The sequence below is a fragment of the Providencia sp. PROV267 genome (assembly GCF_028477825.1).
In the GTDB taxonomy this organism is placed as follows: Bacteria; Pseudomonadota; Gammaproteobacteria; order Enterobacterales; family Enterobacteriaceae; genus Providencia; species Providencia stuartii.
The window spans coordinates 115343-346028 of sequence record NZ_JAMPLX010000011.1 but is presented as its reverse complement, the minus strand read 5'-3'; the positions used below and the strand labels follow the sequence as shown (position 1 = coordinate 346028).

225 protein-coding genes, 6 tRNA genes, 6 pseudogenes, 2 CRISPR repeat arrays, 1 riboswitch and 1 other annotated feature (2 of these 241 cut by a window edge) are annotated in these 230686 nt (G+C 40.0%); of the genes and pseudogenes, 103 read left to right on the top strand and 134 right to left on the bottom strand.

Annotation, left to right across the window (positions count from 1 at the left end; all coding sequences use genetic code 11):
• Positions 1-599: the 3' portion of a LysE family translocator gene (locus PR709_RS10290; RefSeq protein ID WP_272570882.1), read on the top strand. Its footprint begins 13 nt before the window's first position; the window shows 599 of its 612 coding nt (coding positions 14-612); its start codon lies beyond the left edge, outside the window; the stop codon is at positions 597-599.
• Here PR709_RS10290 and PR709_RS10285 read toward each other — a convergent pair.
• Both PR709_RS10285 and PR709_RS10280 read right to left on the bottom strand, forming a co-directional pair.
• A complete protein-coding gene (locus PR709_RS10285) occupies positions 596-1162 on the bottom strand; it encodes a HutD/Ves family protein (protein WP_004919326.1) in 567 nt (188 codons plus the stop codon). The genes PR709_RS10290 and PR709_RS10285 overlap by 4 nt on opposite strands.
• 90 nt (positions 1163-1252) lie before the next feature.
• The gene (locus PR709_RS10280) at positions 1253-2677 is read right to left on the bottom strand and encodes an aminotransferase-like domain-containing protein (RefSeq protein ID WP_004919324.1); all 1425 of its coding nucleotides are present in this window, start codon (positions 2675-2677) and stop codon (positions 1253-1255) included.
• Positions 2678-2928: 251 nt separating this feature from the next.
• Between PR709_RS10280 and PR709_RS10275 the strand changes: the two genes are divergently transcribed.
• The 6 genes from PR709_RS10275 to zinT all read left to right on the top strand — a co-directional run bounded on the left by PR709_RS10275 (position 2929) and on the right by zinT (position 7612).
• Positions 2929-4266, top strand: coding sequence for a cytochrome ubiquinol oxidase subunit I (locus PR709_RS10275; RefSeq protein WP_004919322.1), 1338 nt, complete (start codon positions 2929-2931; stop codon positions 4264-4266).
• A complete protein-coding gene (cydB, locus tag PR709_RS10270; RefSeq protein ID WP_004919319.1) occupies positions 4256-5266 on the top strand; it encodes a cytochrome d ubiquinol oxidase subunit II in 1011 nt (336 codons plus the stop codon). The genes PR709_RS10275 and cydB overlap by 11 nt, the downstream gene beginning before the upstream one ends.
• Positions 5223-5402, top strand: coding sequence for a DUF2474 domain-containing protein (locus PR709_RS10265; RefSeq protein ID WP_036940052.1), 180 nt, complete (start codon positions 5223-5225; stop codon positions 5400-5402). Before cydB ends, PR709_RS10265 begins: the two co-directional genes overlap by 44 nt.
• 166 nt (positions 5403-5568) lie before the next feature.
• On the top strand, positions 5569-6408 hold the full coding sequence (locus PR709_RS10260; protein ID WP_004919311.1) for a siderophore-interacting protein: 840 nt from the start codon (positions 5569-5571) through the stop codon (positions 6406-6408).
• A gap of 206 nt (positions 6409-6614) precedes the next feature.
• A complete protein-coding gene (locus PR709_RS10255; RefSeq protein ID WP_004919309.1) occupies positions 6615-6794 on the top strand; it encodes a hypothetical protein in 180 nt (59 codons plus the stop codon).
• A 173-nt stretch (positions 6795-6967) separates the two neighbouring features.
• Positions 6968-7612 (top strand): metal-binding protein ZinT, encoded by a 645-nt coding sequence (gene zinT, locus PR709_RS10250; RefSeq protein WP_004919308.1) that lies wholly within the window; start codon positions 6968-6970, stop codon positions 7610-7612.
• A gap of 62 nt (positions 7613-7674) precedes the next feature.
• Here zinT and phoH read toward each other — a convergent pair whose 3' ends face one another.
• Positions 7675-8460 (bottom strand): phosphate starvation-inducible protein PhoH, encoded by a 786-nt coding sequence (gene phoH, locus PR709_RS10245; protein WP_004919306.1) that lies wholly within the window; start codon positions 8458-8460, stop codon positions 7675-7677.
• Positions 8461-8968: 508 nt separating this feature from the next.
• Between phoH and PR709_RS10240 the strand changes: the two genes are divergently transcribed.
• Positions 8969-9514 carry a toxin-antitoxin system YwqK family antitoxin gene (locus tag PR709_RS10240; protein ID WP_004919304.1) on the top strand — a complete coding sequence of 182 codons (546 nt, stop codon included), beginning with the start codon at positions 8969-8971 and terminating at the stop codon, positions 9512-9514.
• 88 nt (positions 9515-9602) lie between these two features.
• On the opposite strand, the gene PR709_RS10235 is transcribed toward PR709_RS10240, so the two are convergent.
• The 3 genes from PR709_RS10235 to PR709_RS10225 all read right to left on the bottom strand — a co-directional run bounded on the left by PR709_RS10235 (position 9603) and on the right by PR709_RS10225 (position 12230).
• On the bottom strand, positions 9603-10661 hold the full coding sequence (locus tag PR709_RS10235; protein ID WP_004919302.1) for an endonuclease: 1059 nt from the start codon (positions 10659-10661) through the stop codon (positions 9603-9605).
• Positions 10662-10959: 298 nt separating this feature from the next.
• Complete coding sequence (locus tag PR709_RS10230; protein ID WP_004919301.1) at positions 10960-11424, bottom strand: threonine/serine exporter; 465 nt, start codon at positions 11422-11424, stop codon at positions 10960-10962.
• Positions 11421-12230: a threonine/serine ThrE exporter family protein gene (locus tag PR709_RS10225; protein ID WP_042116536.1), complete on the bottom strand. Its 810-nt coding sequence runs from the start codon at positions 12228-12230 to the stop codon at positions 11421-11423. The genes PR709_RS10230 and PR709_RS10225 overlap by 4 nt, the downstream gene beginning before the upstream one ends.
• 187 nt (positions 12231-12417) lie before the next feature.
• On the opposite strand from PR709_RS10225, the gene PR709_RS10220 reads away from it, so the two are divergent.
• Positions 12418-13050, top strand: a complete 633-nt coding sequence (locus tag PR709_RS10220) for a TetR/AcrR family transcriptional regulator (RefSeq protein WP_004919299.1) — start codon at positions 12418-12420, stop codon at positions 13048-13050.
• Positions 13051-13062: 12 nt separating this feature from the next.
• On the opposite strand, the gene PR709_RS10215 is transcribed toward PR709_RS10220, so the two are convergent.
• Positions 13063-13467: a hypothetical protein gene (locus PR709_RS10215; RefSeq protein ID WP_042116534.1), complete on the bottom strand. Its 405-nt coding sequence runs from the start codon at positions 13465-13467 to the stop codon at positions 13063-13065.
• 240 nt (positions 13468-13707) lie between these two features.
• Between PR709_RS10215 and PR709_RS10210 the strand changes: the two genes are divergently transcribed.
• Positions 13708-14001 (top strand): DUF5339 family protein, encoded by a 294-nt coding sequence (locus tag PR709_RS10210; RefSeq protein ID WP_004919297.1) that lies wholly within the window; start codon positions 13708-13710, stop codon positions 13999-14001.
• 161 nt (positions 14002-14162) lie between these two features.
• Here the strand turns inward: PR709_RS10210 and PR709_RS10205 are convergent, their stop codons facing one another.
• The 10 genes from PR709_RS10205 to PR709_RS10160 form a co-directional block, all read right to left on the bottom strand.
• The gene (locus tag PR709_RS10205; RefSeq protein ID WP_004919296.1) at positions 14163-14600 is read right to left on the bottom strand and encodes a universal stress protein; all 438 of its coding nucleotides are present in this window, start codon (positions 14598-14600) and stop codon (positions 14163-14165) included.
• A 187-nt stretch (positions 14601-14787) separates the two neighbouring features.
• Positions 14788-15126: a hypothetical protein gene (locus tag PR709_RS10200; protein ID WP_004919295.1), complete on the bottom strand. Its 339-nt coding sequence runs from the start codon at positions 15124-15126 to the stop codon at positions 14788-14790.
• A gap of 187 nt (positions 15127-15313) precedes the next feature.
• Positions 15314-15742 (bottom strand): universal stress protein, encoded by a 429-nt coding sequence (locus PR709_RS10195; protein ID WP_004919294.1) that lies wholly within the window; start codon positions 15740-15742, stop codon positions 15314-15316.
• Positions 15743-15857: 115 nt separating this feature from the next.
• On the bottom strand, positions 15858-16295 hold the full coding sequence (locus PR709_RS10190) for a hypothetical protein (RefSeq protein ID WP_004919293.1): 438 nt from the start codon (positions 16293-16295) through the stop codon (positions 15858-15860).
• 60 nt (positions 16296-16355) lie between these two features.
• Positions 16356-17270 carry a Gfo/Idh/MocA family protein gene (locus PR709_RS10185; protein ID WP_004919292.1) on the bottom strand — a complete coding sequence of 305 codons (915 nt, stop codon included), beginning with the start codon at positions 17268-17270 and terminating at the stop codon, positions 16356-16358.
• 375 nt (positions 17271-17645) lie between these two features.
• Positions 17646-18428: a YaeF family permuted papain-like enzyme gene (locus PR709_RS10180; protein ID WP_014658248.1), complete on the bottom strand. Its 783-nt coding sequence runs from the start codon at positions 18426-18428 to the stop codon at positions 17646-17648.
• A gap of 258 nt (positions 18429-18686) precedes the next feature.
• Entirely contained in the window at positions 18687-18911 is a 225-nt protein-coding gene (gene sra / locus PR709_RS10175) for a stationary-phase-induced ribosome-associated protein (protein WP_004919289.1), read from the bottom strand.
• 339 nt (positions 18912-19250) lie between these two features.
• The gene (locus tag PR709_RS10170) at positions 19251-20270 is read right to left on the bottom strand and encodes an ABC transporter permease (RefSeq protein WP_004919287.1); all 1020 of its coding nucleotides are present in this window, start codon (positions 20268-20270) and stop codon (positions 19251-19253) included.
• A gap of 9 nt (positions 20271-20279) precedes the next feature.
• Positions 20280-21836: a sugar ABC transporter ATP-binding protein gene (locus PR709_RS10165; protein ID WP_004919284.1), complete on the bottom strand. Its 1557-nt coding sequence runs from the start codon at positions 21834-21836 to the stop codon at positions 20280-20282.
• A gap of 57 nt (positions 21837-21893) precedes the next feature.
• Complete coding sequence (locus PR709_RS10160; RefSeq protein ID WP_014658246.1) at positions 21894-22817, bottom strand: substrate-binding domain-containing protein; 924 nt, start codon at positions 22815-22817, stop codon at positions 21894-21896.
• A 514-nt stretch (positions 22818-23331) separates the two neighbouring features.
• Between PR709_RS10160 and PR709_RS10155 the strand changes: the two genes are divergently transcribed.
• Both PR709_RS10155 and PR709_RS10150 read left to right on the top strand, forming a co-directional pair.
• On the top strand, positions 23332-26634 hold the full coding sequence (locus PR709_RS10155) for a M66 family metalloprotease (protein ID WP_272570881.1): 3303 nt from the start codon (positions 23332-23334) through the stop codon (positions 26632-26634).
• A gap of 155 nt (positions 26635-26789) precedes the next feature.
• Positions 26790-27416, top strand: coding sequence for a glutathione S-transferase family protein (locus tag PR709_RS10150; RefSeq protein WP_036943877.1), 627 nt, complete (start codon positions 26790-26792; stop codon positions 27414-27416).
• Positions 27417-27476: 60 nt separating this feature from the next.
• Here the strand turns inward: PR709_RS10150 and PR709_RS10145 are convergent, their stop codons facing one another.
• On the bottom strand, positions 27477-27809 hold the full coding sequence (locus tag PR709_RS10145; protein WP_004919278.1) for an MliC family protein: 333 nt from the start codon (positions 27807-27809) through the stop codon (positions 27477-27479).
• Between the two features lie 238 nt (positions 27810-28047).
• On the opposite strand from PR709_RS10145, the gene PR709_RS10140 reads away from it, so the two are divergent.
• The 3 genes from PR709_RS10140 (at position 28048) to ttcA (ending at position 31789) form a co-directional block, all read left to right on the top strand.
• On the top strand, positions 28048-28743 hold the full coding sequence (locus tag PR709_RS10140; protein WP_004919275.1) for an aspartate/glutamate racemase family protein: 696 nt from the start codon (positions 28048-28050) through the stop codon (positions 28741-28743).
• Positions 28744-29186: 443 nt separating this feature from the next.
• Positions 29187-29435, top strand: coding sequence for a helix-turn-helix domain-containing protein (locus tag PR709_RS10135; RefSeq protein ID WP_004919272.1), 249 nt, complete (start codon positions 29187-29189; stop codon positions 29433-29435).
• Between the two features lie 1439 nt (positions 29436-30874).
• Complete coding sequence (gene ttcA, locus PR709_RS10130) at positions 30875-31789, top strand: tRNA 2-thiocytidine(32) synthetase TtcA (RefSeq protein WP_004919267.1); 915 nt, start codon at positions 30875-30877, stop codon at positions 31787-31789.
• Between the two features lie 343 nt (positions 31790-32132).
• Here ttcA and zntB read toward each other — a convergent pair whose 3' ends face one another.
• Positions 32133-33116, bottom strand: a complete 984-nt coding sequence (gene zntB / locus PR709_RS10125) for a zinc transporter ZntB (RefSeq protein WP_004919264.1) — start codon at positions 33114-33116, stop codon at positions 32133-32135.
• A 710-nt stretch (positions 33117-33826) separates the two neighbouring features.
• Positions 33827-35449, bottom strand: a complete 1623-nt coding sequence (locus PR709_RS10120; protein ID WP_004919261.1) for a peptide ABC transporter substrate-binding protein — start codon at positions 35447-35449, stop codon at positions 33827-33829.
• A 445-nt stretch (positions 35450-35894) separates the two neighbouring features.
• On the opposite strand from PR709_RS10120, the gene tpx reads away from it, so the two are divergent.
• Entirely contained in the window at positions 35895-36398 is a 504-nt protein-coding gene (tpx, locus tag PR709_RS10115) for a thiol peroxidase (protein WP_014658239.1), read from the top strand.
• A gap of 46 nt (positions 36399-36444) precedes the next feature.
• Here the strand turns inward: tpx and PR709_RS10110 are convergent, their stop codons facing one another.
• The 8 genes from PR709_RS10110 to pspA form a co-directional block, all read right to left on the bottom strand.
• The gene (locus PR709_RS10110) at positions 36445-36819 is read right to left on the bottom strand and encodes a hypothetical protein (RefSeq protein ID WP_014658238.1); all 375 of its coding nucleotides are present in this window, start codon (positions 36817-36819) and stop codon (positions 36445-36447) included.
• A 178-nt stretch (positions 36820-36997) separates the two neighbouring features.
• Positions 36998-38557, bottom strand: a complete 1560-nt coding sequence (gene tyrR / locus PR709_RS10105) for a transcriptional regulator TyrR (RefSeq protein ID WP_004919254.1) — start codon at positions 38555-38557, stop codon at positions 36998-37000.
• Between the two features lie 236 nt (positions 38558-38793).
• A complete protein-coding gene (locus PR709_RS10100; protein ID WP_004919253.1) occupies positions 38794-39849 on the bottom strand; it encodes a YcjF family protein in 1056 nt (351 codons plus the stop codon).
• Positions 39846-41243, bottom strand: a complete 1398-nt coding sequence (locus PR709_RS10095; protein WP_004919250.1) for a YcjX family protein — start codon at positions 41241-41243, stop codon at positions 39846-39848. The genes PR709_RS10100 and PR709_RS10095 overlap by 4 nt, the downstream gene beginning before the upstream one ends.
• Before the next feature lie 120 nt (positions 41244-41363).
• Positions 41364-41546 carry a hypothetical protein gene (locus tag PR709_RS10090; RefSeq protein ID WP_004919249.1) on the bottom strand — a complete coding sequence of 61 codons (183 nt, stop codon included), beginning with the start codon at positions 41544-41546 and terminating at the stop codon, positions 41364-41366.
• Positions 41547-41635: 89 nt separating this feature from the next.
• On the bottom strand, positions 41636-41989 hold the full coding sequence (pspC, locus tag PR709_RS10085) for an envelope stress response membrane protein PspC (RefSeq protein ID WP_014658236.1): 354 nt from the start codon (positions 41987-41989) through the stop codon (positions 41636-41638).
• Positions 41989-42219: an envelope stress response membrane protein PspB gene (gene pspB / locus PR709_RS10080; protein ID WP_004919244.1), complete on the bottom strand. Its 231-nt coding sequence runs from the start codon at positions 42217-42219 to the stop codon at positions 41989-41991. Before pspB ends, pspC begins: the two co-directional genes overlap by 1 nt.
• A 79-nt stretch (positions 42220-42298) precedes the next feature.
• The gene (pspA, locus tag PR709_RS10075; RefSeq protein WP_004919242.1) at positions 42299-42970 is read right to left on the bottom strand and encodes a phage shock protein PspA; all 672 of its coding nucleotides are present in this window, start codon (positions 42968-42970) and stop codon (positions 42299-42301) included.
• A 284-nt stretch (positions 42971-43254) separates the two neighbouring features.
• Between pspA and pspF the strand changes: the two genes are divergently transcribed.
• From pspF to fabI, 8 genes are all read left to right on the top strand, one after another.
• On the top strand, positions 43255-44268 hold the full coding sequence (gene pspF, locus PR709_RS10070; protein WP_004919240.1) for a phage shock protein operon transcriptional activator: 1014 nt from the start codon (positions 43255-43257) through the stop codon (positions 44266-44268).
• 550 nt (positions 44269-44818) lie between these two features.
• On the top strand, positions 44819-45427 hold the full coding sequence (locus tag PR709_RS10065) for a hypothetical protein (protein WP_004919238.1): 609 nt from the start codon (positions 44819-44821) through the stop codon (positions 45425-45427).
• Between the two features lie 366 nt (positions 45428-45793).
• On the top strand, positions 45794-47467 hold the full coding sequence (sapA, locus tag PR709_RS10060; protein WP_004919235.1) for an ABC transporter substrate-binding protein SapA: 1674 nt from the start codon (positions 45794-45796) through the stop codon (positions 47465-47467).
• A 2-nt stretch (positions 47468-47469) separates the two neighbouring features.
• A complete protein-coding gene (sapB, locus tag PR709_RS10055) occupies positions 47470-48435 on the top strand; it encodes a putrescine export ABC transporter permease SapB (protein WP_004919233.1) in 966 nt (321 codons plus the stop codon).
• Entirely contained in the window at positions 48422-49312 is an 891-nt protein-coding gene (gene sapC / locus PR709_RS10050; RefSeq protein ID WP_004919231.1) for a putrescine export ABC transporter permease SapC, read from the top strand. Before sapB ends, sapC begins: the two co-directional genes overlap by 14 nt.
• A complete protein-coding gene (gene sapD / locus PR709_RS10045; protein ID WP_004919228.1) occupies positions 49312-50307 on the top strand; it encodes a putrescine export ABC transporter ATP-binding protein SapD in 996 nt (331 codons plus the stop codon). The genes sapC and sapD overlap by 1 nt, the downstream gene beginning before the upstream one ends.
• Positions 50307-51110 carry a putrescine export ABC transporter ATP-binding protein SapF gene (gene sapF, locus PR709_RS10040; RefSeq protein ID WP_004919225.1) on the top strand — a complete coding sequence of 268 codons (804 nt, stop codon included), beginning with the start codon at positions 50307-50309 and terminating at the stop codon, positions 51108-51110. Before sapD ends, sapF begins: the two co-directional genes overlap by 1 nt.
• Positions 51111-51260: 150 nt before the next feature.
• Entirely contained in the window at positions 51261-52049 is a 789-nt protein-coding gene (fabI, locus tag PR709_RS10035) for an enoyl-ACP reductase FabI (protein WP_004919224.1), read from the top strand.
• A gap of 64 nt (positions 52050-52113) precedes the next feature.
• Here the strand turns inward: fabI and PR709_RS10030 are convergent, their stop codons facing one another.
• Entirely contained in the window at positions 52114-52980 is an 867-nt protein-coding gene (locus tag PR709_RS10030) for a DUF817 domain-containing protein (RefSeq protein WP_004919221.1), read from the bottom strand.
• 249 nt (positions 52981-53229) lie between these two features.
• Between PR709_RS10030 and gstA the strand changes: the two genes are divergently transcribed.
• Positions 53230-53835, top strand: a complete 606-nt coding sequence (gene gstA / locus PR709_RS10025) for a glutathione transferase GstA (protein WP_014658232.1) — start codon at positions 53230-53232, stop codon at positions 53833-53835.
• A 54-nt stretch (positions 53836-53889) separates the two neighbouring features.
• Here the strand turns inward: gstA and pdxY are convergent, their stop codons facing one another.
• The 4 genes from pdxY to anmK form a co-directional block, all read right to left on the bottom strand.
• Positions 53890-54753: a pyridoxal kinase PdxY gene (pdxY, locus tag PR709_RS10020; protein WP_004919216.1), complete on the bottom strand. Its 864-nt coding sequence runs from the start codon at positions 54751-54753 to the stop codon at positions 53890-53892.
• 238 nt (positions 54754-54991) lie between these two features.
• On the bottom strand, positions 54992-56266 hold the full coding sequence (gene tyrS / locus PR709_RS10015) for a tyrosine--tRNA ligase (protein ID WP_004919214.1): 1275 nt from the start codon (positions 56264-56266) through the stop codon (positions 54992-54994).
• Between the two features lie 159 nt (positions 56267-56425).
• Complete coding sequence (gene pdxH, locus PR709_RS10010; RefSeq protein ID WP_272570880.1) at positions 56426-57079, bottom strand: pyridoxamine 5'-phosphate oxidase; 654 nt, start codon at positions 57077-57079, stop codon at positions 56426-56428.
• A 24-nt stretch (positions 57080-57103) separates the two neighbouring features.
• The gene (gene anmK, locus PR709_RS10005; protein WP_041705626.1) at positions 57104-58222 is read right to left on the bottom strand and encodes an anhydro-N-acetylmuramic acid kinase; all 1119 of its coding nucleotides are present in this window, start codon (positions 58220-58222) and stop codon (positions 57104-57106) included.
• A gap of 542 nt (positions 58223-58764) precedes the next feature.
• Here anmK and PR709_RS10000 point away from each other — a divergent pair.
• Positions 58765-59232, top strand: a complete 468-nt coding sequence (locus tag PR709_RS10000) for a glycine zipper 2TM domain-containing protein (RefSeq protein ID WP_014658229.1) — start codon at positions 58765-58767, stop codon at positions 59230-59232.
• 495 nt (positions 59233-59727) lie between these two features.
• Here the strand turns inward: PR709_RS10000 and slyA are convergent, their stop codons facing one another.
• Both slyA and PR709_RS09990 read right to left on the bottom strand, forming a co-directional pair.
• A complete protein-coding gene (gene slyA / locus PR709_RS09995; RefSeq protein WP_036940025.1) occupies positions 59728-60162 on the bottom strand; it encodes a transcriptional regulator SlyA in 435 nt (144 codons plus the stop codon).
• Positions 60163-60717: 555 nt separating this feature from the next.
• The gene (locus PR709_RS09990; RefSeq protein ID WP_004919204.1) at positions 60718-60957 is read right to left on the bottom strand and encodes a DUF1289 domain-containing protein; all 240 of its coding nucleotides are present in this window, start codon (positions 60955-60957) and stop codon (positions 60718-60720) included.
• 180 nt (positions 60958-61137) lie between these two features.
• Between PR709_RS09990 and gloA the strand changes: the two genes are divergently transcribed.
• Entirely contained in the window at positions 61138-61545 is a 408-nt protein-coding gene (gene gloA / locus PR709_RS09985; protein WP_014658227.1) for a lactoylglutathione lyase, read from the top strand.
• A gap of 118 nt (positions 61546-61663) precedes the next feature.
• Positions 61664-62305 carry a ribonuclease T gene (rnt, locus tag PR709_RS09980; protein ID WP_272570879.1) on the top strand — a complete coding sequence of 214 codons (642 nt, stop codon included), beginning with the start codon at positions 61664-61666 and terminating at the stop codon, positions 62303-62305.
• 80 nt (positions 62306-62385) lie between these two features.
• On the opposite strand, the gene PR709_RS09975 is transcribed toward rnt, so the two are convergent.
• Positions 62386-62733: a Grx4 family monothiol glutaredoxin gene (locus PR709_RS09975; RefSeq protein WP_014658226.1), complete on the bottom strand. Its 348-nt coding sequence runs from the start codon at positions 62731-62733 to the stop codon at positions 62386-62388.
• A 701-nt stretch (positions 62734-63434) separates the two neighbouring features.
• Here PR709_RS09975 and sodB point away from each other — a divergent pair.
• The gene (gene sodB, locus PR709_RS09970) at positions 63435-64013 is read left to right on the top strand and encodes a superoxide dismutase [Fe] (protein WP_014658225.1); all 579 of its coding nucleotides are present in this window, start codon (positions 63435-63437) and stop codon (positions 64011-64013) included.
• Between the two features lie 75 nt (positions 64014-64088).
• On the opposite strand, the gene cydH is transcribed toward sodB, so the two are convergent.
• Positions 64089-64172, bottom strand: a complete 84-nt coding sequence (cydH, locus tag PR709_RS19575) for a cytochrome bd-I oxidase subunit CydH (RefSeq protein WP_101495216.1) — start codon at positions 64170-64172, stop codon at positions 64089-64091.
• A 269-nt stretch (positions 64173-64441) separates the two neighbouring features.
• Here cydH and purR point away from each other — a divergent pair, with 269 nt between their 5' ends.
• The gene (purR, locus tag PR709_RS09965) at positions 64442-65467 is read left to right on the top strand and encodes an HTH-type transcriptional repressor PurR (protein WP_014658224.1); all 1026 of its coding nucleotides are present in this window, start codon (positions 64442-64444) and stop codon (positions 65465-65467) included.
• On the opposite strand, the gene punR is transcribed toward purR, so the two are convergent.
• A complete protein-coding gene (gene punR / locus PR709_RS09960; RefSeq protein ID WP_040133068.1) occupies positions 65468-66373 on the bottom strand; it encodes a DNA-binding transcriptional activator PunR in 906 nt (301 codons plus the stop codon).
• A gap of 123 nt (positions 66374-66496) precedes the next feature.
• On the opposite strand from punR, the gene punC reads away from it, so the two are divergent.
• From punC to PR709_RS09940, 4 genes are all read left to right on the top strand, one after another.
• Positions 66497-67720, top strand: a complete 1224-nt coding sequence (gene punC / locus PR709_RS09955; protein ID WP_076914612.1) for a purine nucleoside transporter PunC — start codon at positions 66497-66499, stop codon at positions 67718-67720.
• Between the two features lie 359 nt (positions 67721-68079).
• Complete coding sequence (cfa, locus tag PR709_RS09950; protein WP_014658221.1) at positions 68080-69228, top strand: cyclopropane fatty acyl phospholipid synthase; 1149 nt, start codon at positions 68080-68082, stop codon at positions 69226-69228.
• Positions 69229-69380: 152 nt separating this feature from the next.
• Positions 69381-70136: a helix-turn-helix transcriptional regulator gene (locus PR709_RS09945; RefSeq protein ID WP_272570878.1), complete on the top strand. Its 756-nt coding sequence runs from the start codon at positions 69381-69383 to the stop codon at positions 70134-70136.
• A gap of 26 nt (positions 70137-70162) precedes the next feature.
• Positions 70163-70438 carry a putative quinol monooxygenase gene (locus PR709_RS09940; protein ID WP_004919184.1) on the top strand — a complete coding sequence of 92 codons (276 nt, stop codon included), beginning with the start codon at positions 70163-70165 and terminating at the stop codon, positions 70436-70438.
• A gap of 168 nt (positions 70439-70606) precedes the next feature.
• Here the strand turns inward: PR709_RS09940 and PR709_RS09935 are convergent, their stop codons facing one another.
• A complete protein-coding gene (locus PR709_RS09935) occupies positions 70607-71263 on the bottom strand; it encodes a riboflavin synthase (RefSeq protein WP_004919182.1) in 657 nt (218 codons plus the stop codon).
• Positions 71264-71547: 284 nt separating this feature from the next.
• On the opposite strand from PR709_RS09935, the gene PR709_RS09930 reads away from it, so the two are divergent.
• From PR709_RS09930 to PR709_RS09905, 6 genes are all read left to right on the top strand, one after another.
• A complete protein-coding gene (locus PR709_RS09930; RefSeq protein WP_004919178.1) occupies positions 71548-72921 on the top strand; it encodes an MATE family efflux transporter in 1374 nt (457 codons plus the stop codon).
• A 158-nt stretch (positions 72922-73079) separates the two neighbouring features.
• Positions 73080-73156 (top strand) — tRNA-Val (locus PR709_RS09925).
• Between the two features lie 27 nt (positions 73157-73183).
• Positions 73184-73260, top strand: a tRNA-Val gene (locus tag PR709_RS09920).
• Positions 73261-73286: 26 nt separating this feature from the next.
• Positions 73287-73363, top strand: a tRNA-Val gene (locus PR709_RS09915).
• Between the two features lie 403 nt (positions 73364-73766).
• On the top strand, positions 73767-75179 hold the full coding sequence (gene pykF, locus PR709_RS09910) for a pyruvate kinase PykF (protein WP_004919173.1): 1413 nt from the start codon (positions 73767-73769) through the stop codon (positions 75177-75179).
• Positions 75180-75728: 549 nt separating this feature from the next.
• A complete protein-coding gene (locus PR709_RS09905) occupies positions 75729-75965 on the top strand; it encodes a major outer membrane lipoprotein (protein ID WP_004919171.1) in 237 nt (78 codons plus the stop codon).
• Between the two features lie 93 nt (positions 75966-76058).
• Here PR709_RS09905 and PR709_RS09900 read toward each other — a convergent pair whose 3' ends face one another.
• The 9 genes from PR709_RS09900 to ydiJ form a co-directional block, all read right to left on the bottom strand.
• A complete protein-coding gene (locus PR709_RS09900; RefSeq protein ID WP_004919168.1) occupies positions 76059-77132 on the bottom strand; it encodes a L,D-transpeptidase family protein in 1074 nt (357 codons plus the stop codon).
• A 326-nt stretch (positions 77133-77458) separates the two neighbouring features.
• Positions 77459-77875: a cysteine desulfuration protein SufE gene (gene sufE / locus PR709_RS09895; RefSeq protein WP_004919167.1), complete on the bottom strand. Its 417-nt coding sequence runs from the start codon at positions 77873-77875 to the stop codon at positions 77459-77461.
• Positions 77876-78045: 170 nt separating this feature from the next.
• Positions 78046-79284: a cysteine desulfurase SufS gene (gene sufS / locus PR709_RS09890; RefSeq protein ID WP_004919165.1), complete on the bottom strand. Its 1239-nt coding sequence runs from the start codon at positions 79282-79284 to the stop codon at positions 78046-78048.
• Positions 79285-79291: 7 nt separating this feature from the next.
• Positions 79292-80596, bottom strand: a complete 1305-nt coding sequence (sufD, locus tag PR709_RS09885; RefSeq protein ID WP_004919163.1) for a Fe-S cluster assembly protein SufD — start codon at positions 80594-80596, stop codon at positions 79292-79294.
• Complete coding sequence (sufC, locus tag PR709_RS09880; protein ID WP_004919160.1) at positions 80571-81317, bottom strand: Fe-S cluster assembly ATPase SufC; 747 nt, start codon at positions 81315-81317, stop codon at positions 80571-80573. Before sufC ends, sufD begins: the two co-directional genes overlap by 26 nt.
• A gap of 45 nt (positions 81318-81362) precedes the next feature.
• Positions 81363-82862 (bottom strand): Fe-S cluster assembly protein SufB, encoded by a 1500-nt coding sequence (gene sufB / locus PR709_RS09875; RefSeq protein ID WP_004919158.1) that lies wholly within the window; start codon positions 82860-82862, stop codon positions 81363-81365.
• A 16-nt stretch (positions 82863-82878) separates the two neighbouring features.
• The gene (sufA, locus tag PR709_RS09870) at positions 82879-83259 is read right to left on the bottom strand and encodes a Fe-S cluster assembly scaffold SufA (protein ID WP_004919156.1); all 381 of its coding nucleotides are present in this window, start codon (positions 83257-83259) and stop codon (positions 82879-82881) included.
• A 369-nt stretch (positions 83260-83628) separates the two neighbouring features.
• Positions 83629-84045 carry a 1,4-dihydroxy-2-naphthoyl-CoA hydrolase gene (gene menI, locus PR709_RS09865; RefSeq protein WP_004919152.1) on the bottom strand — a complete coding sequence of 139 codons (417 nt, stop codon included), beginning with the start codon at positions 84043-84045 and terminating at the stop codon, positions 83629-83631.
• Complete coding sequence (gene ydiJ / locus PR709_RS09860) at positions 84042-87098, bottom strand: D-2-hydroxyglutarate dehydrogenase YdiJ (RefSeq protein WP_004919150.1); 3057 nt, start codon at positions 87096-87098, stop codon at positions 84042-84044. The genes menI and ydiJ overlap by 4 nt, the downstream gene beginning before the upstream one ends.
• A 269-nt stretch (positions 87099-87367) precedes the next feature.
• Here ydiJ and ydiK point away from each other — a divergent pair, with 269 nt between their 5' ends.
• Entirely contained in the window at positions 87368-88483 is a 1116-nt protein-coding gene (gene ydiK, locus PR709_RS09855; protein ID WP_004919146.1) for an AI-2E family transporter YdiK, read from the top strand.
• A 748-nt stretch (positions 88484-89231) separates the two neighbouring features.
• Here the strand turns inward: ydiK and ppsA are convergent.
• Positions 89232-91607 (bottom strand): phosphoenolpyruvate synthase, encoded by a 2376-nt coding sequence (gene ppsA, locus PR709_RS09850; RefSeq protein ID WP_014658213.1) that lies wholly within the window; start codon positions 91605-91607, stop codon positions 89232-89234.
• 271 nt (positions 91608-91878) lie between these two features.
• Between ppsA and ppsR the strand changes: the two genes are divergently transcribed.
• From ppsR to PR709_RS09795, 11 genes are all read left to right on the top strand, one after another.
• Positions 91879-92739 (top strand): posphoenolpyruvate synthetase regulatory kinase/phosphorylase PpsR, encoded by an 861-nt coding sequence (ppsR, locus tag PR709_RS09845; protein WP_004919142.1) that lies wholly within the window; start codon positions 91879-91881, stop codon positions 92737-92739.
• A gap of 127 nt (positions 92740-92866) precedes the next feature.
• A complete protein-coding gene (locus PR709_RS09840) occupies positions 92867-93916 on the top strand; it encodes a 3-deoxy-7-phosphoheptulonate synthase (protein WP_004919139.1) in 1050 nt (349 codons plus the stop codon).
• 217 nt (positions 93917-94133) lie between these two features.
• The gene (gene hemP, locus PR709_RS09835; protein ID WP_004919137.1) at positions 94134-94319 is read left to right on the top strand and encodes a hemin uptake protein HemP; all 186 of its coding nucleotides are present in this window, start codon (positions 94134-94136) and stop codon (positions 94317-94319) included.
• An 88-nt stretch (positions 94320-94407) separates the two neighbouring features.
• Positions 94408-96561 (top strand): TonB-dependent receptor domain-containing protein, encoded by a 2154-nt coding sequence (locus PR709_RS09830; protein WP_004919134.1) that lies wholly within the window; start codon positions 94408-94410, stop codon positions 96559-96561.
• Positions 96562-96675: 114 nt separating this feature from the next.
• On the top strand, positions 96676-98676 hold the full coding sequence (locus PR709_RS09825; protein WP_014658210.1) for a TonB-dependent hemoglobin/transferrin/lactoferrin family receptor: 2001 nt from the start codon (positions 96676-96678) through the stop codon (positions 98674-98676).
• Between the two features lie 26 nt (positions 98677-98702).
• Positions 98703-99752, top strand: a complete 1050-nt coding sequence (locus PR709_RS09820) for a hemin-degrading factor (protein ID WP_004919129.1) — start codon at positions 98703-98705, stop codon at positions 99750-99752.
• Positions 99753-99769: 17 nt separating this feature from the next.
• The gene (locus PR709_RS09815; protein ID WP_036939993.1) at positions 99770-100591 is read left to right on the top strand and encodes a heme/hemin ABC transporter substrate-binding protein; all 822 of its coding nucleotides are present in this window, start codon (positions 99770-99772) and stop codon (positions 100589-100591) included.
• Complete coding sequence (locus PR709_RS09810) at positions 100588-101589, top strand: FecCD family ABC transporter permease (RefSeq protein ID WP_004919125.1); 1002 nt, start codon at positions 100588-100590, stop codon at positions 101587-101589. The genes PR709_RS09815 and PR709_RS09810 overlap by 4 nt, the downstream gene beginning before the upstream one ends.
• A 5-nt stretch (positions 101590-101594) precedes the next feature.
• Positions 101595-102380: a heme ABC transporter ATP-binding protein gene (locus PR709_RS09805; RefSeq protein ID WP_004919124.1), complete on the top strand. Its 786-nt coding sequence runs from the start codon at positions 101595-101597 to the stop codon at positions 102378-102380.
• A 651-nt stretch (positions 102381-103031) separates the two neighbouring features.
• Positions 103032-103403, top strand: coding sequence for a helix-turn-helix domain-containing protein (locus tag PR709_RS09800; RefSeq protein ID WP_014658208.1), 372 nt, complete (start codon positions 103032-103034; stop codon positions 103401-103403).
• A 397-nt stretch (positions 103404-103800) separates the two neighbouring features.
• The gene (locus PR709_RS09795; RefSeq protein ID WP_272570877.1) at positions 103801-105339 is read left to right on the top strand and encodes a phosphoethanolamine transferase; all 1539 of its coding nucleotides are present in this window, start codon (positions 103801-103803) and stop codon (positions 105337-105339) included.
• 77 nt (positions 105340-105416) lie between these two features.
• Here PR709_RS09795 and PR709_RS09790 read toward each other — a convergent pair whose 3' ends face one another.
• The 11 genes from PR709_RS09790 to btuC form a co-directional block, all read right to left on the bottom strand.
• Positions 105417-106433 (bottom strand): lipoate--protein ligase, encoded by a 1017-nt coding sequence (locus PR709_RS09790; protein ID WP_004919115.1) that lies wholly within the window; start codon positions 106431-106433, stop codon positions 105417-105419.
• A gap of 75 nt (positions 106434-106508) precedes the next feature.
• Positions 106509-106997, bottom strand: a complete 489-nt coding sequence (locus tag PR709_RS09785; protein WP_014658203.1) for a C40 family peptidase — start codon at positions 106995-106997, stop codon at positions 106509-106511.
• A 90-nt stretch (positions 106998-107087) separates the two neighbouring features.
• Positions 107088-107489 (bottom strand): 4-amino-4-deoxy-L-arabinose-phosphoundecaprenol flippase subunit ArnF, encoded by a 402-nt coding sequence (arnF, locus tag PR709_RS09780; protein WP_004919107.1) that lies wholly within the window; start codon positions 107487-107489, stop codon positions 107088-107090.
• Positions 107486-107833: a 4-amino-4-deoxy-L-arabinose-phosphoundecaprenol flippase subunit ArnE gene (arnE, locus tag PR709_RS09775; RefSeq protein ID WP_004919105.1), complete on the bottom strand. Its 348-nt coding sequence runs from the start codon at positions 107831-107833 to the stop codon at positions 107486-107488. Before arnE ends, arnF begins: the two co-directional genes overlap by 4 nt.
• Positions 107830-109488, bottom strand: a complete 1659-nt coding sequence (gene arnT, locus PR709_RS09770; RefSeq protein ID WP_004919103.1) for a lipid IV(A) 4-amino-4-deoxy-L-arabinosyltransferase — start codon at positions 109486-109488, stop codon at positions 107830-107832. The genes arnE and arnT overlap by 4 nt, the downstream gene beginning before the upstream one ends.
• A gap of 7 nt (positions 109489-109495) precedes the next feature.
• The gene (gene arnD / locus PR709_RS09765) at positions 109496-110389 is read right to left on the bottom strand and encodes a 4-deoxy-4-formamido-L-arabinose-phosphoundecaprenol deformylase (RefSeq protein ID WP_004919102.1); all 894 of its coding nucleotides are present in this window, start codon (positions 110387-110389) and stop codon (positions 109496-109498) included.
• Positions 110389-112371 (bottom strand): bifunctional UDP-4-amino-4-deoxy-L-arabinose formyltransferase/UDP-glucuronic acid oxidase ArnA, encoded by a 1983-nt coding sequence (gene arnA / locus PR709_RS09760; protein WP_004919101.1) that lies wholly within the window; start codon positions 112369-112371, stop codon positions 110389-110391. The genes arnD and arnA overlap by 1 nt, the downstream gene beginning before the upstream one ends.
• Positions 112371-113363 (bottom strand): undecaprenyl-phosphate 4-deoxy-4-formamido-L-arabinose transferase, encoded by a 993-nt coding sequence (gene arnC, locus PR709_RS09755; protein ID WP_004919099.1) that lies wholly within the window; start codon positions 113361-113363, stop codon positions 112371-112373. Before arnC ends, arnA begins: the two co-directional genes overlap by 1 nt.
• Positions 113363-114508, bottom strand: coding sequence for a UDP-4-amino-4-deoxy-L-arabinose aminotransferase (arnB, locus tag PR709_RS09750; protein WP_004919097.1), 1146 nt, complete (start codon positions 114506-114508; stop codon positions 113363-113365). The genes arnC and arnB overlap by 1 nt, the downstream gene beginning before the upstream one ends.
• Before the next feature lie 132 nt (positions 114509-114640).
• Positions 114641-115411 (bottom strand): vitamin B12 ABC transporter ATP-binding protein BtuD, encoded by a 771-nt coding sequence (locus tag PR709_RS09745; protein ID WP_004919095.1) that lies wholly within the window; start codon positions 115409-115411, stop codon positions 114641-114643.
• Between the two features lie 6 nt (positions 115412-115417).
• Complete coding sequence (gene btuC / locus PR709_RS09740) at positions 115418-116419, bottom strand: vitamin B12 ABC transporter permease BtuC (RefSeq protein ID WP_004919093.1); 1002 nt, start codon at positions 116417-116419, stop codon at positions 115418-115420.
• A gap of 121 nt (positions 116420-116540) precedes the next feature.
• Between btuC and PR709_RS09735 the strand changes: the two genes are divergently transcribed.
• Positions 116541-117557 carry a RhoGAP domain-containing protein gene (locus PR709_RS09735; protein WP_272570876.1) on the top strand — a complete coding sequence of 339 codons (1017 nt, stop codon included), beginning with the start codon at positions 116541-116543 and terminating at the stop codon, positions 117555-117557.
• Positions 117558-117805: 248 nt separating this feature from the next.
• Here the strand turns inward: PR709_RS09735 and ihfA are convergent, their stop codons facing one another.
• The 14 genes from ihfA to fos form a co-directional block, all read right to left on the bottom strand.
• Entirely contained in the window at positions 117806-118102 is a 297-nt protein-coding gene (gene ihfA, locus PR709_RS09730) for an integration host factor subunit alpha (RefSeq protein WP_004919089.1), read from the bottom strand.
• Positions 118103-118106: 4 nt separating this feature from the next.
• Complete coding sequence (gene pheT / locus PR709_RS09725; protein WP_115113535.1) at positions 118107-120494, bottom strand: phenylalanine--tRNA ligase subunit beta; 2388 nt, start codon at positions 120492-120494, stop codon at positions 118107-118109.
• A 14-nt stretch (positions 120495-120508) separates the two neighbouring features.
• A complete protein-coding gene (pheS, locus tag PR709_RS09720; protein WP_014658197.1) occupies positions 120509-121492 on the bottom strand; it encodes a phenylalanine--tRNA ligase subunit alpha in 984 nt (327 codons plus the stop codon).
• 123 nt (positions 121493-121615) lie between these two features.
• Positions 121616-121740: a sequence feature (Phe leader region), on the bottom strand.
• Complete coding sequence (pheM, locus tag PR709_RS19570) at positions 121690-121734, bottom strand: pheST operon leader peptide PheM (protein WP_120752679.1); 45 nt, start codon at positions 121732-121734, stop codon at positions 121690-121692. (Overlaps the previous feature by 45 nt.)
• 89 nt (positions 121741-121829) lie before the next feature.
• Positions 121830-122186, bottom strand: coding sequence for a 50S ribosomal protein L20 (gene rplT, locus PR709_RS09715; protein WP_004263714.1), 357 nt, complete (start codon positions 122184-122186; stop codon positions 121830-121832).
• Between the two features lie 42 nt (positions 122187-122228).
• The gene (gene rpmI / locus PR709_RS09710) at positions 122229-122426 is read right to left on the bottom strand and encodes a 50S ribosomal protein L35 (RefSeq protein ID WP_004263702.1); all 198 of its coding nucleotides are present in this window, start codon (positions 122424-122426) and stop codon (positions 122229-122231) included.
• A gap of 94 nt (positions 122427-122520) precedes the next feature.
• Positions 122521-123060 (bottom strand): translation initiation factor IF-3, encoded by a 540-nt coding sequence (infC, locus tag PR709_RS09705; RefSeq protein WP_036943861.1) that lies wholly within the window; start codon positions 123058-123060, stop codon positions 122521-122523.
• A 347-nt stretch (positions 123061-123407) separates the two neighbouring features.
• On the bottom strand, positions 123408-123947 hold the full coding sequence (gene infC / locus PR709_RS09700) for a translation initiation factor IF-3 (RefSeq protein WP_071599650.1): 540 nt from the start codon (positions 123945-123947) through the stop codon (positions 123408-123410).
• A 3-nt stretch (positions 123948-123950) separates the two neighbouring features.
• Positions 123951-125879 (bottom strand): threonine--tRNA ligase, encoded by a 1929-nt coding sequence (thrS, locus tag PR709_RS09695; RefSeq protein ID WP_014658195.1) that lies wholly within the window; start codon positions 125877-125879, stop codon positions 123951-123953.
• A gap of 809 nt (positions 125880-126688) precedes the next feature.
• Positions 126689-127288 carry a LysE family translocator gene (locus PR709_RS09690; protein WP_014658194.1) on the bottom strand — a complete coding sequence of 200 codons (600 nt, stop codon included), beginning with the start codon at positions 127286-127288 and terminating at the stop codon, positions 126689-126691.
• Between the two features lie 307 nt (positions 127289-127595).
• On the bottom strand, positions 127596-128045 hold the full coding sequence (locus PR709_RS09685) for a methyltransferase family protein (protein ID WP_036943860.1): 450 nt from the start codon (positions 128043-128045) through the stop codon (positions 127596-127598).
• Positions 128046-128167: 122 nt separating this feature from the next.
• Positions 128168-128563 (bottom strand): hypothetical protein, encoded by a 396-nt coding sequence (locus tag PR709_RS09680; protein WP_004919070.1) that lies wholly within the window; start codon positions 128561-128563, stop codon positions 128168-128170.
• Positions 128564-128693: 130 nt separating this feature from the next.
• The gene (locus PR709_RS09675) at positions 128694-129218 is read right to left on the bottom strand and encodes a GNAT family N-acetyltransferase (RefSeq protein WP_004919069.1); all 525 of its coding nucleotides are present in this window, start codon (positions 129216-129218) and stop codon (positions 128694-128696) included.
• Positions 129219-129273: 55 nt separating this feature from the next.
• Complete coding sequence (gene fos, locus PR709_RS09670) at positions 129274-129693, bottom strand: fosfomycin resistance glutathione transferase (protein ID WP_014658192.1); 420 nt, start codon at positions 129691-129693, stop codon at positions 129274-129276.
• Positions 129694-130155: 462 nt separating this feature from the next.
• Between fos and PR709_RS09665 the strand changes: the two genes are divergently transcribed.
• Positions 130156-130860, top strand: a complete 705-nt coding sequence (locus PR709_RS09665) for a MarC family NAAT transporter (protein WP_004919062.1) — start codon at positions 130156-130158, stop codon at positions 130858-130860.
• Here PR709_RS09665 and PR709_RS09660 read toward each other — a convergent pair.
• On the bottom strand, positions 130857-131513 hold the full coding sequence (locus tag PR709_RS09660) for a transglycosylase SLT domain-containing protein (protein ID WP_004919061.1): 657 nt from the start codon (positions 131511-131513) through the stop codon (positions 130857-130859). The genes PR709_RS09665 and PR709_RS09660 overlap by 4 nt on opposite strands.
• Before the next feature lie 266 nt (positions 131514-131779).
• On the opposite strand from PR709_RS09660, the gene PR709_RS09655 reads away from it, so the two are divergent.
• Genes PR709_RS09655 through PR709_RS09640 form a run of 4 tightly spaced genes read left to right on the top strand, consistent with a single transcriptional unit; the run spans position 131780 to position 135329 of the window.
• Positions 131780-132691 carry a metal ABC transporter substrate-binding protein gene (locus PR709_RS09655; protein ID WP_004919060.1) on the top strand — a complete coding sequence of 304 codons (912 nt, stop codon included), beginning with the start codon at positions 131780-131782 and terminating at the stop codon, positions 132689-132691.
• Position 132692: 1 nt separating this feature from the next.
• Positions 132693-133583 carry a manganese/iron ABC transporter ATP-binding protein gene (locus PR709_RS09650; RefSeq protein WP_014658190.1) on the top strand — a complete coding sequence of 297 codons (891 nt, stop codon included), beginning with the start codon at positions 132693-132695 and terminating at the stop codon, positions 133581-133583.
• Positions 133580-134470 (top strand): metal ABC transporter permease, encoded by an 891-nt coding sequence (locus PR709_RS09645; protein WP_004919054.1) that lies wholly within the window; start codon positions 133580-133582, stop codon positions 134468-134470. Before PR709_RS09650 ends, PR709_RS09645 begins: the two co-directional genes overlap by 4 nt.
• Complete coding sequence (locus PR709_RS09640; protein WP_004919051.1) at positions 134463-135329, top strand: metal ABC transporter permease; 867 nt, start codon at positions 134463-134465, stop codon at positions 135327-135329. The genes PR709_RS09645 and PR709_RS09640 overlap by 8 nt, the downstream gene beginning before the upstream one ends.
• Positions 135330-135415: 86 nt before the next feature.
• On the opposite strand, the gene PR709_RS09635 is transcribed toward PR709_RS09640, so the two are convergent.
• A complete protein-coding gene (locus PR709_RS09635; protein ID WP_014658189.1) occupies positions 135416-137704 on the bottom strand; it encodes an FdhF/YdeP family oxidoreductase in 2289 nt (762 codons plus the stop codon).
• Between the two features lie 381 nt (positions 137705-138085).
• Between PR709_RS09635 and PR709_RS09630 the strand changes: the two genes are divergently transcribed.
• Entirely contained in the window at positions 138086-138955 is an 870-nt protein-coding gene (locus PR709_RS09630) for a fructosamine kinase family protein (protein ID WP_004919048.1), read from the top strand.
• Between the two features lie 40 nt (positions 138956-138995).
• On the opposite strand, the gene PR709_RS09625 is transcribed toward PR709_RS09630, so the two are convergent.
• Positions 138996-139535 carry a YniB family protein gene (locus PR709_RS09625; RefSeq protein ID WP_014658188.1) on the bottom strand — a complete coding sequence of 180 codons (540 nt, stop codon included), beginning with the start codon at positions 139533-139535 and terminating at the stop codon, positions 138996-138998.
• A gap of 525 nt (positions 139536-140060) precedes the next feature.
• Between PR709_RS09625 and hxpB the strand changes: the two genes are divergently transcribed.
• The 4 genes from hxpB to PR709_RS09605 all read left to right on the top strand — a co-directional run bounded on the left by hxpB (position 140061) and on the right by PR709_RS09605 (position 143734).
• Complete coding sequence (hxpB, locus tag PR709_RS09620; RefSeq protein ID WP_014658187.1) at positions 140061-140726, top strand: hexitol phosphatase HxpB; 666 nt, start codon at positions 140061-140063, stop codon at positions 140724-140726.
• 189 nt (positions 140727-140915) lie between these two features.
• The gene (locus PR709_RS09615) at positions 140916-141491 is read left to right on the top strand and encodes a metal-dependent hydrolase (RefSeq protein ID WP_004919040.1); all 576 of its coding nucleotides are present in this window, start codon (positions 140916-140918) and stop codon (positions 141489-141491) included.
• 180 nt (positions 141492-141671) lie between these two features.
• Positions 141672-143063, top strand: a complete 1392-nt coding sequence (locus tag PR709_RS09610; protein WP_004919037.1) for an L-cystine transporter — start codon at positions 141672-141674, stop codon at positions 143061-143063.
• A 281-nt stretch (positions 143064-143344) separates the two neighbouring features.
• Positions 143345-143734, top strand: coding sequence for a YkgJ family cysteine cluster protein (locus tag PR709_RS09605; RefSeq protein ID WP_004919036.1), 390 nt, complete (start codon positions 143345-143347; stop codon positions 143732-143734).
• A 320-nt stretch (positions 143735-144054) separates the two neighbouring features.
• On the opposite strand, the gene PR709_RS09600 is transcribed toward PR709_RS09605, so the two are convergent.
• Positions 144055-145065 (bottom strand): luciferase-like monooxygenase, encoded by a 1011-nt coding sequence (locus tag PR709_RS09600; RefSeq protein ID WP_141173118.1) that lies wholly within the window; start codon positions 145063-145065, stop codon positions 144055-144057.
• A 256-nt stretch (positions 145066-145321) separates the two neighbouring features.
• Here PR709_RS09600 and PR709_RS09595 point away from each other — a divergent pair, with 256 nt between their 5' ends.
• Positions 145322-145642, top strand: coding sequence for a hypothetical protein (locus tag PR709_RS09595; protein WP_040133053.1), 321 nt, complete (start codon positions 145322-145324; stop codon positions 145640-145642).
• A 264-nt stretch (positions 145643-145906) separates the two neighbouring features.
• Positions 145907-146095 carry a YegP family protein gene (locus tag PR709_RS09590; protein ID WP_004919033.1) on the top strand — a complete coding sequence of 63 codons (189 nt, stop codon included), beginning with the start codon at positions 145907-145909 and terminating at the stop codon, positions 146093-146095.
• Positions 146096-146172: 77 nt separating this feature from the next.
• On the opposite strand, the gene PR709_RS09585 is transcribed toward PR709_RS09590, so the two are convergent.
• Positions 146173-146493, bottom strand: coding sequence for an AzlD domain-containing protein (locus tag PR709_RS09585; RefSeq protein ID WP_004919032.1), 321 nt, complete (start codon positions 146491-146493; stop codon positions 146173-146175).
• A 2-nt stretch (positions 146494-146495) separates the two neighbouring features.
• On the bottom strand, positions 146496-147152 hold the full coding sequence (locus PR709_RS09580) for an AzlC family ABC transporter permease (RefSeq protein ID WP_004919031.1): 657 nt from the start codon (positions 147150-147152) through the stop codon (positions 146496-146498).
• Between the two features lie 81 nt (positions 147153-147233).
• Between PR709_RS09580 and PR709_RS09575 the strand changes: the two genes are divergently transcribed.
• Entirely contained in the window at positions 147234-147794 is a 561-nt protein-coding gene (locus PR709_RS09575; protein WP_004919030.1) for a helix-turn-helix domain-containing protein, read from the top strand.
• Between the two features lie 94 nt (positions 147795-147888).
• Here the strand turns inward: PR709_RS09575 and PR709_RS09570 are convergent, their stop codons facing one another.
• Positions 147889-148239: a hypothetical protein gene (locus PR709_RS09570; protein WP_052038360.1), complete on the bottom strand. Its 351-nt coding sequence runs from the start codon at positions 148237-148239 to the stop codon at positions 147889-147891.
• A gap of 113 nt (positions 148240-148352) precedes the next feature.
• Here PR709_RS09570 and PR709_RS09565 point away from each other — a divergent pair, with 113 nt between their 5' ends.
• Entirely contained in the window at positions 148353-148529 is a 177-nt protein-coding gene (locus tag PR709_RS09565) for a DUF2526 family protein (protein WP_004919027.1), read from the top strand.
• Positions 148530-148993: 464 nt separating this feature from the next.
• Here PR709_RS09565 and PR709_RS09560 read toward each other — a convergent pair whose 3' ends face one another.
• From PR709_RS09560 to crcB, 4 genes are all read right to left on the bottom strand, one after another.
• On the bottom strand, positions 148994-150178 hold the full coding sequence (locus PR709_RS09560) for a M20 family metallopeptidase (RefSeq protein ID WP_004919023.1): 1185 nt from the start codon (positions 150176-150178) through the stop codon (positions 148994-148996).
• Between the two features lie 68 nt (positions 150179-150246).
• Positions 150247-151485 carry a Zn-dependent hydrolase gene (locus tag PR709_RS09555; protein WP_223854756.1) on the bottom strand — a complete coding sequence of 413 codons (1239 nt, stop codon included), beginning with the start codon at positions 151483-151485 and terminating at the stop codon, positions 150247-150249.
• Positions 151486-151488: 3 nt separating this feature from the next.
• Positions 151489-152712 (bottom strand): hypothetical protein, encoded by a 1224-nt coding sequence (locus tag PR709_RS09550; protein ID WP_004919020.1) that lies wholly within the window; start codon positions 152710-152712, stop codon positions 151489-151491.
• Positions 152713-153581: 869 nt separating this feature from the next.
• A complete protein-coding gene (gene crcB / locus PR709_RS09545) occupies positions 153582-153962 on the bottom strand; it encodes a fluoride efflux transporter CrcB (RefSeq protein ID WP_014658179.1) in 381 nt (126 codons plus the stop codon).
• A 104-nt stretch (positions 153963-154066) separates the two neighbouring features.
• A riboswitch (Fluoride riboswitch) is annotated at positions 154067-154138 on the bottom strand.
• Between the two features lie 366 nt (positions 154139-154504).
• Between crcB and fetA the strand changes: the two genes are divergently transcribed.
• On the top strand, positions 154505-155158 hold the full coding sequence (fetA, locus tag PR709_RS09540) for an iron efflux ABC transporter ATP-binding subunit FetA (RefSeq protein ID WP_004919017.1): 654 nt from the start codon (positions 154505-154507) through the stop codon (positions 155156-155158).
• A 9-nt stretch (positions 155159-155167) separates the two neighbouring features.
• Entirely contained in the window at positions 155168-155944 is a 777-nt protein-coding gene (gene fetB, locus PR709_RS09535; protein WP_004919013.1) for an iron efflux ABC transporter permease subunit FetB, read from the top strand.
• Positions 155945-156112: 168 nt separating this feature from the next.
• Here the strand turns inward: fetB and PR709_RS09530 are convergent, their stop codons facing one another.
• Complete coding sequence (locus tag PR709_RS09530) at positions 156113-156502, bottom strand: hypothetical protein (RefSeq protein WP_004919010.1); 390 nt, start codon at positions 156500-156502, stop codon at positions 156113-156115.
• Positions 156503-157624: 1122 nt separating this feature from the next.
• On the opposite strand from PR709_RS09530, the gene PR709_RS09525 reads away from it, so the two are divergent.
• The gene (locus PR709_RS09525) at positions 157625-157915 is read left to right on the top strand and encodes a hypothetical protein (RefSeq protein ID WP_004919006.1); all 291 of its coding nucleotides are present in this window, start codon (positions 157625-157627) and stop codon (positions 157913-157915) included.
• 173 nt (positions 157916-158088) lie between these two features.
• Here the strand turns inward: PR709_RS09525 and PR709_RS09520 are convergent, their stop codons facing one another.
• Together PR709_RS09520 and PR709_RS09515 are read right to left on the bottom strand one after the other, a co-directional pair.
• Positions 158089-158829: a YnfC family lipoprotein gene (locus PR709_RS09520; RefSeq protein ID WP_004919004.1), complete on the bottom strand. Its 741-nt coding sequence runs from the start codon at positions 158827-158829 to the stop codon at positions 158089-158091.
• Positions 158829-159863, bottom strand: coding sequence for a LacI family DNA-binding transcriptional regulator (locus PR709_RS09515; protein ID WP_004919002.1), 1035 nt, complete (start codon positions 159861-159863; stop codon positions 158829-158831). The genes PR709_RS09520 and PR709_RS09515 overlap by 1 nt, the downstream gene beginning before the upstream one ends.
• A gap of 232 nt (positions 159864-160095) precedes the next feature.
• Between PR709_RS09515 and PR709_RS09510 the strand changes: the two genes are divergently transcribed.
• The 3 genes from PR709_RS09510 to PR709_RS09500 are packed head-to-tail and all read left to right on the top strand — an operon-like array spanning position 160096 to position 162113.
• Complete coding sequence (locus tag PR709_RS09510; RefSeq protein WP_014658177.1) at positions 160096-160539, top strand: PTS sugar transporter subunit IIA; 444 nt, start codon at positions 160096-160098, stop codon at positions 160537-160539.
• Between the two features lie 18 nt (positions 160540-160557).
• A complete protein-coding gene (locus PR709_RS09505; RefSeq protein WP_004918996.1) occupies positions 160558-160845 on the top strand; it encodes a PTS sugar transporter subunit IIB in 288 nt (95 codons plus the stop codon).
• Between the two features lie 11 nt (positions 160846-160856).
• On the top strand, positions 160857-162113 hold the full coding sequence (locus PR709_RS09500) for a PTS ascorbate transporter subunit IIC (RefSeq protein WP_272570875.1): 1257 nt from the start codon (positions 160857-160859) through the stop codon (positions 162111-162113).
• Between the two features lie 41 nt (positions 162114-162154).
• Here the strand turns inward: PR709_RS09500 and PR709_RS09495 are convergent, their stop codons facing one another.
• The 3 genes from PR709_RS09495 to PR709_RS09485 form a co-directional block, all read right to left on the bottom strand.
• The gene (locus tag PR709_RS09495) at positions 162155-162967 is read right to left on the bottom strand and encodes a bestrophin-like domain (RefSeq protein WP_004918991.1); all 813 of its coding nucleotides are present in this window, start codon (positions 162965-162967) and stop codon (positions 162155-162157) included.
• 280 nt (positions 162968-163247) lie between these two features.
• Positions 163248-163817 (bottom strand): TetR/AcrR family transcriptional regulator, encoded by a 570-nt coding sequence (locus PR709_RS09490; protein ID WP_230084767.1) that lies wholly within the window; start codon positions 163815-163817, stop codon positions 163248-163250.
• 466 nt (positions 163818-164283) lie between these two features.
• Positions 164284-164634: a phage holin family protein gene (locus PR709_RS09485; protein ID WP_004918982.1), complete on the bottom strand. Its 351-nt coding sequence runs from the start codon at positions 164632-164634 to the stop codon at positions 164284-164286.
• A gap of 545 nt (positions 164635-165179) precedes the next feature.
• Here PR709_RS09485 and PR709_RS09480 point away from each other — a divergent pair.
• Positions 165180-165446, top strand: a complete 267-nt coding sequence (locus PR709_RS09480; RefSeq protein ID WP_004918980.1) for a LysR substrate-binding domain-containing protein — start codon at positions 165180-165182, stop codon at positions 165444-165446.
• Positions 165447-165492: 46 nt separating this feature from the next.
• Here the strand turns inward: PR709_RS09480 and map are convergent, their stop codons facing one another.
• Together map and PR709_RS09470 are read right to left on the bottom strand one after the other, a co-directional pair.
• A complete protein-coding gene (gene map, locus PR709_RS09475) occupies positions 165493-166287 on the bottom strand; it encodes a type I methionyl aminopeptidase (protein ID WP_004918978.1) in 795 nt (264 codons plus the stop codon).
• The gene (locus PR709_RS09470) at positions 166280-166486 is read right to left on the bottom strand and encodes a ParD-like family protein (protein WP_036943836.1); all 207 of its coding nucleotides are present in this window, start codon (positions 166484-166486) and stop codon (positions 166280-166282) included. Before PR709_RS09470 ends, map begins: the two co-directional genes overlap by 8 nt.
• 315 nt (positions 166487-166801) lie before the next feature.
• Here PR709_RS09470 and PR709_RS09465 point away from each other — a divergent pair, with 315 nt between their 5' ends.
• The 15 genes from PR709_RS09465 to PR709_RS09395 all read left to right on the top strand — a co-directional run bounded on the left by PR709_RS09465 (position 166802) and on the right by PR709_RS09395 (position 180736).
• A complete protein-coding gene (locus PR709_RS09465; protein WP_272570874.1) occupies positions 166802-167227 on the top strand; it encodes a universal stress protein in 426 nt (141 codons plus the stop codon).
• A 462-nt stretch (positions 167228-167689) separates the two neighbouring features.
• Complete coding sequence (nirD, locus tag PR709_RS09460; RefSeq protein ID WP_004918973.1) at positions 167690-168004, top strand: nitrite reductase small subunit NirD; 315 nt, start codon at positions 167690-167692, stop codon at positions 168002-168004.
• A gap of 2 nt (positions 168005-168006) precedes the next feature.
• Positions 168007-168315 carry a recombinase-like helix-turn-helix domain-containing protein gene (locus PR709_RS09455; protein WP_004918964.1) on the top strand — a complete coding sequence of 103 codons (309 nt, stop codon included), beginning with the start codon at positions 168007-168009 and terminating at the stop codon, positions 168313-168315.
• Positions 168316-168379: 64 nt separating this feature from the next.
• Positions 168380-169417 carry an aromatic ring-hydroxylating oxygenase subunit alpha gene (locus PR709_RS09450; protein WP_004918962.1) on the top strand — a complete coding sequence of 346 codons (1038 nt, stop codon included), beginning with the start codon at positions 168380-168382 and terminating at the stop codon, positions 169415-169417.
• Complete coding sequence (locus PR709_RS09445) at positions 169410-170165, top strand: SDR family oxidoreductase (protein ID WP_004918960.1); 756 nt, start codon at positions 169410-169412, stop codon at positions 170163-170165. Before PR709_RS09450 ends, PR709_RS09445 begins: the two co-directional genes overlap by 8 nt.
• Before the next feature lie 31 nt (positions 170166-170196).
• Positions 170197-170973, top strand: a complete 777-nt coding sequence (locus PR709_RS09440; protein WP_060561321.1) for an IclR family transcriptional regulator — start codon at positions 170197-170199, stop codon at positions 170971-170973.
• Positions 170974-171083: 110 nt separating this feature from the next.
• Positions 171084-172010, top strand: a complete 927-nt coding sequence (locus PR709_RS09435; protein ID WP_060561322.1) for a VOC family protein — start codon at positions 171084-171086, stop codon at positions 172008-172010.
• A gap of 4 nt (positions 172011-172014) precedes the next feature.
• The gene (locus PR709_RS09430) at positions 172015-173229 is read left to right on the top strand and encodes an NAD(P)/FAD-dependent oxidoreductase (protein ID WP_272570873.1); all 1215 of its coding nucleotides are present in this window, start codon (positions 172015-172017) and stop codon (positions 173227-173229) included.
• Between the two features lie 70 nt (positions 173230-173299).
• Positions 173300-174523 carry an MFS transporter gene (locus PR709_RS09425; RefSeq protein ID WP_376738366.1) on the top strand — a complete coding sequence of 408 codons (1224 nt, stop codon included), beginning with the start codon at positions 173300-173302 and terminating at the stop codon, positions 174521-174523.
• A gap of 30 nt (positions 174524-174553) precedes the next feature.
• Positions 174554-175072, top strand: coding sequence for a cupin domain-containing protein (locus PR709_RS09420; protein WP_004918950.1), 519 nt, complete (start codon positions 174554-174556; stop codon positions 175070-175072).
• 15 nt (positions 175073-175087) lie between these two features.
• Positions 175088-175927, top strand: a complete 840-nt coding sequence (locus PR709_RS09415; protein WP_004918949.1) for an alpha/beta fold hydrolase — start codon at positions 175088-175090, stop codon at positions 175925-175927.
• Positions 175928-175941: 14 nt separating this feature from the next.
• Positions 175942-176736, top strand: coding sequence for an SDR family oxidoreductase (locus tag PR709_RS09410; protein WP_014658164.1), 795 nt, complete (start codon positions 175942-175944; stop codon positions 176734-176736).
• 10 nt (positions 176737-176746) lie between these two features.
• Positions 176747-177541, top strand: a complete 795-nt coding sequence (locus tag PR709_RS09405; protein WP_014658163.1) for an aspartate dehydrogenase — start codon at positions 176747-176749, stop codon at positions 177539-177541.
• Between the two features lie 13 nt (positions 177542-177554).
• Positions 177555-179024 (top strand): aldehyde dehydrogenase, encoded by a 1470-nt coding sequence (locus PR709_RS09400; RefSeq protein ID WP_272570872.1) that lies wholly within the window; start codon positions 177555-177557, stop codon positions 179022-179024.
• Between the two features lie 68 nt (positions 179025-179092).
• Complete coding sequence (locus PR709_RS09395) at positions 179093-180736, top strand: thiamine pyrophosphate-binding protein (protein WP_272570871.1); 1644 nt, start codon at positions 179093-179095, stop codon at positions 180734-180736.
• 57 nt (positions 180737-180793) lie between these two features.
• Here PR709_RS09395 and PR709_RS09390 read toward each other — a convergent pair whose 3' ends face one another.
• Positions 180794-181132, bottom strand: a complete 339-nt coding sequence (locus PR709_RS09390) for a hypothetical protein (protein WP_004918939.1) — start codon at positions 181130-181132, stop codon at positions 180794-180796.
• Between the two features lie 628 nt (positions 181133-181760).
• On the opposite strand from PR709_RS09390, the gene PR709_RS09385 reads away from it, so the two are divergent.
• A complete protein-coding gene (locus PR709_RS09385) occupies positions 181761-182192 on the top strand; it encodes a hypothetical protein (protein WP_004918937.1) in 432 nt (143 codons plus the stop codon).
• Positions 182193-182211: 19 nt separating this feature from the next.
• On the opposite strand, the gene PR709_RS09380 is transcribed toward PR709_RS09385, so the two are convergent.
• The 4 genes from PR709_RS09380 to PR709_RS09365 form a co-directional block, all read right to left on the bottom strand.
• The gene (locus tag PR709_RS09380) at positions 182212-182967 is read right to left on the bottom strand and encodes an energy transducer TonB (protein WP_004918928.1); all 756 of its coding nucleotides are present in this window, start codon (positions 182965-182967) and stop codon (positions 182212-182214) included.
• A gap of 48 nt (positions 182968-183015) precedes the next feature.
• Positions 183016-186015, bottom strand: a complete 3000-nt coding sequence (locus PR709_RS09375) for a TonB-dependent receptor domain-containing protein (RefSeq protein ID WP_004918926.1) — start codon at positions 186013-186015, stop codon at positions 183016-183018.
• A 17-nt stretch (positions 186016-186032) separates the two neighbouring features.
• A complete protein-coding gene (locus PR709_RS09370) occupies positions 186033-187493 on the bottom strand; it encodes a porin family protein (RefSeq protein WP_272570870.1) in 1461 nt (486 codons plus the stop codon).
• 67 nt (positions 187494-187560) lie between these two features.
• Entirely contained in the window at positions 187561-188310 is a 750-nt protein-coding gene (locus PR709_RS09365) for a Slam-dependent surface lipoprotein (RefSeq protein WP_036943816.1), read from the bottom strand.
• Between the two features lie 1359 nt (positions 188311-189669).
• Between PR709_RS09365 and copM the strand changes: the two genes are divergently transcribed.
• Complete coding sequence (gene copM, locus PR709_RS09360; RefSeq protein WP_004918913.1) at positions 189670-190035, top strand: CopM family metallochaperone; 366 nt, start codon at positions 189670-189672, stop codon at positions 190033-190035.
• Positions 190036-190160: 125 nt separating this feature from the next.
• On the opposite strand, the gene PR709_RS09355 is transcribed toward copM, so the two are convergent.
• Positions 190161-190634 carry an anti-virulence regulator CigR family protein gene (locus tag PR709_RS09355; RefSeq protein ID WP_004918912.1) on the bottom strand — a complete coding sequence of 158 codons (474 nt, stop codon included), beginning with the start codon at positions 190632-190634 and terminating at the stop codon, positions 190161-190163.
• Between the two features lie 840 nt (positions 190635-191474).
• Positions 191475-191771, bottom strand: coding sequence for a putative quinol monooxygenase (locus PR709_RS09350; protein WP_004918910.1), 297 nt, complete (start codon positions 191769-191771; stop codon positions 191475-191477).
• A 151-nt stretch (positions 191772-191922) separates the two neighbouring features.
• Here PR709_RS09350 and PR709_RS09345 point away from each other — a divergent pair.
• The 4 genes and pseudogenes from PR709_RS09345 to PR709_RS09330 all read left to right on the top strand — a co-directional run.
• A pseudogene (locus tag PR709_RS09345) lies at positions 191923-192501 on the top strand (sulfatase-like hydrolase/transferase); the annotation flags it as partial.
• Between the two features lie 336 nt (positions 192502-192837).
• Complete coding sequence (locus tag PR709_RS09340) at positions 192838-193002, top strand: hypothetical protein (protein ID WP_004918906.1); 165 nt, start codon at positions 192838-192840, stop codon at positions 193000-193002.
• 303 nt (positions 193003-193305) lie between these two features.
• Entirely contained in the window at positions 193306-193938 is a 633-nt protein-coding gene (locus PR709_RS09335) for a lytic polysaccharide monooxygenase (RefSeq protein ID WP_040133041.1), read from the top strand.
• Between the two features lie 388 nt (positions 193939-194326).
• Positions 194327-194554 (top strand): HEAT repeat domain-containing protein, encoded by a 228-nt coding sequence (locus PR709_RS09330; protein WP_004918896.1) that lies wholly within the window; start codon positions 194327-194329, stop codon positions 194552-194554.
• Between the two features lie 467 nt (positions 194555-195021).
• Here PR709_RS09330 and PR709_RS09325 read toward each other — a convergent pair whose 3' ends face one another.
• A complete protein-coding gene (locus tag PR709_RS09325; protein ID WP_004918889.1) occupies positions 195022-195801 on the bottom strand; it encodes a hypothetical protein in 780 nt (259 codons plus the stop codon).
• A 394-nt stretch (positions 195802-196195) separates the two neighbouring features.
• Between PR709_RS09325 and PR709_RS09320 the strand changes: the two genes are divergently transcribed.
• Entirely contained in the window at positions 196196-196690 is a 495-nt protein-coding gene (locus tag PR709_RS09320; protein ID WP_004918885.1) for a hypothetical protein, read from the top strand.
• Between the two features lie 160 nt (positions 196691-196850).
• Positions 196851-197420: a CRISPR direct-repeat array (repeat unit 28 nt; unit sequence TTTCTAAGCTGCCTATGCGGCAGTACAC).
• 244 nt (positions 197421-197664) lie between these two features.
• Here PR709_RS09320 and PR709_RS09315 read toward each other — a convergent pair.
• Complete coding sequence (locus PR709_RS09315; protein ID WP_004918873.1) at positions 197665-198315, bottom strand: DUF4431 domain-containing protein; 651 nt, start codon at positions 198313-198315, stop codon at positions 197665-197667.
• 730 nt (positions 198316-199045) lie between these two features.
• Between PR709_RS09315 and PR709_RS09310 the strand changes: the two are divergent.
• Positions 199046-200038 (top strand): annotated as a pseudogene (locus PR709_RS09310) (chitinase); the annotation flags it as partial.
• A gap of 1080 nt (positions 200039-201118) precedes the next feature.
• Here PR709_RS09310 and PR709_RS09305 read toward each other — a convergent pair.
• Positions 201119-202630: a phosphoethanolamine transferase gene (locus tag PR709_RS09305; RefSeq protein ID WP_042116829.1), complete on the bottom strand. Its 1512-nt coding sequence runs from the start codon at positions 202628-202630 to the stop codon at positions 201119-201121.
• A gap of 687 nt (positions 202631-203317) precedes the next feature.
• Positions 203318-203764 (bottom strand): annotated as a pseudogene (locus tag PR709_RS19520) (type II toxin-antitoxin system death-on-curing family toxin).
• 715 nt (positions 203765-204479) lie between these two features.
• On the opposite strand from PR709_RS19520, the gene PR709_RS09290 reads away from it, so the two are divergent.
• Positions 204480-205127 carry a CPBP family intramembrane glutamic endopeptidase gene (locus PR709_RS09290; protein WP_158002581.1) on the top strand — a complete coding sequence of 216 codons (648 nt, stop codon included), beginning with the start codon at positions 204480-204482 and terminating at the stop codon, positions 205125-205127.
• 218 nt (positions 205128-205345) lie between these two features.
• Here PR709_RS09290 and PR709_RS09285 read toward each other — a convergent pair whose 3' ends face one another.
• The 3 genes from PR709_RS09285 to PR709_RS09275 form a co-directional block, all read right to left on the bottom strand.
• On the bottom strand, positions 205346-205480 hold the full coding sequence (locus tag PR709_RS09285; protein ID WP_004918846.1) for a hypothetical protein: 135 nt from the start codon (positions 205478-205480) through the stop codon (positions 205346-205348).
• Between the two features lie 1709 nt (positions 205481-207189).
• Positions 207190-207579, bottom strand: coding sequence for a VOC family protein (locus PR709_RS09280; RefSeq protein ID WP_004918837.1), 390 nt, complete (start codon positions 207577-207579; stop codon positions 207190-207192).
• Between the two features lie 245 nt (positions 207580-207824).
• Entirely contained in the window at positions 207825-208100 is a 276-nt protein-coding gene (locus PR709_RS09275; protein ID WP_004918836.1) for a MafI family immunity protein, read from the bottom strand.
• Between the two features lie 71 nt (positions 208101-208171).
• On the opposite strand from PR709_RS09275, the gene PR709_RS09270 reads away from it, so the two are divergent.
• Complete coding sequence (locus tag PR709_RS09270) at positions 208172-208393, top strand: hypothetical protein (RefSeq protein ID WP_004918835.1); 222 nt, start codon at positions 208172-208174, stop codon at positions 208391-208393.
• A 60-nt stretch (positions 208394-208453) separates the two neighbouring features.
• Here PR709_RS09270 and PR709_RS09265 read toward each other — a convergent pair.
• From PR709_RS09265 to PR709_RS09255, 3 genes and pseudogenes are all read right to left on the bottom strand, one after another.
• A pseudogene (locus PR709_RS09265) lies at positions 208454-209156 on the bottom strand (IS256 family transposase); the annotation flags it as partial.
• 128 nt (positions 209157-209284) lie between these two features.
• Complete coding sequence (locus tag PR709_RS09260; protein ID WP_004918834.1) at positions 209285-209863, bottom strand: YcxB family protein; 579 nt, start codon at positions 209861-209863, stop codon at positions 209285-209287.
• A gap of 114 nt (positions 209864-209977) precedes the next feature.
• Positions 209978-210484 (bottom strand): hypothetical protein, encoded by a 507-nt coding sequence (locus PR709_RS09255; RefSeq protein WP_042116504.1) that lies wholly within the window; start codon positions 210482-210484, stop codon positions 209978-209980.
• A gap of 129 nt (positions 210485-210613) precedes the next feature.
• Between PR709_RS09255 and PR709_RS09250 the strand changes: the two genes are divergently transcribed.
• A complete protein-coding gene (locus PR709_RS09250) occupies positions 210614-211234 on the top strand; it encodes a tetratricopeptide repeat protein (RefSeq protein ID WP_004918831.1) in 621 nt (206 codons plus the stop codon).
• 86 nt (positions 211235-211320) lie between these two features.
• On the opposite strand, the gene PR709_RS09245 is transcribed toward PR709_RS09250, so the two are convergent.
• Positions 211321-211698 carry a hypothetical protein gene (locus tag PR709_RS09245; RefSeq protein ID WP_004918829.1) on the bottom strand — a complete coding sequence of 126 codons (378 nt, stop codon included), beginning with the start codon at positions 211696-211698 and terminating at the stop codon, positions 211321-211323.
• Between the two features lie 147 nt (positions 211699-211845).
• Entirely contained in the window at positions 211846-212868 is a 1023-nt protein-coding gene (locus PR709_RS09240; RefSeq protein ID WP_004918824.1) for a terminase small subunit, read from the bottom strand.
• A gap of 198 nt (positions 212869-213066) precedes the next feature.
• On the opposite strand from PR709_RS09240, the gene PR709_RS09235 reads away from it, so the two are divergent.
• Positions 213067-213405, top strand: coding sequence for a hypothetical protein (locus PR709_RS09235; protein ID WP_004918822.1), 339 nt, complete (start codon positions 213067-213069; stop codon positions 213403-213405).
• Positions 213406-213410: 5 nt separating this feature from the next.
• Here the strand turns inward: PR709_RS09235 and PR709_RS09230 are convergent, their stop codons facing one another.
• The 5 genes from PR709_RS09230 to PR709_RS09210 all read right to left on the bottom strand — a co-directional run bounded on the left by PR709_RS09230 (position 213411) and on the right by PR709_RS09210 (position 215042).
• Entirely contained in the window at positions 213411-213842 is a 432-nt protein-coding gene (locus PR709_RS09230; protein WP_004918820.1) for a lysis protein, read from the bottom strand.
• Positions 213829-214011, bottom strand: coding sequence for a hypothetical protein (locus PR709_RS09225; RefSeq protein ID WP_004918818.1), 183 nt, complete (start codon positions 214009-214011; stop codon positions 213829-213831). The genes PR709_RS09230 and PR709_RS09225 overlap by 14 nt, the downstream gene beginning before the upstream one ends.
• The gene (locus tag PR709_RS09220; protein ID WP_004918815.1) at positions 213993-214463 is read right to left on the bottom strand and encodes a lysozyme; all 471 of its coding nucleotides are present in this window, start codon (positions 214461-214463) and stop codon (positions 213993-213995) included. The genes PR709_RS09225 and PR709_RS09220 overlap by 19 nt, the downstream gene beginning before the upstream one ends.
• Entirely contained in the window at positions 214463-214732 is a 270-nt protein-coding gene (locus PR709_RS09215; RefSeq protein ID WP_004918813.1) for an HP1 family phage holin, read from the bottom strand. The genes PR709_RS09220 and PR709_RS09215 overlap by 1 nt, the downstream gene beginning before the upstream one ends.
• A 94-nt stretch (positions 214733-214826) precedes the next feature.
• Positions 214827-215042 (bottom strand): hypothetical protein, encoded by a 216-nt coding sequence (locus PR709_RS09210; RefSeq protein ID WP_004918811.1) that lies wholly within the window; start codon positions 215040-215042, stop codon positions 214827-214829.
• Positions 215043-215096: 54 nt separating this feature from the next.
• Here PR709_RS09210 and PR709_RS09205 point away from each other — a divergent pair, with 54 nt between their 5' ends.
• On the top strand, positions 215097-215309 hold the full coding sequence (locus tag PR709_RS09205) for a hypothetical protein (protein ID WP_004918809.1): 213 nt from the start codon (positions 215097-215099) through the stop codon (positions 215307-215309).
• A gap of 682 nt (positions 215310-215991) precedes the next feature.
• On the opposite strand, the gene PR709_RS09200 is transcribed toward PR709_RS09205, so the two are convergent.
• The 4 genes and pseudogenes from PR709_RS09200 to PR709_RS09185 all read right to left on the bottom strand — a co-directional run bounded on the left by PR709_RS09200 (position 215992) and on the right by PR709_RS09185 (position 218498).
• Positions 215992-216795 (bottom strand): antitermination protein, encoded by an 804-nt coding sequence (locus tag PR709_RS09200; RefSeq protein ID WP_004918805.1) that lies wholly within the window; start codon positions 216793-216795, stop codon positions 215992-215994.
• Positions 216796-216839: 44 nt separating this feature from the next.
• Positions 216840-217154: a Ref family recombination enhancement nuclease gene (locus PR709_RS09195; protein WP_004918803.1), complete on the bottom strand. Its 315-nt coding sequence runs from the start codon at positions 217152-217154 to the stop codon at positions 216840-216842.
• A gap of 11 nt (positions 217155-217165) precedes the next feature.
• Positions 217166-217489 (bottom strand): annotated as a pseudogene (locus tag PR709_RS09190) (DUF1367 family protein); the annotation flags it as partial.
• Between the two features lie 9 nt (positions 217490-217498).
• Positions 217499-217766: direct repeats of the CRISPR family, unit length 28 nt; unit sequence TTTCTAAGCTGCCTATACGGCAGTGAAC.
• Between the two features lie 561 nt (positions 217767-218327).
• Positions 218328-218498 carry a hypothetical protein gene (locus PR709_RS09185; protein ID WP_004918798.1) on the bottom strand — a complete coding sequence of 57 codons (171 nt, stop codon included), beginning with the start codon at positions 218496-218498 and terminating at the stop codon, positions 218328-218330.
• A gap of 314 nt (positions 218499-218812) precedes the next feature.
• Between PR709_RS09185 and PR709_RS09180 the strand changes: the two are divergent.
• Positions 218813-219016 (top strand): annotated as a pseudogene (locus PR709_RS09180) (integrase); the annotation flags it as partial.
• A 131-nt stretch (positions 219017-219147) separates the two neighbouring features.
• Here PR709_RS09180 and PR709_RS09175 read toward each other — a convergent pair.
• The 13 genes from PR709_RS09175 to PR709_RS09115 form a co-directional block, all read right to left on the bottom strand.
• Positions 219148-219234 (bottom strand) — tRNA-Leu (locus PR709_RS09175).
• A 7-nt stretch (positions 219235-219241) separates the two neighbouring features.
• Positions 219242-219315: transfer RNA gene (locus tag PR709_RS09170), tRNA-Cys, on the bottom strand.
• 25 nt (positions 219316-219340) lie between these two features.
• Positions 219341-219416, bottom strand: a tRNA-Gly gene (locus tag PR709_RS09165).
• Between the two features lie 164 nt (positions 219417-219580).
• Positions 219581-220129 carry a CDP-diacylglycerol--glycerol-3-phosphate 3-phosphatidyltransferase gene (pgsA, locus tag PR709_RS09160; RefSeq protein WP_014658106.1) on the bottom strand — a complete coding sequence of 183 codons (549 nt, stop codon included), beginning with the start codon at positions 220127-220129 and terminating at the stop codon, positions 219581-219583.
• Between the two features lie 57 nt (positions 220130-220186).
• The gene (gene uvrC / locus PR709_RS09155) at positions 220187-222019 is read right to left on the bottom strand and encodes an excinuclease ABC subunit UvrC (RefSeq protein ID WP_004918794.1); all 1833 of its coding nucleotides are present in this window, start codon (positions 222017-222019) and stop codon (positions 220187-220189) included.
• On the bottom strand, positions 221986-222672 hold the full coding sequence (locus PR709_RS09150; protein ID WP_004918792.1) for a LuxR C-terminal-related transcriptional regulator: 687 nt from the start codon (positions 222670-222672) through the stop codon (positions 221986-221988). Before PR709_RS09150 ends, uvrC begins: the two co-directional genes overlap by 34 nt.
• Positions 222673-222893: 221 nt before the next feature.
• The gene (gene pepT, locus PR709_RS09145) at positions 222894-224126 is read right to left on the bottom strand and encodes a peptidase T (RefSeq protein WP_004918790.1); all 1233 of its coding nucleotides are present in this window, start codon (positions 224124-224126) and stop codon (positions 222894-222896) included.
• 35 nt (positions 224127-224161) lie between these two features.
• Complete coding sequence (locus tag PR709_RS09140; protein ID WP_014658104.1) at positions 224162-225715, bottom strand: AbgT family transporter; 1554 nt, start codon at positions 225713-225715, stop codon at positions 224162-224164.
• Positions 225716-226009: 294 nt separating this feature from the next.
• Positions 226010-226426, bottom strand: a complete 417-nt coding sequence (gene psiE, locus PR709_RS09135; protein WP_014658103.1) for a phosphate-starvation-inducible protein PsiE — start codon at positions 226424-226426, stop codon at positions 226010-226012.
• Between the two features lie 208 nt (positions 226427-226634).
• Complete coding sequence (locus tag PR709_RS09130; RefSeq protein WP_004918784.1) at positions 226635-227039, bottom strand: GFA family protein; 405 nt, start codon at positions 227037-227039, stop codon at positions 226635-226637.
• A gap of 73 nt (positions 227040-227112) precedes the next feature.
• Positions 227113-227379 (bottom strand): hypothetical protein, encoded by a 267-nt coding sequence (locus PR709_RS09125; protein WP_014658102.1) that lies wholly within the window; start codon positions 227377-227379, stop codon positions 227113-227115.
• Positions 227380-227580: 201 nt separating this feature from the next.
• Positions 227581-229053 (bottom strand): DUF3999 family protein, encoded by a 1473-nt coding sequence (locus PR709_RS09120; RefSeq protein WP_272570869.1) that lies wholly within the window; start codon positions 229051-229053, stop codon positions 227581-227583.
• Positions 229040-230686, bottom strand: partial view of a DUF2339 domain-containing protein gene (locus PR709_RS09115; protein WP_272570868.1) — the 3' portion only. It continues 1143 nt past the right edge of the window; only the last 1647 of its 2790 coding nucleotides appear in the window; its start codon lies beyond the right edge, outside the window — the gene reads right to left on this strand; its stop codon occupies positions 229040-229042. The genes PR709_RS09120 and PR709_RS09115 overlap by 14 nt, the downstream gene beginning before the upstream one ends.

Sequence of the window (230686 nt, the reverse complement as noted above, 5' to 3'; positions counted from 1 at the left end):
CAATTATTCTGTTTAGTGCGACGGTGATCCCTCTTATTTGTACACCGGGTCCTGATATTCTTTTTATCTCTTCGCAAGGGCTATCGGGAGGCGTATCTGCTGTATGGAAAGCTAATATTGGCATTATCTCGGGCTATATTATGCATGCTATCCTAGCCGCTTTAGGTCTCGCTGCGATAGTGGCTGCGTCACCACGCTTATTTAATACTATTAAATGGGTCGGTGTCGCTTATGTCGCATATTTAGCCATAAAAATGATCTTATCTGCCATGAAACCAAGCCAGATAACGCTAAAATCAGCGTCATCTAAAGGTGTCATTCTGAAAGGTTTTCTAACTAGCTTTCTTAACCCCAAAGAACTCTTAGTCTACTTTGCCATTTTACCTAATTTTATTCACTCTTCGGACAGTGTTGCTATTCAGTCTATTATTTTATCAACGTCCTTTATTGCCTCATGTATCGTGATTTATGGCATGATTGGTATGGTATTTGCCACCGTACATAAAAAAGGAAATTACAGCGATAAGCGTCGCCGTCTAACGGAAGGCGTTGCTGGAGGCATGTTGTCACTCGCGGCGATTGGCTTAGCCAATAGCTAACAGGCCGTAATATCAACCCAAATTAATTTGCTACCTGCCACACGAGGCGTAATATGCCCTTCCCCAATGTCAGGTAGCCACCAGCCCCCTTGATTAACGGCCATAATTTTACAGTTCGCCCCAGAGACATCCCATTCCCCAGCTAAGACATACACTATCCCTGCCTGCCCTATTGGCAAACGTTGTTCTTGTGCAATCACATGGCTTTTAACTCGCCAACGCTCAGGGTTAACCGATACGTTAAGTAAACGGACTGGGGAGCCTCTTAATTCAAGTTCAATCAATTGTTCCCCCTCAGAATGAAAAGCGTCACCAATTTTTGCCATAGAATGCTTAGTCTTTTGTTGATCTCGAATAGACAGCTGACCATTATCCAAAGAAATACAAAATTGTTCACTTTCAGCGTGCTGTTTTAAAACACTCGATTGATTGATTTGTGTAATGCTTACTCGAAGCGAAAAGTCAGATGCGACAGGCCAACAAAAAACTTCAGCGCTGTTCCCACACTTATCTTGCCATTCTTCAATGGGTAACTCTGCCGCATCAAAACATTTAATTTTCATACATTCCCCCGAGCAATCAATTATCCGTTATGATAATTAAGAGTGGCAAACTTAGTGACTTAGGGCAATGTTTCGACACTTAAAATGTGACTAACCACGTTTCTCGGTAATCAATGAATAACATAAACGCCCTAATGTTTTCATCGCCTGTTCTAACTGTTCATTCCAAGTAAATGAAGTATTAAGTCTAAACGCATGGTTAAACTGATCACTGGTTGAAAACATACTGCCAGGCGCAATGCTTATCCCTTCCTTAAGGGCTAATTGGTAGAGACGTACCGCATTAAAAGGTGGTTCGAATTCTAACCATAAAAAATAGCCCCCTTTTGGCGTATTCACTTTAACGGAAGGCGGCATATATTGTGCGATTGCGCCTAACATTTGGTGTTGCCGCTGCTCCATTGTCTGACGTAGTTTCCGCAAGTGGTTGTCATATCCCCCCTGAGTAAGGTACTCCGCGATCGCCAGCTGTGTTGGAACGCTGGCAGAAACAGTACTCATCATCTGTAAATGCTGAATTTTTGTCGCGTGTTGCCCTGCCGCCACCCAACCGACCCGATACCCCGGTGCTAAACATTTCGAAAATGACGAACAATGGAAAAAGTTACCCTTAGTATCTAAAGCTTTGGCAGGGATCGGCTGTTGATTACCAAAGTACAATTCGCCATACACATCATCTTCAATCAAAACAATTTGATTTTTATTCAAGATCTCCACCAGCCGTTTTTTATTTGCTGGCGGCATCGTGCCCCCAAGTGGGTTCTGGTAATGCGTCATTAACCAACAGGCTTTTATGGGGTATTTTGCGGCAATATCTTCCAATGCGTCCAAATCAATCCCAAATAACGGATCTGTTTTAATGGCGATCGCTTTTAATTTTAGGCGTTCAATAGCCTGTAATGAACCATAAAAGGCAGGTGATTCGATAACCACCCAATCTCCCGGTTGGGTTACCGATTGTAGGCTTAATACTAGTGATTCCATCGCACCAGCCGTGATCACAATTTCATCGGGGGCAACATGGATCCCTTGGCTGGCATAGCGCTGAGCGATATTACGGCGTAATTGCTCGTTACCCGGCGGTAAATTCGCTGTCGTATTAAACCTCGCTAAACGCCGAGCCACTGACGCGAGAGTTTTCCCTAATTTCGGTTCATCAAGCAGTGCCGGTTCAGGGAATGCTGAGCCAAATGGAATAATGTCAGGATCTTTACAAGCTTGCAAAACACCAAAAATAGAGGCGTTGATCTCAACATTTTCATTAAGATGCAGGCCTTTTCCTCCCTTTGCTGCCGCAAAATTCGTATTTCGACGAGCAACATAGTACCCTGATTGTGGCCTTGCAGCGATCCAACCTTGGCTTTCGAGCAATTGGTAAGCCTGTACAACTGTCATTAAACTCAAACCTGATTGTTTTACACTTTCCCTAAGTGACGGTAATCTATCGCCAACTTGCCAGATATTATCTTCAATCTGTTGGCGTATTTGTGCAGCCAGTTGTTCGTATCGCGTCATATCCGCCTCAACTGTTATAGTTAATAACTCAAAAATTGTTACTATTATAGTTTATCGTCTCATGTTCTACTTATCCATACATTCACCTGACTTTTTTTTAACTATAAGCACAAAACTTTTTCGTTAGGTTTGTGGTTTTTTTCACAAGCCTGTCGTTTCAATGATTATTTTTGCTACGGAACAGCACCAACATTGCTAACGGAAAAACGAAACTGTGATGTGCGCATTATCAATTCCAATCAGGGGTCAATATGTTTGGACTAACTGCGCTGGAACTGGCTCGTATACAATTTGCGTTTACAGTCTCGTTCCATATTATTTTCCCAGCGATCACCATCGGGCTGGCGAGTTTCCTCGCGGTACTCGAAGGCTTGTGGCTGAAAACTCGGGATAGTGATTATATAAAATTGTTCCATTTTTGGTCGAAAGTCTTTGCGGTCAATTTCGGTATGGGGGTTGTTTCTGGCTTGGTGATGGCTTACCAGTTCGGAACTAACTGGAGCTTTTTTTCCGACTTTGCCGGTGGTATCACAGGGCCATTGCTAACTTATGAAGTCCTCACTGCTTTTTTCCTAGAGGCGGGCTTCCTTGGTGTCATGCTATTCGGTATGAACCGTGTTGGTGAAAAATTGCACTTCTTTGCAACCTGCATGGTTGCTCTCGGTACTATCATCTCAACGTTTTGGATCCTTGCATCAAACAGCTTTATGCAAACACCGCAAGGGTTTGAAATTATCGATAACCGCATCGTTCCCGTTGATTGGTTAGCCGTTATTTTCAATCCTTCATTCCCTTATCGGTTATTGCATATGACCACAGCGGCATTCCTTGCAGCCGCATTTTTCATTGGTGCTTCAGCAGCTTGGCACTTGCTTAAAGGCAATAAATCTTCTGCCATGAAGAAAATGTTTTCCATGTCATTATGGCTGATTTTAATTTTAGCGCCTCTGCAAGCCCTTATTGGCGATGCTCATGGGTTAAATACCCTAAAACATCAACCCGTTAAAGTCGCGGCTATGGAAGGTCATTGGGAGAATAAACCAGGTGAAGCCACCCCATTGATCCTTTTCGGTATTCCTAATATGGAAAAAGAGAAAACCGAATACGCACTCGAAATTCCCTATCTTGCGAGCATCATTTTGACCCATAGTCTTGATAAGCAAGTTCCTGCGTTGAAAGATTATCCACCCGAAGATAGACCAAATGTCTTCATGGTGTTCTGGTCATTCCGTGTCATGGTAGGGCTAGGTTTGTTAATGATTGCGGCTGGTGTTTGGGGATTATGGCTGCGTTATCGCAAAAACCTTTATGAATCGAAAGTTTTCTTGCGTTTTATGTTCGTCATGGCGCCATCAGGGCTAATCGCTATCTTAGCTGGTTGGTTTACCACTGAAATAGGTCGTCAGCCTTGGGTCGTCTATGGGCTACAAAGAACTGCGGACGCTGTCAGTGCGCATGGTGAAATGCATATGAGTATTAGTCTACTGGCTTTCTTTGCTGTTTACGGCAGTGTGTTCGGTATCGGCTATATGTACATGATGAAATTAATTCGTAAAGGGATCCAGGAGGATACAGCTCATGGGCATTGATTTACCACTCATTTGGTTTGTCATCATTGTCTTTAGTATTTTGATGTATATCGTGATGGATGGCTTCGATTTAGGAATCGGTATCTTGTACCCAGCCCTTAAAGATAGCCAAGATCGCGACTTGATGATGAACAGTGTCGCCCCGGTTTGGGATGGCAACGAAACTTGGCTAGTATTAGGCGGTGCGGGGCTATTTGGCGCTTTCCCGCTCGCTTATGCCATTGTGCTTGATGCCTTATCGATTCCTCTAACTTTTATGTTGTTAGCCTTGATTTTCCGAGGCGTGGCATTTGAGTTCCGCTTTAGAGCGGATGAGTCGCATCGTAAACATTGGGATCACGCCTTTATTTGGGGTTCGATTTTCGCCACTTTTGTTCAAGGCGTCGTTGTTGGTGCCTTTATTCAAGGCTTCCATGTTGAAAACCGTGTGTATATGGGCGGCTATTTCGATTGGTTCTCACCGTTCCCACTATTTTGTGGTTTTGGTTTAGTGGTTGCTTATGCACTACTGGCCTGCGGTTGGCTGATCATGAAAACTGAAGGTCATTTGCGCCAAACCATGTACCGTTTATTGCGACCATTAACACTCGTGATGTTGGCTGTGATTGTTATCATCAGTGCATGGACACCTGTTCTCAATGAGGCTATTTATAGCCGTTGGTTTAGCTTACCAAATCTCTTTTTCTTCCTGCCAGTTCCATTATTAGTCGTGTGGTGTGTTTGGGTCATGCTAAAAAGCGCCAAACGACAAAAATGGGATAGCATTCCTTTCTTAGCTGCGTTGCTATTAATTTTCCTTGGTTTTACGGGGTTAGGGATCAGTATTTGGCCAAATCTCATTCCACCCGCCATCAGTTTCCGTGATGCGGCTGGGCCAATGGAAAGTTTAGGTTTTATGCTTGTTGGCGCTCTATTTATTATCCCTATTATTTTGGTTTATACCTATTGGAGTTACTATGTCTTCAGAGGAAAAATTACCCCAGACCAAGGTTACCACTGATCAGGCTATTTCATCACCTTGGTGGAAAAAGATAGGTTGGATGGCGATTATTTGGTTAGGAAGTGTACTGGCGCTATTTGCATTCTCTTCCGTATTTAGGTTGTTAATGACTGCCGCGGGGATGAAAGTCAAGTAATCCCCCTCACACAAATGCCACACTCGTTTCTGACGAATGTGGCATTTTTTTGGATATAAAAATGTTTGGTTTCCGGTTATTTATATTCAATAAAACCATGATATGATAATGATAACAATTACCAAATAATAATTTTATCATTATCATAACTAAAAGGAGACCGCCTGTGGCTAGTGACAAACCCGTCGAAAAGAATATTTACCGCCCGGCGCCACCGCAGCTTGTTCAGGTCAAATCCATTACAGATATCAGCCCTTCTATTCGCAGCATTACCTTTACGGGAGAAAGACTGGGTGACTATCCAACACAATGTGAAGGTGGTCATATCAAAATTTTTCTCGCCCCTGATTTAAAAAGCGAGCCTGCATTACCAATACTCAGTGAACAAGGGCGCCGCTGGCCAGAAGATAAGCCACGCCCCTTTGTGCGTACATATACCGTTCGAGCAATCCGCCCAGAGGTTAAAGAAATAGACGTTGAATTTGCCATGCATGATGGCGCTTCAGGACCAGCATATTTATTCGCTCGCGATGCGGAACAAGGTCACTGGATGGGGATCACCAATCCAGGAGGGCCTGATCCATTATTACCTCATACGCAACACTATTTCATGGCAGGAGACTCAAGCTCATTACCAGCGATTGCAGCATTACTCGAAAAAATGCCTGCAAATGCGACAGGTAAAGTCGTTTTACGTTTAGATCACCAAGGCGATATTCGCGAATTAACTAAACCTGCTGGTATCGAGGTAATATGGATTTGTGGTGATATTAGTAAAAATAATGAGCTAATTAATACGTTCAAATCTTGGGATATCCCGACCGAAGATACGTCATTTTGGATTGCCGGAGAAGACCAAATTATTCGCGATTTACGCCGTTTTATTCGCCGCGAAAAAGGGGTTAGTCGTGAAAGTATTTATGCGATACCTTATTGGCGTTATGGTTACGATGAAGAAGGTTATCATCAAGAAAGACATCATGTGATGGATAATCCTGATGATTAATATTTAATCTCTACTGATGAAAAGTGATGGCACTCACCATCACTTTATTATTGTGTAAATATTCCACATAAACAATCCATTGAATAAAAACTTCAAAGTATGCTATCTGGCTATTTATCCATAAATTAAATATATTAATTAGCCAGCTGGTTTTTAAAAATTGATATTTTGAATTATGTTAGTCCTTTTCATTTTAGGAGGTTTGTATGCGTTTAGGGTTATTAGTTATTATTGCTGTCCTCGTGTCTGGATGCGCCACTTCCCCCAATTCTGCTCACAAGGATAGTCAACCGAAAAATGATCCATATGAAGATAGCGTATTAAATACAATCAAGAAAAACCAAGAGATTTATAAAGAGCAGCAGATTAGAAAACCCAACTATTAAAGCCCTCTCTTCGAGTACTTTTCCCTAAAAACAGCCATTAACGTGGCCTGTTTTTAGTTTCCAATAGCTCAATCTTACCCACACCCCCCTATTCACCCCAAAAATATTTTTGCATTCATTAAATGTTATGTTATAACATAACCTTAATTTATTATGGACTATAGGAACCTTCAATGAATAAGCAACCCCTTATTGCCGCTGCATTAAGTCTCAGTGCACTTTTTGTTAGCTTTAATACACAAGCTCATAGTCATGCTCACCCGCAATCCGAAAAAGCGATACAAGCAAGTAAAGGTATTTTTAATGATGTTGATGTAAAAGATAGAAAGCTCAGTGATTGGGATGGCATCTGGGAGTCAATTTACCCATTATTAATAACTGGCAAACTCGATCCCGTATTGGAGCATAAAGCAAAAAACAATAAAGACAAAACCGTCGATGAGTATCGCGCTTATTATAAAAAAGGTTATCAAACGGACGTTGAGAATATCAGTATTGAGAATAACATTATTGAATTTACCCAGAATGGTCAAATCAGCCGTTGTGAATACCACTATTCCGGTTTTAAAATCCTCCATTATACTTCCGGTAAAAAAGGGGTTCGTTATTTATTCGAATGCCAAGACAAACACTCAAAAGCACCGAAATATATCCAATTTAGTGACCATATTATTGAACCGCAGGCCTCAGGGCATTTTCACCTCTATATGGGGAATGAATCCCACGAAAAACTATTACAACAAATGGATAATTGGCCAACTTATTACCCCTATTCGCTTAATGATGAACAAATTGTCCATGAAATGCTGCATCATTAATCATCATTAGATTTGCAAATAGCCCCAGTTTTATTGGCTAACAACTGGGGCTATCACATCACTTAATGGCTATAAGCTAATAATGCTCGATGACAAAGCGTTGAACGCACACAATCATCTACCGTGAAATTAACCATTGAGACCATTTCATCACTGCTAAAACGTTGTAAGGCATCTGCCAAACCAGATATAACGCCATCAGGTAAATCACATTGCGTCACATCACCATTCACTATAACAGTGACATTTTCCCCTAACCGCGTTAAAAACATTTTCATCTGACTAACAGTAACGTTTTGAGCTTCATCCAGAATGACAATCGCATTTTCAAATGTGCGACCACGCATGTAAGCAAAAGGTGAAATTTCAACTTTGGCAATTTCAGGCCGTAAACAGTATTGCAAAAAGGAGTTACCAAGCCTTTTCACTAACACGTCATAAACGGGTCGGAAATATGGCGCAAATTTTTCAGCCATATCACCCGGAAGAAAACCGAGATCTTCTTCTGCCTGCAAAACAGGCCTTGTCACGATGATTTTGTTGATATCTTTATTAATTAACGCATCTGCTGCCAGTGCAGTACTAATATAGGTTTTGCCACAACCCGCCTCACCGTTCGCAAAAATTAATTGCTTGTGTTTAATCGAATTAATATAGAGCTTTTGCGCATCATTGCGTGGAGTAATCGGCGATGTATCACGCCGCTCTTTCGCCATACCAATAGGTTCAATCCCCGTAAAATCAGCAAAAGAGGCCACACTTGCCATTTCGTAACGACCTGCGCGCTCTTTACGTAATGACCGTTTCATTTCACGACGCGTCTTTGTTGCAGCTTTCTGTCTACTCATAGTATTAACCCTTCCAGGTATCGTTAAAGTCAATTCAAATGACGGACTATTCAGAACAGAGAGGAGCTCCCTTCAAGCTCATGTTGGTTGAACATGCAATAAAAAAACCGGTTACTAATCTCACCATGACAATTTCATGATGGAGTAGTAACCGGCCTTGTAAAAGCATTAACAAAGACTTAGTTCCCATTAGTTCCTCCCTGCTGGATCACACCCGTAAACTAATGAATTTATATGACACTATTATGACGAACTGTAAAAATATTACACACCCGACTTTTTATCATGTTGCATTTATTCCTTATAAACAGACTATACCCCTGTCTATATTTTGTTTGCAACAATAAATTAACATTTATTCCCTACAATTATTCCGTATTTATCATAGCTTAAGAAGATTCTGACTGATATTTAACTAAATATGACTATATTTTATTGATAGGTATAGGAAAAATATTATTTTCCAGTGCCTAACTGAAATTTTCATATTTACCTCAATAGGGACATCATGATAAAAAAACACTTATTAAAACCAACTTTACTTTTCTCCTTTGCTCTACTTATCTCTGGTTGTCAACTACTCACACCAACATCTTCAAAATCTGATCTAGATGCACTTCGTGAACTCAAAGGTATTGAATTTCCTTCAACTAAAACGCCAGAAGGCACACCTGAAGGCGCTTATGAATTTCATTACGATAATGGCCAATTGGAAACCAGAAGTTGGGTTAAAAAGGGGTGTTTAGATCGTTACATTGAGTCATTCTATGAGAATGGTAACGTTAAAATGTATACGCCAGTTAAAAACTGTAAAGTGAATGGATTAGTACGGATTTACCATGAAAATGGTCGTAAGGATATCGAAATGACCGCTACTGACGGAAAACTTACAGGCCCATTTAAAGTTTATCACGACACCCCAAGCAACAACGTTTATGCTTCCGGTGTTTTCAAAGATGGTGAACCACAAGGTTTTATCTCTGAATTTGATGAAAATGGGCAGTTCGTTCAAAAATCCGCCGTTATTAATGGCAAAATTGTCAGCGAAAAATAATATAAAAAAACCCAAAAGTGATGAACAGCACCCCAAACGTTGTAGTACAACTTTGGGGTGTTTTTTTACTTTACCTTAAAAACACCTTTTAAGGCTTACAGTTACCTGCCAATTCATAGCCTGCGGCTTGTGCGGCTAACTCATCGCTGAACATCACTGCATTTTTATCGGATGTTGTTTTAAAACCAGAGCAATGTGCTAAATGGTATTTATGTGAGTTACGATTACCTTTTACTTGAGTACTGGTTTCAGATGCTTGAGGTTTTGGTGTCTCTTTTGTAGGTGCAGGCGATAACTTATCAACTTGCTTAATCCCTTGAGCACTATTTTTATGCCCAAGCTCCCATTTCATTTCCCCCGTGACAAAGGGGTTATGGTGCCCCATGATTGCAGCAATGCGTTCGTCACGTTGTTTTTCCCACTGACTCGGCGGATATTGTCTATCCCATGCCATCAATAGTTGTTGCTGTTGACGTGACATCGACAAGTTATAACGGTCATGCATGTAAAAATAGACACGAGCCACTTGCCCCTTCACTTCATCTCTAGGTTCAAAAACGCGTTGCTTAAAATCAACTCGGCTACGACATTGACCATAAGGATATTGCGCATTAGAGGGAAGTTGAGCATAGCTAAAATTACTACGGTCACCATTTACTTCACCAATTGATGGTGCAAGGTTATGCATATCGGCTTCCATCTTACGAAAGATAGGATCTGTTGAAACACAGTTTTTACGTCCACCGTTCTGCCAACATTGTCTCTGATGACCAAATACCCATGCCGGAACAATATGTTCCCACTCAATACGCATTGCCCTATTTTGCTGTTTACGGACTTGGTAACCACACGAGTTTAAATCGACTACCCCACCACTTTTACCGGCCCACTCCCATTTACAACCACAGTAAAGTGTTCCCTCACCTTGATTGTTTTGATCCAGATATACTTTAGTTTTACTTAATAATTTCGCTTCATCAAACTGTCCTGGCGCAGCGATAAGCGGGAAAGTAAATATTAATAAAAAGAATGACAGTACCCATTTTGGGTACAATGAAGCGAATATTTTATTCAAAATAACACCACTGATGTTTTGATAATAAACAATTAACTTAAATGCGTTAGTGCATCCTGTAATATACTGCATATTTTCTTATGCCAGTACCACACAACCGAATATAAGCTTTTTTGCAGCTAATGAATATTAGAAACAACCGACTTACCACGATAAAATTGCACAACTACTCCATATTAGAGCAATTCAGTTATGTTAATAATTCTAATTAATAACAGGAATTGTTTATTAATCAATCTAACAACTTATAGTAAAAGCTATTGAAAGAGATATCAGATTAATTTTGAATAAAGGCTAGGTTGCCATAGTAAATAAAGTCAATAAAACGCCTTCTTGAATATCACATTTACCGAAGGCGTTTCTTGTTTTTTTATACACTTGGGCGTTTACGATATAACCACAAACCAGGAAGGGATAGACCAATTGATAAGGCCCCAACAATAAATGATGCTCGTAAAAAGTTGGTCACAAGAGTTTCAAATAACTCAGGGGTATAACCTAAATGAGAAATTTTGACGACGGAGATCATTGCGGTATAAGCACTGATCCCCGGAAACATCGGTATTACTGCTGCAACCGTAAAAACTTTAGGATGTGCTAACCATGTTCGAGACCATTGAATACCAATCGCGCCAATAAGAATAGCGGCAATAAAACTTGCCCATTCAATATTTAAGCCAAGTGTCATCATAGTCATACGTGAGCCATGACCAATAGCCCCTAACAAAGCACAATATTTCAATGCTTTGATCGGCACATTAAATACCATCGCAAAGCCAACAGCAGGGATAGCCGCTAGTAACATATCCTCTAAAAGTGCCAGTAAAAAACTCATGCCCACTCCCTTAGTCCCCAAATTGCCATTGCAATCACAACACCAATACATGTCGCCAGCGTCAGTAAGCTCGCCATCATCCACCGCGCTAACCCTGTATTAACATGGCCTTTAAACATATCGGCCACCGCATTAATTAATGGAAAACCCGGCACGAGTAGCAATACACTTGCTGCCATCGAAATACTTGCTGTCGGAGCAAAAAATGGCAATTTTAATAATAATCCGGAAACAGACGTTGCCACAAAAGCAGTAATACAAAAGTTAATCAAAGGATTCATTTGCCGAGAAGTCAGCACCTGACGAATATACATTGCACAACCACTCGCAATCAATGTCACTAAGGAGCCATCCCATCCTCCCCCATTTAATTTACTAAAACAGGCACAAGATAGAGCAACCATCAGCACCATTATCCAGCGTGGATAACGTAATGGTTTTATTGAGGACAATTTCTTCTCAAGTTGTTTGCGATCCAAAAGGTGATGCTCAACTAAAATGACAGCATGCTGTACCTCTGTCACCACATGCATATTAATACCACGGTCAATAATACGACGCGTCGACGTTAAACAGTGACCTTCAATTATGGTTGTCAGTACTAATGAATTCGAGGAAATAGCACTATCAACTTGATCTGCCCCGAGTGCAATCCCTAAGCGGCAGGTAAGCTGCTCCACCAGCATACTCTCCGCACCATGTTGTAATAATAAGAGGCCACACTGTATACATAATCGAGTGATCTCCCTTTGTGTTTCGGTAATCGCATGAATACCTTGCAACTCATCGATAGCCTCCCCTTTCATTTTTCCTCCAATCCACTGCGATGATTTAGATAACGATTTAAACGTGATAACCTTTAGCAACATCATAAAGTGAAATAATAGCCTGAATTATGATCTCTTTCAGGTTAAAGCATGATTAGTCATCACGAACTTTGCCTTTTCATGATAAGAATAGTTAGATAAATCATAATGCTAGGATGAGTATTGCATGAGTAGCCCATTTTTCGCTAAAACCCCTAAGGGGCAGCGTCGTAATAAAGCATTAATTAGTGCGGCTTCTGAAATTTTTATTCAATATGGATTTGAAGGAACAACACTTGATATGATCATTGAGCGTGCAGGAGGCTCTCGTTCCACGCTGTATAAAAACTTCGGTGATAAAGAAGGATTATTCGCTGCGGTCGTTGCATCAATGATTGACGATATTTTCGCCGATGATGAAAGTCATAATCCCCCTTCTCTCCATAGCATTGAATCTGTATTGTCTTTTTACGGCGCACGGTTTTTACTGAATGTGATTAAACCACAGTCTATTGGTTTATATCGTTTGATCCTTGGTGAATATAACCGCTTTCCTGAAATTAGCCATACTTTCTTTGAACAAGGGCCAGTACGTAGTTATCGGCTATTAACTGAGAAACTCCTTGAATTACCTGAAGTGAAAGTTAACGAACAAACGCTATTAAGTATTTCATCTCGATTTTTAGAAATGTTAAAAGCAGATGTTTTTATTAAAACCTTCTGTGTCACTGATTTTAAACCTAGCGATGAATTTATCACGCAACAAATTGCGCTCTCAGTGGACATCATCGCCAGTTATATTCGTAAAATTAGCCAATAGCGGTCATCGTCATTAAGAAATCAATGCCGTAGCATATTTTTTCGCTGCGGCGATGTTATGTTCAATAAACACTTCAGGCCCATAAAATGCAGAAAGTAACGGCGCCATTTGTTCCATATCTTCTTTATCACTCCCATCTGGTTGTAACGTCATCACCATTGCACGGCAGTGTTCAACCATCGGCTCTTTAGCATGTTTTAACCAACGGCGAACATATTTCATGGCATTCATATGTTCCTCAGACGGTTTTTCTTTGCTCTGTTTGACCGGCGGATAAACTAATACAAATTGCGCCCTTCTTGCCAATAACATATCCATTTCTTCTAACCATAAACGCGTTTCATCTAAGGTTTTTGGAAATGAATGGATTACACAAACTGGCCACTCAGCCGTATCAATAATCGTCTTATTTTGCATACCTAGCTCCCCCACAAAAAAGTGTACTTAACTGTACACTTTTAATTGCAACAGAGTCAAGAATGATTCTCATTTATATTTTTGCAAATTATGCTATTCACGCGGTGCTGTTATTACAGATAATTCCTAATATGCAGCAAAATTACCTACAGTAGAAAATATTGATTAAGAGAGGTGATGTCTTTTTGAATATGGAATGCTATTCTCGTTTTATTGTTACATCAAAAAAGCGAATAAATTATGAAAAAAAGATTTTCAGTTGCTTTCGGGGTTGCTGCACTATTAGCTGCATTTGGTGCGAATGCAGGAAAAAATTGCGATACTTATTTCCAAGAAATGAATGTGCTGGTTAAACAAGCTGAAGAGCAGTACAAAAATGACCCTAATGTTAAAGAAAGGATCACTGAGATGAAACATCAATTGGAAGAAGCGAAAAAAGCACTCGCTGATTATCCAGAAGATGCTCAAGAACAAGCATGTGAACAAGGCATTCAAGCTATTAAAGCAGCTAAAGAGGCAGTGGAAGGTAAATAATTTTTATCTCTATTATATTGATTTAATAGGGATAAATAAGCACAATCTGCTTTTTCGATGCGAATTTTAGCCTTGCTTTGGGCTAAGATGGTAATAGATTTGCGTTAAAGATTAGAGCGTTAATAAGGCCAGTATAATACTGGCCTTATTGTATTGGCGGGTTATCTGACTACCAGTACAGATATTTTCGCATAAGAAACAATGCCTGATGCGTTTGACCCTAGTAAGTGCGTTGTGATACTCGGGTTACGTGAACCAATCACAATCAGATCCGCACCTATTTCTTCTGCCTCAGCTAACACTTTATCTCTCGGTGAACCAAAAGCGACTTTGTAAGAAATATCTTCTTGTGGGTAATCGATCTTAGCAATAATCTCTTTTAACTGCTCTTCTGAACGTTCAACGGCTTTTTTAGCAAATGAAGATAAAAGATCATAATGATAGCTATAGCTCATTGAGAACCTTGAAACATCAGGAACTGAGTGGAAAAGATGTATTTTTGCCCCCGACATTTTTGCTAAATAAATTGCGTGTTTTAATGCTTTATCCGTCAGAATATCTTCAGAAATGTCTACGGGAACCAAAATTTTATTGTACATGCGATACCCCTATTAATTAGTCATCATTCTATTATCCACCTGTGATCCCTTAGTGCGATGTGATAACTAGGATACACTTTGTGAATGTTTATCTTTTTTGTTCACCAAAAGTATAGTCTTAATAAAAACAAACTGCCGTGAGCTACCAGACGATTTGTTAAAGCAAGTTCACAATTTTATCAATATGCTAACTATCTTCTAAGTGCCATTTATGTAAGATGCGGTGCAAAAAAGGTGTGACAATTAAGCCAATACTAATAATGAATACGCTCTGTAAAAACAGCCCATATATTGCGATAAAAAAACGCCCACCTTGCGTGATTGGTGCAGGCTCTATTGCTTGCCCACTTAGCATGGATAATGCATTAAGCATTGACTCCATCAAAGAATGACCTTCAATAAAATAAAAGCCAATAATACCGGGTAACAGCCCAAGGAAAAAAACCAATAGCGACAAAAAATAAAAACGTAATACCCTGAATAAGAAATGTTCAATGCGGATAACTTCTTGCGAAAACTTTTCCATAAATAAGCTCACCATTCCCAATAAAAATAGGGCCTATTCGGCTGAACTGTTACACTCAATACCTGATACCCAACAAGATAGAAGAAAAAGGTTTAATCACTCATCGCTTTATGACGATCGTGTAAAATAAAAAATAATGGGTTCAATAAAACCTATGCTAAATATCAGCATAGGTTTATTTAAAAAATTAACGAACTACCAATACAGAGGTTTCTGCGTAACGAACAATGCCCGCTGCGGTAGAGCCTAGGAGGTGTGTAGAAATATTCGGACGGCGTGAACCGATAACAATAATATCGGCGTTAATGTCTTTTGCAGTATTAATCACTTCATCACGAGGTGAGCCAAACGTTATGGTATAATTGACATCAGATAGTGGTAAATCAATCGTATCCATCAACATTTTCATGTCTTCTTCTGCTTTAACGGTTGCACGGTCTTTTATTTCCATATAACCAAGTGCATACGCATTAATAATAGCAGAAGAGATTGGTAGCACATGGATCAAATGAATTTTCGCACCAGACTGTTTAGCTAAATTAACTGCATGGCGAACAGCTTTACTTGTCAGTTCATCCTCAGTTAAATCTATAGGAACCAGAATCGTTTTATACATAACCCCTCCTGATAGAAAAAAGAATTTAAGTTAACAACAAAATTATAATCAAATACGCAAGAATGTCTCTTAAACAACAAGATAAATGAGATCTCTCGCTACAAATTATTAACTATTATTCTCTTAACCATGGTGTAACGGTTAAACCAACCAACATTCCTTCGGGGCTAAGTAAGCGTGTAACCATTTGTCCCCAAGGTTCCATTCGCTCATTAACTAAAATGGAATAACCTTCATTAATAAAACATTGAGTGGCTTTTGATAAATTAGCGACTTCAAATTCTATCCAGCTTTGAGGAACAAGGTGCGTTTCCGGCCAATGATCGACACCAAAACAAGATTGTGCAGCTTGAGATAATGGCCATAACGCAAAGTGTTTAACGCCACTAAGCTGTTCTTCTTCGCTGGTGAAATAATCCTGATTACCTTCCATTGCCTTTAAAGGTAAACCTAAAGTTTTAACATAGAAATCATAACTTACATTAGGCTCACGTGTTATCGGACCAAAACCTGCAACAAATAAAATTTCTGAAGCTTGATGCGAACTTAACATATTAATCCTATATAAGACTGGTATGGAATGGTTTATGAGCTGAGAAACAATGAACAGTATTTACGCAATGCTTAACATTTTCTCTACCATTTGTTGAGCATAAATCGCCTGCTCACCACTGACGTCAGGCTCGCTATCATGGCTCACCGCATCAATAAAATGGCGAATAGCCCCATCGAATCCACGTTGAACCAATATCGACTCCCAACTAGAAGGTTGTTTTTGTTTTATCCCCTCGTGACTTTCACTCATCCAATGATTCATGTTTGTCACTTGGTAGACCCCACCATCACAAATTGCTGCAACTTGCTCGCGTTGACTACCCGCTCGGCGATGCATTGATGTCGTCACTAAACATTCATTCACTTTCAGATGATGCTCTGCATAGCATAACGCTTGCTCCTCAGTTGCAATAATATTGCCTCCCAATAATTTTGCTTCGCTTCCCACGAGCCAGATAGCGGTATCTACAACGTGTAAATAATCATCTAGCATAGTAAAACGGACATTTTGAGGGCCTAGACTGTCACTACGATGTTTTTCCATACGTAATGAAGCAACTTGACTGAGGTGTTGTTTGAGTTCTTGATAAAAAGGTGAAAAGCGCCGATTAAACCCAACCATAAGCGAACGTTTCTGTTTATGTGCAAAGTCCACTAATTGCTCTGATTGGCAAAGTGTCTCAGCAAGCGGTTTATCAACATACACATGTACGCCGTATGATAACAAACTGTAAATAACTGAAAAATGGCTGGCGGTACTACTGTGTACAAAAACCGCATCACACTGCTGGGCCAGCTGTTTTATATCTGAATACAGTGGAATACGATAGTTATCACAGACGATTTTTGCTTTCCTTTGATTTGGTGAAAATGCCCCTATCAGTTGCCAATTATCTGTTTTACTCAGTATCGGTAAATAGGCTTTTTGCGCAATAGAGCCTAACCCTACGATACCAATGCGTAATGTTCTCATCAAAGATTGACCTCTGTGCTGACGGTGTAGGAAGGATACTGACAAGTATAACGAACAACTTATTTCGAGTACTAACTTGTTTTATAAAAATTTATTCGAATTATCCTTAAAAGAACCAAAAATAACGCATTGAATTTTAATTATTTTTTATAAAAACGAATTTATAGGGGGTAAAATTCGCATAATAAGACATAAAAAAGGGTTGATTTATCAAATGAGAATGGTTATCTTTTACCTAACGAATACTTGAGTAAATTACTCAAGCTTTCGTAAACGACATTGCTCACATTGCTTCCAGTTTTAGCAGGCCAACTTCTCTGAGTTGGCCTTTTTTTTCATTAACACGTCGCCACAAACCCACTTTATTGACGATATTTATCTCAGGTGAAGCGCACTCGATAAACTCCAAGATTTCAAGTGCCCTACATAGCTTAAACGATGGGTCGGAACAAAGGTCGGCACATCCCCTGTTCGCATATGAAGGATATCCGCTGGCGTTATCCATGCTGAATTCCCTTCAAATAACGGAAGTCCTGCATATTTATAGGCATCAAGGACAAACTGCGAACAAAAGAAGCCGTTAGCTTGGTCTACATCGCTACCTAACTGTACTGTCGCTAACGTTCTCAAACAAAAATTACGGATCGTTTGACCAATAAAAGGTAATTCACAAACGCGCTTTGTCACCATCCAAGGCGCTATCATCACTATCCCTTTAAAGTTATATTTGCCCCCTTCATTTTGCATAGAAAATTCACGTAATTTATGGGCGTGAATAGAGGTTAACCCCTCTTGCCGCAACACCACCATATTATTTGAGTCCGAGATAGCTTGATCGAGCGTAATGATCCTCACGCCACTGCCGACAGATTCCGCTACTTCACCAGCCCCCAAATATATTGAGGCATGACTCACCCCGCTAATACTAAAAAGACGGATACCCCATGAATTAATTCCCGTTGCGGAAGACAATAAAATATCGCCAGGTAACATATCAGCAGCGGAGAGCGCCTCTACAGATTCTTTAATCGGTATCGTATTGGCTTGTTGAATGCTAAATTTTAATCGGTTACTTTCTTCATCCGTTCTAAAGCCTGTCGAACATCCTGCCACTGAAATAACACAAAAACAAAAAATTAAATATTTAAAATAAGCCAACGGGAATACCTACCCTATTTCTATTTATACGCCAATTCAATGTAACCAAGTTCCATGACTTTTTCATCGGAAACGTCTCAATATTTTGTTTATTTGTAATTTTAGATAGTGACAATAATCACATATTGACCATTCTAATATGAAGATGAGGTAGCGGTCGTACTGGTTGCAAGAAAAAGAGTAAGAAATGAGGTAGGAATATCATTTGGTGTTTTTAACCCTCTAGCAATGCCAGAGGGTCAACATTCACTCAATTAATTAGCTAATAACATATTCAGGATAGAATACCGTTGTTGAGTGGTAGGTTTTTTTCTCTGTCGCTTTATTATTTAATGCCGCAACTACAGGTTGATTTTGTAATTCAGCGGGCAGCTGTTCCGTCACATTTTCTTTTGCTACGACAGAAACTCGAATATTTTTCTTAGAACGACTTAACTTATAAGGCATTCCTAATAAGCGACGTGCTGCATTATTACTTACCATTATATCGACTCCTTAACTACAACATTTAAATTCAGCAATAAGCTGAATATCAAAAACATAGCCAGTGTTGACTGCATGGGTTATTTTAAATTTTACTCAAAATTCAAAAATAACCCTAATAGTATAGCATCGATAAAATATAAGTGAATGAAATTAAACTAATTAGTTTCACAAGGGAACTATCTGAGGTGGAATTTTTATAAGATATCAATATTATTAGCACTAAAATTTAAAAAGTATCAACCTGTATTTTCTTAGCGTTAAATCCTTATTTTCTTATGATAAACGCCTTCTTATTAAAATAAAAAGGCGTTTATCTTTTATAAATAGTGAAAATATTTAACTGGCACCACGTCTATTTTTGGCGTAAGTATCAAAAGCAACAGCTAAAATAATGATCAGTCCAGTAATAATTTGCTGATAATACGCTGAAACATTCATTAAAACTAAACCATTAATTAATATTCCCATAATGATTGAGCCAATAATGGTTCCTCCGATACGACCATATCCCCCCATTAATGATGTACCACCAATCACAACAGAGGCGATCACGCGCAGTTCAAATGTCATCCCCGCTACCGCTTCAGCACTCCCTAAACGTGCACTCAGCACAAACCCAGCCAGCCCAGCTAAACAGCCAATCACCACATACACACTGACAAGAACACGTTTAACGTTCACCCCTGCTAACCGAGCTGCTTCTTGATTACTGCCAACTGCGTAAACAAAACGCCCCCAGCGGCTTTTATGCAGCGCTAAATAGCCTATCAATGCCACAATCGCAAAGATCCAAATAGGCACCGAGATCCCCAGTAGCTCCCCACGCCCCCACCAACGATAGCCAGCATCAAAACCTGAGATTGGTGCACCATCATTAATCACTAATGTCAGCCCACGCCAAATTGTCATGCCACCTAATGTGACGATAAATGGTGGAATATTCAGCCGCGTGATCCCAAGACCATGTAAAAACCCAATCCCTGTGCCTACCGCTAAGCAGATAGCTAATCCAACTAACCAGCTCATCCCTCCCCAAGCATTAGGATCTAAGCCGACTAAATTATCACCTTTAATCACAAACGCCGCTGTCATCGCGCAAACCGCCAGTATTGAGCCAACAGACAAATCAATACCAGCGGTTAAAATCACCAACGTCATCCCCACGGCCATAATTCCATAGATAGACACTTCGGTTAAAATATTAGTGATATTGCGTTCAGTCAGAAAATTACTGTTTTGGGTTTGAAAAAATAGCACCAACAGCACCATAAAAATCAAGACACCAAAGCGCTCAAAAAAAGCGATGAAATCTATTTTTTTACGGCCGACCGCCGTAGAAGATTGTTGTTGTAACATGTAAACCTCTCATACGACCATTTCTGCTGGTGAGTTTTGATGGCAAATAGCCATCATCATCATTAACTTCTCTTCTGTTGCATCATCACCTTTAATCTCCCCCGTTAAGCGGCCCTCGCTCAACGTGATGATCCGGTCTGAAATCGCCATGACTTCAGGTAAATCAGAAGAAATAACAATAACCGCAACGCCTTTTTTCGCCATCTCAAAAATAACCTGATGAACTTCCGATTTGGTTCCAACATCAATACCCCGAGTTGGCTCATCAACAATTAATACTTTTGGCGACATGGCCATACACCGTGCAAGAATGACTTTTTGTTGGTTACCACCAGACAATTTACGCACTTCTTGCTCACTGCTGGCCATTTTGATTTGTAGTGCTTGTTTGTAGCTTTCTATCAAGGCGTTTTCTTTATTGCTATCCACCATCCACCCCATTTTAAGTAGATGTGATAACGCTGAAAGTGATAGGTTGTAGCGAATGGATAATCCCAGCGCGGCGCCTTCTTTTTTACGATCTTCTGGAACGAGTGCAATCCCCTTATCCAGTGCATTCATTGGGGTCGTTGGCTGATAAGGCTCACCATCAAGGATAAACTCACCCGTGGTATATTTATCTGCGCCGAATAAACAGCGTGCCACCTCAGTCCTTCCCGCCCCCATAAGGCCCGCAATACCCAGTATTTCGCCTTCATGAACATCAAAACTAATATCGTGAAGCGCGATACCATGAGGATCTAAAGGTGGCTTAGCTTTCGATAAATGTTTCACCGATAGGCGAATCGGTTTGTCTCGATGATATGTTTCGCTGGCCGGCCTACGTTCAAAAATCACATTCCGCCCAACCATCATACGTATGATCTCTTGTACTGAGGTCTCAGCCACATTCCCCGATCCGGTGTATCTGCCGTCTTGAAATACCGTGAACTTGTCACATATCTGAAAAACTTCATGTAAGCGATGTGTCACGTAAATGACGCTCACCCCACGGTTTTTCAATTCCCTAACAACACGATGCAGACTTTCTACTTCAGTATCGCTTAGAGCCGCTGAAGGCTCATCCATCACAATTAATTTAGCATTGAGCGTCAGTGCACGTGCAATTTCAATCATTTGCTGCTGGGCAACACTTAACCGTGCCACTTGGGTCGTTGGCAAAATTGCCAATTGAAGATAATCAAGGATCGCTTTGGCTTCCTGATTAAGGACTTTTTCATTAACCATCCAACGCATTTTTAGCGCTTCACGCCCTAAAAACATGTTTTCCGCTACCGTCATATTCGGTAGCAAATTAAATTCTTGATAGATAGTAATAATCCCTTTTTGTTGGCGAACAATCGGGGTATCTGTTATGGAAAGCAATTCACCGTTAAACCAAATATCACCACTGGTTTGCGGTTGAGCGCCTGCAAGTGCCTTTAAGAAAGTGGATTTACCCGCACCATTTTCCCCCAATAACGCATGCACTTCCCCTGGCATCACTGTCATTTGGGCTTGACTTAGCGCCCAGATCCCTGAAAAGCTTTTGGCAAGATTTGTAATTTTAAGTAGTGGCTCTGACATAAAAACTCCTTTTCAGGAAAACAGGGCTCACCGAGCCCTGAATAGCACTGTAAATGACTATTTCAATTCACCAATACGTTCCGCTTGATCAAGGTTATCTTTGCTAATAATTGTGGGAGGGTAATCCGCGCCTGTGATCGCTTTTTTGTCACGAATATTATCGACCAATTGCCCCATCGCCATTTTTACTGCGTAGCCTGCGCGCTGATCAGCCGTTACAGCCATCCAACCTTCCTTAATACGACTAAGTGCTTCAGGACTTGCATCAAAACCTGTCACTAAAATGTCGCCCGGTTTATAACCTTGCGCGCTCAGCGCCTCAATCGCACCAAGGGCCATATCATCGTTAGCAGATAAGATCACATCCGGTTTTTTCGCGAGTGAAGGCAATAAACTTTCGGTGATGCGCATCCCTTCCGCTCGCATCCAGTTACCATTTTGGTCAGCGACTAAGCGGTATTTACTCCCCCCTTCTTTTAAGCTATCGCGGATCCCTTTCGTACGTTCAATATTTGATGAGGAGCCAGGTTGTCCTGTAATTAAGATCAGATCGGCGCCATTTGGAAACTGCTTTTTGACATATTCCGCAATGGCGTAACCGCCTTTGTAATTATTAGCCCCAAAATGCGGCACCGGTTGTTGTGCATTAATGGTTCTATCAAGAGTCACCACCGGTAAGCCAGCGCTTTGAATTTCAACCACCGCATCGGCAATGGCATTGACATCATTAGGTGACACAATAAAGCCCTGTGCACCTCGTGTGATTGCATTTTCAATATCAGCAACCTGCTTAGGTGAGCTACCTTGCCCATCTAAGACTTGAATATTGACTCCTAACTCTTTAGCGGTTTTCACCGCCGATTTCTGCATATGCACTTCAAACGGGCTGGCCAATGTTGGCGGACTAAAGACAATTTGTTCATTTTCAGCCATCACACTCGGTGTTAAACCCAATACAGCAACCAGCGCGGTTAATTTCATGATATTTTTCATTTTGCCCTTCCCACTGATTATGAATACATGTTGTGTTTTGATGTCACCAATATTTAACATGGCGATAACATAGATATACATTAATGAAACATATATTCCAATTTTTATTATATGAAAATTTTGTTTTTGTTGTGTTGATAACGAAATTAAGTGGAAAGTCAGAAAATTATGTTACAAAGATCACAGATTTCTCTCATTCTATCCCCTGATTAAGGGGACTTCGGCGCCTTTTTTACCCCTTGAGATCTTGGTGATTTCTTTCGTAAAGAAATGAAATATTCATTCTATTTTATTAACCGATGGGATTATCTCTAAGCGAATTGCTATTAATGAATAAATCAAGAAATTCAAGTGTTCAGAATGAACAATTGACTGATTATTTGGCTAAATTAAGATTAACTATAAAATAATTTGCTTATCATTTTTATTTTTTTCTTTATTATCTAATACTGCTAATAAAATGAAGATATTAGCAATAAACTAATCAATTAAAAGGATTTATATGCTAGCTTTGACAATTTGCATTTGCCAAAATCGTCATGAAGTGATGATACCGACAACACAATTAAATAAAGAAAATGATACTCATTCATCTCATTTATTAGGTCTTAATGACCTTAATAATAACCCAAATACACTGTTTGATTTTTGGCAATCGTTGATAGATAACCTTGTTATCTCACGGTTATTTGATACACAGATTAATAATCATGCGCTGATTAAAAAAATGACCGATGAACAAGGGGTGTATAATAAGTTATTGTCTGAATACAAAGAAAAACTAGGGAAAGTTTTTTACTATAATACAAATAATTATCCAAGTGATATCCAAGGGGATCTTAAGGGGAATGTATTTTATGCTCAACATAGCATTATCCCAGCCATTAATCGAATTGATGATGATATACAACCTCATCTCGTTTCAGGCCGTAAAACATTGGTGATATTTAAGCCTCATGAAAAAATCAAAGAAAATGAGCAATTAAATATTAAGGTCTATAATGAGGATAATGAAAAGATATATTCAACCTACCTACTTCCCCCATCAAAACTGCCTAAAATTGCAGGCACTGAGCAACGGTTTACCCGCTTAACACCTGACGATTTTACTATTCCTAAATCGTTTGATTTTACTATCAATGCATCAAAAAAGATTAAAGAATTGACTGAGAGCACAAACTACCTCAATCAACTTATGACCGAAAATGACATTATTAGAGTCGATATTGACGCTGAAAATTTATCTATTAACTTAGATAGTTTAAAAAAACGCCCGAATAAAAAACTCATATTGAATTTAGCGGATAATATCGATGCAAATATTAAATATAGAAATAATTCAATACCTCTCTCTGCACAGCAATCTTTTGTTATGATAAGCGATGAAACAGGTCGTTGGTTTACTCGTGACGAATCTAGATTGTCTTTTCACTATCAACAAGCGTTAAATATTGATAAATACAAAACCCCCGAAACCTTTGATGTGGAATTTACGACAAATGATGATATTAATCATATCTCTAAGAACCCCAAATTATTCCAAGATATTATTAAAAAAAATGACACTATTAAAATAGCAACCAGAGATTACCATTGGGCGAAAGATTTTATTATCCCCAATAGTAAACAATATGCCAATAAAAAAATACTTTTCACTTCTCAAGCTTATTTTAATAGTGATGTTACCTATGGCGATAATGAAGTTAGAATTACTACGGGTGAAACTAAGCTTTTTATTAGTGATGATGAAGGTGTATGGTCAATTTACTCTCCGGATACCCAAAGTACGGTTAACTATGCCTTGCCTCAATCATTTGATATCAAGATAAATAAAAACAAGGAATTGCAAAAAATATCAAAAGATATTTGCTATTTTAACGAAGTTATCAATAACAATGATAACATCCATATCGCAACGCGTAATGCTAATTGGGCCCGTCATTTTACATTAGAAACTCATCCCAATTTTAAAAATAAAAAAATTTATTTTTCATCAGAGGCTGACTATGACAGTCATGTTTTCTATGGTGACCAAAAAATAACGATAAAAAAAGGTGATAGCCAATTATTTGTTTGTGATGAATTTGGTTTTTGGCGTACATATGAAGGTGAGCCTTTAATTAATGATGACAGTGATGAAATCAGGTATATCGAAAATGGCTGGTCTGTTGCTATTCCTGCTGAATACATTAAGCCCAAAATAAGGTTGGAATTCGATTATCATGGAAAACAAGGTACGCTATCTGATATTTATGTCGGAGCCCCAACAGAACTTCTGCTCCATACTATCGATATCGGCATGTTGACTCCCTATAGAGGAGAATTAGCATTTCAAAAAAATGCTGAATTACAACGCCAATATTTCCAACAAATCCCTATTAATCGTTTAATCGTCTCTCACTACGCTCCAATCCACTTAAAAGAGATTGTTCTTCCTTCAGGAAAACATTTAACTCATCGTTCAGATGATGATGGAGGTGGGCATAATGGGGATATGCGAGAGCAAATTTCTAAAGATCTTATTTCAGATGGCATTAATTTAGCCAATTACGGCGTTCATTCATCGGCGACAAAAGAAAATAACTACTTACCTACCGCACAAATTACGATACATAATTCCCGTGGTATATATAAAAATGGTTTACAAGAGCACGGTTGGTCAGGAGGAGCGGGAAAAGCCACATTATACAATACCGTAGATAATGAATTTAGTCATGAACTGGGTCATAATTATAAGATTGGTCATTACTTTAAGGGATTTAAAGGCGGTGTTCATGCAACCCCCGATAAACCTAATTCGACATGGGGATGGGATGCCGACAACAACTTTTTTATTCCTAACTTTGAAAAAAAGAAAACAAATAAGTACACGGTTTTAGATGCGCGTGATCCTAATGCAGAAAAAGCAGAACCCTATATGCAACATGCAATGCTAAAAGATGCTATGTCTGGTGGTGAGCTATACGATAAAGCGTACAATGCGTACACATTACATACCCCAACAACGGCTCAAGCTATTCAACATTTTTTCGAGAACTCTGCAATATTTAGCAAAACATCGTCAACAGGTTATCAAAAGTGGGATCCCAATACACAAACAATGCAAGAGTACCTGCCTCCTCATACAAAAAATATTTCTTTTGTAGATGTACCAATAGTAGATAATCAAGATGTTACGGAGACAACTTTATCAGCGCTACTTAATAAAAATGACCATATAAAAATAGAGAGTTATAATTCTCACTACCCACCCAATATTTATCTACCTCAAGCGGATCACAGCAATAAAAATAAAGTGATTGAGATAGATTGCACTTCTCAATGGAGTATTAAACTACATGTTAATGGTAATAAGCAGATAATCAGCCATAATACAAAAGTGTATTATATTTCAAATGGAGATTCATGGGAGCCGTCCTCTGAATTAACCTTCATTCAAAAACCCGTAAAACAAGGCGTTCCGGTTGTCACTTTAGTCGGTTTTTATGACCCACAAAATCAATTAAAAAGCTATATCTACCCTGCGTTAGAAGGCTCTTATGGGATGGTATACAACAACGATACTATCGATACGACTAAACCATATCTTGCAGTGACGCTACGTAATGGTGAGGTAAAACAATATCAACTTGATCAACACCGATTTATTAGCCAGTTAATGAATAAGTTCCACATTAATATTGAACGTCGCTTAGAGCCAGTAAAAGCAGAGTTATATGTTAAAGGGCAACGAGTCTCATCACAGCATATTGAACTAACTGATCAACCTCTTCCTACCACCATCAATGGTATTATTCAAAGTTAACTCTTGTGTACGCCTACTACAATACGTATAGGCATCGTTTCATCGTCGCCATTAGCAATAATGGCGCTTTTAGCTGATATCACCACATTTAAATTGCGCTTCCTATAGAGCTATGTTATTCCCATTATTTCTTATTGATGCTTTTCGAGGCCGTTATGCTAAAGATCCTAGGTCGTACCACATCAATCAATGTTCGCAAAGTCCTGTGGGCTGCACAAGAAGCTCAACTTCCCTTCATTCATGAGCCACAATGGGGAGATGAGTTAAGCCTAAAATCTGCTGATTATCTTAAGCTTAATCCTAATGGGCTCGTCCCCGTATTAATCCACGAAAATGGTATTTTGTGGGAAAGTAATACAATTTGCCGCTATATTGCCACCAAAGCACAACGCTTTGATCTACTACCTGAAAGCCCAGAAGAAAAAGCAGACGTTGAAAAATGGATGGATTGGCAAGCAACTGAACTAAACAGCGCATGGCGTGCTGCTTTTATGGCACTTGTTCGGAAAAGTGATAGTTTTATTCAGTACCCTGAATTGATAGCTAAAAGTACTGATGAGTGGAACAGTAAAATGCTGCTGCTTGAAGCAGAGCTTGAAAAAAATGGTAATTTTATTAATGGAAAACAATTTACGGTAGCTGATATTACTCTAGCACTCTCTATACATCGCTGGTTGCTTACACCGATTATTAGGCCAAACACCCCTGCTATTTCACAATATTATCAGCAAGTATTAACGCGTCCTGCCGCTAAATTATATTTAGACCCCAATATCCCTTAATTTCAATAACCGATAATTAGTAAAGTAGAGTGTGCTAAATAAATTAGCACACTCCATTAATTATTTGACTAATTTACAAGTACGGCCTTTATCATCAGTAATGCGATTGTTAACAACATCATCTTCAGAAATTGTGGCTAAATTAAACTCATTCTTCCCATGAGACCACAACTGCATGTTTTCGCCAACATAACGAGCGCCATTTGCTGCTGGAGCGCTTTTTAACACGATAAGTTCATCGCTATAAAGCATCACAGCGGTATTTTCATCAGGGAATGAAACCCTAATTTTTTGATCTTCACACTTATAAGTGTCCGTTTTTGCCGCAAAAGCAGATGACGCTGTTAATGCAGAAACAAGTGCTATAGCCGAAACTGAAATAACTTTACGCATTTTTTCTCCTTAAATCGCTTTGAGAGGTTCTTACCTCTCGGCGATATCATGACAAATCTCATTTTTTGATACATAAGATTCATCCGTAATTATTCTTTTTTTGTCATTTCATTTTATTTTTTTAATTTATCTAAGAGTTTCTACTTGTTATTTTAATAGCTTAAATAATCTATTGCCCTAAAAAAATAGTTGTTATAGAAGTATTCTTAGCTATAAAAAATATAATGGAGAAACGGATATGAAAACAATTGGTTTAATCGGGGGAATGAGTTGGGAATCAACTTTGCTTTACTACCGGCAGATTAATGAAGGCATCAAGCAACAGCTTGGCGGTCTTCATTCAGCAAAAATCGCTTTATATAGTGTCGATTTCGCTGAAATAGAACATATGCAATCGGCAGGGCAATGGGAGCTTGCGGGTCAATACCTTGCGCAGGCAGGAAAAAACGTAGAGCAAGCAAGTGCTGACTTTGTTGTACTTTGTACTAATACAATGCACAAAGTTGCCGAGCAAATTGAGAATAACATTAATATTCCTTTACTGCATATTGCTGATGCGACTGGCGAACGCATTATCAATTCAGGCATTAGAAAAATCGGTTTATTAGGTACGGCTTTTACGATGGAGCAACCTTTTTATAAAGATCGTCTTCATGAAAAATACAATTTATCTGTGCTCACACCTAACGACCAAGATAGAAAAATTGTTCATGACATCATTTATCAAGAGCTGTGCCTAGGAAAAATCACTACCGGATCTAAAAAGCAATATCAACGAATTATGGCATCACTGGTTGAAAATGGCGCGGAAGGGATCATTTTGGGTTGCACAGAGATCACGCTATTGGTAGATCAAAATGATACATCGGTACCTATTTTTGATACAACGGCTTTACATGCTCAAAAAGCTGTTGATTTTGCTTTAAGCGAATAATAAATATTTATTTCCTTGAAAATAGCACCTTACTATTATTAGCTCAAAATAGAGTAAGGTGATCTTATGAGGTTAAATACTTTATTGATAATAGACCTTCTATTTTTGAAACAGATAAAGTGGGATAGATTTATCGTTTTTACTTTTAATTGTATTTACCTCATTTTTCGTCATTTCTTACCATGCACTAAGTGGATTTACTTAACTTTTCTTATGTTAAGAAAAATTATTTATCCAGTGATATTAGTTTTAATATCTATAACTGTACAAATCTGACATTTTTTAGATTCATTTATCGCCAAATTCACTATTAGATAAATATAAAATTTCCATATGATTATTTTGACTTTATGAAATACACTTTTTTAGCAGAATAATACTATTGAATTAATCATATTATTTCTGATAATAGCCTTACATTTTACGCTATGGATAATTGACTCATGAAGCAACCAAACTTTAGAGGAATCGCTTTAGGCAACTATATTAGAAAACTACGTACATCCCGAGGTATCTCTACAGAAGCCATGGCTGCTGCATTAAAAATATCAGAACGAAACTATATTCAATATGAAGAAGGAAGCGTCTCTATTTATGTGGAACACCTAATGATTGTTTCTAGTATACTGGATGTGGATATTAAACATTTGCTTGAAGTTTTTGAAAAACCAGGAAAACCAACTTGGATATAGATATTGACTGTCCTTCCTTCCCCCCTGAATATACAGCAGGGCTAAACGCCCTACTGTTTCCAATGTTATTTAATTTTTTGTTATTCTTAGTATTATTCTAATGATCATTTTATGATAAAGACTAGCTAGTAAATTTAATAATTAATAGTTTTAGATGAATAATAAAATTTAACAATATGAGTTAAATAAGTTAACAAGCATGCGCTTTACAAAAAAAACAGTAATAATCGCTCAATATTAATGTGTTATTGCTACTTTTATTAGCAACTATGCCATCGTATTTTTTAATATCTAATTGATAAAGCAATGCATTATCAAAATATCAACGAGATATACTGTGAATTTCTAGCTGTTTTTTAATGCGTTAATAATTTTTCACTGCCCTAAAATTTATTCTAATCCAATCGCAACATCAAAGCTAAACCACTTTATGGTGGCAGCCAATATTTTTGATTTCTTACCGACACACGATGTCAAAAACCCTATGCTTGACTGATAAGCGCCATAACAGCATCAGCCAATGAAAAATCTACTTTTTATTCACTAATCACCATTGAATACACTTTTGATGACATTTAATCTTTATTTATTTAATATATAACTTAAGTTGATTTTTTATCTGGGGTATTGGGTGAGTAAATTACATAAATACTGCACAAGTCGGTATTCATTAGCCATTGTATTTTTCCTGATTTGGATGTTGATCCTTCCTAGTATGACGTTTGCCTCGATACTTGTGTTTAAATATCGAGTGCTAGATGTAAATCATGCCTATTCACTTATGTTAGTCGTTTTATTTGTCAGGATTTTTTTATCCATTATTGTGATTCTATTTCTATCTTGCATGACATGGATAAAACCATCGATATGGCGGGTTATCGCTTTATCTGTTGTGTTAATGCAATTTGTTTTATGGCTAGATTCATACATACCTTGGCTAACTAATCTCCGTCACTAATGCCGCCATTATCGCATGCCAACCGATATAATTTATTGATATATAAGTACCTCTATCACTATGAAAACCACGCTTTTTAGAGGTTGTAATGCGCGTTGCTACGATACCTAAAGATTCTAGGATTTAACAGATTTGAGTTTGAGCTTTTGACTATAATATCTGATTTTTCATTATGTTATGAACACCACAATAATTGAGTTATCTTCCATTACTAAAGCTCCTCATTTATTAAAATGGATCAATTTTGACTTACCTGTATCGAAAGACCTCGTCCATCTGCTATTATGGCTGGCTTAGCAATTTCCTTACCGAGGATTGCCTTAAGTTTTTTGTTAGTGAGTTTATTGCCCGCATCCATAAAGCGCCTTATTTCTTATACAAAAGATACAGCAAGATGATAGGCAATGAGGACAATTAAAAACAAAAAACTTAAAAATCATTGAATTAAACAATAATCAGCAACGATACAGAACAGTAGAAAATGAACGCACAGAAAGAACAATATAACTTTAACAAGCTACAAAAAAAATTGCGCCGCGATGTAGGGCAAGCCATTGCCGACTTCAACATGATTGAAGATGGCGATCGGATTATGGTCTGCCTATCTGGTGGTAAAGACAGTTATACCCTACTTTCTATTTTGCAAAGCCTGCAAAAAAGTGCACCGATCTCTTTCTCGTTGGTTGCTGTTAACTTAGATCAAAAACAACCCGGTTTCCCCGAGCATATTCTCCCCGAATACCTTGAAAACCTCGGAATCGAGTACAAGATTGTTGAAGAGAATACCTATGGGATTGTAAAAGAGAAAATCCCAGAAGGGAAAACAACATGCTCACTATGCTCCCGTTTACGTAGAGGCATTTTATATCGTACCGCAACAGAATTAGGCGCAACTAAAATCGCACTAGGCCACCATCGCGACGATATCTTACAAACTCTTTTTCTAAATATGTTTTACGGTGGAAAACTAAAAGGTATGCCACCTAAATTAATGAGCGATGACGGTAAACATATTGTGATCCGCCCTTTAGCTTATTGCCGAGAAAAAGATATTGAGCGTTACGCCCAAGCAAAAGAATTTCCAATTATTCCGTGTAATCTTTGTGGTTCACAACCTAATTTACAGCGTCAAGTAATTAAAGATCTGCTACGTGATTGGGATAAACGCTACCCAGGTCGTATTGAAACGATGTTCAGAGCCACTCAAAATGTCGTTCCCTCTCACTTATGTGATACTGAGTTGTTTGATTTTAAAAATGTCGCTCATGGCGATACCGTCATCAATGGTGGCGATTTAGCATTTGATCGAGAAGAAATCCCCACACAACACCAAATTGATGATGACGATAGACCTGAATTTACTGCGGAACGCCTGAATGTTATTGAGGTGAAATAACGCCATTGCCACCATCACTTTGTATGAAGGTGGCAAGATGCTTATTTGTATCATGCTGCGCACCTGAATGTCGCTACCCCAACAAATATCCGTTTTGCATTCTCTACAATGTGAATGGATTGAAGGTAAATTTAGAATAAAAAAAAGCCGATGCAATATACATCGGCATTACAGTGGTCAATTATTCTGTACAAGAACTCAATATGAGAAAAACTACAATTATGGAGCACAACGTTCATCGCTCAACGTTGCATTCACCTGCGGAATTAATAGTGCCCCAAATCAACGTACCTTTTATTGATTTATCTCAAACAAGGGTGGGTTAACACAGATAACTTTCTTTTTAAAGCCAACGGCTTTTTCTCAACCACCAAAAAACAGTACCAATTAATACCGCCAATAAGAGACAAAATACGCTGAATGCAAACCTAAATTCACTGCCAGGAATACCTGCTAAATTGACCCCAAATAACCCTGTTAAAAAAGTTGTTGGTAAAAAAATCATCGCAAGTAGTGACATCGTATAAATACGACGGTTCATCATTTCGGTCATCATATTGGTGATTTCATCAGACATAATTGCTGTACGCGAAACAAAACCATCCAAATCCTCAATACAACGCCCTAAACGATCGGAAATTTCCTGCAACCGCCGCCTATCGGTATCATCAATCCATAATAGCTTTTCTGTCGCCAAACGCGCCAACATATCCCGCTGTGGTGCCATATAGCGACGTATCACAATAATTTGTTTGCGTAATAACGCAAGTTCACCGCGCTCAGGGATTTCACCATTCAAAATGGTATCTTCCATCCCAATTAAACGTTCATGTAAAGTATCGGTAAAATCGCTGATTTCATCAGTAATCGCATCCGCAACTTCCACCAGCCAATCTCCGGTACTTTGCGCACCAACCCCTTCTTGTAAGTCAATAATAACTGAATCGAGCGAATTTACTTTTCTATGGCGACTTGAAATAATCAATCGACTGTTAATAAAAACACGGAAAGCGACTAGCTGTTCAGGGCGCTGGCCTGCATTAGTGTTCAACGTTTGCAATGTTAATAAAATGCCATCGCCAACTCTCAAAATTCGCCAACGACCTGCATGGCCACAAAGCGCGGCTTTAACTTGTTCGCTAAACAGCTCTGAGTTTTGGATCCATTGCTCACTTTCTCGATTTTTATAATCATAATGTAGCCAAAAAGGAGATTGTTGAGTGGCACTCGCGTTAACATCAAGGGGAATAAATCCACCCTCTCCATTTAATTGGAATGCATGTACAGGGTTTGAACTCTGAAATAATGAGCCATAAATCAACGCCATGCCGTTATCTCCTTCCTTTTAAGCCAGTTATCGTTATAGCATAGAGGGAATATGCCGGAAATATCAAGGTGAAAAATAGCGTTGGCCCAATTCACGGTTTTATCGTATCGATAATATAAGAAATATCTTAGATTAGATTGAATATATAGGTAACATAAAATATAGGTTGAATAACGCCTATTTTTGCTTATTAGCTTATCTCAAATAAGCCCTACCAAAGCTTGAAATATCAGTATGGTACTGTTAAATCTCATTTAGAATATTTATTATTCTCCATATTTTCACCATGCCTGCTTATTATCTATTCATCATGGTAGTCATAACAAAATTCGCAAGTCCCCACTATCCAGCCTAACGCCTATATTAATATGACACATCAAAGCGAGTATATTCTCTTCGCTTATTCGACGTAACATATAAAATTTTGTTTAATTAACAGATAGCTATCAGATAATACGTAAGAATAATGCGTTAAAATGAAAGTATAGTCAGTAAAAGCGAACGATTTGTTTTGCAACCGCCATTTTTGCTAAATACCAACATTACTTTGCCACAAAAGAACAATAAATTAACATCGGACTACATTAGTATTCACTTTGTAGTGTTTATTCCTTTTTTGGTCCTCCTTCTGTCTCTCCAGCGGAAGGAGCTTTTTCTTTTTTACACCCCAAAAAACAGCCCATATAAAAATATATAGGCTGCGTATGGCGTTAGTGTTCAATAATATAAAAACTATGGCTGTATGCCACATCTTCAGGGTTTTCTATTGGATACCCTTTTAACCATGGCTTAATCAAACGCCCATTCGTATACTGATATATTGGGGCAATCGGTGCTTCTTGAGCGATTATTTCTTCCGCTTGATTATAATAACGGTTACGCAACTCTTCGTTTGTCTCAATACTCGCCGAAGCCATCACCTCATCATATCTTTTGCTATTAAATTTGGGGATATTGCCACTGTGTTGAGCGGTTAATAACGATAAGAAGGTAGAGGGTTCATTAAAATCACCTATCCAAGATGCCCTAATGACGTCAAAGTTCCCCGTATTGCGGCTGTCAATATAGGTTTTCCATTCTTGGTTGACTAGCTTAACTTCAGCCCCCAATTTTTTCTTCCACATTGAAGCCACAGCAATGGCAATTTTTTGGTGATTTTCCGAACTATTATACAGAAGAACCAATCTTAACGGGTTATTAGGCCCATAGCCTGCTGAATGCAATAGCGCTTTTGCCTTTTCATCTAACTCTTTTTGGGAAGCATTATCATACATCCCTTTTTGCGGTTTGAATCCGGCTGTCACGTCTGGCGTAAAACGATTTGCTGGCTTTTCCCCTGTACCTAATACTTTTTTAGCAATCAAATTACGATCAATCGTCATTGATAAGGCTTTACGCACACGAGCATCGTTAGTTGGCGCTCTTTGTGTATTAAATGCATAGTAATAAGTGCCTAATTGGTCAGGTGTGAAAACCTCATTAGGAATATCTGCCAGTAATTTTTGATAACGTTGTTTAGGGAAAGATTCTGTAATATCCAAATCCCCCGCTAAATAGCGATTTGTTGCATTTGACTCTTGGTTGATAGGAACAAAAGTCACTTTTGTGATCACAGTATTTGCATGATCCCAGTAGAATGGATTTGGTGTTAACACAATTTTTTCATTAACCATTCTATCCGATAATATAAATGCACCATTACCCACTAAATTACCAACTTTAATCCAATCCGCCCCATATTTTTCGACCGTCTTAGCATGAACAGGGAATAAGCTAAAGTTAGCCGTTAAGGATGGGAAATAAGGAATTGGCTTATCAAGCGTAATTTTAAGGGTTCGTTTGTCAATGGCTTCTACCCCCAGTTGGTCGGCAGGTAATTTCCCATCAATAATTTGTTGTGCATTATTAATACCAGCAAGGGCACCAAACCACGCAAACGGTGAGGTATTTTCAGGCATAACTAACCGACGCCAGCTATATACAAAATCGTCGGCTGTCACAGGGTCACCATTTGACCAACGCGCATCAGGACGTAGCTTAAACATCCACGTTTTATTATCCGTCGTGCTCCAACTTTGCGCAACGCCGGGGATAGGTTTCCCATGGCTATCTTGATTAACCAACCCTTCGAATAAATCACGCATAACCTGAGCTTCAGTCAGCCCAACAGACTTTATCGGATCTAAGGATGCCGGTTCATCTTTTAGATGACGGGTCACCTCTTGCTTTTCTGCCAGTACTGTACCAGCAGGAATAACAGCCGAAACAGCAGGAGCAGCGGTAAACATCGCTGTAAAAATAATAGCTAAAGATGAAAGTGAGCGTTTATGCATTTTGGGATTCTGTCGTATTAGCAAATAAGGTTAACTGACAATTTCGTGCTACGAGACCGAAAAATCAGCTAAGCAAATATAAAAGATATTCTACATATTATGACTAATAAAATATCTTAGCTAGAGGTTGATGGCTTCACAAAACGACCAAGAACCCTTTAGGCATCATATTCTTTCATTGTTTAAAAATCTATATACTCTGCTCTAATCTGTTTCCGATGACAGACTCTTTTCTCACCACTTTAACCCTTTCTAGGTATTGTGCTTTCCCCATGGAAAATCACTTGATTTAAAATAATGAGATAAGCACTTAATTAGCAATCAAAGCAAATTGGTTGTGTTATGTTGCTATTGAATTCATCTAGTGCTAGCTTGGTCGCTAGCAAGCTCATCAATAATAATATTCGTAGTTTCACAAACTTGCTCATATATGGGAGAAAATAATATGTCACAGTCCGTCAAGTTAAAAGGTAATGAAGTCACCGTTGATGGTGTATTTTTACAGCCTGGCCATCAAGCAAAAGCATTTACCTTAGTGACTAAAGACCTTTCTGAAGCAACATTGGAAAGTTACAAAGGTAAACGTAAAGTTCTGAACATTTTCCCAAGTGTTGATACTGGTGTTTGCGCTGCATCTGTACGCAAATTTAACCAACTCGCCAATGACCTCAACAATACTGTTGTTCTGTGTATTTCTGCTGACTTGCCTTTTGCACAAGCACGTTTTTGTGGCGCAGAAGGTTTAGACAACGTTGTCACTCTTTCTACTTTCCGTCACCCTGAGTTTGCCAAAAACTATGGCGTTGCGATGACGAGTGGCCCACTAAAAGGGTTAACAGCACGTTCTGTTGTCGTATTAGACGAGAATGATAAAGTGATTTATAGCCAGTTAGTTCCAGAGATCACTGAAGAACCTGATTATGACAAAGCACTTGCTGCATTGAAGTAATCCTCAATAGCAGCCAGCCTAAAAACTGGCTGCTTATTCCCATCAACTATTCCACATAGAGCCAATTCAGTGGCTTGCCCTGTTTAGCATTCACTAAACTCGCAAACAGTTTATTTTCGCTCATCATATTGACTAACGAGTGAGAACAACAACTGAGGATTTTCATTGCCTGCTCTTTATTTGCGGGGCATGAGGATGTGAGGATATCAATAATAAGATCACGGGGTTTATTGCCATTTTTAACAAGGGCTTCCCATGTGAAACGATGGCGTTTTTCTAAATAGCGGGCTGCCGCTCTATTCATCAAATATAACTCAGCAGCCGAGGCCGCTGACTCAAACATATCATTTTTATAATGACGTTGATTGAGATACTCACGTAGTTTTGTATTCACAATAAAGTTAAGAGCGAATTGATCCATAGCAACTCCTTGCAGGCACACGGGCGGCCTTGCGATATCGGTTATCATCAATCAAAATACAGCTTTAACGTTTTTCAAATGAATATCCAGTTATTCTCAGTATAGTTTGCTTTTTGTGCTAAAAGATACCCGCAGTGATGAAATCATCGCCAACGATCACATTTCTCATCAAAAAAAGTTATTCTTGCTCTTTTTTCTGGCTCAATCCATATTCGCGTAACTTATTCGCAATCGCGGTATGGGAAACGTCAAGGCGTTTTGCCAACTTCCGTGTACTTGGATAATCACGATATAAACGTGCGAGTACCGATGCCTCATAACGTTTTGTTATTTCATCTAACGAACCATTTAAAGAGTCAACAGCCACCGTTGGTAAATTGTCTATTTCTGGCAAATCAATATCATGTGAATTGAGGACATCCCCTTCTAATTGAGTTAAGCCTTGATAAATGGCATTTCGTAACTGCCTTACATTACCAGGCCAATAATAGCGGCTTAGATAATCAACTAAGGAAGGTGCTAATCGAGGTTTAGGGATATTTAACTCTTTAGAAAAATTCGCGACAAAAACTTCGGTTAGCGGCAAGATATCTTCTTGTCTTTCACGTAAAGGAGGAATAGTTAAGCTCAAAACATTTAAGCGATAATATAAATCTTCCCTAAATTTTTTCTGTGCAACGAGCTCTGGCAGGTTCTTTTGTGTGGCACAAATGACCCGCACATCCACTTTCACTTCTCGCTCTTCACCGACGCGCCTAAATGTTCCATCATTCAGAAAACGCAATAGTTTTATCTGCATTTGCGGTGACATTTCCGCAATTTCATCCAATAATACCGTGCCACCGTTTGCCTGTTCAAAGAACCCTTTTTTCCCATCTAAGGCATTCGGATATGCCCCTGCTGCATAACCAAACAATTCACTTTCGACCACATCATCAGGCATTGAAGCACAATTCAGCCCTAAAAATGGCGCACTACCGCGTGCACTATGCAAATGACACGCTTTGGCTAGCATATCTTTACCTGTTCCCGTTTCCCCAACTAACAATAAAGGCTCATCTAACATTGCGATACGTTTAGCACGTTCGACAACATGTGACATGGCGGGGCTACTGGCAACGATAAGGTCAAAACCATCCACATCTGCACCCACAATTTGCTTGCGCTGTTTTTCTAATATCGCTATTGATTTTAGTAATAAAACAGCACCAGTACAGTGTGACTTGCCATTTTCATCCGCTAAGATGATTGGCGTGACTTGCATTAAATAGTCATTTCCTTTTACGGTTACTCTTTCCGTATAAGCTTCAGGCTCTTCTCGCTCAAACCAACGTTGTAAACCATGGTTACTAACCAGTTGCGAGAAAGTCTTTTGTTTTATCTTGGTTTCATCCACGCCAAAAATTTGTAATGACATTGGGTTAACCAATTCAATGTTTAGTTTATTATCGATGGATAAAACTGGTTCAGGGAATGAGTTTAATAGCGCCCACACCGCCTTATGCTCCCGCTCAGACGGCATGAAAAAGATACGACGTACATCAATTACGCCATTAATACGACGAATTTCTGCCATTAACGTGCTAAACACCTGAAAATCAACAGGCGTAAAATTGAGGTATATCCGTCTCTGCGCCGATATTTCAATGCCTTTAAGATCAATATTCTGTAGGACCAATAAATCAAGCAATTCACGAGTTAGACCGATACGGTCTTGGCAAGTCACTTCGAGGCGCATGGATAAAAACCTTTAGCAGAAACAATATAGATCTAATATTTTAGCTTGATTTACGGTAAGAATACAGCACATGTGTCACATATTGTTGACACTAATAATTTACAACGTGGGAAAATGGCAAAATTGCTATTACGACAATAAGTAATAATCAGGGATGGTTGTAGAGATAACCACTTTCTGTTTTTAGGCTGGCAAGTGTACTTTACTGTCAATCACACCTGCCAGCGATGAGACTTTTATTTAGCGTCTTTTTTGCTCGGAACCGCATTTTTTATTTGGCTCAGCAGTTGCCCTCGGAAATCAGCTAAACGCGGTTTATCATCAATCCACGGCAATGGGCGACACAACTCCATCGCTTTAATCCCTAATCTGGCGGTTAATAGCCCTGCACCAATGCCTTGTGCGGCACGAGTAGATAAACGAGCCGTAATATCTTGCGATAACCAGTCCATACCCACTTCACGGATCAGCTCTGACGCTCCGGCAAAAGCAATGTTAATTAATACCATTCGAAAGAGTCGAATGCGGCTGTAATACCCTAATTCAATGCCGTAAATTGCAGCAATTCTATTAATTAAGCGAATATTTCTCCATGCAATAAATGCCATATCAACAATGGCAAGTGGGCTGACCGCAATCATCAGAGCAGACTCGGCCGACGAGCGGCTGATCTCTTTACGTGCTTGTTCATCAAGAATCGGCTGAACTAATTTGCTATACAACTCAACCACTTCACGGTCATTGTGTGTTTCCTGTATCGTAGCCTGCCAACGTTGCACTGCGGGATGCTGCTCCGAAAGTGCCGACTGTTTTGCCAGTTTTTCACAAAAAACTTTCCCTTGCCCCATGCCATGGCTGTGTAGCAATTCCCTTGCAATATCACGCTCTTGAGCCCGCTCTTTTAAGCGATATAGACGCCGCCATTCTGTGGCAATTGATCCGACACCTGCAACGACAATTAGTCCTCCTGCGGCTGCTGTACCCAATGCAGTCCAATCTTGCGTGACCCATGACGTGTGGATCCAGATACCTAACTGAGCCATCACACTCACAGCAAAAATCCCAACTGCCGTTCCGACTAGCCTACGCCAGAAACTCCTTTTAGGCTTAAGCGCTTCGTTAATTAAACTTTCAACCTCACCTTCTTGCTCATCTTGCTCGGCCTCAATTTCTACGGGCGTAAATTTATGTTGCTCTTGCGGATCAAAGTGGCGTGCTTTTCTGAGTTTTTCAGCCTCTGCTGCTATATCTTCTTCGGAAAAATCAACTCGTTGTTTGATTGGTTCATTCATTTCAATTTATCTCCCAACAAGAACTCCAGTGCACTGTCCATCCGAATATGAGGTAACGGCTGATCTAACGGTGTTTGCCGAGGACGGAAGTTTTCAAACTCAAACCGCTGCTTTTGCCAAAAGACTTCACTCGGAAGCCTTTTTGGAACCTCCCCTGGATAGAATGTCATCAATTGACCATCGCTCAAACGTTCCCCTTTTAATGCTGGCAGCTTTTCACCTTGATAATCAACAATACCACTCTCTGTGGCTTGGATAGACGCAAGACCAATACAATCCATGCTAATTCCTTCGAATGCTGCGTTTTGCCAAGCCTCTTGGACCAACTGCTGTAATAACGACACTAGGTTAGCATGTTGATCTGGCGTGACATGGTCAGACTTACTTGCAGCAAATAGCAGCTTATCTATGCAGGGGGAAAACATACGTCTTAGTAGCGTTCGTTTACCATAATGGAAGCTACGCATTAGCTGTGTCAGAGCCATGCGCATATCGTTAAATGCGTCCGGACCACTGTTTAAAGGTTGTAAACAGTCCACCAGAACAATTTGCCGATCAAACCGTTGAAAATGGTCTTTATAAAAGCCTTTTACAACATTCTCACAGTAATATTGATAGCGACGCTGTAGCATACCAATGTTGGTATGCTTATCGGCTTGCGCCAGTTTTTTCTCACCATATTTTTCGATATTCGGCCATGGAAAAAACTGTAATGCTGGCGCTCCAGCAAGCTCCCCTGGAAGTACAAAACGTCCGGGTTGAATAAAATGTTGGCCTTGCGCTTTACACTCTTCTAAATACGTGGTGTAGGCCGTGGAAATTGCCGCGAGTAAATTTTCATCGGCGGGTGCGAGTGGGTCACATGACTCACATAATGTTAACCATGCTTGCGCAAGCTTACCTCGCTCCCCTTTTTGTAAGGTCTTCATTTGAGAAGACCATTCTAAGTAGCTTTGATCAAGCATAGGAAGGTCGAGTAACCATTCCCCTGGATAATCGATAATTTCCAGATATAAAGAAGAGTTATCAACAAAATGACGAAAAAATGAGTCTTCTGAGCGATAATGTAATTTCAAGCGTATTTCACTGACACCGCGTGTCGGCGTTGGCCATTGAGGGGGATGACCATATAATTGTGCGATCCCTTCATCATACGTAAAGCGCTGGATCGAAAAATCGCGTTGCGGTATCCGTTTTACACCCAGTAAACGGTTATCTCGTGCGGCTGAAAATAGCGGTAAACGCGCACCACTATTTACATTTAATAGCTGATTTACAAGAGAAGTAATAAATGCTGTCTTTCCACTACGACTCAGCCCAGTTACGGCGAGCCTAACATGGCGATCGACACTACGATTCACCAAATCCGTCAATTCATTTTGCAGCCGTTTCATATTTCTCCCACTCGCTCAAATATTATTGATGCCTAATTTAGCATAAATTCAGCATCACTAATTTGTTGAGTGCAATTTGTTTTTATACGGTTCAATCAATAACCACTGTATTTTATACGATTATTTTACTATCCGTTTTGTTAAATAACCGATGACCCACTTACTGCCTACTATTTTGAGTATTTTACCAAGAATACCTCCTGGTCCATAAGTTATGGCAAGTGTTGCAACTATCTTCAACCCTTTACTGAGTGCTTGTTTTTTGGCTTGTTGTTTGAGTTTACGTTTAATATTCGTTTGCATAGTGCCACCGCATGAATTTAAGCGTTGGATAGACATTTTAGGGAATAAAACAAAAGTCTTATTCCCCGAAATGTGAGGGCGCACATTAATTATAAATGACGAAACTTACTATTAACGGTATAGGTATCTGAGGTGACATAGCGCTCTATTTGGCGTAAGCGTAGTTCACCTGATTTTAACTGTGCATCAATTTCATTAAATAGTTTTGAAACTTCAACACTAACATCTTGACCTTGATAACCACTTGGAGCTTTAGGTAGCACAAAACACATGACGATATATAAGACCAGTGTTAACCCGAAGCTCATAAAGAGTGCCAATATGGCAATCACCCTGACTAAGGCAACCGGTAAATCAAAAAATTGTGCGATACCGGCACACACTCCGCCAAAAACACGACGGTCAGTTAATCGATATAATTGGCGATTGCGAAAATCGGTCATTATTTTTGCCTCCAATTAGGATGTTCCGCATCCAGAATATCTTCCAACGTTTTAATGCGCTGTTGCATACGTTGTGTCTGCTCTGCAAGCTGAGTTAAACGTTGGATTTCATTTTCTGTTAGCTGGCTCCCCTGCCTGTTATTCTGTTTGTTGTAGTGTAACCACAACCAAAACGGCAGAATAAAAATGAGAAAAACAATCAGTACGAGAGACAGAAAAACATAGCCCATCACATTTCCTTATATCAAATGGTGGTATCCGCTTCCCTAGCGCAGCCATTCGCTACGCTAAGGTTTAGGGATTACAAAATTACTGTTCTTTATTAGTGTTGATTTTAGCCTTTAATGCCGCTAATTGTTCACTAATTTCATCATCTGCTTTCAATTCAGCAAATTGTTGTTCCAATGATTTTTGTTTACCAATACCGTAGCTCTGAGCTTCACCTTCCATATGGTCAATACGGCGTTCGAACTGCTCAAAACGTGCCATTGCTTCGTCTAACTTACCACTATCGAGTTGACGACGAACATTACGGCTAGATTGTGCCGCTTCTAAACGCACCATCATGGATTGCTGTTTAGCGCGCGTTTCTTGCAATTTATTTTCAAGCTCAGTGATTTCACCTTTCAAGCGCGTTAGCGTCTCTTCAACAATAATAAGCTCATGTTTTAAGGTATCAACCATTGAGTTGACTTTTTGCTTTTCAATCAATGCGGCACGCGCAAGATCTTCTTTATCTTTCACAAGAGCCAATTCCGCTTTTTCTTGCCAATCAGCAACTTGCTTTTCGCCCATTTCGATACGACGCTCTAAACCTTTTTTCTCTGCTAAAGTACGAGCCGATGTCGAACGGATTTCAACTAGCATGTCTTCCATTTCCTGAATCATCAGGCGGATCATTTTTTGCGGATCCTCTGCTTTGTCCAGCAAAGATGCGATATTTGCATTAATGATATCGGCAAAACGTGAAAAAATACCCATTATTTATTTCCTCTTGATGGATTTTATCATTCAGTAGAGCCTCAACCCGATTTTGGCTTCCAACCAATACGTGATGCTCCGTTTAACTGTTTTCATCCGCCACATAACGTTGTGACAAGGACATTCGTTCTATTACGATTAATTTATTGCAATCAGCGTGCCAACTTTCATAAAAATACATAACAATTTGAATTATAACCAATAAATTATTTTTGTATTCATTAGCGTCAATCTAGACTATATTTTAAATAGGCCAACAAAACCAACTATTGGTAAAAATAACCATGAAAAACACTAATGATACAATTATTGGTAACTCATCTAACTTTTTAGATGTACTTGAACGGACGTCTGAACTGGCTCAACTAAATAAACCCATATTAGTCATTGGTGAGCGCGGTACAGGTAAAGAGCTAATTGCCGATCGCCTACACTACCTTTCTCCTCGTTGGCAAGAACCCTTTATCTCCCTAAATTGCAGTGGACTCAATGAGAATTTGCTAGATTCTGAATTATTTGGCCACGAAGCAGGCTCATTTACGGGCGCTCAAAAACGCCATCAAGGTCGTTTCGAACGGGCGGATAAAGGCACGCTGTTCCTCGATGAACTTGCTACTGCGCCTATGTCCGTACAAGAAAAGCTTCTTCGTGTTATTGAATATGGCGAACTTGAACGTGTTGGTGGCAGTCAATCTCTGAAAGTCAACGTGCGTTTAGTGTGTGCGACAAATGCAAATTTACCTGAATTGGCAAAAGAGGGCCGCTTTCGGGCAGATCTACTTGATAGGTTAGCCTTTGAAGTGATCCGTATTCCACCTTTACGTGAGCGAGTGTCCGATATCATGCTCTTAGCCGAACATTTTGCCATCGCAATGTGTGGTGAACTCAAACGCCCATATTTCAGCGGCTTTAGTCCAAAAGCACAGCAAGCGTTAGAGCAATATCCGTGGCCGGGTAATATTCGTGAATTAAAAAATGTGGTTGAGCGTTCCGTTTATCGGCATAAAGATAATGATGCGCCTGTTGAAACAATTATTTTTGACCCTTTTGGTGAGAAACTCGCCGCCCTCTCAAACCCTGAAAAGATACCAGAGCAAAAAATATCATTACCCTCTTTGCCATGTGATTTACGCCTTTGGCAGCAGCAAAGTGAAAAACAATTACTTGAGCAAGCTTTACAACAGAGCCAATTTAATCAGCGTAAAGCCGCTCAGCGGTTATCTCTAAGTTATGATCAGCTACGTGGGTTAATTAAAAAACATCAAATTAATCTTGATAATTTATCAACTAATAATTAAATCGATATGATACTAAAATAAATTAAAAACTCTGTTATTTATCTCTTATGGTGTTAAATATCCGTTTCAGTCAACGTCAAAACGAAGCTGACTGAACATGGCATGATTGTCTTTAACAGCACTTAAATGCTATTTCTCGGCAATAGTAGCTACATTTGCAATTAATGAGTGATTAATCCATAAACTATCTTTTCTCCCTATTAATAGTATTATTCGTAGGGGGAGTAAGAACGTATATTTTTATTTGTAGTGTACAACATAATTGAGTAGATAAATAATGACCGAACTAAAATAGCCGATGTGATTTTTTAAATATTGTTAATCTTCATATATCACTCTACTATTACATTAAAGGATAAATGGCTAACATCTCGATTAGTAAATATACGTACATCTAATAAGTGTGAAATAAACTGCAAGTAGAGCTATCAAGTTAACTGAGTTTAATTTAATTAACATTACGAAAGCTAATCACTTAATTTTTATTTTATACGTTACTTGTCATTGACCGTTTTGTCACTGTTTATGGCTATATTTTTGAGGGTATAAAATGGCTATCATAAAAAAAATGATTTTATTCTCTTTATTGATAAGTTGCACTTACTCTGCACATGCAATCGGTATTATAAAAGCACTTTCTGCATGCGATAGTCGTTTTTTTGAAGAGATAAAACATAACCAAGAATTCGCAATGATCCCCCAAAATATCACTATCGCTGAACTATTTAGTCAATCAGGCATCAATATTCCTTTGCAATACACCACTAAAGATGGTTTAGAACTTACCCACTTTATCGCCATTGCTATTGATCTTGAGCGTTATAAAGAAATTTCTAATAACCGGATTGGGGGAAGGTTTTATTACTGGGGGTTTGAAACATCCATGCCAGAACAAGATGTCATTCAACATTTATCTCAGCACATCCCCCTGATTGAAGGGGCTGGCTATTTTGTCGCCAATTCAAAAATGCGAAATGCGATTTCTGAACCTTGGCAAAAAAACCTCACGCCAGTTAGCGGCCTGATCCCTGTTGGTGATTCCGCTGAAAAACTGTTTTTTATCGAAGCCAACAAGGAAAATAACACGGTTAAAATTATGTGTACTTTACAAGGCAATGTTGAAGAAAAGGATTTACAAGCCGTTGGGTTAATACACTAGCCGACCCTTATCCGTTTTGATATGTATAATCTATCTATTTTGAGATAAAAAAAAGCCAGCACCCATGCTGGCTATAAAAAAACACTGGAAGCAATGTGAGCAATGTCATGCCTGACCACAAGCTTTTTGCTTAGGAGGCAAAGCGAATGATAATAGTTATCAGTACCATTTGTAAAGCGGTTTAATGAGATTTTTTCTCATTTAATTATAATTAGATGAATTTTAATAATATTATTTTCCTTTTTCAGACTGTTTTCTATTCATGACGGCCCTGCTTGTCCTAAAAATAAACACTATTTTTGCTTATATCCTGTCAGCCCCTTTTTACGCTACAATAGGATATTTAAGGTTAACGATATCAGTGCTATGCGCTTAATAATTCTTTGGCTTCTATTTACTTTTTCACTGGTCGCTCAGGCTAACGATGTGTCATATCAGGATACTGCGGCGAATGATGTTCCCAAAAACATCCGCCAAAACGGCTTTATCTATTGTGTTAATGGCATTGTTACCACTTTCAATCCCCAGTTAGTCAGTAGTGGCCTAATTGTCGACCCCTTGGCAGCGCAAATTTATGATCGCCTGCTAGATGTTGACCCTTTTACCTATCGGTTAATTCCGGAAGTGGCGTCACGCTGGGAGGTACTGGATAATGGCGCAACTTATCGATTAACACTGCGTAAAGATGTCAAATTTCAGCAAACACCGTGGTTTACTCCAACACGTAATATGAATGCCGATGATGTTGTTTTTAGCTTCGCTCGCATGTTTGAAGTTAATCATCCTTATCACTACATTAATGGCGGTCACTACCCCTATTTTGATAGTTTGCAATTTGCCAATAGCGTACAAAGTATTCGTAAATTAAATGATTATACGGTTGAATTCCGTCTGAATGCCCCTGATGCTTCTTTTCTATGGCACTTAGCGACCCACTATGCGCCTATTTTATCGGCTGAATATGCCGATCACCTCGCTCAAATTAATCGCCAAGAGATGATTGATTGGCGCCCTGTCGGCACCGGACCATTTCGCCTTGATGACTATCAAGCAGGCCAATTTGTCCGTCTGTTTCGTAATGATAACTACTGGAAGGGTGAACCTCGCATGAAAGAAGTGGTTATTGATATGGGCGCAGGCGGTACGGGGAGAATCTCAAAATTGCTTACTGGCGAATGCGATGTGTTGGCTTACCCTGCCGCCAGCCAATTGTCAGTGTTACGTGATGACCCACGTCTACGCCTATCAATGCGTTCAGGCATGAATATCGCATATTTGGCTTTCAATACCAGCAAGCCCCCTTTGGACCAACTCAAAGTGCGCCAAGCCATCGCTTATGCCATTAATAATGATCGTTTGATGCAATCTATCTACTACGGCACAGCAGAAACTGCCGCTTCGATTTTGCCACGAGCTTCTTGGGCCTATGATAATCAAGCCAAAGTGACTGATTATAACCCCGAGTTAGCCAAAAAAATGTTACAAGAGCTAGGACTGGAAAACTTGCAACTTGACCTTTGGGTGCCTGTTTCATCACAATCGTATAACCCTAGCCCATTAAAAATGGCTGAGCTTATCCAAGCTGATTTGGCGCAAGTAGGCATTATCATGAATATTCGCTCTGTCGAAGGCCGTTTTCAAGAGAACCAATTAATGGATCGCTCCCATGATATGACTTTAGCGGGTTGGGCGACCGACAGTAACGACCCAGACAGTTTCTTCCGTCCTTTGCTGAGTTGTGCCGCGATAGCTTCTCAAACCAACCTAAGTCATTGGTGCAGCCCTGCTTTTGACGAAATACTGCATAAAGCACTGTTAACGGAGCAACTTGCCGCCCGTATTGATTACTATCATCAAGCCCAACAGCTACTGAGCGATGATTTGCCTGTTTTACCTCTCGCTTACTCTTTACGTTTGCAAGCCTATCGCTTTGATATGAAGGGCCTCGTGATCAGTGCATTTGGTAATACTTCATTTGCAGGCGTGTACAGAGATATGAATGAAAATAGCCAAAAAACAGGTCATAAACAGGAACAGTAACCATGATCATCTATTCGCTGCGTCGTTTACTTTTGCTGTTAGTCACCGTTTTTTTTCTCTCTTTGGTGAGCTTTAGCCTCAGCTATTTCACGCCTAATGCGCCTTTAAGCGGCGCATCGCTTATTGATGCTTATCTATTTTATTTCGATGGTCTACTCCACTTTGATTTTGGCGTTTCCAGTATTAATGGCGAACCCATTACAGAGCAATTAAAAGACACGTTCCCTGCAACAATGGAATTGTGTATTTTAGCCTTTATGTTTGCCCTGATCGTCGGTATTCCTTTAGGGATGATTGCCGCCTTTTGGCGAAATAAACCCGCGGATATTGCAATCAGCACCTTTGCATTACTTGGCTTTTCTGTACCCGTCTTTGTGTTAGCGTTAGTCTTGACACTGTTTTTCTCACTACGATTAGGCTGGCTGCCAGTGTCTGGGCGTATTGATCTTCTCTATAATCTAAAATCTGTTACAGGTTTTGCATTAATTGATGCTTGGCTTTCCGACTCACCTTATCGCCAACAAATGATCATAAACGTACTCGAACATATGATTTTACCTGTATTAACACTGGCTCTGGCTCCGACTACCGAGGTCATTCGTTTAGTTCGAAATAGTACTGAAGAGATAGCCAGTGAAAATTACATTAAAGCGGCTGCAACGCGTGGGTTATCACGACTTACCATTATCCGTCGTCATATTTTCCACAATGCGATCCCGCCAATTATCCCTAAATTAGGCCTACAATTCTCTACCATGTTAACACTGACCATGGTGACCGAATTGGTATTTAACTGGCCAGGACTGGGGCGTTGGTTAGTCACCGCCATCCGCCAACAAGACTACTCTGCTATTTCTGCTGGCGTCATGTTGATTGGGGCCTTAGTGATTACCGTTAACGTACTGTCTGATATTTTAGGGGCAATGATGGATCCGTTAAAACATAAGGATTGGTATGTCCTCAGATAATTTTTATCGTGAACAGAAGATGCCTTCCCCTACGCGGGTTGTCTGGAATATTTTTTCATCTGATATTCTCTCGATGATCGGTTTCTATGGCGTGCTATTTTTATTGGCGCTCTCTTTTATTGGCCCTTATATCGCGCCCTATACCATCGATCAGCAATTCTTAGGTTACCAATTATTACCGCCTTCTTGGTCTCACTATGGTAATGTCGCCTTTTTCCTAGGTACTGACGACCTCGGCAGGGATATCCTAAGCCGCCTCATTTTGGGCACAAAATCGACGTTCGGCGCGGCATTATTAATCACTTTTATTGCCACTCTAATAGGCCTGATATTAGGCTGTCTAGCAGGGATGACACGGGGCTTAAAGTCAGCGGTTTTCAACCATATACTTGATACATTGTTATCCATCCCGTCTTTGTTACTTGCCATTATCGTGGTTGCATTCATGGGCGCGAGTTTACAAAATGCTATGCTCGCAATCTGCTTAGCCCTGATCCCTCGCATGGTGAGAACGATTTATGTTGCTGTTCACGATGAGCTAGATAAAGAGTATATTGTTGCTGCTAGGCTTGACGGCGCATCAAATATTTTTATTTTGTGGTATACCGTATTACCTAACATTACCCCTATCTTGGTAACAGAGCTGACGAGAGCACTTTCTATCGCTATTTTGGATATTGCCGCGCTGGGTTTTCTTGATCTGGGTGCACAGTTGCCCTCTTCTGAGTGGGGAGCCATGTTAGGGGATAGTTTAGAGCTTATCTATGTCGCCCCTTGGTCAGTCATTTTGCCCGGTGCAGCGATTATGATAAGTGTCTTATTCGTCAATTTACTCGGTGATGGCTTACACCGAGCAATCAATGCGGGGGTTGAATAATGCCATTGTTAGACATCCGCAATTTGACCATTGAATTTATGACAGCCAACGGCCCAGTCAAAGCCGTTGACCGTATTTCGATGACCCTTACTGAGGGGGAAGTCCGTGGCTTAGTTGGTGAGTCTGGCTCAGGTAAAAGCCTCATTGCCAAAGCCATTTGTGGCGTCACCAAAGATAATATCCGTGTTACCGCCGACCGCTTTCGCTTCCAAGATATTGACTTACTTAAACTTAGCCCTCGTAAGCGCCGTCGGTTGATCGGTCATAATATTTCGATGATTTTCCAAGAGCCGCAATCTTGTCTCGACCCCGCCGAAAATATTGGCAAGCAATTGATACAGGCTATCCCAGGCTGGACTTATAAAGGTCGTTGGTGGCAACGTTTTAATTGGCGTAAGCGCCGAGCCATCGAATTATTACACCGCGTGGGGATCAAAGATCATAAAGACATTATGCGTAGCTACCCTTATGAACTTACTGATGGTGAATGCCAAAAAGTCATGATAGCCATTGCAATTGCGAATCAGCCACGTTTATTGATAGCCGATGAGCCAACCAATGCGATGGAGTCCACTACCCAAGCGCAAATTTTCCGACTGCTCGATAAGCTTAATCAAAACAATAATATGACTATCTTGTTGATCAGCCATGATATGGAAATGATGTCAAAACTCGTGGATAGAATTAACGTGCTTTATTGTGGTCAAACTGTTGAAAGCGCAACACCAGAGGATATTTTGCAACGTCCTCGCCACCCCTATACACAAGCACTGATTCGTTCAATACCTGATTTTGAAAGCCCGATTCCCCATAAAGGCCGATTAAATACCCTTCCGGGCGCCATCCCATCGCTGGAACATCTTCCAATTGGCTGTCGCCTTGGCCCCCGCTGCCCTTATGCACAACGGACATGTATCGTGGCTCCACCTCTACGTAATATCAAAAACCATCTGTTTGCCTGTCATTATCCGCTAAATACGGAGGAACCATCCTGATGGAAACGTTACTTGAGGTTCGCAATCTCACCAAAACTTTTCGTTTTCGCGAGGGGCTATTCCGCCGTTATGAATTAGAAGCGGTGAAACCATTGAGCTTTAACTTACAGGCAGGCCAGACATTAGCCATTATTGGTGCCAACGGTTCGGGGAAATCAACCCTTGCTCGTATGTTATCCGGCGTCACGGAGCCGACCGCAGGCGAGATTATGATCCGCGGTCACCGCCTCAGTTATGGTGACTACAGTTACCGTAGCCAGCGTATCCGTATGATATTCCAAGATCCCAGCACCTCGCTAAACCCTCGCCAACGTATTGGTCAAACCCTTGAGTTACCACTAAAGCTGAACACGGAACTGACCGGTATTGAGCGAGAGCGCCGTATTATTCAAACGCTTCGCCAAGTGGGTCTATTGGCCGATCATGCAGAATATTACCCTCATATGCTTGCGTCAGGACAAAAGCAGCGTGTCGCATTGGCAAGAGCGCTAATTTTACAGCCTGAAATTATTATTGCGGATGAAGCATTGGCCTCCTTAGATATGTCAATGCGTTCACAAATTATCAATCTGATGTTGGAGTTGCAGGCAAAGCAGGATATTGCTTACATTTATGTCACGCAGCATTTAGGAATGATGAAGCATATTAGCGATAAAATGTTAGTCATGGATAAAGGGGTTGTCGTCGAGCGCGGAAATACTGCTGAAGTGCTAGCGTCACCACTTCATGATGTCACCCGTCGATTGATTGAGAGCCATTTCGGCGAACCTTTATCCATTGAAGCATGGCGACAGGATATTTGACTGCTCCGAGGAGAACAGCAAAATACCCTTCTTTATGCAATACATGGTAAGATATCGACGATTCGTCAATAAAAAATGCGAAAACTACCCAAGACACGGTGTCTTCTGTTATATTCGCGTTTTCAATAGAAAATAAACAAGGATAATGCTATGGGTTTTTTAACCGGCAAACGCATTCTAATCACTGGCGTTGCCAGTAAATTATCAATTGCATACGGTATTGCTAAAGCAATGCATGAACAAGGCGCTGAACTGGCGTTCACTTATCAAAACGAAAAATTAAAACCTCGTGTCGAAGAGTTTGCTGCATCTTTAAACTCTAACATCGTTCTTGAGTGTGATGTTGCTGTTGATGCAAGTATTGACGCTATGTTTGCTGAATTAGGAAAATCCTGGCCTAAATTTGATGGCTTTGTCCACTCAATCGGCTTTGCACCAGCAGATCAGCTTGACGGCGATTATGTTGACGCGGTAACACGTGATGGTTTCCGTATCGCTCACGATATCAGTGCATACAGTTTTGTTGCGATGGCAAAAGCATGCCGTAACATGCTAAACCCAGATGCTTCTTTACTGACGCTTACCTATTTAGGTGCTGAGCGCGCTATTCCTAACTATAACGTAATGGGTCTTGCTAAAGCCTCTTTAGAAGCTAACGTTCGTTATATGGCAAATGCAATGGGTCCTCAAGGTATCCGTGTCAACGCAGTTTCAGCAGGCCCAATCCGTACACTCGCGGCATCAGGTATCAAAGACTTCCGTAAAATGCTGGCACACTGCGAAGCTGTAACGCCAATTCGTCGTACAGTCACCATCGAAGACGTGGGTAATACAGCGGCATTCCTAAGCTCAAATCTTGCAGCAGGTATTACTGGTGAAGTCGTACATGTTGATGGTGGTTTCAGCATTGCCGCAATGAATGAACTGGAACTTAAATAAGTTTTAGTTGATTGATGACAAACGCCATCTCCGGATGGCGTTTTACTTTTAAAAACAACCGCATTTAACGAGCGATTGTGACATTCGCCTTAATATGTTTAAGATGAACGACAATCGTAAAAGTCACAATGACTAATAAAGACCAAGCTCCCCACTTCCCTGCATGCACAACCGACCACGCACCAATTTGGTTCGGGTATTGCCAAACCCCAAAAAAGGTTCCGAAATTTTCCGCTAACCAAATAAAAAAGCCGATCAGCATAAACGCAAGTAATAATGGCATTCGCCGCTCTTTATCTAAGGGAGTATAAAAAACGGTACTACGTGCATATAGGCCAAAAATAAAAGCCGTTAAATACCAACGGTAATCATCAATATAATGATGGCTAAAAAAATTAATGTATATCGCTAAAGCCACCAATGTTGCCATCCAATAAGGTGGGTAATGCTCAATACGCACTTTAAAAAAACGCCACGACTGAATAATATAACTACCAACAGCCGCATACATAAATCCTGTAAATAGAGGAACTCCCCACAGTTTACTATAGGCTTCATCGGGGTATTGCCACGAGGCTATTGTCGCTGAAGTTTTAAACAACTCCATGATAAACCCCACTAAATGGAAAACACAAATCGCTTTTAGCTCATCCCAAGTCTCTAACTTTGACCAAACAAGAAATGCCTGAAATAGTACTGCAAACACCAGTAAAATATCATAGCGAGGTAAACCAAATAGCCCTTTAACAGGAACAAGAAACAATGCTAAAAAAAAGAAGCCCGCAAATAAGCATGAGCGCGCATTGATTAAGCCAAAAAACCAAAATTCTAAAACAAAACGCTTAAATCCAGTACTCTGATTAGGCGTATGCGCCATTAATACGTTATCAAGTTTATTTAATATTTTTAATTTGTTACACATACTTTCCATGTTACAAGCCTAACGTTATAAAGTGGCGACTCTGTGATAGCTGATTTTGAACGCGGATCCTAACAAGTTCCACACAATAAAAGATAAGGCATTAGTCTTAATTATTTACTAAAGTCACATCTAATCATCTGCCTACTCTAAAACGAATAAATACTGACATCTTAAAGCAAATGCTTTCTCATGCGTCATGATATACTATGGGTGATATTAGTCTGCTGATTGCCAATATAACTATTTAGGAGTTTTATGATGAAATTGTATTATGCTCCCGGTGCTTGTTCCCTTTCCCCTCACATTATCTTGCGCGAAACAGGGCTGGATTTCAGCATTGTGCGTGTCAATTTAAAAGAGAAGAAAACCGAAAATGGCGAAGATTTCTTAGCTATCAACCCGAAAGGGCAAGTTCCTACTTTAATCTTAGATGATGGCGAACAGCTAACTGAAGGAGCCGTGATCGTCCAGTATCTCGCTGATCAAAAACAAGATAGAAATCTAATCGCGCCAGCAGGTACGATGAAACGCTACCATCAATTGGAGGCTCTGAATTTTATTTCTACTGAGCTACATAAGAATTTTGCGCCTTTATTCACGCCGGGCACTCCTGATGAGTATAAAGAGATGGCTAAAGCGACACTCATCAAAAAATTCCAATATGTTGATGATGTACTGGCTAAAAAAGCCTTCTTTGCTGATGACAGCTTTACTGTTGCTGATGCTTATTTATTTACTGTGAGTAACTGGGCAAAAATCGTCGGTGTTGATATTACTCATCTGAAACATTTAACAGAGTATCGAGACAAAGTCGCTAAGCGCCCTAAAGTCCAAGAAGCATTAGCTGCTGAAGGTTTGATCTGATTTTACTGTAGCGCTCCATAATGGAGCGCTACCTGTTCTATTTGTTTGCACACTTTAATCAAGTGCGGTTGCACAGAATTTATGTTCTGGTGTAACCATCTTATCCTGCGCCGCAACTAATTGAAGCTCATACTCACCCATTACTTTGGTTTGTAACATCACCTCATAAACAGCGGCAGCTATGTGCTCTAAAGCTTTAGGCAAACTTTCACCTTTTAATAAATTCACCAGCATCAAACCACTCGTCAAATCCCCCACTCCTACCGGCTGCTTTTCACCAAAATCAACCAAAGGTCGGCTCACATGCCAGCTATGCTCTGCGGTGACTAAAATCATTTCAAAACGATCGGCTCTGTAGCCCGCTCGACTTAGATGTTTGACTAGAACAATTTTAGGCCCTTTGCAACATAATTGACGTGCTGCTTCCACAGCTTGCTCTACCGTTGCAATGGTTTTTCCTGACAGTGTTTCTAACTCAAGTAGGTTAGGTGCGATGATGTCACTAGCTTGTAAGGCTTGTTGACATAAAAACTCAGCGACTCCTGGAGCAACGATACATCCTTTCTCTGGATGCCCCATTACCGGGTCACAAAAATAGAGCGCCTGTGGATTTGCTGCTTTGACTTGTTTGACAATCGCAAGAATATCATTGCCTTGCTCAGCAGAGCCGATATAACCGCTTAAGACGGCATCACAAATGTCTAATTTATGAATTTTAGCTAAGCCGCTAACAATCTCTGTTAAATGTTGAGCGGGAAAAACTGTGCCCGTCCATTGTGGGTACTGCGTATGATTGGAAAATTGTACGGTGTTGAGTGGCCATACATCGACGCCCATACGGCACATAGGAAAGACAGCCGCACTGTTTCCTGCATGACCGAAAACAACATGGGATTGAATTGAGAGAACACTTTTCATGGAAGACCCAAGGAATTGTTAAATCGAATGAAGCGAAATCAGTGATTCACCATTGCGTATATAGATTCAAAATAATTCCAAATAGATGTGACCAACCAATGAGGCAATACTAACGTTCATAGAAACAGGTATGTTCACAGTAACTCAATATATTTAGTCAATCATGCCATCTGAAAAATATGATGAATACAAATAGCCCGAGAACTTCTCGGGCTAGTAGGACAAAGGTTCGTCAGCGTTATTTCCAGTTAATTAAGCAGTCGTTTTTCTTACCACGACGGATCAGTGTGAAACGCCCAAACAGGCGATCAGAATCACTGAACACATACATTGGATCGGTCTGTTTTTGACCGTTAACTGCCACCGCATTTGAACTAATTGCTGTTCTTGCCTGTCCGCGTGAAGGCGTTAACTCTGAATCAACAAGCGCTTGCTGTAAGTCAGCACCATTTTCAAGTGTAATGCATGGCATACCATCTTGAGCCAGTTGTTCAAAATCTGCTTCGGTCAAATCAGACACTGCACCAGAGAAAAGGCTTTCAGTAATACGACGCGCCGCGGCTAAACCTTCTTCACCATGTACCAGTCGAGTTACATTTTCAGCTAAAACATATTGTGCACGTGGCGCTTTACCGCTGTTTTTATCTTCTTCTTCAAGTGCATCAATTTCGCTTAATTCCATGAAGGTAAAGAATTTTAAGAAGCGATAGACGTCAGCATCAGCCGTATTGATCCAGAATTGGTAGAATTTGTATGGACTGGTTTTCTTAGGATCAAGCCAGACTGCACCACCTTCAGTTTTACCGAATTTAGTACCATCTGATTTGGTGATTAACGGTACAGTCATACCGAATACTTGGTTTTGATTTAAACGGCGAGTCAAATCAATACCCGAAGTAATGTTACCCCACTGGTCAGAACCACCAATTTGTAACTCAACACCATGCTCTTTATTGAGGTTTGCGAAGTCATAACCTTGCAGCAGGTTATAAGCAAACTCAGTGAAAGAGATCCCCACATCATCACGATTTAGGCGTTGTTTTACCGCTTCTTTGTTGATCATTTGGTTAACAGAAAAGTGTTTACCAATATCACGTAAGAAAGTCAGCACATCCATTTTACCAAACCAATCGTAGTTGTTGGCTAATTTAGCGCTGTTATCGCCACAATCAAAACTTAGGAAAGGCGATACTTGATTACGGATTTTTTCTACCCATTCTTGGACGGTCTCTGCGGTATTTAATTTACGCTCAGAGGCTTTAAAACTCGGATCGCCAATCAGACCCGTCGCGCCACCGACCAACGCCACAGGCTTGTGCCCGGCTAGTTGGAATCGTTTTAAACACAGCAAGGGAACCAGATGTCCCAAGTGCAAGCTGTCGGCGGTAGGGTCGAAGCCGCAATAGAGAGAGATAGGGCCTTGCGCCAGTCTCTCTGCTAACGCATCCTCATCCGTTACCTGGGCAACGAGGCCCCGCTCTTGCAATTGTTTAATCAGGTTATTGCTAGACATCAATGACTCCATCAGTTGAATTTTGTCTATCTATTTTTAGTAAAATGACCTCGAGCTGGGAGTGATTACCCAATCTCGTAGGTGTCGCTTGTCAGTTTTCGTAAACGAACCTATAGCATAAAGCGCCTAGCTGTGAAGTGCCAGCTAAAAAACATTTAATTACGGCGCTAATCTATCAATTTTCCAGCCATCCCCGTCTCGCTGATAAATAAAACGGTCATGTAACCGGTTGGCTCCCCCTTGCCAGAACTCAACACTATTGAATACCACACGGAAACCACCCCAAAAACTCGGTAGTGGCACTTCGCCATTTTGGAACTTTTGTTTTAGTTCTAAAAATTTACCTTCCAAAATGCTACGCGCTGAAATTCTGGATGATTGCTGAGATGCCCAAGCCGCAATCTGGCTATCTTTTGGACGACTATGGAAATACTTGACGACCTCAATAGGGTTTAAACGCTCTGCCACCCCTAAAAAACTCACTTGGCGCTCAAGTGGATACCATGGGAAATGTAAGCTGACTTTATTGTTTTTTCCTAAATGCTGCGCTTTTCGGCTCCCCATGTTGGTATAAAAGACCAACCCTTTTTCATCGAAGTGCTTTAACAAAACAATACGTTGATACGGCTGACCTGTTTCATCAACAGTCGCAACACACATTGCAGTAGGGTCACTTAAATTCGCTTCACAGGCCTGTTTTAACCACTTCTCAAACAGATCTAGTGGGTCAGCCGTTAAGTCAGATCGTCTTAAACCACCTTTCGTGTATTCACGGCGTAATGCTGCTAACTCTATATTTTGTGCGTCATTCATCGTTTACTTATTTCCTTAACGCAATTATTTTTCATCGATATTCGCGGGATAAATCGCACCTAACACCGTTTCACGTTCAGCGCCTGTCACGGATGCAAGATTCCCCGGCAAATTAGCCATAGTTCGAGCAGCCAGCCATGCGAAAGCTAATGCTTCCATATCATCACCGCTTAAACCATATTTATCACTTGGCCCCACCTCTGTCCCCGGAAGCAAAGCCGCTAGGCGCTGCATCAAAAAGCTATTTTTTGCACCACCCCCACAAACAATTAAACGTTCACAGCCGCCACACAGTAAAATCTGCTCGGCAATTGACGCGGCGGTTAATTCACATAAAGTCGCTTGCACATCTTGAGGCAAAATATCAGGGAAGTCAGATAAGTGCTTATCTAACCATTGCATATTAAAATATTCACGCCCTGTGCTTTTTGGTGCCGACCGCCGGAAGTACGGATCACGTAACATCGCCTTGAGCAAAGGTTGATGTACCGTACCTGTACTCGCCCAATGACCATTTTCATCGTATGCACACTGTTTATGACGCCATATCCATGTGTCCATCAACATATTACCAGGCCCGGTATCGTAACCTTTGACATAAGCCCCCGGCAGTAAAGCGGTAATGTTCGATATGCCACCAATATTTAATATAATTCTTTTTTCTATTGCATGGCCTAATACTGCCAAGTGGAATGCAGGTACTAATGGAGCCCCCTGTCCACCATAGGCCATATCGCGACGCCTAAAATCCCCCACCGTCGTAATGCCTGTTAATGCAGCAACTCTATTGTTATCGCCCAGTTGTGTGGTAAAAGGTTGCGGGCCATCGGGTTCATGCCAGACGGTTTGCCCATGGCAACCAATTGCAATGATATCTTTTGCGGGAATGCCGGCTTTCGCCAATAATTGATTCACAGCATCGGCATAAAGTGACCCTAATTCACGGTCAATTTTTCCTATTTCAGATAATGTGGTTTCTTGGCCTTGGCAAATATTAAGAATTCTTTTTTTTAGCTCCACAGGAAACGCAACACTAATGCTTAATTGCTCAGCAACAAATTTATCGCTAATCGCTGCAAGAACAACATCAACCCCATCTAAGCTGGTTCCTGACATAATCCCTATATAACGACCTGACTTTATCATTATTGTTCCTTTAGGTTGCATAACGCTTTGTGAATTTAAGCTTCAAAAGATTGTGCTTTGATGAGGGAGTTTGTCAACCACACATTGTAATTTCTCGGGCTGACTCGCAGAAAAAAAGTCAGTACACGGATCCTAACGATTTTACGTTTAAAATATCGACAATAAGGTTATTTGGGCGCTCGAATATCTACCTAGCCAATTATAAGTTATAGTATAATTAACAAGCTAAGGTATTTATCAATGCAAACAAGGGTCGTCATTGGGTAATTAGAACAATTTTTGTGCAATTAACACACAATGATATTTGTATCGTCAATTTATTTAATGGAAACATTTAACAAAGTGTGCCTTACTTTATGAAATATTTCCTACTTTGAGATATTTTACCTAGTGTTTACACTTTGTTTAAAACAAAATCAGTAGTCTGATACCCGTTTTAGCCCTACATCATAATGGTCATCTTCATATTGTGATTATGGTTAAAACAACAATCCAATGCTATGTTAGTGCCACAGACAGCAAGTCTCATAGGAGTAATTATGCTTAAGAAAGTTTTCGTCGGTGTTGTAGCAGTCACTGTATTATCTGGCTGTGTCAATACCAGTACACTTTCTGGTGATACTATTTCAGCTAAAGACGCGAAACAAGTACAGACTGTGACTTACGGCACTGTGCTTAATGCTCGCCCTGTTACTATCCAAGCAGGTGATGATGGAAACGTTATCGGTGCAATTGGTGGTGCGGTACTAGGCGGCCTATTGGGTAACACCATTGGTGGCGGCTCTGGTAAAACGCTTGCAACCGCTGCGGGGGCTATTGCGGGTGGTTTAGCAGGCCAAGAAGCCCAAGGTGCGCTGAATAGAAGCCAAGGTGTACAGTTAGAGATCCGTCTTGATAGCGGCAAAAACATTGTCGTCGTTCAAAAACAAGATCCAAGTGTTTTCCGTTCTGGCCAACGTGTCATGATTGCAAATAGTGGCGGCACGGTCACTGTTTCTCCACGTTAATCTTAGTATATGTTCACCGGCAAAATTCTGACCGGTGAACATATCTTCTTAATTTTAAGGTTACCTAAACCATTGTTGTGTAGTCATCATACATCTACAGTTTCACTTCCTTATTGGACTTTGGATTTGACATCTTATGCAGTACCAACAAACCGTTGAACATCTGTAAATAACTGACAAATATTAATGTTTGCTTAAATTCCAATGATTATTTTTACGCTGTTTGATTTGTTCCTCAAAACACAATTAATCTAAAAAGTATCACTTGCTACTCAAGTTAACAGCAGTAAACTTTAAACACCCTTCTATCTTATAAATCAGTTAAAATAAAAATGATTTATCATCAAACAATAAATAAAGCCAATAATTTAGTTTCATACTAATTTATTAGGCGAAAAAATCAGAAGAAAAGTTCTATCAATAAAATAGATAATTAATCTTGTCATAATGATTTAAAGTTTAATAATGTACTTAGCTCATTAATAATTTCACTAATTATAAATCTCCTTGTAATCGTAAAATATTTTTCTCTAATTTCAGTAACAATAATGATAACTGACCCAGTTCATCCTGTGTAATATTTCCTAAAATCTCTTTGCGTGTATTATCAATTACCTCATCAACTGTTTTGATAAATGGCTCAGACTCTGGTGTCAGTTTTATTCTTTTTGCACGACGGTCATTCGCACAAGTGTGACGAGAAATCAGTTTTTTTTCCTCTAACTGATCTAACGTTCTCACTAATGAAGGTTGCTCAATACCAATCGCTTTTGCAAGTTGAATTTGCGACTGCTCCGGCGGTAGCTGGCTAATATTATGTAACGTAATCCAATGCGTTTGCGTTAGCTTAAGTGGTTTCAAACGATGATCAATCAGTGATCTCCACATGCGTACAACACGTGATAAATCAGCTCCTATTTGTGACTCCAATGTTCCCTCCTTATATAACACTATTCTGCCCAACAAATATACAACCCATAAATTATTCTTTAAATTATATATTCACTCCTTCTTGCTATGACAACTAATTATTAGAAAAAACCATGATAAATACCTATTTATAGTCATAGTCAATCATTTGATTTGTGATTTTAATCACCCATTAAATCCACTCATTTTATATATTAAACATCGTTTTATTTACTCACATAGACTATCAATGATCTTGTTAATAAGAATAGCCTTACTCCTCTTTCGAATCTATCTATTTTAACCCTTATAGTAATTACAATTAACAATAAAAAAGACAATTGCCGATTACTCCTTTAAAAACAATTAAATATAGTTAATCTTAAAATCATGCCATTTTCGGTAGCTTTGCCCTTATTTGATTATTATTTTGAATAACTAAAATTTAATTGAAGGATATATGAAGTAATTAACTATGTTTTATTAATTTCATTTCAATTTAATTACGCTTCAACGAATAGTCGTTAAAAAACTTTAATTAAAAAGATTGATGGGGGATGAGTGCGTTGATAACAATTAAAAAAGCTCTTGTTGAGGTGAAGGTGAGTCATCTTGCTGAGTTTTGACGGCTATTGAACGAATATAGCGCTGACGACATAAACGTAAGATATTACGCTTTTGGCTATCGGTAAATTTTAACCATCCGAAACGTTCTTCCCTAGAGCGAAAGCAACCACGGCAATAACCTTGCTCATTGGCTTGGCAAATCCCACGACAAGGGCTTTGAATTTCAAAAAACTCGAGTTGCTCTGCCATACTGATATCACCTAACTAAAAACACCAATTAATGATATACTCCACTAATACGATTATATCTATTATTTGTACAATAAATAAACCTATTTCATTGTGTTAAAGATAATAGGTACGTTATATTAGTCATATTAGTCGTTAAAACGATTCAGTTTCATTTAGTTAATTCAAGGGAGTTCTCTTATGCGCTTACTACATACCATGTTACGTGTGACGGATATGCAGCGTTCAATTGATTTTTACACGAAGGTTCTCGGTATGCGTCTACTGCGTACCAGTGAAAACCCTGAGTATAAATATTCATTGGCATTCGTGGGTTACAGTGACGAAAGTGAAGGTGCCGTAATTGAGCTCACCTATAACTGGGGGGTTGATAGTTACGAATTAGGCACAGCTTATGGCCATATTGCCCTCGGTGTCGATAACGTCGCTCAGACCTGTGAAGATATCCGCCGTGCAGGTGGAAATGTGACACGTGAAGCAGGCCCAGTCAAAGGTGGTAGTACAATTATTGCTTTTGTAGAAGACCCAGATGGGTACAAAATCGAGCTAATTGAGAACAAAAGTGCTAGCAAAGGCCTCGGTAATTAATTCATTTCGATTCTTAAGTCACTAGGCAGTTCAAATGCTGCCTAGTGTGAGTTTATCTGCAAAACTTTTCGGTTTTTGGCATAATAACCAACAACCGGAAACCTAAAATGAAAGCCTAATGTCTGATAAAAATAATCCTAACGCACTGGTTAGCCGCTTCAGGGGCTATTACCCTGTTGTCATTGATGTAGAAACTGGTGGGTTTAATGCCAAAACGGATGGTCTACTTGAAATTGCCGCCATCACGCTCAAAATGGATAAAGATGGCTGGTTATCGCCTGATGAAACACTTCATTTTCATGTTGAACCCTTTGAAGGGGCTAATTTAGAACCCGCTGCGTTAGCTTTTACGGGGATTGACCCAACTAACCCTTTACGTGGTGCTGTTAGTGAGTATGAAGCACTGCATGCCATTTTTAAAATGGTACGAAAAGGGATGAAAGCGACCGATTGTAATCGAGCTATCATTGTGGCTCACAACGCCACATTCGACCACAGCTTTGTCATGAATGCCGCTGAACGTGCGGGTTTAAAACGTAACCCTTTCCACCCTTTTGCGACTTTTGATACCGCTGCATTAAGTGGCCTTGTTTTTGGGCAAACGATTTTAGCTAAGGCCTGTGTCGCAGCAGGGATCCCTTTCGACGGTAAGCAGGCTCACGGCGCTTTGTATGATACAAACCGCACTGCTCTTCTTTTTTGTGAGTTAGTTAATAAGTGGAAAAAGCTCGGTGGATGGCCACCAGCGGAGCGAGAGTAAAAAATAGCCGTATCCGAAATAGAAAGACCGTATTAGTCTAAACGCTTAATACGGTCTTTTTAGATACATTAATGACGAGATTACTCAGCTTTCGTCTCATCAGCAGGACGGTACTTGTCTGCTGTTTCTTTAATCAGTGACTGTAATTCACCACGCTGATACATTTCCATGATGATATCACAACCACCTACTAATTCACCGTCAACCCATAATTGGGGAAATGTTGGCCAATTTGCGTATTTTGGTAGCTCTGCACGGATATCTGGATTTTGCAGGATATCGACATAAGCGAAACGTTCACCACAAGCAGATAACGCTTGAACTGCCTGAGCAGAAAAACCGCAGCTAGGAAGCTTAGGAGAGCCTTTCATATACAGCAGGATTGGGTTTTCTTTAATCTGGCGTTCGATTCTTTCAATTGTCGTCATTTTTACTTCCTTAACATTAATATAATTAGTATATTTTTTGTTTTTCAATAAGATAAAAAATACAGAACAAAAAACATACTACATAATACTACATTTCACTCTTAATACATCAATGAGTTAAGCTGCGATTACGAATGAAAAAGAGGGGTGTTAAGCCCCTCCTTTGGTTTGCTTGTATTGTGACTTATTTATGATTCAAGTCAAATAAATCTACTACCTAGCACGCTCCCTGCTCTGTATCACTCTTTTCCTACCATACTCTCCCGCGATGATAAAAAACCAACGAATAACAGTCTCACTGAACTATCAGCCTATCTCACAAATTTATTTGGTATTAGGGAACAATCAGGAGAGCCACAGCAGTTATGAGCTAACTACACGTTAGTCATCCACCCGCTATTGAAAAGCCATACGTTCATATCCCCGTTTACAGTTACGGTGAAACTCTGCTGATAAAATAATATCCCTATGATTTTACGGTGTATTTATCAGTAAGATTTGTTAAGATAACCCTATAATGACTAAGCCTACAATCAGGCAGCCATATCGTGCTATTATTAATATATTAAATAATAGTTCATGCCGCATAAATGTTCAGTTTATGCACATTAACAGCATGATCATGGCTATAAAAATATTCGCTCAACTTTATGAGCACTACACCCATATGTGTTGTTTTACACCTAAACAAGGAGTACGCAATGTCTTTTGAACTACCCGCTCTACCTTATGCTAAGAATGCTCTAGAACCTTATATCTCGGAAGAAACACTCGAGTACCATTATGGTAAACACCATAATACCTATGTTGTTAACCTGAATAACTTAGTCAAAGGTACTGCTTTCGAAGGTAAATCACTGGAAGAGATCATTAAAACCTCAGATGCTGGTATTTTTAACAATGCGGCACAAGTTTGGAATCACACTTTCTACTGGAACTGCTTAGCGCCAAACGCTGGCGGGGAACCAACAGGTAAAGTCGCAGAAGCGATTAACAAAGCATTTGGTTCTTTCGCTGAATTTAAACAGCAGTTCACTGATGCAGCAACCAAAAACTTTGGTGCTGGTTGGACTTGGTTAGTTAAAAAAACTGATGGCAGCTTAGCGATTGTAAATACCTCTAACGCTGGCACCCCTATCTCTGGTGATGACAAACCTCTTCTTACTGTCGATATTTGGGAGCACGCCTACTATATTGACTACCGCAATGCACGTCCTAAGTATTTAGAGAACTTCTGGGCGCTGGTTAATTGGAAATTTGTTGAAGAAAATCTAGCTTAATTGATTTTTATCACTAACAATAAGGGCGAGTATTCACTCGCCCTTATTCATTCTACCTTTATTTAAAAGGCAAAATTAGAAAATATGTACTGCAAAAGCAATGATCACAGCCAAAGAACCTAACGCTGCTAATAATCCAAATTTAAAATCTGTATCCATGAGTTCCTCTCATCAAACGAACAGTTAACCAGCAACATAACCATAACTTTAACATGGTTAAATAAGTATGACATGACGATTTATAAAAACCAGTGTCTATATCACAGGTTATAACATCAATTATTTCTTTTGTTTTTGCGCTAGATCAGACAAAATCGATAACAAATCGCTAAATTATTGCCAGTTAAGGTACTATGCCTCAATATGCTGGTAATTTTTAATAAGAATTCATGACAAGACCGCTTATTGGTCAGGAGTTTTTTTTCCCCATGGCAACGATTAAAGATGTGGCGAAGCGCGCTGGCGTCTCCACCACAACCGTATCCCATGTAATTAACAAAACACGCTTTGTAGCCGATGATACTAAGGCTGCTGTTTGGGCTGCAATAAAAGAACTCAATTATTCGCCGAGTGCCGTTGCTCGTAGTTTGAAAGTTAATCATACAAAATCCATCGGCTTGCTCGCGACATCGAGTGAGGCACCTTATTTTGCTGAGGTCATTGAGTCTGTTGAAAACAGTTGTTATGAGAAAGGCTATACTCTAATTTTATGTAATTCGCATAATAACTTAGGTAAACAACAAGCTTATTTACAGATGCTGGCACAAAAACGTGTCGATGGCCTACTCGTCATGTGTTCTGAATATCCTGATAAACTAATCAATATGTTAGAAGATTACCGTAACATCCCAATGGTCGTTATGGATTGGGGAACATCACGCGGTGACTTTACTGACAGTATCATTGATAATTCATTCCATGGCGGCTATCTCGCGGGTCGTTACTTAATTGACCGAGGCCATCGCGATATTGCGGTGATCCCCGGCTCTTTGGAAAGAAATACAGGGATTGGGCGGCTCACTGGCTTTAAAAAGGCCATGGAAGAGGCGAAGGTCACTTTACGTGACGAATGGATTGTTCAAGGCGACTTTGAACCTGAGTCAGGCTATAAAGCCATGATGCAAATTTTGAGTAATAAGCAAAAACCCACTGCCGTATTCTGTGGTGGTGACATCATGGCGATGGGCGCCATTTGTGCCGCTGACGAAATGGGGCTACGGGTTCCTCAAGATATTTCCATTATAGGTTATGATAATGTGCGCAATGCACGTTATTTCACCCCTGCATTAACCACAATACATCAACCTAAAGAACGCTTAGGCCAAATGGCATTCGCTATGTTGCTAGATCGCATAGTGAATAAACGTGAAGATGCACAAACAATCGAAGTGCATCCACGTTTAGTTGAACGGCGCTCAGTGGCTGATGGTCCGTTCATCGATTACCGCCGCTAATTAAGGAGCTAGCCATTCGGCGTTGAGTGTTTCACTGTCTCCTAAGTATTCAAGTAACCAACTCAACGCCGGTGAGGTATTTTTTTCAACCCAAGTTAAACAGCATGGGCTTGGCGGAAACGGCTGTGTTAATTGTAATGGCACAAGCTTTCCAGCGTCACAAAATGGCGCTCCGCGGTGTTCAGGTACCATCCCAACACATAACCCATTCACTAAACACGCCATTCCATTTTCCCAAAATGGCACGACTAAACGCCGCTGGTTATCTAGTGCCCATGTATCGCGTTTGGGTAGGTTCCTTGATGTATCTTCAAGGCATAGACTTGGGTATTCACGCATTTGGTCATCCGTTAATCCTCCCTTTAACTGCGCTAATGGGTGGTTAGGACTGGCAACACATAACCATGACATAAACCCCATATCGCGAAAACTATAGCGTTCGCCGATCGGTGAGGCGCGTGTTGCACCAATGGCCACATCGACACGCCCATCCGCAAGCGCATCCCAAACACCGTTAAAAACTTCAGGATGGATATACAACTCAATGTCTGGGAAGTGGCGATAGAAATCGAGGATCAATTGCTCCGTTCGTTGAGGTTTCACTATGCAGTCAACCGCAATACTAAACTGCCCTCGCCAGCCATTTGCGGCTTGCTGACACTGGTGGCGTGTCTGTGTCATTTTTTTGATAACAGATCGACTTTGCTTGATAAATATTTCCCCAGCCTCTGTTAAAACAACATCGCGGTGACGGCGCTCAAATATCGGTACTGCAAGCCATTCCTCGACTTGCTTGACCGTATAGCTAATCGCAGAAGGCACTCGGTGAAGCTCCTCTGCTGCACCACTAAAACTCCCAGTTCTTGCAACTGCATCAATCACTTCTAAGGAATGAGCTGACCACATAACGATACCTTTCAAAAATTTTGATAGCACATTCCAAATATTACCGTTTCACAATGTAAAAATACAACCTATACAATAGGGTATCTATTAACAATTTTGTAAATTTTAGATAAGTAATCTGCCATGACAAATACAGCGACAAAAAACTCCCCAGGCTTTATGTTCTACCTTGCTGGGTTGAGTATGCTAGGGTTCTTAGCTATTGATATGTATCTTCCCGCATTTGGGTCAATGCAAACTGCATTAAATACTTCTGAAGGCGCAATTAGTGCTTCTCTAAGTATCTTCTTAGGGGGATTTGCCCTTGCTCAACTGCTATGGGGGCCTTTATCGGATAAGCTAGGTCGTAAACCGATCCTCATTGCCGGTTTGTCACTCTTTATTTTAAGTTGTTTAGGGATGTTATGGGTCACCAGTGCAACACAACTGCTTATCTTACGTTTTTTACAGGCAATTGGCGTCTGTAGTGCAGCCGTTCTTTGGCAAGCACTAGTTATCGACCGTTATGACTCCTCTAGTACGCAAAAAGTGTTTGCGACCATTATGCCCCTAGTTGCTCTTTCTCCTGCTTTGGCGCCTTTATTGGGTGCATGGGTGCTTGAGCATTATGATTGGGAAATTATCTTTGTTGTTTTAATGGCCGTTGGGGTTTTATTATTACTTCCGACATTTTTATTAAAAAATGTTGCCCCAAAAGAGATCACTAGTAGTACATCAGGAAAAGAGTCCGTTTCATTTTTAAAATTACTCAGCTCACGTATATACAGTGGTAACGTTTTGGTTTACGCATCCTGTAGTGCCGGTTTCTTTGCTTGGTTAACGGGGTCACCTTTTATTTTAAGAAATATGGGTTTTGACCCAGCAGATATTGGTCTGAGTTATATTCCTCAAACTCTTGCCTTTATTATTGGTGGTTATGGATGTCGTTTTTTATTAATCAAAGTCCGTGCTGAAATCTTATTTCCATTATTATTGATCGGCTATGCTGTGAGTATGTCAATTCTGTTTGTAATGGCAATTTATACCACACCAAGCCTAACCATGATCTTAATCCCCTTTTGTTTTATGGCAGCAATGAACGGTGCTTCTTACCCAATTGCAGTTTCAAAAGCACTGAATGCCTACCCTCAGGCAAGTGGTAAAGCTGCCGCATTGCAAAATACCTTACAACTGGGATTGTGTTTTGTCGCCAGTATATTAGTTTCCGCATTACCTTTTGATCCGCTACTATCCACAACAGGTGTCATGGCAATAACAATATTACCAATGATTATTGGTTATTTTGTTCAAAACACAAAAGATTGCACTGAATCATCACGGAAAAATGCAGAATATCAGCCTCAATAACTAATTTTGCTATCAGCCACTACTCTGTAGTGGCTGATTTGGAATAAAAAACCTAATTAAGTCGTCTTTTTAAAATCATCCACTCTTTATTTGACATTCCAATTCTGTATATTTACTTTCAAATTCTACTTTTCTGGCTAAAGTGACATTTTTCGCCATTGTTAAATAAAACTATCGCTTCTATACTCGGATAATACTTAGTCCGAAGTGATTTTTGAGTTAATAAATATTGATGGTTTAAACTCAGGGCGCGACGGTATAAATGCGCTCCTGTCTTTGTGAAGCTATTCTTCGCAACCCTACACTTTCAGCAAACTGAAATTCTATCTCAAAAACCTTCATCTCAAGTTGGAGAGCATATGAGCACTTGTGTAGATGAAACTAAAGCGAAAGTTTCGAATTGGCAAAGGATCGCAGAGTCTTTATTAAACCAAGCAGGCATAGAAATAAACGGCTCTCGCCCTTTCGATATTCAAATACATAATACCGATTTTTATAAAAGGGTTTTACAAAAAGGGTCTCTCGGTCTTGGCGAGAGTTATATGGACGGCTGGTGGGACTGTGAGCGCTTAGATATATTTTTCTATAAAGTATTGCAAGCGAAACTCGACACTAAGCTGCCGAATAACCTTACCGATATCATGAAAGTCGCTATGGCGCGCCTAAGAAACCTGCAAACCCAAAAACGGTCTTGGATTGTAGGAGAAGAGCACTATGATTTGGGTAATGATCTTTTTACCCTAATGCTTGACCCTTATATGCAGTATTCTTGCGGTTATTGGCATGATGCGACATCACTTGAACAGGCACAAATTAATAAATTGGATCTAATTTGTCGCAAACTGCAAATAGAGCCGGGTATGCGCCTTTTAGATATTGGTTGTGGCTGGGGAGGCTTAAGCGCCTATGCCGCTCGCCATTATGGCGCCTCTGTTACAGGGGTCACTATCTCTAAAGAGCAACAAAAACTCGCACAAGAGCGTTGTAAAGGCTTAGACGTTAATATCATTTTGCAAGATTACCGTGAGTTAAATGATAAATTTGATCGCATCGTCTCTGTCGGCATGTTTGAACACGTTGGCCCTAAAAACTACGCAACCTATTTCGATGTGGCACGTAGAAATATTAAAGACGATGGCTTATTTTTGTTACACACAATTGGTTCTAACAAAAATAAAGTCAATGTGGACTCGTGGATTGGTAAATATATTTTCCCAAATGGCGTATTACCCTCTATTCAAAATATTGGGAACTCAAGTGAAGGTAAATTTATCATGGAAGATTGGCACAATTTTGGGGCTGATTACGATAAAACGTTAATGGCTTGGTATGAACGCTTCTTAAATAGTTGGTCAGAACTAAGTAATAATTATACTCCTCGCTTTAAACGTATGTTTACCTATTACTTAAACTCTTGTGCTGGCGCTTTCCGAGCAAGAGATATTCAGTTGTGGCAAATCCTCTGGAGTCCGAACGGCGTTAGCGGAGGCATTAGAGTTCCTCGGTAACACAATTACGGAATATTCCTTCTTATAAAGGCTCTATTATTGAGATGAATCTCTTTATAGAGCCTTTAATAATGCATAAATATTATTTTAATTAGTCTTTCGACTAAAAAACGTTATTATAAGTGATTCGAACAACTCGCTATGTAGGAATTATGCTCAAACAGTATTATCCGCCAACGGAATTGAATGGTTTTATCAGTTCGATTCTAATTATCAAGAAATTTACAACACCGATTAAAATTTTTCCTGGTACTGGCGCAGAAATTTGGGTTTCTACCAAAGCGTTACGTCTGTCTACTGATCACCATCAACAAGTCAACAAATATCAGCTTGTTATTCCGCGTATCGACACTTTTACCGCAGAGCCTAATCATGGGAAGCTCATGGTATTGCGTGTACGCCATGATGCCGTGCGTTTTTTATTACCTAAACGCATCTTAACTTATACCGATATACCGACCGCGTTAGCCGATATATGGCAGGATCCTTGGTATAAAGAGTTATCGAAATCATCCTTTAAAGGACTCCTTGATTGTTTTAATGCGACGAAAGTCTCAAAACAGCATCAATTAGTGGATGATATATTGGCGATCCTCTACCGAAATCCAACCAAAAAGATTAATGATATTGCTGATGAAATGGGATACATCGCACGTTTTATACAAAAAGAATTTTTAAAAGAATATGGCATTACCCCTAAAAGATATCAGATAAATTGCCGTCTAGAACAACTACTTAAGGCAATGCTTGCCGAGCAAGATACCTATCGCTGGTTAGAAACAGGCTATTATGATCAGTCCCATTTCTATCGTGATTTTAAGCGTTATTTCACGATGACGCCGTCTGCTTTTTTGAAGTCTCATTATTCGTTTTTTTACAATACAAAAGCCAAGTTCCCTTTAAGATAGTTCTCGATACACATAAGGAGAACGGAATGAGTATTGTTGTATATGCACAAATCACAACAGAAAATAAGAATGGATTTTTAACCAAAGACATAATCAAAAATTTAGCTAAGCTAAGTCGTCGTGAGCAAGGATGCATTAAATATGACCTTATCACTAAAGAGGATGGTTACATCGTTTTTGAAGAATGGGAAAGTACCGATGCGCTTGAAATGCATAAAAAGTCAGCGCATTTTAAACGGCTCGTTGAAGCAATTGAACGTGATAATGCTAGCATTTCTATTAATTTTAGCGAAAAAGCATAGTGGCGCAAATTAATACTTGGTACTAAAAAACCCAACAAAAGTGCAAATACAAGGGATTTCCCCTTAAGCCCTTAAGATAGTAAAACTTATCAGACTTTTAATGCTATAACACCAGCTAACTCCTCGGTGCTATAGCATTTTCAGTTTCCCTCATACAAAGGGTGACATTTAGTTATCGCTTGCCTGTGTAATCGCTTCTTGAGCTTTTTTTTCCTGCTCTTTCTGCAATAAAACTCGTTCGACTGTATCAACTATCGCTTGAGTTTGTGGGTCTATTTCAATGTTCACTTTATCCCCCAGCCGTTTCAAACCTAATGTGGTTCTTGCTAAGGTTTCAGGGATCAGATGTACACAAAAACGGTTATTGATTACGTCACCGACAGTGAGACTGATCCCATCAATCGCAACAAACCCCTTGTGTAAAATATATTTCATCAATGCTTTGTCATAGATAGACAACCAAATTTGATGATTATCTTCTGATGTGAAGATTTTACTGATCTCTGCGGTCGTCACAATGTGGCCTGATACCACATGGCCGCCTATCTCATCACCATACTTTGCGGCTCTTTCAATGTTAACAACATCACCAACCTTCAATTCACCTAGGTTGGTTAGCCTGAGTGTTTCCTTGATTAAATCAAAGCTAACATATTCGCCATCTATTTTTGTTACTGTTAGGCAACAACCATTATGCGCTACGGAAGCGCCGGTCTCTAAGCCGACAAGCAGTTCTGGTGTAAATTTCATCACATGGGTACGAAAGTTAGCTCTCTCTGTAACCTCAACAATTGGGGCAGTCCCCTGAACGATACCTGTAAACATAATGATTCTCAGTGCTATGAATTGATAGTCTCAGTTTACCTAAACATTCTTAGAGATCTATCTAATTTGAGTGGTTTGGCTCAACCTATGTGTGAATTTGTGTAACATTATCATGCCGCTCCATACACAACTTTCTTTCATATTAAGAACAACAGATCATTGGCTTAAGTTATCAAAAGAGTTAAAATATAAAGTTGCTATTAACTATTTGATTTATCAAAAATCATTAGCATTTCTTTCTCTATATTCTATTAATCAGTATTTATTACTCTAAAGGTGTATGCGTGCAGAAATATTTTACAGAAGCGCGTAGCTTGCTCGCTCTCGGCATTCCGATCATTCTTGCTCAATTTTCACAAACGGCGATGGGTTTTGTGGATACCGTGATGGCAGGTAGTGTCAGTGAAACCGAGATGTCAGCAGTTGCAGTTGGATTTTCTATCTGGCTGCCAGCTATTCTTTTTGGTCAGGGGTTATTAATGGCACTGACACCTATCGTCGCACAGATGAATGGTTCTGGTCGCCGTCAGTTAATTGGTAATCAAATTCAGCAAGGGCTATGGCTAGCGTTCTTCCTTTCACTGGGTGTGATCTTTTTACTTTATAATAGTAAGTTAATTATTGGTAACATGCCGCATATTAATGAAGAGCTAGCAGATAAGTCTGTCCGTTTCTTACATGCGATTATGTGGGGTGCGCCCGGCTATCTATTTTATCAGGTCTTTCGTAGCCAATGTGAAGGTCTATCCAAAACCAAACCAGGCATGGTGATTGGTTTTCTCGGCTTGATGGTCAACATTCCCATTAACTATATCTTTATTTATGGGCATTTTGGTGCGCCTGCATTAGGTGGTGTGGGTTGTGGTGTCGCAACTGCATCAGTCTACTGGGTAATGTGCATTATGATGCGTTGGTACGTAAAAAGAGCAGGCTCACAACGCGATATTAAGGCGACACAACCCTTTGCTTCCCCTAACCCACTTATTATGAAACGTATTTTTGTTTTAGGTGCACCTATTGGGTTAGCGTTATTTTTTGAAGTGACACTATTTGCCATCGTCGCATTGCTGGTTGCGCCGCTGGGTGTCGTGGCGGTTGCAGGACACCAAGTTGCATTAAACTTCAGCTCGGTCATGTTTATGTTCCCATTGTCATTGGGTATCGCTGCCACTATCCGTGTGGGTTATAACCTTGGACAACAATCGACTGAAGCAGCGAAAGTCTCTTCTTATACCAGTTTGGCAGTTGGCTTATTAGTCGCATGCTGTACCGCGATCCTGACGGCAACCTTACGTGAACCTATTGCGTTAATGTATAACAAAAGCCCTGAAGTAGTTGTTCTCGCTTCAAGCCTCATGCTATTTGCAGCGATTTACCAGCTTTCAGATTCGGTGCAGGTCATCGGTGCAGGTATTTTACGCGGCTATAAAGATACGCGTTCTATCTTCTTTATTACCTTTACCGCTTACTGGATTTTAGGGTTACCTGTGGGTTATGTACTCGCATTAACTGACTTTATCTTCCCTGCGATGGGGCCTAAAGGCTTTTGGATCGGATTTATTGTGGGTCTAAGTGCGGCTGCCGTGGGTATGGCCACCCGTATTTGGTGGATCCATAGGCAACCTGATAGCGTTGTTTTACTTCGTTCAACGCGCTAATTGATGGAATAACAAGCAAATTATTCGATTGGGGAATGTATTTTTGCTTTAGTCGCGGTAAATACGAGCAAACTATCACGAAAATACATTTTCCCCTTGCCAGAACGGCGGTAGGACGTTAATATTCGTTCCCGTTGTCACCCTGACAGTTTTGAAACGCGTCCGTAGCTCAGTTGGTTAGAGCACCACCTTGACATGGTGGGGGTCGGTAGTTCGAGTCTACTCGGACGCACCATTTCAAAAACGTCAATGAAATTGCAATGCGTCCGTAGCTCAGTTGGTTAGAGCACCACCTTGACATGGTGGGGGTCGGTAGTTCGAGTCTACTCGGACGCACCATTTCACAACGTCAATGATATTACAATGCGTCCGTAGCTCAGTTGGTTAGAGCACCACCTTGACATGGTGGGGGTCGGTAGTTCGAGTCTACTCGGACGCACCATTCAACGATGTTATTCACTGTTTCTCCCTTGTTTTCTTATCTGCTCCACCGTTTTTGTGACCACCTTCTCGTGTTGCGCAACAGCACCGATAAAATCTTCAATTATTTTGATCTGAAATATCTCTTCACTCAATTTTGCAAAATTTGATTTGTCTCACAGTTTTTTGTTGTCTATAATAATCGCACAAGCTGAAAGGTTTCATCAAAAATAAATCAGTAAGTTAGCTTTAGTGCATTAGGTTACAATCATAATAATTAGCATAAAAAATGTGATCTAATCCACAACATAATTGCATTGAACACCAGACTGTCGCGTATTCTTAATACAATGCGTTGCGCAACAAAACGTATTCATGAATCGACGACAATACCGATTTCCTTTATAACCTTTAGATAGACTGCCATGAAAAAAACGAAAATTGTTTGTACCATCGGTCCAAAAACCGAATCAGAAGAAAAATTGAACCAACTTCTTGATGCAGGCATGAATGTCATGCGTCTCAACTTCTCTCACGGCGACTATGAAGAGCATGGTCAACGTATCAAAAATCTACGTGCAGTCTGTGCGAGAACTGGCAAACAAGCCGCTATCCTGCTTGATACTAAAGGGCCTGAAATCCGCACCATGAAACTTGAGGGCGGTAACGATGTTTCTCTCGTTGCTGGTCAAACTTTTACATTCACTACAGATACCTCAGTTATCGGTAATAAAGACAGAGTTGCTGTAACTTATGCCGGTTTGACCGCAGATCTTAACGCGGGTGATACCGTTTTAGTCGACGACGGTTTAATTGGCATGAAAGTGAAAGATGTCACCGCGACAGAAGTGATCTGTGAAGTCTTGAATAATGGTGATTTAGGTGAGAAAAAAGGCGTTAACCTACCCGGCGTCTCTATTGGTTTACCTGCTCTCGCTGAAAAAGATAAAGAAGACCTGATTTTTGGTTGTGAGCAAGGCGTCGATTTTGTCGCCGCGTCGTTTATCCGTAAACGTTCTGATGTGGAAGAAATCCGTGCTCACCTGAAAAAACACGGTGGCGAAAATATTCAGATCATCTCCAAAATTGAAAACCAAGAAGGTTTGAATAACTTTGATGATATCCTAGAAGCGTCTGATGGTATCATGGTTGCCCGTGGTGACTTGGGTGTTGAGATCCCTGTAGAAGAAGTTATTTTCGCCCAAAAAATGATGATTGAGAAATGTGTTGCTGCACGTAAAGTCGTGATCACCGCAACGCAAATGTTAGATTCAATGATCAAAAACCCACGCCCTACTCGCGCTGAAGCAGGCGACGTGGCAAACGCCATCCTTGATGGTACGGATGCTGTGATGCTTTCAGGTGAAAGTGCTAAAGGCAAATACCCTGTTGAAGCCGTTACTATCATGGCAACGATTTGTGAGCGCACAGATCGCATCATGCCAACCCGTATTGATAACCAAAAACCAGGCCAACGCCTACGTGTCACCGAAGCGGTTTGCCGTGGCGCCGTTGAGATGTCTGAGAAGTTAGACGTTCCACTGATTGTCGTTGCTACTTTCGGCGGTAAATCAGCCAAATCAGTCCGTAAATACTTCCCTACCGCGCCTATTTTAGCGCTAACCACTAACGAAGAAACCGCTCGTCAGTTGTTATTGGTAAAAGGTGTAGTACCAATGATGGTTGGTGGTTTCACATCAACAGATGATTTTTACCGCGAAGGTAAACGTGCAGCTTTAAATAGCGGCTTGGCGAAAGAAGGTGATGCTATTGTGATGGTATCTGGTGCATTAGTTCCAAGCGGAACAACCAATACATCTTCCGTACACGTGCTGTAATTAGCAATAGCTTAAAATCCATAACGTCTTAAGACATCGTTTAGGGCGTAATTAAAACGGGGAGAACTTTGTTTTTCCCGTTTTTGTTTTTTTAAGTCATGTTTCAATAAATGAATGTTTGTCATTCTGCCTGAGCACAATAAATGGTTGCCATTTTCGCTCATCCAACACTTATACTATTAGTCGAATAAGGTAGGATGTTTTGTTTTAACATAAAATGCTTCCGGTAGAGAATGTTTTGATTTATGGCGTTATTGCAATCTATTATTCATTTGCTATATTAGACTAATATCTCAAAGAGAGTTTGATTTGATTGAATAATAGCCTTGAGAGTTGAGAATACATTTTTTCTTATTTTTCCTACTGTCTGGCTAAAAGTATTTCTAGCAAAACTGGAAATTAAGTACTAGCATAAGAAAAAGTAAGTACCATTCCTGAACACATTGCGTTGTTCATATGGAATAAGTAGATGTAGAAACAATCTGATATCTATTTTACTGGTCGCTTACTTTGGTATTTTCAAGATAAATCTATCTAGAGGGTAAAATAATGATTCGTACTAAAATTGTTCTGGGCTCTATCGTTCTAGCTTCAGCATTACTGGCGGGTTGTTCTAACAGCACTGAAGTGCAAAAACTCTCTTCAGACGTGCAAACTCTGAATGGTAAAGTTGATCAACTGAGCAACGATGTCCAGACTATTCGCGCTGAAGTTCAAGCTGCACAACAAGAAGCAGCTCGTGCTAACCAACGTCTTGATAACCAAGTTCGTTCTTACAAAAAGTAAGTTTGAATTAGCAACGGTATAACAGTCTACTGTTTTATACCGCATAATCTTATATGTAGAGGGCCTAGATATTAGGCCCTTATTTTTTACCTGTTATTCGTTTTCAGATCCCTGATAGACAGGTTGAGGCTGTGAAATAGTAAATTCATCAATCGGATTCAACGCTGGATATTTACCCTGTTCATTGATGACTTCATCCGTTTGACTGCCACTCACGCTGTACTCCGGTTCATATTGCCTTTCAACCCCCTGCTCCTTGTTAACCCTCACAGGCAACCCTGAACGCCTTGCCAGCTCTTTTTCCACTAATGCTTTATCAATCTCTTCATTTTCAAGGAAACGTTTAAAATCATCAGAGAGCGGTATCGGCATTGTTTGTGGATCATCTGAGGCTTTCTTGGAAAGAGGTTGGTGTACTTCGATGTAATAGCTACCATCGGCTTCTTTTGAATATTTAACCGGTTGATTGATCACTTGCACTCGCGTTCCTTTAGGAACCGTTTTAAACAGAGCTTCAATATCATCTGGGCGTAGACGAATACAGCCTGAGCTAACACGCATACCAATACCAAAATCAGCATTCGTGCCGTGAATTAAATATTCACCTCTGCCATATGCTAAACGTAACGCATAAAGCCCCATTGGGTTGTCTGGTCCTGCGGGTACCACCGCAGGCAAAGTGATCCCTTCTTTGGCATAATTTTTACGAATATTCGCCGTTGGCGTCCATGTGGGATCTTTAATGGATTGGCTCACAGATGTCACCATTTCCGGTGTATCACGCCCTAATTGACCAATTCCGATAGGATAGACCACCACTTCTTTACTACCTTCAGGATAGTAATACAGTCTTAATTCGGCGAGGTTAATAATAATCCCCGTCCGAGGTGTTGCTGGCAATAACATTTGCGTCGGAATAATCAACTCTTTGCCAGCTTCGGGTAAATAAGGATCCGTACCGGGGTTCGCTTCTAGCATCGCCAGTAAACCAATTTGATATTCGCTGGCAATCATTTCTAATGAACGACCATCATTGGGAACAACATAGCGTGTATTTTCCCCGATAAGGCGCGTATTGCTATCTGGTAATGGATAATCCTTCGCTTGTACTGGCGATAGCAATACACTTGCCACAAACAAACTTGCCACAGTTAACGCTTTCTTCATACCGACTCCAGGGAATACCAAACTATGCTCTAATAACTTGAGGGGTAGCTAGGCAGCAAAAAAGCAGCCACTAGAAATTCAAATGGAGCTTAGCCACAACTCGACGATTCGAAGCGGATAGACATCGCTTCTCATTCAAGATGTACATAATAGCAACTATATTGCTCATCTTTAATACCCGTTGAATATTTTGTAAGTAGTAATCGTTATATCATTGATGAAACAATGAGTTAAGCTAAATCGAAGAGTTAATCATGAATACAAGGGATGGCTGCTCAGAACAGTTCAAAAAAACAAGCAGGGAAATAGTATTCCCCGCGAGATAATTATTGTAGCTGTGTTGCTCGGGAAAGGATTGTCCGGATCATCGCATTAAGGCCCTGAGTACGCGACGGCGTCAAATGCTGCTCCAAAGCAAGTTGAGCGAAAAATGATTTGACATCTACTGACAAGATCTGCTCAGCCGTTTTCCCCTGAAAAAGAATAATGACTATTGCAACTAACCCTTTCACGATCGCCGCGTCACTATCACCAGCAAAACAAATGCTACCATCTGGCTGTTTTTGCATATCTATCCAGACTTGGCTTTGACAACCTGCAATCAAGTTACTATCGCTACGTTGTTGCTCTGTTAATGGCGTTAAGCGCCCACCAAGCTCTATCATGTATAGATAACGCTCTTCCCAGTCTTGGCAACGTGCAAAATTCCGTAGCAATTTATGTTCATCGGGTAAAGCTGGCATACTTCTTTCCTTAATTAATCACAAATGTCTCTAAGGTTAGTCAACCTGATTCGTTTTCTCTGCTGATTAGCAAATCGCTCAGTTAATAGGAGCAGGGTTAATAAATGAAAAAGCCAATAACATATTGGCTTTTTCAGTCAATGATAACAAAAACAATCAGGCTTTAACGCCTAGCCTAACAATTTTTTAATGCGCTGTAATGCATTGAATAAGGAATCTATCTCTTCTTTGGTCGTATAGATACCTACCGAAGCGCGACACATTGCAGGAACATTATAGCGGTCCATCAATGGTAATGCACAATGGTGCCCAGTACGGATAGCAATACCATATTGATCTAAAAAAGAGCCAACATCGTAAGCATGATGTGTGCCGAGGTTAAATGCAATCACCCCTTCACGTTGATCGTTACCGTATAGGGTTAATGAGGGAATTTCTTTTAATTTTTTAGAAGCATAGGACATCACTTCCTTTTCATAAGCAAAGGCTTCTGCTCTCCCTAACGCATTGAGATAATCAAAGGCCGCCCCTAAGCCAATAATGGCGCTAACATTGGGGGTTCCTGCTTCAAAACGCCATGGCGCATCCGCATAAGTGATCCCGTTTTTAAGACTGACATGGCGGATCATTGCTCCACCCCCTTCCCACGGAGGCATCTTATCTAAAAGTGATTTTTTGCCATACAGAATGCCAATCCCTGTCGGCCCATACAGTTTATGCCCTGAGAAAGTATAAAAATCACAGTCTAACTCTTGCACATCAACAACACTGTGCATCGCACCTTGAGCGCCATCGACTAACACATACAACTCAGCCCCACAATTAGCCGCTAAAGCCCTCGCTTGCTGAATAATCTCTTTAACGGGGTTAACGGTGCCTAGCACATTAGAGATGTGAGTAAAGCTCAATAACCGTGTTTTGGCATCAATGAGTTCACCAAGTTGCGTTAACAGTAACCGCCCATCGTCACTAACAGGAATGACCCGAATTTCAAAGCCTATAGATTCGGCTAATATGTACCAAGGTACGATGTTGGCGTGGTGTTCCATCTCAGTAATGACAATATTATCGCCTTTACCGATAAATGTTCGCCCGAAGGTATTGGCAACAAGGTTGATTGCTTCGGTTGTGCCTTTAACAAAAACCATTTCTTCTGCTGAAGAGGCATGAATAAAATCAGCCGCTTTTTGGCGTACCTCTTCCATCATGCTTGTCGCTTGCGCGCTGAGGGTATGTATCCCACGATGTACCGCAGCATATTGATGCAACGTAAACTCGCTCTCTTTTTCAATCACTTGCAGAGGCTTCTGTGCACTTGCTGCACTATCAAGATAGACCAAAGGATGATTATTCACACTTTGGGATAAGGCAGGAAAATCCTGCCTAACTGCTGTTACGTTGTATGTCATACGCGTATTAGACCTCTGCTAAGCGTTGGCGAATATTCGCCATGACGGCTTGTTTGAGTTCTTCATTTTCAATCGACTCAGTCAACTCCGCTGCAAAAGCAATGATAATCATATGTTTTGCGGCTTTACCGTCAATCCCTCTGGAGCGCAGGTAAAATAACTGCTCATCATCAATACGGCCTACCGTTGCACCATGCCCACACTTCACATCGTCAGCATAAATTTCTAGCTGAGGCTTAGTGTCAACTTCTGCTTTATCACCCAATAATAACGTGTGATTGCTCATTTGACCGTCTGTTTTTAAGGCATTTGGCGCCACTTTGATCATGCCATTGAACACGGCTTTACTTCCGTCCATGGCAATGACTTTATGTAATTGCCGGCTTTCACACTGACCTACATTGTGTTCAAGGTAAGTCCGAGTATCGACAATTTCACTGTCTTTTGGCAATAACAAGCTATTGAGTGAAAAATGCCCATTTTCACCCATCAGTTGTGCGCTCGTATGATGGCGCGTTAGTGCTCCACCCAGCAAAAAGCTGCTGCTTAATACTTGGCTATCGCGACCAACCACGATGTCATTATGAGCAAAATGCTGAGCTACATTGTTTTCGTTATTCAGTTTGAAGTGCTGATATTGCGCATTATCCCCCACTTCAACTGTTAAACGGCCCCCAGTAAAATGGGCTTTATCGTTAAAACTGACAAAATGCTCGATCACTTGCGCTTTGCTGTTTGCATCTAACGTGATGTGATAGCGATATTGGCTAGTATTCACCGTATCGCCATCACTACCGCTGGATATATTCAGTAGATAAAGGGGCTTTTGTGCAATTTGATTTGCACCTAGGTGAATAACAATTGGCTGTTGAGCAAGACTTTCCGTTAAATGCAAAAAGATCTCACTATTAACCGCATCGGGCAGCATATCTTGGCTATCTAATAGCGCAACTTGAAATGGCCCCATATCGATAGAGCTAAGTGTTGAGCTATAGCGGCCATCAACAAGTACGATTCGATAGGCATCAATCGGAAGCGCTAAAGCTTCACACGCTTTTTCGTCAAGATCTTGTTCTGCAAAACGATAATGTGTATTCAATACCGAATGCAACGGCGTATAGTGCCAATCTTCATGACGAAAAACCGGTAAACCGACTTGTTTAGCTTTTTCCCAATGTGCCGCCGCATGATGCGATTTCGCCCCAGAGCGTTGCTCAAAAAGTGTTGCAAAACGCGCCATCGCTTGCTCATTTAATGCAGCTACCTGAGCACGTTTTCCTGCTCTTTCACTGTTGGTCAATAAGCCAGCCATAACCTTGCTCCTCCAGTTTTTTCGCCAAGCTGAAATCACCTGATTTGATGATTTTCCCCTGATACAGCACATGCACAAAATCAGGTTTGACGTAATCCAGAATGCGCTGGTAATGCGTCACAATGATAAATGAACGGTCTGGAGAGCGCAGTGAATTGACACCATTGGCAACGGTTTTCAATGCATCAATATCTAACCCTGAGTCAGTTTCATCTAAGATGCAGAGTTCTGGCTCAAGAGCAGCCATTTGCAGAATATCATTACGTTTTTTTTCACCGCCGGAGAAGCCCACGTTAACAGAGCGTGTCAATAAATCTTGAGGCATCTCCAGTAAGTTAATTTTATCTTCAATAAAATCTTGGAAATCAAAACGATCTAAAGGTTCTTGCTGACGATATTCACGAACCGCATTGACGGCCGTTTGGAGGAAGAATTGGTTACTCACCCCTGGAATTTCTACTGGGTATTGGAACGCTAAGAAGATACCCTCACCAGCTCGCTCTTCTGGGTCCAACTCTAGCAAATCTTTACCTTTGAAAATGACTTCGCCACTGTCGATGTCATACTCTTCACGACCAGCGAGTGTTGCAGATAACGTACTTTTACCTGAACCATTCGGACCCATAATGGCGTGAACCTCACCCGGTTTCACTTCCAATGATAAGCCCTTTAATATTTCATTGCCTTCTACACTTACATGTAAATTTTTAACACTTAACATATCAACATGCCTTTAGCGCTTTTGCGCATATAAACCTGATTGTGATCAGCCCACACTGTGCTCTAGGCTGATTGCCAGCAATTTCTGTGCTTCTACCGCAAACTCTAACGGAAGTTCCGAGAAAACGTCTTTACAGAAACCATTTACGATCATTGAAATCGCATCATCTTCACTAATTCCACGCTGTAAGCAGTAAAAAAGCTGATCTTCGCCAATGCGAGAAGTGGTCGCCTCATGTTCTAGCTGAGCGGTGTTATTTTTGACTTCAACGTAAGGGAATGTGTGTGCTCCACACTGAGTACCAATAAGCATCGAGTCACATTGAGTGAAATTGCGTGCATTATGTGCGCTTGGTAAGATTTTCACTAAGCCGCGATAGCTATTTTGGCTTTTACCCGCTGAGATACCTTTAGAGATGATCGTCGAACGCGTATTTTTACCAATATGGATCATTTTAGTGCCGGTATCGGCTTGCTGGTTACCGTTTGTCAGTGCCACAGAGAAAAACTCACCAACCGAGTTATCCCCTTTTAAGATAACACTTGGGTATTTCCAGGTGATCGCAGAACCCGTTTCAGATTGAGTCCATGACATTTTCGAATTCTCACCTTCGCACAGCGCACGCTTAGTCACAAAGTTAAGAATACCACCTGCTTCACTGTCGCCACCGGAGAACCAGTTTTGAACCGTTGAGTATTTCACTTCTGCATCTTTATGGATGATGACTTCGACGACCGCAGCATGTAACTGATAGCTATCACGGACAGGTGCTGAACAGCCCTCAATGTAGCTGACATAGCTTCCTTCGTCGGCGATCAAAATCGTCCGTTCAAATTGCCCTGTTTTTGCAGCATTAATACGGAAGTAAGTGGAAAGCTCCATCGGACAACGTACCCCTTTCGGGATATACACAAAAGTGCCATCCGATGCCACCGCCGCATTGAGCGCAGCAAAGAAGTTATCGTGACTAGAAACGACAGTGCCAAGGTATTTTTGCACCAACTCAGGGTACTCTTGGATAGCTTCACTGAATGAACAGAAAATAATGCCGTGTTTAGCAAGATCATCACGATATGTTGTAGAAACAGATACTGAGTCAAAAATAGCATCGACCGCCACGGCCTTCCCTTCACGAACAGGAACACCGAGTTGGTTGAAGGCCTCTTCAACTTCAGCCGTTAGATAATTATTGGTTTCTGTAACACCAGTTCCTTGCTTCGCACCGGATTGTGACCCGCAACTGTCATCACAAGAACCACAAGATGGCGCTGAGTAATAGCTGTAGTCTTGATAATCTAAATTTGGATAATGGGCTTTTAACCAGTGTGGCTCTTCCATTCCTTTCCAGTGATGATAGGCATCAAGGCGGAATTTTAGCATCCACTCTGGCTCATTACGTTTTGCAGAAATCGCTCGGACAACATCTTCGTTGATCCCTTTAGCCATTTCATCTGTGGCGACATTCGTAAAAAAGCCTTCTTTATAACGCTGGTCATTTAGCCAGCTTTGAACTTCATCGCCAATTTCTACATTGCTCTGAGACATAATCTGACTTCACATATTAAACACCGAAGCTTTCACCACACCCACAGGCATGTTGCGCTTTCGGATTATTGAATTTAAATATCCGATTAAGCCCTTCTTGGACATAATCGACAACTGTACCATCGATAAATGGCATGGCTTCTTTAGGTACATACAGACGTGCACCATCATGTTCAAAGAGTAAATGATCCTCTGTTGGGTTCTCGATCATCTCGAAAACATAGCCAAAGCCAGCGCATCCAGACTGTTTAACACCCAGCGAAAGCCCTTTAGTTTCAGGATTTTGCTCCATCAATTTTTTGATTTGTTTCGCCGCGCTATCAGTTAGGCTGACACCTTGCCAATTCGTTTCGTCTATAGAAAAAGTTTCTACGCTGTCATTCACATTTGCAGTCATATTGACCCCACAATTCTCATGGCTTTTCAGCCAGTTATCAGGAGATTAACTCCGTTTATCCTATGGTAACGATAACCTTTGTCACTTCAACCATTTGTTTTGAAAGGTTATACCTATTCTAGCTCATTTTTTACGCATTTTGCGCTTATTTATACGCCATCGCGTGTAAAAATGTACACTAACTCATTAAAATATAACGATTAAAAAAAGTTACATTTTTTTTAATATTATGTACTCATCAATACACTTAAATGGCACAAATTAATAAAGATACATTTATTATACAACTTAATCGGCAAGACAAAAATTGAAATTCTGATGAAATTGTTGAAGGAACCTCAACCCTATTCGAGTTGAGGTTAATGGGTATCAATCGGAGAGTACCGCGGTCGTTAAACGAGAAGTACAACACAGTTGCCCTTTCTCATTGAAAATATCAATATTCCATACCTGCTGGCGGCGCCCTAGGTGAACAGGCTTACAAACGCCTTTCACTACACCTTGGGTTGCCGAACGAATGTGATTAGCATTAATTTCAAGGCCAACAACACGTTGTTCCCCTTCACTGCATAGGTAACCTGCTATTGAGCCTAATGATTCCGCCAGCACAACAGAAGCGCCCCCATGTAATAAACCAAATGGCTGTTTTGTTCGTTGGTCGACAGGCATAGTGCCTTCAAGGTAATCATCACCATACCCCGTGATCTCAATACCTAGATGGCCTAACATACAGCCTTTGGCCATTTCTGCCATGTGGTCAAGCGTAAATTTACGTCTCCAAATCATTCAACTATCTCCAATAACGCCTGTATAGGGTGTTTTATTTGTGTATTTTCCATACGTTTTACTTGGCTGCGACATGAATACCCTGTGCTTAAACAACGCTCTTTGGGTAATTTCTCTATCGCGGGTTTCCACGATAAATTATAGATACCTTTCGAGTTTTTGATATTCGCCACTTCATGACCATAAGTCCCAGCCATACCACAACACCCTACACTGATGTTTTTAAGCTCTTGACCATAACGTTTAAACAAATTTGCCCACTGAGTCGCACTATTTGGCAATGCGGTTGTTTCCGTGCAATGACCAAAGAAATACCATGGGGCAGACGACACCTGACGATGCTCGGTAGGCTCAGGCAATGTCACTAGCCACTCATGAGCAAGTTGTACGGTAAAACGGCACTGCTGCGCCCCTAAAATCTCACGGTATTCATCGCGATAACACAACACTAATGCAGGATCGACGCCAACCATAGGTAACTCTAATTTGGCGACCCGATTTAGAAAATCAGCGGTTTTCTGCGCTGTTTTGGCAAAGCGAGCAAGGAACCCTTTGACATGTTGTGCCTTACCATTCGGTGAAAATGGTAATAAAACAGGTTTAAAGCCCAATTTTTCGATTAATTTGACAAAGTCCGCCACGACTTTTGCATCGTAATAACTGGTGAATGGGTCCTGTACTACCAACACATGGTTTTCACGTTGTGCAGGAGACATCGACTCTAACTGCTCCAGCGTCACTGTCATCGCCGCATGCCCTGATAGCTCTTGCTTTAAGGTAGGTTGAGAAAACAGCGGGAGATCGACCATTCCGATCGTCTGCTCACTTAATTTCTGTACCCATGGCTGACGTAAGAAAAAGTTAAATACACCCGGCGCTTTCGACATCAAGGGGGCGCTATTTTCCACTCCCGCCACAATATGATCCCGCACAGGCCTTAAATATCGGCTGTGATATAGCGCTAAAAATTTGGCTCTAAATGAAGGCACATCGATTTTGATCGGGCATTGTGTTGAGCAAGCTTTACAAGCTAAGCACCCAGACATCGCGGCTTTAACTTCATGAGAAAAGTCATAATCCCCTTTTTTCGCCTGCCATGTATTGCGTGTTTTCTCAATCAAGCCGCGTAGTGATGGACGGTTTTCTTGTATTCCTTTTTCTAAGCTTTCTGGCGTGACGCCTTGGTTAGAAAGAAGCCGTAACCATTCACGAACGAGGGTCGCACGCCCTTTTGGCGAATGGATCCGCTGTCCACTTATTTTCATTGATGGACACATAGGGCTTTTCACATCAAAGTTAAAACATAGCCCATTACCGTTACACTCCATCGCCCCACGGAACGTTTGGCGTACCTGTACAGGTATTTGGCGATCATAGGTGCCTCGCTTAACTGCATCCACCTGTTTCATTGGCGCATCAATACCGGCTGGCGGACAGATTTTACCTGGATTCAGACGGTTATCAGGGTCAAAAGCGGCTTTGATATTCCGTAACTCGTTATACAGCACTTCACCGAAAAACGCCGGGCTATATTGAGCGCGGAACCCTTTACCGTGCTCCCCCCATAATAACCCGCCATATTTGGCAGTCAGCGCGACAATGTCATCTGAAATTTGCTTCATCAACACTTCTTGTTGCGGGTCACACATATCTAAAGCAGGACGTACGTGTAAAACCCCCGCATCCACATGCCCAAACATCCCGTAATTCAGATTGTGGCTATCCAGCAGTGCTCTAAACTCTACTATGTAATCCGCTAGGTGTTCAGGTGGTACGCAGGTATCTTCAACAAATGGGATCGGTTTAGCAGCCCCTTTACTATTTCCTAATAAACCAACCGCTTTTTTACGCATATTGTAAATACGGTTGATGTCATCCAAATCATGACAGACTTGATAGCCAATCACACCCGCTTGGTGACTTGCCATTAACTCATCTAAACGCTGGCACAGGCTCGTGGTTAAGTGATTGATTTCGTCCTCATCATCCCCACTAAATTCAACAATATTAAGGCCCAGCATCTCTTTGTTTGGTACATCGGTGATTAATGCTTTCACGGAATGCCAAACGATATCTTCCCGTGCTAAATTCAGTACTTTTGAATCGACGGTTTCGACAGACAGAGCTTTTGCCTGCACCATAAACGGCGCATTACGTAGTGCAGATTCAAAAGAGTCATATTTAACGTTCACCAAACGGCGTACTTTTGGTAAAGGGGTAATATCCAACGTGGCTTCGGTAATAAAAGCCAGTGAACCTTCCGACCCCGTTAAAATACGCGTCAGGTCGAATTCACTAAGGTCATCATTAAACACATGACGTAAATCATAGCCCGTTAAAAAACGGTTCAATTTTGGAAACTTTTCTTCAATCAAAGGGCGCTGCTCTAAACAGCGTTCAAGTACGGTTTTGTAGATACGCCCTGTGACAGAATCCTCTGACGCAATCGTTTGGGCGAGTGCGATAGGCATAGCGCATGTTTCAAGGCATTCCCCTCCCAGCAAAACCGCTTTAACACCCAGCACGTGATCTGAGGTTTTACCGTACACCAAAGAGCCTTGCCCCGATGCATCGGTATTGATCATCCCCCCTAATGTGGCTCGGTTACTGGTGGACAACTCAGGTGAGAAAAAATAGCCATAGGGTTTGAGAAATTGGTTTAGTTGATCTTTCACCACACCCGCTTCTACTTTAACCCAGCCCTGTTCAGGGTTAATTTCTAGAATGCGGTTCATATAACGTGACATATCAACCACAATCCCTTCGGTCAATGATTGACCGTTCGTTCCTGTGCCACCACCTCGTGGGGTGAAGGTTAATTCTCTGAATTTTTCTAACCCGGCAACACGGGTTATAATTTGGACATCCGCACTCGAACGAGGAAATACCACCGCCTGAGGTAATAATTGATAAATGCTATTATCGGTCGCCATTGATAAGCGTTCCGCATAGCTAGTGCCATTATCGCCTGTAAAGCCATGTGCCTGTAGTTGGTGCAGAAATTCAATAACTAGTTTACTTAAATGAGGTGCTTCAGTTATACGCGGGATCATTATTAACGATGACTCTTGTTGTTTAGTGTTCGCATTACTCGTTATGTACTATCTTTATTTTAAGTAGCACAATAGTGCCTGATTGGTTTACGGAGCTTCCCCCTGCAAAACCCGTTTTCCTTAAAGAAGGTACAACCGCTGATGACATTGTCAGTGATGGAACCATATCACAATATTGTTTTTTTTGATCGTGAAAAAGAAATTACGTTATTTTCACCTGAAAAAATGGCTCACTTGCAGTGTTTTTATTTGTTAAGGATTAGGCATTAATGGAAAAATCGCAAAAACGTCTCGACTTACCCAAACTTATTTTTGGCTTCGCATTTATCATTTTAATGATAGCGGCCTGTTTTTGGGTACTGAACCCGTTTATTCTTGGTTTTGTATGGGCTGGTATGATGGTGATAGCAACATGGCCACTACTCCTACGCCTTGAAGCAAGGTTGTGGAACAAGCGTTGGTTGGCGGCTTTAGTCATGGTCTCCTTAATACTTTTACTATTCGTTATACCGCTGGGTATTCTTATTGGCAGTATTATTCAAAATAGCACTCCGCTAATTGAACTCGCTAAGTCACCTAACAGTTTGCGCTTGCCTGATCTAGAATGGCTTAACAGCGTCCCTTTCGTTGGTGAAAAAATTTATTACGCTTGGCATAGTTTGGTTGCCAGTGGCGGTAATGCACTGTTAGCCAAAGTCCAACCCTATTTAGGACAAGCTGCTGGTTGGTTCCTCGCACAAGCCATCAATGCCGGCCGTTTTATGTTCCATCTCGCCTTAATGTTGCTATTTAGCGGTTTACTCTACCTTAAAGGCGAATCTGTGATGTTAGGTATCCGTCATTTTGCCGTTCGATTAGCAGGGATACGTGGCGATGCAGCGGTAGTCTTAGCCGCACAGTCAATCCGCGCCGTTGCATTAGGTGTCGTCGTCACCGCCCTTATTCAAGCTATTGTTGGCGGTGTAGGGCTTGCCTTATCGGGTATCAGCTATGCGGCTATCTTAACCGTTCTCCTCTTTATCTGCTGTGTTGCTCAGCTTGGCCCGCTACTGATTATGGTACCATCCGTCATTTGGCTATTCTGGACAGGGGATACAACATGGGCAATCATCCTCGCTGTTTGGGCTGCTGTTGTCGCAACCATGGATGGCGTATTACGTCCATGGCTGATCAAAATGGGGGCTGACTTGCCGATGGTGCTCATACTTGTTGGGGTTATCGGTGGTATTCTCTCCTTTGGTATGATTGGTTTGTTTATAGGTCCGGTCGTACTTGCGGTGTCATACAGTCTATTAAAAGCCTGGATGAATGAGGTCGCCATACCAAATGAAAACCTTGAAGAAACAGAAAAGTTTCTCGAAGAAGAGTTTATGAGTAAAAAATAAATTTACTTTAAACTAACCAACAGTATGCTCTCTATTAAGCATACTGTTGGATTATCGATTATGTTCATTAATATTTAGAAACAATATTTAACAGACTAATGTTAGTATTCAAGCTCATTTGTGATATTATCTTTTTCGTTGAAACGAATTCTCTTTATGATACAGCGACTAATAAATATATTAAGAGTGTTCTTAGTGATTATAATTTTTAATTAATTTATTATCTTCACATCGAATTACGTTTTGATTAATACGAATCTCAATATCATGCTTATTTAATTTAATGCGTGATTATCCCAATAGAATTGCTGTGTGTAGTCTTTGCCTGTCAGCCCATGATAGGCTTTTTTTTTTTATTTTTTTCTCAACATGAATTTTGTTCATCATCCTAGGCCTCGCCGGCTGGCCTGCAACTAAGGCAATGACTTCATCTTTTATTACTCCCATTTTGAGTAAGTAATATCACCTTATAATTCTTTATATAGTTATTTATATAGCATCACTTATTGATTTAACTCAAAATGATTAACACTAATGGATCGGTTTATTAACTTTCTAATATTACTTAATCCGTGTAAACACCTATTAATTCTCATCCAGTATTTAAATTTACTTATATTAGATATTAATTAATAACTGATAGCTTCTATTGAAGTTGACAATCGGTATATTCAATTTGATTTATAAAAAAAGCCGACAATTATAATTGTCGGCTTGAGACTCTCGTCTTAAATAATAGATTAATTCATTATGAATCAGCTAATTTTAACCAAGTTTGTACAACGGTATCTGGGTTAAGAGAAAGACTATCTATTCCCTCTTCAACTAACCATTGCGCAAAATCTTGATGATCCGATGGGCCTTGACCACAAATACCGACATATTTGTTTTGACGTTTAGCCGCTTGAATCGCCATCGATAACATGGCTTTTACGGCATCATTGCGTTCATCAAATAGCTCAGAAACAACTCCAGAATCCCTATCTAAACCTAAGGTCAATTGGGTCATATCATTAGAGCCAATAGAGAAGCCATCAAAATGTTCAAGGAATTGGTCTGCCAGTAATGCGTTTGATGGGATCTCACACATCATAATGACTTTCAAGCCGTTTTCACCACGTTTGAGGTCATGCTTCGCTAATTCAGCCACTACGGCTTCCGCCTGAGCGACAGTCCGCACAAATGGGATCATCACTTCAACGTTTGTTAGCCCCATCTCATTACGTACCCGCTTAACGGCTTCACACTCAAGAGCGAAACAATCTCGGAAGCTATCTGAGACATAGCGCCCTGCTCCACGGAAACCTAACATTGGGTTCTCTTCTTCCGGCTCATAAATATCCCCACCGACAAGGTTGGCATACTCATTAGATTTAAAGTCAGAAAGACGCACGATAACCCGTTTTGGCCAGAATGCTGCCGCTAACGTCGAAATCCCTTCAGTCAACTTACCAACATAGAATTCAATGGGATCATCATAACCTGCCATCATGGTGCGAATTTCATTTTGTAGCTCAGGAGTTTGTGAATCGAACTCCAGTAAAGCTCTTGGGTGAACACCAATCATTCGGTTAATAATGAATTCTAACCTCGCTAAGCCAACCCCTTCGTTTGGTAAACAGGCAAAATCAAATGCACGATCTGGGTTACCCACGTTCATCATGATCTTGACATCAAGCGCTGGCATTTCGTCAACGGCGGAACTATGAATTTCAAATCCTAGCTCACCTTCATAGACAAACCCTGTATCCCCTTCAGCACAGGAAACAGTCACCTGACTATTTTCCAGCAGGCGCTCTGTCGCATCACCGCAACCGACCACAGCGGGGATACCCAATTCGCGGGCAATAATCGCCGCATGGCAGGTACGACCGCCACGATTGGTCACAATCGCAGCCGCTTTTTTCATGATAGGCTCCCAATCTGGGTCTGTCATATCAGTAACGAGTACGTCGCCAGCTTGGATCCTATCCATCTCATTTAAGTTATGGATCACTTTAACATGGCCTGAACCGATACGATGCCCGATAGCACGCCCTTCAACCAACACATTCCCTTGTTGTTTTAATTGGTAACGTTCCATCACTTGTTGATTCGAGCGAACGGTTTCTGGGCGAGCCTGAACAATGTACAGACGCCCATTATGACCATCTTTAGCCCATTCGATATCCATTGGGCGACCATAATGTTTTTCAATCTGTAATGCTTGGCGCGCCAGCTCTTCAACTTCGTGATCAGTCAAAGAGAAACGATTGCGTAGTGCTTCTGGCACATCTTCAATCTGTACTTGCTTACCGTGCTCTTGACTGTTCGCATAAACCATTTGTAATTTTTTCGAGCCAAGAGTACGACGCACAATAGCTGGACGATTATTCAGCAAGGTGGGTTTATGCACATAAAACTCATCTGGGTTTACTGCCCCTTGCACAACCATCTCGCCTAAGCCATAAGCTGAGGTGATGAAGACGACTTGGTCGAACCCTGATTCAGTATCAATGGTGAACATCACGCCAGAAGATGCTAAATCTGAGCGCACCATTCTTTGAACACCCGCGGAGAGTGCCACTCCACGGTGGTCATAGCCTTGGTGGACACGATATGAAATCGCGCGGTCATTAAATAAGGAAGCGAATACGTGTTTAATAGCAACCAATACAGCATCGATGCCTTGAACGTTCAAAAAAGTCTCTTGCTGCCCTGCGAATGAAGCATCAGGCATGTCCTCTGCTGTTGCAGATGAACGTACAGCAAACGAGGCATCTTTTTCACCTTCAGACAGTGTTTGGTATGCCGCACGAATATCACTTTCTAACTGTGGTGTAAAAGGGGTGTCGATAACCCATTGACGGATCTTTTCCCCCGCCGCAGCGAGTTGATTAACATCATCAATATCCGTTTCATCTAGCAGCTGATAAATGCGCTGATTCACGCCGCTCTGCTCAAGAAAATCATTAAACGCCTGTGCGGTTGTCGCAAATCCGTTAGGTACGGATACACCAAGATCGGACAGGTTGGTAATCATTTCACCGAGCGAGGCATTTTTGCCGCCAACACGGTCAACATCATTCATCCCTAATTGGTTATACCAAAGTACATTACACGGAGTGAGGCCATTTGTGGACATTGAAAGCGATCCTTTATCTTTATCTAGCAATTTAGTGACAAGGTACAAATCGTAAAAAATCTCATTGGCGATAATTCGCCTCACGAAATAGACTAGCACAGACAATATCTGAATATAGACTGGTGAATCGTTCCAACTAGCAAGAAAAAATTTTTGTTCTAAAAATTGTTCAAATATTGGCTATACTTTCCCCTATAAACTATTTTTTAAACTTTAATCAAATATAATATCTCTCTAAAACCAACGAAAAATACAACAAAAGACACTATATATGAGCGAAATAACCGCAACTAATCATAAAACAAACCTCACAGAACGAACTGTTTTTTTTATTTCAGATGGAACCGCAATAACCGCAGAAACGCTAGGACATGCTGTTTTGTCGCAATTTCCCTTAGTTTTCAATTCCTATACGCTACCTTTTGTCACCACAGAAGCACGTGCGCAGGAAATAAAACAGAAAATTGATACGATTTATCAAGAGACTCAAAACCGTCCACTGGTGTTCTATTCCATCATTTCCCCCTCCGTAAAAAAAATTATTACCGACAGCGCCGGTTTTTGTCAGGATATTGTGCAAACCTTGGTTGCCCCTATTCAGCAAGAAGTGGGGTTAGAGCCTGAGCCTAAACTCAACCGTACCCATGGCTTATCGCTACAGAATATCAATCAATATGATGCTCGCATTGCTGCTATCGAATACACATTAGCCCATGATGACGGTATTTCCTTGCGCAACCTAGACCAAGCACAAGTGATTTTGTTAGGCGTCTCCCGTTGTGGTAAAACCCCTACCAGCCTCTATTTAGCCATGCAATTTGGTATTCAAGCCGCTAACTATCCATTTACGGCAGACGATATGGATAACTTGCAGTTACCCGCTGCACTACGCCCTTATACGCATAAATTATTTGGTTTGACGATAAGCCCGGAAAGACTAGCCGCTATTCGTGAAGAGCGACGTGAAAACAGCCGCTATGCATCATTACGTCAATGTCGCATTGAAATTGCTGAGGTCGAGGCACTATTTAGACAAAACAAGATCAACTATCTCAATACAACCAATTACTCAGTAGAGGAAATTTCTGCCAAAGTTATTGACACGATGGGGCTAAAACGGCGTATCTTTTAGTCGAAATGTATTTTTTAAAAAATCTTTCATTCAATCTCACGTTGTAGGTTGAATTCGAGCCATTTTCGTTTATTGTGATCCTAATCACTGATACGGCTCTGCCTATTAAAGCTTTTGAGAAGAAAGAATGCAAAAAACTGACGAACTACGTACTCAGCGTGTGGATAGCTTAATTACCCCACAGACACTCGCTGACGAATTTCCTATTTCTGAGAAAGTGGCTGAAAACGTGACAGCGTCACGTAAACGGATAGAGAAAATTTTATCGGGGGAAGATCCCCGTTTATTGGTTATTATTGGCCCATGCTCTATTCATGATATTGATGCGGCTCTGGAATATGCTAATCGGCTGAATGTTTTACGTGAACGCTATCAAGACCGTCTTGAAATTGTTATGCGTACCTACTTTGAAAAACCCCGTACCGTTGTAGGTTGGAAAGGCCTGATCTCCGATCCTAATTTAGATAACTCTTGCCAAGTCAATACGGGGATACGGCTCGCCCGCAAATTACTTATTGATGTCAATCAGCTTGGGCTACCTACCGCAACAGAATTTCTCGATATGGTCACAGGGCAATATATTGCTGATTTGATCAGTTGGGGAGCGATTGGCGCAAGAACAACAGAAAGCCAAATCCATCGAGAAATGGCATCGGCACTCTCTTGCCCTGTTGGTTTTAAAAATGGTACTGATGGCAATATCCGTATTGCTATCGATGCCATCCGCGCAGCCAGCGCCCAACATATGTTTTTATCGCCCGATAAAAGTGGCCAAATGACCATCTACCAAACCAGTGGTAACCCACATGGCCATATTATTATGCGTGGTGGAAAGCAGCCTAACTACTCTGCCGGAGATATTGCAGCGGCTTGTGATAAGCTACGTGAATTTGAATTAGCTGAACATTTAGTCGTTGATTTTAGCCATGGTAACTGCCAAAAAATCCACCGTCGCCAACTTGAAGTCGCCCGCGATATTGCCGAGCAAATCAAAGGCGGTTCGACCGCAATTAGTGGTGTAATGGCTGAAAGCTTCTTACTTGAAGGCACTCAAAAAATTATTGCAGGTCAACCTCTAACTTACGGGCAATCCATCACAGACCCCTGTTTAGGCTGGGATGATACCGAGCAACTCATTGATATCTTGGTCCAAGCAGTAGAAAGCCGCTTTAAATAAGCTGACTTTTTATTCCCCCACCGACTCTTTCACTCTCTCTGATAGGAAAGAGTCGAGTTCCTTTCCGCATAAATATTCACCAAATATTGACCTAAATCGATAAGCAACTCATGCATTGTAGTGATTTTGTCATCTAAATGTAAAAACCCCTTGATGTTACTTAGCAACTTAAAGATAATGATTCTCACTCTTAGTTTTATTATCAATTGGGCCAAATATGACTGATAACATCACTAAACCACCTATTGAAAATATCGCCAACTCAACCCTTCCGCCCGTAAAAGTTGACGTTATAGATAGTCATCAATTATTAGGCTCTGAAGGTAAATTAGCGATCCAACATCGCGGCGAGATATACCAGTTAAGGCAGACTCGTGCTGGTAAACTGATTTTAACCAAATAGTTTTTATTCAAAATTTATTCACAGCAAGCCACCCAGATCTTGTATCAAGGCAGCCAGCGATATTCACCACATAAGGAAAGGATTTCCTATGGAGTTTAAACTGATGTCTGTTACACCCACCATATCGTTAAATGGTTCAAAAATAACCGTTTCCGCACTTGCGACAACACTCGCTATTTCAGGATTTAGCGCGGTTGCAACAGCAAAAAAGACGATAGGTGATACTGTTCATGTTACGACCCACCCTTTTCATCACGAAAATATTACGGTGGCCGAGCAAGTCGATGTCATTGATGCTCAAGCCCCTGAATATCAATCAGCAAGCTCTGCCTTAGATTTATTAAAAGGCCAACCCGGTATTTTTGTTTCTGGTACTGGTGGAACCTACGGTCAAGAGGTTCATCTACGTGGCTATGATTCTCGTGGTGTAAAAATCACAGTGGATAACGTCACTCAAGATTTTAATTCTGGGTTATACAATGCGACATTTATTGACCCGTCACTGGTAAAAAAAGTCTTTGTCCATAAAGGTGCTTCATCCGTTGCTCATGGAAGTGGCGCGCTAGCGGGTGTCGTAGCGATGAAAACCGTGAATGCAAAGGATTTATTAAAGCAAGGGCAGGCATTAGGAGGCCGCGTTTTCAGTGGGGTCAACCGCAATGACCACAGCTACCTTGCCGGGGCATCGGTATATGGACATACTGGCCCTCTGGATATGCTATTAAGTTATAGCCAACGTAAAAAATATTCACTCGCATCTGCGGATTTTCCAACTCAAGATAATCATGAGAAAGTGCATAATTGGTTATTAAAAACCACTTGGTATGCACACCCTAATTATCATTTAGCCTTACAGCTACGTGATTATCGTAATGATGGGTTAGGTCTCAAACAACCTACAGTAAACAACTCCGCTGATACGCGTTTTAAAAACACGCCCCACGAGCGCGATAGCCACCAGCGGGATGTTTCAATTAGTCAATATATTACCTCAAACCGTTTCCCTAACTGGCAAGCAAATTGGGATCTGTACTATACCGACCTCTCTTTGAGTCAGTTAGATAGAGAAAAAGCTAAGGCTGATAATCAATATCAACGCGAAAAGCGTACGCAATATACCTATGGTACAAAATTGACTAATCACTTTATTGTTCCTATTGAGGGCTGGGTGAATAACCAAATAGAAAGTGGTATCGAGTATTATCAACAACAGCAAAAACCCAATAAACACGCGATCAGCTACCCCCCTGCTCGACTAGCTAATATTTCGGGCTGGGTTAACAATGATATGACGTTACACCACCTGCCTATTACACTCTCAGCAGGAACCCGTTTCACAAGCTATGAAGCTTCACGTCAAGGGTTTGCAAAGAATAGAGACACGAATTGGTCATCACGTTTTGCGGTCAGTATCACGCCGGCACATTGGTTAAACCTATACTCCTCTTACTCCGAAGGTTATCGGACGCCTCGTATGGCAGAGCTGTATAACAATTCTAATCACTTTTCGGTGATGGGCGGCTGGCTAACTTCCGATTTTAGACCTACGCCTGACTTACAACCTGAGACAAATAAAACAGTAGAAGTTGGTTTAAAAGCAAGTTTTGATGATCTGTTATCAAATGGCGATGAACTGCAATTTGGGTCAACGTATTTTGATACCAAAGCGAAAAACCATATTGCCGTTGAAGGTCGTTACACCAAAAAATACCATTTCATGAAAGGGCAATATCAATGGTTCCCTAATGAAATTTATTTTAGCAATGTTCCTTCCGCCACCATTCGAGGTATTGATAGCTTTATTCGCTACAAAACCCACTGGTTTGATTTAAATATCAGTCATAACAAAACAACAGGTAAAGAGGACGGCACAGGCTATTCTCTCTCTTCCATTCGCCCTGAAACGCTACTCATTCGCTTCAATGCCCCCATTGCAACTACTGGCCTTAGTCTTGGCTGGGTAGGTGAATTTGCGGCTAAAACACAGTTCCAAGGCAATGCTAAGTACCAATTAAAACAACATAAATCTCAGCATGGACTCGATCGTTACCATAAAGAAGTCATCCAGTATGCAGGCTATAGCCTTCATGACTTTTATGTGAACTATCAAGCTGACCAATTTATAAAAGGGTTGAATACGACATTAACGATGAAAAACGCCTTTGATCGTCAATATGTCTCTTCGATGGGGGTTCCCCAAGAAGGCCGTAATTTCTATTTCAATGTGAGTTATCAATGGTAACCATTTAATAATTATAAAATAAATAATACTCGCCGGTTTGTTTCCCTGCATACAGATTTAGGCAAAATCGAAACTTAGGGAGCAAACCGGTAACACTTTATGGAGTATAACAATATGTCTCATGTTTTACGTTTATCCGTTCTGACAAGCGCAATACTTTCCGTTATGGCAAGCGCTCATGCAGAAACAACACCATCAAATCGCAATGATGTGATGACCGTCTATGCAACAGGTACTGAAAGAGATAGCTTCGATGCCCCAATGATGGTCACTGTGATCAAAAATGACTCACCTGAAACAAAAACGGCAAGTACGGTCAACGATATCTTGCGTAAAATTCCGGGGATCGGTGTTACTGGTACTAGTCGCACTAATGGTCAAGATATCTACATGCGTGGTTTTGACCGTCGCGGTATTTTAACCCTCGTCGATAATGTACGCCAAGGTACTGATACTGGTCACGTTAACGGCACATTTATTGATCCTGCACTGATAAAACAAGTCGAAATTGTTCGTGGCCCTTCAGCTCTACTGTATGGTAGCGGCGCGATGGGAGGTGTGATCGCTTGGGAAACCGTAGATGCTAAAGATCTATTACGTGAGGGTCAAAACAGTGGCTTTCGTGTCTTTAGCCAAGCTGCTACAGGGGATCATAGCTTTGGTTTTGGCGGTACATCTTTTGGGCGTACTGAGCAATTTGATGGTTTGTTTAGTTTTGTTACCAAACAAGTCGGAGATGTTCGCTTAAGCAATGGCGATGATATGGAAAACAAAGAAACCATCTCAAACCTACTCGCCAAAGGGACATGGCAGTTTGATGATAAGCAAAAGCTATCAGGGCAACTGCGCTATTACAATAACAATGCATATGAACCCAAAGACCCACAACAAATCGATATTACTAAGGATAATCTAAAGGTTAACCGCACTACACGTCAACGTGATGCCCAAGCGACTTACCAGTTAAACCCAGAATCAAACGATTGGTTAAATCTTAAAGCAACCACTTACTATTCTGACGTTAATATTACCGCTAAAGGTAAAAATACTCACTATGAAGGCCGTACCCAAAAAACTTATGGTCTGAAAGTTGATAATAAAACACACTTGTATGATTTACCTATCGCAGCCCATAACTTTACTTATGGCGGCGAAACATACAAACAAAATCAAACACCTTACGCTTCAACAACGCAATTCCCTGATGCTGATATCACCTTTGCTTCAGGTTTCTTGCAAGATGAAATCGCCTTAAAAGACTTACCTGTATCGTTTATTGTTGGCACTCGCTATGACCATTATAAAGCAACCGCTAAAGATAATGAGGACGTGAAAGAAGGCAAATGGTCTTCTAAAGGCGCCGTTAGCATTACACCAACAGACTGGTCAATGCTATTTGCCTCTTATTCAGAAGCTTTCCGAGCACCTTCTATGATGGAAATGTATAACGATGAAATTCATTTCCAAATGGGCCCAATAGTAAATAAATGGCGACCAAATCCCAATCTCAAACCAGAGTCTACACGTACTGCTGAATATGGGGTTGGGCTACGGTTTGATGATCTATTCACTGAACGTGACAATCTACAATTTAAAGCAAGTTATTTTGACACTAAAGCAAAAGACTATATCAATACCTATGTGAACGTTGACTTTAGAAATCCTCAGAATAACTACACAACCTCCATCAATACAAAACGAGCTAAAATTTGGGGTTGGGATGCTTCAATGGACTATAAAAACGACTATTTGGGTTGGAATTTAGCTTATAACCACACCGAAGGTAAAGATGAATCAAATGGTAAATCAATTACCTCCATTAAACCTGACTCGCTAACCAGCAACCTTAACGTACCAATTTCAGACAGTGGTTTTTCTGTGGGTTGGTTAGGTGAATTTACTCGTCATACCGATTTCAACGATGCATCCAAAGCACCGCGCCAAGCAGGCTACGCTGTTCATGATTTTTACGTTAGCTACCAAGGTGAAGGCCAATTAAAAGGCCTAGGAACCAGTGTCGTTTTAGGCAATGCCTTCGATAAAGAATACTACTCGTCACAAGGCGTCCCTCAGGATGGGCGTAATGCCAAGCTGCTCGTCAGCTTCCAATGGTAATTTATAGTTAATTAAGGAGATACACTGTGAGTTCAACACTTTTCGAGCGTTACCAACAAGCAAAAGCAGAAAACAAAGCAAAATACGCTCGTGATCTGGCTGCCTACCTTAATGTTTCAGAAGGTGAACTATTGCATTGTCGTGTAGGTCATGACAAAGCACAAAGACTGAATGTTGATGCCCCAACACTGCTGAAAGCGCTAGCATCTGTCGGTAAAGTTAAGGCCATCACCCGCAATGAGTATGTTGTTCATGAGCAAGTTGGTCGCTATGACAATGCAAAATTTAGCGACCATGCAGGGTTAATTTTAAATCCACGCGCCTTAGACTTACGCATGTTCTTCTCTCATTGGGATGCCATTTTCACGCTGACTGAAGATTCAAAAAATGGTGAACGCCATAGTATTCAATTTTTCGATAAACAAGGCGATGCGCTGCATAAAGTCTATACTACAGATGAGACTGATATGGCGGCATGGAACTCTCTCATTGCACAATATGCAACGTCAGACAATCCACCTCTTGCTATTGAAGCCGCTGTGCCATTCTCTGAGCAGCCAATCAGTGATGAATTGAAACAGCAGCTAGAACAAGAGTGGCGCAACATGACCGATGTCCACCAGTTCTTTATTTTATTGAAAAAAAATAATCTTAGTCGCCAACAAGTCTTCCGTGCCGTTAGTGATGATTTAGCATGGCAAGTTCCTGTTGATTCATTCAATCAATTAGTCAATACCGCGTTTAATGACCAAAATGAAATCATGATTTTTGTCGGTAATCGTGGCTGCGTGCAGATTTTTACTGGTCAATTAAAACGCCTTATGCCATACCAAGCAGAAGGTTCGGACATTAAATGGCTCAACATTTTTAATCCAGACTTTACGTTGCATATGATTGAAAACGGCGTTTCAGAGTGTTGGGTAACACGTAAACCTACTCAAGATGGTTTCGTAACAAGCCTTGAAGTCTTCGATAAAGACGGTAATCAAATCGTACAAATGTACGGGCAACGTACTGAAGGTACTCCAGAGCAAGAACAATGGCGTAATCAGGTTATGGCGCTACCGCACATTTAATCGTTAGGTAAATAAAAATGAAACAATGGCTTCTAATTGCAGTGACATTAATCATGAGCTTTTCCGCTCAATCAGCCGAACGGATCATCACGTTAGGTGGTGATGTTACGGAGATTGTTTTTGAACTTGATGCAGGCTCTCAAGTGGTTGCTCGAGATAGCACCAGCCTTCATCCTGCTCAAGCTGTTAAGCTACCCGATGTCGGTTATATGCGAATGCTCAACGCTGAAGGTGTGCTTTCTATGCGCCCAACGCTTGTGCTTGCCAGTGAACTAGCAAAACCCTCAATGGCACTTTCCCAGATAGAAAAAAGTGGTGTAAAAGTCATCAAGGTGACTGGTAAGCCTGCATTAGAAGCCATTCCAGAAAAAATTACAACGGTGGCTAATGCTGTCGGTAAAACAGAACAAGGTAAACGGTTAGTTGAGCAATTTAATCAACAGATTGCCAAAGTAAATACCTCACCCATAGATAAAAAAATTCTGTTTATCATGAGTCATGGTGGCGTAATGCCGCTTGCTGCGGGGCAGCAAACCGCTGCGGATAGTCTTATCAAAGCGGCGGGAGCTAAAAACGCCATGAACGGGTTTAATAGTTACCGCCCATTATCACAAGAAGGTGTGATTGCAAGTCAACCTGATTTGATTATCGTCACCCATGAAGGCATCAAATCATTAGGTGGTGAAGATAAAGTCTGGAAATTGCCAGGCCTGGCAATGACACCTGCCGCAAAAAATAAGGCACTAATCGTTGTTGATGATATGGGAATGCTTGGATTTAGCCTTGGTACCCCTAAAGTCATGCAACAGATACGCGAGGCATTAGAGAAGTTTCAATGAGTCGAATTAAATACCCTCTGTTCGCTATCATTGCGTTATTGTTCGTTTTGATGGCGATTGCCTTACTTGCCTCCAACGCTGGCGCAATGAATGTATCGTTTAAAACTCTGTGGCAGACGCCTGCCACAGACCCTCTTTGGCAGATCTGGCTCAATATCCGGCTACCACGTATTTTGCTAGCGATTTTAGTCGGTCTTGCTCTTGCTGTTTCAGGTGCCATCATGCAGGGGTTATTTCGTAACCCGCTTGCTGATCCCAGCTTATTAGGGATCAGCAGTGGCGCGGCCTTATGTGTCGCTGCATTTATTGTATTCTCTTTTTCATTACCTACCGCCCTACTTAACTATGGGCATATTGGCGCCGCTTTCGTCGGCAGCCTTATTGTTTCAATTATTATTTTTAGCTTAAATCGCTACTCAAATGGGAATTTAGCACGCTTACTTCTCGCTGGGATTGCGATCAATGCCTTGTGTATGTCATTCATCGGCGTACTAAGCTATATCAGCGATGACCAACAGCTGCGTACTTTTAGCTTATGGATGATGGGAACACTTGCGAATGTCGACTGGACTTCCTTAACGATTGCCGCCAGTGTTATCTTACCGACCTGCTTTGTCTGCCTTTGGCAAGGTAATAGACTTAATCTACTGCAACTAGGTGATGAAGACGCTCACTATCTCGGGTTAAATGTGGAGCGAACAAAATTTATTTTACTATTCCTTAGCGCCTTACTGGTAGGTTGTGCTGTTGCAATGAGTGGCGTGATTGGTTTCGTCGGCCTCGTGGTACCCCATTTAATCCGTATGACGCTAGGCCCTGATCACCGCTGGCTAATACCTGGCTCTGCGATTGTTGGAGCGACCTTACTTTTAATTGCCGATACCATTGCTCGAACTGCGGTTTCTCCTGCTGAAATTCCTGTTGGATTACTAACAGGACTCATTGGCGGGCCTTACTTTTTATGGCTAATTTTACGTCAACCAGCAGGGAGAGTTTAAACATCATGAATACACAAACTCTACTTGAAGCACGTAACCTCAGTTTTCACGTTGCCGATAAGGTATTAATAAAAGATATCAGTTTATCCATACAGCAACATGAAATGGTCGTCATTATTGGTCCAAACGGTGCAGGAAAATCCAGTTTATTAAAACTACTGACTGGTTTTCACTCTCCCACTCACGGGGAGTGTCTGTTAGAAGGTTTAGATTTACGCAAATGGCAACATAATGCATTGGCGAAAAAACGTGCGGTGATGAAGCAACAAAGTAGCTTATCATTTGCCTTTACTGTTGAAGATGTCGTGGCGATGGGGCGTAGCCCGTATGGCGCTGAGCATAAGCAACAAGCCATTGAAGAGGCGTTAGCACAAACAGATTGTTTGGAATTACGCCAACGCGATTTCCGTCAGCTTTCTGGTGGTGAACAACAACGCGTTCAGTTAGCACGAGTACTTGCTCAAGTCTGGCAACCCAACCATAGCCCTGCTTGTCTTTTTCTTGATGAACCAACTTCAGCTCTTGATCTTTACCATCAACAACATAGCCTACGGTTATTACACCAATTAACACGTGAGCGGCCTTTTGGCGTGTGTTGCGTCTTACACGATCTTAACCTTACCTCCCTGTATGCTGATCGCGTGTACTTAATTCACCAAGGCCAACTTGCGGCGGCAGGTACGCCTGAAGAAGTTCTGACGACAGAAAATCTAACTCGTTGGTATAAAGCAGATTTAGATGTGATCTCACATCCTGAAACAGCCACCCCACACATCTACTTGCGTCGTTAGTCACCTATTAGGTTTCTTGGGTCTTCTCAAGAAACCTAATAGTCTTCCCTTTGCATAATTTCATCTCCAGCTAACCTCTTTGCCAAAACAGGACATGAATGCCACGCCATGTATTTCTTGCTTATACCATGTTGAGTCAAGTGATTTTTTTAAATTGTTAAAGATACGTTAAGTAAATTGACTTATTTGATAGTTCAACTAAAGTTAAACAGTCAACCATTAGCATCAAAAATCACAGATTATTGAGCATTAACCCCCGTCACTATTACCTCGGTATTTCCTAAGTATTGATGGTAAAAATCAGCACACCTATCACAACTTAAGTTAAATTAATTTTTCAATATTTTACTTGGTTAATAATTTCGAATACATCCAACAAAAAAATTGAACTTGATATATCCGTCTGCTTTTTTGATATATCAACCCCTACCATTTACACTCAGCTATTTGATTTTAATAGGTAAATAACATACACTCTTGTATGTATAAGTTTGAGTTATTAATAAAATCTATCGTATCAATAACTATTCTCATTAAAAAAAAGCACGTTATGCCTATCGATATATCGGAAAAATGGGAAGAATAGACAGTAATTTCTTTAGTTATTATTAGTTATTAATGAACAATAACCCATAGAAGTGGGAGGTAAATATGTCTGAGAGTGTAGTCAACGATATTGTTAAATGGCTGGAAAGTCAGTTACAGCGCAATGAAGGCATCAAAATCGACACAATTGCCGATAAAAGTGGTTATTCAAAGTGGCATTTACAGCGTGTTTTCAAAGAAATGAAAGGTTGCACGCTTGGCGAATACGTTCGTAAACGCCGTTTATTAGAAGCTGCTAAATCATTACGCAATGGTAACCTGCCAATTTTAGATATCGCTCTGCAATATGGTTTTAGCTCACAAGCCACTTTTACACGTATCTTTAAAAAACACTTTGACATTACCCCAGCAAAATTTCGTCAAAGTGGTCAGTTGCCTGAATGTAAAACATTTATGTCTTGCAACTGCAACAACTAAATAAATTTCAGTTGTATAGTTGAGTATTAATAGTCCCCTTAATTATTTTTTCATTCCCTAAACATTGAAGTCTATGTCCGAGCCGGTAAATACCGGCTCTTTTTTTGAAATTTGCCCATATCGCTAACAAGTTTATCCTCAATACCGCCTTATATAGCAACAAAAGAAAGCTATCTTCTCTTAAAAGATCATTTCAGAACGGATAATAGAGTGATGTCATGCCTTTAAAGCACACACGTCCAATGTGTATTTTTTTGACATTCAGTGAAAAAAAACATAATCTGCGGCAACTCATTTATGAGTGTTATAGTTAAATTATTATTAATATTATTTTCTTATTGTTATAAAGGCTGTTTTTGTGGGACATTCCAGATTATTTGCATGGTATAAAAATAGAATGCAAAATAAAATCTTAAAAATAAAACACTATTTTTTATACATTATACCACTCATCATTCTTATCGTTTCATCAAAATTAATGTTGAAAGGTTCTGGGTATGCTCATCCAACTCCGAGAGACATTACGCTCGTCTGTGCTCTTTATATTATCCTTTACGCTTCAAAAAAAGCTTATTATTGGATAGGTGTACCAATAGCAATATTGTATGCTATTTATACGCCTATTGGACTGACCTTTGATAAACCAACCTACCAATATTTTGCTTCGGTTATTGCAACTGATGCTATTGAGGGCATTGAGTTTTTCACACAAATTCCATTTACTCATTATCTTTATGCCGTCCTCATTATTGTTGGAATATTCGCCTTCCAAAAATTATGTACAAAATTAAATATTAATTATTATCGAAACAAAACACTGATGATCATTCTGGTGATAATTGCCTTGATTAATCAATCACCATTTGATTATTTCTACAATATTTATGAATCCGTATCTAAGGTTAAGGGTGAGGTTAGCGCACTACATGATTTTACCAAATCCAGCGAATGGGGAAAATCAACGTTAAATAACAACAGCCGTTATGATGACTATGTATTAGTGATCGGAGAGAGTGTTCGCCGTGATTATATGGGTGTCTATGGATACCCTATAAATAACACCCCCTTCTTAAGCCGTGTGAACAGTACCATTATTGATGGGTTAAACAGTGCTGGAAATAACACTATTGGCTCATTAAGATTAATGTTAACACAGTCAGATAAAGAAAAATTAGAACCTAATTATGGCTTAAATCTAGTTGGACTCGCCAAATCAGCCGGTTTCAAAACATACTGGATATCGAATCAAGGTTATATCGGTAAACACGACACTCCAATTACCTTTATAGCAAAGCATGCTGATGTGAAAAAATTCAATAAACTCGGCGCCTTCAATTCTAATGATGAAAGTGATTTTTCCCTTATTCCTATCTTTCAAAAAGAATTAAATGCCCCTAGCCAAAAGAAACAAAAAAGATTATTTATTATACATCTTTATGGTTCACACCCGAACCCATGCGGTAGAATTCAGGATTATGAAAATCATTTTATTACCCAAGATAGGCAATATCATAATATCTCCTGCTATGTTGCAAGCATTAATAAAACAGATGAGATCCTTGAGTCAATTTATTCATTGTTAGAGACGCAATACCAACAAAAAGAACGTAAATTCTCAATGATTTACTTTGCTGATCATGGTCTTTCCCATCAAGAAGAGGGAGACCAAATAAAGCTCCTACACGGAAAAACAAAATATGCGTACCGTGTTCCATTAATCCAGCTCTCTTCCGATCACCAATCAACTCAATATATTGTTGCTAACAAATCTGGGATGATGTTTATTGATGGTATTGCTAATTGGTTAGGCGTTTCTAATCCACTTCTAAATGAAAATTATCATTTATTTAATTCAGAAAATTATATAGAAGATTTTGGTTTGAGTGAAAAAATAGAAGACAAACCGGATGACGCTATTAATATTCATGGTAAATAACGCTTAATGTTACCTACCCCTTACCTATTTTTATTTCGGGTTAGGTAACATTTAAGCAGCATAGAAACAAAGCGTATTTAGCTTAACTCATGCACTAGCCAGCTTTCAAGATCAGATAACTGTTCGGTTAATTCAGGCCATATTTGATGCATTTCTAATATTAATTTACGAATGGTTTCTGTTTGGTAAACTTGATCGGTAAGTTTCTGGCTTAACCATTCTAATGGGGATGGGTCAAGACTGTCCGTAAAAAATTGGCAACGTTTAATAACCCCTTTTTCAATATCAAAATGAAATTCGATACCTCCCCATGGGAAACGTGTATCACTATAATGGGTAAAAGCAGGTGCTTGACCGAAATTCCATTCCCAACTACTTTGCTTCGCAAAAGTTTCACGAAAATGCGGTAAGTCCGGTAATTTCTCAGGTGAGATAAATTCAGCCTCAACGGTTTCACCATAATAATCGAAAAAGCTTTTTACGATACCCTCGCACACTTTTTCATGACTGATATCTGATACCAGTTCACATAAATTCGTGACTCTTGAGCGAACTGAAGTGATCCCTTTAGCCTGTAATTTTTTAGGGTCAGGGTTAAGATAATCTGCAAGCCGATTTAAATCAGAATTGATAAGTAAAGTACCATGATGGAATCCTCTGTCACGGGTTTCTCGGTAAGCAGATCCTGATATTTTCCTTGGCCCATCATCGGTGTTTAATACCAAATCATTGCGACCAGAAACCTCAGCATTGATCCCCACCCTTGCTAAGCCATCCACAATAATTTTTGTCGAAATACTTTTATCATATTCTGGTTTGCCCGCCATGAAGGTAAAACACGTATTGCCGAGATCTTGAAAAACGGCACCGCCCCCGCTACTACGACGAGCTAAGCGTACATTATCCTCTTCCATACGACGCGTATTACACTCTTTCCATGGGTTCTGTGCTCGCCCAATAACGACCGTGTCAGCGTTACGCCATAAAAACATAACACGTTGATCGGCGGGCATTTGACGAAAAATCGTCTCTTCAACCGCAAGGTTAAACCAAGGGTCGAAAGATTCTGAAATCAGTAAACGTAAGCGAGACATTAAGCTATCCTAGAAACAAAAGTTGCAACTAAGATAGCATAATTGAAGACAAAAATGAGGGGATCACACGGGAAATCAGATACGCCGCGCTTGCCAAAACACTTTTCGCCAATACACATTATCCATTGACGAACGGATCACACCCTTACTGGTCGATGCATGAATAAAGGTATTATCTGTATCATAAATTCCGACATGTAAACCATTTTCACCGGACCCCGTTTTAAAGAAGACGAGATCACCCGGCATCAGATCGGATTTATCAATACGCGTTCCCAATCGTGTTTGATCTATCGTTGTACGCGGCAATTGGATAGCAAAACGGTCGCTAAATGTACGGTAAACAAACCCAGAGCAATCAATACCGCTTTGACTCATCCCACCATAATTATATGGCGTACCATACCATTGCTCTAACTGTTCTTTAAGTTGTGCAATGGTCATTATAGGGTCAGATAATTGCGTTTTTAGTGGCGGTGGTGGCGTTCTTTTTACCGACGTGGAAGAGCAGCCAATCAACACTAATGAAAGCAATAATGGTAGGTGTTGCCATTTTATTATCATGTTGCACCCTTAAATAAACAATCGACACGCTTAATTTATTATCATAGTTGCTCAAATATGAAAAATAAATTATCACGCAACCAAATTATTCTACTTTTGAGATTGTCCTTTTGTTGGACGGCTAATTAACCAAACACCAAGGATAATAAATGCAACGCCCCCTGCTTTTAGCCAAGTCGCGGGTTCATGATACCAAGGTAAAATAACCGCCAATAGATAAACAAATACATAGCTTAAACTAATCAGCGGATAGGCTTTATTAAGCGGGATGGATTTTAGTGCAAACAACCAACATAACATTGATAAGGCATAGCAGACTAACCCCACAAACACTATGCTAAGATTTGCCAGATTTGCGAGTAGCCATTCAGATTGTAACCAATGCCATCCTAATGTAAACGAAGGCAACCCCACTACACCTGCTTTTAAGCTTAATTGTGCAATGGTGACTAATAGCGCACTTCCTATTACCCAAAAATAGCCTTTGTTCATCCGCTTATACTCATCAAGAAAATACCAAACATAATTGCCGCCACACCTAACCAATGATTAAGCCCTGTCTGCTCATGGTAGACAAACTGACCAATCAAAGTAACCAACACAAAATTAATACTAAGCATTGGATACGCAATGCTAAGCGGCATGCTTTCGAGCAATTTAAGCCAAAACAGCATACCTAACCCAAGCATTAGCAATGCCAGCACCAGCCAACGAATGGCTGATGCCGTTTTATTATGTTTATCACCCTGCCAGCATACCACCGCTTGCTTTTGCGCTATTTGCCCAAGGCAAGTGAGTACACTAACTAAAAGCAGTAATAATAATTGAGCAATCATTGTTTGTGATACACCACTATCGCAATTCGCGAATTACTGATCACCTCATCTGGCTTAGGAATATCCGGTAATCCTTCTTTACGTCCAAGTAAGAAAACCACTGTCACTTGGCCTTCTTGGCGAGCTTTTGCCAACCAAGCCGCAAATTGATCAGGCTTCACTAAACGGTGTTGGCTATCCGGGTATTCCAAACCATAAGTCAGCTCACCGCTGCTATTATACAGGTAGATATTAGCGTTTTTCGTTTCCCACGCTAACCCGGCTGCAATGCCCACATTACTCGCCATAAGATATTTGCTATCCATCAACAAGTCATGGTTTTGGTGGATAAAGCTCTGTGGCAGTTTGGAATTTATCGTGTTATTTGGCAATGCACTACCGATACACAGGCTCACCGCCAACGAGCAAGAGGCGGCCCATAGCCAATATTTGGCATTTAACACGGTACATAGGTAACCGATGATACCCCAAATCGAAAAAGCAACGATACCAAGCACCATTTTTGACCATTCGTCGGCTTCGTATAACGGACGCTTAATCACCGTACTGACAACAATGACAGCGATTACGGCGAGCACCCCAATCGCAACGTTGATCATGCCATTGGCCTTTAATGCTTTCATCTTCCCACTGCGTACACAATCCACCCCATATTTAGCCATGAGCAGTGCTAGTGGAGCCATAAATGGCAGCATATATGTTGGCAATTTGCCGCGTGAAATGCTGAAGAAGATCACGGGCACAATAAACCAACAGAGTAAGAAAAACATATCTGGACTTGATTTGCGCTCTCTCCAACCTTTCAGCAAAGAGCCAGGTAATAACCCAACCCAAGGTATACTGCCTAATAAAATAATCGGAATGTAATACCAAAAAGGAGCAATGTGTTGCGCATCATCGGCGGTAAAACGTTTAATGTGCTCTATCCAGAAGAAATAATTCCAATAGTCAGGCTCCTGTTTAGCGATGGCTAGCGCCCAAGGTAAACTAATGATAACCGCTGATATAATCGCCAATGGCCCATACTTCACCATCTCAAGAAAGCGCTTTTGGTAGATTGTGATAGGCAACATTACAATCACAGGAATGGCAAGCGCAAGGAACCCTTTGGTCATAAAGGCCATCCCACACGCTAAACCAAGACATATCCATGCAGCAAGTTTTTCTTTTACGCCCCGCGCCTTCATTGCCCATAGGCAACAATACATACTGGCTGCTATCCAGAGTGATAGCATAGGGTCAAGTACACTATAGGTGCCGACAGCAAATACCAAGAACATCGACACATAAATAAAACTTGCGACATAAGCGACATGGTTGTTACGCCACATCATTTTTGCCATTCGGTAAACAAGTAATGCACTGAGCAAAATACAAAATACCGAACCAAAACGAACTGCAAAGTTAGTATCGCCAAAAATCATTTGGCTAATATTGTTGATCCAATAGCCTGCTACTGGCTTTTCAAAATAGCGTATATCCAGCATATATGGCACGATCCAATCACCGCGTTGTAACATTTCACGGCTGATTTCTGCATATCGTGTTTCGTCAGGTTGCCAGAGTAAACGGCTATTTAACGGTAGCAGATAAGTTAAGATAAAAAAAAGAGCCAGCAGAGAGGCTCCTACTTTGCTCGCTCGATTATTCAACATGCTTATACTATCCCTCTTCTTGGCAGCCAAGCCAACCCTCACGCCCTGGGAATGGCGCTCTCACGACTTTCCCTTTAGGTAAAGTGCTAATGTCTTCTGGCAGCAAATCACTCAATGTACAGAATTGGATTTCTTCTTGGGCAATTCGTTCCAATAATTGTGAAAATTGTTCTGATTTAGACATACCTTCAACTTCAGTATGAATGGTGTAAACGGGAACACCTTGATCCTCTTTTATCGCTTGAAGGATAAAATCATTAAAATTTTCATCACTGACAACGGTGCCAACGACTTCATCATAAGTCGGTAATGTGACTGGAATTTGTACCGTGCCTATTGAACCATCACGTAAAATGGGTCTAAATGGATACTTACCGCGACAATCGCTGTTGTAGTTAAAACCAAACTTTTGTTTAACCTCAAGCACACGTTCATCGCCTCGCCAGCCAGCAACTGCCGAACACGTAACAGGCTGACCGATGGCTTGCTGCAAAGCATCAACCCCCAATTTAACCTGCTCCGTTAATTGGGCTTCGCTCCATTTAGCCACTTTGGCTTGCCAACCTTGGTGATCCCAAGCATGCAACCCTACTTCATGACCTGCATCTAGCGTTTGTTTCATCAAATAGCCTAAATCTTTGGCTATTTTTTTACCTGGCCACGCTGTACCCGCCAATAAAATATCTAGCCCATATAGGGAGGCGGCATTTGACCTCAGCATTTTCCACAGGAATTTAGGACGCAAAAGGCGCCATAAATGGCGCCCCATGTTATCGGGTCCTACACTGAAGAAAAAGCTGGCCTGAATGTCATGCTGTTTCAGCACGTTGAGTAGTTGTGGTACACCTTCTAATGTGCCTCGATAGGTATCCACATCAATTCTCAAGCCAACTTTTTTCATTAGTTCTTACCTAATTCTTCTACCGCACCTTGCAAGAAGAAATCCAGTGTCTCTTCAATAGTATCTTTCATATCGATTGTTGGAACCCAATCAAGCAGACGACGTGCATTTTCCACACTTGGTTTACGGTGCTCAACATCTTGATAACCTTTACCATAGTAGCTGCTACTTTCGATTTCACGGAAACCTGCAAACGGAGGGAAATGGCCGCGTAGAGGGTGTTTTTCGAAACTTTCAAGTAACATTTCAGCTAATTGGCGAATGCTTGCTTCGTTTGTTGGGTTACCGATATTGATGATCTGACCGTCGCATTTGCCGTCTTTGTTTTCAATAATACGGAACAGTGCTTCGATACCATCTTTAATATCAGTGAAACAGCGTTTTTGCTCACCACCATCAACCAATTTAATTGGCGAACCTTCAACTAAATTCAAGATTAACTGAGTGATCGCACGAGAGCTACCAATACGTGCTGAGTTCAGGCTATCCAAACGTGGCCCCATCCAGTTAAACGGACGGAATAACGTAAATTTCAAGCCTTCTTTCGCGCCATATGCCCAAATTACTCGGTCTAACAGCTGTTTAGACACAGAGTAGATCCAGCGCTGTTTATTGATAGGACCAACAATCAAACGTGACTCATCTTCATCAAACTCTTTATCATCACACATACCATAAACTTCAGAAGTCGATGGGAAGATAATACGTTTGTTATATTTCACGCAGTAACGCACGATTTTCAGGTTTTCTTCAAAGTCTAATTCAAAGACACGCAGTGGGTTACGGGTATATTCGATTGGTGTTGCAATCGCCACCAATGGCAGAATAACGTCACATTTCTTAATGTGGTATTCGATCCATTCGGTATGAATACTGACGTCACCTTCGATAAAGTGGAAACGTGGGTTACCAATAAAGCGGTCAATCGCCGATGAGCTGATATCCATACCATAGATATCATAATTATCATCTTGCAATAAACGCTCTGTTAAATGGTTACCGATAAAACCGTTAACACCTAAGATCAGAACACGCTTACGACGTTTAATTTGTGCAGTCGGTTTTGGCCCTACACGAACATCAGTCACGATACCCATTTCATTTGCTAGACGGTTGCCTTGCATATATAAACCGGAGTCACCCTGACCACTAACAACTTCAATAGCCCCTTCGCCACAAGCAATACGCAGAGGGTCACTTGATAATACTGTACCCGCGCGTTTACCTTGATTATCATCGAGCACACGTGCACGCCAAATTACCATTTTACGCTCACCTAAATAGGTAAATGCGCCTGGGTATGGCTCAGTAACAGCACGAATTAAGCAATCAATTTCTTTTGCAGAACGGTTCCAGTCGATCAAGCCATCTTGAGCGGTACGACGACCGAAATAGCTTGCTTGGCTCTCATCTTGCGCCACTGTTTTATAGCTACCTGCTTCAATCAATGGCAGTGTTTTATCTAACAGTACTTCAGCCGCTTCACGAACTTTTGCGTGTAACGTTAATGCAGTATCAGTATCGGTGATTGTGACTTTTTCTTGTGCAACAATGTCACCAGCGTCGGCTTTAGTGACCATTTTGTGCAACGTCACGCCTGTTTCTTTCTCGCCGTTCAGCAATGCCCAGTTAATTGGCGCACGACCGCGGTATTTAGGCAGTAAAGAGCCATGCAGGTTAAATGCACCTTTAGGAGCCAATGCCAGCAGTTCTTCACTGAGCATATCGCGGTAATAGAATGAGAAAATTACATCAGGTTTTAATTCGCGAATACGTTCAATCCATAGCGGATGGTTTACGTTTTCTGGCGCGTAAACAGGAAGTTCCATGTCCGCGCTGACACGCGCTACTGAAGAGAAAAAGTGGTTTTCGTTAGGATCATCAGTATGAGTAAATACTGCTTGAATATCGAAACCTGCTTTTTTTAGCGCTTTCAGCCCTACACAGCCAATATCATGATAGGCAAAAACAATAGCTTTCATTAGTTTTCTTCCTGGTTTTTGTCAGTCTTAGCCTTAGCACCGACGACTTTTTGAATAAAATAACGGGGTCTCGCGCGCACATCATTATAAATCCTGCCGATATATTCACCAAGCAAGCCCATAGCAACAAATTGTGCACCGATAAACATAAAGAGTATTGCAAACAGTGTGAATACGCCGTCAGCGGCCCATGTTGCACCAAAGAGCAAACGTAATACGATTAACAACACTGCAAGCAAGAAACCGCCTGCTGCAATAATACTCCCAACAACACTTAACAAACGCAAAGGTGCTGTTGTTAAACACGTCAACAGGTCATACATTAAATTAATCAGCTTCATAAAGCTGTATTTAGAATCGCCAAACTCACGTTCAGCATGCGCTACATCAATTTCAATGGTTCTACGAGCAAACGTGTTGGCTAAAATTGGAATAAATGTACTTCTTTCATGGCATTGTAACATCGCATCAATAATATGACGGCGATAAGCACGCAACATACAACCATAATCGCCCATAGAGCGACCGGTCGCTTTTGTGATCATCGCATTAATCATTTTAGATGCCGTTTTACGGAACCAAGAATCTTGACGGTTAGCACGACGCGTGCCAACAACATCATAGCCTTGTGCCGCCGTTTGCACTAAGCGAGGGATCTCTTCTGGAGGGTTTTGTAAATCAGCATCCAGTGTAATCACCAAATCACCATCCGCTTGATTGAAACCAGCCATAATTGCAGAATGCTGCCCATAATTACGATTCAAAATAATCGCGATAACATGGTTATCAGGATTTTCTGCTGCCTCAGTCAACATTTTAGCGGAACGGTCACTACTTCCATCATCCACTAAAATCAACTCATACTCTTGCGTAAGTTGTTTACACGCTTTAATTGTACGCTCAAGTAACTGAGGTAGGCTTTGCTCTTCATTATAAACAGGGATTACAACAGAGACTTTTTTTATCTCTTCAAATTCATCTACAAATGACACTATTTTGACTCCAAAAGGATTTCATTTATCGCTTTAACAACCCGATCAACATCTGCATCAGACATATCAGGGAAGAGAGGCAGGGAACAAAGGGTCGCGGTGTTCCATTCTGACTCTACGAGTGAGAGCTCTGGGTATTTCTCACGGTAATATTTCTGTGTATGTGCGGCACGGAAATGTAAACCTGTACCGATATCATACGCTTTTAGTTTTTCCATAAAGCTATCACGATCAATACCGCATACACTTTTATCGACACGCACCATAAATAAGTGGTTAGCATGCAAATGTGAATATTCAGGAACTGAAAGCATTTGTAATGGGGAGTCTTTCAGTGCGGCACGATAACGCGCTACCAATTGTGCACGACGTTGATTCATTTCTTCAACACGAGACAACTGAACAACAGCAATCGCTGCATGAATATCAGATAAATTATATTTTAAACCAGGTTCAACCACTTCTGCTTGTGGTTTTCGACCTTGCATTTGTCTATCAAAGGCGTCAACCCCGAGACCATGGAATTTTAAGGTACGAACGCGCTGTGCTAATTCATCATCATCAGTGACGACTAATCCACCTTCCGCACACGTCACATTTTTAATTGCATGAAAAGAAAAAATAGCGGTTCCCTGCTGACCAATCCATTCTTCTTTATAGCGCGTTCCCACCGCATGAGCCGCATCTTCAATCAACGCCACTCCTGCTTTTTGCGCGATAGCACGCAAAGCGTCAAGATCACAAGGAGCACCTGCGTAATGTACAGGAATTATCGCTTTCGTTTTCGCAGTAAGCGCTTTTTCTACCGCATCGGGTTGTACCATTAATGTATCACGGTCGACATCAATCATAACGGGTGTCGCGCCTAATAACTCAATCATATTAATGGTGGATACCCATGTCTGCGACGGGGTGATCACCTCATCGCCTGGGCCGATACCCAATGCCATTAAAACAACATGCATACCCGCAGTGGCTGAACTTAGCGCTATTGCATGCTTACAACCATAACGTTCACAAAAATCTTGTTCCAACTGATGGTTCTGAGGCCCTGTCGTAATCCAGCCTGAACGTAGAACTTTCTCTACTGCCTTAACCTCTTCGTCACCGATTGCCGGTTTTGAAAACGGAAGGAAATTGCTCATATAATCTGTAGCCTAATTTTTTATTAAGAAGAGAGTATTCTAGTTAAAGTTACTTTAACCGAACATCAACACCTGAAAACATTTCTTATATCGTAAAGCATAATGAAACCGACGATTAAAACAATTTTTCTGCTACTCGTCAAAACTAATTACTTGCCAAGTTTTCGTTTCGCTATCTGTACTTGAAATAATTTTACTTGCAAATATCTCAGATAAATTAAAGTCAGTCATCACTTGCTCAGGTTTACCTGAAAAAATAATTTCACCTTTTTTTAACATCCATATACGACTTGCATGTCGATATGAATGACTCAAGTTATGCCCACTCATTATAACCGTTCCTTGGCAATCACAAAAATATTTCACCCATTTATCAAGCTTGGATTGTTGAATAATATCTAAATTGTTTGTTGGTTCATCAAATAGAATAAATTTTCCACTTAAATCTTGACGATCCCAAACTTGCAAAAAAGTTGCAATAATACGGACTCGCTGCCATTCACCACCCGAAAGTTGTGTAATAGGTTTCATTAACAAGCACGCTAATTGGAAATCTTCAGTTAATTGGTTAAATAACGCTATTTGATACTCATTTGATGAATAAAACAGCGCCAGATATTGAAAGACTTTTAAAATAGGTTGCGTTGATACTTGCTGAGGAAAATAGGCTCTCTGCTGACGCAAAGCTTGCACCCGATACTCGTTGAGCGCCCGACCATTAATATTTAATTGTCCTTGAAAAGCTAAAAAACCACTCATTCCACTGAGCAAGGTACTTTTCCCCGCCCCATTTGCACCAAGTAAATGAATTTGCTCTCCCGCAAACACAGTTTCATTAATATTGATAAGTCGGCTATCAATGGAAAACTGAATTAGCTCAATGATAGGTTGTCTATTCATCATTTTATTTTATCGCCATTGATTGTTACGCGCTAATAGCCAAATAAAGATAGGTGCCCCTAATGTCGCGGTTATCACACCAATAGGTACCTCAGCATTAGCAATCAGTGTGCGTGAAAGCATATCGGCTAATAATAACCCTCCCGCTCCTGTGATAGCACACCCCGGCAATAATGTTCGGTGGTCGGTCAATCCTGCCAACCGTAAAATATGGGGAATGACTAACCCAACGAAACTAATAGCACCCGCAATAGCAACGCTCAAACCAATTAGCACCCCCGTCACGATAATCAGAGCAAGACGCCAGCGATGGTGAGAAAAACCGAGTTGATAAGCTTGCAATGATCCAAGTGATAAGTAATTGAGTGTATTACCTTGGCAAATTGCCCACAATAAAAAAGGAATACAAGCAATGACTAGAGCAAATTGACGCCAATCAATACCGCTAAAGCTTCCCATCATCCAATAGAGGAGTTGACGTAGGTCTAGGCTGCTACTCATATAGACCATCCAAGTCATTATCGCACCACAAATCACACCAAGCGCCACGCCAACTAGCAGTAAGCTCGTGTTATTAAAATGCTTTCGTTTGGCAAAAAACAGCAGTATCGCGGTTAATAATAATGCACCAACAATTGCACCTGAACTTATTAGCCAATACTGAGTTACCCCATGAGAGAGCAAAACAATCAGAACGACGGCGACACCAGCACCATTGCTGATCCCCAATAACCCAGGTTCAGCCAGTGGATTTTCGAATAAGGCTTGCATGATAGCCCCTGTTACCGCAAGGGCTGCACCAATGGTAATGACTGCCAATAATCGAGGAAAACGAATTTGCCAAATAAATAATTGTGCCGATTCGCTCGCCCATTGGTTTGGCCATAACCCTACTTCACCGACACTCAAAGCCAAGACACTGACAACGATTAAAAAACAGACCAATACACACAGTAACCGTATATCGGCGTGCCTCTGACGTTTTTGAAGGGTAAGCAATTGATTATTCATTAAGTAGAAAATGTCTTAAATATTAACAGTATTGCCTAATTATAGCTTTTTGTGCAAGCGATACCAATGCAGCAAATTTATACTGCACATCCATTTTTATTTGAGCATTTGAAGGGACAATATGAAATCGACTTTATCAACATCAACGCCCGACTTCACTTCCACAACTAAAATAGCCGATACACCCCTTAAGCCTATCAATCAACCCAAAACAAGCCTCTTTGCTGCATCAATCCAACGAGTGACTAATGTTTTAAAAAAATTTTTAGGGTTACCTTCGCAACACCAACATGAATCTATTGAAATAAAAAATAAAAATATTGATGTATTAAATTACAAAAAATTAAGCGATAGCGATCAAGAAAATGCGCTCCCCCCTTCTCAATACAAAACCCCGGCTGAATTAAACGCAATGCAAATGCGGATAGCGCAACAACAAACAGCAAAACTCATTGAAAAACAGAATATAGATGCTATCAATGAGTATATTGGTATCGCTTATGAAGATCGCCTTAAATACCAGCAAATTAATGAGATTGGTACTGCTATCTTATCTCATCCAAATTACTTACATGAAACAGGACCATTTCGAATATCAGGCAACAAACAGAGAGTTGAAATAATATTAGAGCATCTCGCTAGCAATAAATCTATTGATATCTTTTTTATTCAAAAAAATAACATTGACGTATCTGATCTAACATCAGCATATAAAAAATTAGTTGGCAACGTTTTAGATAGTTCATCGAGTGAACAAAAAACATTATCGACTCTCTTCACAAAATATCATGATGCAATCGGAAACAAAGCTACAGTGAAACGTGCTATTGAAACAAACCCAACATTGGCAACGAGCGAAAATAATATTTTAGCCGTTTCTGATACAAAAATTTTAGACTCACTGCCACCGCTAAAAAAACTGCCATTGATATTGCAAATAGCGGTGCCCCTACTTACCGAAATCAGCCGTCATGCAGAAAAACACCAGATGACCCCAGAAAATTTATCGATCGCCTTTGCCCCGACTCTCGATAGAACCGATTATTCTAAAACAACGGGAAATCCTCTTGATCAACTCAAACAAATAGGACTTGCACAATTACCTATTAATTATTTTACCGCATTGTTGCAAAGATAGGCGACCGAATATAAATTTTTCCACCTTTAAAGCTATAGCTACCGATACCATAGGTAGCTATTTAAAATATCGATAAATACATCAGTGTGATCAATCCTCAATACCCTCTAAATATTTTCTAGCTGATAGTGTGGAAGCCCTATTCTGCATCCAGATAGATAGCATAAAATATATTGAAATAATGCTGTGCCATGAAAAACAAAAGACCGCCTAAACGGCGGTCTTTTACTCGCAATGCAAGTCTACTATCACTCTTTTGGTGTCGCTTTTTCGACGCGGCTCTTCAATTTTTGGCCAGGACGGAAAGTGACAACACGGCGTGCAGTAATTGGAATATCTTCCCCAGTTTTTGGGTTACGACCGGGACGTTGATTTTTATCACGTAAATCAAAGTTACCGAATCCAGATAATTTCACTTGCTCACCATTTTCTAAGGAGAGGCGAACCTCCTCAAAGAAAGATTCCACAAGGTCTTTAGCATCACGTTTGCTAACACCCAGTTTTTCAAACAAATTTTCTGACATTTCAGCTTTAGTAAGCGCCATAGTTTTAGTCCCTCAAGGAGGCTTGGAATCGCTGTTTTAATGCAGCAATACACAGATCAACGGTCGCGGTTATCTCTTCTTCTTCCATGGTACGCGTTGTATCTTGGAAGACGAGACTGATAGCGAGACTCTTATAACCGTCTGCTATCCCTTCACCACAATACACATCAAACAAGTTTATGCCAACTATATGATTTATGCCAACTTTTTTACATTCTGCCAAAACATCTGCGGCGGCAACGTTTTCTGGCACAACAATCGCAATGTCGCGACGGTTCGATGGATAGCGTGAAATCGCCTTCGCATCAGGGATTGCACGGTGTGCTATCGCATCACAACGAACCTCAAATACCACAGTTCGACCATTTAAATCGAGTTTACGTTCTAGTTCTGGATGAACAACACCAATAATACCAATATGTTCATTTTCCAGATAAATCCCAGCACTTTGACCAGGGTGCAATGCCGGATGTACTTCAGGTTTAAATGTAATTTGATTCAGTTTGCCAGTCAATTCCAAAACAGCTTCAAGATCACCTTTTAAATCAAAGAAGTCCACAACTTGTTTATCTAATGACCAATGTTCATCGAATCGGTTACCCGCAATCACGCCAGCCAGCATGGTTTCCTGACGGATTTGATATTCTGCTTGATTATCAGGGATAAAGCGCAAACCTGTCTCAAATAATCGAATTCTATTTTGTTGACGATTTTGATTATAGACTACCGTAGTCAAAAGACCTGTTAAAAGTGACAAACGCATCGCCGACATATCAGCAGAAATTGGGTTTGGTAACACTAATGCTTCCTGCTCTGGGTGAAGCAAAGCTTGCACTTTCGGGTCGACAAAGCTGTAAGTAATTGCTTCTTGGTAGCCTTTATCAACTAACATCGCCTTAATACGCTTAAGCGGCAGATTAGCTTCTTTGTGCTTAGTCATGACTAAATCTGCACGCAGCGGTACATCTGGAATGTTGTTATAACCATAAACCCGTGCAACTTCTTCAACCAGATCTTCTTCGATCTGCATATCGAAACGCCAGCTTGGTGCAACCACATCCCAACGCCCTTCAGAAGCTTTCACTTGGCAACCTAAACGGGTCAAAATATCTGTCACAACATCATCCGCAATCGCATAACCAATCAATCGATCGAGTTTATTGCGAGTCAGAGTAATATGAGCGACTTTCGGTAAATGTGCTGAGCTGGTGACATCAATAATGTCACCAACTTCACCACCACAAATATCCAGAATCAATTGTGTCGCACGTTCAATGGCTTTGAACTGTAATTCAGGATCAACACCACGCTCAAAACGGTGAGAAGCATCAGTGTGCAAACCATAATTACGTGCACGGCCTGTAATCGCTAGTGGATTAAAAAACGCACATTCTAGAAGGATATTTTTGGTTTCGCTGTTAACACCTGAATGCTCACCACCAAAAATACCCGCAATACCGAGTGGATTTTTCTCATCAGCAATCACTAGCGTATCAGCGTTCAGCGTCGCTTCGCTACCATCTAACAGAACCAGCTTTTCATCTTGTTTTGCCATACGCACCACGATAGCGCCATCTAGGCGATCGAGGTCATAGGCATGCTGAGGTTGACCCAGTTCAAGCAATACATAGTTTGTGATATCAACAACAGCATCGATTGAACGCACGCCACCACGGCGCAATTTCTCTTTCATCCACATTGGGGTTGGTGCAGAGACATCAATATTTTTGATAACTCGACCAAGAAAACGCGGACATGCTTCAGGTGCTTCAACGCGGATTGGGAAGGTATCGGTTGTAGTGGCTTTCACCGCCTCAATCTTAGGCGCTGTCAGTGCTTGTTTATTGATTACAGCCACATCACGTGCTACACCAAGAATGCTTAAACAGTCCGCACGGTTTGGCGTAATGCTAATTTCGATGATGCTGTCATCAAATTTCAAATAATCACGTAAATCAGTACCAATTGGCGCGTCTAATGGCAGCTCAATAATACCGCTATGATCATCAGAAATACCTAACTCAGAGAATGAACAGAGCATCCCTTCTGACGGCTCGCCACGGAGTTTTGCTGCTTTGATTTTAAAATCGCCGGGTAGAACTGCACCAACCGTTGCGACAGCTACTTTCAAGCCTTGACGGCAGTTAGGTGCCCCACACACGATATCAAGCAAGCGATCGCCGCCAACATTGACTTTTGTGACTCGTAGTTTATCTGCATTTGGATGCTGACCACATTCGACCACTTCACCAACAACAACACCTGTAAATTGCCCCGCCACCGGTTCAACACCATCAACTTCCAAACCGGCCATCGTGATTTGTTCAGATAATGCTTCACTGCTAATGGCTGGGTTCACCCATTCACGTAACCAAAGTTCACTGAATTTCATGAGAAAGTCCCGCCTTATTTAAACTGTTTGAGGAAACGAAGATCATTTTCGAAGAATGCGCGCAAATCAGAAACACCGTAGCGCAACATTGTAAGGCGCTCCATTCCCATGCCAAATGCAAAGCCTGAGTAGATTTCTGGATCAATACCCACATTGCGTAGTACATTTGGATGAACCATGCCGCAACCTAACACTTCTAACCACTTACCATTTTTCCCCATAACATCCACTTCAGCAGAAGGCTCTGTGAATGGGAAATAAGATGGACGGAAGCGGACTTGGACTTCTTCTTCAAAGAAATTATTTAGGAAATCATGCAATGTGCCTTTTAGGTTAGTAAAGCTGATATCTTTATCAACAATCAACCCTTCTGTTTGATGGAACATTGGCGTGTGTGTTTGGTCGTAATCGTTACGGTAAACACGACCAGGTGCGATAATACGGATTGGCGGTTGTTGCCCATTCATGGTACGAATTTGCACACCGGAAGTTTGGGTACGCAGCAAACGCTTCGCATCAAACCAGAAAGTATCATGATCGGCACGAGCTGGGTGGTGGGCAGGAATATTTAATGCATCAAAGTTATGGTAGTCATCTTCGATTTCAGGCCCCGTCTCAACACTAAAGCCTAACTCACCAAAAAACTCTTCAATTCGCTGAATGGTACGGGTAACTGGGTGTAATCCCCCATTTTCCATACGACGCCCAGGTAATGAGACATCAATTTTCTCCGATGCTAAACGTGCATTCAGTATTTCAGCCTGCATGGCTGCTTTACGCATATTCAGTGCATCTTGAACCTGTACTTTGGCTTCATTAATCACAGCCCCTGCTGCTGGACGTTCATCAGCAGGCAGATCACGCAACGTTTTCATCTGTAGTGTGAAGTGGCCACTTTTGCCTAAATATTCAACACGAACTGACTCTAACGTAGCAACATCTTGGGCCTGTTCAATGGCTGCTTTTGCCTGTGCAACCAACTCAGCGAGATGTGGCATTATTTCCCCTTTATGACCTTACGGTCGTTTTGCTAGTTATTCACCGATTTATTAAGTTCTCACTTGCCATTTATTGAATGGATAAGCACTTAACTGATTTTACTGTATTTTTCTTCAATCAAAAACAAAAAAGCCTCCTGACGGAGGCTTTAGCGTAACTTTTCGTTTCTTTTCTTACGCGCGCAAGCCCCCGAAACTCAGGTGCTAAAGTAAAAGAAGAAACGAAAAGCGACGATTTGCATATAATTAATTCACTAAACAGACTGTATTACTTAAGTATTAACATAAAACCACATAAATGAAAAGAGGAAGTCTCCTTCCTCTTTTCAAGCAAACATTAAGCTAAAGCGCCTTTCGCTTTTTCAACTAAAGCAGTGAATGCTGCTTTGTCGAATACGGCGATGTCTGCCAGGATCTTACGGTCGATTTCAATTGAAGCTTTTTTCAAGCCATTGATGAAACGGCTGTAAGACAGACCGTTTTGGCGAGCCGCTGCGTTGATACGCGCGATCCACAGTTGACGGAACTGACGTTTACGTTGACGGCGGTCACGGTAAGCGTATTGACCAGCTTTGATTACCGCCTGAAACGCTACGCGGTAAACACGAGAACGTGCACCATAGTAACCTTTCGCCTGCTTCAGAATTTTTTTGTGACGTGCACGGGCGATTACACCACGTTTTGCGCGAGCCATAGCTATCTCCTATCGTCTTTAATCTTATTAACCAATGTTTACTTATGCGTAAGGCAGGCAGGCAACTACCAGACCCAGATCGCCCTTAGATACCATTCCTTTCGGACGTAAATGGCGTTTACGCTTAGTAGACTTTTTAGTCAGAATGTGACGAAGGTTTGCATGCTTGCGCTTAAAGCCACCGCCTGCAGTTTTTTTAAAGCGCTTTGCTGCGCCACGTACAGTTTTAATCTTTGGCATTTCTTTAATTTCCAACTTCGCATTGTGATAAACTACGAATTAATTAGGCGAATAGCATCTACATTGCTGTAAACACAATTACTTGATGGCCTAATTATTTCTTCTTAGGTGCCAGCACCATGATCATCTGACGCCCTTCAATTTTTGAAGGGAATGACTCCACAGACGCCAGCTCATCCAAATCGGACTTAATACGGTTAAGTACATCCATACCGATTTGTTGGTGAGCCATTTCACGACCACGAAAACGCAGTGTAACTTTGGCTTTGTCACCATCTTCGAGAAAGCGAATCAGGTTGCGTAGTTTGACCTGATAATCACCTTCATCTGTACCAGGGCGGAATTTAATTTCCTTCACCTGAACAACTTTTTGCTTCTTCTTCTGTTCTTTTTGAGACTTGCTCTTCTCATAAAGGAATTTGCCGTAATCCATGATACGACAAACTGGCGGTTCGGCATTTGGGCTGATTTCAACAAGGTCTACCCCTGCTTCTTCGGCTTTTTCTAGTGCATCACGCAGGCTCATAATGCCGAGCTGTTCGCCGTCTAAACCGGTTAAACGGACTTCATTCACACGAATTTCATCGTTAATACGATTTGGACGTGCTGTTGGGATTCTTTTTCCGCCTTTAATACTTTATTCCTCCAACTGGATAAAGAGATTTGCTTATATTCTCTAAAGCATACACCCTAGTTACCGTTTAATCTAATAGATTCAATATGTTGATAACTAAAGTGCCATATTCTTTGCCTACGTCACCTCGGGTAATTACCGAATGATAAGGCGATTCGACCGCGGATTTTAATGCTTATTGCCCGATTACTCAAGTAGATAATCAATTTTTTCGCACAAACCCATGTCTTTTCATATTATCAAGCCTATATTCAGAGCATCCAATATAGGTTGTTAGATATTTTCCATGATTGGTTCAACAAGATATAGCACCCGCTTTTATGCGGGTGCTGTTCATGATGATAAACTTACTTTTTCTTTGGTGCTAAGACCATGATCATCTGGCGACCTTCAATTCTTGAAGGGAATGACTCCACAGACGCCAGTTCATCCAGATCGGCTTTAATGCGGTTAAGCACTTCCATACCGATCTGTTGGTGAGCCATTTCACGACCGCGAAAACGCAAGGTAACTTTGGCTTTATCACCATCTTCCAAAAAGCGAATCAGACTACGTAGTTTAACTTGATAGTCGCCTTCATCTGTTCCTGGACGGAATTTAATTTCCTTCACTTGAACAACTTTTTGTTTTTTCTTTTGCTCTTTCTGAGACTTACTCTTCTCATAAAGATATTTGCCGTAATCCATGATCCGGCAAACAGGTGGCTCAGCATTAGGGCTAATTTCAACTAGGTCAACACCAGCCTCTTCCGCTTTCGCAAGTGCTTCACGCACACTCATGACACCGAGTTGCTCACCGTCAAAACCGGTAACTCGAATTTCAGTTGCACGGATTTCTTCGTTAATACGATTTGGACGTGCTGTTGGGAGTTTTTTTCCGCCTTTAATACCTTATTCCTCCATCTGATTAAGCTGACGACTGCGAATTTCTTCTAGCAGTTTGTTTGTAAATTCATTGACATCTAGGCTGCCTAAATCTTTACCGCGACGGGTACGTACAGAGACTTTACCTGATTCAACTTCTTTATCGCCGCAAACTAACATGTAAGGAACACGACGCAAGGTGTGTTCGCGGATCTTAAAGCCGATTTTCTCGTTACGTAAGTCCGCTTTCGCACGAATGCCAACACTTTGTAGCTTGCTGACTAATTCTTGAACATAATCCGCCTGAGTATCAGTGATGTTCATCACAACCACTTGTTGTGGCGCCAACCATGTTGGGAAGAAACCTGCATATTCTTCTGTCAAAATACCGATAAAGCGCTCAAGTGAACCTAATACCGCACGGTGGATCATCACAGGCACAATACGTTCGTTGTTTTCACCAACATAAGATGCATTGAGGCGGCCTGGCAAGAAGAAGTCTAACTGTACAGTACCACACTGCCATGCGCGGTCTAGGCAGTCATACAGTGTAAATTCAATTTTAGGACCATAGAATGCCCCTTCGCCTGGCTGGTATTCAAACTCAATACCTTGATCTTTTAACGCCTGAGCCAGATCCGCTTCTGCGGTATCCCACATATCGTCAGTACCGATACGTTTTTCAGGACGTGTAGACAATTTAACAACAATTTTTTCAAAGCCAAATGTTGCATAAACGTCATAAATCATTTTAATACAGTCGGTGACTTCACTTAAGATTTGATCTTCAGTACAGAAGATATGAGCATCATCTTGTGTAAAGCCACGTACACGCATTAAACCGTGTAACGCGCCGGATGGTTCATTACGATGGCAGCTACCAAACTCAGCCATTCTTAATGGCAGATCACGGTATGATTTCAAACCTTGGTTGAAAATTTGTACGTGACCTGGGCAGTTCATTGGTTTCACGCAATACTCACGGTTCTCAGAAGACGTTGTGAACATCGCGTCTTTGTAGTTTTCCCAGTGCCCAGTTCTTTCCCAAAGTACCCGATCCATCATAAATGGACCTTTTACTTCTTGATAGTTATAGGCTTTCAGTTTAGTACGTACAAAGGTTTCTAATTCACGGAAGATTGTCCAGCCATCATTGTGCCAGAACGCCATACCCGGCGCTTCTTCCTGCATATGGTATAAATCTAATTGCTTACCAATTTTACGGTGGTCACGCTTAGCCGCCTCTTCAAGGCGTAATAGATAGGCATTTAGCTGCTTTTTATCTGCCCAAGCGGTACCGTAAATACGTTGCAGCATTTTATTATCGCTGTTACCACGCCAGTATGCGCCCGCCACTTTCTGTAATTTAAAGTGGTGACAGAAACGCATATTAGGTACGTGTGGACCGCGACACATATCAATATATTCTTGATGATGATATAAGCCTGGGCGGTCGTCTTGACTAATATTTTGATCAAGAATTTCAACTTTATAATCTTCGCCACGGGCAACAAAGGTTTCGCGAGCTTCGGCCCAAGAAACACGTTTTTTAATTACATCATAATCTGTTTTGGCAAGCTCAAGCATACGCTTTTCAAGCTTTTCCAAGTCTTCCTGCGTCAGCGCATAATCTAGGTCAATATCATAATAAAAACCATTATCGATAACTGGACCAATTGCCATTTTGGTGTTTGGCCACAATTGTTTGATTGCATGACCTAGCAAGTGAGCACAAGAGTGACGAATGATTTCTAACCCTTCATCATCTTTGCTGGTAATGATAGCCAAATTGGCATCATGCTCGATCAGTTCACAGGCATCAACCAATTCACCGTTTACACGGCCCGCAATACACGCTTTTGCGAGACCTGCTCCAATATCACGCGCAACATCCATCACAGAAACGGCATGGTCGAACTGACGCTGACTTCCATCAGGAAGAGTAATAACAGGCATTAATAAATCCTTATCAGCAGTGGTGACCCACACGAAAGATCACTTGCTTGATTATTCCAAGTTTATAAAACAATACGTTACGATTAATTCCTCACTTCACTATGCGAGATATGTACACAAATGACTAACTGACTATGCACATTAAAAGTAACTCATTGACAATGATAACACAGACTGATTTATTCGCGATAGATGAGTGGTTATTATCGCCGAATAGTTCAAGCCTGCTCAAATAGAGCGATGGACACAATTTGAATAGTGCAACATAGAAAATGGTGAGTTTATATGAAGTACCAATCAATACGAAAATGAGCGCAATAAAAATACTGAGTCTATTTTCTACAATTAAAACAAGATATGCCGCATTGCCACAACAATATAAATAGGTATAAATACTAAAATAATCAACCTTTGGCTTTGCTCAACTGGAAAAATATTTGGATTGTCACCACAGGTTGCTAATAGCTGCTTCCCATTTAAGGCCGCCTATTTTTCAAAATGACGAGTGAAAAACTGAGCCTATATATCAGCGCAATGATAATCACAATTCAGTCAGCCCCTTTTTCACTAATGCTGACTTTCTATCCGATTTATTTAATCGTAGGTTTGCTCAATATTCATTCCCGTTTCGATTGGTTTAATTAACTCAATTGTGCGCGTGGAGGTATATAGCGGAATGTATAGGTGGTATGCGTCTTTCCACCAGCCTGCCTACACTCCCCATATACACCATAATGCTGTATATCCACTATCACTTATCCGATAACCCAATATTTCCCTTTTTGCCTTACTGTTGAGGCGATAAGATATTATTGGAATATCACTGATATCGCACTTGCCGCAAGCAATAGCCCCATAATTAAATTAAACTTTTTCAAAACATTAGGGTTCTTCAATCGTTCGCGCAACTCACTACCAAACATAGCCCAAATCGTGACAGATGGAAAATTAATTAGGCTAAAAATAACCGCCACAAGCAACATTGAGCTATAAGGGTTCGTTGAGTCTGTGTAGAGGGCCATACCCGATATCGCCATCATCCATGCTTTTGGGTTTACCCATTGAAACAGCGCTGCTTCTAACAACGTTAGCGGTTTTTCATTACTGTTTTTTGCTGATCCAACTGAACGGCTGATTGTCGTCTTCCAAGCTAGCCATAATAAATAGGCTATCCCTAGATACTTCAAAATATTATAAACGATCTCTGACGACTTAATTAAAGCCCCCACTCCCATTCCCACTGCAATTAGCATCACCAAAAAGCCTATTGAGACCCCTAATGCGTGTGGCATAGTTCGCTTTAGTCCAAAATTCATCCCCGATGCAAGTAACATGATGTTATTGGGGCCTGGGGTAATGGACGTGACAAAAGAAAACATCGATAACGAAATGAAAGTTTCAATATTCATAGTGTGTGCATCTATTGAGCAAATGGTTAATAAAAAATAGCAATGGATTGTTTACTCAATGCATTGGCCTTCAGGCCGCTGAATACTGAGTGAAGAGCAGTGTAAAGTGATCTGAATTCACTTTTTTTATCTCTGCGTGCGCATGCCTCGTTTTACGTCATCAACCAGTAAATAGATACCTCTAGTCGTGATACGCTCCGCTGATAAATAAACAAGACAATATGATAAACAACGATATTTTGCGCTAGTTGTTAAGAACAAAATGCATATTTAACGGTTATTTTAAAATACACACCGTATTCTTAAGTTACAGCCAGCGTCGTGTTTGTTGGCTATAACGTTGCCACTCCTCTTGAAAACGTGCTGATAGGAACTTTTCTTCTTGAGGGATAGTATACAGATCGGTCACCAGCCAAAATACAAGGCCTGATACAAGAAAATACGGTGATTGGGTAAACAGTGCCAAACTGACACACAAGGATGTAAACGCCAAATAGAGTGGATTACGAGAGAATTTAAATGGCCCCTCCGTGATCAACGCTGTTGCCTGAACGATGGGATTAGGGGATGTCTTGTAACGATAAAAATAATATAAACTGGCGGCTATCCACCCAAAGCTTTCCAACGCAACCAGTATCGCCAATATTCCCATCCAACCAGAGAAACTCCAAGACAGGCTATTTTTCGTATCAAGATAATAGAAGGCGATAGCGTTGAAAATTAGCCAATTTAAGAAAGGAAGTCTAAATATGCGCATGATACGCTCCCTAAATCAACACGGCATACTTAGACTAACACAGATCATGTAAGATGTTTTAAATAACAAATTTTGTTTTCTATCCTTGCGATATTTTCTGCACTATTTTGATTAAATTAACGCTAATTATTTCCCAAAAAGAACACACTTTTTAACCCTTCTAAGCGTGCATATTCTTGTTGGCAAACTAATTTCCGTACTTGTACTGGCATACTCTCAACCCGTGAGCGTATGGCATTCAATTGGTCGTCCAGTCCATTCATACCTTTAACGTTGACAACATCTTCATTTGTCTTTAAATATTCGGCAAAGGTTTGCAAATTACTTTCTAAACTGTCACATGCATTATAATCCGCACCCCAGCTTGGCATTAGCGCATTAATAGATTCAGGCAAAATACTTGCTACACTAGGATAGATGTCCTGCTTCCATTGCTGCGGAAAAACAATAAGCAGTGCAGCTATTGCGACTCCCATTAGCATGACGAATGCCGTCAGAGCCGTCATTACATTTTTCATTTACAACCCCAAAACTTACCTGTTTGACTTTAGTTAGCATAGTGCATAGGGCGTAAAGCAATATTTATAATAAAAAATAGTTTGTAAAGAAAACTCTAGCAATATTAATAGGCTAATAAAAGTAAGCAAATTAAGATGATACGTTTACACTTAAGTGCTTATAGAAGATAGTTGTACTTTCAAACTCCTGTTGAGCATTCGATACAAAATGAGGAATTTCACCCACCTCGATATAATCTTGTTGGCGATACAGATGTGCAGCAACATCACCTGTACGAGTATCTAATACAAGTAATGTTCGTTGATGGCTTAGCGCTACCTGCTCCACAGCGAGAAGTAACTGTTTAGCTATGCCTTGCTGACGAAAAGCTGTGTGTACCATGAGTTTTTCAACTTCTGCCCGATGGCGACCATTTGCCTTTGCGCAAAATGAAAGTTGAATTGCCCCAGCTAACTGTTTGTCGACTAATTTTACGAGTAATAAACGTTCACCGGTTTGCAAGCCTTGATCAACTGTTTGCCAATAATTGCGCGCTTCAACCTGTGTTATTGGAGCAATAAATCCAATCGAAGCCCCGCTGTTTACACAGTCGATTAATAACCAATCTAATTGTTGTTCCAACCCACCAACAGTCGCTACACTTTGAATAGACATAATGTTTCCCTATAACTTTCACCTGTGTTATCACCTATTCGCCGCGGTGTATTGACTATGAATAAAATACCATTCCGTCATACGGCTTTTTGCGGCAACTCTTTAATCTATCTATTAATGAACCAACATGAATTTCTAATTGATGACCATCTGGATCTAAAAAATAGAAGGAGTCACCTTCACTGCGGTTATCTTTCCAGACAGTCACGCCGGCTTGATGCAATTTTTCAACGATATCCGAAAAATCCTCAGCTAACACCGTAAAAGCATAATGGGTGTAATCACGACGCTTTGCAGCAGCAACCTCTTGTCTCATCGGATCATAAGAAAGGCATACCCATAGTGCACCACAGGTTAAATAAGCCCCTCGCTCCCAACTTGCATGTAACTGCATTCCTAATACCGTCTGATAAAAAGAAATACTTTTTTGTATGTCACTAACGGCTAGAGTTAAATGATTGATTCCAATTAGCATTTTTTCTCCCTCGCTCACTAATAAATAATTGTACACGTATTCTTTTAATGAATTTACATAACCAGTAAGTAAATAACAAAATTAACGGTATAACTTAACCATATCGAAATTTTGACAACCTACTAATAGATGCCCTTTCCCTTTTTATGTCCCCCATAAAAAGGGTTTTTTTTATCTTAAAAATTGAACATTTTTTAGCTCACTGTTATATCTCACTGTTATAAAAAGAGTAAATCAACTTATTCACAATAGAATGCGAATGTTATCCACAGTTAATGTGTACAACTACTTCTTTTTAAATCTTAAAAAAATCATCGTAATAAGATTGGTAACTTTATCGCGTGATATATCAGAGATTGTGTAGCGAGATAAGCGGTTTTACAGGGCATCTGTGCATAATTTTTGCTATAGTGCCAATTCGCACTGAATTTTAACCTCCATTAAGAGCTTAATTTGCCTATTATGAATGATTTTCTTCAGCTATTTCAGGCCATCGGTATTGGATTGGTTTTAATACTTCCTCTTGCCAACCCATTGACAACAATTGCAGTGATGCTGAGTTTGTCTGGCAACATGACCAAAGAGCAGCGAAACCATCAATCACTTTTGGCTTCTATTTATATTTTCGCGATCATGACTATTGCCTTCTACGCAGGGCAATTAGTGATGAATACATTTGGTATTTCGATTCCCGGATTACGCATTGCTGGTGGGTTAATTGTGGCATTTATTGGTTTTGGTATGCTATTCCCTAGCGGTGAGAATAACGATGATACCAGTGCCTTAACACCTGATGACACAACCGTCTCTAAAAAACGTCAAAAATCACCTAATATTGCGTTTGTTCCCCTTGCCATGCCGAGTACTGCCGGGCCAGGTACCATCGCTATTATCATTAGCTCAGCGGCCTCTTTACAAGGTGATGTTGGCTTTGCCCCTTGGGTATTAAAAGTCGCTCCGGTAATCACCTTTTTCATTGTTAGCTTAATTGTTTGGTTAGCATTACGAGGTGCCACTTCTATCATGAAATGGTTAGGTAATGGTGGAATTGATGCGATATCAAGGGTAATGGGGTTCTTATTAATTTGTATGGGAGTGCAGTTTGTTATCAACGGTATCGTTGAGATTGTCGCGCAACTCCCACATTTAGTGGCGGCACATCATTAATTCATGGCTAATGAATTATAGGCATTTTTGACTTTCCATAAATAACGCGGAGCTTGAGGCGCTGGGTGTTTCGTTTGAACGTGTTGATAAAACTCTTCAGGTGTCAATCGATTAATCATCGCGATAGCTCTGCCTTTATCATTATCAAATGTCCTTAACAAGGCGCCAGCACCATTGACGTAAGCCACGACAGTCGCATAGTACATCGTTTGGGGATTGTTAATCCCAGCAAGGTGTTGCTCTTTTAATATCCGAATATAAGCTGTGCCAATATCAATATTTTTTCTCGGATCTTTTAAATCTCGCGTTGAAGGCTCCCCTGATTTCCCTTGGTAACGATATGCATCACGCCCCGCAGTTGAAGCTTTGATTTGCATTAAACCAATCGCATTCGACTTACTGACGACATCCGGTCGGAAATTTGATTCAACCTCAATGATGGCCCGAATTAAGGTTTCATCAACATTATAACGACTCGCAGACTCTCGAATGAACTCATCAAATGGCGTACGAGGAAAGGAAATATTTTGCTGCACTGTTGATAAATTGCTACTTTTATTTAACATCCGTTGTGTTGATACTTGTTTTTCTGGTTCACTAGAGCAACCCGCTAGCAACAGAAATACCAATGCGCCACTGATATTTTTTTTCACCGAGATATCCTCTGCTAATAAAACTGACGGAAGAATAACTAATAGTAAGAAAAATAAAATAATTTTTACTTAACTTTTACTTCAAGACATGTTTTAGTCATTGAAAAAAGTAATCACAATAATAGAAAAATCACACACTTTTTGTCTTGACTTTATCCAATTGATATTGATAATCATTATCAATTGACTTTTGCTCCTGCTATTCTTTTTATGCGTAACAGGGTAATTAAAAAATCCACTAAGCCAATGATGTCAGGGTCTGAATAATGAAGAAAACACTATCTCTACTGTCTAAACCACTACTTTCTGCTGTCTTTGCTTTATCTACTATTTTACTAATCAGTCAACCTGCATTAGCTAAAAAGTTTAAGGTCGTCACAACTTTTACCATTATTCAAGATATCGCACAAAATGTCGCAGGGGATGCCGCCGTTGTGGAATCGATAACCAAGCCTGGCGCTGAAATCCACGGTTACCAACCAACACCAAAAGATATCATGAAGGCCTATGATGCCGACCTGATCTTATGGAATGGCTTAAACCTTGAAGTCTGGTTCCAACGCTTCTTTGAAAATTTCCAAAATGTTCCTGCTGTTGTCGTCACTGAGGGGATTGACCCTATGCCAATTCGTGAAGGCGAATATAAAGGGAATCCGAACCCACACGCATGGATGTCACCTGCAAACGCCCAAATTTATATCGAAAATATTCGCAAAGCATTGGTTAAGTATGATCCAGAAAACGCAGAAATCTACAACCAAAATGCGAAAAAATATGCTGAACAGATTGCACAACTTGATGCTCCACTGCGTGAGCGACTCAACCGTATCCCTGAAGAGAAACGTTGGTTAGTCTCAAGTGAAGGCGCTTTCAGCTACTTAACAAAAGATTATGGCTTTAAAGAAGCTTATCTCTGGCCAATTAATGCGGAAGAACAAGGAACGCCACAACAAGTTAAAAATGTGATTGATACTGTACGTAAATATAATATCCCTGTGGTATTTAGCGAAAGTACAATTTCAGACAAACCAGCACGCCAAGTTAGTAAAGAAACTGGGGCAAAATACGGTGGAGTCCTTTATGTAGATTCACTATCAACCGCAGATGGCCCAGTACCAACCTATATCGAACTGTTAAATACAACCGTTGACACTATAGCGAAAGGATTTGATCAGTAATATGAGTAACTCGAAACGCTTTGAACACCCTAATTTGGTTGTGGATGATGCCACTGTCACTTACAACAACGGTCACACTGCAATTTATGATGCAAGTTTTGATATTACAGGCGGATCAATATGTGCATTGGTTGGCGTCAACGGCAGTGGTAAATCCACCTTATTTAAAACGATCATGGGGTTAGTCACCCCATCATCTGGCAGTGTCACGCTCAATGGTGAGCCAATCAAAGAGGCTCTCAAAGAAAACATTATTGCCTACGTTCCTCAAACAGAGGAAGTGGATTGGAACTTTCCTGTGCTTGTCTCCGATGTGGTGATGATGGGGCGTTACGGCAAAATGGGCTTTTTTCGTATTCCTAAAAGTGAAGACAAAGAAGCGGTAAAAAAAGCACTTGAACGTGTAGATTTGGCAGGGTTAGAGCATCGCCAGATTGGCGAGCTTTCTGGCGGGCAGAAAAAACGCGTCTTTTTAGCTCGTGCGCTAGCCCAACAAGGTAAAGTGCTCCTACTTGATGAACCCTTTACAGGGGTCGATGTTAAAACAGAAAACGCCATTATTGACCTGTTACGTAGCCTACGTGATGAAGGCCACCTGATTTTGGTGTCTACTCACAACTTAGGGAGTGTGCCTGAGTTTTGTGACCAAGTCATTTTGATTAATCGCACCGTACTCGCAAGTGGTCCGACTGAAACCACATTTACCCAAAAGAATTTGCAAGTGGCTTTTGGTGGTGTGCTACGCCATATCAATCTTTCAGGTCAAGAGCTGCATGACGACGACGATCCACGCTCTGTCACGGTGATTACCGATGATGAACGCGCCGCCGTTTTCTATGGCCATGACCACAATGCCCCCGTTAGAACAAACCAGCCTAAGGATCCAGTATGATCGAGTTGTTACTGCAACCTTTCGAGTACAACTATATGGTTAAAGCCATTTGGGTAAGCGCTATTGTGGGTGCCGTTTGTGCATTTCTTTCAGCTTACCTAATGCTCAAAGGTTGGTCATTAATGGGCGATGCCCTCTCTCATTCCGTTGTACCGGGTGTTGCCGGAGCTTATGCGTTAGGCTTACCCTATGCCGCCGGCGCCTTTTTTACGGGGATCCTCGCGGCCCTAGCCATGACCTTTATTAAGCATATTACTCGGTTACGTGAAGATGCCGTTATCGGCTTTATCTTTTCAACTTTCTTTGCCGCGGGGCTATTAATCGTCTCTTTAAACCCAACCTCAGTGAATGTGCAAACCATCATTTTCGGTAATATTTTAGGTATCGCCGACGCCGATGTATTGCAGGTTGAAATTATTATCGCCATCTCCTTTATCGTGCTACTGGCTTTATGGAAGGATTTACTCGCCGTGTTCTTTGATGAAAGCCACGCTCGTTCAATTGGCTTGAATCCATTGCGCTTAAAAATTATCTTTTTTACTCTACTAAGTGCTTGTACGGTAGCTGCATTACAAACGGTTGGTGCAATTTTAGTTATTGCTATGGTGGTAACTCCCGGGGCAACAGCTTATCTACTCACTGACCAATTTAAGCGTTTATTAATCATTGCAGTCGCTATTGGTACTGCCACCAGCGCGATTGGTGCTTATGCCAGCTATTTCCTCAATGGGGCAACTGGCGGCTTAATTGTGACGCTTCAAACGGTTATTTTCTTGTTGGCATTCTTCTTTGCGCCAAAACACGGCATTTTTGCTTCTCGTCGTAAGGCAAAACAGGAAGTCGAGAACCTGCATAAAATAAAACAACAAGGAGCCTCTAATGAGTGATTTTATTGACTTACTAACGGCACCGTTTATTTTCCCGTTTATGCAGAAAGCGATTATTACGGCTATCGTGACAGGTGCAGTCTGTGCGATTTTATCTTGCTTTTTAGTGCTTAAAGGCTGGTCATTAATGGGGGATGCCATCTCCCATGCTGTATTACCGGGGATTGTTATTGCTTCTGTTGCGGGTATACCACTTGCTATTGGGGCATTTGTTTCGGGCCTGTTTTGTGCATTTGCCACCGGATACCTCAAAGAGAATAGTCGTATCAAAGAAGATACCGTGATGGGAATTGTCTTTTCAGGCATGTTCGCCGTCGGCTTAGTGATGTTTGCCAAAATCGATACCGAGCAGCATCTTACTCATATCCTATTTGGGGATATTCTTGGTATTACCGATGCCGAATTTAAGCAAAACCTATGGTTTGCAGGCATTACCATCGCTATTATCTTACTAAAACGTAAAGATTTTATGCTGTATTGCTTTGACCCTAATCAAGCGCGTGTGATTGGCCTGCCTGTGAAGTTGATCCATTATGGTCTGCTCTCATTGCTCGCCCTTACCATTGTCGCCTCGCTTCAAGCGGTTGGGATCATCTTAGTCATTGCGATGCTTATCTCCCCGGGCATCATCGCTTTTGTCCTATGTCGAAGCTTTGGGTGGATGCTCTTTGTGGCCGTGATTGCCTCCGTCACCTCTAGTGTGATTGGAACCATTGTCAGTTTCCACATTGACGGTGCTACAGGCCCTTGTATTGTTATTACTCAAGCCATCTACTTCATCATTGCCCTGCTCTATAGCAAAATGGTCTTAGCGCGTAAAAAAGCGAAATTGCCGCAAGAAAAGTTACAGTCGGCCTAATGCGCTGTTAGCGATAATAAGCAAAATAAAAAGCCACCCAATCATCTTAAGGGTGGCTTTTGTCTCTATGTCATCAAGAGATGGTGTTAAGACGCTACATCCACTTTTTCTAGTACCACTGGAATGTTTTTGTAAGCCGGAATACCACTTTGCGGGTCAAAATTATCCAACGCAATTAAGTTATTCGCTTCTGGAAAATAGGTCGCCACGCAGCGATCAGCCATATCATGGATAACCACTTTTAAGTTATCTAAGCGGCGATGAGTGCGCTTTTGTTCACTATCCAGTGCAATAATATTGACTCTATCGCCTGCGGCTAAGTTCTGTTTCTTAGCCTGTGCTTCGCTAATAAACATCACATCGCGTTGGCCAAAAACACCGCGATAGCGGTCATTGAGTCCATAGATAGTGGTGTTATATTGGTCATGGCTACGTACTGTCGCCAAGACTAATTCACTATTCACCGCTGATTTAGGGTCTTCAATAACGCCTTGCGTCGTAATGAAGTTTGCTTTTCCTGATGACGTCAACCAGCGCCGCTCTGCAGCCGCATTGGTTAAGTGAAAACCACCAGGCACACGGATCCGCGCGTTATAATCTTCAAAACCCGGTAACACCGCCTCCATCGCGTCACGAATTTTATCGTAGTCATCGATAAACTCATCCCATTCTACTTTAGTATTTGGCAATGTAGCCTTAGCCATACCGGCTACGATGGCACACTCTGATTTCAAGTGAGGGCTAGCCGGTTTTAGCTTACCGTGCGAGGCATGTACCATCGACATAGAATCCTCAACGGTAATACTTTGTGGTCCGGTTTTTTGTTCATCCCGTTCAGTACGCCCTAATACGGGGAATAGGAATGTGTTTTTGGCTGTCAACAGATGGGAGCGATTAAGTTTAGTCGCTGCATGCACTGCTAAGTCTAATTTTTTCATACCGCTATAGCAGGCATCCTGATCCGGCATCGCAACCGCTAAATTACCGCCCATACAGATCAATGCACGCGCACTTCCTTGAGAAATAGCTTGCATACTCGCGACAGCGGCATGGCCAAATTTAGCTGGGGGTTTAAAACCAAACCGTTGTTCGATTTTATCGAGAAAAGCTTGGCTTGGTTTTTCGGTGATCCCAACAGTACGGTCTCCTTGTACATTGGAGTGCCCACGTAAAGGACAGATGCCGGCCCCTTCACGTCCAATGTTCCCTTTGAGCAGCAGCAGATTCACTAATTGCTGAATATTTTGTGTACCGTGCTGGTGCTGAGTGATCCCCATTCCATAACAAATAATCGTGCTATCCGCCTCAATATATAATTGGGCTATTTGTTCGATTTCATCACGAGTCAGACCGCTAACACGTAATATATCTTCCCAACGCGTCGACATCACATCATGTTTGAGTGCCTCAAAACCGGCAGTGTGAGACTGAATAAACTCATTATCTAATATAGGCGATTTACCTTGTGCGACCGCAGCCTCATGCTGCTCAATAACAACACGCATCACGCCTTTTATTAATGCGGTATCGCCACCGATGCGTACTTTATAATAGTGTTGGGCTAATTGAGTTGACTCTAAAGTCAGCATCTCAACAGGATCTTGTGGGTACTCAAACCGTTCCAACCCACGTTCTTTTAACGGATTGATCGCGATAATTTTTGCACCACGTTTTGACACTTCACGCAATGAGCTCAGCATTCTTGGGTGGTTAGTGCCGGGGTTATGACCAATACAGATCACTAAATCGGCTTTATCAAAGTCTTCCAACAACACTGTGCCCTTACCCACCCCAATAGATGCAGCAAGTCCAACACTCGTTGGTTCATGGCACATATTGGAACAATCAGGGAAATTATTCGTTCCGTACTCTCTTGCAAACAGTTGATATAAAAACGCAGCTTCGTTTGAGGTGCGCCCAGAGGTATAAAACTCGACCACATTAGGGTCGGCATAGCCAGATAAATGTTTACCTATTTGTGCAAAGGCTTCTTCCCATTCAATCACTTCATAATGGTCAGTTTGCGGATTATATTTCATTGGATGCGTTAAACGACCTTCATTTTCTAAATCGTAATCATCCCACTTTAATAATTCAGTTACTGAATGTTTTGCAAAAAATTCAGGTGTGGTTCTTTTCGATGTTGCTTCCCATGACATGGCTTTTGCGCCATTTTCACATATATCGAAGGAGGCATAATGTTTCGGATCAGGCCATGCACAACCAGGGCAATCAAACCCCTGAGGCTTATTCATTTCAAACATAGCAATCACATCATGACCAATTTCCATTTGGCCTCGAATAGCTTCAGCCACGGCTTTTACCGCGCCCCAGCCAGCGGCAGGACCAGTGTAATTTTCAATTTTCTCTTTCATTTTCATTACTCTTTTTAATTTAAATATTGCAAAAAATAAACATCGAATAATTACAATCTAATTATGTATAAAATTAATTTTATTATATTCATTAGAAAATATAGCAAATAATAGTCATTACAATAAGGCTTTATTTTTTAAAAAAGAAAAATAATATTTGAAATATATTCATAGTCTTATTTCAATATTTATTTATGACTAGTTATTAATTTAAAAACAATATATCGATAATAATGAATATCTAAAATAATCCATTCAACATAATGTTATAGTTGAGCCATTTCGTGATAGGCTCTTCTTTTTAAATAATTATTGCTGTTAATTCCTAAACTGTCGCTATAGAATCGTGTTAGTGAAGACCAAAGCAAAGCGAGGTGTATCATGTGGCAAGCAATGTACCGTTTATTAAGCGAACACTTAGGTGAAGCAGAACTTCATAACAAAGAAATACTTTCTGGGGGTGATATTCATCACACGATGAAAATCGATTACGGTGACCACACCATTTTCGTCAAACAGAATCTGCGTGAATTTCTGCCTTTATTTAAACAAGAAGCCGAACAGCTTGAAATGCTTGCCAAAAGCAAAACCATCACCGTGCCTAAAGTGTATGGTGTAGGGAGTAATAAACACCACAGCTTTCTGCTATTAGAATATTTTCCTTTAAAAAGTTTTGATGCAACTAACGCATGGCGTTTCGGCCAGCAATTAGCCCACCTACATCAATGGGAAGAGCAACCGAGCTATGGTTTTGACTTTGATACAATGTTAGGCACCATCACTCAGCCAAATGGTTGGGAAAAACGGTGGAACTCTTTCTTCGCCGAAAAACGTATTGGTTTGCAATTACAAATTGCCGCTGAGAAAGGAATGGTCTTTGGCGATATTCAGCAGATCGTTGATATTGTCAAAGAGCGCCTGACAGGACATCAACCGCAACCTTCCTTACTTCATGGGGATTTGTGGCCTGCCAACTGCGCTATGACACAAGAGCAGAATGGTATTTTATATGACCCCGCCTGCTATTGGGGGGATAGAGAATGTGATATGGCAATGTTGCCTTTATACCCAGAGTTACCCATCCAAATTATTGACGGATACCAAAGTGTGTGGCCTTTACCTTCGGGCTTCCTCGAAAGGCAACCTATTTATCAACTTTATTATCTACTTTGCCAATCCAATATTTTTGGCCTTGAAAAAAGCTATTTGCACGCACGTACCATTATCGATGAGTTAATTGGCGAGAAATAATGACGGTGTTGGCCCAGCGATGCCTGACTGGGCCAGATAATTACCAATTCAGCAACTTTAATGCCAAATAGATAACTATACCGAATGCGATTGGCGAAAAATAAAGAATAAAGAATTGGGTAAATATGGTGTGTCGAGGGATCGTCACTTTAGCCTCAAGCTCTTCTTTCGAGACTTCATTTCCTTTGGCTTTTTCCAATATCACGTGATCTTCGAGGCTTTCACGAATAAATTTAATTTGTCGATACATGCGTAAGCCAGAAGCGCTTAGTGCTAAGCCAACAAAGATAAAAAGAAAGATAATGATAAAGCCGATATTCGCGCCTGAAAAACCATTGGCAACTTGAGGTACTGGGGAGTTGTTCCAGAAGACATTAAGAAACGGTGTACTTTGGCGCGTCATTTCAGCCATTAATTTAATAAAATCATTGGCTACTGCATTAATACCCTCTCCTTCTAACCCTTTCATACCCGCCAATTTGACTAATGAAGCTAAAGTGGAAATCAATGCTACAAGAAAAACAATCCAACCGATAATACGCTTGCCGATTGCGACATAACTTGCAGTCTGGTAATTCATTATTGACCCTCTAAAAATTTTTTTATAACTAATCATAACTGAATTTTTATAAAGCCACCAAATTTACCACAAGGAATAATACGGATACTCGCAATTTCAGATTATTTAACTTGCGCTTTCGTGACTGCCCATTGTCGTCAGTGGCAAAGCTGCCCACTTCTTAGACCGCAACCGCGATATGACGGATTTAGGGGGGCTTGTCATTCCCATATTCCTTTGTGTCGGATATGGATTGCTGTGTTGATGTCTCAACCATGTTATCGAGCATTTTCAATCCATAACTGAATAGTTTCATAAAGATCCAACTTTTGGGGAACGTTCACACTCAAGATAAAGATGACTGTTTCGATATATATAATCAGCCAGTGACTTGCTACAATACTCATCGCAATAAAGGGCTATCAGTTTCAGATGATATGCAATACCTTGAATTGATACGGTGGCAAATTAATTGGGTCAATCCTGTTACTGCATACAACACCTTGAAACATGGCAAGGTCACACATACATGAATGGAGTTTTGACATGTACCACAACTTATCCATCCAGTCTGTTATCTTTGATATGGATGGCTTGCTGATTGACTCTGAGCCTTTTTGGGCGCAAGGGGAGCGTGAAATTTTTACTCAATTAGGCATCGACCTATCCATCGCTGATAAACTACCCGATACACTAGGCTTACGAATCGACCATGTCGTAGAGCTTTGGTATCACGCTTCTCCGTGGCAAGGACATAGCCTAAAAGAAGTCGAACAGATGATTATTGATCGTGTTATTGGCTTAGTTGAAGAGCAGCGCCCCCTCCTTCCCGGTGTGCATCACGCATTAGAACTATGCCGTTCAATGGGATTGAATATCGCCCTCGCCTCTGCCTCGCCGCAATACATGTTAGAGAAAGTACTGAACTTATTTGAGATCCGTGATTATTTTTCGGCGGTTGTTTCGGCGGCTGATTTACCTCACAGTAAACCGCACCCTGAAGTTTATCTCAATGCAGCTGCTTTGCTGGAGACAAAACCCATCCACTGCGTATCACTAGAAGACTCCTTTAACGGTATGATTGCTGCAAAAGCGGCAAGAATGCGCTCAATCGTTGTTCCTGACCAACAGCATTTTCATGATCCGCGTTGGGGATTAGCGGATGTTAAACTCGCATCACTTAATGAACTCACCGAAAAATATTTGCGTTAATTATCTATTGCCGTTTTTTTCGCCCGTCCCTATCACGTTTTGATAGGGATATTACATAAAAGTATAAAACTCTGATGTTATTTGCTAATAACTAAGAGTTTTTTGCATTTCTAGCCCTATCATATTCTTTTTAAACGCTTTATACTGCCTTCCTAACTGTATAGATAAACAGATGGTAATTTATCCACCATGACCGCTGAAGGGCACCTGCTATTTTCTGTCGCCTCATTAATAATGGCACATAAGCTAGAGATCACACCTGAGCTTGCTCAAGGTGATTGGCTGCATATGGTGCCAGGTGCGCTATTGGGGGCATTACTCCCCGATATCGACCACCCTTCATCGATACCCGGTCGGATGTTAAGGATCCTTTCCCTGCCGATTTCCAAATTATGTGGGCATCGAGGTTTTACACACAGTTTAATCGCATGGCTACTATTAGTGCTCGCCTGTTATCAATGGCTACCAGCCAACTGGCCTATTCCTAATGATTTGATCCAAGCATTTTTACTGGGTTATATGAGCCATTTAGTGGCTGATATACTCACCCCTTCCGGAGTTCCCTTCTTATGGCCTCTGCCTTTTCGTTTTTGTTTTCCGTTACTGCGTAGCAAGTCAAATAAACGTGCAGAACGTTTTATCGCGATCGTTTTGGCTGTTTGTGCTTGCTTTATACCCGTTAGTTATAGCTTTGATTTTCATAGTCAATTTGAAAGCATAATAAAATATATTCATAATCAAATAGATATACGCATGTCTACATAGTCATCTATTTTGTAATATACTGTAAGCATCATTCATCATAAGTTATTACTTTTCAGTATAAGAATTGTCTTTTATCTGCTGATAACATATAACCAGTTGTTAGGATGAGCTAATTCCTTATAACCTTTAAGGTTTACAGCGCTAATAACATAATTCAAAAAACTGCGATTGGAGTTCGGAATGAATATTCCTTTAATTATTAATGTGCTTGTCTTTGTAGCACTGCTCATACTACTGGCAAAACTAGGGGCAAAAGGCTGGAGCCTGTCGAAAAAAGTTCTATTAGGTCTGGTTTTTGGTGTGGCATATGGCGTCGCTCTCCATTTGGTGTACGGTACTAATCACCAAACACTGAAAGACTCTATTCTCTGGTTTAATATCGTGGGTAATGGCTATGTACAGCTATTGCAAATGGTGATTATGCCATTAGTTTTCGCATCGATACTGAGCGCGGTCGCACGTCTGCACAAGGCATCATCGTTAGGTAAAATCAGTTTCTTAACTATCGGAACACTGTTATTAACCACTGCAATAGCCGCACTTATTGGTATTTTGATTGCGAATCTTTTTGGCTTAACTGCCGAAGGTTTGGTTCAAGGTCAACAAGAAACTGCTCGCCTTGATGCAATTCAAAATAATTATGCGGGCAAAGTGTCTGATCTAACTGTTCCACAACTTATTTTATCATTTATTCCTAAAAACCCATTTGCTGATCTGACGGGCGCTAGCCCAACATCTATTATCAGCGTGGTTATCTTTGCTGCCTTCTTGGGGGTTGCTGCTCTGCAATTACTCAAAGATGACCAACAACGTGGTGAAAAAGCGCTCGCGGCTATCGATGTGCTGCAAGCTTGGGCAATGAAACTCGTCCGTCTAGTTATGCGCTTAACACCTTATGGTGTCATGGCGTTGATGATCAAGGTTGTTGCAAGCTCTAACCTATCAGACATCATTAATCTAGGTACATTCGTGATAGCGTCGTACGTCGCACTAGCACTGATGTTTATTGTTCACGGTATTTTCATTGCGGTAACAGGCCTCAGTCCTATTAAGTTTTTCAAAAAAGCAGGCCCTGTATTAACATTCGCGTTCACAAGCCGTTCGAGTGCCGCCAGTATTCCTCTGAATATTGAAACTCAAACTCGTCGCTTTGGTGTTCCTGAATCTATCGCCAGCTTCTCGGCTTCATTTGGCGCGACAATCGGTCAAAACGGTTGTGCTGGTATCTATCCCGCTATGTTAGCTGTTATGGTTGCCCCCACCATGGGCATTAACCCATTTGATCCACTGTGGATTGCGACATTAGTTGGGATTGTTACTGTTAGCTCAGCAGGGGTTGCTGGTGTTGGTGGTGGTGCAACATTTGCCGCGCTGATTGTACTCCCTGCAATGGGGTTACCTGTCACACTGGTTGCCTTACTGATCTCCGTCGAACCTCTGATTGATATGGGTCGTACCGCCCTCAACGTCAGCGGCTCTATGACAGCGGGCACGGTCACTAGCCAATTAATGGGTGAAACTGACAAAACCATCTACAACCAAGAGGATGATGGTGAGCTAAAACACGTCTAATTTACATTAGCGTAATTTAAGATAAAATTATCCACTGACTGCACCCCAAAAGTTGCAACATGACTGATTAAGGTGCAGTTTTTGTTTTTTAAAATTCTAATCGAATTTATTTATCGTATAGATAATGAGAAATATCAGAATGAAACACTGAAAAATCTTGCCAATCGGAAATAATACGTAAGATAATAGCGTTTGAGCAACGATTCTAGGCCTCCTGCCTATGTTGCGTCAGCCCGTTTTCTGCGGGTCATTATTTCCAAAATTTTTTAGTGATTTTATATATGACCAATATTACTCATATAATAAAAACTGATCCTGAAAATAATCCCTGTGTAAGTTGTGGTGCTTGTTGCGCTTATTTTCGCGTCTCATTTTATTGGGCAGAAAGCGAAAGTGGTGGTGGCACGGTTCCTCAAGATCTCACTGAGCAAATAACACCATTTATGAGTGCAATGAAGGGCACCAATCAAAAACACAATACACGCTGCACAGCATTAACCGGTACGGTTGGTGAATGTGTCTCTTGTGCTATCTATAGTCAAAGGCCTACCCCTTGCCGCGAATTCGAGCAATCATGGGTTGATGGCGTTCATAATGAAGCTTGTGACCGAGCTAGAGCGGCTCATGGTCTGCCCCCTCTTGAACCCCATCTGCCACAAATCGCTTGTTAGCCGTCTATGACCCAGATTATTCTGGGTTATCTCACTTATCCTCTAAAATAATAGCTAAATGCTACCACGTTGAACGTACTCTGCCATTTTGAGTCGCCCTCTAGCATTGGGAAAATAGGCCGATTCATTGTGTTCAATTGACAGAGCATCGTTTAAAAACCAGCGTCTTGAATGCAATCTAGCCGAACAGAAGAAGCTTGGGTCTACAGGTCAATACCTCTCGTTATCGCCTGTAGCCCATAAAAATGCGGTTAACTCGTGATGCTAAACGGATTTTATATTAATGGGATAAATAGTGTCGCTACCGCTATTCATAAGCGTTACTGCTCTCTCAGCGCCTGCATTGCTTGCATCGCTAATTCAAATGAATATAAGCGGGCTTGATGATCAAAAATTTGCCCATTAACCATGATTTCATCCGCTTGAGTTTGACGTAATACGGATGCTAGCCCATGGCGAATTTTGGCTTTATCCCCCACTAATGACATCCCGAGTGCTTGTTGCACGCCAAATTGTTCAGCAGGCGACCAAATTTTCCCCATATCTTCCACTGGAGGTGGTAATTGTGCAGGCTGACCTCTACGTAACATCACAAAAGCTTGCTGCATAGATGTAAATAAAAACTCCGCATCACGAACAGTATCAGCAGCAATAATATTAATACAAACTATTGCATATGGCTTAGCGAGCCTAGATGAGGGCGTAAAGTTTTCCCGATACGTCTGTAATGCCTGTAATAACAAATCAGGGGCAAAATGAGAGGCAAAGGCGAAAGGTAACCCCATTTGAGCTGCAAGTTGCGCACTGTATAAACTTGATCCTAGCAGCCACACAGGTATCTTTTCACCATAACCGGGAACTGGCCTGACAGGAGGATTAGGATCTGTTGCATCAAACCAATTCACCAACTCAGCCACATCGCGAGGGAAATTATCAATATCATGACTCATATGGCGACGTAACGCTCTCATGGTTTGTTGGTCACTCCCAGGCGCTCGACCGATCCCTAAATCAATTCGATTAGGATATAACGTATTCAATGTGCCAAACTGCTCAGCGATCACTAGCGGTGAATGATTGGGTAACATCACGCCCCCAGAGCCAAGATGCAGTGTTGTGGTATTGGCGGCAAGGTAACCAATCAACACCGAGGTGGCGGCACTGGCAATTCCCGTCATATTATGATGCTCTGCAAGCCAATAACGCTGGAAACCAAGTTTCTCGGCCAATTGGGCTAAATCTAAAGAGTGAGAGAAAGCCTCCTTCGCAGAAGCGCCTTGTGGAATAGGTGCGAGATCTAATATTGAAAATGGAATTTGTATCTCAGACATAACGGCTCACTTTGTTGCTATTTTGTTATTTAACTACCATGCTAATCGATTATCATGCCGCCTTCCAGCCACTCAAGTAGACACCGCACAAGTGATGCTTTTTTATAGTCCTTGTCGATACGAGCGGGGCTAATTAAGTAGAAAATATGGAAAAAGTGCAGTAATTGTGAAGCTTCGGTCAAAGGAGGTAAAAGCGATTGCGGCAAAAAATGAATTAATTGATTATCTGAATCAATACAAATAAGAGGATATATCAATGAACAAACTAAATTCTGGTTTACTTGCTCTCATGTTAATGTCTGTTGGATTTGCCGCAGCAGCCAATGGCCCTGATAACCGCTCTTCACGCCCACATATGGGGAACCAACACAATGTGTTGTTTAGTGTTGCTCAACAAACAACGACACCGAATGAAACATTGAAAAAATTAGCGAATGACGCACCAAAAGCGGCTGATGGTAAACGTTACCTTGTTAAAATGAGTATTGTTGAAGTGCCTGAATATGTGCCAGCAAAACAGAAACCCACATCACAACCAACAAAGAGTGCACCAGCACCAGAGCCTGCTGCACAATAAACGCTAAAATAAAATATCTATAGATGCGACCTTTTAGATTAATATGCAGAATCAAATAGCATCTATTCTTCATATTCGTTATCTTAAACTAACAATAATTAGTTCTATTAATCCTACGATTGCCTCTATGTTATAGAGGCTTTTTTTTCAAATTAAATAGGCTCTGAAACTAGTAAATTTGCCTATTTATTTCTAATCTTAAGAGGCAATAGCGAGTATTGCGACATTCTGAGTGTCCACTTTATACCATTTTTGGAGTCAATCATGGGTTATTTTGAACTGAAAAAATCAACAAAAGACACCGCTCAGCCTTATTATTTTGTTCTTAAAGCGGCCAATCATGAGATTATCGCCAGTAGCGAGATGTATTCAACTAAACAAGCGGCATTAAAAGGGATTGCTTCTGTCCAAAAAAATGCAGCAACGGACGAAATCAAAGATCTTACCGTTTAATTTCCATCCACTCGTTTTATCAAATTATTGTGAATTAAACGCCCTTGTCCGTTTGAACGGGGCGTTTTAAGCTAATATCAAAAAATTAAGCGCAGTAATGCGGTCACCACAGAAGCAGATAACACAATGACAATAAAAGGTTTTTGATACCAAGTAAGCAATCCGGCTACACACACACCAATTATTTTAGGTATATCCGAAAAATGGTCACCTTCAAATACTGTCGAAGTCATCGCAACTGAAAACAAGATCACAATAGCTGCTGCTGAAAACAGAGCCTTGCTATTATCTGATAAAATAATTTTTCCTTTGAGCAAGGCACCCGATGAGCGCATTAGATAAGTGCCCACTGCCAGCAATAAAATTCCACTCAAAATCAGCCATGGGTTATCCATCATTATTAACCTCTCACATATATAACTAAGCTTAATAAGGCCAGTAATACGGGGATCCCTGCTGGTAAAAAGGGAGTAGCGATCACGGCAATCACAGCACCAACGATTGCCGCTAACCGCAATCGCTTATCTTTCAATGCGGGTAATGAAAGCGCCAATATAATTGCGGGGAACATCGCATCCATACCAAGTGTATGAGTATCTTGAATAAAGCTTCCTACACCTTCACCAATCAATACGCCTATTGGCCAACAAATTAATATCCCTAATCCGCATAACCAAAATGCCGCTCTTTTTTCTTTTTCAGTTTCCTGAGATAACCCAAATACCACACTTTCATCATTCATAATATGATAGCCCAATAACGCTTTTGGGCCTTTCCCCGCTAACTCACTGACAGCAAAGCTAAATGGAATATGCCGTGAATTCACGAGTAACCCCGCCAAGGCAGCAGAAATAGGGCTTCCGCCTGAAAAAATGACCCCAATAAAAAGAAATTCTGACGCCCCTGCTAACACTAAAACAGAAAGAGTCAAAGGAACCCAAAAATCAAATCCTTGAGAATGCGCTAGTGCCCCATATGAGATGCCGACAATTAAATCCGCAAGACAAACCAGTGCAATGTTTTTTACCGTGCTATGATTAAGCGTTGAGGTTAGCATAATGAGTCGTTCGATATATAATACGTTCGTTCATTATGTCGGTAGTTATCTAAAAGTGCAATCAAAATAGGAAACTAAAACTTGAGCTCCTTCACTCCACCTATTGAGTTAATCGCCAAAGCATTAGTCAGAGAACGGCAAAAAAGTGGTCTGTCACTCTCCGAACTCTCTCGTCAGGCGGGCATTGCTAAATCGACACTCTCGCAACTAGAGGCCGGAAATGGCAATCCAAGTATTGAAACTCTATGGGCTATCTGTGTCGCTTTAGATGTGCCGTTTTCTCGATTAATTGAAGATAGACATGAGCCAGTCACCGTCATTCGCCATGGTGATGGTATTCAAGTCAGTGCTGAACATGCTAATTATCTCGCTTTTTTACTTTCAGCAGCACCCGCGAACTCACAACGTGATATCTATACTGTGGTTGCTGAGCCTGGGCGAGATCGTATTTCAGAACCTCATATGCGTGGTGTGAGTGAACACATTATTTTGATGAGCGGTCGTGCCATGGTTGGCCCTTTAGATAACCCAACAGAGTTGTTTCCCGGTGACTATATCCACTACCCCGGTGATGAGCCGCATATTATGCGAGCACTTGAGCCAAATACCATGGCTGTTATGATCATTGATAAACAAAATTAGATGTCTACCATTTGACGCATGCTCAATAGATAGAGCCTCAGTTATCACATAAGGCTCTATCTGAGTTTTTATCTAATTAAACGCTAGCAAGCGCCTATTCCCAAAAGTAGACATTTTTCTCTTGCCACCCTTTTCTTTTCATACAACTCATATATTCGCGATGGCGGCTATCTTTATTCACATCCAAAACATAACTTTCCGTCTTGGGAACTTTTTCCTCATAAGTTTTCTCTTTACCGCATTCATCGTTTTTCTTGCATTTTTTCGTAATTGTTTCATACACCGTTCTTTGGGCGACTTCGTTACGAACTGGAAATCGCTTAAAAGAATCAAATTCACATTGTGAATCTGCCTCTTGGTAAGTCCATTCCACAGGGCCTATTGGTTCCCATTTTGATGTACAAGCACACAGTAGAAAACACAGCAGTATAACGGTTAATTTCAATATCTTATTCCTATGCTAGATGTAATAAAAAATAAATCATCGACAGCCACAATAAATAATACTACCCACATTCCATGTGTTATAATTTTTAATCATGTCTATTGGAGATAGTTATGCAACACTACGACAATATTGTTAAACACGTTGACGCACTATTAGCAGAAAACTCAATCTCAAATATGAATATATTGCTGGCACAGCTTTCTCACGACGCTCAATTAACACAAGAGCAACGTTTCGAGCAGCAACAACGTTTAAGAAAAGCGATATTTAAACATCATGAGTCTTAGCTTAATTGTGATGAGTTTCAATTATTGTTACTCATCACAATATAAGTAAAACTTCACCGAATTATATTAATGAAAACAAGCATGTCAATAAAATAGGCCACTTAAGTGAAATATACAATCATTTGTTTATATTTGACTATGCGTATTTTGGTAAAATATTTTAAACACTATATTAATAATTTATTTATTCGTCGCAAAATCACCATTTTTAATAGAATAAAAATAAAAACGTTCTCTCTCTTTATATTTATAGCTAAATTTTAATCTTAATACTTCACGTATTCTAAAAATTTTAAATTGCGTCTCTTTTAGGGGAGATGATATTTATGGCTAGATTTATTTTTGATGTTCACAATATCCATCAAGGTATCTTGTGATTTAACGATGAGATAAAACGATTCTATCGGCAGGTAATAATACAAATAAAACCTTGCCGCGATTATCGCGACAAGGTGAACCATCAACTAGAAATTATCCTGTTGTAAATAGGACCATGCATATTGTGCATACAGTTCAGCTCCCGTTGCCATTGCGTCTTCATCAATATTAAAACGCCCATGATGGTGCGCCCACTGTGTATCTTTATCAGGGTTTCCTGAACCTAATAAAGCAAAACAACCTGGAATATTTTCGATATAAAAACTAAAGTCTTCGCCACCTGTCGTTGGTTTTTCAAACATCAACGCATCTTCACCAAATGCTTGTGTAATGACAGATTGCGCCAATAGCGCACTACGCTCTTCATTGATCACAGGCAGTGTTCCATACGTATAAATAACTTCTGCTGTAGCCCCATACATCGCTGCGGTATGTTCTGCATAACGTCTGATAGCTGCTTCAATACGATCCCGAGTTTCGATATTAAAACAACGTACCGTTCCGTCTAATACTGCATTCTCCGCAATAACATTAAAACGCGTTCCCACGTCCATTTTACCGATACTGACCACTGCAGACTCAAGTGCCGATGTTTCCCGTGAAATGACAGCTTGTAAGTTCATCACAAAAGAAGAAGCCACAACAGCCGCATCGACCGTTGCTTCAGGCATCGAACCATGGCCGCCACGTCCTTTAAACTTCACGACAAGTAAATCCGCCGACGCAAAGGTTCCCCCCACATTACAAGAGACTTTCCCAGAGGGGGTTGTAGACCAAATATGCATCCCAAAAACGTTATCAACATTGTCAATTGCACCTTGCTTGACCATTTCACGTGCACCTTGAGCAATCTCTTCCGCCGGTTGGAAAATCAACCTTACGTTGCCTTTCAAATCTTCACGAATTTCATACAACGCTTTTGCCGCCGTCAGTAACATAGAGGTATGCGCATCATGACCACAAGCGTGCATTTTTCCTTGATTTTGAGACTTATAGTCTAATGCATCATTCAGCTCAAGTACGGGTAGCGCATCGATATCAGCTCGTAATGCAACGGTTTTTCCCGGTTTACCGCCCTTAATTTCCGCGATAATGCCTGTTGGCTCTGTTAAACGATATTCGATACCGATTTTACTTAACTCTTCCGCAATCCGTTTAGTGGTTCGTACTTCTTCCCATGGCAATTCAGGGTGTGAATGCAGGTCTCGACGAAATGCAATCATATCTGCGGTATGTTTTTTGATTGCTGCTGTAATTGTTGTGTTTACCATTTTTCTACCTTTACCTTCTTATGCACAGACGCCTTCATCTGCTTAATCACATAATACTTCTCTTCACTTTAACACTCTGTTAGCGAACGAACCGTCGCGAACATTACATCGGCCCCTAGCGCAATTTGTGCATAATCCGTCCATTCATCAGGGTGATGACTTAACCCATTACGGCTAGGCACAAAAATTAGCCCCGTGCGCGTAATACCGGCAAAAATCATCGTGTCATGTCCTGCACCACTGACCATAGTGCGATAACGCAAACCTTGCTTTTGTGCATGTTGTACCATCAATTGATGGATTTCAGGGGCTAATTCGGTAGGAGACACATAAAGAGGCTGAACGATATCACTTTGAATATTGCCTTTAGCACTCTCTTGTTTCACCAATGCAATGATCTGCTCGATGGTGTTACGCAAAGCGGATTCATTTCTTGAGCGAATGTCGACGCTAAAAGTCACTTCACTTGGGATCACATTTGCGCCATTTGGTAAGACGTTTAATCGCCCTACTGTTGCAACCGTATTATCCCCAGCGGCAGTAGCAATATCAGGAATTTGGCTAATGATACGGCTAGCGTTGACTAATGCGTCAGCGCGCATATCCATTGGTGTCGTTCCTGCATGTCCCGCCTTACCGCTTAGCTTTACTTCCAGTTGTGCAATACCAACAATAATATCTACAATTCCAATATCTTCATTGGCCTGCTCTAGCACTGGACCTTGTTCAATATGCAATTCTAAAAATGCTTTGACTGATGAAGGTGCCAGCACTGCCTCTGCCGCCTTATCTGCATTAAAGCCCGCATCTGCCATGCGTTGCGCTGCCGAAACACCCTGCCTATCTTTCAGTTGATATAGCGTTTGAGTTCCGATAAGCCCAGTAATAACACTTGATGCCATCAAGCCACGACCAAAACTCGTTCCTTCCTCTTCGACTAATGCGATCACTTCAAGAGGGTAACGGGGTTGCAATTGTTGTTCACGAATGCGCGCAACCACATCTAACCCTGTCACAATTCCTGCCGGGCCATCAAAAGCGCCGCCATGGGGAACAGAGTCAAAGTGTGAACCAATAATCACAGCAGGCAATCCCTCCTCTGAGCCTTCTAAACGACCATAAATATTACCGATGGCATCTTCTCGAACTTGCAAGCCAAGTGCTCGCATTTGCTGTTTTATATAATCACGTGCTTGCTTATCTTGCTCGCTATAGCTCATTCGTGTCGTTCCTTGACCCGGCGTTGCTGTAAATTCAGCCAATTGTTCTAAATGGCGTTGTATTCTTAATGTACTTGTTTCCATCATCATTTACCCTGCAAGCGGTGTAATAAAACCAACCATAATCCCAGCCAATACCACAGAAACCATGGTTACTGAGATAAATCCACCGACTAACATCGGCCCTAACATATGTCCGGTCAAAATTTGACGCTCTTTCTCATCTTTGGTCAGCGCATTGATGGCTTCATTCGTAATGATATAGTCGGCAGGGAAGCCATACAGTGCGGTTAACGACACGGCAAAGGCCATCTCTTTAGAGACACCCAGTATTTTTCCCACAATCCACGAAGCTAAATACATCCCAATAACGGCTGCAATGATCAGCACCAACATAGGGTAGACAAGCCTTAATAACATGTCTGGGGTTGCATGATTCAGAGTGTCAAAAATAAATAGCATTAACGCCATAATGGCAAAACCAAAACCATTCGCTTTTTGTAGCGGTTGTCTTTCCAAAAAGCCCAGTGACGATGCAATAACGCCAAATAGTAAACATAATACAAACGGGCTAATACTCACGATAGGTGCTGCCCATGTAGAAACTAAATAAGCAAGGTACCCCACCGCTGCTAAGCGCAAAAACTTGAAGTAACTGGTATTGTAGTGAGAAGGAATTTTTTTAAATAATCTCGGCATCTCATCTTCTGAAACGACTGTTTTCACTTCAACATTATCGGCCCCTTCAACCGATAATGACGCCTTCCACTGACCATGACGATATTGCTCAAGCACTCGACGCCCTTCACGTTTTAACATTACCGCTGTCAATGGATAACCCGCAAACCCCTGCATAACGTAAATAAGGATGGCAAAAACCGATAGGTCAATAAGACCCGCATCAGCAGCACCTTTAGACATGATCAAGGATGACACGATACCACCGACTAATGGAGGGATCGCCACTAATACTGTATTCAGGTCAAATAACACCATTCCGACCGCATAAATAAAAACAATGATGCCCAAGATCCCTGATAACGAAATTAAAATGGTTTTCCACTGCCGCAACAGCTCTTTGAGTGATAGCAGCGTTCCCATATTAGTAATTAACAGATACATCAACATCACCGCCACGACTTGCGGTATTCCGGCAATGCTGACGATATCTTTAGGGAAGAATGTCCAATAACCGAATAGGAATAAAACAGCACATACAAATACGGAAGGGATCCACGCTTTGGTTCTTACTGCAATAGCATCCCCAATGTATAAAATCAAAACGATAATAAACAGTGCTAACATCTGTGACATAACTTTTCCCCGTCAATATCTGTTTCTAATTCAATTTTCTTTAGATGATAAATTTTATTATTTATTTTTATACAAAATATATTTTTAGTGATGGTGTGATATATAGCCAAATTAAGATTATTTCGCTGCTATTAATAAAAAACAGCAGTAAAAATCATAATATCATCGAAAATCAATATGTATAGATAACGTTCTAGAAGAATGGGCGAATAGCAAAATAGAAGACTCATCCCCTTAGCAGTGACAAATGACACCATAGCGTCATATAACATTAGAATTAGTCTGCTTTCTAACTAAAGAGTAGCGTTATCGTTCTAATTAAAGCTCATTAACAATGAATAACACTTTAGTTTATTTATTAATCAACGGGATTATATTCTGTTGTCAGATGGAGAGTTTGCAAAAAATATACTTATTATTTTTAGAAAAGAATAATTTTGTAGGCAAGTAAAAGCAGTTATTCCAAACAATCTACTTTATTACTAATTTGTTAAATTTAACCCTCGGAACGTGTTTTTTTACTCACAATAACCATAAAATGACGACTAACCATCACTAAGATCACATACTATCTGGTGATATTTTAGCCAAAAATAATGGGGGATTTATTGTCGAGATAGTCTTTAATAATATCATAGCTAAAGTGCGTTAGATTTCTTTAGTCATCCTTTTAGCCATAATGGAAAAATAACCACCTCAAAATACACCATCGTGGAACAACAGGCTATTTATTGCTGTTGATCTCGATTTTACAGATCAATTGGGGAATATTTTACGATTGCCGCTCTCAACACAGCAATATCAGAAGATGATTATCGAATGCCTAACAACCACATTTTTCACCTACATCTATCTACCCTACTCGTTGATTACGACTGAGTGAGCCAGTGGTGACTCATCATGCCTAAAAAAGTAAAAATGAGTGCGCCTATGACATGAATGGCGATTGTGCTCAATGCAACCATTAACTTCCCTTCTTGGATCAACGTTAATACTTCCAAAGAGAAAGTGGAAAATGTAGTAAACGCGCCACAAAAGCCGGTGACAATAAATAGTTTATAATTGGGGCTAATATTGGCATTGGCAAAATAAGAAATGGCAAAACCGATAACGAATCCCCCGACAAGATTGACAAAAACAGTTCCCATCGGAATATTTGGGTATAAGTTATTCAGCTTCAGCCCCACAAACCATCTTAGCCAACCACCTAAAATTGAGCCTAATGCGATAGAAAAAAGTGATGCATACATACGAAGCCCCTTATCGCGCTTAAGGGGATAAATGAACAGGATCTCTCTCATTTATACCCCAAATATTCAGGGCACATAATACCTGTACCCTATCATTTAAAAAGGTGAACGTAGGCATCATCAGCCCTTTATTTGGACAGTTTTTAAACAGGAGGAATGCCATCTCCTTTTGTTAGAATATCTGCAATTAACAACAAGGTAAATAGCCCCCAGCTTTAAGAATTTCTCTTGTTAAACACAATGTAACGTTAATTTCTTTGCACTACCATTAATGACATTCCTATTGCTACATATCGTTATTTGATTAAGCCATGTAATATGGTTTAAAAACCATCAATAGATGTATTTTCTTAATCCTAATCATCTTCTTTATTTGATCCCTGCTCCGCTTAATATGTCAATCTTAGCGTGAATGGCGCATAATATTTTGGATTACAATACAAGGTAAATTCCTTGTTCCGTTTCATGTCGCGAGCAAATCAATGATCAATTATAAAATTGCCTGCATGAAGTCACATTAACTCTATGGGCTAAGCGTAAAAATGGATAAAAACCGCGGTTTATTGCAATTAGAAAATATTGGATATGTTATTGATAACAAAACAATACTAGATAAAGTTCAGTTTGATTTATCGGCTGGTGAATTTAAACTCATTACGGGGCCTTCGGGATGCGGTAAAAGCACGCTACTTAAGATCATCTCTTCATTACTTTCCCCTACCTCAGGGCAAATTATCTTCAATGGCAATGACTATTCAACCATCCCCCCTGAGGAATATCGCCAACAGGTTTCTTATTGCACTCAAACCCCCTCTTTATTTGGAGCCACCGTTTACGATAACTTATTTTTCCCTTATCAGATACGTAAGCTACCGTTTAATAAAGATAAAATTTATAAAGACCTTGGTTACTTTTCTTTACCCGATTCAATATTAGAAAAAGGCATTAATGAATTATCTGGTGGAGAAAAACAACGTATCTCGTTGATTCGCAACCTTCAGTTTCTACCAAAAATATTACTGTTAGATGAAATAACCAGCGCATTAGACGAAGCAAATAAAGTAAAAGTTAATGAGCTAATCCACCAGTTAGCGACACAACAAAATATCGCTATTCTTTGGGTGACTCATGATCAGGATGAAATTGCACATGCTGATGACATTATTACCCTTCCCGTCCATAATGCAGATAAATAGGAATGAGTCATGCACCAACCCACTATTACCAATGAATCTCTGGGCTTTTCTATTATGCTTGTTTTGGTCGCTATCTTTATCAGCCATAAAGAAAAACTGGCATTAGAAAAAGATATTATTTGGAGCACTCTACGCGCTATCATCCAGCTATTGATTGTTGGCTATATTCTAAAATACATTTTTAATGTTGATCATGAAGTTCTGACTATCGCGATGGTGATGTTTATCTGTTTTAATGCGGCTTGGAATGCCAAAAAGCGCAGTAAATATATTGATAAAATCTTTTTGACCGCTTTTATCGCCATTACCTCTGGAACACTCTTAACCCTATTAATACTGATCATCACAAAAGCAATAGCTTTTACCCCGATGCAAGTTATTCCAATCACAGGTATGATCGCAGGGAACGCCATGATTGCTGTCGGTCTGTGTTTCAATAATCTAGGCCAACGATTTAGTAGCCAACAACAACAAATACAAGAGATGCTAAGTTTAGGTGCAACACCTAAGGTGGCCTCTATCGCCATTATTCGAGACAGTATTCGCGCATCCTTGATCCCGACTGTAGATTCCGCAAAAACCGTCGGTATTGTCAGTTTACCCGGTATGATGTCTGGATTAATTTTTGCTGGGGTTGATCCATTAGAAGCAGTGAAATATCAAATCATGGTCACTTTTATGTTACTAGCAACAGCCAGCTTATCGACCATTTTGGCAGGTTATATGACCTACCTTAAGTTTTACAATAGCCGCCATCAGTTATTAATCAATACATTAAATAAATAACAATAAAGAAAACGCTTGATAATAGCGACGTTATCAAGCGTTAATCTTTATAGCCAGTTAATTTACAGCTTTGCTAATATTCAAGCCTTTCCTGTAGATACCTAATAATATTAAACAGTTATTACTTTACGTTTTAAATGTTAATAAAAAGTAAAATAAAATATCTATTTACTGACAATATCTTGTCCATAAAGATTCCATGACCGATAAAGGTAACAAATCATAATCACCTTCTACGAGCGGAATCGATAGTGCAATCCTGCCATCTTGATTTTTATACGTTTTTACGGCAAATCGCTTATAACCCTCGATTTTTGCATTTTTAACACGCAGTACTTCACCACAAACATAGCCGACCTCCCCTTTATCAGCCGTTGAGCGAATAAAATTATACTTAATATTCCTAAATGATGCGGATTCAGGATAAGACAAGTAATCTGCCACATTGTATTTGGCCAATTTAATCAGATCTGGGTTTGGCTTATAATTAACCATTACCCCTAATAAAAATGAACAACCAATAAGTAATACAGTAATGAGCAATTTAACCATATTCATACTTTTCGCTCTTGTATAACACAACGAGTAATTTGATAATAAAGACAGATCACTTGAACAGTAGGTATCTTAATCAAGTATTTCTAAATAATATGGATTGAGGTGCTATTTCTAATAGAGATATACATCCTATTAATTACTTAAAGTTACCTTACTATATAAATTAAAATGAACTCTCATCGATTAAAAAATCCTTACAATATAATAGATAGTAACAATTAAATGCTCGCCATTTCAGTCTTTACGCATTCCTTCACACAAACCGAGAGTAATCCTAACAGTAATAATGTTTAAAAATAAGAGTCAGCAATACAGCAAACTGTTACAATTTATGTCTTCCTTCCAAAAAGAACTCTTGGGTATAACACTCAAAATAGTTATTTAATTTAAGTATTAATCATATTTCATTTTCAAGCATGAATAAACATAAATAAATTATTCAATTAGATAATATGTATTACAGAGTATTAACCAACCCTAAATAGGAGTAAATTGATCATAAAAAAATAAAAACTGTCCTCTCAATTGCAATATATTCTGCAACCTATTCTGTTTTTTAGTGTTTATCACATGATGCTGTTGCTGATATTTGCTTGTATGTATCTTGTTTTCAAGATAACCGACATGAAGAAAATCCTCAGCTAAATGATCAGTTACCCTCTTTAGTTGTAGTGTGTTTCTTTATGTCTTTTTATACAAAGTACTCACCTGCATTCTGTCATTAACGTTCTCTATCAATTTTGAACGGGTACGATGATGCAACTTTCCTCTCTCGCGTGGAAACATGCTGTAGTACTACATGCCCATATCCATAAGCTAAATGTTACAACAGACACTAAACATAAAAATAATTTACATATAAACTCAAAAACCACTACTCTTATTGCGAGTATTCGTATTTCTTAATGCCATATTCATTATGAAAATTAATGATTTTGAGGGAGGTTAGCGACTAGTAAGAAAGGGGCGATTAAATAAAGGCCATACCAGCAAACAACAGCAAATACAGAATATTCCTATAAATAGCCCTTTGATTGAAAAACTAAAATTTTACGGCTAATTTTGACAATAGATTTTATTTTAGTCCGGTAGCATCTACGTGTCTCTCTGATAGGGTGTACCATGACAAACATTCAATTGCTATTACTTGCAACCAACAATTTTAACGCAAGTGCTCCTCTCTCCCATACACATGCATCGTATGTATATCAATTTTATTACGCGCAGATTGCTCACAAGCAGTTAAAGCTTAATGATTTTATGAAGGGATTTATCGAACAAGTTGAACCTATATTGAAAAATAATAGCGATTTATACGATCGACGCGACGAAATCTACCAATTAATTCAAAGCTACTTGCAGCAAGCAGAAACGCGTTTTATTCAAAGAAAAATGCAAATTAATAAAGAATAATATTAAAAAGCGCCTCCTTAGTTTTCACTTAAGAGGCGCTCATCGAAAAAATGTGAGTTTCATTAAATAGACACAAATTCAAGTGCCGTAACTTCTTTTAACGATCCCCTCCGCTTTTGCATGGCACACAAGCTAACTGTTATTTAATCAATAAGTTAATCTTGTGCTTATTGTCACTCCTCAAACTGTGTGTCAATCACGACAGATTGCCGTTGAGTTTGCATCTCTCCATCAACATCATATTTGGTCAAAATTTGACAATTTGTTGGTGCACCAAAATGATTATATTGGCATTTTCTCTCAGAAATATAGCCCAAATCACCTAACATTTTCTGCTCTATTTGAATATCCGCATAACGGTTTATATCAGCTAATGGCTTGAAGAGAGTTTGCATATATAACTGATTTTTATCATAGTAATTCATTTCCTGTAACTCACCTAAATTACTATATACTACCTTATCAACGGTGCCGTTATCCTCTTTAGAATGGATACTCTTAATGTAGTTACGTTCATCATATTCAAAATACGTCGTACCATAAGAGTCTTTTTGGGATATAAAACGGCACTGTTCGTCTAAATCGATGATAATTTCCCCTTCATTGCTGCTGCCCTTCAGTTGGTTATTATCTCTTTTGAGTTGAATATGCTGCTGTATGCCATGAGAAATTGATTCAAAGCTTTCAATGCAACTCTTTTGATCCAATTTTAATTGGATATCCTGTGTCACCGTCTTATCTTCGGTATAAAAAGTCGCTTTTATCTCTTTCACTGGGCCTTTTACTAATACCCCACTAAACAATACATATATATTCTGTACTGCTGGTAAATATCCTTTCGCTATCGATGCCGCTGATACCGTTGATGTTGATAAACCCAATAATGTTAACAAAAAAACAACAAACTTCATCATTATGCGCTTTGCCTTGCTTCGAATTTATAGGGAAAAATAATTTCTTCTTGTTGATGCGGAGAACCACTATCAGGATCAGCTAACCATTTTTGTAATTTTTTCGCCGTTTCTTTCGCCATTTTATTGTAATCAATACGCACCGATGTTAACGACGGGTGAATATAATCACAATTAGACGACCCTTCAACACAAGCCACTGCCAACATAGAAGGCACTTTAATTAACCTTCTTTGGCATTCAAACAAAACACCTAGCGCAATCATTTCATGACTGCATATTACTGCATCTAATTCCGGCTGCCGAGTTAACATTTCACTAATCGCTTGACGACCAAAATCCATTGTCGCCACATACGGTGTCGTAATGCTTTGCTCTGCGCTATGATAATGATTTAGCATCGCTTTAGTCCAACCACTCAGTTGTTGGCTCTGTATTTTGCTATCCATCTGAGCACCAATATAGCCTATTTTCCGATATCCCTTTTGCAACATGTAGTTGGTTAGAAAAAATACGGCTTCACCAATATTACTTCTTATATTTAATGAGAATAGATGACTCGACTCCCCCGCCACACCAATAACAGGAATATCAAGGTTTTTGAGATAACTAAATACGCTCTCTGAATTAATCCCACCAAAAATAACCACAGCAGCAGGGTTACTTTGCAGTAACGTAAATAGGACTTCAGACTCTTTTTTCTGCTGATAGTTATGACTACCAATAACAACCTGATAGCTATTTTTATTGAGGACCTCTTGTAATGGTTGCAGAAATGCAGAGCTTGCGTAATCCCTTAATGAAGGCACCAATACAGCAACTGTACGACTTTGACCTGATGCCAATATACCTGCAGCTGAATTTGGTATATATCCTAGCTCAGTGATTGCTTCATTGATTTTTTCTCGCAGTTTATCTGAGACCAAATCAGGTGTACGCAACGCTCTAGATACAGTCATTGAACCAACGCCTGCATATTTAGCCACATCCTGTAGCGTAACTCGTCCTGTATTCTTTCTCTTGCGTATTTTTTCCATAAAAAATATTTTTTGCTCTATTCACTCTTATCTCACTATAACTTACCACAGGTTAGTTTTGTTCATGAGTGGACTTTCGTGTTCTTGAGTTTTTATTGGCTTTATTTATGCGAAATGATAGCGCTATCACGAAAATGAATAATTCGACTAGATAGCGCTACCATTGATCACTACTATGCCCTTAGTTAGAAAAAAAGCTAAAAATAGTTTTACACCACCAGGAGCAAACTTAATGTTAACCACATTATTGACCCCCAACGTCATTCAGGTTGTTGAAAGTGCCACCGATTGGCGCGATGCGATTCAAATCGCTTGCGAACCACTCCTCAAAAACCACCGTATTCAACAATCTTATGTTGATGCCATCATTCATTCACATGAAAAGATTGGTCCTTACTATGTACTAGGCCCAGGCATTGCAATGCCACATGCTCGCCCTGAAGACGGCGTCAATCAGCTATCTCTTGGCCTTACCGTTATTAAACGCGGTGTTGAGTTTGGTGCCGATGGCAACGATCCCGTTAAGTTATTAATTGTTCTTGCCGCAACCGATAGCAACAGCCATATCGGCGCTATCGCTAAACTCGCTGAACTTTTTGATAACCAAGAAGATATTGACAACATCATGCAATCAGAAAACGTCGATGACATCCTCAACATCATCGCGCGTTATTAATTATTAAAAGGAAACAATATGAAAATTACAGTCGTATGCGGAAATGGTTTAGGCACTAGCCTAATGATGGAAATGAGCATCAAAAATATTTTAAAAGATCTTCAAGTCAGTGCCGAGGTTGACCACGTTGATCTTGGCTCAGCTAAAGGTACCGCCAGTGATATTTTTGTTGGCACCAAAGATATTGCCGAACAATTGGTTGCTCAACAAGTTGCTGGAGAAATTGTTGCTTTGGAAAATATGATAGACAAAGTGGCAATGAAAGAGCACTTAAGTGTGGCTTTACGTAATCTCGGCGCACTATAAGCGGAGGCTGTATGTCATTTTTTCGTTTTCTGATGCAAGATGTGTTATCTGAACCCGCTATTTTAGTGGGTTTGATAGCGCTTATCGGCCTTATCGCTCAAAAGAAACCCGCCACCGAATGTATTAAAGGCACCATCAAAACCATTATGGGTTTTGTGATCTTAGGAGCGGGTGCTGGCTTAGTTGTTAGTTCATTAGGCGATTTCTCCGCTATTTTCCAACACGCATTTGGTATTAATGGCGTCGTTCCAAATAACGAAGCGATTGTTTCTATCGCCCAGAAGAGTTTTGGCCGTGAAATGGCAATGATCATGTTCTTTGCCATGTTAATTAATATCTTAATTGCACGCCTCACCCCTTGGAAATTTATCTTTCTCACAGGGCATCACACACTCTTCATGTCGATGATGGTTGCCGTAATTTTAGCAACAGCGGGTATGGAAGGCACTCTGTTAGTGGTTGTTGGTTCATTAATCGTCGGCTTTTGTATGGTGTTCTTCCCAGCCATTGCGCATCCATACATGAAAAAAATCACTGGCTCTGATGACGTTGCAATTGGTCACTTTTCAACGATATCGTATGTCCTTGCAGGTTTTATTGGCAGCAAAATTGGCAACAAAGAACATTCTACTGAAGATATGAATGTGCCAAAAAGTTTGCTTTTCCTACGAGACACACCAGTTGCCATCTCATTCACTATGTTCATTATTTTCATTATTACCTGCTTATTTGCGGGAGGAGATTATGTTCGTGAAGTCAGCGGTGGCAAAAACTGGTTTATGTTCTCATTAATGCAATCCATTACATTTGCTGCGGGTGTTTACATTATTCTGCAAGGTGTACGTATGGTAATTGCGGAGATCGTACCCGCATTTAAAGGGATTTCGGATAAATTGGTTCCAAATGCTAAACCAGCGCTAGACTGCCCCGTTGTTTTCCCTTATGCACCAAATGCCGTGTTAGTCGGCTTTTTAAGCAGTTTTGCTGCGGGTATTATCGGTATGTTCATACTGTATGCGTTGAATATGACCGTCATTATCCCAGGTGTCGTGCCACACTTCTTTGTTGGTGCAGCGGCGGGAGTCTTTGGTAACGCAACAGGAGGTCGCCGAGGCGCTATTTTAGGTGCCTTTGCACAAGGTTTACTCATTACCTTCTTACCTGTCTTTTTATTACCTGTCCTTGGTGACATTGGTATCGCTAATACCACATTTAGTGATGCAGACTTTGGTGCTATTGGTATTCTTTTAGGCATTATTGTCCGCTAACCATAGTGCCCCGTAATACTTCCGTTACGGGGCATATTTATTTAATCAAGTTTCCCGACTAACGCCCCTTCTTTAAATAAGAATTCCTGTAATGATATTAAATCATCCGGCGTCACATGAATGACCCCCTCACCGGGAATATCAATTTCTGCGATCATAAATAGTGCCAGTGTTGTTAATGATGGCAATATGAGGATCAGCCAGTTTTTACCTTTAGTTCCTCGAATGTTATAACCAATTAAAACGTTAGAACAAATCGCAAAGAAAATTAATAAGAACCATGCTGCATTCGGTATTTGATGCCGCCAACTCGCCATCGTTTTTTGTTGTGAAAGATAAAGATCACTAAATGCAGTTAATACCGAGGCGATCACTGGATTTGGTGATTGATTTGCCTCTTTAACCGCAATTTCCCACAAGGTAGCTTGTTTTTCTAATGAGACTCTCCGCCATTGATTATTTTCATCGCTGACACCTGATTTAAAAAATTCAATTCTCGCCTCTAGGTACTGCTGCAATAAATGGATTGCTTCACGTCTGTCACTGCTGTTTAATAATTGCGCTCGTTGGTAAGCATTCCCTATCGCAATCGCTTCATTCTCTTCTGTTTGCTGACGATTGTTGTAGCCACTGATCGAGATTGAGAGAACAAAACCAATCAATAAGCCTAATAACGATAAGATAGCCCCTAATATAATTTTTGCTTCGTCATCAGCAATATCATCATTAAGCTTCTTACGCTTAAAGATAAATTTACCGATATAAGCTGAAATAATGAGTAAGGAAAATGTAATTATAAACAATAAGATAGAGTCAATTGGTGTATCATTAATAAACTCGGAAAAATTAAACATAAAACATGTCCAGACAAGTAATTTTCCGATGATATAACACATCCAGAATAAATTTTTCTAGCTTTTTCACTGGCAAAAATCAGTTTAGATTTTAACGCTAAAATGTCATCATCAAACGATAAAAACATGATAGTATTAACGATGCAATCATAAAAAACAGTCGCTTAACCTACTGTTTTTTAGTCACTTTTAGATATGTAATTTAACTTCAGTACAAGACAGATTTAAATGACAGCATCCTTCTATTTTTAGAAGGATAGAAGAGTGCTTAGATACGGTATTATTGAACTAAACCGAGTAACTTTTGATAAAGTATTGCGCCTAATGTGTTCTCATCATACTCAAGGCTCGATGCAAGCTCATCAACGGCAGCGTGCATACTGTGATACAGCATAGAGCTAACCAGCCCAATTGGCTCTGCTGACCAAACACCTTGCGCCTTTCCATGTAACAAGATTTTTTTCACTTGTGAAATTGCCCGCTGTTCATGTACGTTGCTACACGTATGAAAACTTTCATGAAATAGCATGTCATGAATACGTCTTTTTTCAACATAGTATTGTACGCTGCTTTCACACCACTGGCTTAGCATCGCTTGACTGTCCACCTTCTCTCTCAGTGCATCATCAATTTTTCCCAAATACCATGTCATATAACGCTCACGCAAAGCCTCTAAAATCTCATCCTTCGATTTAAAGTAGTGGTAAAAAGTACCTTTCGCCACATCGGCTTGGCTAACTATTTCACTCACTGTTGTCTCTAAAAAACCTTTCGTGAGAAATAAATGCTCAGCAACATTCATTAAATCATCCAATCTCTCTTTTGCGGGTTTTGTTCTCGGCTTTTTCATTGGCTCCGTCATCAGCTTAAACCTTTTAAGTTAATTAGAGATAATGCAAAGAGTAATAGATTTTATGGTTTCACACAAACTTCCTACCGCTTTAAGCTAGCCAGAGAAATAACATGTTTAATAAACAAACAAAACACGAGATCTTACCCATCATTGCGGAACACCACAAGATTGTTCTCTTTTAGAGCATAAAATTAGCCATTATGGAGTTCATTAGCATTTGATTAATGATATCAATATACTTCTTCTTATATTGATACTGATGCAGTAAAAAATAAATAATTCTCTTATTGAAGGGTTCAGAGATGATAGTTAGGTAATCATTAAATGGTAATTAAGATAGCAGTAGAATTATAATCGTTTTAAATAACAGTATCTTCTTAAGGTAGGTATCTCGATAAGCCTCATTTTGGGCTTATCGTACAACTTATTTCTGATAAGAATGATTTTTCTATACTTCAAAATATTATTCTTTATTTCTATAGCGTTTTTGAATTGCAATCAACATCGAATCAATAACCCAACTGAGCTTCTTTGTACCCAGGAAACCTATCATCGCACCACAAAACTCGGCAAGTGATGACCAAGCATCAGAATAATTTAAATAGACAAGTAACCATTGAAGCGCTCGAATAGCACTGACTGTAATAGCACCACATATTACAGCTTCTGCTAATGATTGCCATGTACTTTTACTCTCTCGCCACTCTCTAACAAATGCAATCAACGTTGCTAACATAACACCACTTAATAAAGGTAAATTGAGTTGAACCCAGCGGAAAACTTGCGCCCAAAAATCGATATTTTTTTCATGCATAATGGTACCTCCTAAATGGAGTGCTAGTTTATTGTCAATAAATGAAGCCCCCTTATTGTTTATATAAAACTATCGAAATAATGGGCATCACAATCATATGATATTAAATATTAATTATTTCAATAGTCATTAAAATTAATTTCACATTCTACTTATGTATCGTAATAACAAAAGAATAGTATTACAAACATTGTGAAAACCAAGCCAAATAAGATTAAAATAAAATCACAATCATTAATTGTTTACATATCTTAGTTTATATTATCTAATATAAACTAGCATACAGAATAGATCCTTACACAAACTCTTCTCGACCTAAATATGCTATTTCTTTAGTCATTAATAATTATTACTCTTCAAATGACAACACAAAAAATATAACCCTACTGACAACAAAATATTACCTTTATGATTATCATTTTAATTATCTTTTTTATGTATTGATAATACACGCCTAAAATAATCAATAGCAACCCTATCGATTGTAAGAGTAAATGATTTCCAGCCTGCCCGTTGATGATATCTAAGATAAAGCTTGATACGACTTGACTAATAATAGCGAAGCGACTGTTCAAGGAGTGGGAATTTCGCTGCTACCCTGCTTTATCGCCGCCCCTTATATTGAAAAAGGTATGCTAACCCCTTTACTGACGGATTACTCATTGCCAGAACACTCTATTTATGCGGTTTATCCTAATAGACACTATTTACCCCATAAAACAAGAATGGCTATCGATTTTCTGTTTGAAAGACTGAATCCCAAGAGCGAATATGGCCAGCGTTATGAAATTAATTATTATGCTTCGCGATAACAGTCTGAAAGCCGCACTCGCGGCTTTGCAGAGCCATCGTCAAATTTTAAAGATGATGTTTTGCGACAAATGCTTTTTCTTCATCGCGTAAAGTTAAGACTTCATAACCGGTTGCGGTCACTAAAACTGTATGTTCTGATTGGGCCGATAATTTTTTATCTCGCGTCACAACTGTCCAACCATCTTTTTTGGTCTTAATTTTCATACCACCTTGGTTGATCATCGGCTCTATTGTGAATGTCATCCCTTCTTTTAAGGTAACCCCTTGCCCACGTACACCATAATGTAGCACTTGTGGAGCTTCGTGCATTTCACGGCCTATACCATGACCACAATATTCACGAACCACGCTATAACCATTTTTTTCTGCATGGTGTTGGATTGCAGAACCAATATCCCCTAGTGTTGCCCCTGGTTTGACTTGTTTGATCCCTTCCCACATAGCCTCATAAGTATCCTTAACAAGTTTACGTGCTAATGGTGAGGCTTCGGGCATCACATACATCTTACTTGAGTCTGCAATAAAGCCATTTTTCTCTAATGTGATATCAACATTGATAATATCTCTGGCTTTCAAATGTTCATCAGCTTTCGGTACGCCATGGCACACCACTTCATTAAGGGAGGTATTTAATACATATTGATAACCATACTGGCCTTTGCTGGCTGGTCTCGCCTGCAATTCATTAACAATATAATCTTCAACCTTGTCATTAATTTCCATGGTCGTAATACCCGGCACAATAAAAGTATCTAACATCGCAAATACTTTGGCTAATAAACGGCCAGATTCACGCATCAATTCAATTTCTTCAGCTGTTTTGATTGTGATATTACTCATGGTACTTCCCTTTATGGTTAACAGTTTCTTTTTCTAGCATTTCGCTGATAAGCGTTGTGAAGGTTTTATCGGGATTTAATTCGGCTTGGATACCTATTTTTATCCAAAATTCAGCCTGAGAATTGATCGAGCGTGACATCACTTGGCTAGCACGGCGCAAATAGTCATGCAGATCATCTGAAATTTTCACGATTCCCAAGACAGCACCTCATTAACATATAAAATATTACGATTTATATATAAACCATATAATAACTAAGATGAGAAAGATAGTCATTCAATGGGGAACCGCACAAATGAACTGTTTTTTCATCAAACCGTTTTAATTTTCTAACTTCAAGCCGCCGTCAAAGTATTGTTCGTTACAACGTTGTATTGTTATTGTTAGCTAACTCCATTTTTGTATTGGCTATAAGATGTTAAATTGATTAAATATTAAACTTATCTTTATTTTTACTGATTGTTTTTAACGGATAGATTTTAAATAGGCTTGGATAATTGTTCGGAGAACAATATGTATAAAAAAATTTTAGTTCCTATTGATATTACAGAGAAAAATTTAGCAAACCTTGTACTTCCTCATATTCAATACCTTTCGGAGGAAGAAGGCGCTCATATTCATTTTTTAGCCGTTATTCCTACTATCCCTTTTTATACCTCTATGGGCTTTGGTTTTGCCGAAAAAGCAGATAGCGAACGAGATAAAGTAACAAATCAATTAGTTGATATTATTAAAGATTTTAATCTTCCTAAAGAAAAGTTTACCGCTCAGGTCGTCATGGGAACGCCTAGGGATGAAATTTTGCGTATTGCCGATGATATTCAAGCAGATTTGATTGTTATTGGTTCTAGACGCCCTGGAATGTCAACGTATTTCTTAGGATCAACAGCTTCGATGATCATCCAAAACTCTAAGATTTCTGTCTTAACAGTACGATAATTCACTAACCCACTTCGGTGGGTTTTAATTTAATTCTTAGTAACAAACTAAAAAATATAAACTTTTAAATCTCATTCCTTTCAATTTTCCTATTCCTTCTCTCTGAAGAAAATAAAAAAACGCCTTAATGGATAAAGGCTTTCTCATATCAGAAATAATTCTCACTCTTTGCTGTTATTTATTTTTTACCACTATAGTGGGTAATTTACCGTGAAATAATGATAATCCCTTATTTTATGATTTTATCCATCAAACGATAGTCACACTATTTTCAGCCCATTTTGTTTCTCATATGAAACTAAAAATGACCATAATCTCGACACACTGCACATTTCAAAACAAATATTTTACATATGAGTAACATTCGATTGACTGTTTATCGCTCAGCCTATTAGGCTAGTTTTAAATAATAAACAATGTTTTATATATGAAACAACACTATTTTGCTGTGGAGGAAACAATATGAGTTGGGTCGCGATTTGTGATGTCTCGCAAGTACAAGAAGAATTTCCTTATTCAGCCCGAGTCAATGATACCGAGATCGGTGTTTTCTTAGTGGATGATCAATATTACGCCATGGAAGATGTTTGCCCTCATGCCTATGCCCTACTCAGTCAAGGGTTTGTTGAGGATGGCAAAGTGGAGTGCCCACTTCATGAGGCTGTATTTGATATCAAAACAGGAAAATGCCTACGTGAGCCAGGTGGTCGCGATCTCAAAACCTACCAGACTCGCATTAATAACAACCAAATCGAAATTAGCTTTATTGAGGAGTAGAAATGGAACCGATACAGAATTTCAACCCTTACTTACCTGCTAATCACCAAATTATACCGGCTCGTGAAGGCGGTAAAGGGCAAATCCAAGCACCGGGAACGGCGCCAAATATCGTTTGGCAAACTCGCTCACGTCTCCCTGATGACTACGAAACCGCTCTCATTGCCACATTGGAAATCTTATTTGATTCAGGTATTGAAACTCTCGAGCAAATTATTAGTGCACTCAATCAAAGACAACTCTTTGATAGACAAGGACAACCATGGAATGAAGCCAGTTTTCGCGAATTTCTCCAAGTAAACGGGTATTAATCTCCTGCCAGTGACGCAGAAATAATAATAACCAACGATACCCCACGACAACAGGAAGCAGATTATGACAACTCATGCACAACTTCAGAACTATCAAGATTATTTAGACGTTGGACTTAGAGGCCAGTGGTATCCCGTTTTATCCAGTTGGGAAGTCACTAGCAACCCAATCGGTATCACCCGCTTAGAAGAACAAATTGTGTTATGGCGTGATCAGCAAGGTCAAATTCATGCGCTTGAAGACCGCTGCCCTCACCGTGGTGCACGCTTATCAATGGGCTGGAACCTAGGTGAACGTATTGCCTGCTGGTATCACGGCGTTGAAGTTGGAGGCGATGGTATTGTCAAAGATGTTCCTGCTGTTAGCCAATGTCCATTAGAAGGTCAAAAGTGCCTAAAAACCTACCCAGTTCAAGAATATCATGGCGCAATCTTTCTTTATTTTGCCATTACTGATGAAGAGCCACCGACGCTAGCGTTCCCTGAAGAGCTGGCGGATAGTGAAAATCATAGCCATTTCTTATGTACAGCCACTTGGCATTGTAATTATCAATATGCACTCGAAAATGTCATGGATCCCATGCATGGCACTTATCTCCACTCTTCTTCGCATTCAATGGCGGACGGTGATAAGCAATCAGAGATGATTTTAGAACCGACTCAAAATGGGTTTATCTTCCGCAAAAATGACCAAATGGGGGTGAATTTTGATTGGGTTGAATTTGCCAGTACTGGCGCGAACTGGCTACGCCTATCCATCCCTTATCAAAAACGTTTCGGACCGGGTGGCCACTTCTGGATCATCGGAATGGTTGTGCCAGAAGATCGCTTCAATACCCGGGTCTTCTTTTGGCGTATCCGTAAAGTAAAAGATTGGCAACGTGATCTCTGGCGCTTTATGTACCGTAATCGCTTAGAGGGATTACATTGGGATGTTTTAGAGCAAGACCGTATTATCCTTGAAAATATGGCGCCTAATGCTCGCCAACATGAGTTCCTTTATCAGCATGATGTTGGGCTATCTCGCCTACGCCGTATTATGCAACGTGAAGCCAAAAAGCAATTTGACCAAATTTATAATAAGGAAACGTCAAATGCATAATTTACTGGCAGGCAAACGCATCGTCATTACGGGTGCAGCAAGAGGCTTAGGCTTTGAATTTGCGAAAGCGATCGCACAACAAGGTGCTCACGTCATCCTGTGCGACATATTAAGTGATCGCCTACAGCAAAGCATTACCCAGCTACGCCAAGCCGGTTTGACTGCCGATGGTTTTAACTTAGATATTGCCGACCCCGAGGCCATAGCGCATGTTTTTCAGCAGATTGGTCAACAAGGCAATATTGATGGCCTCGTTAATAATGCCGCCCTTGCCACTGGCGTTGGCGGCAAAACATTGGATGAGTATGACTTAAATCTATGGGATCGCGTCATGACCGTTAATGTAAGAGGCACATGGTTAGTGACAAAGGCGGCACTCCCATTTTTGCGCCAAAGTAGAAATGCCAAGATAGTGAATATTGCTTCTGATACAGCTCTATGGGGCGCCCCTAAGCTGATGGCTTACGTCGCGAGCAAAGGGGCAATTATTAGCATGACACGCTCAATGGCAAGGGAGCTTGGCACACACCGGATCTGTGTCAATGCTATCGCGCCTGGCCTAACTAAAGTTGAAGCCACCGAATATGTACCAGTTGAGCGCCACCAGCTTTATGAAAATGGGCGTGCTATTCAAGGGGAGCAAAAGCCCGAAGATGTGACCGGTACTGTCTTATATTTGCTTTCGCCAATGGCCGATTTTGTGACGGGCCAACTGATCCCCGTCAATGGTGGGTTTGTATTTAACTAAAGACGCCGCTTAATGCGGGGAGGTTAACGCTTTGAGTTCAACATGCAAATATTTGATCCCCGGTTTGGAAAAAGGATTGCAGCTTTTGTTACTCCTAGCACAGCAGCACCGAGAGCTAACCTTTGCTGAAATTTTACGTCTAATCGATATGCCGAAAGCGACGGCCTATCGTGCAATACAAACTTTGGTGCATTTAGACTTTATCGAACAACACCCAAGGACAGGGGCTTTTTCACTCGGTCGCAAAGTGCTTAGCTTAGGTTTAGGGTACATTGCTTCACTCGATCTAACACAGTTAGGCCAACCGATCATTGAACAATTACGCGACCGTAGCCAGTGCAATAGTCACCTCGTCATACGCGATGGGCGAGACATTATTTATATTGCTCGGGTTAGTGCTGCCGAATCAAAAATTAACCACGTGAGTGTTGGTACTCGGTTATTAGCTCACCGCACCTCAATTGGTCGGATGTTACTTAGTGGCTTAAGTCGAGAGGAGTTCGATACCCTCTATCCTGATGATGAGTTACCTGATGATGCGGGAAGTAAACAGGCATTTTGGACAATGATCCAAGCAGACCGGCTACGGGGTTATGTTATCGGAGAGTCTTTTTACCGTCGGGGTATCTCTTCCATTGTTTACCCTGTTTACAACCGAGACCACGGTGTCGAGGCGGCGATCAGTATTATGGTGCCAATGGATAGCATTCCCGCGCAAGAACGCCAACGATTACAAAATGAAGTGAGCAATGCAGCCCAAAAACTTACTGAGTTTATTGGCGGAATAACCTCCGCTAAAGCGGTATAGCGTTACCCATAAATAAAACTAAATATTAGGTTTATTGCCATAAGCCTCAGGCCTCTGCTTGCCCAAAAACAAGGTCGGCAATAAAAAACGATTATATAGAGGGTCAAATTATGTCAGTCATTGGTATTGAAAAATTAGAGTTTGGTGTTGATAACCTTGCCGCTTGTCAGCAATTCTTGCAGGATTTTGGACTGCAAACATCACCCAATAACCCTTCTTATTTTACAACACTGTCCGGTGCAAGCGTCGCCCTTTCATCGATTGATGATCCCCGCTTGCCTACACCTTTTGAATCAGGCTCCACCTTACGACGGATCACTTGGGGCGTAAAAGACCGCGTTACACTCGAACAGGTCATCAAACAGATTGAAGATTGTGCAGGCTTTCAACTCACCTCTGATGGGGCACAGTGCCTTGACCCAAACGGTATGACGGTGGCTTTTACGATTAGCCAACAACAAGATGTTACCGTCGATATTTCCCCTATCAACCAGTGGGGAGATATTCGTCGTATTGATGCGCCAAGCCCTGTTTATGACAAAGCAACCCCCATTAATATTGGTCATGTGGTCTTTTTTGTTGATGACCTACAGGCCACAGAAGCATTCTATTGCCAAAAACTGGGCTTCCAAGTGTCTGACCGTTATATCGACCGTGCGGTTTTTTTACGTACACAAATTAATGGTTGCCACCATAATTTATTCCTACTCAAGCTGCCTCATCGCGGGCGGGGCCTGAATCATGTGGCATTTACGGTTCGCGATATTCATGAGGTGATTGGCGGTGGCCTCGCCATGAACCGCCAAAAATGGAGTACTTTTATTGGCCCGGGTCGTCACCCTATTTCGTCTGCCTACTTCTGGTATGTCAATAGCCCAACGGGCGGTGCGTTTGAGTACTACACCAACGACGACTATCTAACCGAAAAATGGCAACCCCGTGAACTAGAGCACTCTCTCGTTTCCTTTACCGAATGGGCGGTTGAAGGTGGTATCGACCACGAAACACGCCGACAAGTGAAAAAAGACAAGGAGTGATGCCATGACACAACTTATTGATGGCGGTATTGTCATTATCGGCGGCGGGCAAGCCGGTGGCTGGGCCGCAAAAACATTACGAGATGAAGGCTACCAAGGCATTTTATCTGTTATTAGTGATGAGCCACATGATTTCTATGAACGACCGCCTTTATCAAAGGCAGCTTTGAAACAGGAGGGCACTCCTCTATCACGCCTATTTAGTGAAGATGAAACGGACTCTCTGAATTTGACTTGGTATCGCCCTGTTCGTGCGACCCATATTGATGCCAACAAAAAGCAGGTGCAGCTCAGTGATGGTCGCCATTTAGCTTTTGATAAATTATTAATTGCAACGGGAGGCCGGCCTCGTTTTCTCTCTTCTGCTTGGCAATCGCATCCACGCGTATTTGCACTGCGTACTTGGGATGATGGGCAACGTTTACGTGAAGCGCTGTTGTCCGCTAAAAAAATGGCCATTATTGGCGGTGGATGGATTGGCTTAGAAGTTGCGGCCTCTGCACGCCAAATGGGCATTGACGTTACCGTTTTTGAACGCCAAGAGCGCTTATGTCAGCGTAGTGTACCTGCATCTGTTTCAAACGCACTCGCGCAACGCCACCAGCAAGCGGGGGTAGAAATCATAACCGATTGTGGCGAAATTTTGCTCGATGAAAGTCACGATGATTTACGGATCAGTTGTGCTAAGCAGCCTAGCCAATCCTTTGATCTTGCTGTTATGGGGATCGGTGTTGAATTAAATCTTGAGCTAGCGGCAACAACAGGCCTTGAAGTCACACACGGTATTGTGATCAATGGACAAGGGCAAACATCTCACCCTGATATTTATGCTGCTGGCGATGTTGCTTGTCATCCCACATTATCCCTGTGTTTACAATCTTGGGCTTATGCACAAAACCAAGCCATTACCACCGCCAAAGCCATGCTTAATGCCCACAGTGAGGATTTTAATGACCCTGCATGGCTATGGTCAGATCAATATCAAGACAATATCCAGATTTTAGGGATCCCAACCCCACTAGCAACCCAACATATTCAACGCATCACACCAAATGCTGAAGTGCATTTTTCACTGAATGATGACAACGAATTAGTTCAGATGGTCGCATTTAATGACCCTCGTTCCATCAAGCTAGGCAAAAGGTGGATGCAAAACAGCCGCAAGTTATCCCCATCGGAACTTGCAGATCCTAATTTTTCACTGATGTCACTGAAGTAAATGTGCAGGTAGGAGAAATAATATGGCAAACCAACCGATACCCGTGCCCTCAGTGACACAAGAAAATGAAATGGCATCACCGCAAGAAAGCGTGAACTGGTTGATCCCAATCGCACTATTTTCCTGCGTACTGTTAGCTTTTTTCGACAAAATTAGTATTGCCGCCCTATTTTCTGATGAACAGTTCCAAAAAGCTCTAGGAATTGATTTTGATCCCACACGTCTTGGGCTATTGATGAGTGCATTCCTGTTTGCCTATGGCGTGTCATCCATGCTGCTCAGTGGGATTGGCGATAAATTTCACCCCACCAAAATGCTGCTATTTATGATCAGTAGCTGGTGTATTTTAATGATTTTTATGGGTTTTACTCACCATTACGCCACAATGGTTTTTCTTCGAGTATTACTAGGTATTGCTGAAGGGCCATTACTTGCCATTTCCTATGCCATCGTGCGCCGTACTTTTCCACAAAAAATGCAAGCAAGAGCGACAATGCTTTGGTTATTAGGCACGCCTATTGGTGCGGCTCTTGGTTTTCCAATTTCCTTGTACTTACTGAATAATTTTGGCTGGCAAAGCACCTTTTTCGTTATGGCGGCTTTCACTGTACCCGTATGGTGGCTAGTCGTTATCGGCATTCGCCACCCCAATTTAGTCAATAAGCAAACACAAAACGTGGATGGCAAAGTCTCTACCAAAGACATGGCAGAAGCTAAAATTCAACGTAATACCCTGTTACGCAATAGCCATTTTTGGATTATCTGCTTATTTAATATTGCCTTCTTAGTTTACCTCTGGGGCATGAACGGCTGGTTACCAAGCTATTTAATCAAAGGCAAATCAATCAATTTAGAGCACGCGGGGATCTTATCCTCACTCCCCTTTATCGCCATGTTATTTGGTGAAGCGATAGGAGCATGGATTTCTGACCGTTATGATCGTCGTGCCTTAGTCTGTTTTATCTCATTACTTGGCGCCGTAATCGGTCTTTCAGGTGTGCTATTTCTCACCAGTACCTACAGCATTATTTTAATGATGGCCTTTAGCATGTTTATGTGGGGGGCTGGTGCTCCAAATATATTTGCTCTTCTGGCCAAAGCGACACAAAAGCAAGTCAGTGCACTCGCTGGCGGTATTTTCAATGGATTAGGCAACCTTGCGGGTGCCGCCGCACCGTTGTTAATGGGGGTATTAATCACCCTCACCCACAATATGGATAGTGGCCTGTTATTTATTGTCATTATCGGTTTGATCGGCAGCGTATTACTTATCCCCCTTATAAAAAGATACTGATTTAACTACTCAATATCAGGAGATATCACTATGTCACAACAACTGAATCAAATAAAACCACAAGGCATCTCGATGGCGGATTGGGTTGAATCACGCATCGCCCGTTTTGAAGGCCGCAAATATGACTGGAATGCATTGAAATTTCAGGCGGATTTTGACCCTAAATACCGTCGGGCGCAGATGCGTTACATCGGTACGGGGGCGACAGGGGTTGCCAACGATGCCAATACCGTTCCCGCGGAAAACTTTACCTTCTCAACCATGGTACTGCCCTCAAAGTGTGAAGGACCGCTGCACCTGCACCCTGATGTTGAAGAAGTCTTTTTCATGCTCAAAGGAACCATCACCTTATTTATTAAAGATGGGGATGAGGAGTATGAAACCGTGCTCAAGGAGCGTGACCTAATTTCGGTTCCAGCTGGGATTTACCGTGGTTTATTTAATCATGGTGAAGAAGAAGCGTTGATGTGCGTAATGATCGGTACGCCTAAGCCTGCCATTCCGACTTACCCAGACGATCATCCATTATCAAAAGTCAAACGTAGTTAACAGGAGAATTCAGTGATGAAACTGCCTATTGAACATTTACCCACTATCCAAACCGCTGAATTCGGCTCATATCATTTGAATTGGCGTGAAGCCGGGAACGGTGAAACGGTGATCTTACTTCATGGTATTAGCTCAGGCTCTGCATCGTGGATTTATCAACTGACAGATTCATCACTGACCCAGCAATACCGCTTGCTGGCATGGGATGCACCAGGCTACCTCAATAGCCGAGCCCTGACTACCGACACCCCAACCGCCAATGACTATGCGGAAGCATTAGCGGCCTTTATCGATGGCTTAGATCTTCCTCAAGTTGTATTGGTTGGTCATTCACTTGGTGCCATCATGGCCTGTGCGTTCGCTGCAAAATATCCACAAAAAATAAAAGGTTTATTTTTAGCTAATCCGGCGCAAGGCTACGCAACTAAACATAAAACTGAACAGAGACAGGTTTATGAACAACGACGAGAAATCGTCTTCAATTCAGGTATTGAATATTATGCACAGCACCGTGCCGCCGCCCTACTAAGCCCATCTGCCAGTGAACCACAGATTGATTGGGTAAGGCAAACCATGCGTAAACTTAACCCTCGCGGTTTCTTAGCCGCAGCATGGATGTTGGCTCACGATGATATTAGCCGTTACCTCAATCTTTATTCAGGCCCCGTCCAAATGGTTGTTGGCCTTGATGACACCATTACGCCGCCTGAAAAAGTGCACATGCTCGCTCAGCAACACAGTTGCCCCCTTACCTATATTGAACGAGCAGGACATGCAAGTTATCTCGATGCATCTCAGCCATTTAATCATTACCTGAAGCAATTTTTGGCGACCTATGCCGTAGTAGAAGTTTGATTAAGGAAAGCGCTATGAATTTACAATTAGAAAATCGTGTCGCCGTCGTCACTGGAGGAAGTTCAGGAATTGGCCTAGCCACAGTCCGACTCCTGTTAGCCGAAGGATGTCATGTCGCCTTTTGTGGTCGAAACCAAGATAAACTGACCGAGGCACATCACGCATTACAGGCGGCCTATCCACACGCTAAGTTGCTCGCTGTCTGTTGCGATGTGCTGGATAAAACGCAAACTGAGGCATTTGCACAGCAAGTACAAACACATTTTGGGCAAGTCGATTTACTGATTAATAATGCAGGTCAAGGATATGTGGCTCACTACGCTGATACGCCTGAAGAAGCTTGGTTACAAGAAGCGCAACTTAAATTGTTTGGCGTTATCAATCCCGTTAATGCATTTATGCCCTTGTTAGAACAGTCAGATATCGCGTCAATTACCTGTGTCAACTCGCTATTAGCAAGACAACCAGAGCCTCATATGGTAGCGACCTCTGCCGCTCGCGCGGCTTTACTCAATCTCACGCTTAATCTATCGAAAACCCTTCTGCCGAAAGGCATTCGTGTCAATTCTATCTTGCTCGGCATGGTGGAGTCAGAGCAATGGCGTCGCCGCTTTGAGGCGCGTAGCGACAAAAGTCTTGATTGGCACAGTTGGATTGGTGAGATCGCCAAAAAACGCGGCATTCCAATGCAACGCTTAGGGAAACCAGAAGAGCCTGCTAGAGCATTGGTGTTTTTAGCTTCACCAATGGCTTCATTTACCTCTGGTGCGGCGTTAGATGTCTCCGGCGGTTTTTGCCACCACATTTAAGGGAACGATGATGAAAACACTGATGCTTATCGGATATGGTGCTATGGCGAATGAAGTGATCCAACGGCTTCCTGCTGGGATTGAGCTAGGCTGGATAGTGGCCCGCGAACATCACCACAATGATATCAAACAACGCTTTCAAAACCGTGTGATACCACTAAGCTGCCCGACGCACGCCTCACAAAAACCAGACTTAGTCTTGGAGTGTGCTAGTCAACATGCTGTCAAACAGTATGCCCCCATGGTTTTAGAAAAAGGCTGGACGCTAGCCGTGATTTCAACTGGCGCATTGGCGGATGCGCAATTAGCACAAACGCTAAGCCAAAAAGCTCAACAACACCACGCTATCTTTATCCCATTATCAGGGGCTGTTGCTGGTCTCGATGGACTACGTTGTGCAAAAGAAGCCGCAATCCGCCAAGTAACCTACCAATCACGTAAAAGTCCTGCCAGCTGGCGCAATGGTCCGGCTGAAAATTACATCGACCTAGATACGGTTACAGAGCCAACGGTTTTTTTCCACGGAACAGCACGCGAGGCGGCACTGAAATTCCCCGCAAATGCCAATGTGGCGGCGACGGTTGCCCTCTACGGTATCGGTATGGATAAAACAAAAGTCGAACTTATGGTCGACCCGACGACCAAGCAAAATAGTCATCGCATTGAGGTTACTGGTGATTTTGGCCATTTTTGTATCGAATTAAATGGTAACCCATTACCTTCAAATCCTAAAACATCCCTGCTATCTGCATTAAGTGCCGTCGAAATTTGCCGTCGCATTGCAGATCAAGATGCCATTATCTGACTGGAGAATTCCCATGAAAAAACTCAATATATTTGTCGGTGGACGATGGCAACAAGGGCGCGGTAATGAAATGTGCTCTCGCTTTCCGGGTGACCAACACATTATCGCCACGCTCAACAGCGCCAGTGTAAGTGATGTTGAAGAAGCGGTTCAGGCGGCAGAGCGTGCATGGCGAGCGCCAAGTTGGCGCAATATGCCCCCACATCAACGCGCGACTATTTTACACAACGTCAGTATGCTAATCGAAGAGCAAGCAGACGAGCTAACCCGCTTACAAACTCTCGACAATGGTAAACCTTGGGCAGAAGCTCGTGGGCTAGTCATGAGTGCCGCGGCAACAGCCCGTTATTTTGCCGCCGTATGCGAAGTCAGTGGCGGAGAGCTGCCTCCTCGTCGCCAGCCCGATATGATGACATTAAGTACATATCAACCCCTAGGTGTTATTGCCGCTATTACACCATGGAATTCACCGATTGCTAGCGATATGCAAAAAATTGCACCTGCACTAGCTGCGGGCAATGCTGTGATATTAAAACCCGCCGAGGCGACCCCGCTTATCTCATTGAAACTCGCGGAATTATTTGAGCAAGCGGGTCTACCGAGTGGCTTACTCAGCGTACTCCCCGGTAAAGGCTCTATCGTTGGTGATGCACTTGTCCGCCATCCTTTAGTGAAAAAAATATCCTTTACTGGCGGCACCAATACAGGCCGACAACTCGCACATATTGCGGCAGAAAAACTGATCACAACGTCACTAGAGCTTGGTGGCAAGTCTCCTACTATTGTCTTAGAAGATGCGGATCTCAACCTTGCGGCACATGGCGTTTGTTATGGTATTTTCAGTTCAATGGGGCAAGCTTGTATTGCAGGCTCTAGGCTGTTCGTCTCACGTGCTGTTTATGAACCTTTTATGGAAAAGCTCACTGCACTGACTCAACAACTCATTATCGGAGACCCTCGCCAAGAACAGGTTCATGTCGGCCCTTTGATATCCCCCGAACACCGAGAAAGTGTTATTCGCTACGTCAACCAAGCACTCGCTGAAGGTGGCACAATTCGCCTTGGCGGAGCTATCCCCCAAGACCCTAACTTACAAGCAGGGAATTATTATTTACCAACCATTATTGAAGGGCTGAATAACCAAGCTTCTGTCTGCCAAGAAGAGATCTTCGGGCCTGTACTGGTCGTTATCCCTTTTGATAATGAAGCGCAACTCATAGAAGAAGCCAATGATTCTATTTATGGCCTTGCTGCGGGGATCTGGACGCAAGATTACACTCGCGCCTTTAAATTAGCAGATGCTTTAGACGTTGGTACTGTTTGGATCAATACCTACAAAGTTTTCTCCATTTCAACACCTTTTGGTGGGTTTAAAGAGAGTGGACTCGGTAGAGAAAAAGGCCTTGAAAGCCTCAAAGCTTATATGCAGCAAAAAAGTATTTTTCTGGCACTAAACCCACAACCAAACCGTTGGTGTGAATAAATGACCATGCATCCGTAAATATCTTCACGTTGCAAATTATTGGTTATCGAATTCTAAAGGAGAACACTATGTATGAGACAATCACGGTTGGCGAGGCGATCGCCAGAACATTAGAACAATACCAAGTCAGTACCGTCTATGGCGTTATCTCAATCCACAACCTGCCGATTGCAGATGCAATTGGTCGCCGTGGCGTGATTGACTTCACCCCTAGTCGTGGGGAAGCGGGTGCCGTTACCATGGCTGATGCACATGGTCGTTTCACCGGACTTGGCGTCGCCTTAACCAGCACAGGAGCCGGCGCGGGTAATGCCGTGGGCTCAATGATTGAAGCCATGAATGCTTGCTCGCCAATTATCCATATTACAGGGCAAGTAGAAAAAGCGTATCTGGATATGGATGCCGGTTTTATTCACGAAACACGCGATCAACTTGGCTTTTTAAAAGCCAGCTCTAAGCAAGCATTTCGCGTCCATAGCGCCGAACAAGCGGTTGCCGTCTTACATAAAGCCATTCAAGTTGCACAAACCGTTCCTTGTGGCCCCGTCTCTATCGAAATACCGATTGATATACAAAGCGCACAAGTTCCCTTATCGCTACTCAGCGCACCACTGACAGTTCAACCTTTACCAGAAGCAACGCTGGATCAAGTTGATGCGATTTGGCAAAAATTACAGCATGCACAACGCCCTTTATTATGGATTGGTGGTGGTGCGCTACACGCCTCTGAAGCGATTAAAAAATTGGCAGATCAGGGGGTAGCCGTGATCAGTAGTACGCATGGGCGAGGTATTTTATCTGACGAACATCCATTTAGCTTACGCGCTTTCCATAACGCAGATGCTATTGATAAATTGATGCGGTCTTGCGATATCACACTCGTCGCTGGCTCTCGTTTACGCAGTAATGAAACCAAAACGTGGTCATTACCCTTGCCACAACCTTTAATTCAAATTGATATCGATTCGCTAGCGGCTAATCGAAACTATCGTGCAGATTTGGTGGTTACTGCCGATTGCCATAGTATTCTGAACGCATTAGCCAGCAAACTCGAGCAAGCTAAGCGAACAATTTCACCACAATGGCAACAACAAGTCCAAGAAGCCACTCAGCAAGCCGAAGCACAACTCAGAGCGCAATGTGGACCATACAGCCAATTAAGCGATGCGGTTGAGCAGGCACTGCCAGATCACGGTATATTTGTGCGAGATATCACCGTTTCAGGTAGCTTATGGGGAAGCCGCTTACTAAAAGCGACTCAGCCATTACACAATATTCACTCTTTGGCTGGTGCGATTGGATTAGGCTTAGCAATGGCTATCGGTAGCGCTAAAGCGAATCCTCAGACTCCCGTTATTGGCTTAGTTGGCGATGGTGGTTTAATGCTAGGTATTGGGGAGCTTGCTACCATGGCACAAGAGCAACTACCGATTGTGCTTCTTATTATGAATGACCATGGATATGGTGTTATGCGCGGGATCCAAGAGAAATATTTCGCTGATCGGCAATATTATAATGAGTTACTCACTCCTTCATTTACGCGATTAGCAGAATCAATGGGAATTAAAGCACTAACCGTTGATAAGGCAGAAGATTTTAAATCTACGTTACAACGTGCCGTCGAATTAAAACAGCCTGTCGTTGTAGAAGTCCTTATGGAAAATATTGGTAAAATGAATTTCTCAGGGCCTCCCCAGAAAAAACTATTTTAATTCACATTGCTAAATGCTTAATAGCGCATAGAGTGTCTATGCGCTATTTCATTAAGCTTATTTAGTTTGGCTTCTTGCCATATGTTGATTAATCACACGTTGTACAGCATACGATTGGCTATTTTCTGTGAAACTTAATGCCGTCGCGGCTTTTTCATGGGCATCCATATTTAAAAACGTTTTCGATAGACCATTAATCGTTGGCTTTTCAATATTGGCTTTTTCAGCATGCCTAGCCATCGCAATTTGGTTAGCTTGAGAGGTACTGTTTTCTGTAAAACTTAAAGCAATCAGCGCATTTTCATGCGTACGTACCTTATCGTGAGCCTGTGATTGTGCTACCGCCGAAGAACAAAAAAAGAATGTTGCTATAATAGAAAATAATACTTTATTCATAAAATAACCTTAGACTGATTAATATAAAATGATTGATAAAAACCCAGCAATCGATAGGTTTTTATCCATAAATAAAAATGCTAATTAATAAAAATAAAATAAAACATATAGCGAGTTCAGATTTTAAAAACGCAATCATAAAATTATTAATAAGCATTAACTAAATTCAAACTGAATGGGGAATTAAGCGAATAATATTCGTTTGAAATTTAGACTCTCACCATCGTGGTTAATATGGCGAATAACAAACTCAAAGGAATATCAGCCTGAATGATTTCTCACCAACAGAAATAATTTACTGGCTACTGCATTTTTCCTTTATATCCTAAGGAATCAAACCTAATATACTTCGCTAGCGGATCACTGAACATTGATTCTTTATGCAAATAAACAATGCGTTTTATGCAATCTCCTTTGTACCCTATAAACAGGTAGTTTATTTATCCTATGCTGTAGCACCATACTGTTTGCCTTAAAAATTACTTTTGTTCTAGAGACACTTAATCACCGTTTTAATATTAGAGGTTACTTGCATATTTTATTTTACTGTAATTCAAGTTAAGTGCTATATTAGGCTCGATGGAAAAATACATATATCAACAACAAACCTGATATCTAAGGGATTACTATGAAAAAGTATTTGTTGCCAATTAGCCTTTTTGTAAATGTGGTATTGCTGATCACCATTATTGTCGTGGGAGCTCTGTTTTTTAACTTAAAAAGCAAAATTGACTCAACTGTCGAACAAATTAAAAATGGGCAATATGCTGAATTAGTTAAAGATAATACAGCAAACTTAATTCCCGAAGGGCTAAAAAATTTCAAGAAAATTGAACCCAATCAAAGTCAATGCGACTATTTCTATCAACAAATAGATTCACTGATAGGTTATTTAGAAGAGAACCCGACAATTGCAGGTTCAGAAAAATATGTTAAGCAGCTAAACAACCTTAAAAAATCAGCAGAAAAAACCCCTTCTACACTGAAAGAAACAGCCTGTGAAAAAGGGATTTCAACGATTAACTTTATTGGCGAAAAAATATCTACGGCAACTGAATGATGTGTGCCACCCACAATCGCTATTTAAATTCAATTTTAAAGGTGACTATGTGAGCAAAGCCGGAAGGTGGCTTCCCTACTGACTGGCTTTTTTCAACAGCAGCGAGCGCAGCGTTATCCAATAGTTCACTACCTGAACTACTCACAATACGCGCTGACGTTATTTCTCCCGTCTCCGTTAACCTAAATTGGACTTGAGCAACACCTTGTTTCTTCATACTTTTGGCGCGCCGAGGATAGCGTTTATGCCTTTCAACTTCTTGGCGTAATTTTTCCCTGTATGCATTGATTTGCTGAGTATCTGCTAGGTTTGACATCCCATTTTTAGGTTGCCCCACCTTCCCCATCGAAGGGGAAGATGCCGCCGTTTCCCCTTGTTGTGACTGCTGTGGTGTTATTGCCGACTTGGTTATTTTATTGGTAGATACTTTTTGCTGTTCAACCTCTTTTTTCTCGCTTAAACGCTTATTTGGCTCTTTGACCTTTTTTTTAGGTCGCTCAATTTTCTTCTCTTTTTTTGGTAGCACTACCTGTGCCGTCTCCACGACAACAGGCGGAACAATCTCCGCTTCAGGCTCAACCATGGGTGTCATATCTGAGTCTGTTGGCGCAGTTTCTTCAATAGCGTGTGTTAACGCAATCGACATCACTGGCGCATCCATTACCGCTTGATGCTGTTGATTTTTTTCTTCTTGAGCCAGATGAATAAAGCCCATAATAATGACAGCGTGCAGCAAAACAGACAGAGTAACAGTTAAAAAACGCGTCTTTTTCATGAGAATCTTAAGATGCCCTTCTTAGTACCACAAAAAGGGCATTTTGCTTTAAAAATGGCTTGTAAAATTCAATCGTAACGTTCTACCTGGAGCAGGCATCATGGTTCGAGTGAGTGGATCCACATAATATTCATCAAGAATATTTGTCGCTAACAATTCCATTTTGACGTTGTCTGAAATGCCATAACTGACGTAAGCATCGGCAACAAATACAGGCTCCCAGCGCATTGGGCTATTATTTAAAGGTGCGTAGTTGGCCGGATATTTATCCATCATTTTCTTTTCGTCATTATTTTCAGCACGGCTGTGATAACGCATGCGGCTACCAATTTCTAAACGCTCATCCAAAAAACGCATCCCTAAATTGGCATTAATACTGTATTTAGGTTGTAATTGTGTGCGTAAGAACCCACCAGGAAAGCCCGCCTCAACACATTCAGACATATTAAACTTGTTAGTTGGATCTAAAGCAGCAATGGAGGCACTATCACACACCTCATTTTGCAAACGGTAATCAAGCCCAATATCCCCAAAATAATTACCATTGTCATAACGAGCTTGTAGCTCAATACCTGATGTTTTGTGCTTATCTACTTGTGTAAACTTGAGATAGATATCCCGTTCAAACGCGTTTTCAATGACCGTGTGATAATAATTAATACGCACGTCAGCGAAACGTTCCGCACCCAGTAGACTTTGTAAATTACGCACATAGCCCACTTCCACTGTTTTACCGCGTTCAGGCTCAAACTTCTCGGTGAGTGACGCATAACCCCTTGAGCCAGAAAAACCTACCGTATCCTCAAAGATACTAGGCATACGTACCGTTTCCGTATAGCTCGCATAAACTCGGTCATTATCAGTTAAATAGGCAGAAGCGGAAAAGGAAGGCGCCCAAGCATGTGCTTTCTTTTTCCCCTGATGGCGGAATCGTTCTTCTTCGGATAAATAGCGAATATCTTCCTGTTCATCGCTAGAGCGAGATTGATTGGGAATATATTGATTAACCACTTTTCCTGTAAATGGATCGACAGTCTGTGCTTTTGTATCAATCGTACCATTATAAAAAGGGTTGGTTTCTCGGGTCAGTTTATTTTTTCCATCGGGTCGCCATTTAGCCTTATTTTTTTCATCTATGCGGAACTCCCCTTGCCCATTTGCAGATCTGAATCCCGCATAATCGAGAGAATGTTTTTGTAAATTTAGCGCCTCCTCAACAAACCTTTCTAAATAATAAGGCGAATCCATGACGTCATCTAATTTTTGCCCTTCAGCATTGGTAAAACGAGTCAATGTGTCATATTCATTTTGTGTAATTGTGCGTGAAATATCATAGTTTTTGGAGAGTAGTTGATGAGGTCTCGCAAAGTTAACATCTTTCGCATCGCGTCGTTTATCTAATAAATGATCTTTCGACCAATAACTCGTTCGTTGAGCACCAGCCGTCACATTCAACCAATCTGTTGGCCGCCATTCAAAATTAAATGCGAATGTATTCTCTTGCCTTTCCCCTTCTCTCGGTACAGCTCGGAAAATCGTCGATGTAGAACTCCCTGAATATTCAAAAATATCATCCTCTGTATCAACCGTTTCTTTGCTAAAACTCCCCATTAAAGTTAAATCAAGGCTATCTGTTAATGCCATTTGGTTAGATAAATTTAAGCCTTGTCGTTTGTTCGTTGAATTCAAGGATGCACCCGGTACTAACGTACCATCAATATTAGGGTTGCGAGGCATCCACCCATATTCAAACCCCATATCACGCTCTTTAGGCTCTCGAGGAAAACCGCCTGAAGTATTCGTATCACTCGTTGTTTTGGTCATCCAGTAACCAAGTTTCATATTTACGTATGGATTATCTTCAGGATTTAAATAATAGTCGGCATGAAAAGCTTGAATATTAAATTTCGCGAGTGTCCATTGCGGCACTTTTCCATCTAACTCCATGAAACTGATCCTTGATGGCATGATTTCCCCATAGTGGTTCGTCGTATGGGTATATCCTAATGACACCTTTTGTGAGTCAGATAAAAATAGATTCGTTTTCACTAAATAACTCTCCATTTCACTGGAGGTATTAGTTACCTCTTTACCTGGTGCAAACACGTTCGCAGCAAAAGGCAAATAGGGGTCAACCGGTTTAGATGGGTTCTTCGGGTCATAACTAAACACATCATCTTTATAGCGATTAGCTCCACGTTTACCCGCAAAGTAGTTTCCTTGGTCTCGATAACTATAAGCCGCCATGATATCGAAACGTGATTGCCGAGTTCCCACCGCGACCCTAACTGCATTATCTTTAAAATTAAAAAAGTTTGCGTCTCCACGAGATTTAGGCGTAACTAGCAGCCCTGGATCATTAAACAGCATTCTTGCTTTGTTGCCATTTTTTATATTATCCATAATCGCAGGGTCATCTCGATAGTCATGCCCATAATCTAAATTAGGTACTCTTGGTTTTGTTGAATTACTGCTGGTTTCCAATTTTAAATCAAAACCAAACGTTTCATCTGGAGCAACGACATCATCAATATTAAGTGTCTTTATCGCAATGCCCCCACCAACCGATGTTTTCACATTAGGGTTTAAGGATGCACTTTTTTGAATCGTTATACTGCTGATCATATTTGGGTCAACATAATTACGATTATTGGCTCCGTTATATCCTCGCCACACTGTTTGGGCTTGCTCTGTGCCATCGACAGTGACTGGTACTCGCCCTTGACCTTGTATCCCCCGAATATTGGGATCTAATGCACCACTATTACGTGCATCTCCACTATACACCCCTACCGCACTATTGAGCACATCTGCTGGGTTAGTTCCTTTATAACGTTCAACAAGATCTTTTCCGAGGTAAATATTGGATTCATTTTTATCATACTGATCGTCATAACCTTTTTGATCGCGTTCCTTAATTGTTTCTGCGTTATCTTTAACAATAATAGTACCGAGGTCTTCTTGTTCTTTTGCTAACACTAAACCGGAAATTAAGGTAAGCGAAATCCCTGTCACAATATTCATTGTGATGATTTTTTTTATTTTCATTGTTAACACCTAAAATATTAAAAGCGTTTTTCTAATCTAATTTCAATTTCACTTTGTTGGTATGAATACAGTGCATCAATATTACTTTTATTGACTCTATACCTATAAGAAATGGATGGTGTCATTGTGGCAATACTGTATTTAGGTAAACTTAACTTAGCCAAATACAGTTGTTCATCATCCATTCGATTTTGACTTCCCAACGCATATTGCGGAGCATTAAATCGAGTTTGCTTATAACTGGCGATCCCCAATAGATGATAATACTGACTAACGTCCTTAAATATTCCTCCTCTTATGCCATATTGTTTATAACTGTCACTATCATAAACCTTATTCACATACCCACTATCTACACCACCAAATATCACTGCATCTGAGCTAAGAGCATAAATCCCTGTGATATAAGCCTGACTCTTATTACCATCTTGGCTTTGATAAGGTGAACGATAGTTTATTTTTTGGTGATCAATCACTGTACTCAGCGAAAACTGGGGTAAAAAACGATACTCCGCTTCCATTCCCACTCCAACACCATAATAGTGTCGCCGCTCTCCTACCCATTTAAATTCACTAATTGGGCCAATAGCGAATGATTTTTTTGCATCCTGATATTGATAATAAACCCGTATGTGGCTGGTATTTTCATTATACTCGGCAGCACCATCATACTTATTGCCATAGGTATATGCTTTAAACAGTAAACTGTGATGCTGGTAAAGTGAAAAGGTACGTTTAATATCACCATCATAGATAAATTTGGTGCCTTTATCCGCCAATCCAGCACCATAACAAAACTGCTGCACTGCATTTCTGTAGCAACGCTGTCTTTTATCCCCCGGTACTTGATTAATATTAGAGTTGTAACCGTAACCTACCGAAAAACTTCCTGACCAACTATTTCGTTTACTTAATTCCGTAATAAATTGTGAAATTGTAGCTAATACACTTTGTGGTAACTGCTGCTGATACTTTTCCAATACCCGTTTAAACTGTGAAGATGCCTCATTATTTTGTTGATCTTCAAAATAAGTTCGAGCTAATTCCAGCTCGACACGCAAAAAATCAGGTTTTAGCGCTAAAATAGTTTGGTAGTGAAAAATAGCCTGAGCATAATCATGATTTGCACGTGCCATTTGTGCTTTAGCAAACTCAACAAGTAAAACGTCATATCCACTTAATTGTTGGTAATATGATAATAGACGTTCTACGTCATCGTATTGCCCACGATTTAAGGCAATATAAATAGCCATTCCCATCTCATTAAGCGTATTACTAACCTGATATTCTTTACCATCGAAATTAATTTTGATGTCATCTTTAATAAACGGTTTATTATTTTCAATAACGGGAGATTTTCGACTAAATTCCGCTTTATCTTTTAATAAAAAGCGATAATTATCAATATCACTTATCTCTCCGATGGCGACACTACTATAAAGTAACAACCATAGGATACCCGCTCGAAATAACTCCATAAATATCAACCAATGTTCTATTAAAGTAATCGTAATAGGTGGAAATCCTTTCCACCCGCAATATAAGTTATTGCACTTTTGAACCGCCAAACGAAGTGTCTTTTGTATGGTCACTATCAAAGGTGGTTATACCCGCGACAACATCCGCATTTTTGCCAAAAAACTGCCCTGAGCTTTTACCCTGAATTGAACCATTTGCTATTGCACTACCAGAAAATTGCCCTTTGTCTTGAATGTTACCATTCATAGTAATATTAAGAGATTGACCATTTAGAGCGCCTGTATATTTTTTCGAACCAAAATCAGCATTAAATACACCGCTTAATTTACCTGGACCATCAAATTGATTGATACCAGCAATGGTATATTCCGCCTGCCCCGCGGTTGGTACCGACTCTGTGGCTTCTTTACCTGAGAAGAAAGCAGTATGAGTTTGGTCACCTACACTCCCCGTTTTAGACCAGTCGCCAAAATAGACTTCTGCATTAGCAACTTGTGTAAAATGAAACTCCCCCATCGCCCCTCCATGGCCACCACTTGATGCAGGTAATACATTGACACCTTGCTCATTCTCTGGTGCTAATGATTTAAAACCAGAAAAACCAATTCTTGTACCGTTAGCGATGGTTTTCAAACCGACACCAGGATCACCAATAACCCCACTATGGGTGCCTTGTGCAAACTGTGTTTTTCCAACATTCACCTCAACTCCATTGGAATCATACGCTTGGCTCTGTCCTGAAACCGTCTCTCCACTAGTACTAAACGCAACACTCGATAAAACAATTGTTAATGCTGTTAATGATAGGTTTTTCATAATATTCCTTGCCATATAAATGATAAATGCATATTAAATATAACTATCTACTCACAACAGATTCATTAAAATAAATGATCGATTCGGAGTATATATCAACCCCACCCAATTGCAAATAGTTATTATTATCATTACCATTTGTAGGTATTTTACTTCTTTTTACGCTATAACCATGGCCAAATCGAATAAAAAAATAACAAATATCATTAAAAAACAGACGATTAAACAATTATCCTAACTTAGGATAAATTTAGGCCTATAGAATGGAAAAATAGCAAAATTAAGACTATTATATTACCTATATAAATTTCAATTACCTTTCATATAATAACCACAATGAAAACATAAGAATTTATTATGTGATCTGCATCATAAAGCCTCATACATTGATTCTTTCCCCCACTCCATTTCCTTTTTTTAAGCACAATGACTGCATAAAAATTCAACAAATAAACATACAACATTGCAGATGCGCTCCCCTATCAGTAACTGTTATTTGCAATAACTTTCAATATTATTTTTGATGGCATAGCAACACTTTGAACATCAGTAAATAACAGTAAAAATAATGAGTTGATTATCACTCAAATAAGGATTCAAATTTACAGAATAAAATATCTATGTTAATTTTCATTTTTATAAAAATTTTCCTGCCTGCTATTTATTGTGAAGACCATTATTTAATAATATAAATAATTTTAAAAACGTAATAAATATAACAGCTTCACTCCATTAGCTATAAAAAGGATTTTTAATATTTATAGAATTAACCCAACATAATTATTCTTAATCTCCCCCGTATTAAGAGACTATTTCTGCATAGCCATTAATAACCCCTGAATCATCACCACACCTGTTTAAATCAGAGTATATAACAACCTAGAATAGACTCTCAAATAGAAATCATTATCATTAACATTGATAATTTATTTTATGAAATTTAAATAAAAAGATATACTTTAACAATAAAACCTAAAAAAAATTCAACCATAAAATCAATTAATTACCACATAAACCCCATATTTAAAAATAATTAAAGAGTATATTTACATGGCGAACAATACATAAAACCAATAACACCACGCATCTAATTATCCATTCGATTTATATAAACCAGTAAAAAACAGATAAACGCTTATTCGAAATTTTTGATATAGATCACTATTATAAAGAATCGTTATTTCATTTTATCATACCACTATTTTTAGACTCACTGCGTCTCTCTCAATTAAATGAGTTAAGTATAAAAATCAATTTATATGTAAAATAAGTTAAATCTGTTATTACCCCATTGACCTTAACCTTAGGGGAAGCTTTATCGTCAACCTAACTTAATCCCCTTTTAATAAGGTATTTATCATGAAAAAAATGCTTCCTATCGCTGCAATTTTAACCATTAGCATCGCCTCCTTTAGTTCTTTTGCTAATTCAAATCATTCTATGCATGCTCAAGCTCCTGCCAGCAACGAAATGCAAAAAGAGTTAAACCAATCTATGGATAAAATGCATGCAGATATGGCCAAAGGTATGAATGAAGAGAATGCAGATATTGCATTTGCGCAAGGTATGATCGCTCATCACCTAGGGGCAATTGATATGGCAAAAATTGAATTAAAATATGGCACCGACCCTGAAATGAGAAAGCTTGCAGAAGAGATTATTAACGCCCAAGGTCCAGAAATAGAGCAAATGCAAAAATGGTTAGAAAAGAATAAAACGAAATAATAATCCCTTTGATTGCATAGCCCTCAAAAAATTGAGGGCTAATGGGATAACGTTTATCAAATGAACGGTCTTTTTCAATTTAACAGGTATATATTACTTAATGGCTTCAATACACATTACTAAGATCAGTCAAATACATTATTAATAATCGAAGTGACTACCGCTGTACTTAATGCAATAAGTACTAAGTCATTACCAACAATACTCCATTCATAGCCTGGATAATGAGGTAATTGTACAAGCATAGAAGGCGGAACAACCTTTTTAGCTATCCCTGGCGGCAATGGTTTCCCTCTAGCTAAGTTTTTGGCAATACCGGGTGGTAACGCGTGATAGCCTGTAATACCACTGTCTAAAGCGAGTGCTCTTGCTTCATTGTAAGTTAATGATACTGATATTGAATTACTCTTATTTAAGGATAAATGATCTGCTTTTTCTTTTCCGTTACCATTATGACCTTTGTTAGGCTTATTTTTTTGATGCTCTTTTCCTTGCCTATGACCATGACCGCCATTGGGATCTGCATAGGAAGATAAAGAAACCACTGAGAAGCTTGCAGTTAATAGCAATAGGTTGCACATTCGAAAAAGCTTATTCATATAAATACCTCCACCGAGCTGGTATTTTCAAAATACACATCAACGCCCCTCCTCACCATAGGTAATATTCCTATAATAGCCTCCATGTACAAAATATCATAAGCCTTATTCTGACTTCGTATCAAGGATAGCAGTCTTTTATTCTGCATGATAAGTGAAAATCACTAAATCTTATTGAGGGTGTGCTAGAAAGGATAAGGTAGAAATTTTAAGTTATATTAAAACGTATTTTTAAGCTGCCTATATGGCAGTGAGCTACCCAGATGATTTCGGTCGAATTATAGCAATTTTCTAAGCTGCCTATACGGCAGTGAACATAGCAGCCTCAAGAAGGTCATTAGCAATTCTTTTCTAAGCTGCCTATACGGCAGTGAACTATAAATTATCAGTAAAAAAACTTTATGCAACAGTAAATTATAACAATTTCCCCTTAAATACCTTCTTTTTTATCAGGTAACATAACCTATTGTTTTAAAAGGATATAAAAACTTTAAAAATTTAAAGGGTAAAAAACAAGGAAAATCACTTGCTGATTAGACGAAAAAATTAACCCAACCTTTTATACATTAAATACCTATTAAAATAAATATTTCACACACACCTAACAGATAGTTTGATGGCCCTATAAAATCATTAGTTAAGCTGAAAGTCGCTTTTTACCTTTTAGAAAAAATAAAATCCCGGTTAACCAAATAAGTAAAGTTAAACATACCTATTGACCAATTATCCCCTAGCCCTTTCTGCATCACCATTAAAAATAAAATAACCATCAGCTATACACTAATGGCATTAAAATAGAGTTACCCAAATGATTTTTATCGAAAAGAAATTCTATAGTGTTTATATTTTAGCTAGAGCGTCATCCATAAATATAAAAGAAGGCTCTTTTCGCTGATATTGATTAATCATGGGAACAAGGCGTTGAAAATGTTCGCTCTTACAATGTGCATCTAAGGCTGCTTGATCAGGCCACTCTTCGATAAAAATAAAATGCCCCCTATCTTTTTGGTCAACATATAAATCATAAGCAATACAGAGAGGCTCACGCTTAGTCGCTTCAACTAATTCACGGTAAAGTGGGAGTACGATATTTATAGCCTCAAGCTGGATAAAATCTTCTGCAATTACTTTTAACATATTATTATCCCTAAGTTACGTCAAAAATGACAACATAATCATAACTCAGTACATAATAAATCTATACTGGTGTATCAACTTCCCTTATTAGCAACATCATGGTTAATTTTGCAAATGTGCGACTGCTCACACTAAAAGTAAATATAGAAACAGCTTTGTATACCCACTAACAGAAGATGGCCCTATTATTCCCAAGTTTATTGAGTCCATCGACAATCCTGCAAAGAAAAAACTGATTGTTGTTCATTTAATTGGTAGCCACTCTCCATTTTGTAAAAGGATCTCAAATAAGTATGATAAATTTTATAAAAGCAAAGATTTATCTTGCTATGTTCAAAGTATAAAAAATACTGATTTACAGTTACCTCTATTACATGACATATTATCAAAGTCTAAAAACTCATGGTCTATGTTATATTTTTCAGATCATGGGCTTTCTTTTATTGATAATCAACAAGATCTAATCCATGGTGATAAACATCGTCAAAATTTTGAAACGCCTCTTTTTATTACTTCTTCAGATTCAAATACGAGAGAGATAATATCAGCGCAAAGGAGTGGACTGAATTTATTTCATTTATTAGCTGAATGGTTAGGCATCCATGAAAAAAACATACAATCTTCCTGTAAAATAATATCTAATAATGAGTGTAAAGATCAAAATATAGCTATTGATTTTGACCAAAAAATCATTTATTTCAATGAATTATTAAATGACAGTATTAAATAATGATTGAATGGCGAACCTTTTAGTAGGTTCGCCTAATTTATTGTTAATTATTTGAATCATTTAAATACCTTTATCTCTCCATACTAACACATCACGTTATACACAATATCAGTTACACCATAATCAATAAAATATTTTAATGATTACGCCATAACAACCTTAACCTATAAATTACCCATATAGTAAAATATCATCTCTTATTTTTAAGAGCATTAAATCAATCACTTAAATAAAAAATGATTTAAGAGACACCCATCACATTAAGTAATTGAATATGAACTTCGCCTACATAATTAAAATAAAGTAGTCATGATTATCAAATAGAAGGAAGTAATCATGAAAAAACTATTATTTATTATTTCAATTCTTTGTTCATCGGCTTACGCGACTAACACTGTTACTTGGTGCTCACCTGAACCAAATCCTGTTACAGGCAAACCAGATTGCATAACTTATACACCAGGAATGGGAGGGATTGATTCAGGCGGCGAAGGCCCCTAATGCTGATTGAATAATGCTATTGGTTCTAACCCTCTTTTCCTTTGGAGGGTTAGGATAATACCACTCTACCCTATTTCAACTTCTCATACCCTTAAATCTCATTAAATAATACTTAGATTTAACTAATTAGATGATTAATCAGCAAAGATGACGCAAAATTTAATAAATAAAGAACTAAATTATTCAATTTTGCTGCAAGTCAGTATGATAAAAATATTATTACTGAAACGATGAATGAGTTCTCTGACACATCATTCAATAATCGTTCAGTAAATATTCTTTATCTTTATGTCCGAGGTGATTATGAAAAATCTAATCATACCATTAATATATCCAAGTATATTAGGCACTGTATTAACGTTATTTTCATTCTACGCGAGCGCCCATGGCTATATAAGGATGCCAGAAAGTCGCGCTTATCTATGTAGCTTTAACGACTATCTTAAGGAGCCAAAAACACCATTAAACAATGATTGTGGATTAGGGCCTGAATATGAACCTCAGAGCATTGAAACTCAAAAAGGCTTTCCAGAATCTGGGCCTCCTGATGGATTAATAGCTAGCGGAGGTGGTATAGAACGTTTCAGTCCTCTTGATGTGCAAACGCCTACCCGTTGGCATAAAATTGATATGAAAACGGGTCTCAATACCTTCACTTGGTATCTAACTATGGCTCATGCAACCGATAATTGGCGGTTTTTTATTACAAAAAATGGCTGGGACCAATCAGCACCATTAACTCGTTCAGCTTTTGAGTTAACGCCATTTTGTCAAAGAGATGATCATGGAGCAATGCCATTGATCGAAGTGGATATCAACTTTATATGTGATGTGCCCGCTGATCATGAAGGTTACCATGTTATTCTTGCAACATGGGATGTTGATAATACCCAAAATGCTTTTTATCAAGTTATCGATGTGAATTTAAGTAATTAACATTCAATTTGTTGAGAATAACACATGAATGACGTTTATAGATGAGAGCCCATATTTTGGGCTCTTATTATCACTCTATACTCAAATAGTGAAAATACCTCTTAGCTCAGTTAATTTAACTAGCTATTAAGTTTTCCTATCATGTATCTTACTAATAGGATGTATAAAAAACCTACTTCGCCCTGATTTTAACATTAGATGGTGATTATACCGATGCCTATCCGTAGTAAATTTAGTTGCTATTGTTTATAAAATGCAAATTTCTCATATACTTTTTATTAAAGTTGTCATCTAGGAACAATGCAATAAGGAGAAATAACAATATGATGTCTATTTTGGCTGATTATAATCAGATTTTTCTTAACATATCCTAGCTAGGTATGAATAAATGAATCATTCACGACAAAAAATCATATTAAATACACTAATCCAGCTCACACAAGGAACTAATAATGAAGTTAAACTCACTGCGATATCCATCCTTGGTGATTACAAATACGCAATCCAAAATGAAGAAACCTTAAACCGATTAATAGAGCTTTGCTTTGATCCTAATAAAGAGGTCGCAATTACCGCGCTTAAATCACTCGGAAAATTGTCAATTCATTTTCAATAGTTATATTTTTTGTAACTATCTAATTTTAATGTAATTCTGAAAATATCATGTTTGCTAATTTTATCAGCGATCATTTATCTAAAGCATCAATAACTTTTTCAATTGCCGCAAACCAAATGAAATGATGCCCCATTGCTAATACCTTCGGATAGTTTCTAGCTGAGGCACCTGTTGATATGCACTCTATATAAAACAGAATAAACATACTGTTCTGTAAAGGATTTAAATAGGGTTTAAAGCTTCTTCGCTAAAAGAATTTTTCCGTTAAATTGTATAAGTGGCGTTTATTTCAATCAATATACTCTATTTAGCATTAATATATTGATAAATTTAAATAGTTAAATTGATAATGATACCGTTATATTTATCATAAAATTCAATAGATGATATGATACAGATAACGCTCTAAATATTTCATAACATACAGCCTGACAAATTGAATACATTAAAACTATCATGATATTTCATTATTTCTCATTCTCTAATAAAGTAATAAAAGCCATAGCTAACGTGTTATTTAATGTACCTAAGCATCGTGCGTGTAAAGGGATCAATGTTGGCTTTTCTAACTCCAATACTATGTGAGAATAATTCCCACCTCTCTTTATGGGATCTTGGCTTCGAACAGTCGCATTACCAATGACATCCTGACAAGCAAATGCCAATACCGTTCCATCAGTGATGATAGTATTATTACTTGCTTCTTCCTTTGTAAACACATAGGCATAACTATGTATTTCAGTCATTAACGTGTTAGGCTCTGGACTAAATTTAGCCATAATATTTTTTTGTAACTGAAATTTTTCTGGAAAATCTCTTTCCCAATCATAATAAGCCCCTGTTATTTGGATTTCATACAGATCCAATAATTCGTTAACTTCCTTAACAACAAGTGTCATTAGCTTTTTAAAGTCATCATCATTAAGCATCTCTTTTGGTAAATGCTTACCATGATAATAAACTTGGACAGAATTATGACCTGATTGCCTTGCTATTAAGATGGATTCTCTAAGATTTTGAGTTGGTCCATCCGCCATGTTAATAACCAAAATAATACTGTCTTGATTAAATGCTTGTTTAACCTGCTGAATGAGTGAGTCATTCTTTCCATGAGTTACAAATGTTGCCCCTTCTAGCTCCTTAACTAAGGTATGCCTATAATCATCGCCAAGGATCATCACTGAGTTTTCAGCTGAGAATGCAAAAGATGAAAACAGCAACCCCAGTAATAAATATATTGCCTTCATTGACACGCATTTCCTCTTACTCTAATACATTAATGGTAATCTTTTCATACTAGTGTATTTTAATCAAAGATTATCTCACTTGACTAAGCAATAAATACAATGAGTCGTACCCAATATCATGGGTTAAGCGCCTCAAAAATTAGCCATCCCCAGTGTGGAAAAAATAATGACCATTTACTAAAGAGATTAATTGATAAGATATCCATGAGCAAGTTTGATTTGTAAGCCTATAAGCCTGTGTTTACGTCAATTCAGTGTGTTTTTATTTAACATACTGTTATATTTATCACTCTAGGTAATTTTAAGATATTTATGATGTTTTTATCTAACATTATGTATTATTAATATTGGCGATAATCTTATTCTAAATCCAGAATTATGAGGTCAATATTAAATGTCTAAGTTTCAATGTAGCTGCGGTCATATAATTAGGGATAATACAGATTATCTTAGTTATAAGGCTTATTACATCTCTGATCAAGACTTCTATGATTTTCTTGATGAACTAGAAGGGGAGTCTAGAGATAATTTTGCTTCTGTAGCATACAAGTATGTAAGAGATATCTATCAATGTACTAAATGCAATAATATTTTTATCTTTAGAGGTGATTTTTTTCATGAATTTCAAGCAACACAGCCTGATAGCCACTCTCTGTTGATATCTAACATGCGTGATAAATGGCCTGGATTTTTAAGAGGATACTTCATAAAAGGAAAAGGTGAGATTTATTGGGAAACAAATCAACAAAGTGATTACCTCACAGGCCTTACCCGTGAACAGGTAGAGTCGACGTATTATCATAAGTTAAATGAGTTTCAATCATTGGGAATACTAAGAGATGCCTTTTTGCATGTTGATGGTGTAATGCTTCACGAATATAATCGATAAACTTTGCTGTTTTAGGTTATGTCAAATATATGGTTCCCGCATAATTTGTTTTACTTTCACTATTTGTTTTGGTTTTACAATTTCCTCTGGTGTTGCCAGCGATAGCGGGAGTTGCATCCGGAGTACACCAAAAAATCATCCATGAGTGCGATATCGCCAATTTCTAAGCTGCCTATACGGCAGTACACTTGGATTATTTTTGTTTCATCTCCACAGTCGTTTTCTAAGCTGCCTATGCGGCAGTACACATCCCTGTCGCTTTAAATAGCTGATAGTTTCAGTTTCTAAGCTGCCTATGCGGCAGTACACACTGGAACGGGATCACGCGGCATTTCTTGTTATTTCTAAGCTGCCTATGCGGCAGTACACGCAGGTAAGCGCGGAGAACTACAAATGTTTATTTTCTAAGCTGCCTATGCGGCAGTACACGCGTCATGGTACTGATTGTTCCAGTTGATGCCTTTCTAAGCTGCCTATGCAGCAGTACACTTAAGCCAACAGGGGAAAAATGGTCAAACGCTTTTCTAAGCTGCCTATGCGGCAGTACACGACCTTGAAACGATGGGAACGAAGCCGACAGCTTTCTAAACTGCCTATGCGGCAGTACACGTTACCCAAGGTTATATTAGTCAAGTTATTGCTTTTCTAAGCTGCCTATGCGGCAGTACACTGATTTTGGTTGCAAATTCAATGTCACTGTAATTTCTAAGCTGCCTATGCGGCAGTACACTATAAATTATCAGGAAAAAATCTTAGCGCAACAATAAATTACAACGATTTTATGCAAAATACCTTCATTTCTACGACATAATATAACTTATTATTTTTAAAGGGAAATTTTTTGAGCAAAAAATAAAGGGTAAAAAAAGATAAAAATATCGTACCTTCAGTCACTCATCACAAACGAATAGCAGGTTGCCCTATTTCATTTTTCTACGATACTTTATGTTTTCAGTTTTATGCCATACTGCCAATTACTTGGCCAAAACATAATGTTCAACACTGCAAAGAACCGGAGTTTTGTGATGAATATTGGTTGCATGGTATAGGTCACAAGTGATATCTACCTTTTTACCTTGGATCTCTTTTAGCTGATTAAATTGATCTGAATTTCTTGGTGCTAAATGCAAAGCACCTATCCCCCATTCAGTGGGCTCTCCCTCACTATCTTCCGGTTCTTTTGATGAGACAGAAATTATATTATCTGTTCTTAATGTTAAGAACCCATCTGGTTTTTCTAATCTAATAACGCCTCTTAACTTTACTGGCGAATTATAATAATAATTAAATTCAGATATATCTTGCTCATCTACTGGTTGGCTAGCAGCAATATTTCTATAAATAATCGTTGAGCGATGATACCAATCTAGCAAGCACGACTTTGTATCGCAATTTTTAACCCGCAACTCCCAATTCTTTTTAACTAACCTCTTAAATTCATCGCTGTTTCCAGTTACTAACTTTGCTTGCAGATAATCAACATATAATTCATCATCTGCTTTAGATAGCTCAGGAGTATTGCATATTAGTTTTTCCACATTACTCTGAGCCTTAGCACAATCAAAACTTGCAGCGTATGTGATTGAAGGGAACACAAATATTAAAAATAGAAATAATCTAATCATTTAAATTCTCTATCGCATTTTCATCGGTAGAATGATTCTAGCATTTTAACTAAAAGCGAAATACTCTATTTTTCTATCACGACTCACCACTGCAATCTCTAATTTTAGAATTTTGTTGTAATATCTTTGGCATCCCCCATAGAATAGACAATAAAGACCAAAGCAGATAATATTCCACTTATAAACAATCATTATCATTTATAAAATAAACACTAGCTATTTCGCTGTAACCAATAATACTAGCAGAATTACCTATTTTATTTTCTTGCACGGCTCACTTGATACGTCGCTTCTAGCCTCTTGCGAACCCCTGCTAATTTGTCAACATTATCAGATTATGGTTCATTTATTTATTTCACAAAGCTAATCGTCACTCGCTTCATAAGTGAAAACCGCAGCATGATACTGACAATAAATATTGTCAATATAAATTGGAGTAATAGCTATAAATAATATGTAACAATTACTGTCATAATTTATTTACTCTTTAGTGAGTCATTTGAAGATAGTCATTGCTATAAATACGCCTCCACTAATCTGAAAAATTATACATCTAAGAGCAAAACATTCTTTTTTGAAAGCATCCTACATTTTCCAGTTAGCTTGAATTTAATTTATTATTGGCAGGAAAAGGTTTCACCTTACCCTCGTTAAAAAAACGCATTATATCTTTACGCCCACCAATATTGGCGCGTGTGGAATTAATCTTACCTAAAATAACGAGGTTACTATGAGCTCAGATAACATTATCAATACACAAGTCGTAGATGACGCAGCCGCCATGCCGGATATCTCTAATAAAAAAATTATGATGGGTTTTTGGCACAATTGGGCCGCGGGTGCCAGTGATGGCTATCAGCAGGGGCAATGTGCCAATATGAATCTGACAGACATTCCTGAAGAATATAACGTGGTGGCCGTGGCCTTTATGAAAGGCGAAGGTATTCCAACCTTCAAGCCATACAATCTGTCGGATGCCGAGTTCCGCCGTCAAGTCGGTGTATTAAACAGCCAAGGTCGCGCAGTACTCATTTCCCTAGGTGGTGCCGATGCGCATATCCAATTGAAAACTGGCGACGAAGACAAGCTAACTAATGAAATTATCCGTTTGGTGGAAACCTACGGCTTTGATGGCTTAGATATCGATTTAGAGCAAACAGCCATTAGTTCAGCTAATAATAAAACAGTTTTACCTGCCGCATTGAAAAAAGTAAAAGAACATTACGCCGCCGAAGGGAAAAACTTTATTATCAGTATGGCGCCAGAATTCCCATATTTACGTATCAACGGTGCTTATCTAGATTATATCAATGCCCTCGAAGGATATTATGATTTTATTGCTCCGCAATATTATAATCAGGGTGGCGATGGTATTTGGGTTGATGAAACCACGAGCGGTAAAGGTGCTTGGCTCACCCAAAATAGTGACGCAATGAAAGAAGACTTTTTGTATTACCTGACTGAAAGTCTAGTTACTGGTACCCGCGGTTATACAAAAATTCCACCCTCTAAATTTGTTATCGGTTTGCCTGCCAACAATGATGCTGCTGGCTCTGGTTATGTGATTGATAAACAAGCTGTCTATAATGCTTTTGCGCGTCTTGATGCCAAAAACTTGTCGATTAAAGGCCTAATGACTTGGTCGGTGAATTGGGATAATGGCAAGAGCAAGACTGGTGTGGCCTATAACTGGGAATTTAAAACTCGTTATGCCGCACTGCTCTAAAGGAAGCTACCTTGCAGCCGCTGTCACTACAATGTCATTGGCACTGACGGCCTTACTAGCTGGCAGATATAAATGGCCATTTGTGTACGTGAAATGACAATATAAAGAGCCAATTTAAATAGGGTTAGTTATGTTTAAATATTTGGATAAGTATCTAACTTATGTATCTATATTAGGAATTATCATCCCATTTTTATTAATATTTTTCCTGAAAAATCCAAAATCCGTAAGCTTTTTTAGACATTCAATCCTTTTATTGCTAACCCTGATATTGGTACTTTCTGCAATATTCTTTATTCATTTACCGTGTATAGGATCTTTAGTGTTTCTTTAGCAAAGCGCATATACATAAGCCTCACTTCGGTGAGGCTTTATTTTGATGTTTTTGGTTAGTTGAGGGATCACTCATAATGTTAATCTATATATCTATTATACTAGTATTTTATTTATATAGTAATTTTCTTAAATGCTTACCCTGCAATATTTTCTTCGGTATTTCTCCACTTTTTCAACAGAAGTTTTTGTTGAATGTAGTTAGCTAAGTTTATTTCCACACAAGGATAGTGCCACCTAGCTCCATATATTACCGCCCATGATTATAATATTATAGCAAATTGCCGAAACCTACTGTGTTTCACTAGTTTTCAGAGGTATTACCTAATATTAGATATCTTAGTCAATGATTCAACCACACAAAAGTAACATTGTTTTTTCAACATACAATAAAACAAACTCTTTAGACTTAGGTTTATATTTCATTTTTGTATCACTTTTATTTAGTTAAGTTATTACCTTCCACACCATGCTTAACTAGAAATTCCCTATATATTACTAATGCTTTTTTAATTTATGTCAGTACGTATTCTTTATCGAACTTTCGGCCCTAATGTGCTGAATAAACTGGCTAATTAATAAAATTCATTTATACTGCTGCCACAGCAAGTAAATTGTAAAGCAGCAGTAATTTCGTAAGTACCTTTACTTTCTATTAAAAAAGATACATCTCATATGTCACTCTGTGCTCTCAGATTGATTTTCAGAAGAATGACAACTATCTCGATACTAAAAGTTTCTGTGCTACTTTGAATAATCATCGGGCAAATCATCAAATATACGATTGTTTTTATTAAAATCGATTATAGTATTTTGATTAGGGCAGTCATTTTTAGATAACATGTCACAATTTTTTTCAATATTACTCTCATTGATTCCTGTCCACTGAGAAAATAAAGACATAAAGCTTAAGCCACTACGACGATTATTTATAATTTCTTTTTTATTAGAGTCGTATGAAGTAATAAAAAAAGGTACTTCATAGTTTTGCTGATATTTATCATTATGTACCAACTCATTTCTATCATAGGTCAAAGATAGTGCATGATCAGAAAAATACATCATTGACCACTTAGATTTTGTTTTACTTAAATCATGATAAATTTCTGATAAAAGCTTATCTGTATTTTTTATGCTTTGAACATAACAAGAAAGTTTTTTATTATGATAAAAATAATCATACAGCCCCTCTGTTCTAGTACAAAATGGTGTATGACTTCCCATAAGATGCACAACAATAAGCTTTTTATGGTCTGATGATTCTAAAGCTAATTTAAATTCTGGTAATAACGCAGTATCTGGAGATATTATCTTATCATCAGAGCCTCCTCTTTTAATAAAAAAGCTATTATTAGCTCTTCGACCAATAGCAGCAACTGAACCATCGTACTCACCAACAAAACCTTGATTAGATAACCAATAAGTATTAAAACCTGCCTTATTAGCTAGTGTTATGATATTGTTACCTATATTTGGATATAAAGATAAACTATGTGTCAAAGATGGTTGCGTAGAACTAGCTGCAGATATGTAGTTAGTAAAGAGAATACCATTGCTTGAGCTCATGAATGGTGTATTATTTATCTTAAAACCATATGCATGCATAAAATCTTTTCGAACACTTTCACCAATGATGATAACATAAATATCATATTGGTTAGTTACCTTTGTAATTTCAAAAGTATCTTCACTTGTATATAATTCAATTTCATCAATTAATGAATAAATTGAATAAGCTAACTCTGTGAAGAACCGTGTCTCTGGTGTACCTGAATTAGCTGCTCTTTCATATTTACCACTTAAGGCATTTTTTAACGGAGTAAAGATAAAGACCAATATCACCATGCTAAATATTATTTTATTGTGATAGTTTACAGCATTTACTTTTATAGAGCTAACTAAAGCCCCAAAAATTAGAATAAACGTCGAGTAAATGTAATATTTACTATCAATATTTGACATAAACTCTCGTGATTCTTGTATATCCGTATAGTAAAAAGATGCAACTGTATTATATGTTGGAGGGCCATAAATTAAACCCACTGGTAAATAAAGAGCAGCTAATATGGTGAAAAATAAAACAAAAAAACGGTATGACCTATTCTTTACATAAAGCAAACCAATACTTATAAATAATACATAAAGCGGCTTAAATGGATACCCCATGACCTTATGTAATAAAGAAAAAAGAAGAAAATTTGAAATAAACTTGAGAATTAACTTGCTTTTAATTACATTTTTTATTTTCTGATTCATAACTAAATTTTTATAAAATCCACTCTTAATTTTTGCCGCGTAGGCTAACATAAACAAAGTAAATGAAACATAACGATATTTACAGTTAACAACATAATCAGAATAATTAACTATTTTTTTTAGTTATGTCACCATTCAAAAACCTTCACTATGTACATTCACTAATTTCAATTTAAAATCGAACTCTGACAAAAAGAGTTCGTTATTGTTAGCATTCAAGATTATCATTATAATGCACTTGTTATTGAACCTATTCACCTGTCTTTGCTGTTCCCGTATGGCTAGTTAATATAAACCCTATTAAAACTTAAGTAAGATTTATATTTTTATATTTGAACGCAATCAACATACGGGAAAGATTTTTGATATAATCGTATATATTTTAGTGATATACCTCTTGTTAACATTATTCTTTATATCTTTTCAATACTGGATACCTTCCCTTTTTAATCAGTATCACTTATTTGCTATTCAAATAAACACTTCTGTCTTACATAATTCTGCGACCTTAAAATCATGTGCTATCTGAATAACCAATAATTTTGTTAGCGAAATGAGCAGGTTGGTCGATGATGGTATTATCTATAGCTGAGGTGATAACACCTTCGACTTTTTTATGCCTAGGAAAATCGCCACAGTGAACTAGTCTATCTTTATCTTGATGATTGAGATGGCTGCTATCTCCGTTTACTCACACAATTGTCTTAAGTCAAAAGGCCTAAATCAGAAACTTAACCAACCATCTAACTCAATAAACGAATATTCTTTGGTCGCCATTCCATTAGCCATCTCTATGACCTCATTCTTTGGGGTAGTTAACTCATAACCGTTAAGCAGTAGATAAACACAACTCGCCATCATAGCGGTTCATTTATTCGCATTAGCAACCGGGTGGTTTCTTATCCAGCTTTTAATTAAAGATGAAACAAGAACAAACATATCATCTGTTTGCTGGTAATAGTTCACATGACTTGAACTTGATTGGGATAAACTAAGATCATTGAAGTTCAATACTTCTACTTCTATTGGCTCATTAAGAGTTTGCAGCACTATCAATACGCTGTTGATACTTTTTAAGTCATCAACTGGCAGATAAGTAATTCCTGCAACAAATTTCCCTGTGATATTCAGCACTCACTTTACCTTAGCTAATTTTCCATGGTTTTTTCGTGGCAAGCAAAACCAAGGTCAAATGCATTTTAATTTACTCATCCTGAGTGTGATTTTTGCTCGTGGCTGGCCTTGGTATTGCGATTTTACTTTTATTACGAGCAGGTATATTTACTTTTGCAGTGCGTGCCCCACATCAGCATCATTGTAAGCCTACGAGCTATACACCATATCTAGATATATGATAGCTATTACTCCAGATAAGAGTTAAAATTAAGTTTCATTAAGCTAATAGCATTGTTTTACATTATCATACGTATCATTCTCGCTCTGGGAGATTAGCGCCGCCTCATTACAGACGACGATATTTTGTTAGTGCGTTACTGATAAACCGTTTAGTCCATTCTTCCTGCCAAGGAAAGAGCAGTAAATGGAATATACGAGGGTAAGCCACGCTCAGGATTACGTGGGTCGTTAATCATCCCCTAATCAATGATAAATTGGGCTGGATTGTCTTTGTCACATGCTCTTAATGCAGGAAATAGCTCAGTATTTTTAAATCAAATGGGAAGGAGTTGGCTTAGTCAATTCCTTACATTTAGGGGCTATTTAATATAATCCACTTAAGCGCTTCGACAATGGCAAATGAAACAAAACCAATATTTTTTGGTTTTTTATTGGTAATACATTAAAATCAACGTTTATAAACAACAAAACAATGTGGATAATAATGATATCTATGGACAGAGTTCTACACAGCTTGGTCTGCGTCAGTTTTTTTGTAGGTTGGTACTTAATTCAGTATGCCTTACTGGCATTTCCTGGGATAACCACCTATAACGATGCCTTAGCCGCTTGGCCACTATTTACGATTCTATTTATCTTACCTTATTCCCTGTTCTCTCGAGCATATTACCAGAAACGAACCGGGCTAATGCCTTTCGGCACAGTACGATTTTCAGATCTCAGGCTTCCAATAATAGCAATGGTCATATTATCTGTTGCAACTATGTTTTACGGAGAAGATGAAACATCGATACTTGAGATGCTCGCCCTATCACCATTGCATCAGTTTATTCTGGTCGTGTCAGTCGTTTTCGCAGCGCCAATTATTGAAGAAATTATTTTCAGAGGCTTTTTACTGAATGCCGGAATGGGCTACGGCCCAAATGGCAAGCATGTGATGATTATTATCACCTCTGTACTATTTGCAATGATACACCATCAATATAATTCACCTGCCACATTTATTATGATTTTTGTGATGTCCGTTATTTTTTGCCATGTCAGAATTCAGACTAATTCGCTTATGGCACCAATTATTTTGCATATGATTAATAACGCCGTGGCAATGCTTTTATTGTTTCTTTTAAACGACACCCCCTAAGGAGCATCCTGCCCCCCACTTAAATGTGACTAACACATTTTTATTTAAAATTATGGTGCTTACCCCTACGGAAAACAGGTTCAATTTAGTTTCTGCAGATAAGCACCATTTATCTAAATTGCTCCTTAAAAATGCATAAATTCTCAGTGAATAAAACGTACGTAAAATAGGTGTTTTTGCATAACCTATTTTTTCGCTAAAACGGCTATTTCCAGTAATTAACCCATTAGTTTTTTATAAGCGTCGGCAACTTCTTGTGAAATCATGTTTGCAACTTCGGTTTTGATAGGTTCGCCGCCTTTGCTGGTTAATTCAGTTCGGGTTTTCACCATCCCTAAATGTTGTGTGGCCATTTTAAGCGCATCACCTTAATAGCGAGTGATTGCCTCAACGCCAAACTTCCCCTCCTTCCCCCCACAAATAACTGGCAAGATGCACCGGCTAAAGTCCCCCAATCTGGTTTAGCCATCGTGTTTATCTTCTTCGCTGATTAAAAAGCCCACTCATAAAAATAGATTTTTGATTGTCCCGCTGTCACGTCATTTCTTCTATCCACAGCAAACGCTACTGTGATATGCCAGAAAAACAACCCAAACGGTGGTATTCATTGTGTTTGATTCTCAGTATGCGCTCACTACATAAGGAATATAGGTCATAGATAACACATGAGGCAGCAACAATGCGCCGCACTCCTCTTATTTAACATGACTGTTTCCATAAATGAAAAAACCACTAGCGATTAGCTGATGGCTATAAATATTTAACTTATGTATACTGGCAACTTCGATTGAACAGGAACTTATCTATTATGGCTGACTTAGGATCTGCTCTTTTTACTGCATTCATTGTTTCGTTTATTTCATTCACAGCCATAGCCCTTTATATGGATCATAAATATAAAGGTGATACTTCTATGTCTGGGTGCCTTTACTCATTTTTTGCTTCATTTTTTATTCCATTAATTATTTTTGTTACCGTATTTTTGTATAATTTCTCCTTATGAAACCTGCATCGCAAGATTAGGAATACATTATGGCTTTAGTCCCCATTGTCTTAGGTATTACTACGCTCATTCTAGGTCCCGTGTTGCTCTTGATTATTTGGCTGTCGTTTAAAGGGATAAGTTCCAAGCCAATCAACAAAAATGACAACAAATCTAGCATTGCCATTGATCTGCTTAATATGTTTCGTGTATTAGTTGGTCTATCTGCCATTTTTTTACTGATTTTTATTATCTTTTTCTTGATTACTTCATTGAATTATTAATTAACCTGAACTCGGGATAAGAAAAACAAAAAAGAAAGGAACTAAAAGCGGGTTCTGTGATCAGATCTTTCGACCAAGAAATAACTTTTCACTGAGGAACCCGCGATGCGTAATCTAGTTAATTTATTCTGTCATGTCGATGATTTTTGCAAATTATTCATGCCTCAATGGCAAAAGTAGGCTTTTAAGCCCGTATCCCATAAGATGAATGCAACGCCGCTGGCAATGCATCATGAACATCATAACATTCAAGAAAGCGCCTTTGTTTTTCAGTGGTACTTTCTAGCTATCTATGCCACTGCTTTTTTTACCGTTGCTTATTTCTAGGTTAAGTACATATCATTCGTTGGGGAGATATCTTCTTTTTAGTCGGAACAATATCACCATTCTACTGGAAGGATTTTGCAGGATATATCAGCGCCAGACGTAGATAATCAGAAATCATGCATAAAATTTCCTAACGTAAAATTTATATTCTGAACGGGCATCTGAAAATATCATGAAGCATGATTTTCATCGCAAATAAATTCATCTGGTCATTTAATAATAAAGGTTATTTTTATTGCCAGCGCGGGGACTAGCAATTTGATATAATTAATTTTTAATTATTTTAAGAGATAGATTGAATGCCCCTTTTTATTCCCTACATACATTTTTCTGGCTATCTTGTGAGCACGATTATCATTCTATTATACTATGATAGAGTTTATTACGAATGTTGCATAAGTATCATCAATAATCAATTTATTGCAGATACTGAAACGCCAACCAAAGATAATCTTAACCGTGTAATACACTAGCCCCATTTTCCGTTCTGTAGAACAACTCTATACCCATCACAATCACTGAATGTCACTCCCTCAATATCCCAATATGGATTAAATGATCTCACTCTATTAAATCCTGCATTATCCATTTTCAAACAAACATCAAGCCACTCTTCTCGATTTGGGATATACAGCACCAATAAATCCTCATTTGTAGAGGATGGTAATACGGGGTGCTCATGGCATTCCGTAAATTCAATATGCCAACCCAGCTCTACTTTTCCTAACATGCACCCACTAAAACCATCATGATTTGAAAATGAGCCAATTATTTCTAGCCCTAGCCCACCGCAATACATTTCACGACTTTTTGTTAAATTGCTCACTGGCCTAGCTATTCGAAAATGCTGAAAATTCATGATTACCACCTTCGTTTAGAGTTTTACGCTAACCTAATTATTCATTAACATCAGTAGCGCCTTGTCAAATATTGAACTATTAACCCAAAAATAGTTTTCATCTGATAGGTGTAACTATTAATGAGTTTTATCTACTAACGGTCAATTTGACAGCCTGAAACCTTAATGTAGCACTAGGGTAATTTTATAATAACGTATTGATGTATATCCTGAGTGCTTATTTGCACTGTGGTTATTCAATTTTTTCACCTCACAATTAAGTCTTTCGTATCTAGCTGGATATTTAATTCTTCTGCTATTTCGATGAAGGAATTATATTCATCATGAGTAATCACTACATCGTATTCTTCGATATAATCACGTAACGTTTCTAAAGCTAAAGGGCTTTCACAATAATTAACATATTCGACCGCGAACATAACTCGCTCTAGTGGCAGTCTATCTTTAAGCTTTTCACCCAATTCCATTATCTTTTTGTTAGTTTTCATTTTTGGCCTATCATTTATTTTAAATTTGTCCATCAGTACGAGTTTCCAATTTCAGCGTCTCCTAATGTTACAATAACTCATGTTGAATTTATTAGGGTTAATTTATGTCACACAATAGTTCGAGGTCAAAAGCCCTCAACTCTGAATTACCTTTAAATCAAAGAGCATCCCATGTTAGAAGCTGCGCTAATCATGTTTCTGCTAGACTTGGTATAACACGGGAAGAGCTATTTAAAATTACAATGAAAGCGACAGGCGTAGATTTGAATAAACCAGAAAGCGAAAGTGATCTCATGAAAGCCTTTAGCTATTTTGAACAACTTTGATGTACCACTATTTGCCCTATTCTTTCCTGATATCAAGGGATAGAAGGAGAACTCTTGAGTATGTGTGATACACAACTGGATACGTGCCTGCGGATACATGGCATGGGGCCTTTCCGCCCGTCAACGCGCAATGGGGATATCATTCAGACCACAGTTTTTCAGCTCTGTCAGCACATTAAGCCAGAACTTTGTGCCTTCATTTTCGGTCTGCCACATATTTAATAGCTCTTTCTGGCCTTCGATATTGATACCCAGTGCTAGAAATACGAATTTGTTAATGACGAGGCTGTTCTGCTGTACTTTCAGGAAAATACAGTCAAGGTAAACAATGGGATAGACAGTATCAATTGACCAATTCTGCCATTTAACAACCTATTCCATCGCGGCATCAGTGACCTTTGAGGCCATCTCCGGCGAAACATCGGCGCCATACCGCTCTTTGAAGGCAACAGCATCCTCACGGGTGGTCATACCTTTGGGCACAGCAACAGGATCTGGTTATCCATATCGATCTATTTTTCACCAATTGCGGTTCGAAGGAGTCGTTACAATCGCGGAAAGTGCGCACCGTCGCCAGTAGAAACTGTCTTTGTCGAATAGCTGTTGCGGGCACTGACGCTTACTCTAGACTGGTTTTTATCATAGCCGATGTAGTAAGTCATTTCAGCATAGAGCGCTGCTTCAATACTGATTTTTTCAGCAGGCGATCGAACTGGTTGAGATCTTCAAGGGTTTTGAGATTTTCGACCAATTCGTTAGCCAGAGCCTATAATTGTTTTTCGTCCATAAAACAACCTGCTTTTGATGTTAGATTGAACATATCAAAATCAGGCAAATACACAAATTTCTAAACAGGCTCATATTACCTTGGCTTATGCTTTGACGGTCTTTTTATTTGGATTTATGGCTAGCCATCTGCTCCCTAACAAACTGATATAACTCTTGAAATTCACCATCTGCTAGAGCACTCGCTGGGATAACGGCTCCTTCACCATCAAAAGCAAAAATAAACATGTATTCTTCCTTGATATAGCATTCTTCTATATTTTGCCAAAATACCCTTATTAGAGTACCTTTCATAATACTGTCTATATATTTCCTATTAATTTTAATCTTAACTAGTCTGTCAGGATTACTTTGTTCTTTTTTCTCGTTTTTTTCTATGTAACGCTGCTCTATGCGAAATGTTATATACAGACATATCAATGAGATAATCAAGCCACAAAAGGAAAAAAAACCTAAGTCTTTAAGAACAGAAAATTCATCCAAAACTGAATAAGCGTCATATCCAATTATTAATAATACGCCCCCTAATGCAATCGATATCATTGAAAATATATTCCATAGCTTAGTGAATAACCTGTATGGCATTTTTTCTTTATCTATAACAACAGGCTGTTGTATTAGCTTTTGTATTTTCTCTACTTCCAATCTCGATAGTGAAAATTGAATCTGATAACGGCTTTTCATCAACCTTAGTTCCTTAATTAATCATGGAAAGTAAGCACCGGAATCAACAACGTGACTTGATGCTTAAATGCAATTTATTATTTATTGTTCCATTCCGCCAGCTTTTCTCTGCTACTATTTAGGGGTTGAAATATCTTGTCGGGAGTTGGTTGTCGCAGAGAGTGAAGCATCTACTAAAGTGGGTCGCTCAAGGAAAGCGGTTTCATCGACAATATAAAAACTCGCACGATCTCCCCACACAATACCATCACCACACTCATCTGATATGATTGAGTAAGTATAAGGGAATTTAATTCTCATGTGAGGTGCGTCTTTAGCCCTATCCCAACCGAAACAAAATTCAGCCGGTAGATAAGACATAAAAATACGCGCTTTTTCTAACAACGATTTAGGCACACCAATTTTATCGACGTACTCTTCTTTACAGCTACCAATGCCTACGCTGATGCCACGATTAAAATTACATACTGTGCAAGCCAATCCTACAGTTAACCAACTCATTCCCATATCACGTTTTTTTTCCGTAACGCCTGGCTCCTGTGATTTCCATCGCTCCATTCGCCATTCAAACACCTGCGTATAGCCAGGATTTTTAAAATCAAATGGAAATGGGATTGGCATAGTAAATTTCTTATCGTCATTACGCACTGCAAATCAAGCACCCATAATTAGTTAAAATCGATTGATAAGCTTAAAAATATCACTTAAGTTAGATAGAATAAATATAATCTTATAAGGAAATAAATTACGATGAACAAACTCGCTCTTTCGCTAATAATATCATATTGTTTTACCATTCCGTTCGCTCACTCCAAACCATTCAACTACGATGGGACTTATGGCTCCGGCCTCGTCGCATTTACAGTTGTTAGCTTGCAAACTGCTATTGAAGGAACACCGGAATCTTACTACTTGCTCGGTGGCGCTTATGAATTTGGTATCGGGACAGATGTTAATATGACCGCAGCAATTAAAGCATTTGAAAAAGCCGCAGATTTGGGTTCTCTAAAAGCATTAGAGAAGCTTGGTTATATATACCACTACAGTAAGAACTACCCACATGACTACCAAAAAGCTTTTAATTATTACGAACTAGCAATCAAGAGAAACTCAGCTGAAGCATACTATGGTTTAGGCACTCTTTTCTTACATGGTAAAGGTGTTGATCAAGACGCTATCATAGCAGAACGTTACATTCGCAAGTCTGCTGAGGCTGGCTTTCCTGAGGCACAACTAGCTTTATCAATATTTTATGACCGAGGTTTTGTGGTTCCCAAAGATAAAAAGATGGCAAACTATTGGTCTAATAAAGCAGAAAAACAAGGCGTCTCTTTTTCTACAAGGCAAATGGAATATTCTATTCAAAAGTAACTAATTTGACATAATGGGTCTTATCTACACCCAAAATGTAAGAGCCATTATGTTAAATAGAATGATAATTGACATAATTATCCTGCTTATAGCCCAGGATATAATTGGCCCTCGTCAGCTAAATAAACCTGCGTTAAATACCACCGACCATCCTGAAAAATTAAATGATATTCATGAATAGGTGAATAACCATCTGGTACTAGATATTGCGTTGTGACAACGGCAATATTGTTAGTGTTCTTTACTGACAATATTTTCTCTTTGTTGGGGTCATGGCTTGATTCAGAGCCAAATGCAATAGGCTCTCCTACAAAATCAGGTAATGTATATTTAGTTAATAGTGTACGCCACGCTTTACCCGCTAAATCCATATACTCGTTAGGCTTAGAGTCTCTAAGACTAAATGCCTGATCATTCCATGTAATCCTGTTGAAACTGTCTAACCAAAATTTCAGGTGACTCATTAAACTTGGCAACAGATTGATTCATAAATAACCCACCCAAAAAAAGAACAGAAAATAAATACAATGCATAAAATCGATATTTAGACATGTTCCCTACCTGCTCAATCCAATATTTAACTATGCCTTTATATCATAATGCCAAAAATCTTACTGCTTTGACTTTGCTCTCAATTGCATAAGTTGCTCAAAACTCAAGTGACTTAAATCGATACCTGTTGATTGAATAGGTCCACCATCAGCACCGGTTATCTCAGTCTTGTTCTTAACCATCCCTAAATGCTGTGCAACCATCTTAAGCGCATCATCTTGATTACGAGTGATCACCTCGACACCAAATTTACCCTCTTTCACGCCAGCAAATAAACGACGAGCTGAGCCGGTTAAATCTCGCGTATCATGAAAATGCGCACGACCAATACCCAAACCCTTGCATCGAGGGCAATCGGGATTAGGGTCAAGCGAATTGTCATAACCGTAACCGCCATTGTCATTTGGTATCTTTTTCTTTTTAGCCCTAGCCTCAATAACAGCGTCTCCAAACTCTATCGCATCGCGCCACTGATAATTAAATCCAAAACCCCAACAATGACGACAACACAATCGACGATATTCAGTTAGTTCATTAACGTCTGCGGTCGCAATATCCCACCACATTTTTAATACAGCATCTTGGGTTATCTCGGTTCTGCGTTCTCGCTCTGCTAGCGCGTCCGCGATTGCTCTTGAAACCTTAGCATTTCTTAGCATTCGAGTAGCATTTACATAAGCTGTATTGCCTTCGCCTTTATAACCGGCTCGCTTATATGCAGCAGCTCGATTTAAGTCGATAAGATACTCGTTAACGAATTTGACTTGTGAGTCATTAAGCCCGTAGTTGCGCACATCAAAGGTATTTTCATCATCGTGCGCACTATCTTGTTCTCTACTCTGCGCAGTTGGTATATCACTTTTGCGCACTGGCTCTTTTACGCATTTTTTCTTCTGCGAATTCGCAGTCTTATTCGCACTTTTTTTTTGCGAATTCGCACCACCATTCGCAATCTTAATGTAGCGCTTAGCAGTTGAGTATTTTAACCCTTGTTCTTCGCACCACTCTTTCGGGGATATTCCTGATTCGGCATGAGCGGCGAGGAACTGTTGTTGTAGCGTCCCCCAATCCGGTTTAGCCATCGTGTTTATCTCCTACATCTCACTAACAACATAAAATAGTGATCTATGTCTTATTTTTGAACTAAATTAACGCACTAACCTTTAACTACTAGCATGTAGCCCCAATTAAGTAAAACTGTGCTAGGAGACTAATTCACCTATCATCAATGAGCCAGCTTAGGCTGTTTTTTTTATTTAACTTAACCAAGGAAATATTTTATGAACACACCGTTTTGTCTGTCATATAACGTTAATGTACTCAATTCCCGTTACGAATCTCAAATAGACTCTTTTAGGTCTAAAATAGAAAAGCATTTATCAGAACAAGATGCTTTTTATAACGTTGGCAAAGATATTCATGTTGATACTACCATCATTGGAGAAATTGAAGCATCCGGTCTCAATGATGATGCTAGGAAAAAAAATGTAAAGGAAACTATAACTTTAGCTTTTGAATCTCTTGCTGAGGATTCTAACATTCCATCTACTGCTATTGCTGTTTTTTGTGTCGTAATGACTGGAAATATTGCGCAACCATTTACTTTTAAAGCTATCTAGATTTATTAAATATTGCATTCTAATTTAATGTAATCCTGTAAGCCAAAAATCATCTGCTCTGACTCTGCAATTCGCTCTCTGAGTAACCAATAATTTCGGATAGCGGTGTCAGTAGGTCTGGCGGTGATTGCATCATCCAAGCCGGTGGCGGTAGTGCCCTCGGCTTTTTTACAACTGGCTTTGATGTACACCCGCTCAGGATTGCGCTCAGCAGCAATACGCAACTTATCAATTTCAGCTTTTGCATTTGTTAGCTCTTGGGTATGTTTAGTGTCGAGTTCGTGAAGGGAGTTAATGCGCTTTTCGTAGTTTTGAATACTATCAATCAATTCAGCATTTTCTTTTTTCAGTAGCTTGTTGCTATCGTGAACAGTAACAACCCACCAGCCCATTCCTACAACCATAATGAATAGCCAGAATGATTTATCGAATTTCATAATTAACTTGCCTGCCCTTATAATGGTCGATAGCTTTTTGACAACGCTTTTCTAAGCTAGCCTTATCAATGCCGCATGTGTTATCTGTCATACGGTAAGCGCCAAAAGCAATAATTGATATCGCGAGTAGCATAAAGAAAATTACAGCTACTATAGGTTTCCATGACATATAGCAGCCTCCGCTTCTCGACGGTTTACAAGTCCACGCCATACCTTTCCACCAGCATAAACCCATTTTTTTAACTCTTCACAAGCTCCGTATTGATCACCTGCATTTAGCTTTTTAAGCATCGTTGACTTAGCGAATGCGCCAGTACCAACATTAAATGCAAATGAATACAGTGCGGCTTTGGTATGTTCACTTACAGGAACTTTAACTAGGCGATCTACCTGAAGTTTAGTTCTCATAAAATCAAGCTCTAACAGCTCATTGCATTCTTCTTTTGAATAAACTTTGTTGGGAACAATGTCCTTTCCTGTATGCCCATAGCAAACTGTTAAAACCCCACCCACATCTTCATACGGCTCATACCTAACACCTTCAAAATACGCAATCACTGTTAACGCGATAGCCGAAGCCCCTGCACCAACAAGCACAGTTAATTTTTGTTTGAGTGACATTAGATATCCTTTGGTGCTTTCGCCATAAGTTCGGCGGCTTTTCGAGCAGTAGCTGACGGGTTTAGAGGGTCGGTTTTGTTAACCAGTTCTTCAAATAATCGAGTTCGCTTTCTCTGTTCTCGCCTATTCATAAAGAAAGTAGCGAGACCAAGGATGATGCTAAACGCCATCCCGATAATAAAGCCCCACTCATAAAGCGATAAGCTTGCAAAGAATGCTGTGAGCCCAGCACTACCGTAGGCTGCGTTGCTATATTTATCCATACGCATGATTTCACCCCCTACGGAGTGCCCGAATTTAGTGAATAAAAAAAGGCCACCGAAGTGACCTGATATTTGAAATAAAGTTATTTGAGCGTTTTATCTAAGAAACTGCACCCCAAATAAAATCATCACTTTGCAATTTATGAGATCCATAATGCACCTCATAGTCTGCGCCTAATAGCTCAACTTGCTGTTTCGCCTGCTCTTCAGTTGCATAAACACCACTTAAATGCCATGGTGCATACTTAACTACTCCCCAACCCAAAACCCATCCTTTGTTATCTGGATCTGGGACTAAATTACTATCTACAAACATTTCTATCTCCTTTGTTGGGTACCCAGAGATAGATTATTGTATTTGAGAGCTAAAATGAAGATAGAGGACTTTATCAACAAATATTTTGGCGGAAATAAATCAGAGTTTGCAAGGGCCAATAATGTATTTAGACAACAAGTCAATAAATGGGTAAAAACTGGCTGCATCATTTTCGAAGGAATTCGATACAGCCCAAGAGGTTCAGTTGTTATGAACAAAAATAATAGGGCAAATGTGGAAACTATGACTACTGGAATAAAGGGCTGATTTAGTTCAGCCGGACTGTTACGCGCTACCGTAACCTTATAGCAAGGGATTCAGTTGTTCGGAATAACCGCATATGTGAAATTTAACTTAATAGTTTTACGTACGATAATGTTTTCAAATGCTTAAGTTACATGAACTATCCGGAAATTCCGGAGAATTGAACTTGTAAGGGTTACTTACACGTTGGAATTTGTGTTGATGCATGATAGAACATAGAAACCTAACTTAAATGGAATTCACTATGTATCATGACTTGGAACGCTTTTTAACTTGGATGTCTACTTTAGGATTTATATTACCTATCATAGCTTTTTATTTCATGAGAGGTGCTCGAAGTGAGTCGCTCGCAACAATGACATTAAAACTATTTCTGGGAATTATAATCATTGCATCAGTGTGCTTATTTTCTTGGCTGAACGGAGCGAATGCCATTCGTTTCTCTTAACATATCAGATTGAATTGAAGTGGATTAAAAGAAAAGGACATTAGATGATGTTTTGGTCGACGGATATCTGGTGTCCCTAATCACACAACTCTCCAAAATGAAGAGTGTGTATATAAAAAACCCCGCAATTGCGAGGTCTTGAATTGGTTTAATGCGACTAGGTATAGAATGTCCATTATTAGAAAATAATAAGTCAGTTCCGGACAAAATGCAAACTTTACTGTTTATTTGATCAGTTCATTTAATTACCTTGCTAAATGCTTGCTCTGCGGCACTCTCTTCAATAAAACACTTATTCGTCAACTTTTCATAGAATGGCTTCCAATTTCTACGCCACGTTCTTTCGTTAAGGTCTGGTACTAAATGCTTTATTGCATTAAATGCTACTGACGACGGCACACGGCTGAAACCTCTACCTTCACAGCGAGGACAATCTTTAAATACGGGGGCGCCTTGTAATTTTGTTTGTTCTTCATCAAGTACCTTACCCCTCCCTTTACAACGGCAGCGATGTGTTAATTGGCCTTTACCATTGCATGATTCACAAATCACTTTTTCAGTTTCCACGACATCGCGTTCCGTATTGGTATATCGCTTGGGTTGGCTCTTGGAGAATGACGGAAAAATAGCCTCCCTTGTAGAGTACTTTGTTGTGATGACTTTTTTATCAATCATCCCTTTACCACTACACGCTGAACACTGACAAACCGACCCCGCTGAACGGGCATAATCTTCAAATGCCATCTTGGCCAGAATAATTAAGCAACAACCCAATTCCTTACCCGCGGCTTTACGAACTAGTTTAGGTGCTACTTTAAGTGCATATTGGGTCAGCGCCTCTACTGTAGAAAATTTATCTTCTTCGCTGATATCATTCTTCGCTAGAAAGGCTGTCATACCGAACTTAGCTTGTGATTCAGTCATCCCCATAGCTGCCATGATATCTGTTCCCGTTATTCGGTCAGGAGATGTACAACCTGCTACATTACCGAATGTAGGTGACTTAGGGTGAAAGTTTTTAAGTGTATTTTCGAGTTTCATTGGTTCACCACCTATTACACATCAACAATATTTTTTAATGGCTATCAGATACGACATGCGCGCAGCTCCATAACTTCTCTTTTGGTTTGCTCAAGTAGTTCGATCTCGGTACCGTGAATTTCTTGCCATATTTTTGGAGCCGCATGAAAGCCGGTATCATAGCTAGCACGGTGGTGAGGCGGGCATAACGGCAATACATCTTTATGGCTAGCTCGTTGCGCCATACCCTGCCCTGTTCGTGTATGATGGATTTCCGCAGGAGTTGCCCCATATCCCATGTTTCTACAACAAACACAGCCAAGTTCGGCTACATCTGATAACCACTGCTTCTCTTCTTTGATCTTCGATTTTTGGATCATTGGTCTTGCCTCTAGGTAAAATCCAATAGCTGGCCAGCTGCATTTTCAGCAGCTTGTTGGGTGGGAAATTTACGGAATAGAATGAAGTTCCAGAGCACATCGAGAGTTGATTTGTAGAGTTCGCCAAAGGCTAGATCATCCATTTTTGCAAAGCTAATTGATTTAGCGACACGGCGTAGGCTACCGTCTGGCATTTCAAAAGCATCAAAGGATTTGGTTGCTGGGATATTGTGAGCGCGTTTTTGTGCTACACCGTCTAAATAAACATCTGTAGCTGACTGGAGGGCATCATCATTATCGGTGTAGTAAGCAAGGAATTTAACGTAAACACGCACTGCTATCTGTTTCTAAGCTGCCTATACGGCAGTGAACACTTAAAATCAGCATGAACATGACCGTTATCGTTTCTAAGCTGCCTATACGGCAGTGAACCCAACACTAAATCACGAATGGTTTGTGTATCATTTCTAAGCTGCCTATACGGCAGTGAACTGGAACAGATTATTGCTAGGCACCATAGAGAATTTCTAAGCTGCCTATACGGCAGTGAACATGCCGATAAAATTCATCCTGAACCAGCAACATTTCTAAGCTGCCTATACGGCAGTGAACTATAAATTATCATGAAAAAAACCATGTTCAACAATAAATTACATCTGATTTTATGAAAAATACCTTCTATATTTCAGTGATTCTTAACACATTGATTTTTAATCAATAAATTTCAAGTGAAAAAATAAAGGGTAAAAAAGAGGAAAACAGTGCATCTTCTATACCCATCAAAATTAATAGTGACACGTTAAATTTGAACTATCTGTGAGACTTTGTGACATCAATTTTAGCCCGTGTCACCCATGAGTTACCCAGCATTTATGAGCCTCACTTAAATAACTATCAGTAGCTGATCATTACCTCCCTTACACATTTTTTATTCAGCGCTACCGAGCGGACACAATGAACAGCCATCAATGCTCACATAAAAAGATAGTTGGCTACGTTGTACTGCTCCCTGCCTGACCTACATATTACGCACTTTCTTGGGAGAATCTCTAATCCCTGTTCACCAAGAAATAACTCTATCTTAGTCACACCTAATTCCTTTTGTCGTTTGCGTTTTTCTATTTTACGTTATGCGGCTTTTGCCATTAGTCCCGTTTCTTCATTTTAACTACACTAATGCACGGAACAAAAACGTTCAATAGATAGCTCATCGACCCTAGCGCCACCTAAATTTGCCAAAAATGCTATTGTTGAAAGCACATCTTTTTCGCTTGTTGCGACAAAAAGAGTTATGAAAGATTGTTGGTTCCATAAACCACTTGCTTTATAAACCGATTTTTTCATTTTCACTCCAACTAACTACATTCAATAACCTGATGACAAAACGGCTTTATATCCTCTACAAGGTACATAGTTATATGATGGGAGCGATTTTATTTTTTCCAAGTATGTCAGTTTCATACTTTCATTACTCACAAATATTTTAGTCTGCCTCTGAAAAACGCCCAATGTACCTCAGGTGCCTTTTTAATCTTACCAGCACTCGCTCTCTGTCTATTTTCTATTTTGATGCAGTGCTCGTCAGCAAGACGTCTTGCTGCTGAAAAAGATCAACTCATGAAAGCAGGTATTTATATTAAGCAAGCTAAAAACAGGTAAAAGCTAAAGAGGAAGCTGTAAAAAAATTTCCTTATTTAGATTTTAATTTTACGTTTCATGATTTGAAGGCCAAAGGAATATCTGATCTGGAAGGAACGCTGAGTGAGAAACAAAATATTTCTGGCCATAAAACACCATCACAGACTGCACGATATGATCGAAAAGTAGTAATCGTTCCAACGGTCGGAGGGCAAAAGCGTTAGTGAATGGGGGAGTTAGTAGCGAAAGTTAATAGCGAAATAATAGCGAAAGGTGATTTCAGTCACAAAAAAAGCCACCTAAAAGGTGGCTTCTTTCTTTCCCTAACTCGTTGATATTCAACTGAGTTTTTATTTGGTGCCCAGGGCGGGACTTGAACCCGCACAGCCTAAAGGCCGAGGGATTTTAAATCCCTTGTGTCTACCGATTTCACCACCTGGGCTGAATTTTGGAGGCGCGTCCCGGAGTCGAACCGAGCTACACGGATTTGCAATCCGGTGCATAACCGCTTTGCTAACGCGCCTTCTTCTCAATCTCTTACTGAGATTTGGAGCGGGAAACGAGACTCGAACTCGCGACCCCGACCTTGGCAAGGTCGTGCTCTACCAACTGAGCTATTCCCGCCTTTCAGCTTTCGCTTTTCAAACTGGCTGATTTACTTATTTTTTTTCGTAAACCTCGTTGCCGTTCGATGCGTTGCATTCTACTGATTTCACATTTTGAGTCAACACAAATATTTAAAAAAATCACTCAAAACCGTTCGTTCGCTGTTTTTTCAATCATTTCGATCAAGCTTCGCTCAAATCTGACCATGCTGCCTTCAAATATTGATACATTGACCAGAACGTTAAGATAGCTGCAACATACAATAATGCGATAGCAAGATTCTCAATAAGCAAATTTGGACGCCACAATAACCCAACTAAAGAGATCATTTGGGCTGTTGTCTTAAATTTACCAATCCATGACACGGCAACACTACTTCTTTTGCCTATCTCAGCCATCCATTCTCTTAACGAAGAAATAATAATTTCACGAGCGATCATCGTCGCGGCGGGTAAAGTGACATACCAAACATCAAAACTTTCCGTAACAAGCACTAATGCTGTTGCCACCATCACCTTATCGGCAACAGGATCTAGGAATGCCCCAAACTTGGTTGTTTGCTTCCATAACCTTGCTAAATAGCCATCAAACCAATCTGTTACTGCCGCAATAACGAAAATTAATGCGCAAACAAAAGGCCCCCAACTGACTGGTAAATAAAAAGCCAGCACAAAAAACGGTATCAGAATGACTCGGAACAGGGTCAACCACGTAGGAATATTTAATTTCATCATGCTCAGTAACTTTTTGACCAAATTGGATTTAATAAGTATGGTGCCTTAAGACACCTACTGTTTCAATGCATTATAAATCTTTTCTGCCAACGCGTATGAGATCGAGGGCACTTTTGCTATCTCTTCTATACTTGCATTTTTCAGCGGCTGTAAGCCCCCCATATATTTTAGTAGCATTTGACGACGTTTGGGTCCTACACCTTCAATAGATTCGAGCGCGCTGGTATTTTTAACCTTTGCTCTACGCTGGCGGTGGCCTGTAATCGCATGATTATGTGATTCGTCTCGTATATGTTGGATCACATGCAGTGCAGGTGAATCAGGCGGCAACGCAACCCCTTCCCCTTCTGGCTTAAAGAATAGCGTCTCTAACCCTGCTTTACGGTCACTCCCTTTTGCAACCCCAATTAACAATGGTCGATTTTTATCCCAATCCACATCCAGAGAATTAAACACATCTTTTGCTTGGCCTAATTGCCCTTTCCCCCCATCAATAAAAATAATGTCAGGCACTTTACTCTCATCAATATGCTTACCATAGCGGCGAGTAAGAACCTGATGCATCGCAGCATAATCGTCACCTGGGGTGATCCCCGTAATGTTATAGCGCCGATACTCCGACTTCACTGGACCATTTTTATCGAAAACAACACAAGATGCGACGGTTTGTTCCCCCATCGTATGGGAAATATCAAAGCACTCCATTCGAGCGATTGAATCCAACCCAACTGTTTTCGCTAATGATGACATCCGTTGATGGATTGTGGACTGCTGTGCAAGCTTGGTTAATAACGCGGTTGATGCATTCGTCCGTGCCAGTTTCAGATAACGCGCCCTTGCACCACGAGGTTGAGTTTGAATTTGAATTTTACGCCCAGCGATATGCGATAGTGAGTCAGCCAGCAATGTTTTCTCAGGTAACGCAAAATCTAACAGGATCTCTCCGGGCAATGTTCGATTTTCACTTCCTTGTAAATAGAACTGCCCAAGAAAAGTTTGCACCACTTCTTCAAGTAATGTGTCAGCCGGTATTTTAGGATAATAACTCCGGCTTCCTAACACTTTCCCCTGCCGTATAAACAACACATGAATACAAGCAAGCCCTGCCTCGAATGCTACACCAATCACATCAAGGTCATCGCTATCACCTGAAACAAATTGTTGCTCTGTTACCGCCCTCACCGCTTGAATTTGATCGCGAAACCGTGCCGCTTCTTCAAAACGTAACGCTTGACTGGCCTTTTCCATCCGTTCAATCAAGCCAGTTAATACTTGCTGATCTTTACCTGTTAAAAATAAACGAACGTAATTAACTTGTTGTTCATACTCTTCATCGCTCACTAATCCCTTAACACAAGGGCCTAAACAACGCCCGATTTGGTATTGTAGGCACGGCCTTGAACGATTTTTGTAGACGCTATCTTCACATTGTCGGATAGGAAATAGCTTTTGCATCAAAGCCAATGTTTCCCTTACTGCATAAGAGTTAGGAAATGGCCCAAAATATTCACCTTTCGCATGCTTAGCACCACGGTGCATCGATAATCTTGGATGCGTTTCTTTACTCAGAAAGATATAAGGATAGGATTTGTCATCACGCAGTAAGACGTTATAGCGAGGCTGATAAAGCTTGATATAGTTGTGTTCGAGTAATAGCGCCTCTGTTTCTGTGTGTGTAACCGTGACGTCAATGGAGGCGATATTTTTCACTAACTGTTCAGTTTTTCGGCTGCTGACGTTAGTACGGAAATAACTGGAAAGTCGTTTTTTTAAATCTTTTGCTTTACCGACATAAATAACCGTTCCCCCAGCATCATACATTCGATAGACGCCGGGTTGGTTGGTCACTGTCTTTAAGAAAGCTTTTGGTTCAAACTGTTCTGACACCCTAATAAACCCTGTTTGGCTACAATTAACCCATAGCTAATGGCAATATGGGTTAATTCTACATCACTACGGATATTAAGTTTACCAAACATTCGATATCGATAGGTATTTACTGTTTTAGGGCTTAAATTTAGCACCTGTGCTATCTGTTTTGTGGGGATCCCTTGGGTGATAAGCAACATGATTTCTAACTCACGCGTTGACAATAACTCATAGAGATCGGTCTGTTCATGCTGATTAATACGTTTTAAAGCAATAGATTGCGCAATGTCTGGTGAGATAATTTTGCTGCGCGCATTGACCACCTGTATAGCTTCTAAGAATTCATTTACTTCAATTTTGGCACTTAGTATACCTTGGATCCCAAGATCGAGCGCTTTGAGTAAGAATGAATAATGAGCGTGGATATTATAAATAATAATACCAACATCAGGCTGTGTTCGTCTTAGCGTTTGTAGCGCCTTTAATGATTCAAATTGGCAGTTATCGTTATTAATTAAGATAATGCTGGCTTTTTGTTGCCGATTCCAGGAGATGGCTTGTTCGATTAAAGGAAATGAAGCCACAATATGACATCGTTTGTGTCGGCTAAAAATAGCCTCAAGCCCACGAATTAATATATTATTATTATCAATAATTATAATATTAATCATCTTTCTCTCTATATTTTATGACGACTCACCCATACAAACCTCCATAAATAGCAATTTTACGAAATAAAATATAGTCTTTTCGTTTCGTGATTAACTGATTGCTTTATTATTCTACGAATCAATACATGCTAAAAATAACGTCAAAAAAGCGATATCCTTTTAAAATAAAATAGCCATGCAAATACATGGCTATGTCATTATTATGAATAGAAACTAATTGGTTATTTCTGACCGACTAAACGGCAGATACTCTCTGATACCAAATAGCTTTTCTCAAACGAGCTGAGAGGCAAGAATTCAAATCGCGAGTGGAAATTTAATGCGCCTGTAAAGTAATTCGGCGTTAAAATTCCTCTAGCAGAGAGTGCAGAACCATCTGTGCCCCCTCGCATAGGGATCACTTTAGGCTCAACATTTTGAATTTTTAATGCTTCAAAAATTAAATCGATAGCCGTACGGTCATCACCGAGCGAATCACTGATATTGCTGTACACATCTTCGATTTTAAAATCAATTTTTGCTCTCGGATGGCGCGCTCGGATCAATTCAATCGCTTCACCGATATAACGTTTACGAGCTTCATAGCTGTTTCGGTCAAAATCGCGGATCGCCATTTTGATTTTTGCATTATCGGGATTTGCGACTAAATCAGTCACATAGAAATAACCTTCGCGCTGCTCGGTATGTTCAGGAGTATCAAAACGGTCAAAACAGCCGATAAAATCATGTGCGACACGAATAGGATTCAATAGTACATTTTTTGCCGACATAGGATGAGCCGTCACCCCTTTAATTGTCACCTCAATTGACGCTGCATTAAAGGTTTCATACACCACTTCCCCGAGGTCACAACAGTCAATGGTGTAGGCAAAATCTACTTTGAAGCGAGATAGGTCCATGATTTTTGAGCCACGTAACCCTATTTCTTCATCAGGAACAAAGGCAATATAGATATCACCGCAATCAAAATCTGCCTGTTGCAGCTTATCCATTAACTCCATAACCACGGTAACCGCGGCCTTGTTGTCCGCACCGAGTACGCTCGTTCCGTCACTAAAGATAATCTCTTCACCGATATAAGGGGCCGCTTCTGGGTGCTCTGACGCTTTAAACCAAATATCTTCTTGGGCATTCAAACACAGATCTTTGCCTTCATATTTAAGTGTTTGAGGCTTAATAACTGGCGATAGACCAACATCGACCGTATCTAAATGGGTGACAAAACCGATTTTAGGTGCTGAAGGTTTATTGCCCGGACGTATAGCATAAAGAATTGCATGTTCATCGATATAAATCTCTTTTAGGCCATAACTTTCTAGCTCTTTTGCCAGCAATTTCGCTAAATCACGTTGCCCTTCTGTACTCGGCACAACCGTTGCCGCTGCATCACTTTGACTTTCGATTGCAAGATAGCGAAAAAAACGTTGTTCGAGCTGTTTACCTAATTTATTCATTTTTCTTGTTCCTTTTACTCAATCCAACAACTGACTTATGGTGTTGGCTGCCATGTATAACCACTGTCAAATCCAATTGGAATATCGAATGCCCAGAAGAGGTATAGCGTTGCGGTCAATGTGATCAACAGACCCACCGTAAACGGTATCATCATGGAGCAAAGAGTACCAATTCCTGCATTTTTGTAATATTTCTGACAATACATCAGGATCAACGGATAGAATGGGAACATGGGGGTACTGACGTTCATTGCCGAATCACTGACTCGGAAGGCCGCTTGGGTAAGTTCCGGAGAGATGCCGACCGCCATCAACATTGGCACAAGTACAGGAGCCATGATCGCCCACTTAGACGTGGCTGAGGTGATCATAATATTTAATATTGCAGTCAGTAGAATGACACCAAAAACAGTCAATCCTGAAGGCATATCAAGGGTACGCAGTAATTCCGCACCAGATAACGCTAATAATGTACCTAGATTCGAATGTTGGAACGAATATAAGAATTGCGCGGCAAAGAAAGCGAAGACAATAAAGGGGATCAGTGACTTAGTAATATTTTCCATCGCTTTCACCACATCTTTCGTAGAGGTGAAAGATTTAGTCATATAGCCGTACACGATGCCGGGCAACGCAAAGAAAATAAACAGCAGTGGCACAACGATTTGCATGATAGGCGCTTTCGGGCTAGTTAAGCTGCCATCTGGACCACGTAATAATGAGTTTTCCGGCCATAATAAGGCAAACAGACCCGCTGCCAAAGCCAGCACGACAAGACCCGATACGCGAAACGCTCTATTTTCTAATGGCGTGATCTTACCGAGGTCCTGATCGGCATCGGTATCCACATCTTTGGTGGTAATTGGGCAGTTTTTATTTAACCATGGCTCAACAATTTTTTCGGTAATAAACCAGCAAGTAAAAATAACACCAAATGTGCCACCAAGGCTAAAGAAGTAATTACACAGTACGTTAACGCTATAGCCAGGAGCCATCATTTGCGCAGCATCTTGTGTGAAGCTTTGCATAATAGGATCGATGATAGAAGGCGTATAACTTGCAGTAAATCCGCCCGCTAATCCTGCGAATGCAGCCGCAATACCCGCTAATGGATGGCGACCACTCGCGTAAAACATCATTGCAGCGACAGGCATCAAAATAACGTAAGCAGAGTCAGAAGCAATATGGGAAACAATCCCCACGAACACTACCGTTGGCGTCAACATTTTCGGAGTGATAAACGAGAGCATTTTTTTCAGCGCAGTATTGATAAAACCGCTGCTTTCAGCAATCCCTATCCCCAATGTTGCAACTATTGTTATTCCAAGAGGAGGGAAATTAATAAAATTTTTCACTGCCGCTGTGATGAATAATATGATTTCCTCATAGTTAAACATATTAATGACAGTGATTTTTTCTTTCGACACTGGATGGTAATAATTAAAATCTACAAATGAAAGTAAATAAGATAAAAACCAACAGATTATCAAGGCATAAATAAACAGCATTGTAACGTCAGGCATCACGTTACCGATACGTTCAACACGGTTTAAGAAGCCCTTTTTTTTAGGGAGTGTATTTGTTGTCATATTTGCAAGTACTTAAGTTATTAGAGTAATAAACTTTTACACACTAAATAACGATTTATGAAAAGTAAAATACTTTCTTTCGATTATTTAACAGGATAAACCAGTTGTGATGACTTGCATTAAGATAATTTATCATTATAAATTATCTTAATTATTTAAACTCAGCAGGAATATGCTTTTGTTAGGGATAACTTCTCAGATTTCGCAAATTAACGATTATTTTTTATTAATCAAAAGATAAGAAAAAGGAATGAATAACATTCCTTTTTTACCATTAATTTTTTTTGAAATATTCTACTCTCGTTTTAGTTTTTCGGTATTGGCGATATAAAGGGCAACCACTAAGACTAAAATTGCAGCAGAATGAAGTAGTGTCGTCAGTGGATCGCTGTGATCAACAATAATTAAACGTATTACAGCCGTAATGCCGATATAGATAAAATACCTTAATGGAAAATGGTAACCAGACAAAAAATACTTAGTAATCAGTGCAATAAACTCGAAATAGAGGAAGTAAATCACAATTCCTTCTAATAGTTCATATGCTGTTGCTTCCTTTTGCCCACTAAACATTAAGGAGGCCATGGTGTACGTTTCTTTTGCTAAAAAGAAAACCAGTACAATCGCTAATGCGATCAAGCCAATATTTAATACCCATTGCAAAACCCACGCAATATTACTGGCGTGCCGCATATTTCTCATACTATTCATTCGTTATATTCCCTAGATAGTGATGCATATTGATATGGTAAGCTTGCGTGCACTTCCCCGCATCAAATGCACAGAATTAAATCGCCTTCTATAAAAGGTTATAAGTCTTTTAGGTTATTGTAATTCATATTTAGGGTATTAACATTATGGAAGCAAAATAAAATAGATTAAATTTAACTAAGCCAGCAACGGCTGGCTCTCAAACCTTTTATTTAGCCATTAGCTTCATAATATCTTGTTCTGTCAGCATGGGTGTTTTTTCAATAAAGTTGTAGTACTTAGGTTTACTCTCAACAAATATTTGCATGGCCATCTCTGCATGCTGACTTTCTTCAAATAAAGCCGCAGAAACATAGTAAGAAGACGGTGAATGCAGATGATAAAATAGATGCGTTCCGCACCGTTGGCAAAATGCGCGTTCACCCCATTGTGATGAGGCAAAACGCGTCACCGCCTCTTCCCCTTCAATAACGACATCATCATGGCAATCAACACTAAAGCCTGGACCACCATTCCAACGTTGACACATACCGCAATGACAAACACTTATTTTATCGATAGGCTGATGGGTACTAATTTTTACAGCGCCGCAGAGGCATTGCCCTTGATACATGGTATTTCCTTTTGATGATTCACGTTAGTTTAGTGCTCACTATAAGATGAGACACGATAAAAATACAAGGTGATCATTGCTTGTCACCAATTCGGAATTGGCGACCATTAAAGCGGCGATCTGTTGTTGTTTCAGTCAGCTCTACACGCCTTACCTCGGCTTGCTCACGCATTGATTCTATATCACCAAGATCTTGCATCTTATTTTGTTTCAATGGATGTTCTATTTTCACATTAACCTGCTCGTATGAAGTGACCGTTTCTGCCGCCTCAGCAAATAATGACGCGCTGGTTAGCAATGCGATAGCAATAAATAACTTTGAAAAAAAACGTGTTCTCATTGAAATTCCCTCCTGCTCAACCTTCGTTTTAGCGCAATACCATGTCAAAAAATAGTACCGACAAGTAATCATTTGGGGAATTTTGTAAATTTTTTAATAGCAAAATATGCCTTTTCTATAAAGGCGCTGTACGGTCGCTTATCACAATAGGGAGAACGTTTTCCCCCTATTAGCGATAAGGATTTTCGAAAGGAAGTTAATTTATTCTGATGACTTTGCATTCACTTCTTTTAATAGATACCAGCAGAAATACAGCAATACGATGATCCCTACCCCAAGTAGCACCCATAACGTGATAGTCATCCAGTCAAATTCATTTATCACAAAGTCATTTGATGTTAATTGCTCTTCACCACCCAGCTCAATAATCTCTTCGGGCACATACAATTTAGGATAACGATGCATTAATTCATCGATTGTTAGTGGTTGACCAAGTAACTCTTGGTAGCTGATATTATCAATACCGGCAAGCTGGCTCCCCCAAACTAATAGATAAGGCGATGCTCCTTGTACGTTGAACATTAAATTAACGGCATCGCGTTTCCCTTCAATATATGGTGGTTTATCATCCCAGCTGCCTTTTAATGCAGTAATTCTGAGTTTTTTAACCATTAAATCATTTAATACCAACTCCGGATTGCGGATTTCTTGGCCATTTTGTATTTGGTTATAGGCCACTATATTTGTTAGTGGTAGCCATTCTTCTCCAGAAGTAGAGGTATATTCAATGTGTAAAGGCAACACGCGGTTTGCTTGCCGCAATTGGATCACAATCGCACTTAAAGGCTGTGGCGAGGGTAAACGATATATTAATTGGTTTAGTGACACCCCTTCATTATTGGTAATAAAGTGGCAGGTCTCTTGCCGCCTTGTTGAATGAACAACCATAGAGGTCCCTTGCGCCATTGTTAAATCAGGGATCTTCGTCTCTTTAGCTGCCACAATAATGACCATCAAATAAGGGGCTCTTAGCGCAACGTAATGCCCTTCTAATAACTTAATTGTATTGCTATAAATCCCCCCAGAGTTTGAATTCAAACTCATGACAGGCTGATAAGCAGAAATATTCACCCAATCCTGTTTATTATCGCTAGCATAAATAAACACTTTCCCTTGCCAATCTTGTTGATTATTCATCCACTGCAAAGAAAGTGTCTGAATCGGAAAATCTTCTTGATTATTATTTTGTCGCGTTAATAGATAAGATTGATATACCGCATCTTTGGCTTGCTGCATTGCGGGCAATTCTATGCGTGTTAGCTTACTTGGTTGCGTTTCAATCAAAAGATATTGTTGATCGTCGTGTGTTTCTTCTTTCGAATTGACTTGGTCTGCACGAATAATTAGTCGCTGCAAAGCAAAGCTAACTTGTGAAATTTTACGCCTCTCTTCTGTATCATAAAATAAAGCCGATGGAACCTCCTGACCTGTTCCATTAAACACTCTGACATCTTGTAATGTTTGAGGATATGCAGAGTTGATATAGGCTTCAGAAGGAAGCTCAAGCCAAGCAAACGAACTATTATCGCTAGAATATTTCAATTCTATGCCCTGATAAAAGTCATAGGGCGTTAATGCTTTTTGCTCTTGTGCATGCACGAAGCTAGACAATAAAAATGAAAAAGAAAGATAAACGAAAATCAGCCACTTCCCTTTGCTTTTAGTTAGCTTCATCTTCAACCTCATTAGTTCCTTTATGTTGGGCTGTTTTTGGTGGCAGTGGTGAAAAATACCCCACCACTAAAATCAACACCGCGACAACAATAAAGCTTATTGCACGAGATAAGCCATCCTGCCCATAAATATCGACTAAGAATAATTTAGCAATAACACAAGCAAATATTCCTGCCCCCAAGAACCAGCTCATACGGTTTTGTTTAATGCTGGCAAAAATCATAAAGCCTAAAGCGACTAGTGACCAACTAATAGAGAGGACAGTTTGGACTAATCGAGAATTAAAGAGCGCATCGACATTCCAATTAATTTCAGCAAAATCGGAGATGATCCTGATGATTATGCCATTAAACCATACCCCACTCAGAACGATAGCCGAAAAGCCTAGTCCCCTAATGATCCAAAGGTCAAATTCCCTAATTTTCTTTAATTTTTGTATTAGCCCACGACGCATTAATAATAATGAAGCAATGCTAAATAAACCGGCTTCATCCAATGGGTTGATCAGTGGAACATAATTCCAGAATGTCAGTTTCCCATCTTCAAAATTAGCAATAAATGAGAGGCCGATTAAAACAACAATAACAGGTAAAAAACTATACCAATAAATTATACCGTTGCGTTTCATTGGCGGCATTTTTTGGCTTTGCAACCAATACATCACTAAAATTGTTAGGGTTATCGCCATCACATAGATAAAGTAACCAAGCTCATTCATTCCCCAAGGTAAAATGGCGACAAACCAATTCACTTGTGTCGCAATAAACGCCAAGATCAGCCAAAACGTTGCACCGTGTAATATACGTTGCAGCCAAATATTACGCGCTTTCTGAGCATGTATCACAAATAAAATCGAACTACCTAACATCACTGGCCAAATCAGAGAGCCATCTCCTCTCCCCATTGGGTTTTGGTCATTAATAAAATCCAAGGCCAGATAGTAATAGCCAATTAGCCAAATAAACGATTGGCATAACAATAAAGGCACCCAATCAGTCTTAATGGCTAACATGCGCCATAGCCAAGCGGAAATAATGACTAATGCCATGATGATGAAGCTTTCAGACTCACCGCTCCAAGATAATATGTCGGTGATAACAGGGAGCCATACAATCCAAATCATCAAGCCAAGAATTAAGAAAGCATAGCTAAGCACTTTGTAATTTTCTGATGTGCCACGTTTTACGTGAAATATCGCACCGGCACTGAAACAAGCCGCCAATAAGACAGGCACCAAATAAGTACTTGTACGGCTCCATATATTGAAGGAAAAACCAGCTAATAAGATCAAGGCACTCACTGAAATAAGCCATGGCCCAATTACGATTAGTTTTTTATTTTGCTGAGAGAAGCCATAGTACAGTAATAATAACCCTTCGACAGACCAAAGAATTGATGTCCATTCATAGGTGAGCGCCAGTGGTATTGCCAACGTAACGAACCCAATACCAATGATAATATTGCCTAATGCTAAATTTTTCCCCACCACAGCATAGCGTTTATGGATCCTTAACCCAGCGAGTAAATAAAGTAAACCGAGTAATAGTGCCGAAAATGCTGGCGCAAAGCTGATTTGCCAAGAAATTGCACACTGCATTGCCATACTAATAAAAGGTGGAACAAGCAGTAATGT

What these genes read in the sequence shown, in the direction of transcription:
- PR709_RS09290 (WP_158002581.1), top strand. Translation starts at nt 204,480, where the DNA reads ATGGACAGAGTTCTACACAGCTTGGTCTGCGTCAGTTTTTTTGTAGGT.
- PR709_RS09600 (WP_141173118.1), bottom strand. Translation starts at nt 145,065, where the DNA reads ATGTCTGAGATACAAATTCCATTTTCAATATTAGATCTCGCACCTATT.
- PR709_RS09350 (WP_004918910.1), bottom strand. Translation starts at nt 191,771, where the DNA reads ATGTTAAAAGTAATTGCAGAAGATTTTATCCAGCTTGAGGCTATAAAT.
- PR709_RS10210 (WP_004919297.1), top strand. Translation starts at nt 13,708, where the DNA reads ATGAAAAAAAGATTTTCAGTTGCTTTCGGGGTTGCTGCACTATTAGCT.
- PR709_RS10030 (WP_004919221.1), bottom strand. Translation starts at nt 52,980, where the DNA reads ATGGAAAGTATGTGTAACAAATTAAAAATATTAAATAAACTTGATAAC.
- PR709_RS10185 (WP_004919292.1), bottom strand. Translation starts at nt 17,270, where the DNA reads ATGAGAACATTACGCATTGGTATCGTAGGGTTAGGCTCTATTGCGCAA.
- PR709_RS09420 (WP_004918950.1), top strand. Translation starts at nt 174,554, where the DNA reads ATGTCACAACAACTGAATCAAATAAAACCACAAGGCATCTCGATGGCG.
- PR709_RS09410 (WP_014658164.1), top strand. Translation starts at nt 175,942, where the DNA reads ATGAATTTACAATTAGAAAATCGTGTCGCCGTCGTCACTGGAGGAAGT.
- pspF (WP_004919240.1), top strand. Translation starts at nt 43,255, where the DNA reads ATGAAAAACACTAATGATACAATTATTGGTAACTCATCTAACTTTTTA.
- PR709_RS09825 (WP_014658210.1), top strand. Translation starts at nt 96,676, where the DNA reads ATGTCTCATGTTTTACGTTTATCCGTTCTGACAAGCGCAATACTTTCC.
- PR709_RS09245 (WP_004918829.1), bottom strand. Translation starts at nt 211,698, where the DNA reads ATGAGTCACCTGAAATTTTGGTTAGACAGTTTCAACAGGATTACATGG.
- PR709_RS10160 (WP_014658246.1), bottom strand. Translation starts at nt 22,817, where the DNA reads ATGAAATTAACCGCGCTGGTTGCTGTATTGGGTTTAACACCGAGTGTG.
- PR709_RS09675 (WP_004919069.1), bottom strand. Translation starts at nt 129,218, where the DNA reads ATGTCTATTCAAAGTGTAGCGACTGTTGGTGGGTTGGAACAACAATTA.
- PR709_RS10095 (WP_004919250.1), bottom strand. Translation starts at nt 41,243, where the DNA reads ATGAAACGGCTGCAAAATGAATTGACGGATTTGGTGAATCGTAGTGTC.
- PR709_RS09195 (WP_004918803.1), bottom strand. Translation starts at nt 217,154, where the DNA reads ATGATCCAAAAATCGAAGATCAAAGAAGAGAAGCAGTGGTTATCAGAT.
- zntB (WP_004919264.1), bottom strand. Translation starts at nt 33,116, where the DNA reads ATGGCGTTGATTTATGGCTCATTATTTCAGAGTTCAAACCCTGTACAT.
- PR709_RS10215 (WP_042116534.1), bottom strand. Translation starts at nt 13,467, where the DNA reads ATGCAAAATAAGACGATTATTGATACGGCTGAGTGGCCAGTTTGTGTA.
- PR709_RS09435 (WP_060561322.1), top strand. Translation starts at nt 171,084, where the DNA reads ATGTCAGTCATTGGTATTGAAAAATTAGAGTTTGGTGTTGATAACCTT.
- PR709_RS09370 (WP_272570870.1), bottom strand. Translation starts at nt 187,493, where the DNA reads ATGGAGTTATTTCGAGCGGGTATCCTATGGTTGTTACTTTATAGTAGT.
- rplT (WP_004263714.1), bottom strand. Translation starts at nt 122,186, where the DNA reads ATGGCTCGCGCAAAACGTGGTGTAATCGCCCGTGCACGTCACAAAAAA.
- PR709_RS09565 (WP_004919027.1), top strand. Translation starts at nt 148,353, where the DNA reads ATGCAACACTACGACAATATTGTTAAACACGTTGACGCACTATTAGCA.
- PR709_RS10155 (WP_272570881.1), top strand. Translation starts at nt 23,332, where the DNA reads ATGCTAGCTTTGACAATTTGCATTTGCCAAAATCGTCATGAAGTGATG.
- PR709_RS09400 (WP_272570872.1), top strand. Translation starts at nt 177,555, where the DNA reads ATGAAAAAACTCAATATATTTGTCGGTGGACGATGGCAACAAGGGCGC.
- sufS (WP_004919165.1), bottom strand. Translation starts at nt 79,284, where the DNA reads ATGACATACAACGTAACAGCAGTTAGGCAGGATTTTCCTGCCTTATCC.
- PR709_RS09810 (WP_004919125.1), top strand. Translation starts at nt 100,588, where the DNA reads ATGAGTCGAATTAAATACCCTCTGTTCGCTATCATTGCGTTATTGTTC.
- punC (WP_076914612.1), top strand. Translation starts at nt 66,497, where the DNA reads ATGACAAATACAGCGACAAAAAACTCCCCAGGCTTTATGTTCTACCTT.
- PR709_RS09595 (WP_040133053.1), top strand. Translation starts at nt 145,322, where the DNA reads ATGAACAAACTAAATTCTGGTTTACTTGCTCTCATGTTAATGTCTGTT.
- PR709_RS09735 (WP_272570876.1), top strand. Translation starts at nt 116,541, where the DNA reads ATGAAATCGACTTTATCAACATCAACGCCCGACTTCACTTCCACAACT.
- menI (WP_004919152.1), bottom strand. Translation starts at nt 84,045, where the DNA reads ATGATTTGGAGACGTAAATTTACGCTTGACCACATGGCAGAAATGGCC.
- arnE (WP_004919105.1), bottom strand. Translation starts at nt 107,833, where the DNA reads ATGATTGCTCAATTATTATTACTGCTTTTAGTTAGTGTACTCACTTGC.
- pgsA (WP_014658106.1), bottom strand. Translation starts at nt 220,129, where the DNA reads ATGAAATTAAATATTCCTACGTGGTTGACCCTGTTCCGAGTCATTCTG.
- PR709_RS10145 (WP_004919278.1), bottom strand. Translation starts at nt 27,809, where the DNA reads ATGCGTAAAGTTATTTCAGTTTCGGCTATAGCACTTGTTTCTGCATTA.
- PR709_RS09485 (WP_004918982.1), bottom strand. Translation starts at nt 164,634, where the DNA reads ATGCATGAAAAAAATATCGATTTTTGGGCGCAAGTTTTCCGCTGGGTT.
- PR709_RS09455 (WP_004918964.1), top strand. Translation starts at nt 168,007, where the DNA reads ATGGAACCGATACAGAATTTCAACCCTTACTTACCTGCTAATCACCAA.
- PR709_RS09320 (WP_004918885.1), top strand. Translation starts at nt 196,196, where the DNA reads ATGTCTAAGTTTCAATGTAGCTGCGGTCATATAATTAGGGATAATACA.
- PR709_RS10255 (WP_004919309.1), top strand. Translation starts at nt 6,615, where the DNA reads ATGCGTTTAGGGTTATTAGTTATTATTGCTGTCCTCGTGTCTGGATGC.
- PR709_RS09495 (WP_004918991.1), bottom strand. Translation starts at nt 162,967, where the DNA reads ATGTTTAATTTTTCCGAGTTTATTAATGATACACCAATTGACTCTATC.
- PR709_RS09800 (WP_014658208.1), top strand. Translation starts at nt 103,032, where the DNA reads ATGTCTGAGAGTGTAGTCAACGATATTGTTAAATGGCTGGAAAGTCAG.
- ihfA (WP_004919089.1), bottom strand. Translation starts at nt 118,102, where the DNA reads ATGGCGCTTACTAAAGCTGAAATGTCAGAAAATTTGTTTGAAAAACTG.
- fos (WP_014658192.1), bottom strand. Translation starts at nt 129,693, where the DNA reads ATGCTAATTGGAATCAATCATTTAACTCTAGCCGTTAGTGACATACAA.
- PR709_RS09815 (WP_036939993.1), top strand. Translation starts at nt 99,770, where the DNA reads ATGAAACAATGGCTTCTAATTGCAGTGACATTAATCATGAGCTTTTCC.
- PR709_RS09125 (WP_014658102.1), bottom strand. Translation starts at nt 227,379, where the DNA reads ATGAGAACACGTTTTTTTTCAAAGTTATTTATTGCTATCGCATTGCTA.
- fabI (WP_004919224.1), top strand. Translation starts at nt 51,261, where the DNA reads ATGGGTTTTTTAACCGGCAAACGCATTCTAATCACTGGCGTTGCCAGT.
- PR709_RS09975 (WP_014658226.1), bottom strand. Translation starts at nt 62,733, where the DNA reads ATGACGACAATTGAAAGAATCGAACGCCAGATTAAAGAAAACCCAATC.
- PR709_RS09150 (WP_004918792.1), bottom strand. Translation starts at nt 222,672, where the DNA reads ATGATTAATATTATAATTATTGATAATAATAATATATTAATTCGTGGG.
- PR709_RS09560 (WP_004919023.1), bottom strand. Translation starts at nt 150,178, where the DNA reads ATGGTAAACACAACAATTACAGCAGCAATCAAAAAACATACCGCAGAT.
- gloA (WP_014658227.1), top strand. Translation starts at nt 61,138, where the DNA reads ATGCGCTTACTACATACCATGTTACGTGTGACGGATATGCAGCGTTCA.
- gstA (WP_014658232.1), top strand. Translation starts at nt 53,230, where the DNA reads ATGAAATTGTATTATGCTCCCGGTGCTTGTTCCCTTTCCCCTCACATT.
- PR709_RS09690 (WP_014658194.1), bottom strand. Translation starts at nt 127,288, where the DNA reads ATGAATATTGAAACTTTCATTTCGTTATCGATGTTTTCTTTTGTCACG.
- PR709_RS09900 (WP_004919168.1), bottom strand. Translation starts at nt 77,132, where the DNA reads ATGAAGAAAGCGTTAACTGTGGCAAGTTTGTTTGTGGCAAGTGTATTG.
- PR709_RS09520 (WP_004919004.1), bottom strand. Translation starts at nt 158,829, where the DNA reads ATGATGAAGTTTGTTGTTTTTTTGTTAACATTATTGGGTTTATCAACA.
- pheT (WP_115113535.1), bottom strand. Translation starts at nt 120,494, where the DNA reads ATGAAATTCAGTGAACTTTGGTTACGTGAATGGGTGAACCCAGCCATT.
- sufC (WP_004919160.1), bottom strand. Translation starts at nt 81,317, where the DNA reads ATGTTAAGTGTTAAAAATTTACATGTAAGTGTAGAAGGCAATGAAATA.
- PR709_RS09510 (WP_014658177.1), top strand. Translation starts at nt 160,096, where the DNA reads ATGTTAACCACATTATTGACCCCCAACGTCATTCAGGTTGTTGAAAGT.
- tyrR (WP_004919254.1), bottom strand. Translation starts at nt 38,557, where the DNA reads ATGCGCCTCGAAGTGACTTGCCAAGACCGTATCGGTCTAACTCGTGAA.
- PR709_RS10265 (WP_036940052.1), top strand. Translation starts at nt 5,223, where the DNA reads ATGTCTTCAGAGGAAAAATTACCCCAGACCAAGGTTACCACTGATCAG.
- PR709_RS09625 (WP_014658188.1), bottom strand. Translation starts at nt 139,535, where the DNA reads ATGAATTACCAGACTGCAAGTTATGTCGCAATCGGCAAGCGTATTATC.
- PR709_RS09255 (WP_042116504.1), bottom strand. Translation starts at nt 210,484, where the DNA reads ATGCCAATCCCATTTCCATTTGATTTTAAAAATCCTGGCTATACGCAG.
- PR709_RS09260 (WP_004918834.1), bottom strand. Translation starts at nt 209,863, where the DNA reads ATGAAAAGCCGTTATCAGATTCAATTTTCACTATCGAGATTGGAAGTA.
- tpx (WP_014658239.1), top strand. Translation starts at nt 35,895, where the DNA reads ATGTCACAGTCCGTCAAGTTAAAAGGTAATGAAGTCACCGTTGATGGT.
- sra (WP_004919289.1), bottom strand. Translation starts at nt 18,911, where the DNA reads ATGGTAAGTAATAATGCAGCACGTCGCTTATTAGGAATGCCTTATAAG.
- PR709_RS09210 (WP_004918811.1), bottom strand. Translation starts at nt 215,042, where the DNA reads ATGTTTGTAGATAGTAATTTAGTCCCAGATCCAGATAACAAAGGATGG.
- PR709_RS09945 (WP_272570878.1), top strand. Translation starts at nt 69,381, where the DNA reads ATGCTCAAACAGTATTATCCGCCAACGGAATTGAATGGTTTTATCAGT.
- PR709_RS09840 (WP_004919139.1), top strand. Translation starts at nt 92,867, where the DNA reads ATGCAAAAAACTGACGAACTACGTACTCAGCGTGTGGATAGCTTAATT.
- PR709_RS09590 (WP_004919033.1), top strand. Translation starts at nt 145,907, where the DNA reads ATGGGTTATTTTGAACTGAAAAAATCAACAAAAGACACCGCTCAGCCT.
- sapB (WP_004919233.1), top strand. Translation starts at nt 47,470, where the DNA reads ATGATCATCTATTCGCTGCGTCGTTTACTTTTGCTGTTAGTCACCGTT.
- PR709_RS10230 (WP_004919301.1), bottom strand. Translation starts at nt 11,424, where the DNA reads ATGAGTTTTTTACTGGCACTTTTAGAGGATATGTTACTAGCGGCTATC.
- rnt (WP_272570879.1), top strand. Translation starts at nt 61,664, where the DNA reads ATGTCTGATAAAAATAATCCTAACGCACTGGTTAGCCGCTTCAGGGGC.
- PR709_RS09275 (WP_004918836.1), bottom strand. Translation starts at nt 208,100, where the DNA reads ATGGACAAATTTAAAATAAATGATAGGCCAAAAATGAAAACTAACAAA.
- PR709_RS09610 (WP_004919037.1), top strand. Translation starts at nt 141,672, where the DNA reads ATGAATATTCCTTTAATTATTAATGTGCTTGTCTTTGTAGCACTGCTC.
- fetA (WP_004919017.1), top strand. Translation starts at nt 154,505, where the DNA reads ATGGATAAAAACCGCGGTTTATTGCAATTAGAAAATATTGGATATGTT.
- pspC (WP_014658236.1), bottom strand. Translation starts at nt 41,989, where the DNA reads ATGACCGATTTTCGCAATCGCCAATTATATCGATTAACTGACCGTCGT.
- tyrS (WP_004919214.1), bottom strand. Translation starts at nt 56,266, where the DNA reads ATGTCTAGCAATAACCTGATTAAACAATTGCAAGAGCGGGGCCTCGTT.
- PR709_RS09685 (WP_036943860.1), bottom strand. Translation starts at nt 128,045, where the DNA reads ATGCGCATATTTAGACTTCCTTTCTTAAATTGGCTAATTTTCAACGCT.
- hemP (WP_004919137.1), top strand. Translation starts at nt 94,134, where the DNA reads ATGACTGATAACATCACTAAACCACCTATTGAAAATATCGCCAACTCA.
- copM (WP_004918913.1), top strand. Translation starts at nt 189,670, where the DNA reads ATGAAAAAAATGCTTCCTATCGCTGCAATTTTAACCATTAGCATCGCC.
- PR709_RS09315 (WP_004918873.1), bottom strand. Translation starts at nt 198,315, where the DNA reads ATGATTAGATTATTTCTATTTTTAATATTTGTGTTCCCTTCAATCACA.
- cydH (WP_101495216.1), bottom strand. Translation starts at nt 64,172, where the DNA reads ATGGATACAGATTTTAAATTTGGATTATTAGCAGCGTTAGGTTCTTTG.
- psiE (WP_014658103.1), bottom strand. Translation starts at nt 226,426, where the DNA reads ATGAATAGTATGAGAAATATGCGGCACGCCAGTAATATTGCGTGGGTT.
- PR709_RS09425 (WP_376738366.1), top strand. Translation starts at nt 173,300, where the DNA reads ATGGCATCACCGCAAGAAAGCGTGAACTGGTTGATCCCAATCGCACTA.
- PR709_RS09395 (WP_272570871.1), top strand. Translation starts at nt 179,093, where the DNA reads ATGTATGAGACAATCACGGTTGGCGAGGCGATCGCCAGAACATTAGAA.
- PR709_RS10195 (WP_004919294.1), bottom strand. Translation starts at nt 15,742, where the DNA reads ATGTATAAAACGATTCTGGTTCCTATAGATTTAACTGAGGATGAACTG.
- zinT (WP_004919308.1), top strand. Translation starts at nt 6,968, where the DNA reads ATGAATAAGCAACCCCTTATTGCCGCTGCATTAAGTCTCAGTGCACTT.
- PR709_RS09140 (WP_014658104.1), bottom strand. Translation starts at nt 225,715, where the DNA reads ATGACAACAAATACACTCCCTAAAAAAAAGGGCTTCTTAAACCGTGTT.
- PR709_RS09615 (WP_004919040.1), top strand. Translation starts at nt 140,916, where the DNA reads ATGACCGCTGAAGGGCACCTGCTATTTTCTGTCGCCTCATTAATAATG.
- PR709_RS09500 (WP_272570875.1), top strand. Translation starts at nt 160,857, where the DNA reads ATGTCATTTTTTCGTTTTCTGATGCAAGATGTGTTATCTGAACCCGCT.
- PR709_RS09830 (WP_004919134.1), top strand. Translation starts at nt 94,408, where the DNA reads ATGGAGTTTAAACTGATGTCTGTTACACCCACCATATCGTTAAATGGT.
- PR709_RS09645 (WP_004919054.1), top strand. Translation starts at nt 133,580, where the DNA reads ATGATCGAGTTGTTACTGCAACCTTTCGAGTACAACTATATGGTTAAA.
- PR709_RS10225 (WP_042116536.1), bottom strand. Translation starts at nt 12,230, where the DNA reads ATGAAAGGGGAGGCTATCGATGAGTTGCAAGGTATTCATGCGATTACC.
- punR (WP_040133068.1), bottom strand. Translation starts at nt 66,373, where the DNA reads ATGTGGTCAGCTCATTCCTTAGAAGTGATTGATGCAGTTGCAAGAACT.
- pdxH (WP_272570880.1), bottom strand. Translation starts at nt 57,079, where the DNA reads ATGAATGACGCACAAAATATAGAGTTAGCAGCATTACGCCGTGAATAC.
- PR709_RS09365 (WP_036943816.1), bottom strand. Translation starts at nt 188,310, where the DNA reads ATGAAAAACCTATCATTAACAGCATTAACAATTGTTTTATCGAGTGTT.
- PR709_RS09280 (WP_004918837.1), bottom strand. Translation starts at nt 207,579, where the DNA reads ATGAATTTTCAGCATTTTCGAATAGCTAGGCCAGTGAGCAATTTAACA.
- purR (WP_014658224.1), top strand. Translation starts at nt 64,442, where the DNA reads ATGGCAACGATTAAAGATGTGGCGAAGCGCGCTGGCGTCTCCACCACA.
- PR709_RS10205 (WP_004919296.1), bottom strand. Translation starts at nt 14,600, where the DNA reads ATGTACAATAAAATTTTGGTTCCCGTAGACATTTCTGAAGATATTCTG.
- PR709_RS09120 (WP_272570869.1), bottom strand. Translation starts at nt 229,053, where the DNA reads ATGAAGCTAACTAAAAGCAAAGGGAAGTGGCTGATTTTCGTTTATCTT.
- PR709_RS10165 (WP_004919284.1), bottom strand. Translation starts at nt 21,836, where the DNA reads ATGTCAGAGCCACTACTTAAAATTACAAATCTTGCCAAAAGCTTTTCA.
- PR709_RS10120 (WP_004919261.1), bottom strand. Translation starts at nt 35,449, where the DNA reads ATGCATAAACGCTCACTTTCATCTTTAGCTATTATTTTTACAGCGATG.
- PR709_RS09665 (WP_004919062.1), top strand. Translation starts at nt 130,156, where the DNA reads ATGAATGATTTTCTTCAGCTATTTCAGGCCATCGGTATTGGATTGGTT.
- PR709_RS10065 (WP_004919238.1), top strand. Translation starts at nt 44,819, where the DNA reads ATGGCTATCATAAAAAAAATGATTTTATTCTCTTTATTGATAAGTTGC.
- arnT (WP_004919103.1), bottom strand. Translation starts at nt 109,488, where the DNA reads ATGTTGAATAATCGAGCGAGCAAAGTAGGAGCCTCTCTGCTGGCTCTT.
- PR709_RS09515 (WP_004919002.1), bottom strand. Translation starts at nt 159,863, where the DNA reads ATGGAAAAAATACGCAAGAGAAAGAATACAGGACGAGTTACGCTACAG.
- sapA (WP_004919235.1), top strand. Translation starts at nt 45,794, where the DNA reads ATGCGCTTAATAATTCTTTGGCTTCTATTTACTTTTTCACTGGTCGCT.
- sapF (WP_004919225.1), top strand. Translation starts at nt 50,307, where the DNA reads ATGGAAACGTTACTTGAGGTTCGCAATCTCACCAAAACTTTTCGTTTT.
- ydiK (WP_004919146.1), top strand. Translation starts at nt 87,368, where the DNA reads ATGGAAAAATCGCAAAAACGTCTCGACTTACCCAAACTTATTTTTGGC.
- PR709_RS09580 (WP_004919031.1), bottom strand. Translation starts at nt 147,152, where the DNA reads ATGCTAACCTCAACGCTTAATCATAGCACGGTAAAAAACATTGCACTG.
- PR709_RS09325 (WP_004918889.1), bottom strand. Translation starts at nt 195,801, where the DNA reads ATGAAGGCAATATATTTATTACTGGGGTTGCTGTTTTCATCTTTTGCA.
- PR709_RS09525 (WP_004919006.1), top strand. Translation starts at nt 157,625, where the DNA reads ATGACAAACATTCAATTGCTATTACTTGCAACCAACAATTTTAACGCA.
- PR709_RS10200 (WP_004919295.1), bottom strand. Translation starts at nt 15,126, where the DNA reads ATGGAAAAGTTTTCGCAAGAAGTTATCCGCATTGAACATTTCTTATTC.
- PR709_RS10135 (WP_004919272.1), top strand. Translation starts at nt 29,187, where the DNA reads ATGAAGCAACCAAACTTTAGAGGAATCGCTTTAGGCAACTATATTAGA.
- PR709_RS09990 (WP_004919204.1), bottom strand. Translation starts at nt 60,957, where the DNA reads ATGGCAGAGCAACTCGAGTTTTTTGAAATTCAAAGCCCTTGTCGTGGG.
- PR709_RS09745 (WP_004919095.1), bottom strand. Translation starts at nt 115,411, where the DNA reads ATGATGAATAGACAACCTATCATTGAGCTAATTCAGTTTTCCATTGAT.
- PR709_RS09375 (WP_004918926.1), bottom strand. Translation starts at nt 186,015, where the DNA reads ATGAAAATAAAAAAAATCATCACAATGAATATTGTGACAGGGATTTCG.
- pykF (WP_004919173.1), top strand. Translation starts at nt 73,767, where the DNA reads ATGAAAAAAACGAAAATTGTTTGTACCATCGGTCCAAAAACCGAATCA.
- ppsA (WP_014658213.1), bottom strand. Translation starts at nt 91,607, where the DNA reads ATGTCCACAAATGGCCTCACTCCGTGTAATGTACTTTGGTATAACCAA.
- PR709_RS09200 (WP_004918805.1), bottom strand. Translation starts at nt 216,795, where the DNA reads ATGAAACTCGAAAATACACTTAAAAACTTTCACCCTAAGTCACCTACA.
- PR709_RS09305 (WP_042116829.1), bottom strand. Translation starts at nt 202,630, where the DNA reads ATGAATCAGAAAATAAAAAATGTAATTAAAAGCAAGTTAATTCTCAAG.
- PR709_RS10190 (WP_004919293.1), bottom strand. Translation starts at nt 16,295, where the DNA reads ATGTTAAGTTCGCATCAAGCTTCAGAAATTTTATTTGTTGCAGGTTTT.
- arnA (WP_004919101.1), bottom strand. Translation starts at nt 112,371, where the DNA reads ATGAAAGCTATTGTTTTTGCCTATCATGATATTGGCTGTGTAGGGCTG.
- PR709_RS09340 (WP_004918906.1), top strand. Translation starts at nt 192,838, where the DNA reads ATGAAAAAACTATTATTTATTATTTCAATTCTTTGTTCATCGGCTTAC.
- PR709_RS09935 (WP_004919182.1), bottom strand. Translation starts at nt 71,263, where the DNA reads ATGTTTACAGGTATCGTTCAGGGGACTGCCCCAATTGTTGAGGTTACA.
- sapC (WP_004919231.1), top strand. Translation starts at nt 48,422, where the DNA reads ATGTCCTCAGATAATTTTTATCGTGAACAGAAGATGCCTTCCCCTACG.
- PR709_RS09415 (WP_004918949.1), top strand. Translation starts at nt 175,088, where the DNA reads ATGAAACTGCCTATTGAACATTTACCCACTATCCAAACCGCTGAATTC.
- crcB (WP_014658179.1), bottom strand. Translation starts at nt 153,962, where the DNA reads ATGTATGCATCACTTTTTTCTATCGCATTAGGCTCAATTTTAGGTGGT.
- PR709_RS10240 (WP_004919304.1), top strand. Translation starts at nt 8,969, where the DNA reads ATGATAAAAAAACACTTATTAAAACCAACTTTACTTTTCTCCTTTGCT.
- hxpB (WP_014658187.1), top strand. Translation starts at nt 140,061, where the DNA reads ATGTACCACAACTTATCCATCCAGTCTGTTATCTTTGATATGGATGGC.
- ppsR (WP_004919142.1), top strand. Translation starts at nt 91,879, where the DNA reads ATGAGCGAAATAACCGCAACTAATCATAAAACAAACCTCACAGAACGA.
- PR709_RS09330 (WP_004918896.1), top strand. Translation starts at nt 194,327, where the DNA reads ATGAATCATTCACGACAAAAAATCATATTAAATACACTAATCCAGCTC.
- PR709_RS10100 (WP_004919253.1), bottom strand. Translation starts at nt 39,849, where the DNA reads ATGAATGAACCAATCAAACAACGAGTTGATTTTTCCGAAGAAGATATA.
- PR709_RS09505 (WP_004918996.1), top strand. Translation starts at nt 160,558, where the DNA reads ATGAAAATTACAGTCGTATGCGGAAATGGTTTAGGCACTAGCCTAATG.
- pheS (WP_014658197.1), bottom strand. Translation starts at nt 121,492, where the DNA reads ATGCCACATCTCGCTGAGTTGGTTGCACAGGCAAAAGCAGCCATTGAA.
- PR709_RS10140 (WP_004919275.1), top strand. Translation starts at nt 28,048, where the DNA reads ATGAAAACAATTGGTTTAATCGGGGGAATGAGTTGGGAATCAACTTTG.
- nirD (WP_004918973.1), top strand. Translation starts at nt 167,690, where the DNA reads ATGAGTTGGGTCGCGATTTGTGATGTCTCGCAAGTACAAGAAGAATTT.
- PR709_RS09905 (WP_004919171.1), top strand. Translation starts at nt 75,729, where the DNA reads ATGATTCGTACTAAAATTGTTCTGGGCTCTATCGTTCTAGCTTCAGCA.
- PR709_RS09240 (WP_004918824.1), bottom strand. Translation starts at nt 212,868, where the DNA reads ATGGCTAAACCGGATTGGGGGACGCTACAACAACAGTTCCTCGCCGCT.
- PR709_RS09235 (WP_004918822.1), top strand. Translation starts at nt 213,067, where the DNA reads ATGAACACACCGTTTTGTCTGTCATATAACGTTAATGTACTCAATTCC.
- PR709_RS10235 (WP_004919302.1), bottom strand. Translation starts at nt 10,661, where the DNA reads ATGCAGTATATTACAGGATGCACTAACGCATTTAAGTTAATTGTTTAT.
- pspB (WP_004919244.1), bottom strand. Translation starts at nt 42,219, where the DNA reads ATGGGCTATGTTTTTCTGTCTCTCGTACTGATTGTTTTTCTCATTTTT.
- arnF (WP_004919107.1), bottom strand. Translation starts at nt 107,489, where the DNA reads ATGAACAAAGGCTATTTTTGGGTAATAGGAAGTGCGCTATTAGTCACC.
- PR709_RS09785 (WP_014658203.1), bottom strand. Translation starts at nt 106,997, where the DNA reads ATGATAATAAAATGGCAACACCTACCATTATTGCTTTCATTAGTGTTG.
- PR709_RS09635 (WP_014658189.1), bottom strand. Translation starts at nt 137,704, where the DNA reads ATGAAAGAGAAAATTGAAAATTACACTGGTCCTGCCGCTGGCTGGGGC.
- PR709_RS10275 (WP_004919322.1), top strand. Translation starts at nt 2,929, where the DNA reads ATGTTTGGACTAACTGCGCTGGAACTGGCTCGTATACAATTTGCGTTT.
- PR709_RS09390 (WP_004918939.1), bottom strand. Translation starts at nt 181,132, where the DNA reads ATGAATAAAGTATTATTTTCTATTATAGCAACATTCTTTTTTTGTTCT.
- PR709_RS10280 (WP_004919324.1), bottom strand. Translation starts at nt 2,677, where the DNA reads ATGACGCGATACGAACAACTGGCTGCACAAATACGCCAACAGATTGAA.
- PR709_RS09215 (WP_004918813.1), bottom strand. Translation starts at nt 214,732, where the DNA reads ATGCGTATGGATAAATATAGCAACGCAGCCTACGGTAGTGCTGGGCTC.
- PR709_RS09185 (WP_004918798.1), bottom strand. Translation starts at nt 218,498, where the DNA reads ATGAAAAAATCGGTTTATAAAGCAAGTGGTTTATGGAACCAACAATCT.
- btuC (WP_004919093.1), bottom strand. Translation starts at nt 116,419, where the DNA reads ATGAATAATCAATTGCTTACCCTTCAAAAACGTCAGAGGCACGCCGAT.
- PR709_RS09285 (WP_004918846.1), bottom strand. Translation starts at nt 205,480, where the DNA reads ATGGCCACACAACATTTAGGGATGGTGAAAACCCGAACTGAATTAACC.
- sufB (WP_004919158.1), bottom strand. Translation starts at nt 82,862, where the DNA reads ATGTCTCAGAGCAATGTAGAAATTGGCGATGAAGTTCAAAGCTGGCTA.
- PR709_RS10220 (WP_004919299.1), top strand. Translation starts at nt 12,418, where the DNA reads ATGAGTAGCCCATTTTTCGCTAAAACCCCTAAGGGGCAGCGTCGTAAT.
- PR709_RS09405 (WP_014658163.1), top strand. Translation starts at nt 176,747, where the DNA reads ATGAAAACACTGATGCTTATCGGATATGGTGCTATGGCGAATGAAGTG.
- PR709_RS09805 (WP_004919124.1), top strand. Translation starts at nt 101,595, where the DNA reads ATGAATACACAAACTCTACTTGAAGCACGTAACCTCAGTTTTCACGTT.
- PR709_RS09445 (WP_004918960.1), top strand. Translation starts at nt 169,410, where the DNA reads ATGCATAATTTACTGGCAGGCAAACGCATCGTCATTACGGGTGCAGCA.
- sufA (WP_004919156.1), bottom strand. Translation starts at nt 83,259, where the DNA reads ATGACTGCAAATGTGAATGACAGCGTAGAAACTTTTTCTATAGACGAA.
- PR709_RS09335 (WP_040133041.1), top strand. Translation starts at nt 193,306, where the DNA reads ATGAAAAATCTAATCATACCATTAATATATCCAAGTATATTAGGCACT.
- phoH (WP_004919306.1), bottom strand. Translation starts at nt 8,460, where the DNA reads ATGAGTAGACAGAAAGCTGCAACAAAGACGCGTCGTGAAATGAAACGG.
- PR709_RS09530 (WP_004919010.1), bottom strand. Translation starts at nt 156,502, where the DNA reads ATGAATATGGTTAAATTGCTCATTACTGTATTACTTATTGGTTGTTCA.
- PR709_RS09655 (WP_004919060.1), top strand. Translation starts at nt 131,780, where the DNA reads ATGAAGAAAACACTATCTCTACTGTCTAAACCACTACTTTCTGCTGTC.
- PR709_RS09650 (WP_014658190.1), top strand. Translation starts at nt 132,693, where the DNA reads ATGAGTAACTCGAAACGCTTTGAACACCCTAATTTGGTTGTGGATGAT.
- PR709_RS09605 (WP_004919036.1), top strand. Translation starts at nt 143,345, where the DNA reads ATGACCAATATTACTCATATAATAAAAACTGATCCTGAAAATAATCCC.
- PR709_RS09940 (WP_004919184.1), top strand. Translation starts at nt 70,163, where the DNA reads ATGAGTATTGTTGTATATGCACAAATCACAACAGAAAATAAGAATGGA.
- PR709_RS10150 (WP_036943877.1), top strand. Translation starts at nt 26,790, where the DNA reads ATGCTAAAGATCCTAGGTCGTACCACATCAATCAATGTTCGCAAAGTC.
- PR709_RS09385 (WP_004918937.1), top strand. Translation starts at nt 181,761, where the DNA reads ATGAAAAAGTATTTGTTGCCAATTAGCCTTTTTGTAAATGTGGTATTG.
- sapD (WP_004919228.1), top strand. Translation starts at nt 49,312, where the DNA reads ATGCCATTGTTAGACATCCGCAATTTGACCATTGAATTTATGACAGCC.
- PR709_RS09640 (WP_004919051.1), top strand. Translation starts at nt 134,463, where the DNA reads ATGAGTGATTTTATTGACTTACTAACGGCACCGTTTATTTTCCCGTTT.
- PR709_RS09450 (WP_004918962.1), top strand. Translation starts at nt 168,380, where the DNA reads ATGACAACTCATGCACAACTTCAGAACTATCAAGATTATTTAGACGTT.
- cydB (WP_004919319.1), top strand. Translation starts at nt 4,256, where the DNA reads ATGGGCATTGATTTACCACTCATTTGGTTTGTCATCATTGTCTTTAGT.
- sufD (WP_004919163.1), bottom strand. Translation starts at nt 80,596, where the DNA reads ATGGCTGGCTTATTGACCAACAGTGAAAGAGCAGGAAAACGTGCTCAG.
- PR709_RS09555 (WP_223854756.1), bottom strand. Translation starts at nt 151,485, where the DNA reads ATGATGGAAACAAGTACATTAAGAATACAACGCCATTTAGAACAATTG.
- fetB (WP_004919013.1), top strand. Translation starts at nt 155,168, where the DNA reads ATGCACCAACCCACTATTACCAATGAATCTCTGGGCTTTTCTATTATG.
- PR709_RS10285 (WP_004919326.1), bottom strand. Translation starts at nt 1,162, where the DNA reads ATGAAAATTAAATGTTTTGATGCGGCAGAGTTACCCATTGAAGAATGG.
- PR709_RS09230 (WP_004918820.1), bottom strand. Translation starts at nt 213,842, where the DNA reads ATGAAATTCGATAAATCATTCTGGCTATTCATTATGGTTGTAGGAATG.
- PR709_RS09430 (WP_272570873.1), top strand. Translation starts at nt 172,015, where the DNA reads ATGACACAACTTATTGATGGCGGTATTGTCATTATCGGCGGCGGGCAA.
- pspA (WP_004919242.1), bottom strand. Translation starts at nt 42,970, where the DNA reads ATGGGTATTTTTTCACGTTTTGCCGATATCATTAATGCAAATATCGCA.
- PR709_RS09270 (WP_004918835.1), top strand. Translation starts at nt 208,172, where the DNA reads ATGTCACACAATAGTTCGAGGTCAAAAGCCCTCAACTCTGAATTACCT.
- PR709_RS09680 (WP_004919070.1), bottom strand. Translation starts at nt 128,563, where the DNA reads ATGAAAAATGTAATGACGGCTCTGACGGCATTCGTCATGCTAATGGGA.
- map (WP_004918978.1), bottom strand. Translation starts at nt 166,287, where the DNA reads ATGAGTAATATCACAATCAAAACAGCTGAAGAAATTGAATTGATGCGT.
- rpmI (WP_004263702.1), bottom strand. Translation starts at nt 122,426, where the DNA reads ATGCCAAAGATTAAAACTGTACGTGGCGCAGCAAAGCGCTTTAAAAAA.
- PR709_RS09225 (WP_004918818.1), bottom strand. Translation starts at nt 214,011, where the DNA reads ATGTCATGGAAACCTATAGTAGCTGTAATTTTCTTTATGCTACTCGCG.
- arnD (WP_004919102.1), bottom strand. Translation starts at nt 110,389, where the DNA reads ATGAAAAAAGTTGGCTTGAGAATTGATGTGGATACCTATCGAGGCACA.
- PR709_RS09790 (WP_004919115.1), bottom strand. Translation starts at nt 106,433, where the DNA reads ATGTCTCGCTTACGTTTACTGATTTCAGAATCTTTCGACCCTTGGTTT.
- PR709_RS09795 (WP_272570877.1), top strand. Translation starts at nt 103,801, where the DNA reads ATGCAAAATAAAATCTTAAAAATAAAACACTATTTTTTATACATTATA.
- ttcA (WP_004919267.1), top strand. Translation starts at nt 30,875, where the DNA reads ATGAACGCACAGAAAGAACAATATAACTTTAACAAGCTACAAAAAAAA.
- pepT (WP_004918790.1), bottom strand. Translation starts at nt 224,126, where the DNA reads ATGAATAAATTAGGTAAACAGCTCGAACAACGTTTTTTTCGCTATCTT.
- PR709_RS09630 (WP_004919048.1), top strand. Translation starts at nt 138,086, where the DNA reads ATGTGGCAAGCAATGTACCGTTTATTAAGCGAACACTTAGGTGAAGCA.
- PR709_RS09550 (WP_004919020.1), bottom strand. Translation starts at nt 152,712, where the DNA reads ATGTCACAGATGTTAGCACTGTTTATTATCGTTTTGATTTTATACATT.
- pdxY (WP_004919216.1), bottom strand. Translation starts at nt 54,753, where the DNA reads ATGAAAAGTGTTCTCTCAATTCAATCCCATGTTGTTTTCGGTCATGCA.
- ydiJ (WP_004919150.1), bottom strand. Translation starts at nt 87,098, where the DNA reads ATGATCCCGCGTATAACTGAAGCACCTCATTTAAGTAAACTAGTTATT.
- sodB (WP_014658225.1), top strand. Translation starts at nt 63,435, where the DNA reads ATGTCTTTTGAACTACCCGCTCTACCTTATGCTAAGAATGCTCTAGAA.
- PR709_RS10110 (WP_014658238.1), bottom strand. Translation starts at nt 36,819, where the DNA reads ATGGATCAATTCGCTCTTAACTTTATTGTGAATACAAAACTACGTGAG.
- PR709_RS09130 (WP_004918784.1), bottom strand. Translation starts at nt 227,039, where the DNA reads ATGTATCAAGGGCAATGCCTCTGCGGCGCTGTAAAAATTAGTACCCAT.
- PR709_RS09250 (WP_004918831.1), top strand. Translation starts at nt 210,614, where the DNA reads ATGAACAAACTCGCTCTTTCGCTAATAATATCATATTGTTTTACCATT.
- PR709_RS09220 (WP_004918815.1), bottom strand. Translation starts at nt 214,463, where the DNA reads ATGTCACTCAAACAAAAATTAACTGTGCTTGTTGGTGCAGGGGCTTCG.
- PR709_RS09490 (WP_230084767.1), bottom strand. Translation starts at nt 163,817, where the DNA reads ATGAAAAAGCCGAGAACAAAACCCGCAAAAGAGAGATTGGATGATTTA.
- PR709_RS09205 (WP_004918809.1), top strand. Translation starts at nt 215,097, where the DNA reads ATGAAGATAGAGGACTTTATCAACAAATATTTTGGCGGAAATAAATCA.
- PR709_RS10170 (WP_004919287.1), bottom strand. Translation starts at nt 20,270, where the DNA reads ATGTTACAACAACAATCTTCTACGGCGGTCGGCCGTAAAAAAATAGAT.
- PR709_RS10090 (WP_004919249.1), bottom strand. Translation starts at nt 41,546, where the DNA reads ATGCAAACGAATATTAAACGTAAACTCAAACAACAAGCCAAAAAACAA.
- PR709_RS09380 (WP_004918928.1), bottom strand. Translation starts at nt 182,967, where the DNA reads ATGAAAAAGACGCGTTTTTTAACTGTTACTCTGTCTGTTTTGCTGCAC.
- arnB (WP_004919097.1), bottom strand. Translation starts at nt 114,508, where the DNA reads ATGAGCAATTTCCTTCCGTTTTCAAAACCGGCAATCGGTGACGAAGAG.
- PR709_RS10000 (WP_014658229.1), top strand. Translation starts at nt 58,765, where the DNA reads ATGCTTAAGAAAGTTTTCGTCGGTGTTGTAGCAGTCACTGTATTATCT.
- thrS (WP_014658195.1), bottom strand. Translation starts at nt 125,879, where the DNA reads ATGCCTGTTATTACTCTTCCTGATGGAAGTCAGCGTCAGTTCGACCAT.
- cfa (WP_014658221.1), top strand. Translation starts at nt 68,080, where the DNA reads ATGAGCACTTGTGTAGATGAAACTAAAGCGAAAGTTTCGAATTGGCAA.
- sufE (WP_004919167.1), bottom strand. Translation starts at nt 77,875, where the DNA reads ATGCCAGCTTTACCCGATGAACATAAATTGCTACGGAATTTTGCACGT.
- PR709_RS09585 (WP_004919032.1), bottom strand. Translation starts at nt 146,493, where the DNA reads ATGATGGATAACCCATGGCTGATTTTGAGTGGAATTTTATTGCTGGCA.
- PR709_RS09465 (WP_272570874.1), top strand. Translation starts at nt 166,802, where the DNA reads ATGTATAAAAAAATTTTAGTTCCTATTGATATTACAGAGAAAAATTTA.
- PR709_RS09355 (WP_004918912.1), bottom strand. Translation starts at nt 190,634, where the DNA reads ATGAATAAGCTTTTTCGAATGTGCAACCTATTGCTATTAACTGCAAGC.